The sequence below is a fragment of the Brevibacillus porteri genome (genome assembly GCF_003013475.1).
GTDB lineage: Bacteria > Bacillota > Bacilli > Brevibacillales > Brevibacillaceae > Brevibacillus > Brevibacillus porteri.
In genome coordinates this window covers 1-230,686 of sequence record NZ_PXZO01000001.1, presented here as the reverse complement: position 1 = coordinate 230,686, position 230,686 = coordinate 1, and the positions used below count along the sequence as shown (strand labels likewise).

Sequence of the window (230,686 nt, the reverse complement as noted above, 5' to 3'; positions counted from 1 at the left end):
CACTACAACCTGCGGCAAGCTGTTCTAAGGAGCCGCCTGTCGGGGAAATGATCCACCCCAATCCTCTGCGATGAATCGAATGGTCTGTGAGTGAGCGAGTAGCCAAGGCACACAGCGTCGGATCAAGCTGCACGGAAGCCTTCCCACTCGTCCAAATGTGCATGTAGCGCTCTGTATCAGCCAAGGTAGAAAAAAGTCCGGCGTGCCCACTGACACCTTCCAAGCCATAGTGCGCGTTGCAATCGTGAACCGTGCCACTAATCACCCCTTCTCGCCAACCGTATCCGGTCAAAGCCTGCTGCCATTCCAGCGCCAAAGGATGTCTGGCTTCTGCCAGCTCCGACAAAAAAGTCACTGCCATCTCTTGTTCAAAGGCATTGCCCTTCTCCGTAGCAGCTATGTCCATTCCTTGCATACGTGTTTGTTCCAGCGGCAAGTAGCTCGTATGAAACATTCGGCTCGGTTGAAAAATCAGTCGCATCGCCAGCGCGTCCAGTTCCTCGTCCCAGATGCGCTCCAGTAAAAAGCCCAGCAGCATGAATCCCGGATCACTGTACACAACGCTTCGTCCCGGGGCGTCCAGCATCGACTCGTTTGCGATGAGCCGCAAATAGTCCTCCCGATTTTTCCCTAGCAAAAAGTACGGACGCCATGCAGGAAGTCCCGATGTATGTGTGAGCAGGTGAATGATTTTGATCTGCCCTTTGCGTTCCTGATCGTGGACGCTCGCCAATTCTGGCAGGTAGGTCGTCACAGAGTCAGTCAATGAGAGCTTGCCTTCCTGCACACTAATGAGAATGAGCGGCAAGGTCACCATCACCTTGGTCAAAGAGGCCATATCGTATATCGTTTGACTATGAACCGGCCTTCCATCTTGTCCATAGCTTGTTTTTCCCATGCAGACTGTCAAAGCTGGCGCGCCTTTTCGCAGCATACTGACAGCGCCTCCCGGAAAAATGCCCTGATGAATCCCTTGCGTCAGACTGAACTCCATTCGTTCTCTGATCTGTTGCACGTTCATTCGTTCTCACCTCTGCCTATCGTTCCTATTTCCCACGATGACGCGGGTCGAGAATATCACGGACAGCATCTCCAAACATGTTGCAAGCAAGAATCGTCACCGTCATGGCCACACATGGCCAGATAATCATGCCCGGAGCCAACTCCATGTAGCGACGCGCCTCTGAAATCATCCCGCCCCATGACGGGTCTGGTGGCTGAATCCCCAAGCCCAAAAAGCTGAGGGCCGATTCGGTCAGGATCGCGCCTGAAATCGCCAGAGAGGATTGAACCAGCAGCGGAGCCGTTACATTCGGCAAAATTTCTTGAAACAAGATACGCGGTGTACTCGCACCGATGGCACGAGCGCTTTCTACGTACTCCAGATTTTTGATAGAGAGAACTGCTCCCCTCACCGTCCGGGTGAAGATCGGAATGTTCACGATTCCGATGGCCATGATCGTGTTAAAGGTTCCCGGCCCTAATACTGCGACAATCGCCAGCGCCAACAAAATTTCCGGAAAAGCAAACAGAACGTCCATACAGCGCATGATAAAACCGTCAATCCAGCGCCCGAAGTAGCCAGCGATCAAGCCAAACAGCGTACCGAAAACGACGCTGACAAGAACGGCAGAAAGCCCGACCACCAGCGATACGCGCGCACCGTAGATGATGCGGCTCAAAAGATCACGACCAAACTGGTCCGTACCTAGCAAAAACTCACCTGAGCTGCCTTCCATCCGATGATCCTGAAACATTTGTGTCGGGTCATGCGGAGCCAACACTGGAGCCAGCACTGCCGTCAAACAGAGCAACGCCAGCAAAATGGAGCAGAAGACGGCTGTCTTATTCGCCAAAAAACGCTTTCGAAATGTGCTCATGTCGCATTCCCCTTGTCAATACTTGATACGCGGATCAATCCAGGTATAGATCAGGTCGATGAGCAGATTGACCAGGACAAACACCAGAGCGACGAACAAAACGCCTCCCTGTACAACCGGATAATCCCGCTGATAAATTCCCTCCAGAATGTACTGGCCCAAACCAGGAATCGAGAATAGCTGCTCGACGATCACAGACCCGCCCAACAGGTAACCGATCTGCATACCTGCGATCGTGACAATCGGAATCGAAGAGTTGCGGAACGCATGACCTATGACGATTGTCCACTTACTGTTACCTTTGGCCCGTGCTGTCCGAATAAAATCTTTGTCCATGGTTTCCAAAAACGCTGAACGAGTCATCCGCATCACACCAGCAGCCACTACAATCCCCATCGTTGTCGCAGGCAGTATGAATACCTTGAACGCCTCGATCGGATCTTCCCAGAAGTTCACCACATCAATGGGCGGGAACCAGTTGAAATAAAGGGAAAAACCGAGCAATAGCAGGGTCCCGATGGCAAAGTTCGGAACAGAAATACCAAGCAGCGTAAACACACGAACCACGATGTCTGTTTTGGAATGAGCGCGAATCGCCGAAAGAATCCCGAACGGAATCGCGAGCACCCACCCAATCAGAACGCCAAATACAGTCAGTTGCATGGTGATGGCAAAACGCTTGAGAATTTGGGGCAAAATCTCTTCTCCTGTGTGGACCGACACACCAAAATTCCCTTGCAGGATTCCTGTGATCCAATGCAGATACTGGTTAATCAACGGCTGATCCAGCCCCATGCTTTTATTCAACGCCGCAATTGCTTCCGGTGTGGCATTCGTTCCTAGCATGATGGAAGCTGGATCGCCCGGCACCAGATGCAGGATCGTGAAGATCAAGACGGATATGCCAAACAGGATGGGAATCAGGCTGGCGACACGTTTGATTAGGTAAGATCCCACGAGTTTCCCTCCATATTTAGAAACTTGGCTCCGCCTAACCTCTGGCGGAGCCTTCCTCACACGTATGCTACATTACTTGATCGAAGTTTTGATCAGCGAGTATACTTCGCCCGCTGCCGACGGCGTGAAATCAATGTTGTCACGTACCGCGTAGTAGTTTTTCGGAGATGCCAGGAACAGGTTCGGTGCATCTGCTACCAGCATGGTTTGTGCTTCGTCATACAGCTTTTTGCGCTCTCCTTGATCTACTGTCGTCAGTGCCTTTTGCACCAGTTCATCGTAGGCAGGATTGGAGTAGTTCCACACGTTAGCAGAACCAGTTGTCGAGAAGAAGAAGCGCATGGAACGGTCAGCATCTACACCAGAAGTGTTGCGGCCTACCATCAAGTTCATGTCCTTGGATTTCCACGTTTCGATGTAGTTCCCCCACTCAAGCTGGTTGATCTTCGCATTGATGCCGATTGCTTTGAGCTGTTGTTGAATCACTTGTGCCGTTTCCACCATATCTGGGTAAGTTGCTGCTGTTTCGATTTGAGTCTCGAAACCGTTTGGATAGCCCGCTTCCGCCAGCATTTGCTTCGCTTTTTCTACATCTGTTTTGTAGGTCGGATAAGTAGCTGGGTCCAAAGCCGAGTTGGTCAAAGCAGGAGCGATCGGACCAGTCAGAGTCGCTTCCCCTTTCCAGACAGTCTGGATAATTTGGTTACGGTCAACGGCATAGCTGATCGCTTCGCGCACTTTTGGATTGTCAAAAGGCTTTTTGTTTACGTTAATGCCCAGGTAACTGTACTCCAAGGATTGGTAGTTCTTGATCTGTACGCCTGGCTTGCCTTCCAAGAGCTTCGCAGAATCAGCAGACACCATGCTGATGTCGACTTTACCAGAGCGAATCGCAGCGAGACGCTCAGCCTCGTCCTTCATGATTTGGAACTTGATGGACTCTACCTTTGGCAGTTCTTTATTGAAGTAATCCGCATTTTTCTTCAGCAGGACATATTGTCCCGACTCACTTTTTTCCATTTTGAAGGGACCGGTACCGATTGCTTCCTTGGTCAGGTCAGTGGAGCCTGTTGGCACGATGGAAGCATAGGCGCTTGCCGTATTTGCAACGAATGAGGCATCCGCATTTTTCAGCTTGAAGACAACTGTCGTTGGATCTTTCACTTCAATTGCTTCTACGCTGGAAAAATACGATTTCGCGATCGAACCTGTGTCTGGATTCATGATTCGTTCAAAGCTGAATTTTACGTCCTCTGCCGTCATGTCTTTTCCGTTGTGGAATTTGACGCCTTTTTGCAGGAACATGGTGACGGTTTTGCCGTCTGGCGCAATCTCCCACTTCTCTGCCAGGTTCGGTATGATGTTCATGTTCTCGTCCAGCTTGGTCAGGCTATCGTAAATGAGCGCATAGACACGCACACTGGATGCCGCTGGAACCTTGTGTGGGTCATAGCCCACTGGCTCTTGCTCGGCTGCCACGATCAGTTCTGTTTTTGCTTGTCCTTCCGCTGACTTGCCTTGCTCTGCGGGTGCTGTTCCTCCACCAGAACAAGCGGAAAGCACGAGAGACAATGATAGGAAAAACCCTGCCAATACTCTTTTTTTCACGATGGTACCCCCTCTGTTGATCTCATGTTAGAAGCATATATTTCCTAACGGTACGGCCCTCTTCGCCCCTGTTACGGATGGCACATTGGATGGTCGGCCCATTAGTGTCTCATGGCCCAAAATGGCAAAAGCGACGGCTTCCTTCGCATCGTCAGGCATCCCAAACTGCTGCGCCGTCATCACGGTCATTCCTGTCGGCAATTGACGCTGCAGCATGGCGAGAAGCGTCTGGTTATGAGCGCCTCCCCCTGAGACGATCACTTCCTCCACTTTGGTTGTGGGTAATACGAATTGCACATAGGCGTTCGCAATTGTCGTGGCAGTCAATGCTGTCACGGTTGCTAACAGATCCGTCTGACTAATTCCGAGTTGATCCGCATCATGAAACAGCTCTTGGGCAAAAGCTTTGCCGTATACTTCGCGGCCTGTACTCTTCGGTGGCTTGATCTGGTAATACGGGTCCTGTAGCCATTTTTCCAGTAGCACCGAAGAGACGGTGCCACCTGCGGCCAGCTTGCCACCCTCGTCATATCTCATCTGTCCGTTGGTCATGAGCTGGACGATTTGATCCATAATCATATTGCCAGGGCCTGTGTCAAAAGCGACGACCTGATCAATCGCTGCGCTTGCAGGAAGTAATGTGACATTGGCGATTCCACCGATGTTTTGCAGTAGTCTGCCTTTTTGCGGATGGCGGAACAAAATATAGTCTGCATACGGTACAAGCGGTGCTCCTTCTCCATCAGCAGCCAAGTCTCGAGCGCGGAAGTTCCCCACTACCGGAATACCCGTACGTTCTGCCAGTGTGGACAGCTCGCCGATTTGCAAGGACGCCCTGACCTCTGTCATTCCTTGTGGTCCGGGAAATGGCGTGCGCCCGGCAATATGCCAAATGGTTTGTCCGTGCATACAGACTGCGTCTACTTCGGCTGTCGTGACACCAGCTTTCTGCATCAATTGCTGTACCGCATAGGCATACCATTCAGATAAGCCGTAATGAACCGCAGTCAACTGATCCACTCTCGCTGTTTCGACACTGCACAGATTCATGACCCACTCACGCAATTCATCGGAGTAAGGCATATAAAAAAAATCGCGGAGAGTCACCTTTTCGATCTCGCCCTGTTCATCTGTGCGGATCGTTACGAGTGCGGCATCAACGCCATCCAGCGAAGTTCCCGACATGAGGCCGATGAGTACATGCTCATTTTTCGCACGATAATCGAGCAATTTTGCAGGTTGATCCATGTCAAAAGCCCCCATTTAAAAATCGAGAATCGTTGAAAAATTCGTTCCTGTTATCGCTTTCATTATATGTAGCAAAATTACACAAGTCAATCGATTATTAGTAAATTTTATTTCTTGAAATAATAACCATGGACAAGCCTCTCCCCGTTCAAGCTGTCACAGCACTAACCCGTTATAGTGAGGAAAACCAGTGAAGTTATGGGTATGTTTTCCTATTAAAAAGTTTTATATATCAGCCAATGATGCGGTCCAAAACGCAAACAAGCCGAACCTTTTTCACATAGGCTCGGCTTGTCTTCTTATGTAAGGTTCGTATTACGCAAACAAACTGATCAGGTTCCCATCCGGGTCTTTCACAATGGCATACCGCTGGCCCCAGAACGCATCCCACGGCTCACGGTGACTCTCGTAGCCATGTGAAACGATTTTCGTATACAACGCATCAAGTGCCGCAGCATCCTCACACAAAAAAGCCAGCTCAATTCGATGCCCAACAGGTGCTTCCCATCCTCCATACACACCCTTGGCAACTTCTATTGTATCAAAGGCCAGACGAACACCCTCCTGCGCTACTTCCACATGTGGCTCTTCATTTGCTCCCTCCGGAATATCGAAACCGAGAACCCGATAGAAATCCAACGCTTTTTTCATGTCCTGTACAACAATCCCTACCATATCAAGCTTGATTCCCATATCATTCACTCCTATTCGCTCTTGATTTCTTGCTGGACGCGCTTAGGCAGTTTTTGGAGCACCGTTTCGTACGCATGCTCGATCATCCTTTCCCATAAACCTTCGGGAATGGCAGCGTCCAAGTAGACAGAATTCCAATGGGATTTATTCATGTGATAGCCGGGTACGATCCCTTCATAGGTCTCGCGCAATTCCTCCGCACGCATCGGATCGCATTTCAAGGTGAGGATGCGAACACCTTTGGAATCGCCTCCGATCATGGCAAATATTTTGCCTCCGACATGGTAGCGATCGCATTCCCAATCCATCTGATAGTCATGAGTGGTACCGGGCTGCTTCCGGCAGTATGTATCTAATGTTTGTTCATTCACATGAATTCACCATCCTTTCTATAGGGTAACGCGTCTCACAAAAAGAAGATTGTAAAAAACGGACAACTTTTCAAGACTATCAATTCGTACGATCTGGCGAGACAATCTTACTGGGAGCTACACCGTAAAAAGTGTGAAAGCTCTTGATCAAGTGCGACTGATCGTAATAGCCACATTGGAGAGCTGCATCTGTAAACGAAGTGCGTGTTCCTTTAGCCAACATTTGCAGTAGCCCTTGAAATTGAATGATTCGGCCCAGTTCCTTCGGGCTCATACCCAACTGTTGTTGAAACGTCCTGCGCAAGGTTCTCTCGCTGTAATTCACTTTCTCGGCGAGCGCAGCCATGGAAAGATTTCCTCTGTATTCATATAAATAGTTCATGCTTGTCAATAGCAACTGGTCTGCTGGATCATCCATCCATAATCGTTTGATTAGCTCCTGCTCCAACCAAGCGATCCGCTCCGCCGTGTCGGAAGCTTCGAGCAAGCCCTCTATCACTTCATCCGCCTCTTTGCCCCAGATGTCTTGCAGATGGGGATGATGGCCGTTGATCATGGCGACCGGGTAGCGCAAAAAGCGAGCTGCTCCCTCAACGTAAAACCGAATGCCGATCAAGGATTGTGGTTCGGCTACTAGCATATCTTCATACGTCCGCATCAGTCCCGTTAGAAATGCCCCCTTCTTTACAGAAGTAGCTCCGAGATTGAAAATGATATCGACGCATCCATCCGGAATGACTCGGCTCATACGTGCGATACCCTCCCCGTTGTACTCTGAGGTCCAGTAGCAGGCGATATAGTTCGCCAGACTTTTGCTGGGCATGTATTCTCGGTAACGGTACTCATTTTGGACGTTCGCTCGTTCCAGAGTCGGAGGTTGCACTGGGCGATATTGCCGCATGATTTTCGCCATCCTTGTCCAATGATTAGAACATATATTCCCCCACAACTTTCTAAATCCTTCTCACTCCTCAGCATTTTTTGAAAAACGCGAGAGCCAGCAAAAACGGTCGTGAATGTAGTTGCATATGTTAGGACGAATGGATTTTTCGAAAGTGAGGTGCATGGTGTGATCTCTTCTTCCAAGTGGAAACTTCATCAGTTCTTTTCAAAAAGTCCGCACATTCGCCCTTACCTCCCGCCTACTTCCTTGTATCAGCCTGCTCATTTGGACTCGTATGTAGCGAAGTATTCTACCGTCTATATCAAACCGACGCGAACCCATATGGGAAAAGGCATTATCCGTGTCTGGAAAACGGACGACGGGGGCTACCAGTTCGTCAAGGAACGTGGAGAGCCGATGCACGCTATGACCTTGGCAGACTTGAAGCAACAGCTCACCAGCCTGTGCACAGAAAAAAATTATGTCATCCAAAAAGGGCTGGATTTAGCTGAAATCGACGGCCGCCCCTTTGATATTCGCGTTATGATGATGCGCAATGGATTAGGCAAATGGCAGTATGCCGGCATGCTAGCCAAGGTAGCCGGTTCCGACAGTATTATTACCAATGTCGCTCGTGGCGGCGGATATGCCGTCACAGTCCCGCATGCCTTGAAAAAATCTGGAGCAGTCGAGCCGACCAAATTGAAAAGTGTCGTCTCAGATTTGATCCAAATCAGTCACCGTGTATGTGCCCACTTTAATAAATATCGGCACAGTGCGCAAATCGGCGTTGATTTTGCCATTGATAAAGCCGGAAGCCTCTCCATTATTGAGGTCAATTACGACTTTCCATCCCACGGGTTGTTTGCCAAGCTCAAAGACAAGACCTATTACCATACGATTAAAAGACTTCACTCTCAGTATAAAAACCGCGTGAAACGAAAACAGAGGAAGGCATAATCGCCCTCCTCTGTTCGCTTGAATCGTGTATTTGTCTTATTCGTGTGCCAATGTTCCTTTTGGCTCCAGCATGGAGGTGCAGTTCGGGCAACGTGTAGCCTTGATCGGAATAGCCGAAATGCAATGCGGGCACTCTTTCGTTGTCTCAGGTGCTTTCTCCACTTCTTGCTTGCGTTTGAAACGGTTGAGCTGCTTGATGACGATAAAAATCGAAAAGGCGATAATGACAAAATCAAGGACGGAATTGATGAACAACCCGTAGTTCAGCGTTGCAGCTTTAGCTAATTTTGCGTCAGCGATCGTCTTATAAGGAACTCCGCTCAAATTGATGAAGAGACCGGAGAAATCGACCTTGCCCAAAAGCATCCCAATCAATGGGGTAATGATGTCATTAACGAGGGAAGTAACAATTTTACCAAAAGCCCCACCAATCACGACACCGACAGCGAGATCCATCACATTTCCTTTTAACGCAAACTCTTTAAACTCTTTTAACACAATAACTACCTCCTAATTTCCTAATACATGTTTCAAAAAATGGCTGACAAAGCGCTCATGGTCAACCTTCAGGCACACGTCCACATTCGGCGGCTGCGCTGGATGCTCCCGTCTGTCTCCAATCGTACGGGCATCACTGGCTCCCCCGGACGTATCTACCGCAACATGCATCGGGACTGCCTTCACAAACGTCGGATCAATGACGACACCTACCGCCAATGGATCATGCAGACCGCAGCCGCGCAAATTACCCACTGTGGCGTAGGCATTCATGTACACCTCGCACATATCCGCGAAAACATGGCTCAAGCGTGTATCCTTCGTTCTCCATTCCTGCAAGTGCTCGCGGGTAAGCAGCGTTTGCATCGTCACATCCAGGCCTACCAGCGTCACTGGAATACCAGACTGGAAGACATACGCTGCCGCTTCCGGATCGGCGCAAATATTCGCCTCCGCTACAGGCGTGCGATTCCCCGGCACCGTTACAGCTCCTCCCATCACGACCACTCTTTTGACAAGGGATACGATTTCTGGAGCAGCCATAATCACCTGCGCCAGATTGGTCATGCTCCCGACGGTCACGAGTGTCAATTCGTGAGGATGTTCCTTTATCGCAGAGATGAGAAATTGTGTGGCACACTGTGGCTGAGCCGTTATTGATGGCTCAGGAAGGACGACATTGCCTAGCCCGTTTTCACCGTGGAACAGCCTTGCTTTTCCTGTGAGGTCGCGAACAATCGGCTTCGATGCCCCCTGATAGACAGGAATCGCAGAGGCATCAAGCAGCTCTAGCATCTGTAAGGTATTGCGTGTTGCTTCCTCCACCGTAATATTGCCAAAAGTCGTGGTAATCCCACACACTTCAAGAGCAGGCGAGTGAACGGCATAAGCAATCGCCAGCGCATCATCAATCCCGGTATCGACATCCAAAATGATTTTTTCCATGCGCTTATACCCCTCCCTGATCCAAAAAGGTTTGCAAAAAGCGCTCTGCCTCTGCCATCTCAACCGCAACGCATACAGACGTATCGGTTCCTACACTCGGTTTCGCCCGTAGATCGGCTAGAATAGCACCGCGTGACCATTCGCTTTTGCATTCGACTGAGAGCTTCATCTGCTCCATCCGCATCTTTTCTGGAGAGAGAGCTGCGAGCATCGCTACCCATGCATGGAGCGCACGAGCGGAAGCGGCGAATTGCATGTCTGACATCGTCGTTCTATCGATCAGGCCAACTGCTTGTGCGAGACTTCCCAGCATATGTACTTGCTCTTCCGTCAAACGAAACGAGCTGGTTGTATCTAATGGAACAAGCACCAGCGGCAAGCGGGCTGCCAAAACGAACGCAGCTGCTTCTGGATCACCATGCATGTTTGTTTCAGCAATGGCCGTAACGTCTCCTGGTACGCGTATGGCTCCACCCTGCACCACAATTCGCGTAAATTTACGCACCAACAGTGGATCACGCGTGACAGCCAAAGCTAGCGTCGTCAAACGGTCAAATGTCACGAGCGTCAAGTCACTTTCCTCATCCTGCGTGTTTTCTGCAAGGAGCCGTACACCTTCCGAGGTGGTCGTCTCTATCGTTCCCGAGAAAAGCGGTTGCTTGGCACCTGTAACGATTGGAATTTCATAGCCTGGCTGTGCAAAATCAATCAGCTTGCTAGCCAAGCTTGACTGCGTGTCTCTGCAAATGATTCCTGCCACTTGAACATCAGGCGACCGCAAAGCATACAGCAAGGCCAGCCCTTGTCCAAATCCACCGCAAAACTCGATGATCAATCGGTGTTTTTTTGCCACAATCTCATCTCCCGCTTCTCGCTATTGCCATTTGTCAAAACCGCTTTTCCTATGCTATCCAAATCAGCAGCAACCGTCAAATATCCAAATACTCATCTCTACCTTCTCTTCTCTTGCATCGAACTGATAACTATTTTACACTTATTCATAACTTCGACAAAAATCGCCATCACACAAGACTAATGCGCCAAGCCATGCAAAAGGAGTATAACGGTCATGCTTTCGTTGAACCACTCAACCATGGATGCTATTTCTCTCGTGAAAAACCTACTGATTCAAGCGATTGTACAGCACCAAACGAAGCCTTATCTTCCTGTATGGGGAGAACTATTTACAGCGTTGCGGGAAATCCAGAAAGCAGGCCAGCATTCACAGAAAAATATACACGTCTATTCCATTGAGCCGACAGGCGATCTTTGGTATTTGTACCGAGAGAATGTTTTTTCTGTCGATCTACCTGGGATGGGCATCACGATTTCTCTCACACAGGAGCAATTGATTGATGCCTTGCTAAAAGGAAGCTTTCAACCTACTCTATCGATAACAGAGCCGTTATGAGAAACGGCTTTTTTTCATGCATTTTGACAAAAAAAAAGCCCCAAGATCAAATCTTGGGAGAGAGTAGTACGTTGTATTCACGTGAATACGCTCATTTTATATCCAACTACTCACTCGTTCTAGCTGTATATTCAGGTATTTGTACCTAATATATCCTATGAGTAAAAATGCTGTCGAAAACGAACATTTGTACATTAGCAAAAAAAGAGGCGGCCCTTCTGCACAGATTGGGTGCCGCCATCCCGAACTTCCCCAAGTTCGTTCATATTGGAATTGTACTATGAAACAGTCCTATCGAAAAGTGTCAGGTTTTGTTTTCCTGTGAATTATTGCAAATCCCTGACGCCTGCTTAAGGCCATCAGGGATCATTCTATTTGCTATCGTTGTTGAGCACATCAGCAGCTCTAGGTCCAAAAATGATATACAAATAGACATATTGGCTGACGCTAACTCGAGGAAAGACGAACGCAACACTGGTCTTGCCCTCTTTTTGTCTGACAAAATAACGCAATTTGCTTGTTTTGATCCTTTTCACAATGCGTGTCGCTTCTCGCCATGGTACGGAAAATTGAACGCTTTTTTCCATCAGCACCAACACCTCTCACGGCTAGTATGCCCGGATTGGTAAAATTACACACTCACTCATACCGCAGTGCGTCAATTGGTTTGAGCTGTGCTGCTTTTCTCGCCGGATACACACCAAAAATGACACCAACCAATGTAGACGTCAAAAATGCATACATGATCGGCGACAGACTAATGGAGGTCGCCATCTGACCGAGCTTGCTAACCAATAACGCAGCCCCTACCCCTAAGGCAATACCAATCACCCCGCCAATCAGGCTAAGCGTAACCGCTTCGATCAAAAACTGGCGGAGAATATCTCCCCGCTTGGCTCCAATCGCCTTGCGAATCCCGATCTCCCTTGTCCGCTCCGTGACTGATACAAGCATAATGTTCATTACGCCGATCCCGCCAACAATCAGCGAGATAGCAGCAATGCCAGATAAGAGCGCGGTCATCGAGCTGGAGACTGACTGTGCTGTGCTTAAAATGTCTGATTGAGACGTAATGCGGAAATCATCGGCAGCTTGAGGCCGTAGCTTGTGATTGGCACGAAGGGCTTGCTGAATATCTTGTTGTGCCTTCTCCATCAAGTCCGACGATGCTGCCGAGACGTAGATCGAACCTACATTTTTATCTCCGGTCAACCTGTTCATCGCAGTGGTAATCGGAATGATGATCCGATCGTCGTTGTTTGTCATGCCTGAACTTCCCTGGCTCTGCAATACGCCGACGATCGTAAAGGGAATCCGGTTGATCTGAACGGTTTGCCCCACTGGATTCGCTCCTTTAAACAGGTTGCTGACCACCTCTGTCCCCACGACAGCCACGTTGTATTGCATCTTCACTTCAAAGTTGCTAAAGAAACGCCCTTGTCCTATTTCTACATTCCTCACCCGAGGGAAATCGGCTGACGTCCCCTCGAGCGTACTGGAATAGTTATTGCTTCCCCAGACAATCTGGCCCCGCGCATTGACGCTGGGAGCCACACCCGAAATGGACTCTTTTTGCATCAGGGTTTCTGCATCTGCCATCGTCAACGTATTCAGAGAGCCAGCCCCAAGGCTTACCCTGCCTTGTGTCGCCTGACCAGGTGAGACAATCAGCAGGTTGCTCCCTAAACCATTGATCTGTGATGTAACAGACGTGGAAGTCCCTTCTCCGATCGCCACCATCGCGATAACAGCAGCCACACCGATGATGATTCCCAGCATCGTGAGAACGGAGCGCAAGCCATTTGCCCTGATGCTGCGAAATGAAATGCGTACACATTCAATAAAGCTCATCTGCTCTACCCTCCATCGACACCCTCCTGCGATCCTCCACCACTTCATCCGCGATAATTTGCCCATCACGAAATCGGACGATCCTCTTGGCATACTCCGCAATATCAGGTTCATGTGTCACCAAAATAACCGTTTTGCCTGCATCGTTCAGCTTTTGAAAAATACCCATGATCTCTTCACTCGTCTTTGTGTCCAGCGCCCCTGTCGGCTCATCTGCCAGCAGGATGACGGGATCATTGACGAGAGCTCGCGCGATCGACACGCGTTGCTGCTGTCCACCTGACAGCTCATTGGGCTTGTTGTTCAATCGCTCTGCCAGCCCGACACTCGTTAATGCCCGGATGGCTTTTTCTCTTCGTTCCCGTGCAGGCGTGCCTCCATATAATAGAGGCAGCTCTACATTTTCAACTGCGGTTGTACGTGGCAACAGATTAAAATTTTGAAAAACAAAGCCGATTTTTTGATTGCGGATGACCGCCAATTCATCGTCATGTGCTTGTGATACAGGATAGCCGTCTAAAAAAAATTCTCCCGAGGTGGGCTTATCCAGACAGCCAATCACATTCATCATGGAAGACTTGCCTGAACCGGAGGGCCCCATGATGGCCACGAAATCCCCTTCCTCAATCGACAAGCTGACACCTCTGAGCGCATAAATCTCCTGATCTCCGATGACGTACTGTTTTCTCAGCTCTTCTATTTGAATGACCGGTTTCATCTGCCTACCGTCCCCTTATCTGGACGCCCATTCCGCCGAATCCCGGCATACCGCCGCCCATTCGAATTCCATTTTGACTCGTTCCAGATGAGGTCTGTGTATTCACGAGGATAACGACACGCTCTCCTTCGGTAAGCCCCTCCGTCACTTCTACCTGATCGGCAGTGAAGTACCCCATTTTGATCGGAACAAATCGATACGGCATATTCGCTCTGCCTTCTCTGCCTCCACTGCGGTTATTCGCTTGCTTCGCCTCAGCCTGATTCCCTTCCGCTCCTTCACCGGCTTGTTGTGCAGCATCTCTTAGCACATACACGCCATCTTTGCCATTTTGCGTTTGCAGCGCTTGCGCAGGTACCACAAGCACATTTTTATGGGTACCTCTTTCGATCGCGACGTTCATCGTCATCCCGATCTTCAATTTGTTATCCTGATTTGCCACAGACAAAAGCACATCGTAAGTGGTGACTCCAGCGTCGGTTTTCGCTTCTGGATAGATCAGCTTAACTTTTCCACGGAACGTCTCGTCCGCATAAGAACTAGTCGTAAAAGTCACAGGCAAGCCTTCCTGCACTTTTCCGATGTCACTCTGGCTAATCTGGGCCAATACCTCTAAGTCTCCGCTATTCGAATTATCCATGATAATGAAATCATTGCCGGGTATTTCGCCTACATTACCATTCACTTGGACGATCACTCCGTCCATCGGTGCTTTCAAGGTGACAGCCCTCCATGCCTTTTGTGCTTGTTGCAGCCCCGCTTTTGCCTGTTCCACAGCTGCTTTGGCCGATAATACTGTAGCGGCATCGGGTCCTTCCTTCGCTTCCTGCAACGCTTCTTGCGCTGTTTGATACGCAGCCAATGCCTGCTCTACCTTCACACTGGCCTGCCCTGTCGTCTGTCCGGCTGTCAAGACTGCCGAGTTGTAATCGCGCTGAGCTTGGTCCAACGAGGACTGGGCACTGTCGAATTCACTCTTGGCAATCGCACCTGCCGCAAACAATGCTTTCTGGGAAGTGTATGTCTTTTGGGCACTCTCCAGATTTGCCTTTGCCTTCTCCACGTCATTCGTCGCTTTTTTCCCGTCAATGTTTTGCTTTGCGAGCTCCCACTCGTTCTTGGTCTGATTGACGGTGGCTTGCAAAGAAGTGATTTCAGCAGGACTCTTCCGCTTTAGTGCCTCTTCTAGCTTGGCTTGTGCCGATAAAAGATTGGCTTCCGCATTGGTCACCTGGATTCTCGCTACGGAATCGTCCATCGTCGCCAGAACTTGCCCTGCCTTCACAGCATCACCCACGCCGACCTGAATGGTAGAGATCGCATCCTTGGCTTCTTCTGCATCAGAAAACGAGAGAGCCGAGCGCTTGGAAGCCTGGACAGTGCCTGATGCCTGCACGACTTCTGAGATGTCTCCCCTTTTTACCGTCTCCACTTGAAAAGCGGCCTGCGCCGTTTGTGAGGGAAAAAACGACTGGTAGCCGAATATTCCACCTGAAATGACCACGGCTCCGACAGCCAATATACCAACTATCCGTCTTTTCTTGTTGCTTCCTACCTTCGAAAACAACGTTCGCGTTTTCTCCATTTGTGTCACTCGTAGTCCTCCTACCGTCTACTTGATTGAAGACTTGTCTTTTTGGTTGCGATCACTATACGGAACGAATACGTCAGGGAAAAGTCAGATGAAGACACAAAAAAACGACCAGAGAACCAGGTCGTTTTAGGATCATGCCTATTTTATTTGCGCAAAATCAACGTGAAGGTGCTGCCTGACGCTGTACTCTCCGTCAGGGTCAACCTCCCCCCTAACGCTTGGGCAATCATTCTGCTAAAAGACAGACCAAGCCCCAGCCCACGGATGATGTGCTTCTTGTCCTCGCCTCGGTAGAATCGCTCAAAAATCAAAGACTGTTCTTCTAGCGGTACCCCACGTCCATTGTCCTTCACATCAATGCGAATCTCATCTGCTGTTGCAGATAGCGACACGAGAATCCGCCCCTCCGATTCCATCGCTTGTGCCGCATTGTTTAGGAGATTGTACATGATTTGCTGCACACGCAGTGGGTCGGTCTCTATCCAAATCGGATCAGAGGCATTTTCGATGTGCAAGCTTAGCTTCTCTTCTTCCTGCACAATTTCCCATTGGTGCGTAATTTCCCGGATCAGCTCTTGTATGTTTTGAGGTTGCCTGCGAATGCGAATGTCACCGACAGCAAAAGAGTTAAAATCGAGCAAATCCTCTACCATCTTTTGCAAACGTGCCGTTTCATTCGTACAAATATCCAAAAACTCCTTGGCTTCCTCACCGCTCACAACCTCTTCCCTCACGGCTTGTACCAGCCCACTGATGGACGTAACAGGTGTTTTGAGTTCATGCGTCACCCCTGCCAATAGCTCGGTACGCATCATTTCCAGCTGCTTCAGTCGTTCTGCCATTTCTTCAAAGGAATGGATCAGCTCATACACTTCTTGTTCGCGCTTGTTTTTATCCAATTGAATCTCGTAGTTCCCCAGCACGATTTGCTTGGCAGCGTCCGCCACATCCTTAATCGGCTGAGACAGCTTTTTCGTCAGCAAATAAATGACGAGCCATCCAAGTAAGCCGAGACCCAGAAGCATGATCGCGAGCAACTGGAATTCCGTCATGCTTCGAATCACCTGTTTTTGTGGGGTGAACAGCATGACCCAGCCAACCACTCGCTCATCAACCTTAATGCTTTCCTTCACGAAAAGCACTTCTTCGCCCCGCGCAAGCTCAAACCGTGACAGGCTGTCATCCGCTTCCACCAAATCAGGCGCGATGCGCTTCAGTTCCCCAGAAAAAGGACCTGGTACGCCAAATACTGGTTGCTTGTGTTCATCTAAAATCATCATAATAGGCTTGTAATTGACTCCGAGTGACTCCTGGCGACTGTCCACTATACGAAACAAGAACGGAGCCATTTTTACCTTGCCTTCCACATCAACGACCCGATCCGCTACTTCCGCCGCCATCAGTCTCATAAAATCAAGGCGTTTTTGAGTTTCGCTATAAGAAATCCAATAACTGGAGGCAATCCCGATCACGAAAAGGCCGATACACAAGATGATCAGGTATCGCGTCGTCCAATACCGAAATAAAGAGGTGCGTTTTTTATCACTCATATACACACAGCTTGTAGCCCAAGCCACGATAGGTACGGATTTCCCCTTCGGATGTCGGCCAATTCTCCAAGGATCGCCGGATGCGTTTGATCGCGAGGTCTACTGCGCGATCACTTCCTTCGTAATCCATCCCCCACACCTGCTCGATGAGCTGTTCTCTGGTGAATGTCTGGTTTTTGTACTGTGCCAAAAAAAGAAACAGGCACAAGTCCTTAGGCGTAAACGCCAGTTCGATGCCGTGCAGCATGACAGAATACGCCTTGAAGTCGACTTTCAGACTACCGAACTGCTTCACATGATCGCCTTCTATCAATTGTTTCGGGCGACGTAATACCGCATGTACGCGAGCGACCACTTCGTCGGCAATAAAGGGCTTGGTGATATAGTCATCGGCGCCTTTGTTCAAGCCCGCCAGCTTGTTATCGATTTGTCCCAACGCTGTCAGCATGATGACGGGACACGAGCTTTTCGCCCGAATATATTCGAGAATACTCCATCCGCTTCGTCCAGGCAGCATCACATCCAGCAAGACGAGCGCAGGATTGAGTGAATCAAACTTCCGCTCTGCTTCCTCGCCGTTAAATGCCTGTTCGACCTGAAAATTGTTTTTTTCCAAGTACGCCTTCAATACCCGAGAGATGGGTAACTCGTCTTCCACGATTAAGATGTTTTGCATGCTCGTACTCTCTCCCCTCTGCTCGGACTACTCTCCCCTTTAGCGTAGGACATGAATATGTCAAGCAGATGTCTGGAAGGAAGCATACTTTGTAAGTAAAATAAAGAGACCTGAATGCAAATAGGGAGGTTTTTCTCATGAAACGCTTAACCGCGGAAGAAAAAAACGGTTTGTATAAAGCCATCAGCAATCGTCGCGATATCCGTAGCTTTCGTCAAGACCCTGTCGCCCCAGAAAAGCTCGCCATGATCTTGGCTGCTGCCCACCATGCTCCTTCTGTCGGATTCATGCAGCCTTGGAATTTTGTCCTGGTAGAAGATGACGCAACCAAACAAGCTCTCGCAGAATGTGCGGATAAAGAACGCCGGGCGCTAGCCATCCACTACGAAGGTACGGGACGAGAGTCGACCTTTTTAGAGTTGAAAATTCAAGGGATCAAGGAAGCGCCTGTCACCATCTGTGTCACTTGTGATCCTACACGGGGCGGAGACCATGTACTTGGACGCAATTCCATCCCGGAAACAGATATCATGTCTGTCAGCTGTGCGATCCAAAACATGTGGCTGGCTGCCTACGCAGAAGATTTGGCGATGGGCTGGGTCAGTTTTTACAAGAAGGCCGACGTGCGTCGTATCCTAAACATACCGCCGCATATCGATCCAGTCGCATTGCTGTCGATCGGCTACACGGATCACTATCCGGAACGTCCACTCTTGGAGCTACACCAATGGAGACAACGCGAGGATCTGCAACAGTTGATTTATCGGGAGCAGTGGGGGAGCAAGGCGTAAGCCGCGACGAAAGACTAACAAAGAAAAAAGGTTCCCGTTTCGAGCATGGGAGCCTTTTTCTTTCAGGAAAGGAAAATGAAATGAAAGAGATTCTATTGAAATACCTAACTAGATTTACAATCCTTTCTGAAAAAGAACAACAGGCAATCGTTGAAGAAATCGTTACGGAGGAATATAAAAAAGGAACCATACTCCTTCGACAAGGAGATGTTCCCACGAAATGTTATTTTGTACTAAAGGGATGTGTCAGACAGTATTCGATAGATGAAATCAGGATCAGGAGCCATCCCAAAATTTCCGCTTGGAAAAGCACAGTGGATGTCTGGATATTGTGGAAGGTTGCGTTGGGATCTCCTTCTACGACAAGATTTCCATGAACAAAACCAAAAGAAAAAAAGGAAGCAAACACCATGATGAGAAGTGAAACACCAGCAATCAGAGCAGATTTTCTCTGAATCGATGGCTGATTGATTGAGATCGCCATAAGACCCCTCCTGTTTTGCATTGTTTCATTTTATTGTAGGAGGAAGGTTAGAGACGGTCATTGACTTAAATCAAGTCTGCATTTTTTCAAAAAAAAACCGCCTGATCAACAGGCAGCATAATAAAGGTAGAGGGGGTAGTACGTGATTCACGGTATCTTCCTGACGTGCCCGAGCACGAAGAAGGTTTCACAATTGACGTGACTCACGAACATGGAACTAGCAAAATGGGAAATTTCACCTGACGCCGAGTCCCTCCCTATGCCCGAATATACCTAACAAATCGATTTATATGCGTGGACGCGTTCGGTTTGTCGGAATGGCCGCTAGCGGATCATCTGGCCAATAATGCTTGGGATAACGCCCCTTCAAATCTTTTTTCACCTCAAAATACGCATGTGCCCAAAAGCTCGCCAAGTCCCGTGTCACTTGTACCGGACGATGAGCTGGTGAAAGCAAGTGCAATGTCAGTGGTACTCTGCCTCTGCCTATTCTCGGAGAGTCTTGCCAACCAAACAACTCCTGTAACCGGACCGAAAGCACCGGTGCCGCTGGATCACTGTAATCGACAGGAATTTTGGAACCGCTTGGGACGATCACATGAGTCGGAGCGTATTCGTCTAGTTGTCTGCGCTGCTCCCATGACAGCATACTCTCCAGCAACGTCGTCACTGTCAGCGACTGCAAGTCTTCCTTTCTTTTGAAACCATACACATGGGGAGCGAGCCATTCCTCCAAGGAAGTAAGCAGTGCCTCCTCTTCCACATTCGGCCAGTCTTCCTCCAGACGATGCATAAACAACAAACGCTCCCGATACTGTCTCGCCTGCCGATTCCACGGCAAAATCTCCAAGCCTTCTTCTTTTATTCCGTCCAAAAACGCGGTTAACACCTCATCTGTCGAAGCCTCCGCAGGTATATCCGCCAACAGGATCGCCCCCAGCCGTTTTTGCTTACGGCTGCGAACTGCCCCTGCTGTATGCTCCCACCATACGTTCATTCGTTCGGTAATCTGCATCGTACAATCATTCAACAGCTCGCTTTCTGCCACGCTAGCCGCCAGTAATATCCGACTGTCTGCGCCCTGGTCATCGAGTTCTGCTGCCACAATATACGGCGAAGCAATCAGTGGCTGCTGCACGGAAAAAGCTGCCCCACGCCCATTGCGAAGCAAATAACGTCCATCTGCCCTTCGCTGGGCAATCCGATCCGGGTACGCAAACGCCAGCAGTCTTCCTGTCGCTTCTGTACGAGTGGAAGTGTCACTAGGCTTGTTGTTTATCCATACCCGTTTGAAGTACGCCGCCTCTTTCCAAAGTCTTTTGCATGCTCCTACATCAATCGGAAGCTCCACTGCCCCACTCTGTTTGTTCGCTACCTGACGAAGCAGTTCAACACGCGTACGCATATCCGCATCTGCTGAAGCATGGCGCCCCCTCACAATATCGCGTTCTTCCAAGAGGACAGCGAGCTCGCAAGCCAATTCACCATGCCCCAGTTCATTCGCTTTCTGAATCATGTGGCCCAATCTCGGATGTACCCCCATCCCAGCGAGCACTCGTCCATGTGGTGTGATCTGCTTGCTCTCATCTAATGCGCCCAGTTGATGTAGCAGCTCTTGAGCCTGTGCCATCGCTGCCTTCGGCGGGGGATTCAGCCAATCCAACTCGTCCGACGACCCGACTCCCCATAGAGCCAGCTCCAAAGCGAGCACAGCCAGATCCGCTTCCATGATTTCAGGTGCCTGCTGTGGAATGAGCATGCGATCTTCTTGCTCTGTCCACAGTCGAAAGCAGACCCCTGGCGCAAGTCGTCCAGCCCTTCCTCGGCGTTGGTCAGCAGATGCTTTCGATACCTTTGCAGTCTCCAGTCTCGTCATCCCTGTTCGTGGAGAAAAGCGCGGGACCCGTTTTAATCCACTGTCAATCACGATGCGCACACCCTCGACCGTCAAGCTCGTCTCGGCAATCGTGGTAGCAAGGACAATTTTGCGCTCCCCTGTTTTCCCGGGCTGGATCGCCTTATCTTGTTCCTCCTGCGACAAATTTCCGTAAAGAGGCGCAATCCGTAAGTTCGTGCCCACACCGCTTTGTTCAAGCAACTCTTGCACGCGGTGAATTTCTTTGGCTCCCGGTAAAAAGACGAGCATATCTCCCTCTTCTTGTCTCAACGCTTGGAAGATCATCTGGACAACGACCTCTTCCAGACGCCCCTCCATCGGGGAAGTCAAAAAGTGCGTCTCCACTGGAAACATCCTGCCTTTACTATTGACAACGGGAGCATTCCCCAGCAAGGCTGACACGGGTTCGGCATCGAGCGTAGCGGACATCACGAGAATTCGCAGGTCTTCCCGAAACAAGCTTTGTGCCTGAAGACTAAGGGCCAGCCCTAAATCTGCGTGCAAATTCCGTTCGTGAAACTCGTCGAAAATAACAAGACCGACATCAGATAGCTCCGGATCATCCTGTAGCATTCTCGTTAAAATTCCTTCTGTAATCACTTCAATCCGTGTGTCTGGACCTACTCTTGATTCACGCTTGACCCGGTATCCGACCGTTTGTCCAACTGCCTCACCCAACAAGGCAGCCATGTAGGTAGCAGCTTGACGTGCGGCCAGTCGGCGTGGGACCAGCATGACAATTCGTCGATTTTGTAACCAAGCTTCTTCACGCAAGGCCAGTGGTACCCGCGTCGTCTTCCCCGCACCCGGAGCAGCGACCAACACTGCGTTTGTCTCTTTGCGCAGCGTGTTTACCAGCTCTGGCAATACTTCATTTATCGGCAATGCATTCATGTTTTCACCTCATACGAGCAATCATCCCTATTCATCATACACGATACAGAGATATAGGATGAGTGTCGATCGCAATCAGAAATGACTGAATACTCATTCAATAGTATAATGATTCCATTACTATGGGAGGTGTGCGGTATGATTCACATTCATCATCATGAAGACGTGGCATGTCTGGCAGGGATTGTTCGCGTAGGGGATTGGGAATCAGGAATTTATGTTTATGTGACGGATGGCATGCTGGTTGATACTGGCCCGAAAGTACTCGAGCAAGCTCTCGTTCACAGGCTTCAGGAAGCCTCGTTTGATTCGGTCGTACTGACGCACAGCCATGAAGACCATGTCGGTACCGCCTCGTGGATTGCCCAGCACAAGCAGGTCCCTCTTTTCATTCACGAAAAAGGAGTCGATATTTGCTCACAAAAAGCACAGTATCCTTTCTACCGTAAGCTTACTTGGGGGATTCGTGATCCGTTTGTGGCCCAACCTTTGGGTGACGTCCATCACTCTCGCTCTACGAAATGGAAGGTGCTTTATACCCCCGGCCATGCTCATGACCATATAGCTTTGCTGGACGAAAGGACCGGTCGCTTGTTCTGCGGCGATCTTTTTATGGGTGTGAAAACGAAGGTCATACTACGAGAAGAATCGATCCCCACCTTGATGAATTCCCTTCGTACGGTACTGGCTTGTGACTTCAAGTCGATCTTTTGCGCCCATTCCGGCTATCATCCAGACGGGAAAATACGCTTGCAACAAAAGCTGGGGCATTTGGAGAATCTGTCTGGGGAAATCCTGCATTTGCATAGCCAAGGGCTTTCTCCCCATGAAATAAACAAGCAACTGTTTCCTTCTAAACCACCAATCATCGCGGCTTCGTCTGGCGAGTTTGACTCGCTGCATATCGTCACATCTGTTCTTGCAGAGCGCATTCCATTTCCATCGCCGGATAGTATACTAGAAGGATAATCTTTACCATTTCATAGAAAAAAGAGAGGAGAACATATGAAAGTCATCACAGTGTTACTTGCACTCATTCTCGGATTATCTGGTATATATCCCGCAGTTTCTCATGCTGCACCGAAATTTAATGATGTCGATCCGAAGAAATACGGTTGGGCCATGAATTCGATCTCCTTCATGGTAGATAAGGGTGTGGTTAGTGGTTATCCTGACGGTCGCTTCCAACCTGACAGATTGGTCGACAAGGCAGAAATGACTGTCATGATTTATCGCCTGTTTGATCAATATAGACCGTACAAGGCTAACAAAAAAACAGATTACAGCAGCTATCACATCGAGAAATTTGCAGACGTGCCTAAAAATCACTGGGCGTACACAGAGATCAGCTCGATCGTCACAAGAGACTGGTGGAACGCTGTCCGCTATTCGTCCAATGGCTACTTTTTTTTCCCAGACACCAAACTAAATCGAATTGGTGCGGCGAACGTCCTGCCCGTCTTTATGTTAGAAAACCAAGACATTCCAGCGGCAGAGGTCTTACAAATCCTTTCTGGCATGCGGGATATTCCCATCGTCTTGAGTCAGTATTCGCTTGACCCAAACTCTCCTGAAGACTTTTTCCAGGAGGATGGTCGGTACAACGAAGATGGGAGAGACCAAACTAACATCCTGTATCCGCTTCTCTTTGGCCAAGATGGCGATGAAATCTTGTTTACGGATGACTACAGTGGAATCATTGGAACTAATCTCGCCCTTTTGCAAAAAACAGGGATCATGACTGCCTGGAACGGCAAGTTCGAGGGTGGAGAAATGCTGACTCGTGCAGAAGCTGTCACTATTTTGCACAGATTTTATAACTATTTGAAGCAAACAGGGACACTCCGCCAATACTCGAGCAAGTGAAAAACCTCCATCTTGGAGGTTTTTTTGCGAATCCTTATTCTTTGTCGATCGGATTGGTGATACCGTCCTTATACGGATCGAAGTAAATTTGTCCATTGGAGCTAATCACGGCGTAATTCACTTCCGCGACGCTCAAGCCTTTTTTGCCCACCTGTGAGAGTAGCCACTCGATGGTCAGGCTATGTTGGCGTAAATTGCTCTGGATGATTTGGCCATCCATGATTAATTCAATCGGGAATGCCTGCCTATTCCCCGTTTTCAGCTTTAAGTCTCCGCGTGTGACAGGCAGAAACTGCGGCTTTCGCAGGACCGATACCTCTCCATTCAACTCCAGCACAGCATATTGAACTTCTTCGATATTAAAAATGTTTCTCTCCCTCAGCTCTTGATTCAGCGTATCCAAAGACAGCTTCAGCTTGCGCATGTTATCTTCGAGAATTCTTCCATTCTGGATGATCACCGTCGGCTGGCCCGAAAACCATTTTCGCACTTTCGGCTTTTCAGAGAGAGGATCATGAGCGAATAGGCGATGCCACTAAAAGTGAGTAACACCACGATCATATGCGAGATTTTGATCATATTGTTAAAGGCAAGATTGGCTGTCAACGCCCCCAAAGTAATCGCCGCGACAAAGTCGTGATACGTCATTTGCGCGATCGTCTGCTTCCCCAGCATCCGTGTAATGATCATCATGATCGCAAAAGCCAGTACTACTCTCGCAACTATTTCCACAATTGACTCCATGCTCCACCCCGAGGATGACAAAATTTCCACTATATCCAAATTATAGCCATGTTTTTCAACAGAAAACCCATCCTGACTGTTTGCGCATACAGACTTTTCCTACAAATTCTTCTACAATAGAAAAAATCATACCTGTGGAAAGGAACGAACGAATATGGCAATCAAAAAGCTGGAGCATGTGGGTTTGATGGTAAAAGATTTGGAGGCATCCATTGCCTTTTACACCGAAGTGATTGGGATGGAGCTAAAAGGAAAGCTCGCTCATTCCAACGGAGTCATTACCCTCGCTTTTCTTGGATTTCCGGGGACAGAGACAGAGCTGGAGCTCATTCAAGGATATAGCGATTCACTGCCGGTAGAGGGCAAGGTCCACCACCTTGCGTTTTCTGTAGACAACCTCGAAGCTGAAATCGACCGTTTGAAGCAACTACATGTATCCTTTATCGATCAGGAAATAACCACACTACCAAACGGTTCGCGTTATATGTTCTTCAAAGGTCCGGATGGGGAGTGGCTGGAGCTGTTTGAAAGCACAAGAACGTAGAGGGAAAAGATTCGCCTTTTCCTTCTACGTTCCCTCTTCTTCTACTCTACTTTAATCTCTTTTCTACGTCCCATATACCACTGATAAAACCCTTCCGCCAACTCAATCGGCACATCTGTTACGCCTTTATGACTCACTGGTTTGGCGCGATTGACCGTTTTGATAGAAGCGAGACCTAACTGCTTTTGAAGAAGGTCTCTTTTGACGTTGACCTCAATAATCTTTTCTCGTTTGGAGACAAATAATGTTGTGGTTAAGCTCCCTGTTTGGAACTGGATGAAGTGATCATTCAAGGTGTATCGCGTGTTGTAGAATTCAATGACCTCGAAGACCAGAACGAACAGTGTCAACGCAATGGATATGATCCACCATGCTTGCTCCCATCCCCAAATATTCGGCTTGAAATAGGAAAGCGCACCTGTTCCTATCATCCAAATCCAGCATGATCTGACCAAGCGAACCCATAACGATTTGATTGGGAGACTCGTCATTTCTTCCGTCACTTCATACGCAGGCAATATTTCTGAGATCATCTCATACGCACGTTTTACCGGTAAAAATGGATAGAGTGAGCTGACATCCTGTTTATCTTTCTCCGAATCACTATCCCCGCCGACAACCGTCAGCTTGACTTCGGCGAGACCCAGCATGCGCTTTAACAAGGATTGCTTGATTTTAATCGCCTGCACTCTCTCTTTTGCGATCGAAAAAGCTGTTTCTTCGATAACTCCTTTGGCAATGTAAATTCGCTCATGATCCGACGATATCTCATATTTTCCGTAACGAATGTAAGTCGTGACCATACCGAATACGATGGATAGGACCAGAAGTCCAACGGCTGTCAGCGTAATCAATGTCCATGAGCTCGTAATAAGCGAATAAATACCTACTACCTGCTCCTCCACGTCGATATATTCGGTGAGTTTGAAATACGCCCATAGTAGTAACGTAATCATCCCGAGGAAGCTGAGAGAAGTGAAGGAAGCCTTGATAATCTCTTTTTTCGTTGGCGCAAAGTGAATGATTCGCTCAGGAGTGATGTACGGCGTACCGATTTCCTCCAAAGAGGTCGCGTCTCCTTCTTTCCCTTCTGCTTCAGGCTCTTTCTCTACTCGCACTGCCTGTTTCGTGTAAGCCTCCAGTCGATCCGCTTCGTTTAAAGAAATCACCGCGAATTCCACGGTAGAATCATCCCCAACCATCCCTGTCTCAAATCGAATGGAAGTCACCTTGAAAATCCGGTGCAGCAACGTCGTATGTCGATTGACGTTTTGGATTTTGGCAAAGGGGATCGTTTGCTTTGTCTTTGTAAAAATTCCTTGGTAAAGATGGAAAGCCGTATCATCCAGCCTATATTTGTACGAAAACCATTTCAAAACCAGATAGACCAGCATCCCTACTACATAGATGTAAAACACAATTCTCCCATACGAAATGAATGCGTTCGTCGAATCACGATTGAACACAAACAGAATCAACGCAGGAAAAAACAGATGCTTTACTTGGGTGATGAGATCAAAAAGGATATTTAGTAGATGGTATCGTTTTGCTTCCATCACTACTCCACTTCCTTTAATTTGGCGTAGTGTGCAATCTGTTCTCTTAATTGAGAAGCGACATCCCCCGGCAGTCCTGGAATTTCGTGCGAGGACCCCATTGTTTTTATCGAGATGGTGTACAATCCGTACTTTCGTAAAATCGGTCCTTGCTTCGTTGAAACTGCTTGGATTTTCGTCATAGGGACAAGGAAATGTCTCTCTGTGATCACCCCGAATTTCAATTGCAAGAAATCTTCGTCGATATCATACCGCCAGCTTTTATATAAAAAATACGGTTCGACAAAAGACCAAATCATCGCGATCACACCGATCACGAGCAATCCGTGCAAACTCCATCCGATCCATTCCTTCCAGGCAAAACGATCATCTAGATAATAAAGGACGGCCAAAATAACCAACCCGATCACTGCCGTAATCCCCTCAGTCATCAGTTGTACTTTGAACGCATCCTTGGACAAGCATTTTTGCGGTGCGCTAATTGGAGATGGCATATCATCACTCCTGTATGTTTATTACGCTCTCAATTCGCTCTTTAATTCATACGTAAAACAATCCGCCCGGTTTCTACGGACGATTCGTCAATTTTTCATACAGCAAACGAATACTCTTATGCCATTCGAATCATACTAAATGATGGAGAAAACGGCTTGTAAAAATTATCACATTATAATCATTATAAAAAACTTGACTTACTGAATCATTTATTAAATAATAATCATTGTAAATTATATTCAAGCATGCCTCGTTACGCATGTCCTGAATATGTACTATACAAAAAAACATATAAAGGAGCTAACACTATGTCACTCATCGGAACTGAAGTATTGCCTTTTAAAGCACAAGCATTCCAAAAAGGTAAATTCCTCGAAGTAACAGAAGCCAACTTCAAAGGTCAATGGAGCGTAGTTTGCTTCTACCCAGCAGACTTTACTTTCGTTTGCCCTACTGAACTCGAAGATCTGCAAAACCAATATGCAACTTTGAAAGAACTCGGTGTTGAAGTATACTCCGTTTCTACAGATACTCACTTCACTCATAAAGCATGGCACGCAAGCTCTGAAGCCATCGGTAAAGTAGAATACATCATGATCGGCGATCCTTCCCATGTTATCTCCCGCAACTTCGATGTATTGATCGAAGCTGAAGGTCTGGCAGATCGCGGTACATTCATCATCGACCCAGACGGTGTCGTTCAAGCTGTTGAGATTACTGCAGGTGGCATTGGCCGTGATGCAAGTGCTCTGATCAACAAAATCAAAGCAGCACAATATGTTCGCAACAATCCAGGTGAAGTTTGCCCAGCAAAATGGCAAGAAGGTGGCAAAACATTGAAACCAAGCCTTGATCTCGTAGGCAAAATTTAAGGTGTGATATAAAATGGCCCTTGACCAAGAAATCAAAGCGCAACTAGAACAATATCTCGAGCTCTTGGAAGGCGATATTGTACTCAAAGTCAGTGCAGGCACCGATGAGGCATCTTCTGAGATGCTTGCACTGATTGATGAGTTAGCCAGCATGTCTTTGAAGATCAGTGTGGAGAAAGCAGCATTAACTCGCACACCTAGCTTTAGCGTAAACCGTGTCGGTGAAGATACTGGCGTCGTTTTTGCTGGTACTCCACTTGGTCACGAATTTACTTCCTTGGTATTGGCTCTCTTGCAAGTTAGCGGAAGAGCTCCAAAGGTCGAGCAAAGTGTCATTGATCAAATCAAAGAACTTCGTGGTGAATATAAGTTCGAATCTTACATCAGCTTGAGTTGCCACAATTGTCCAGATGTTGTCCAAGCTCTGAACTTGATGAGTATCTTCAATCCTGGTATTACTCATACAATGATTGACGGTGCCGTATTCACGGACGAGGTAGAGAGCAAAAACGTGATGGCTGTGCCGAGCGTTTACCTCAATGGTGAATTTTTCGAAAGCGGTCGTATGACTGTGGAAGAAATTCTTGCCAAGCTGGGTTCTGCTCCAGACGCATCTGAGTTTGACAATAAAGACCCTTATGATGTGCTTGTTGTGGGCGGTGGCCCAGCAGGTGCAAGTGCGGCGATCTATGCAGCACGCAAAGGGATTCGTACTGGCCTCGTTGCTGAACGCCTTGGCGGTCAAGTCAATGACACATTGGGCATTGAGAACTTCATCAGTGTGAAATACATTGAAGGTCCTCAGCTCGCAGCCAACTTGGAGAAACAAGTAAAAGAGTATGGCATTGATGTCATGAAGCTGCAACGTGCCAAGCGTTTAGAGAAGAAGGATCTGATCGAAATTGAACTTGAAAACGGCGCTGTTCTGAAGAGTAAGACAGTCATCTTGTCGACAGGTGCTCGTTGGCGGAATTTGGGTGTACCAGGTGAAGCAGAGTTCAAGAACAAGGGTGTAGCGTATTGCCCTCACTGCGACGGTCCTTTGTTCATAGGCAAAGATGTCGCAGTTGTTGGCGGCGGTAATTCAGGTGTGGAAGCAGCGATTGATCTCGCAGGTATTGTGAAGCATGTAACCGTTCTGGAATTCTCGCCAGAGCTGAAAGCTGACGCGGTATTGCAAGATCGTCTCTACAGTCTGCCGAATGTCACTGTACTCAAAAACGTTCAAACCAAAGAAATTACGGGTACGGATAAAGTAAACGGTATTTCTTACCTCGAACGTGAGACAGGTGAAACCAAGCACATTGAATTACAAGGTGTGTTTGTACAGATCGGTCTGGTACCAAATACAGATTGGTTGGGCGACACGATTGAGCGCACTCGCTTTGGTGAAATCGTGGTAGACAGCCATGGTTCTACAAACATCCCTGGTGTTTTTGCTGCCGGTGATTGCACGAACAGTGCTTATAAACAGATCATCATTTCGATGGGATCTGGTGCTACTGCGGCTTTGGGAGCTTTTGATTATCTCATCCGCAACTAAAAACAAAGCCACTCCTTATAAAGGGAGTGGCTTTGTTCATTTATTCGGTTATTGGGAACCCACGTTGATAAACGGAGTAGCTCCACCTGTTACATTCGGCAGCTTTCCATCCCATTTGCGGATCGCTTCGAGTTGCGCCTCAATCTGTCTGAGCTGAATCAGCTCTGGCGTAACCTCTTGCTTTTGCAGACGCAGAGCTTGTGCCTGTGCTTCTGCTCTCGTGATTTCCTGCTCTTTCTCGATCTTGATCCGCTCCAGGTCCAGCTTAGATTTGAGTGCTTGCTGCTCAGCCACCTGCTTGGATTCAATGGCGCGGTTGAATTCATCACTGAAAGTAAACTCGCGAATATTGATTTCGTCGAGGATGATGTTATAGTTAGCCAGCTTTTTATGCAGGACTTCTTTTACCTTTTGGCTGACCTCGGAACGTTTGGATACCAGTTCCTCTGCTGTGTATTGAGCGGTCACGGCTTTAAATGATTCGGCAATGGCAGGATCAACAATTCGGCTATTGTACTCTAATCCCACTTGCTGATACAGCTTATTGACATTTTCTGCATCCAAATGATGGTTAACGGCAATCGTCGTAGATACGGTTTGCAGGTCACGTGAAGCAGAAGTCTGGCTCATTTCTGATTTTTGCACTCGCACTTCCATCGGCACCACGGTTTGGATGAACGGAATTTTAAAATGCATGCCCTCTTGCAGCACTTTTGGCTGTACCGCTCCCAGTTGCAGTACAACTCCACTATGCCCTGCGGAAATAATCGTAAAAGATTGCGTGCCAAGTAAGACCAACACGACCAGTATCACAATCGTTGCGATTAGCTTTCCTCCAGCTTGAAAGGGACTCATTTTTACAACATTTTTGTCGCTCATACTCGTCCTCCCTCTATCTATACATGCTCATTCATTTATACGAGGGAGTGGGCTATAAGTTTCAAGAAATTTATGAAAAATACATGTCATGAGCGCTATGCTTTCGATGCTTCTAAAAGAACGCGTGCCATACGCTCTGCCTCGATTTTGCATAGCTCAAATTCGACTTCACCAGATACATGCGAAATCAATTGGATGACTTCCTCACACCCGTGATCGCATATTAAAAACTGTCCCCACCGCACTTCCGAACGTGGTACCTTGCGGGCGGAAAAGCCGCTCTGAAAACCTCCAAGACTCATTTTTTCTCATCCCCTATCCGAAAAACAAATCTACGCATCCCTCTCATCTTACCCTTTCTTTCGCAATCAAGGAAAAGATGTTTATTGAAGGAACTCCCCTTTCTCACTACTATAGAATCAAGAAGGGAGATGATTCATATGCTAGACCCTTATGTACGAAGAGCCGAATGCGGCTCTGAGCAAAGAGTTCCGCTTTCTCTTGGTTCAGAGCCTTTCCACATATTGAGTTGAGGATCTCTTTGCTCATCTATATACGCACATCACGCTATATAGACAGGAGCAAAGCACATGAAATACAAAAATGCACAAGACCTATTGCCAGACGATCTGCTGCGGCAAATTCAGCATTATGTACAAGGAAGTTATTTGTACATCCCGATCCACCACGAAAACAAACGACAATGGGGCGCCTCTACAGACACAAAGCAGTGGCTAAACGAGCGCAATCAAGCGATTTGGCAGGCATTTCACGAAGGGGCTTCTGTCAAAATGCTCGCCCGGAAACATTACTTGACCGAACACAGTATTCGGCGCATTATTCGTGGACATAAATGAGACAGAGAAAAGGTCGACCGTGTGTCTGTTTCCCAATTGCGTTACACTCCTTTGTAAGATCAGTCAGTCAGGAGGAACAACGTATGAACCAGATTCACTTTCTCGACATTTCGTTTATGTACAATGGTTCTCCACAGATCATTACCCCTGTGCTGCTGCAGGATGAGCATGAAATGATCCTTGTGGACTGTGGTTATCCAGACTTTTTGCCACTGCTTCAGGAGGCTGCACACAAGCAACAGCTTACGCTCGACGACCTTACGAAGGTCATTGTGACGCATCACGATATGGATCACATCGGTTCTTTGGCAGCATTAAAACGAGCCTATCCGCACCTCGAAATCATCGCCTACGAATGCGAAGCACCGTATATCGCCGGACAAAAAACTTCTTTGCGATTGGAGCAGGCGCAAGCGACACTGGATCATCTGTCGTCTGGTGAAAAGCAGCACGCTAAGGAATTTATTCGCTTTTTGCAGTCCATCGAGCCCACTGAGATTGATCGAACCGTAACGAATCACGAACGTCTACCTTGGTGTGGCGGCATCAAGATCATTCACACACCTGGACATATGCCGGGACATATTTCGTTGTATTTGATCGCAAGCAAAACGCTGATTGCCGGAGATGCTGTTGTGATCGAAAACGGTAGACTCAAAATCGCCAATCCGTCCTATACGCTGGATATGCAGGAAGCGATTCGCTCTGTCTACCACTTACTCGAATATGACATCGAGCAGTTGATTTGCTATCACGGTGGATCGTTTCAAGGGGACGTCAAGCAAGCGCTGCGGGAACTACTCCAAGCCTACGACCCGACCCAGGAGGTTTTGAACGGATGAAACAGAACAAATACGATGAGCAAGGCTTTTTCACCACATACAGTCAAATGGCTCGTTCGATTGAGGGACTGAACGCCGCGGGAGAATGGCACGCGTTTCGGGAGCTACTGCCTTCCCTTCGCGAGAAAAAGGTCCTCGATCTTGGCTGTGGCTTCGGCTGGCACTGCCGATATGCGCGTGAGCAACAGGCCCGCTCCGTTGTGGGTGTGGACCTTTCCGAAAAAATGCTGGCTCGTGCCAGAGAGACGACAACTGATCCCGCCATCGAGTATCTGCGTCTTCCGATTGAAGACATCGATTTTGCTCCAGAGGCATTCGACGTCATCATCAGCTCCTTGGCCATCCATTATGTGGAGCGCTTTGACTTGCTTTGCCAGCGTGTTTATCACTGTCTTGCTCCTGGAGGTTCCTTCGTTTTCTCCGTGGAGCATCCCGTCTTCACTGCTCTAGCTGAACAGGACTGGCATTACGGACCCGGGGGCGAACGAATACACTGGCCAGTGGACAACTATCAGCAGGAAGGCATCCGGCAAACCACCTTTCTGGATCATGAAGTCGTCAAGTACCACCGAACGTTTTCGAGCTATATGAACGATCTCCTTGCTGCCGAATTTCACCTAACAAAAGTCGCTGAACCTGGCCCTCCTGAAGAAATGCTGGATATACCCGGGATGCGAGACGAACTCCGTCGGCCGATCTTCTTATTGATCGCCGCCAGCAAACGAGCATCCTAACCGATAAAAAAGCACCCCGTCCTCCACGTCATTTCCGTGTTTGGACGGGGTGCTCTGTTATTCCCCAGCAGCCTCTAGATTTTTAAACTGGTTGTAAAACAATTGATAATAGGTACCTTTTTGCAGGATGAGTTCATCGTGACTGCCTTTTTCCACGATCTCTCCCCGATCCACGACCATAATCGTGTCGGCATCCCGAATTGTACCCAGCCTATGCGCAATCACAAAGCTCGTACGTCCCTCCATAATGGTGAGGAGCGCATCTTGGATATTCAGCTCTGTCCGTGTGTCAATGCTGCTAGTCGCCTCGTCGAGTATGAGCAGCGACGGCTTGGCGAGTATAACGCGGGCAATCGCCAAAAGCTGGCGTTGTCCCTGACTCAGGTTGCCCCCATTTTCCGTCAGCATCGTATCATAACGCATCGGCAGCCGATTGATGAACACGTCCGCATTCGCCATTTTCGCAGCGGCGACTACCTCCGTATCTGTCGCATCGGGCTTGCCGTACATAATATTTTCCTTGATAGTACCCGAAAACAAGTACGTATCCTGCAAAACAAAGCCAAAGCTGCGCCGCAAGCTGTCCCGCGAATACTCCCGAATGTCTTTTCCATCCAAATAAATCGTACCTGAGGTCACATCGTAAAACCGCGTGAGCAAATTCACGATGGTGGTCTTGCCTGCACCCGTCGGACCGACTAACGCGATGGTACTCCCTGCCTGTGCCTCGAAGCTAATATTTTTCAAAATCGGTTGATCCGGACGATAGCCAAAGCTGACCTGATCAAACACGACGTGACCCTTGGGCTGTGCAAGCACAGTGGCACCCGGAGAATCCAATGGCTCCTCTTGTTCATCCAATACCTCAAACACCCGCTCCGCCCCAGCAACACCGGATTGAAGCACATTGAAAATGTTCGCGAGGTCGTTCAGCGGGCGGACAAACTGTCGGGAATAGCTGAGAAAGCTCGCAATCACACCTACTGTGATCAGTCCTTTTACAGCGAGTACACCTCCGACGATCGCTACCATGGCAAAGCCGAGGTTGTTAATCACGTTCATGATCGGCATGAGAAAGCCCGTCCATACCTGTGCCTTCATCCCGACCTTGCAGAGCCGGTCATTGATCGTCGTAAAGTCCTCAATAGCTTTTTGCTCATAATTGAAGGCCTGCACCACCTGAATGCCTGAAATCGTCTCTTCAATGTGCCCATTCAGCTTGCCCAGCTCCATATGCTGATTTTTGAACAGTACACTCGTTCGTTTGGCAATCGTTCGTGTGAGCAGAAACACAAGTGGCACCGTGATCAGGCATGCGAGTGTCAGGATCGGAGACAAGACGAGCATCATCACCAGAGAACCGAGTAGTACGATCCCTCCTGACATCAACTGCGTTGTGGATTGAGAGATGGAGTTGCTGACGTTGTCGATATCATTCGTGAGCCTGCTCATTAACTCCCCGTGCGTGCGAGCGTCGAAATAAGCAATCGGCAGCTTTTGCAGCTTGTCAAAAAGGGCTTGCCTCAGATTCGTGACGATCCGTTGCGAGATGCCTGCCATCAACCAGCTTTGCAAAAACGTCAGTGCCCCATCCAAGATGTAGGAGCCGAGCAAGGCAAGAATGAAGATAGACAAAAAGCTAAGAGCTTCCTCGCCACCTGTCATCGTATCAATCGACTTTCCGATCAAATAAGGTGCAGACAGCATGAGTAGTGCATCGACAAATACTATGCCGAATACAATCGGCAGCAGCTTCTTTTCTTTGCCAAAAGCTTGCCAGAGCCTTTTTAGCGTAGCCGAAAAATTCTTGGGCTTACTCACTGGACCTCTGGCAGCACCATGTCCAAAGCCTCGTCCAGGTCTCGGTGAAAAGACAGGTTGTTGTTTCTGTTGACTCACCTTACTTCACCTCCCGACCGATTTGTGACTGAAAGATTTCCTGATAGACCTGACAAGATGTCATCAACTCGTCATGCGTACCGATGCCAGCGACTTCCCCATTGTCGAGCACGATGATTTTATCCGCATCCATGACAGACGTGATCCGCTGTGCGATCAAGATGCAGGTGAGGCCAGCCGCATAGGCTCGAAGTGCATCCTTAATCTTCCCTTCTGTCGCCACATCTACCGCACTTGTACTGTCGTCGAGAATGAGGATATCCGGCTTTTTCACCAATGCTCTGGCTATGGAAATACGCTGCTTCTGTCCTCCAGAGAAGTTGACTCCTCCCTGCCCTACGCGTGTCTCATAGCCTTCAGGAGTGGTGGAGATGAAATCGTGAGCCTGCGCCATACGTGCCGCTTGCTCGACCTCCTCGCGGGTCGCCTCTGCCTTGCCCCAACGAATGTTTTCCATCACCGTGCCTGTAAATAGCATTGTTTTTTGCGGTACGATCGCCATTTTTTCACGTAATCGCTTGGGTTCGATGTCTCGTACATCCATGCCATCTACCCGAATCGTCCCTTCTGTTACATCGTAAAACCGCGGGATCAAGCTGACCAGACTGCTTTTTCCCGAGCCTGTCGAGCCGATAATCCCCACTGTCTCTCCTGGCAGACAAGTAAACGAAATCTGCTTGAGTACCGGCTGTCCGCTCCCACCGTCATACGAGAAGCTAACCTGCTCGAAGTCGATGCGTCCCCTTTTGCCTGGAAACTCGTGAGGTTGTTCCTCTTTCCAGCTCATTTGGTTTTCTTCAGCAAATACTTCTCCGATGCGTCCCGCTGATGCTTTGGCCCGCACAAACATGTTAAATACTAAGGAAATCATCATGAGTGAAAACAGAATTTGCGTCATGTAGTTCGTAAACGCGATGATATGTCCGACTTCGATGCTTCCTTGTTTAACGCCAACCCCCCCAAGCCAGAGGACCGCGACAATTCCGAGGTTCATCGTCAGCATGATCGCGGGACTGAAGATGGACATCACTCGCGTAGCCGAGACTGATTTGGATTGCAGCTCTTCGTTTGCCCGTGTAAATTTGCCACGTTCAAAATCAAAACGATTGAATGCCTTAACGACTCGTACGCCAGATAAATACTCACGCATCGTACTATTCACCCGGTCAAGTGCTTGTTGCACCTTCAGAAAAAAAGGAAAACCAATTTTCATATTCAAGAAAATAAACAATCCCACAATAGGTACGACAATTGCGAGAGTCACAGCCAAATCTACGTTCAATTGAGTTGCCATAAACAACCCGCCAATGCACATCAACGGCGCTTTGACGAATATTCGCATCATGCCGTTTACAAACATCTGCACTTGATTGACGTCATTGGTCAGACGTGTCACGAGCGAGGCTCTGTCGAACTTGTTCAAGTTTTCAAAGGATAAGGACTGCACTTTTGAAAACAAATCTGCGCGCAGCTGCGCACCAAAGTTTTGCGAAACGTATGTGGCCAGCACATTGCGGATTGATGCCGCAACTGCCCCCAACGCGGTTACGAGCAGCATCAGCCCGCCTGTCTTGAGCACGTAATCCAAATCCCGGTTTGCTACACCCGCATCGATAATGTGCGACAGGATTGTCGGCTGCAAAAGATCACATACCGCCTCCAAAGCTAAGAAAAACATGGAAATCCCGGCGACTACGCCGTATTTTTTTATGTATGTTAAGTAGAAGCGCATCCGTTCACCCCATATGTGTTATTACGTACAAGATAACGCTTAGCTAGCGAAATGTCACGAGAGATTGTCAAAAGGAAAGTGTGGGGCTTACCATACGATGTGCCAGTATTGACAAAAAAGGGCAAAAAGCTGGAATCACCATTTCGATCCCATGCTTTTTGCCCTCAGTTCGTTTTCTACGTCTTTTATTCCTGTGGAACAGCGCCTTGATCCATATACAAGAACTCCCACAGATGACCGTCCAAATCTTGAAAGCTCCAGCTGTACATGAAGCCGTGGTCAATCGGATCTTTCGATGGAGTTGCCCCCGCGTTTAATGCTTTATTTACGATCTCATCGACTTGCTCTCTGCTGTCCGCCGACAACGCGACAATCACCTCGGTGCTTCTCGTTGCATCTGTCAGTTCTTTTTTCGTAAACGTTTGGAAAAACTCTTCGACGAGCAGCATGGCAAAAATGTTTTCGCTGATCACTAGGCATGCTGCATTTTGATCTGTAAATTGCGGGTTGAATTCATAGCCGATTGCTGTAAAGAAGTCGATCGATTTGTTGAGGTCCTTGACCGGTAAATTGACGAAAATCTGTTTGGATTGCAAAGCCATGTGTGATTCCTCCTCGGGTTTGTTTTTCCTTGATGTCTATATCCTAGCATTTCTGATTGCCCGAGGCTTCTTATGGATTGCTATTTTGCCAAGAAGGTATGTGGTTTTCCGATCGAGTTCCTATGACGATGGACACTCAGAATGAGACCGAGGATAGCAAAATTGATCAAAGCAAAACCTATAAGACTATAGCTTAGAAAAGGAATCACAAGGTCACTTATAGTTGGCAGCATTCCTACTGACATTAGCAGTGGCCAAAAGAAGTGCAAGGAGAATATAGGAACGATACTGACAATGAGATGCTTTCCATAAGGCTCGTCCACTTCCTTGATAACCCGCGCCAGTCTCATCATAAACAAGGCAACGACTAACGAGATCAAGAGTCCCCCAAACCAGCCATAACTTTGGATTAAATACGCGAACTTGAATGCTGTGTCTATTCGAGGCATTTGCGATGGAGCACCGAAACCATGGCCCCAAAAACCAGCGGAGCGAATCGTTTCCATCGTTAGGAGATACATGTAACCGCCGCCTTGTGGATCTTTCGTGGGTTGCATCCAATCCAAAATTCTTTCAAAAGTGTAATTATCCAGAAGCCAAGCACCGATAAAAGCACCAACAGACGCGATGAATAGGAGGAGCTTTTCTTTCCGCACTGTCTTCGTGTACATCAAAAGTACAAGGAAACCAAATATGTAAAGCTTGAGATGCAAATACGATTGCGTCATCAGTAAGAGAATAGCGGGAAGTAAAACAAACACCATCAGCTTGGAGGCTGTGCTCCGGAAACGCCACGTCCTGGTAAGGAGCATGCCTGCAATGCTTATTAGAAACAGATACATGGAAATCGGTCCAAAGGGGATGTTTCTGAAATGGCTAGTATCCGAGATTAAATTTCCATGCACGTAATATTCGTACCAAATCAAAAAAAGTAACATACCTACAGGCAACACGTACAAATGAAACGAATACTGCAACAGCTTGCGATAGTCTGTAAAAGCAATCGTGAGCATTAGCCCGACACCCATTAACGAAGAGAGCCAATACCTGTCCACCTTTTCCGTAAAGTAATTGACCGGAGTTCCATACATCGTAAACAGACCAACGACAAGGAAGCCGAGCACATACGCTAAAAGCCTCCACTCCACTTTCGGCTTATAAATCCGATGCAGTTGCTTCCCTACCGCAGCAGAATCTCCCATTTGCAAAATGGCTTGCCTTACTGCTTCTTCCTCTTCCACGCCATCGTCCATCTGCTCATCCATCAAATCTAGCAGGTGACTTTCCATCTCATCCCGAATTCTGCGATGCATTTCCGTTGCCCGCACATGGCGACATACTTGATCGAGATAGTCTGCAATCAATGGATGTGTATTCGTCTGCTTCATGCTCTTCCCTCTCCCAGCACCCGATCAATCCCATCGCGGAACGTATGCCACTCGAGCTTTTTCTCCTTCAATTGCCCACGACCTTCTGCCGTAATCCGATAGTATTTACGCTTCCTCCCATCCTTCTCATCCCAATACGCTTCCACATAACGCTCCGCTTCGAGCGCATGCAGGATCGGATACAACGTCCCTTCTTTCAGCGTAAACAGACCATTTGACTCCTTCTCGATGGCTTTCGCGATCTCGTACCCGTACATTTCCTTTCGATCCAGCATCGTCAAGATCAGGATAACGGTACTGCCCTTCAAAAGCTCCTTATTGATTTTCATAGTGCCTCCCGATTTAACCGCAGATACCTAGATAAACAATACATCATAAATCTATGCATGTAATTCTATCATCCAAATCTTGTAAGATCAACACATGTGTAACATTCAGCTTTCGAAGTGATTCTATCTATGAAAAAGACCAACTACGTCAACATTCTGTTAGCTCTAAGCCTTACTCTATCAATCGTTCCTTCTGTCGCACATACCGAAAATGCCATCCGTTCAGACAGACCGGAAACGACAGTACTCAAGTACGTTCCGACAGAAAAAGAGATTCAGGTACCACTGGACTAACGGAACCATTTTTCGTACCATTTGCAGGGTCGAGTCCGAATGATCCCTATTACAAAGAGTTCAAGCAGAAATGGTTCCCTCATTTTGCCCTTGTTTCTCCTACCGGGAAAGTAATCGATCAGCAGGAAGCGTTATTATATCCAGGCTACATCAGTCCATTGCAAGACGGGTACGGCTTTTTTCATATTATTACCCACTTTGGTAACAGCTCGTTTATTATTTTCGATCAACAAGGCAACACACAGGAAGTAACCACCTATAACGATTACTTCACGCAAATAGACGGAGAGTGGTTTTTGTATTCTCCCACAAGCTATACCTCTTATCTGTACAATGCTCGTACGAAAACATCCAAGCAGATCACGGATGAGGAACTATTCACGATCCCAAGTGAGTTTACGGGAGCTACAACTTTCGATATTCATCACTACCCTTTTGTCAAACGTAACGTAAAGGATGGCATGGTTTTATCCTACAAATTCGGTTTAAAAGATATGAATGGCAAAATACACGCGAAGCCTTTCTTTGATGAGTACATGGGATACAGCGAAGGATTGCATCGCGTGAAAATAAATGGCATGACCCACTTTATTACGCACGAAGGAAAAGTCGTGCTGAAGCCTTCACGAAATTACAAGGTGGAATCCAACATCCATTCGGGAGTTTTTATCATTTCCGGGAAAAAGGACAACGAGGAATTTTACTTATTGATGAATAAAAAAGGAACATTCGCTTCGAAAAAGTATGCCTTTCTGAAAGAGACGAGTGACGGACAGTTTATTGCGGTGTCGAAAACAAAGGACGGGTATTCCTTCCTGAAAATCAATGCGATGGACAAACCGACCACGACTCTTCCTTACAAGCTGGATAAACCAGAACAGCTCAAGCAATTGCAACAGACTGGCAAGCTCTTTCATACAGACACACAAATCGTTGCAGACGTGGCGAACAAGCAACCATTCCCGTTTCCGCACAAGCTACTCACGCCTCCTAGAAAGGAAACCGTTTCTATGGAATATACGGTAGGTGGCAAGAAATATATCGGTACGTTTACACATGATGGGACGAAGGTATATGCCAGAGAGCTGAAATAGCTTCTGGATTAGCTCTGTTCCTTATTTCACTAGACGAAGGGACGTTGTTTCATGAATCCTACCATTCTCACCCGCGAGGAAACACACGTAATTGGTTTCACTTTTACGGCGAATGTGACAGAAGACTTGGGAAAAAAGCTCTCCGCTACTACAACTCAAGCTTTGCGAGCTAGAAAAAGCGAGATTCACAATCAGGTTGGTGAGGGCGAATATCTGGTCCAAATCTATCATGACAAAGATGACTTAGATGCGGCAGTAGATCCTTTTACCACCCTAATTGGCGTCGAAGTTTCCAGCCTCGCCGATATTCCTGAAGGGATGATCAGTCACACGATTCCTGCGGGGACATTTGCAAAAGTAACCCACAAGGGACCTGAGACAAACTTGGGTGAGACGTATGGTTTTCTTTACGGGTCCTGGCTCTGCGAATCGGAATATGATTATGCCGGATTTGATTTTGAGTATTGGGACGAGCGTTACAAGCCAGAGCAGGAAGACAACGAGATTGATATTTATGTTCCGCTCTTCAAATAAGAGACATAGCCAAAAACCAGGGAATCCTCTCCCTGGTTTTTCTGTTGCCACGATGTTATTAACTACGAACCCACTCCCCTGTCAGCGCATCCACCATATAGAGCGGTGTGTCGTGATAATAAATATGATAGACGAGACGCGGTTCTAATTTTCCTGTTGTTGGATTCTCCATCAGCTTGTAGACCAATCGGAGCGGACGATGGGTGACGTATACGCTGGTCGCGTCTTCCCGTGACATTGCCTTGCTTTTGTCAGGAAGCGGCTTAGACTCCTCGGCATACGGGGGAATGATTCCGATCACCTGTTTCCTGTCCACATCAAAATGAACCGTATAGCCCCCCATAATCGGGACTCCCTGATGGGACTTAAAGAATTGATAGGTTTCGATGTTGCCTTTTCTCGTGGCAGGACCAAGTAGCAGTTCTTTGGTGTCTAACGGAAGGTACTTCTGAAACTGCTTAGCTGCTTCTTGAACATTTTCTAGCTTCGGATGAGGGAGCTTCTCCTCTTTCTCATGGATATTCCCATACCGATAGTCGAGAATATCGCCTGTTTCTGTCACCACGGTCAGTTCCATTTTCTGTTTGGTTCGCGTCTCTATTTTGTACGTATGTACGCCCGAGCCTTGATGAACCACGAAGGAAAACGGAGGCTCGAATCCCCACTCCCGAAAAAGTCTATCTGCTTCTTTGATGTCAGGAGCTACCAGCTTTATTCCTCCCGGTTTCACTAGAATTGGCGACATTTCTACGAGACTGTAATCGGGATGATAGCGTTCTGTGGAGTAAATTTCTCCTGTGATGGCATCGATATCACCTGAAAATGGAAACTCGTATTGTAATCTCCCTTCTCCCTCTGAATAGAGAAGCCGGGCACTTTGCCCAAAAATTTCCTCAGCCTGCTTCACTGGCATTGCCCTTTTAGGATCAGGAAAGACCATCCCTGTCGTATCGTTTGTCTGTACCACTTTTTTATGATGCCTACCCGCCTTGTCTATTGTAAACGTGTATTGGTCGTCAAGAACCGGAATGTTGTTAACCGTCTTGTTCATCACGACATGACCTGTTTCTGTATTGGACAGCGTGCCGTTTACCGCATATTGACTCGCATCTTGACCTGCCAATTCTTGCAGCAGCTTCTTCGCCTGCTCGTATACAGGATGGGCGGGAAGCTGCGGACTACTCGTTGCCGTTACTTGAGGGTCCACGCGTTCGTTTTGCCCCATCCCAGCCATGATATAAAGCCCAAAGCCAGAAACGATCACGACTGCTGCCATCCCCACTTTCAACGGATTCATGAACAGCCGTCTCCTCTTGCCGACCCGAATGGTTTCTTGTTCCAGCACAGTACGTAAACTCTCTACAAACTCCTTACGTGGGGGTGTACTTTTTCGCAGAGTCGCTAACCGTTCCAGCATATCTCTTTCATTTTGCCAATCCACTGTACAACTCCCCCTTCTTCGTATGCGACAGTTTGCCATGCAACAGCTTCAGTGCCCGATGCATCGTCGTTTTCACATTTGATTCAGAACAACCCAGTATTTCGGCTGTCTCTTTGACGCTGTACTCTTTAATGCCACGCAGAATGACAACCATACGGTAATGCGGTGGCAGTCCCTTGATCGCAGCGATCAATTCCTGCTCGTCCTCCCGGCTTTCCGCTTCCTGAGCAGGATTCCCTTCCGAGGCTGGCATCACGACAGACAGCCAGTTGCCTGACAACAGCTTTTGCCACTTGCGTTTTCGATAGTAATTCATCGCTGTATGCTTCGCGATCGCAAACAGCCATGTCTTCACGTCAGATCGCTCTTCAAATCGTTCAAGCGATCGAATCACTCGCAAAAAAACCTCCTGCGTCAAATCTTCTGCATCATTCTGACTGCCGGCAAAGTACAGCAAAAATTGATACACATCATGATAATGCCGCTCATAGATGGCCATGACCTGATGTTTCATTTCTTCATACAAAGAAGCTCCTCCATTCTCTTGCTGTCGGCTGATCGACTACTTTCCTATAGCGAAAATTTTCTCGGATACCAATTAGTGTCTTGAGTAGGAAAAAGGTTACAGCAGAATGTTTGAAAATGTTCAGGAATGCAACAGCGACGGATGGATCGGGTAGCCTATAATTTACATGAGTCCTGCTACTTTCCTGATAACACAAGAAGTAAGAACGGAGTGACCTGTATGTATAAACGGCTACTAGCTATCCCGATTGCCGCTTTGCTCCTCGTCCTGACAGCCTGCGGCAATGGTGGACAATCGGGCGATTCAGCGGCATCGAAACCGACCAGAGCGATCAATTACTTGGGCAACACCTATACAATCCCGGCCAGAACCAAAGATATTGTTTTCGTAGGCTTCCCTGCTTCGTATGAAGATTCTTTCTTGCTGGGAATTCCGCCCGTCGCCGCAACCATGGATAAAAACGGAAAGTTCCCTGCGGAATATCAAGCCATGATTAGAAATGCCAAGCATCTCCCTTATCATATTGCAGATAATCTAGGTGAGCTGGTTGCCCTCGAACCTGACGTCATCATGACAACCGACAAGACCTCCAAGGAAGACGTGGCCAAATTGCAAACCGCTGCATCCGTCATTCCCGTCTCTACGAACGGAGCTCATTGGCAAGAAAACTTGCGTCTGCTCGCTGATGTTCGTGGAAAAGATGCCAATTTGGATACTTTTGTAGGTAAAGTGAAGCTAAACGCACAGGAACTCCGCGACAAGCTCGCCGCCCTTCCAGAAAAGAAAGTGCTGACGCTGTGGTTCCAAGAAGGCTCCTTCTACGTCTATCCGAAGGATGAACGGTACAATTACCTGTTATATACGGACTTGGCTCTGCCTGTCCCAGATGTCGTCGCGAATGTGCAGGAGCGTACCGCGCTCTCAATAGATGCTTTGGCAAAAGAAGATCCCAACTACTTGTTTGTGATGGTCAACAAAGAAGACCAGCCCGCTTTCAAGCAGTTGCAAGAGCAGCCTGCATGGAAAAATCTAAGCGCAGTCAAAGCGGATCAAATGTATATGAATGCAGTTGAACCAGGATTAGCTGGTGGCACTGCCTACAGCAACCAATCGTTCTTAAATGCAATTCGAAAACAGATGCTAAAAATGAGTGAATAAAAAGATGGGCTTTGCTCATACTATACTCATCGAGCTCGGTGGTGTGTTCTCAATCAGGCTGTAGTCCTTTACGGAGGCGATGTGCCATGGATGATTTACACGATCACCTAGTGAGTAAGGAAAACCGCACACTGCTTTAAGCTTCTAACTTCATACTGGAGGTAGATGCGTCGCACGTGATGATCGGTAACACCTCAAAACTAACGAGCTCGATATATGCCGTCTCCTTTATGGGGGCGGTTTTATTCTTTTAAACACCACCCTTTGTCGGGCTGTAGTGGTGGGGAGGAAACAGGAGAAAACGCTCAGCTTCTTGTCCCACCCGCTGGAGGATTGGCTGCCCGACTCCATGTAAAAAGCGAAACCGCGTCCAAAGTGGTCCTTTCAGGATGCCTTTTCAGAGGTGGACGCTAAAGGGCGTGTTTCGCTTTTTGCATTCCGTCTCGGTCGGTGTACCAAAGATCTTCGCTTATTTCTCCTGTTTCCTCAACGAGCTTTCCGTGTTAGACGGGTTTTAAAAGCCTTAAATGATGGAAGAATGCATTCTGCAACGACAGAGAAGAATATTTCCAGACGTAGCGACTTGTGGAGTCCTACCGAGCGAAGAAGGGATTTGCGGGCAACAGAAACGCAACGTGCCCTTACGACGAAGCGGCTACCACTTTTGCGTTTCCCCGCGAATCCCTTCGGAGCGGCCAGTCCAGCTTCCCCAGCAGGACGGAGCCTGGAGCCTAGACTGGAAATATTCTTCTCTCCTCTACAGCCACATAGAAAAAGACCCTTGTCCTAAAACAAAGGTCTTCTCCATTGAAAACATTATTCACCTAAATCAACGTTATGGTACACCTGCTGCACATCGTCCAGGTCTTCCAAAGCATCGATCAGCTTTTCAAATTGAGCTTGTACATCTTCTGTCAGCGTTACTTCGTTTTGTGGCAGCATGGTCAGTTCAGCTACTGTAAACTCATTAACGCCACCATTTTTGAGTGCTTCTTGAACAGCGTGGAATTGTTCCGCATCTGCGTAAACAATGACAGCACCGTCTTCATCCAAAATGTCGCGCACGTCTACGTCCGCTTCCATCAAGATTTCCAGCACTTCATCAGAAGTTTTGCCTTCCAAGCCAAATACCGCTGTTGGGTCAAACATATAAGCAACCGAACCGGATACGCCCATGTTACCGCCGTTTTTGTTGAAAGCGGCACGCACTTCAGGAGCTGTGCGGTTTACGTTGTTGGTCAGTGCATCCACGATGATCATGGAACCGTTTGGCCCGAAGCCTTCATAGCGTAGATCGCTAAACGTTTCATCAGAGCCGCCCTTTGCTTTATCAATCGCGCGGTCGATAATCGCTTTCGGTACGCTGTACGTTTTGGCACGCTCCAGGACGACCTTCAGAGCACGGTTGGACTCTGGGTCCGGCTCGCCTTGCTTTGCCGCTACGTAAATTTCCTTTCCGAACCTCGCGTAAATACGACTGGTGCTCGCGTCTTTAGAAGCTTTCTTCTCTTTAATATTGTTCCACTTACGACCCATAATCCCACTCTCTTTCAATATGGCAGATTAAAAATGATTACTCCGGATTCCTTTTACACACTAGCCTATTATACCTCAATCTTATGAAATATGTTAAGCAGTGGAAGAATTTAAAAGCACAGCCCCTGATTAGGAGAGCTGTGCTTTGCTTTTACGAATCTTACTTCTTGGTCAATCCTTCGTAAATCGTCTTGATATTCCATTCCATCATTTTGATGTACGTATCGCCATCTTCTCCCGGCTTTCCGAGAGAGTCCGTAAATACTTTGCCGACAATCGGTACACCAGTTTCATTCGATACCATCTCCATGCTGCGCGGATCGATACTCGTCTCTACGAACAAAGCCGGGATTTTTTTCGCACGGATCGTATCGACCACCTGTGTGACCTGCTCTGGTGTTCCTTGGTTCTCCGAGTTGATTTCCCAAATGTATGCTGCTTCAAAATCGTAAGCTTCGCTGAAATATTTGAACGCTCCCTCGCTCGTCACAAGCATACGCTGTTCTTTGGGAATCTGGTTGTATTGCTTAACCGCGTCCTCGTGCAAAGTAGTCAGCTGTTCGATGTACTTCTTGGCGTTTTGCTCATACGTTTCCTTGTGCGCTGGGTCCACCTTGATCAAGGCATTTTTTGCATTCTCCGCATACTTGATGCCATTGCGTACATCCAGCCAAGCGTGCGGGTCTTCTTCACTCTCTTTACCTTTGGTTGTCAAGTGCTTGGCAGCTACGCCCTCACTGAGTCGGAACACGGGTGCATCTGGACCTGATTTGCCTGCTGTGTTCATGAGATTATTGAACCAAGAGTTGCCCGCCTCCAGATTCAAGCCGTTGTAGAAAACCGCGTCTGCATCCGTCGTTTTTTGCACGTCAGCAGGCAGTGGATCATATTCATGTGGATTGGAACCAATCGGAGCAAGGCTGTGAATTTCCACCCGATCTCCCCCAACGTTTTTTACGATGTCATACAAGATGGAATACGTCGTGACCACTTGCAGCTTCTCGCTGTTTTCTTGTTTTGCAGGTGTGGGCTCGTTCGCACTTTGCGGAGCACCACACGCTGCCATTAATACAGTTGAGACTAGAAAAACAAAAAACAGATTCCACTTTTTCATCACAATATTCTCCTTTACTTTGAAAGCTCGACTCGTTTTTGTCGGGCTCGAATTGATTTCCATACCACCCCGTATTTTCGGGAGAAGAGAAAGGCCAGGAAGAATAACACAGTTGCAACCACGACAATCGTGGCACCAGAGGCCAAATTATAGGTAAAGCTAAAATAAAGACCGATAACCGCCGACAGCATTCCAAAACCGCCAGCTAAAAAGATCATGATCGATAAGCGGTCCGTCAAAAGATAGGCAGTAGCAGCCGGTGTAATCAGCATGGCGACTACCAGTACGATTCCTACCGTTTGCAAGGAAGCGACAGTTACCATCGTCAACAAGGTCATCAGCAAGTAATGAATCAGATTGTTACGCAAGCCGTATGCAGCAGCAATCGTCGGATCGAACGACGTCAAAAGCAGTTCTTTGAAAAATGCGAAGACTGTCACAATGACGACAAACCCGATGCCAACAGTCACCCACATATCCGACGAACGAACAGCCAATACGTTCCCGAACAAAATGTGATACAAATCGGTACTGCTTTTCAGCATCGTAACCATGATGATCCCTAGCGCAAAGGCGGACGTGAACAAAATTCCGATCGCCGTGTCGTTCTTGATGCGGCTATTTTGGCTCACGTAGCCAATTCCAACTGCGGTGAGTACCCCTGTTAATACAGCCCCTATGAAGAAATTGATCCCAAACGCATAGGAGAGCGCCACCCCAGGCAAAACCGCGTGCGAAATGGCATCCCCCATCAGGGACATTCCGCGCAAAATAATAAAACTGCCAATCACGCCACATATAAGTCCCACCACTACGGACGTAAACAACGCTTTTTGCAAAAACTCATACTGCCCAATTGCCATCAAGAATTCCATTATGCAAGCACCTCGGTCTTTTCGAGAAATTGGAGCTGATAGGCGTATGCTTTCGACATCACTTCTCGATTCAGCACTTCATCGACCGTACCAAACTTGATCAAATCTTTATTCATGAGAAGAAGCTGATCAAAATACGCATTCGCTTTTGACAAGTCATGATGAACGACCACGATTGTTTTGTCCTGAAATTGCAGCTCTTTCAAAATACGAATGATGGTGTCCTCACTCGCCACGTCAATCCCCACAAACGGCTCGTCCAGAAGCAGCAGCTCCGGTTTTTGTGCGAGTGCCCTTGCCAGGAAGACACGCTGTTGCTGTCCGCCGGAGAGCTCGCCAATCTGTCTGTCACGAAAATCCTCCAATCCTACCTTTCTCAGGCATTCTAGTGCCCACGCCTTTTCCTTTTTCTTCGGAAATTTGAACAGCCCAACACTTGGATATGTTCCAATCAGTACGGTGTCCATGACGGTGATCGGAAACGTCCAATCGATCATGCTGCGCTGTGGCACATAGGCGATTTTCTTTCGCACGTCATCCGTTTCTTTGCCAAAAATCCTGACCATTCCCTTATCTTTCGGAATGAGCCCCAGCAGAGATTTGATCAGTGTTGATTTCCCTGCCCCATTTGGACCAATAATTCCGACCATGCTTCCTACCTCAACGTCAAACGAGACATCCCGAACGACTTCGTTCCCAAAGTAAGAGACATGAAGTTCCCTTACCGAGATTACAGATTCCATGACTTTCCCCTCCATATAGTAACCCGTTAATGATCCCGCCAAAAAGCCGATGCTGAAACGGGTAATTCCTCACACGCACATGCTTGCATACAACAATGTGAACTTGTACCAATATTATTCCCTCTAGCAAACTAATATGCCTGCGTATAAAAAAGTTTCCCTAATGCAAAATTAAATGATTACCATTCTCATGTCAATATCTTCTTTTTTAAAAGTCGAAAAAAAGAAGCTTAACTCTTATACCAAGGAGAAAAACTTCCATTTTATTCCTATTTCGTTCATAATGAAAAGCTTTTTTTCTATAAAAATAAATAAACATATGTGAAACAACAATAGTTATGTTAATATGAACATTATCTGTTTGATAAAAATCTAAAAATTGAAAACTAACTAAAAATAAGAAAGAGGTGGATCGTATGCAGGATCAAAACTTGGCGAGAGGTCTAAAAAACAGACACGTACAACTCATCGCGATCGGCGGTGCAATCGGAACAGGATTATTTTTGGGCGCAGGAAAATCGATTCATTTGGCCGGCCCATCCATCTTATTTGCTTACTTGATTACGGGCATCATCTGCTTTTTAATCATGCGCTCACTCGGGGAGCTCCTCTTGAGCAATTTGAATTACCATTCTTTTGTGGATTTCGTCAAAGACTATTTGGGGAACATGGCCGCATTTGTCACGGGCTGGACTTACTGGTTTTGCTGGATTTCCATCGCCATGGCCGACCTGACAGCTGTTGGTCTGTATACGCAATTCTGGTTTCCGGAAATACCGCAGTGGATGCCAGGCTTAATTGCCCTCGTGATTTTGTTAATCATGAACCTAGCTACGGTGAAGCTTTTTGGAGAAATGGAATTTTGGTTCGCGCTCGTAAAGGTCATCGCAATTCTCGCCCTGATTTTTGTCGGCGTCTTCATGATCATCAAGGGCTTTTCTACGAACGCAGGTGCGTCCAGCTTCACGAATCTCTGGAGTCATGGCGGTATGTTCCCGAACGGCTTCAATGGGTTCCTTCTCTCCTTCCAGATGGTTGTGTTCGCATTTGTTGGGATCGAGCTCGTCGGTCTAACAGCCGGTGAAACAGAGGACCCAAAACGAGTCATTCCAAAAGCAATTAACCAAATCCCGATTCGGATTTTGATTTTCTACGTTGGCGCTCTCATCGTCATCATGAGCATCTATCCTTGGAACGCGATCAACCCGTTGGAGAGTCCATTCGTGCAGGTCTTCGCAGCGATTGGTATTGCAGCCGCTGCCGGTATCGTCAACTTCGTTGTACTGACATCCGCTGCTTCCGCATGTAATAGCGCCATTTTTAGTACAAGCCGGATGGTTTACTCCCTTGCCAAAGAAAAGAACGCACCTGTGCCTCTTACCAAACTGACTGCCAACAAGGTCCCGGCAAATGCACTACTCTTTTCGACGGTTGTTATCCTTATCGCCGTTGTATTGAATTACGTCATGCCAGAAGGCGTATTTACGCTGATCACTAGCGTTTCGACCGTTTGTTTTATCTTTATTTGGGGAATCACCGTCATCTGTCATTTGAAATATCGCAAAACGAGACCAGATTTAGCAAAAGCGAATACATTTAAAATGCCGCTCTATCCTTTTGCCAACTACCTGATCCTGGCATTCCTTGCCTTCATTCTGGTCGTCCTTGCACTCGCGGAAGATACACGAGTCGCCTTGTTCATCACACCTGTATGGTTTATTCTGCTCGTCGTGATTTACAAACTGCGGAAAACGAAGACAAATGAAATAGAGGTAGCAGAACACTAAGCAGCGCCTCCTGTTTTCACTTTCAACATCGGTGAAAATAGGAGGTGTTTTATTGTGGTATGTCCTCGAGTTGTTCCCCTTCAAATACCCCTTCGATCACAAGCCCTTTCTTGCATTTGAGATAGTACATAAACGGAAAATAGGAAACGAAGCCAAACAGAACTGCGCCCATCCCATACAGCAACGGTACAGAAAGCAAATGCAAGATTCCCGCTACCCCCCCCTTTACCTGCATACTGAAGAGCAAAGCTTCCAAAGCGCTCAACTGCCCCATTACGAGTAAAAGTAGAAAACGGAAGGCCCCATCCAAAACCCCGATCGAAACCCCTGCTCCCATGCACAGCTTTAGATAGGACGATATTTTTATGTATTTGACCTTTACTCTCGTCATCCACTGCACCCCTTTTTCAAATTTTTTTCTAAAAGAAAACTAGCTTCCTTCCGCTTCGATGTGTACTATATGTAAAATACCAAATCCAGCATGAGGTGATAGTAATCATGACACAGCAGCATTCGTCCTATGCAAGACCTCCACTCGCAGATTGTATTCCTGATCTCGTTGCCTTTTCCAGAGGGGAGAAAAAAGCGACCCTCTTCATTCATAATGGCACGCTCGTCAATGTTCTCTCCGGTGAAATCTTGCCAAATATGTCCGTGGCTGTCGTTGGTACCCGTATCGCTTATGTCGGTCCTTATGTGGAAGGGATGACAGATGAATCCACCAAGATGATCGATGCAAAAGGAAAGTATATGGCACCTGGACTGTTGGACGGGCACTGTCATATCGAGAGCAGCATGCTATCCGTGACGCAGTTCGCCAATGCGGTACTGCCGCTCGGAACGACAGGCGGCTTTTTCGACGCCCATGAGATCTCGAATGTTCTCGGTCTACCTGGTTTGCGAATCATGCTGGATGAGGCGAGACAAACACCGATGGCTGCTTACATGCAGGTCGCTTCCTGCGTCCCTTCGACGGATGCATCCTTTGAAACGGCTGGGGCAGAATTCGGACCAGCGGAGGTCGCAGAAGCATTGAGCTGGGGACCGGATATGATCGCACTCGGAGAAGTCATGAACTTCCCTGGCGTCGTGTACGGTGACCCGAAAATGATTGGAGAGATTCAAGCGACACTGCGGGCAGGAAAAGTAGTGGATGGTCACTATACATGGCCTTCAAGCGATCCGCGTCTGGCTGCTTATGCCGCTGCGGGTGTATCCGGTTGCCATGAGTGTGTGACCAGCGAAGATGTCGCACAGCGCGTACGCCTCGGCATGTATGCCAAAATGCGCCGCGGCTCTGCCTGGCACGATGTTGCAGCAACGATCAAAGCACACACCGAACAGGGAATTGACTCCCGCCGGATGATGCTCGTGTCCGATGACCGCATCTGCGATTCGTTGAAAGAAGAAGGACATATGAACTTCATCGTCCGACACGCGATCTCGCAAGGAGTGAAGCCCGTTACTGCCTTCCAGATGGCGACTATCAATACAGCAGAGCGATTCGGTGTCGCAAGAGATGTAGGCTCGATCGCACCGGGTATGATCGCCGATATCATTTTGCTCGACGGAAATCTGGCTGATGTGAATGTCGTGATGACGATCGCGCGCGGTGAAGTAGTAGCAGAGAATGGTGAAATGACGATCGAACTACCTCCGTTCCCTTACCCTGCGTTTGCTGTCAACTCAGTGAAAATCAAGGCTGATCTCTCGCCATCTGACTTCATCATCAAGACCCCTGTTCCATCTGGATCAATCAAGACGCGCGTCGCAGTTGTCCGCGAAAATCATGTAGAGACGGATGAAGTATTTGTGGATATAGCTGTCGCAAATGGTGAGCTTCAGATTACGCCAGAGAGCGCCTTGTGCAAAATGGCTATTTTCGAGCGTCATGGGAAAACTGGCGGCTCTGCCATCGGGATTGTCGGCAATGTCGGATTTAACCAGCCAGCAGCGATTGCCATGACTGTCGCCCATGACTGCCATAACGTACTTGTCATCGGAAACGACGATGAACGGATGGCACAAGCAGCAAATGCTGTGATCGGCATGCAAGGCGGTATCGCTGTCGTGACTGGAGACGGCAAAATCGTGGAGCTTCCGCTGCGTTTAGCCGGACTGATGTCGACTGAGCCTTATGAAACAGTTGTGAAGCAATCCATGGAGATTAGCCAAGCGTTAGTGAAGGCTGGCTGCACGATGAACTACGCCTTTATGACATTGTCTTTGCTTGCTCTGGTCGTCATACCGACCTTGCACATATCAGATACGGGCTTGATTCGCATTTCAGATGCGGGATTTGAGCGGGTATCACTGTTTGTGGAATAACGACGACATCCCCTCTTTTGCGAATGTGCAGGAGGGGGTTTTCTCTTTTGGCTACCTTATTCTTCGACCAGTTGAACCACTTTGCATAATTGATAGAAATAGAAAACCCCACGCATTTGTACGCGATTCATCTGATCTAGATAGCGCAACGTTTCCAAAGCGATGTTTCGCGCCTCTCTCACATCCTCTTCATTCATGTTCGCGATGGCTTCCTTTAACTCCACAACCGATAAGGAATAGACAGCAGGTCGCAGCGTACGAAGCAGCATGATTTTGCGGATTTGCGAGCGATTGAAGAGACGGTAGCCATTTTTCTCATCACGGGAAGTCGCAATGAGCCCAACCTTTTCCCAGTGACGAATGGTTGAGCTGGGCAGTGAAGTCATGGCTGCTACCTCCCCAATCGTCATCCATTCGCTGTTTCCAGCTTCCTCGTACTTTCCTGCTCCACCGTCTTCGAGCATTGCCAAGTTTCGTTCGGCTAACTGCTTGTCCCTCTGTAGATTGGCCTGAGCCTCATTCACACGCCACAGAGCAGCCTGCAAATGTCTATCCTGGATCAGTCGCATGACCTGCGCCGTCTCTTCCATCCCAAAGCCGGGAGACATGGCTTGAATACAGGTAAAATAAGCGACATGTTCCTCCGTATACTTCCGGTAGCCACTCGCTGACCGCTCCACAGGCGGAACCAGCCCATGTGCTTCGTAATTGCGCAAGGCGCTCGTGCTCAGCTTCAGCTTACGTGCAATATCAATGGGGCGCATGGCAACCACCAGCCTCCTACCCGACTTTCTTCGATAAAGATTAAAGCTTAGTTGTAAAGTTGTTTCAATCTTAACCCGCTTTATTCCTTTTTATTTGGCTAGACCTTCGAATTAGCACGAATGTTGTAAGATGAATGTGACAAGTGGAAGGAGGCGCATTACCCTATGCACAAAGCTGAATTCGAACGGCAACTGACAACGCTCATTCAAAAGGGCTATCCTGAAATGGCGGGCATGACAGCAGATGAGTTTAGGAAAAATTTGGACCCGCTGCAATCACTGACAGAAGCTCTCCCCATTCCAGAAGACGATCAGAAAGAAGGCCTCGTCCCCTTTGTTCTCGTTGTGAAAGGCGATTGGTTCGACGGAGAAAAAGCGATGCAAGCCATTGAGCGGCAAAAGAAAGCTGGCTTCAGTGTCATGGATGCAGAAGAAATTCGGCGGTTTACACCCATCGAGGGCATCGAGATTCCTACAGGAATGGCTTACCTAATGACCGGAATTGATACAGGAAAAGAGACGTTGAACATCACTCCGAATGACGCGATGCCCATCCTCTTGGAGCAACAGCGTTCTCCGCTCACGCTGGAGGAAGGGATTGCCCTGATCACTCACTTCCCGGATCTGGTAAAGAAAAACAACGGCTTTTCTCTGCTCGGATCGCGTTGTGGCGACCGACGCGTAACTGCCATGTGGATCAGTGAAAATAAACCGAAGCTAGGCTGGTGCTGGAACGGCAATCCTCATACGTGGCTCGGATCGGCTTCCTGCCAAGCTCGTTTGGACGAAAAAAAACCTTGAAGCTCATTCAAGGTTTTTTCTTTCTTATTCTTTTTCATTCAACGTAACACCATTTATTTTCAAATGAGCGCGAAACATTTCCAACATCGAAGGCATTGCCTCTTTTTCTGGCCATGAATCCGTTTTCCACAAGCTTGCTTGTTTAAATGCGCGCGGGCAATGGAGGAAGCACTCCTCTACCTTTACGATCACTCCGATGCCGCTTGTTTTACCCTTCCATTCTTGCGCGGCGAGTAGCTCTGCATCTTTTGTAATGCGAGCTGATCCGTTAATACGCAACACTTCTTCCAGACCTGGAATATACCCACCTGCGGATTCGCAATGATATTCAGCAAAGAGTCGACCCGTCTGTTCCCCATTCGCTCGGGAAAAATGATATGGTGATCATCCAGCACTTTAACGAAACCCGGCTCGTCGCCTCGCGGGGAAACGTCACATCTGCCTGAAGCATCTGCTGTGGACAAGAAAAACAACGGCGACATGGACACATAATGGATCACATGGGACTCAACCTGCGCGATGCTTTTTTTCACAACCGCCTCGTGCGGTTCTCCTACCAGGCTTTTTAGTTCGTCTGCACTCGTTATGAGATCTTTTACTTCCAACGGATTCCACATAGGTTCTACTCTCCTCTCTTTTGTGTATATCCCTGTGTATCATCATAAGTCCCTTGGGAATGGAAAATCAATGTTTGCAGCAGCAAGTTTTTAGTCTGCCGGTGTTTTGGCTGCTCGTTTACTGATGAAATCTTTGTAAGCAACAATCTTACGTTCTAGCATATCGTCCACATCGATTAACGTTTTTATTTGTTGCTCAATATAGCGTTTATGTTCTTCTAAAAGACCCAATCGAGCTAAGGTCGTATGTTCTCCTTCTACAAACAGGGAAGCGTACTGCTTTATTTTTGAGATCGGCATTTGCGTTTCTTTTAACTTGATAACGAATTGCAGCCATCGAATATGTGAATCGTTATATCGCCTGTCACCGTTTTCATCACGATCAGGAATAATTATTTTTTCCTTTTCATAATAACGCAACGTATGTGTGCTTATCCCTAATAGCTGTGCCACTTCACCAATTGTGTACATAGGAAACCTCCGCATTGATCTAATACCCTTGACTTAGAGTTTACTCTAATCAGTATAATCAGCTCATCGTTACTTCTCAATGAAAGCTAGTGAATAAAATTCAGGAGGGATTTTCATGAAATATACGGTTATTACGGGAGCAAGTTCAGGAATTGGCTTTGAAACCGCTCTGGCATTTGCTGCTCGCGGAAAAAACTTAATTCTAGCAGCTCGTCGAACGGAAGAATTAGAAAAGCTACAATCAAAAGTGGCTGAAATCAACGCAAAATTGGATGTCGTCATTCGAACCGTTGATTTGAGTGTGAGTGCAAATGTGCATGATTTTTACGACAGTCTAAAGGATTATGAGATTGAGACCTGGATCAACAATGCGGGGTTCGGAAACTTTGCTTCTGTTGGGGAACAAAACTTGAATAAAATTGAGTCTATGCTTCACTTGAATATCGAAGCACTCACGATTCTATCTTCTCTTTATGTTCGTGACTATGCACATGTTGAAGGAACGCAAATCATCAATATTTCTTCAGGCGGAGGCTACAAAATTATTGCTGACGCCGTCACCTATTGCGCAACGAAGTTCTATGTAAGTGCCTTTACGGAAGGTCTCGCACAAGAATTGAGGGAGCATGGAGCAGCCATGCAAGCAAAAGTCTTGGCACCTGCTGCGACAGAGACCGAATTTGCGAAGCGTTCCTTTGATATTGATCAATTTGAATATGCTGGTGCAGTTCCCAAGTTCCATACAGCTACTCAAATGGCAGGTTTCTTGCTCGATTTATATGACAGTGAGAAGGTAGTAGGAATAGTGAATGGAGCGACATATGAGTTCGAGCTAAAGGATCAGATCTTTACGTATGTGTCGAAGTCAAGAAACTAGTCGAGACGTTATTTTCACATAAAAAAGAGGATGCGCAAGCCGCATCCTCTTTTTTTGAATTACACCATGACTTTGCAAATGTCGTTCGTAAACTCTACCGGGTCTTGAATCGGCAAGCCTTCGATCAAGAGAGCCTGATTGTACAGGAGAGCCGTATACAGATTAACCTTTTCCTTGTCTGTGTCAAATGCACCCTTCAAGGACTGGAACACCGCATGGTTCACATTGATCTCCAGTACCTTGTCTGCCTTCACATTCGAATTGTTCGGCATCGCATTCAAGATTTTTTCCATTTCGATCGTCACTTCACCCTCAGTCGACAGGCAAACAGGGTGTGACTTCAAGCGTTTGGAAGCTTTCACCGCTTTGACTTTTCCTTCGAGCAGCGATGCCATATAGTCGAACAGCTCTTTGTTGTTCTCGTTTTCGGCTTCAGCTGCTTTTTCCTCTTCGCCCGGCTCGATTCCCAGATCCCCGCTCGATACGGATTTGAATTCCTTTTCCTTGTAGTTCATCATCATTTTGATCGCGAACTCATCAACGTCATCTGTGAAGTACAGGATTTCGTAACCTTTCTCGGATACGAGCTCTGTTTGCGGCAGCTTTTCGATTCGCTCGATCGACTCGCCAGATGCGTAGTAGATGTACTTTTGATCTTCTGGCATTCTCTCTACGTACTCTTCTAGCGTCACCAGCTTTTTCTCTTTGGAAGAGTAGAACATCAACAGGTCTTGCAATGTTTCTTTATGCGTTCCGTAGTCGCTGTACATGCCGTATTTCAGCTGTCTGCCAAATGACTGGTAGAACAGCTCGTATTTTTCCCGCTCTGTTTTCAGCAAGCTTTGCAGCTGGCTTTTGATTTTGCTCGTGATGTTTTTCGCAATCAGCTTCAATTGACGGTCATGCTGCAGCATCTCACGAGAAATGTTGAGCGACAGGCTCTCGGAGTCAACCATCCCTTTGACAAAGCTGAAGTAGTCTGGTAGCAGGTCCGCACATTTGTTCATGATCAGTACGCCGTTCGCATACAGCTCCAGACCTTTTTCATACTCCTTCGAGTAGTAATCAAATGGCATGCTCTCCGGGATGTACAAAATCGCCTGATAAACAACGGCTCCATCTGCACTGATGTGGATGTGCTTGAGCGGCTTGTCGAAGCCGTAATGCTTGCTCGCATAAAACTGCTCGTAATCCTCAGTCGTCAGCTCGCTTTTATTTTTTCGCCAAATCGGAACCATGCTGTTCACGATTTGTTCTTCCGTCACTTGTTCGTACTCGTTTTCGCTGCCCTCTTTTGGCTTATGCTGCGTAACGTCCATTTTGATCGGGTAACGAATGAAGTCAGAGTACTTTTTGATAATCGCTTGTAAACGGTACTCTTCCAAGAAGTCGTCGTAATTCTCTTCTTCTGTATTCTCCTTGATTTCGAGAATGATCTCGGTCCCGACGGAATCTTTGTGATAAGGCTCGATCGTGTAGCCATCCGCACCACTGGACTCCCATTTGTACCCCGTGTCACTGCCCAGTGCTTTACTGATGACCGTAACCTTGTCGGCAACCATGAAAGCCGAGTAGAAACCTACGCCGAATTGACCAATGATGTTGTAGCCATCTTTCGCGTCGTTTTCTTTTTTGAACGCCAACGAACCACTCTTCGCAATGACACCCAGATTGTTTTCCAGCTCATCCTGCGTCATCCCGATCCCTGTATCTGTCAGGGTCAGCGTTCTCGTGTCTTTGTTAACCGCTACTTTGATGTAATAGTTCTCTTTATCGAACACCAATTGATCATCGACGAGCGATTTGTAGTAAATTTTGTCAATCGCGTCACTCGAATTGGAGATCAACTCGCGCAAAAAGATTTCCTTTTGTGTGTAAATAGAATGGATCATCATTTCCAACAGACGTGTAGATTCTGCTTGAAACTGCTTTTTTTCCATGAAATACCCACCCTTCCGGACTTCTTATATATTCCTTTTTCAATGTTAGCACTCTCATCTTGCGAGTGCTATTCACTATTTTTATAACAGTCTTAGATTTTTCTGTCAATATGAACCAGCTAGAAAGAAAAACCGCCAGCGTGATGGTTTTCGAAAGACTGCGCCTATCCAGGAAGTAATCCAACTTTAACAAAATGGAACTTCATCTAGTCAACTTGGTAAAATGGCCGGGACATAGTAGTAAAAAGCAGTATGGTAATAGTCTTGGTTTCACTCAAATTGAGGGTTAGAGGTACGCTTGACCAGTTGGATTAAGGAAACGAATTGCAATAGATGAAGAGCAGCTTTATGATGATAAAAAACAGAGGTGTCCATTTCATGTATTTCATACCATTTACTGATGAGTTAATCTCAGAGGCTGGGCAACTATTGTCCAAACGTCATAAACTAGATCGAGAAATCCTTTCGGTACTACCAATTGAATGTGAAGATGAAAATTATGCAACGACTGCTGTTAAAACGATATGGTCAAAACCAAACAGTAGCGGAGTCGCAGCAATTGAAGATGGTAAATTAATCGGATACCTAATTGGACAAAAGATTGAAAACCCTCTTCGGGATCGACATGTCTGGATGAATTTGGAGGGGCATGCAATTTCTCGCAATACCTCCGTTGAATTATATAGAGATCTTTATTCAGAGGCTTCTCAACTATGGGTAGATGAGGGATATTTCAGTCATATTGCGCTAATTCCAGCCAGTCAACCGGAATTACTTCATTCTTGGTTCCGTTTAGGATTTGGCTTTGAACAAACACATGCATTCCTCTCATTACTTGATTGGGAATCTCCCCTTCCCTTGAGCATTCCAGATGTTGAAATTCGCTTGGCATCCCCAGAAGATCGTAGTTTGGTAGAGGATATTGCAAATATTATTAGAACTCATCAAAATAAGGCACCCGTTTTTGGTTATTCTTTACGTGATGACCCTCAGGAATTACGTAAAGGCTATGCAGGTCTCCTTGATGATCATGATGTCGATTTCTGGATTGCCTTAAAAGATGGAAAAATTGTTTCTTTCCAAGGATATTTCCCCTTAGATAAAAGTGATGTAAATTTGAATGTACCGGATCGTTGTGTTGAATTAGGAGTTGCTGGTACTCTAGATCAATATCGCGGACAAGGTATCAATTATGCACTTACACTACATGGACTTGCCCATGCGAAGAAAAAAGGATATGTCTACTGCATGACAGATTGGAGAGAAACGAATTTACAATCTTCACGCTATTGGCCCCGTCAAGGCTTCCTTCCTGTTTCTTACAGAGTTTCTCGCCTTATTGATAGCAGAATAACTTCGGTGATAGAGTAATTTCAAAATTCCCGTCCTCTCCTATTTTGAAATACGGTATTCAAATAATCGTTTCACGAATCCGTCTAATTTTTTCAAATTTCCTTCTAAGCTGATCGGTACGGAGTGAAAGTGATAATGAACCAGCTCACGATCCCCAGATCGAGACAAAGAGAGAACGAAGAAGAAACCCTCGGGTCAATTGCCCAAGGGTCTGCTTTATATGCTGCTTATTATTTCACCGGAATATAGCCCGTTTTTTCTACTAATTCTTGTCCCTGTGGAGACAAAATCCATTCGATCAGTTTCTCTGCATTCGGATTGTCCGTCCCAGCTGTCACTGCGTAAAACTCGGCCGCAAACGGATACGCTCTGTTTTTTATCGTTTCCTTATTAGGCGCAACCCCATCAATTGCGAGTAGACGAATGTTTCCGTTTCGCACCATTTCAGTGGCATAAAACAAGAACGAGTAACCGATGGCATTCGAGTAATTTTTATAGTTGGCTGTTTGCTCGATGATTCCACCCATTCCTGTTACCACGTCTTCTTGTGGCGCGGTCATGAGCTCCCTATCCCCCATGATCTTCTGCAGCATCGTCTGACTCCCGCTGTTTTCTGGTCGCTGAAAGGCGCGAACGAGCTCATAGCCGCCCCCGACTTCATCCCAAGAAATGATGTCTCCCGCATAGATATCCTGAATCTGTTGGGTAGTGAGTCCTTGAACAGGATTCCCTGCATTGACGAAAAAGACAAAGGCTTCCCTACCGATTGGTGTCAGTTTAAGCTCTACGCCTTTTTCTTTTGCTGCTAGGAGCTGTTCCTCAGAAGGACCTGCAGCAAAGATGACATCGACCTTGCCATCCAGTAAGTTTTCGTACGCTTTTGGCGTCTTGCTTACCATGACTTCGCTGTCGTAAAGGTCGTAATCCTTCTCGGGATAAACAGCCTGCACAAAAGAAGCGTAAAGAGGATACAAGGCAATCGCCCCATCTATTTTGGGCAAATCAGACTGTAACGACAGTGTCGCTGGTTGATCCAGTTTATGAACCTTGGAGTCTGTGCCGAACGGTTTATACTGATCCAGATCGACCTCTGCCTCACTGACCACAGGAATGCTGTTATGGTAATAGCTGCTGATCTCAAATCCTGCAACTGGCAGCGTACAAAAGAGAAAATAGACAAAGAGGGCTCGGTTCCATAACCGACTCTTTTGCGGGGCGAACATTTGGCCGATGATGTAGATGATAAAAACGAACGTCGTGACAGCAACGAGAAGGCAATAAACTCTTCCCTGGGCGTTCAGAGCAGTCATCACCATCGCCACGACTCCGATCACCGTGATGATCGCACCCAAAACAATACAGCCGAAGATTTTTCCTACCAATTCTTTGTTCATTCCTTCTCCTCCCAGTTCTCCTACCGTTATTATAAATGATTGGAAGAGATTAGAAAGGAGAAGCATACCAAACGAGCCAATTCACTCAACACCTAACCATTCCTTGTAATTTGTTGCCCATTTTTGCAAGTCATTGATGAACAGGCTGGCGTGGTATCCATCACAAACCGCATGATGGACCTGCAAAGAAACTGGCAATAACGTTTTGCCTTCTTGCTCGAAATACTTTCCACTTGTAATGATTGGCAGCAAATACCGCCCATCTCCCGAAATATTCAGATTAAATCCACTGAAGCTAACCCAGGGAATACACGAGACAGGGAAAGTATAAGGCGGTTCCGGTTCTTTCGCTACAAAACCTTTGTTGTCCCCGTACCTTTTCATATCTGCTACGTAATTTTGATAAAACACAGGGAACTCGTCAGCGAATTCCGTCCACATCGTAGAAAAAGTTTGATCATCTTGGTGAAAAAAAGTATAGCTGGCTATCATTCTCTCCCAGTAGCCCAACTCGCCATCTGTATGAAAAGAAGTCCGAAATTCGCGGTGCGCATTGACAACGTTCGTCACCATATACAGAAAAGCCGGGTACAGCTTCATCCCCTTTTGCCGCAGGGCAGGAAGCAATTCCGATATATCAATGTTGGCCGTTATACTAAAGGTGCAATTCACTCGGTTCAGATAATGCTCAAAATACGGCTTTCTGTTCCATTTATCTAGATCGATTCGCTGAAATTTCATTGGATATCCCTCCTAAAATCTAAAGCTACTGATTTTAGGAGGTGATTTTGCGTGCTCTTTTCATAACACCATTCCCTTCTCCAATCCTGCCTTACCCCTCCAGCATACCATTTGCATCTTTTCCTGACATCAGCCTGTGTATAGCTCCAATGTTTAAGCAGAAATAGGGAAGGGTTCAACTCCCGTGCCTGTACAAGCCAGTCAGTTCAGCGATATCCCGGATGGACATTGGGCTCGGGAATCAGTTGATTTCATGGTAAAAAAGGTGTATTAAGCGGTTATTCCAACGGGGCCTTCAGACCGAATGAGGCGATTGACAGAGCCTAGTTAACCGTTATGGTTTATATCAAGTTTAAAGATGTCCCAGAAAACCATTGGGCCTATCAACCATTGATGGAAATGTACGATGGAGACAAGAGAAAGAGGATATATTATTCATCTATCCAAAAAAAGATAACACGTTGGGAAGTGATGTGGAGTCCTCCTATTTGGAAGGCTCCTTTTTCCGCCATTTCTTCTTTACTCCATCTGCATCGCACCCAGCCTTGTACCACCTGACGCACCAATAGATGATAAAAACGACCGTCGTGACAGCCGCAAGAAGAGTACCGCTCATTCAAGAGGCAAAGTTATTTTAAAAAGAGTCGTATACCGTTGATTCCTCTCCAAATGAATGGTCCCCTGATGTAACGTTATAATTTTTTTACAAATGGCTAGACCGAGTCCGGTGCTATCTTTCACAGGATTACTCCCTTTTATGAACTCTTCAAAAATGTGTTCCCTAACATTCTCTTGAACACCTGTACCGTTATCACCCAACCACAGAACAACGCCGGTCTCTATTTTCTCGCATGAAACGAATAGCTGCGTTCCCGGCGGATTATGTTTTAGCGAGTTACCGATCAAATTCGTAATAACGCGGTTCATATGCATTTTGTCGAACATGACAAACAGCGGCTCCTCTGGAATTTTCACTTCCAACTGAAATCCCCTATCTTCTATTTCCGGATAAAATTCCGCAACAAGCTGCATAAACCACTTACTAATATTCACCTTTTCTTGATCCAGTCTCACGTGCTGGTCTTCCAGCTTTGCCAGTTCGAACAAATTTTGAATCAAATGGGCCATATAAGACGATTTGTCGTTAATATATTGAACATACTGACGCCTTTGCTCTTCTTCTAGCTCCGGCCTATCCAGCAACAACTGAGAATACCCGAATACAGAGGTAATCGGTGTTTTCAGATCATGAGACAAATGCAACAGCATGTTTCTTTTGTTGTTCGCTACCGCTTCTTTCTCTGCCGAGGTCTGCTGTAGTCGTTCTGCCATTCCGTTAAATGCTTCTCGGATTTCTGCAAATTCCATTTCAGCCGAAAATGTAAGCCTCTTCTGATAATTGAAGCCTTCCATTTCCTTAATGCCCTCTACAATTTGCCGGAGAGGCTTCTTCATCTGCAAGACGGAGTACCGGGTGTAGAAATAAAGGGCGATGAACAACAGAACGACAAACAACGCTATTAAGATTCCAAGTGCCAATGGAATATTTTCCAACCGCTGAGGAATTTTCCATAACAGAACATAGTTTTCACCCTCTGGCCCTTGCGCTCGATAGGCATGGTAGAAAATTGAATCATCATTTCGCAGTATGTCCACTTTAGCGTACAGCATTCCATCGCTATATGTCATGATATTGTCTTCCTTGTTGCCTTTTACATAGATGACTGTCCCCGATTCATCCACGATCTCGAACCAGCCGCCGTACTCGTCTAACAACCGACCATCAATCTTTTCAAAAGGGTACTGGTATATTTTACTGCCGTCCACTCGGGTCAAATCAGGCGATTTATCAAAATAGTTTTCCATCAACAGGTCTGTCCCCAAAAGAGCAATCATAATCGTGCATAAGAACAAACCGCTTATCACAACATAGTGCCGAAAAAACAGTTGTTTTAACGGCCGCTTGTCGGGGATGCTCTCATTTTTTTTCAAAACGGTAGCCTAACCCCCTGATCGTAATAAGATAAACTGGCTTTCTTGGGTTATCCTCAATCTTCTCCCTGAGTTTGCTGATATAGACCATGATGAGGTTTTCATCCCCTATGTATTCCTGCCCCCAAACATGCTCGTAAATGGATGCTTTTGTAAAAACTCTCCCCGCATGCTTCATCAGTAAAGACAAAATCTTGAACTCGTACGATGTCACTTCTTTCTGCTGTCCATTTTTGTACAGCTTACAGCTCACCAAATCGAGCATGACATCGCCAATTTGTATGATTTCATGGTTCTGCTTTTCACCTTTAGAAAATACATCCATTCTTCTGAATAACGCTTGAACTCTGCTGACGACTTCTATGGGGTTAAAAGGCTTCCCCACATAGTCGTCAGCGCCAAGCTGCAGTCCAATAATTTTATCCATATCGTCCGATTTCGCGGACAGGAACAAAAACGGAACTTCGGAAATATGTCGCATCTTTTTTAATAACTCGTATCCATCCATCATCGGCATCATAATATCAGCAATAACCAGATCGATTTGCACGTTTGAGAATACAGCCAGCGCATCAACCCCATTACCTGCTTCATAAGTAGCAAACCCGTAATTTTTCAAATAAATACTGAGTAGTTCACGAATTTGTGCTTCATCGTCGATGATCAGTATCGTTTTGATTGTATTTCCCTCCATCGCCTCATGTCGCAACGAAGCACAAACAAGAAGTCACGGCTTGTTGTACACTAAAATAATTGGTCTGCAAACCGAGATAGTAACGCAGCCGCTTCTTTCCTTACCATCAGCTGCTCTGATTTATAATCGACACTACCATCTCTGCCTTTCACCACTTCTGGTCCGTATAATCCTTTTGCCACTACGAAATGGACTCCCTCTAAAGCCCAAGCATCTGTCCTACCACTCAACTTGGCTTTTTTCGGCTCTGCATGAAGATAGCCAAATGCCATGCGCCATACGATGGTTGCTGCTTCTTGACGCGTCAATGGCTCGTTCGGATAAAATTTGCCATCTGCAGATGCTTTTAGTAAACCTAACTCGTAAGCTGCTTGAATTTCCCGCGCATACTTGTTACCTGAAAGATCCGTGTAAATCGGTTTATGCTTTGATGGGGCAATGCCACTCCACTTGATGAACCAGCCAACAAACTCCCCTTTTGTTATCTGTTGTTCAGGCGAAAAGCGATTGTCTCCTTCCATATCAGCAAAGACACCGATCTGGCGCAGGTGATTAATATAGGACGCATATGGATGGTCATTCCCCACATCCTGATAACGTTGCGGCTCAGGCAATTTTTCTGCCCAACTATCTGATTTTGAATCGTAATAGAAAGCCTGCACATCTCCGTGATCGTTCAGCTTAAAAGCAGCTTTAATACCTTGTTCATCCTGGAATAAGAGTGGCTCCACCTCATATAGGACATGTTCTCCCAGCGGGTCTTTTACAATGAGTTTGCCGCCTTCAGCACGTATACGAGTCGTCCACATCCGATTTCGCAAATCGCTGTATGTCCCTTCAAACTTCGTGAGTTCTTGTTTCGCTAACTCAAACGCTTCCCTTTTCTGCTCATTTTTCGGGTAGTAATGATCCATAAACGCTTCAATCAAAGGCTTACGAATTTCGAAGTCCTTATTGACTGTAACAAATACTCCCACTTTTTCTTCCGGGATCAACCACATCCCGGTATGGTATCCTTGTAAATCCCCTGCTTTTTCAATAACATAATGTCCATTGTAATTTTGCTGGTTGGCATATTCGAAACCAAGCGCCATGTTATTCAGCTTTGGATGCACGGAAAGATGAGGTCTATGCATTTCTGCCGCCGTTTCTTCTTCCATAATCGTCGCATTCCCAAGCTTTCCTTTATTGAGATGAGCAATCATGAATTTAGCCATATCAGAACCAGTTGAGAGCATACCACCATCAGGAAGCTCAGTTGGTACCATTGCATAAGTCGGGATCGGCTGTCCAATAAGATTATAAGGTACAGCCAACTCTTTGACTATTGATGGTGTAAGTCGAAAATCACTATTTTCCATGCCAAGTGGCTTAAAGATGCGTTCCTTCACGTATTCTCCAAATGGCTTTCCTGCTACTTGTTCTACAATATAACCTTGAATGGTGAAGCCGAGGTTGTCATATCTGTAAAACTCTCCTGGCTTGCGAATGACATTTGGGAGATTGTCCATAACGTATTTCTTTAAAGAAACCTCCCGTTTCAAGTCGGTTGTTGAAGAGTCAGAAGTGTCTCCATAGTCAAATCCAGTGGCGTTCATTAACAGATGTTCCATTGTTAGAGGAGTGCCTGTCTTATTCGGAATCCGGGCACCCCCCATATATGCGGATACATCTTTGTTCAAATCTATTTTTCCTTGCTCCGCCAGTTGCATAACGGCTGTAGCTGTAATAACCTTGGATACTGACGCTACACGGAATACGGTGCGATCAGGATCGACCGGAATCTTCTTCTCTACATCCGCATATCCATACCCTTTTTTAAAAAGGACCTTGTCTCCTTTTACAACTACAAACGTAGCTCCTGCCATGGTGTTCTTAATTTCAGACCGGTTAAAAAATTCATCTGCAAATTGCTCTACCTCTCTCGGATCATCCGGCCCAGATACAGAAGATGCGAACACTTTGGTTGGAGAAACAACTCCGCTTACAAGGCTGACGCTCATAGTAGTTACAAGTACAGTCGCCATTAATGTCTGTAACTTCGAAAACATTTTCATAAGATTGCTCCTCTCCTTTACCCTTATTTCCTTCTCTAGAAGAGTAAACGACCAATCTTAATCACATTTCTATACAACCTTAATAGAACATGAATTTTTTACTTGTTCATGCAAAAACCCCTGATTTCTCAGGGGTACGATTCTCTATTCTGTCGATATCAGTCTCATCTCCATATACAGTACATTCCACCGATGACCATCCAAATCAGCGAAGCCTGCCCCGTACATCCCCGGACCATGCTCCCGCGGCTCACTGAAAACAGTGCCCCCAGCGTCTATCACCTTACCCACCAATTCATCCACTTCTTCCCTGCTCTCGGCATCGATCGAAAACAACACTTCCGTTCCGCGCTTCGTATCTGCCAGCTCATTTTGCGTAAAGGTTTGGAAGGTAGCCTCTGGAAACAGCATAATGAGCATGTTTTTCTCACCAATCACCAAGCCCGCCATCTCTTTGCTATTCTCATGGCGAGGATGAAAAGAGAATCCGAGTGCGGCAAAAAATGATTTGGACTTTTCGAGGTCCTTGACGGGCAAATTGATCCAAAGCTCTTTTGTCATGGGAATTTCTCCTTCGCGTTTTGGTTGGATGATACTCATTCTTCTCCTTTTAAGAATAGCAGAATCATGCTCGAATGCTTCTTCCCGATTGCTATTTTTTGTTAAACCATTCATTCATATTATTGCGATATTGACACTCGGAATTAGAACGGATAAAGTATTGGATAAACTCGGTTTTACAAGTGCGAAAATTCTAAAAACAATAACGAGGTGGGCACATGGCAAACGATTTGATTCAAGCAATTACTCTGTTAAAACAAAAAGAATGGGTCGATCTCACGCACACATTCGGTCCGGAATCTCCGCACTTCCACGCCTTTGACGCCGCCGAATTCCAGACGCTTTTCACACATGACGACGGCTTCTTTGCCCAGCGCTTCTCTTTTCCTGGACAGTACGGTACCCACTTGGATGCACCGATTCACTTTGTGCGCAACAAGCGTTACTTGGACGAGATCGAGCTGAAGGAACTCGTATTGCCGCTCGTCGTCATCGACAAATCAAAAGAAGCCGAAGTCAACAACGACTATTCGCTATCCGTGGAAGACATTTTGCAATTTGAAACCGAGCATGGTCAAATTGAGAGCGGCTCCTTCGTCGCCTTGCGTACAGATTGGAGCAAGCGCTGGCCAGATGTGGATGCCTTCAACAATAAGGATGCAGATGGCAACAATCACGCTCCTGGCTGGTCCTTGGAGGCTTTGAAATTTTTGTTCGTGGAAAGACAAATCAAAGCAGTCGGTCACGAAACCTTCGATACGGATGCGACGATCGATTACCGAAAAAACGGAGCGCTTTTGGGTGAATATTTCGTGCTCGATCAAGACACCTATCAAGTAGAGCTGCTCAAAAATCTCGATAAGCTCCCAGCAAAAAGTGCTGTCATTGTAAACATTACACCAAAGCCTGAAAAAGCCTCCGGGTTTCCTGTTCGTTCGTTTGCCATATTGCCTTAAAGTCAAAGCCGAGTAAACGCCAGGTATCATCACCGATCACCTGTCTTTCACTCGGCTTTTCATCTGAAAATGCTCTACGTATCCAACGAGGATTTACGGATAACCGCTACACTGGACTCCCTGACAATCAGCCGCGGCTCGAACTGTACGCGTTCGTACGCTCCTGCCCCCTGCTCACGAATTCGTTTCAGCAAAAGCTCAGTCGCCAGCCGTGCCACCTCTTCCCCCATGATCGAAACAGAGCTGATCTGCGGAGTCGTAATCGTCGTCCACACATTGTTGTCAATGCCCACGACCGCGACATCTTCTGGTACGCGGACTCCGAGCTCCTTGAACCGATTCACGATCCCGATTGCCACCATGTCATTGACCGCATAGATAGCGTCCGGCATGTTTTTCAGACTAAAAAAGTAATCAGCAGCACGCAGGCCCGTCTCAAACGAGAAGTCCTCACCAAAATACACCAGAGAAGGATCGACGTGCTGAAGCGACGCCTCATAGGCAAAATACCGCTCCTCGATCTTGTCCTTTGGCGCACCTGCGTAAGCGATTCGCGTACGGCCAATTTTGATCAGATGCTCCATGACGAGTCGACCTTCTTGGCGGGCCATGCTGACCACATCTGCTTTCACATTGTCTTCGAGCTTTTTTCCATAGTTAATAATCGAAACCGGAACACTCGCTTTGTTAATCATCTGGACCAACGTCTTTGGATAGGCGAGCGGCATGATAATCAGCCCGTCTACATGCAGCTTTTTGACCTCACGCACAGTCTCAAGCTCCATGCGGGCATTTCCTGCTGTATTAATTTGTACGACGCGGTAGCCATGCTGCTTGGCCGCTTGCTCGACCGACCAGGCGATATCCGGAATGATCGCATTGCGAATGTCAGGGACAGCCAGTGCGATTTGATAGGTTTGGCGCACCTTAAGACTTTGCGCAGAAGTGTTCGGAATAAACCCCAGCTCGTCGATCACGTCCAGAATCAACGCTTTCGTCTTCGGACTGATTCCCCCGCTGTCATTGATGGCCCTCGATACCGTTGCGATTCCTACGCCCGCCTTCTTCGCTACGTCTTCTATTGTCACTTTATTTTTTGTATCCAACGCCTTGCTTTCCTTTCCATTTCGGAATCGTTTTCTATATTTCCGAGCTTAAATGTGTTTTCCTACCGCTATTATAGCATACACAAAACCAATGGTAATGAGGCGTGAGCAAAACATGGCAGGCAACCCCGCACCTGTTGCACAACACGTATACATCTTCTCAACATAGCGAGAATCAACATCCTCTCCTCAACTGATTGCACACCACCCCCAGCTCTTGCCTAGGAAATCAAATTGACAAGATGCCAAACTTATGACATATTATTTTTCGGAAACGTTTCCTATTTTACTTGCTGAATTTCATATAGAATCCAAATCGAACGAGGAGATGGCAGATATGAAAGCGTTACGTTGGCACGGTTTGAAAGACCTCCGTTTGGAAACCATTTCGGAACCGATTGCGTCCAAAGGTAAAGTGAAAATCAGAGTCGAGTGGTGCGGTATTTGCGGAAGCGACTTGCACGAATACGTGGCTGGCCCGATCTTCATCCCACAGGGAGCTGAACATCCGCTTACAGGCGAAAAAGCCCCGATCGTAATGGGGCATGAATTTTCCGGACAAGTGGTGGAAATCGGGGAAGGCGTGAACACTATCAAGGTTGGCGATCGCGTCGTCGTCGAGCCGGTTTTCGCTTGCGGAACATGCGCTGCGTGCAGACAAGGCAAATACAATCTTTGTGAAAAAATGGGCTTCCTCGGTCTGGCCGGCGGTGGCGGTGGCTTCTCGGAATACGTGGCTTGCGATGAGCACATGGTCCACAAAATCCCAGACAGCCTCTCTTATGAGCAAGGCGCTCTTGTTGAGCCATCTGCCGTGGCCCTTTATGCAGTCCGTTCAAGTCAGTTGAAAGCCGGTGACAAAGCTGTCGTATTCGGTGCCGGTCCTATCGGCTTGCTTGTCATCGAAGCATTGAAAGCAGCAGGTGCGGCTGAGATTTATGCAGTGGAGCTGTCCCCCGAACGTACAAACAAGGCAGCTGAGCTGGGCGCCATCGTCATCGATCCAAAAGAATACGACGTAGTCCAGGAAATTCACAACCGGACAAATGGCGGTGCAGACATCGCCTTTGAAGTCACAGGTGTGCCTCCTGTTCTCACGCAAGCCATCGAATCTACCAAAATCGCTGGACAAATCATGATCGTCAGTATCTTCGAAAGAGAAGCGTCCATCAAACCGAATCACATCGTCATGAAAGAGCGCAGCATGACAGGCATCATCGGCTACCGCGACGTTTTCCCTGCTGTCATCAGCCTGATGGAAAAGGGCTTCTTCCCGGCAGACAAGCTGGTCACCCAGCGCATCAAGCTCGACGACATCGTGGAGCATGGTTTTGAAGCACTGCTGAAAGAGAAAAACCAGGTAAAAATTCTCGTTAGCCCGAGAGCATAAGCGAAAACGATTCCATAAATATTGTGCTGTTTCCTTCCACAGAAGGAAATACGCCATTCCGCTACAAAAAACGGAGAGAAAGCAGGGTTACTTCCTGTTTTCCACTCCGTTTTTTCTCGTTACCCTCTTCGATTTTTAACCTTGGGGTACCACCAACAAAACGCGGATTTCGTACGTTATCAAGACCTAAATTATATAAAGTGATAAAAAATAAAGGATGTTACATATTAGTCATGTATAATATGTGACATCCTTTTACTTGTTGTTAAACAAACGCGCGCCCGATTGTTGAAGATCGTTATTGAACTAATGCCCCCGTTAGCTGAACAAGATAATTATATAAAGTACTGTTAACTTTTTTAATGAAAATCTCGGAACTGTAATATTTGATTTATTTCACCAATTTGTGGGTTCTACCATTCTTCTCTATCATGATTTTCCATATAAAATTGTTCAACAACACTGACAATCATAGTTAGCTAATTATTTATACAACAATAAAGAAATTCCATCCTATTAATAATGCAAATAATAAAGTTAACAAAGTAATTGTAAGAAAATAAAATACTTTACGTTTTTTAGAACTTACTATTTTTCTCATATATTTGATAGAGAAGAAGGCTGCAATAACTGTACATACGAGTAAAGGATAATTCAGTAAAAGATGAGGTTTGACCTCCGCAAAGGTACGGAATTTATTCATCATAATTCTAGTAATACATATTAGATTGTTTAAAACAGTTATTGTACCACATAATATTAACATTGAATAGTAGAAATTAAATCTTTTATCTTCTAATTCTAATTGTTTCTTTCTATTTTTAAATTTAAGAATGAGTAAAATCAGTGGTGCAATTAAGAAATACAGAGTTGTACTTAATAATACTAAAACACTAGCAATTAAAACTGGGATTGTTCTATCAGGTAGTAGTTCAGATAAATCCATACCATGTCCTACAATTATCTGTTTCACTTTGCCTTCTTCCATTTTGAATTGTAAAATGGGATACGCATTTCTAAAAACAGGGAAATTTTCTTTAACAAGTTCATAATAATATGGTTTCGTCTGTACATAAGTACCTTTATATTGCCCTAAACTCATTGTGATTTCATTTTTGTTCGTTGCACTAACAGTATATAAATTTTGATAATTTGCAAATTCTAAAAAATTCCCCTCTTGCCGTTGAAATGGAACATATTTTCCATCTACTTCATTTGAAGAAGGTAGTTTTAGATAAGGAACTTTACTCTCTGTATGCTTTTTACCAATTAACAATTCTTGTACTCCAAATAGAATGTCCATTTCAGCACTTGCATTTGTAAGGATTACAATTACAAATCTTTCTTCAGGTACTATCGCAAATTGACTTGAAAATGTTGCAGTATTACCTCCATGACCAATAGTACGGTATTCTCCCACATATTCAAAAAAACCATGTGCCGTTCCAACCATTTCTCCATCTAAACTGTAACTTGGTGAAAACATAGTTTCTAATGTGTCTGAATTATCAAATAGTGGTGACTTTTGACCTTTTTCTGGAGTTATTGCAATTGCATATTTTGCCAAATCTTCTACCGTACCGTTTATAGAACCTGCTGGATAATGAGAAACATATGACCAATTACCAAGTATGAAACCTCCTTCTGGATTTGGTAAATATCCCTTTGCTTTTGTTTCTAAAAGTTTTTTATTATCATCAAATGTTGTATTTCCCGTTGTATTATTCATCTCAAGTACATTAAATAAATGTTCCCGTTCATAATCATGAAATGGCTGTTTACTTATACATTCCACTACATAACCAGCAAGAGATGCTCCATAGTTACTATACGAACTAGCTGTTCCCACTTTATAATACTGTTTAGATTTATCAAGTAGTAATGCTTCTTCAAGAGGGAATAATCCATCCTTTGAAAAAGCAATTGTATTAAAGGCGTAGTCTCCAAATCCAGCAGCATGATTCATAAGATCTCTCATTGTAACAGTTTGTTGGAAATTAAGTTTTTTTGCAAAGTCAGAAGGTAGATATGTTTTAATATCCTCATCTAAATCAAGTTTACCTTGTTCAACTAATTGCATTGCAGATGTCCAAGTGAATAATTTACTTATGGATCCCCATTCAAAAACTGTCTTTGATGGATCAACTGAAATTTGCTTTTCAACATCCGCATATCCATAGCCTTTTGAGAGAATAATTTGACCATCTTTCACAACTGCAATTGCAGCCCCTGGTGTTGTTTTGTCTAAATACTTCGATACATATTGATCTATCTTTTCTTCCATCTCATTCAATGGAATACCCGAAGGTGTTTCCCCGTTAATTTTCTTTAATTCCGCTGCAAAACTAAGTTTTGTACTTAGTCCAAAAACAGTCAAAAACATAATAATACTAACTGTTAATATCAATCCTATTCTTTTTATCATTTTCGTATCCCCTCTCATAAAAGTATTAGTCTTAGATTAACGCCCTTAGAGAAAAGCTATAAAATCAATATCTTTAAGAGCATTTAACTCTGCATAACCAAACTTTATTATCGTTATCGATAATGATAAAATAAGAGTTGAATGATTGCAATAATTATTCTCATTATTTATAATAGGAATGAAAAACCGGATGAATAAGAGGGGATATTATGGTCAATAAAGTTGATGTTTTAATGCATCCCGTTAGAATGAAAATTTGCCAATCATTAATGAGAAATAAAGAAAATGGATTAACACCTTTAGAAATGGTCAAAATCATTAAAGATGTACCTCAAGCAACTCTATATAGACAGTTACAAATTATGATGGATTCTGGAATTATTCACGTTATTAAAGAAAAAAAAGTGAAATCAGTTTCTGAAAAATATTATGCTTTAAAAGAAGATGAGGCTAGAATCGATGCGGAGGAATGGAAAAAAGCATCGCAACAGCAGAAACTTGATTATGTTACTTACTACCAATTATCTCTTTTGTATCAATATCAAAGTTATCTTAAAAAATTAGAAGAGCAAAACAATTCAGAGGATAGTGCTACTTTTTCTTTAGCCGCGTTAACGTTAGATGATGAAAAATTCAAGCAATTCCAAAATGAATTAAACGAATTAATTATTAAGTACTACCATAATACAAGTGAAAATAATGCAGAAGATACTCCAGTTCGAACAGTTGCTATTACAATTATTCCAGATGCTTAAGAGACAATAATGCCTCTTAAGCATCTAGCATTGCACCTTAGTATTCTACGTTCTTCTTCAGCTAACCTGCCCCGTTACTTTAAGTACAAAACTTCACAATCTCTTCTAAAATCTAACATAAATATCCAATTTTCATTAAAGTGTTATTCAATTAAATGGCCCTTTAGCTGAATAAGGAGGGAACGATGTTCCCTTAGATTTTTTTATAAACCTCTGCATAAGCAAATTTTAACTGCTCACGTAGTTCTTTATTTTCTTCATCAAATTTCTTAATTTTACGTTTTAAAGATACTATAATTGCATCTTTATTATTCTCATCCATCTCACGGTTTATCTGCTTTGGAGTTGAAACTTGGGCTTGCTGCTCTCGTAACGATTCAATTCGTTCTCGTATTTCTGGTACTCCACCTTGCTGTCTGGTTGGAGCCAGCGCGATCTCGCGAATGTTTTCTTGCCCGCAATCGAGCTGATATTTATAATCGTACCCGTCTTCCGCTCGTATGCTTCAAAATGGCTTCGATGACGATATCCCAATCCCCACGTGGAAGCTCATGCCCTGTCCCTTCCAACGTGAGCAAGACTGCTCCCGGAATGTTGTTCGCAAGATGTAAGGCATGCGCGAAAGGGATGAGTAAGTCTTCTGTACCGTGAATCACGAGAGCTGGCACAGCGATTTCAGCTGTCCGCAACAGGTACGGTTCACTGGCCGTCACAAAGGCGTGGTTGTTCTTACTCGCATAATGGTTGCTTCTGGCGATATCGATTTGGGCCAATTCACGAACGCGCGCCTCGTCAAAAGGATGCTTGGAACCGATCAAAACTTTCGAACTCGCCACTGCAACTGCTAAAACCTCGTGTTCATCCTCCCAATTGATCTCACCCATATTGCTGAAAAACTCCATCAGCTTCTCATCGATTGGTGGTAGGTCAGGGGCAAAATTCGACGTTGCATGCAAGATGATCGTGCGAACTCTTTCGGGATGTCGCAATGCAATGATTTGCGTCAACATTCCGCCCATGGACATACCAACGACGTGCGCCTGCTGTACACCGAATGCATCTAGGACGTGAACAGCGTCATCCGCCATATCTTCAAATGTATAGCCTGGTTGCCCAACCTCGTAGGTCGTGGAGCGTCCGACATCCCGATTATCAAAACGAATAACAAAGCGTCCAGCCTTGGCTATTCGCTGACAAAATTCTTCCTCCCACCAAAGCATGGACATCTGGGCTCCCATAATCAGCAAAATCGCCGGATCTGTGGGCTTCCCAAAGCTTTCCGCACATATTTCTACACCGTTCACTTTTAAAATCTGTTCTGCCATTGTCTGTTTTCCTCCTCAACGAATGGAAATAAAAAAACACAGGCTAGACTGCCTGTGCTTACGTCATCGAAAAAGGAAGAAGAAACGAAAACCATAAAATCAGATACCAAAATCTGATTTTACAAAGATCGGTTCCATTCTCTTCGCAGATCATGCAAATAGAGGCGGTCATCACGCTTGCCTTCCTCACTCCATTTGCCCATGATTCAATTGGGTTACCGTAGCGGCAATCCATTTTTCGATTCGTATGCACACAACATAGCCTTTTCACGCTATTTCATTGATTGTGTTGTGCGAATAAAGTATCGAAAAATTAATTTGCCACACGTACCCCTCCGTCCCTGATAAGTTGTGACCATCCTACCACATGCTTTTTCTTCTGTCAACGATTGGCAGTTTCAACGGTTGTTCGTATCCCTGGCTCCGCAAAAATCGTTTCAACATCTCGGGTAAGCCGCAACTCAACCACTTGATCACATGCCAGCTTGGAAAGAATCTGGTCATGCGTGATCATGACGACCGTTTTGCCTGCTTCAGCCAGCTGTTTCACCCATGCGGCCACCTTCAGCACTCCATCGCCGTCAAGTCCGCTTGTCGGTTCATCCAGCACAATCAGTTCTGCGTCAGAGCAATAAGCGGCTGCCATCGTGACCCGCTGCTTCTCTCCACCGGATAATGACGCTGGATGCCGATGGCGAAGCTCGCGCAAACCGAAAGCATCCATCGCTTCATACGCCTTTTCGCGGAGCTCTTCATTCAAGGTTTTTCCCAACACGATTTCGTTTCCGACACTGTCTGCGTAGAGCTGGTAGTCCGCATCCTGCATCACCAAATAGCTGACAGCTCGTCTTTTGTTAGCGGACAGTGAACGACCTTGGCTGACAATCGTTCCTTTTCGCTCACGAAGAAGACCACATAAAATTTTGCATAGCGTCGTCTTGCCCGTACCGTTTTCTCCAGTCAACGCTGTTACACTCCCCTGTGGAAGCGAGATGTCGATATCGGTGATTCCGTCGTTTTTCTTTTTATAAAAATAGCTAAGCCCTTTACCCTCCACCGTGAATTCGGACATTTCTGGCTGCTCACGTTTCTTCGCTGTCTCGGGAAGCGTCATGTCAGGATGGCGCAGACCATACATACGCACGTCATCATGAGACAATTGGCAGAACTCGTCCTTCGTCCACGTACGTGCGATTTTGCCATTTTCCATGCAGACAAACAAATCGACAACGGGTAGAAAAGGAACGAGCCGATGCTCGCTGATGAGCAGGGTGGTACCGTTTTGCTTGAGCTTGCTTACGATTTCAATCAGGTTTTGCGTAGAGGAAGCGTCCAGATTCGCAGTAGGCTCATCCAGCAAAAGAAGTGGCGGTGTCAAAACCGATGCGGCCGCTATCGCTACCCGTTGCTTTTGCCCGCTGGACAGCTTATGTAAAGAGGTATCGAGCAAGTGGGAAATCCCGAGCTGGCTCGCCTGCCTATCCATCCGGCTTCGAATCTCGTCTGGTGCCATGCCGATGTTTTCTGCGGAAAACGCCAGCTCATCCCGGACGGTTTCCATAAAAAATTGGCTGCGGGGGTCTTGAAATACGACGCCCATTAGCCGGGTACGTTCCTCGGGCAGCATGCTCGCAGGACTTTTGCCGCCAACGCTTACCTCACCCGTGAGACGTCCGGCATAAAAATTCGGTGCGAGACCATTGACCAGCCTCATAATCGTACTCTTGCCGCAGCCAGACCGCCCACATAGTACGACACACTGTCCAGCTTTTACAGATAGGCTGATCTTTTTCACGCCGGTCTCCGTGTCATGTCCCCCATCTTCCTGACCATAATGAAACGTAACATCGTTTAGCTCGATCACGAAATCATCCCTCCCGTCCAGTAAATTACCGAGCCTATCAGCGCATACAGCCCTACGACGATGCCATCCATGATCTTGAAGCCAACTGGATAGATAGAGGTCCGCGCGTTTGTGCACTCGATGCCGCGGAGCTCAGCAGACGACGCCAGTTCTGACGACAGCTTCAGGCAACGGACGACCAACGGCATAAAAAAACATTCGTAGGCCATGGCCGGATGCTTCAGTACGCTGTACCAATGCGGAAAAATCCCTCTGGCGCGGATCCCGTCACGAATCGCTTTCATTTCCAAAATGACCACGGGGAAAAAACGGATCAAAATGCATATCATCACCAAAATCGGTTTGGGGACTGACATCTTCTCAAACGCACTCATGATACTACCAGGTGGCGTATAGATCAGAACCGTGCCGATCATGATGACAGGCATCATTCTCACCATCGTGTAGACAATGAGCTTCATCGTTCCCAATGCCAACACATTCGGCATGAAAAACACAAAAGCCATGCACACGCAATAGAACACAACCAGTTGAAACGCCTTTCTGGACAGGTGATTCCATACCAAGTACACTACACTTAGTGCCACCAGTAAGTGCACCTGTATATCATCACGAACGGTCATGGCCAAGATACTCGCTATTACCAGCACCAACAGATGCGTTCTGGGACCGAGACGTCTCGTACGCGCTGTTTCTTTTTCATAAGCTTTTTCCTTCATCCGACAAACACCCCTACAACCGAGATCACACACAACCTTATAAAGGGGACATGGAACATTGCTGAAGTCCTCCTTACAAATCGTAATGATAATGATGATCATAATCTCTAGCAATACGACAGGTAGACATACGTCTTTTCGAAGTATGTTTTCGTCCGATCACGGCATGGGTGGTGACTATAATGAAAGATATTTTGACGGAACTGCATACGCCGTGTTTAATGCAATGCGGCTTTTATCGTGACGACGACCACGGTCCATACAATCGCGAGGGTGTTTGCTTTTCTGTTTTGCCAGAGAAAGGGCAAGGGCGCTACTGGACTTATACCCGTGACAACCTGTTTTCGATTTCTATCCAAGATTTCGTCTTTTACGAGGATTTGTTTCTGGAGTTCCAGCAACCCAAGTACCTGAGCTTCAATTATTACGATTCCGTCTCTGGTGAAGAATTCAACCCATACAAACGATTGTCATGCGGCTGCATCCGCGTCCATATCGGCTATAACAATTTGTATCGGGCCAGTTATCGCAAAAACATTCCCATTCGCTCGACGGCTATTGAAATCATGCCGGAGTATTACGAGGATTATTTGAAAAGCAAATATCCAGTAGAGTATAAGGATCTGCGCTCGTCCTTTATTACGGTAGATGGGATGACGAATTTCGCGGAGCTTGTTTTCGTGCTCCGACAGATACGGAATTTTCGGGGAACGGGAATTGCCGCAAAGCTGTACTACGAGGGAAAAGTCGCAGAAGCAGTATCACTGATCGTGGAGAAAGCCAAAGCACACAAAAAAACGCATCCAACCAAAAGCATATCCCAACAGGACTTGGACGGCCTGACAGCTGTGACCGCCTACATTGACGATCACTTCGCATCCGAAATACACTTAGAGCACCTCGCTCGGATCGCCTGCATGGGACTCACCAAGCTGAAATACACCTTTAAGCAAGCGAACCAATGCACCATCACCGCATATATCCAAAACAAACGAATGAATCACGCCGAGCAACTGCTTACGAGCACCGATTTACACATTAATCAGATTGCGTATATCGTGGGCTACCATAACTCCAGTCGCTTCTCCCAGCTGTTTCGTAAAAGCACCGGGTTGTTGCCCAACGAATACCGGAGACTCACGGTTATAACCAAATAGGATCATGGAAAAAGCTGTAGCCGATGATGTGGCTACAGCTTTGCACTAAATAAACAGTTTTCGCACTCGCTCATCCCGCAGCCACAATCCGCCCCACATCAAAATTGCGAGGTATACAGCAAACAGCGTATGGGAAAAGAGTGGCGCGTCTACACGGATCTGGGTAGCGATGACCCCACCGAAAAATCCAGTTAACAGAAGTGCACCCAAAACCGCTGTCCGTGGTATCGCATACAACACCGTTGATACAAGGGCGAGAATTCCAATCACGCCAATGTGATGCTCCGCATAGCCAAGTACGAGAGTTCCCTCTACGACAGGAGCAGGCTGGATGAGTTTGAATACGCCGTCAAAAAGCATAAAAAGAATGACAAGTCCGCTCATAATCCGTGCAATCCACAGACGTGTTTTGGAAATTTGACTCCGCATGGGGGTCCCACCTTTCATTTTTTTCCTAAGCAGATCGTAGCACAATCAAAGCGGCGACATTTCTTCTGTATTGCTCTTTTAGGGAACTGTCTTTTTCTAAAAACGAAAAAAACCTTCTCAAATGAGAAGGTTTTGAATTCGTATCAAAATTAAACAGGAAGCGTCACTCTGTAACCTGGTTGGTTCTTAGGATGGTTTTGATTCACGAACACACCACGGTCATTTTTCAACACGATTACTTCAAAGAATGGACGGAAACGATCCTCCGAAATACCAAATGCAGTCAAGAACTTGCCAAACAGCGCCTGCTCTTCACGCTCAGGTTGGCCATCTGCCAGGGAGGAATCGATCAGGTTAACCAGAATGCACATTTTTTGAGCATCTGTGAGCAATGGAGTTACTTCGCCCAGGAACTTCTCGATAGAGTTATTGCGTGTATATTTCATTGCGTTTTCGAGCAACTGTCTGTTATTAGCACCTACACCAATCACGCCGTTGCTTTCTTCACCGCCCAATACAGCGAGCAATTGACCGATTTCCTCGTGGTCCATTTCTCCATCCGATTTCATCATGTAGAGCAAGGAGCATGCGAATCCAAAATGAGGGGTCATTTCTTCCCCTTTGTCTGTCTTAAACATATCAAACAAGCCCACGCAAAATACCTCCTATGTAAGCCAAGATAGTATAATTTTACTATCCGCTAGATAATCTTAGCAACACTTGTCAAGGTAAGTAATTTCTCGGGAAAACAAAGAAAGGAAGTGCCAGCCTGGGCCGACACTTCCTTTTCTCGCTCTTATTTCAATTGTTGCACGTCATAGCCTTTTGCCCTCAAGTGATCGATAACCATGCCTTTCATCGAGAAGTGGGCAGCACCGACCACGACAAAAGAAGTCGTTTCCCCTTTTTTCTCCAACACTTCTGCGAGTTTAATAGCCATGTTTTTGTCTCGCTCACCGAGCAGACGCTGATTCACTTCGCCTTCACCGAAATCGCCATGCGTCGTCATGATCTGGGTAAATCCATTCAGATCGCCTTCTACCCATTCTGTCTGCATGTCTTTTAAGAGTTTTGTGCTTTCTTCCAGCCCTTTTTCGGCCATAACACTATCTAACATGATGTTCAATTCTTTCTCCTGCTGCTCTGCAGGAACACCTGACAGCAAGTCCGCTTGTAGCTTAATACCTTCCAGCTCGTTGATCGGCTTCTCGTCTAGCATCGCCTTCGTCAGGAAGTACCTGTCGATGCCGGATAGCATTGCGAACTGAACATCCGTTTCGCCGTCCACGTAGCCAAGCGTTGGCACAGACAAGGAAACAGCAAACGGCTTGTAGGCGTCAAAAGAATTGGCTGGCAGTTGCAGCTTTGTAAGCAATTTTTGCACCTTTTGATACGTCTCAGCGGATACATGATCCTTCAGTGTCGTGCCATCGGTGTATACCATTTTTTGTGTCATATAATCAGTGTCACCGTTGATAATATCGGCTTCCACCCACAGTTCATCCGACTCTTCATACGCTTCCCGGATGTCTTTTTGCATCGGATACATATCTGCGATCCCCATGTGAATTGAGCCAAGCAAGTACATGGTGTTTTTGCCGTTGGTCACTTTCCACATGAGACCTTCGGCACCGCCGCCCACCGTATCGTATGCGAACTCGACCAGTCGGCTGGCCATCACCGTTGCTTGTTCAACCGTGCTTGGCTGATTCAGCTCGAGACCAGCGCTTGTCCCTTTGACCAAGCCTTTTTTCTTCATGTAGTCAATCGGGTGGTTATCCCCGGTCATTTCGAATGCTGCTGGCAGTTCGTAGTTCGCCATGAGTTTGTATAAAGAAGTAATGACTGCTTCTCTCGTAATGACCTTATCAGTCGGAAAGGATAAGGAAGCGTTCTTTTTCTTCAGTCCCAGAAGATCCAGCTTTTTCGCTGTCCCCTCCATCAAGGTAATAAATTTGTCAGCAGGAATTGATTGCTGAAAAGAACTCTCTTGATACCACTCCAACGGAAAAATTCCGTATTTCTCCCCTTCGTTCAGCGTTGTTACCGACCAAGGGCTGATTGGGAGAGCTGCGGGCGTCTGCCCGTGGACTGGAAGCACATACCCTAGCAAAAGCGCCAAACTGAGTGCACCTGTACCCGCCAAGCGAGTCAGCTTGCTCCAGCGTTTGTTTAGTTTCATGAAACTTTCTCCTCTCGATTCTAAGCTGAATGATTTTATGCCATTCTATCTTAGTGGTAGATTATACCACAATTTTCTGGAAGAGATAACCGAATGATAGAAAAGAATAGAAAATGCGACCATTTTCACTATACATAAAAAGCATCGACATTGATCGTCGACGCTTTCGTAATGAATAGGCAAGTTATCGATTCGGTTTGGTCAAATACAGACGCATTGTTAGCGGAGCAAATATGACAATGAACAGAGATCGACAAAAAGGACTATTTTTGTTTGCTCTTAGCACCCCATACAGGGGATTCAGAGCAAAGTGCCTTATATCCACATAGCTAAAGCAAGGGGTTTTACGACACGAGTGATAAAAAACTCACCCTCTTATTTTACAGGAGGGTGAGTCCTTTTTCGAAATCGTTATTGAACGGATGCTTCTTCAATTTCTTTATACGCCCAATGACCAGGTGCAACATCCGGCCATCTTTGCGGGCCAGCTTGGTTCTGCGGCACGCGATTCAGCACACGATTGAGAATAGTTACAGCTTCGGCACGAGTCAGCGCTTTCTCTGGCTGGAAGGTGCCGTCGGGATAACCTGTCATGTAGCCTTTGGCAACAACCGCTGCAATGATTGGAGATGACCAGTGATCTCCCCTCACATCAAAAAAGGCAGTGCCCCCTCCCGCACCTTGCAAGGCCTTGTACTTAAAGATGACCGCGGCTATTTCCGCTCGGGTAATGTTGGCCGATGGACGGAATGTGCCATCTGGGTAACCGCTCATCATACCCGCTGCACTTGCTTGATGAATCGAATTTACTGCCCAGTAGTTGTCGGCTACATCGAAGAACCTTCCCTTATTCGCAGAAGACTGGCTAACCATTCCAGCGTTCAGTAAAATGGCAGCCATCTCCGCACGTGTCACTGTACGATCCGGTTGAAACGTTCCGTCAGGATAGCCATTCATATAGCTACGTTGGCTCTTACTTTTTATATTGGTTGCAGGGAGAACCACTTTCTTATCTGCAGGGCTACCACCAGTGAAAAAGATGGTTGTCGGCGTGGTATAGGAACCCTTTCTACTGTCTTTATCCCGATCCCGGTCTCTGTCCCGATCATCATCCTCTAGATTTCTCCATGCTTTTCTCAAATCGTACAGAGCGTCATCTACTTCAGACTGCGTAGCATGTGGATCGTCAATGACATCCCACGCTTGTTCAAGCGCATCCTCCAATTTGCGCCAGCTCGATCTGGTGTAGTCGTCTTCATCCAAGTCTTTGTCCTCGATCTCTCTCGCTTTGGTCCTCAGCTCTCTTTTATAGACAGCGTCATCTTGTCTCTTCAAATCTTGTCTCGCTTTGATCAATTTCTCCAGGGCAACATCTACGACAATCTGGCTCGAATGCGGATCATCCAGCACAAAGTAAGCATTCCCTAGTCGATTCTGCAACTCTTTCCAACTATCCCTTGTGTAATCTTTTTCTTGCAGCTTTTCCACTGCAATTTCCTCTACTTTCGTTTGCAGTTTACTCTTGTCGATTGTACCTTCCTGCTTCTTCAGCCCTTCTCTTGCTAGGACTAACACGGACAAGGCACCATCGATTTCTGCTTGGGTGGTGTTTGACTTCGTCAGTACGACTTTTGCAGCATCCAACGCATACACCAGCTTGCTCCAGCTGTCGGGCGTATATTTTTCCTGGATTAAATTCTCGGCGTTAATTTCATTGACTTTTCCTTGTAAGTGACGAAGATCTACAGTGGATTCTACCGCGGCAGGTGTTTCCTCTTCACTTGCTGCTTGGCTTACAGGCACGAATATGGATGCTTGGAAGATCAAGCAAAAGAGGCTAAAGAAAACAAGACTCGTTACTGCTCTTGGAAAACGTCCCAATTCCCATCCTCCGTTCTTTACGATGACCCATCTGATCACCTTTTTCCAATCGTTTACATTATATGATGGAGACCGATCAGAGGATTCATATTTTTAGAGGCCAACAATCAAACAAAAAACCAAGTAGCCAATAGAGCAGCTGCTTGGTTTTTATTTTCTGGTGCTAAGCAGAAATAGGTTTTTCCGGGCGTTTCTTTGTCTGACCGGAGATTGAAAAATTCGTCCACATACGCAGTAGTCGTTCCACTGGGCCATAACGGAACCGCTTTAGATACAATGGGCTTATGAAAAGCTGTCCCACATAAATCACAATCGCTAATCCGCAGCCAGCCAATACCCCGATCCTTCCGAACCATCCGAGTCCATAGCCATAGAAGATCGTCGTACAAATGACGGTTTGCAAAAGGTAATTCGTTAAGGAGAGTTTACCCACGGCTTGAAATCTTGGCAGCCAAGTTGATTTCGTACTTCTGGAAAAGAACCAAACAAAGGCGAAAATGTAACCGATGGCAAGGATGGTCCCCCCCGATATCTCACCGACGCCACTCCACCAAGTTCCCGGCAGATACACATGCAGCACTTTTAACAAAAGTCCCGCTGGCAAGAAGATCAGCATGTTTCGGAGATACGAGGTTCGTTCTTCCTCTGGCTTCTCGAACCACCTGCGCTTCGCAGCATACATCCCAAAAAGGAACATGGGTGCGCTCATAAGCGGCGCCATCAACAATAAAGCAACCATCATGTATTCTGGCAAACCAAGCGGATCTTCACTGCTTCTGTGATGCACGATTTCCTCGTATGTGCCCGTGCCATAGACGGTCATGGTTTTGACGACATAAGCTTCCATACGGGCAGAATCGGTAATACTCGTAGGATCATTCGGATCATCTGGAGCAAGCCCCATTAAGCTGATGAGGCAGAGTAAGACAATCCCCCAAATGAGCAGAGTTTTCGGTTTACGGTTCATGAACAGCAACAGAAAGAAGCCCATCATTCCATAAAACCCCAAGATATCCCCTTCCCATAGGAAGTACGAATGAAGGAGACCAAGTCCGATCAGCATCAAAAACCTGCGGGCAAGGTAGCGTTTTTGCTTCAAACCTTTGGCGGCCAAGCTTTGCTGCATCTTGATCATGCCAAAACCAAACATGAAGGTAAAAATCGGCATAAAGCTGCCTTCCACAAATATTTTCACAAGCTTATAAGCTGTCATTTCATAATCGGGGAGGGCGTATAAATCCATTTCTTGGCTTCCCCAAATCCCATACTGGAAAATCAGCATATTCGCCATCAAAATCCCTACTAAACTAAATCCCCGCAAGCCATCGATAATTCGAACGCGGTTCTGCTTTAGCTCCATGACTATCACCTCAAGCCTGATTGTATAGAGCTAAGCTTAATGGCTTCTAAAGGGCACCTTATCGTTACCTTAATTTTACATCCCTTTTCTATTGTTTACCCAAACAAAGATAGATGACTTAATTTTGAATAGTATCTTAAACTCGTCCAATCGCTCCCCCATTGTCCAACATAATTTGAGGTATCAAAGTAAAAAGGGGGTGATATTTTTGGCACGTATTCTCGATAAAGCAGCCGTTCAGCCACGCCGTCGATTTAACTTGGCAAATTCCTTTACCATCAGACGCTCGCCAGGAAGGTCTCGCCTCGCCACTATCCGAATCAGAATCCCATCTAGGCATTCCCAACCGAATCGTGTTGAATTAGTTGCTACGGTTGGTGTTCGGGGGATTACCGGTATTGTGCAAATCCTCTTCCGCGTATTTCGTGATGGTAGAGAGATTTTCAACACCCTCCAAGGTATTGAATCTACTGGTTCTGAACAAAACTATGCTGTCACCTTTCAGGCAATCGATCGAAATGTAAGAGCTGGTACCCATATTTACACAGTAACCGCAGAAAACCGAACGGCAAATACCAGAGCTGATGTTGTTGGGCCTGTTACGTTTAGTGGACTCGCAGTAAAAACGAGAACGAGAACCTGAATGCTTTAAAAAGCACCTGAATAAGGTGCTTTTTTTGCACATGCGCTGATTCTTTTTCCGAAAACTAGCAACAATTCTGTCGATCAAACGTACAACTCTTAGAAGATACATAATTTAACAATGTAATCGAGGTGTTAACAAGCATGGAAGCATCAATCTCAATTGTCACCTACCGCCCTGAGCTTGCCGCAGCGGTCGCAGATATGTGGAATGCCAGCCGAGATAGCTGGGGAGGCGGAAATTCGATTACGACAGCGGAACAAATTAGACAAGAAGAAGCAGCCTCTGACGCTATCACCGTCTATCTCGCTATGGAAGGTGAAACGGTCGTTGGATATTGCAGCCTGGCCGAATATCGGGAAGATACCGGTGCACTCTACATCCCGTTGCTCAATGTACGTCCCGACTATCATGGAAAAAAAGTCGGCCGGATGCTGCTTTCATGCGCACTGGAGAAAACGATTGAGCTGGGCTGGCCGCGACTTGATCTGTATACGTGGGCAGGAAACACGAAGGCTGTTCCGTTGTATAAGAAGTTCGGCTTTTTCTGGGAAGACCGGGACGACGCCACCCATCTGATGAACATGATTCCTTCTGTGCTCCGTACCGAAGCGATCGCTCACTATTTTGAGGAGCTTGACTGGTATCAGGACTCCACGCGGGAGATCGTTGTAGAGCCAGATGGACGCAAGGAAAACGGCTTTGATTACTTCACATACTCCTGGGCAAAAGGAGAAAAGAGCTTACGCGTGGAGTTTGAGCGGCGGGGTCGAGGCATGCGCCTCATCGAGACGGAGGATTATCTCGTGTCTGCCGAAGCAGAAAAGCTGGAGCTGGTCTTTGGACGTGAGTATCAAATTCACTACCGGATCGTCAACAAATCAGGCAAGCCGTTACAGATTTCGTTAAACGGGCAACCGAGTGACACGATCCGCTTTGATTATCAGCACGAGCTGGCTGTAACAGGTGAAACGACGCTGTCAGCTACCTTTTTTGTCGATCCAATCACAGAAGAGCAAAGCATCTGGCGCACGCATCCGCGTGTTTGTACCCAGCTACTGATCAACGGCAAGGCAGCGCTGTTCGAGGTAGGAATCCTTCCCAAGTTTCCTGCTACCCTTTCCTTGCATGTACCTGGCCTCTCCTATCCGGGACAGACAAAGCTGTTTTATTTGGACGTGGAAAACAACTTTACGGATGAAGCGGAATTTTCATTCGAGCTGCCCGTTTGTTCATTTGTTGGCTTACAAGAGCAACGCCACACTTTGAAACTGTCTGGCAAAGAGCGCATTTCGCTTCCGCTTAACGCTGACCTGTATGAACACGGCTTTTACGAAGCCAACGTACAGGTGGAGGCAAAGCTCGCAGATGGCAGATCGGTTTCTTTTGCCAAAAAAATCGGAGCTGCCTTTACGGGACTTGGTGCGATGGTGTCGGGAGAAACGGAACAGGCTTGGCAAGTTCACCATGGCCGCCATACGCTCTACTTGAACAAAGAAGATAATGAGATGACCGTTGTCGGCGGGACAGGCGGGGAGCCAACCAACTTCCTCTATCCCAAGCTCGGCAAACCGTTTTCTAGCGAGTTCTCGAAGAAGCGTGCCGAGAATGTTGCGTTTATCGTGGAAAAGGGAGCAATCGGCATCCATGCAACGTATCGCTCCGGGGCATACCCGCAAATTGGACTTGTTAGCAAAACGCTCCTGTTCGGAGATGGTACCGTTGAACACGGATTGGAGATAGAAAACCACTCTGCTGACAAGCTGACTACTGAGCTTTGGCTTAACCAAGGATTTAGTCACAGTTTTCATCGCCCCATTGTGCCGTATCAAGGCCGTTATGTTGAAACACCATCCTCCTATGGCAGCGATATGGATTACTGGGATGCAGAGTTAGTCAGTGAAAACTGGCTATTTACACAGGATGAAACGGCCCCCTGGGGAATGTGCTGGCCTCCTGAATACCGTTTTGACATTCAAGGCTGGTATGTCACACTCGAAACCAATCTCGGCATGCTTGCTCCACATGAAAAAAAATCGTTTGGTCCCTTCCACTTCTCACATGGGGGCTATGCTGACTGGAAAGAGTTCCGTGCCTTTGCCCGTAAAGAACCTATGCCAGCAGACCTGACCTTGAGCTCTCATCTAGAGTTGAGCGCTAATGAGCAAAATCCTTTTGTCACAAGCAAGGAACTGGATGTACAGGTGAAAGAATACAAGCAACAATATTTGGACGGAGAACTGATCGCATCCCTTTTGAGCGAGTCAGCTTCCGAACAAGCGCAGAGCTTTACAGAAGATGAGGAAGAGACGGAATCTGGCTTCTCTTTCAAGACGCCGGAAAAACCATATGACCTCGTGCAAGTAGAGGGACGTTTTGCCACGCATGTGTCGCATTTGCAAAGCGCGATTTTCCCAATCGGTCAAGGCAAGGTCATACAGGAGCAAACAGTGGAAGAGGGACAGCAGGTCTATATCGCCGACAATGGACGCTTGCGGATCAAAGCCGCTCCAGATTTTGCTCCGACGCTCTACTCGCTTACAAGCAATGGGCAGGAGTGGCTGGACAGCGCCTTCCCTGAGCGGAAGCCGAAATCTTGGTGGAATCCGTGGACTGGTGGAATCGGCAACTATATGGAGGAGTTAAGCACATTTTCCCTGGTTAAGGAAGAGCGTACGGCTTCCTTTGTCGAGCTAATCGACAACAAGCAAAATGCGTGGCAGGGAATCAAGGTGAGCTACCATGTGAAAAAGCAGGAGAAGTATCGCGGGTTGACTTGCCATCAGTATTACTTGCTGCTGCCAGGAGTACCTGTCCTCTGTCATACAGTAGAGATCGAACAAAATACTGGAACGTACTTTGCTGGCAAAGAATTAGCCACTGACATCTTTTTGCAGCCAGGAACCGAGGACGAGGCGGTATGGCTGAAAACCGTTGGTACGAATGGTGAGGAGCTCAGCTACAAGCTGGCACAAGGTGAATTGGATGTCCTTGAAGTTTCCGATTATGTCCTCGGGCGAGCTTCCAGCAACGATCAGATGCATATCGTTACTGACCTCGATACTGCGGACCTCCAAGTATACGCAAACAAGGAAGTGGCCGTAGCTTCTGTCATACGCGAACTGAATCTACCAAACAACAGCACTACCTTTACTCCGCCTGTCTTTTTCCTGTTTGCCGACAACACGCTTCCATCCAATGCCTTATCTGACTTACGGACGATTCGCTTTGCCAAATAAGGGAGGGCTTCTCAATGAAAATCATTGATGCGCACATGCATTTATCCCATATCAAGGAGTTCAAGCGGACAGCGGCGGAAAAGTCTTTTGTCGATTACTCCGTCGCTGGTCTCTTGCAAGAATATGCAGAGAATGGCGTGGTCCTTGGGATAGGCATGGGCTTGACAGAGACTCAGCCAGACGGCTTTCCCGATGTGGAAGCTGTCACTCCCATGGGACTAGACCTGACAGACGAGTTGCCACCACAGTTCGTTTATTGTCTGGGAATCAACCCATTCAAGCTGGATGAAACGGCAGTGGCACGCTTGGAAGCTGAGCTGCAAAAGCCCAACGTGGTCGGGTTGAAAATCTATCTGGGCTACTATCCCTTCTACGCCTACGATAGCGTCTACGATCCCGTCTATGCGCTCGCAGCCAAATATCAGGTACCTGTCGTCTTTCACACCGGCGATACGTACTCGGAGCGCGGGCTCTTAAAATACTCCCACCCTCTCACACTAGACGAGGTGGCTGTGAAGCATCGAGACGTTCATTTCATGATGGCCCATTTTGGCGATCCGTGGGTACTCGATGGGGCAGAAGTCGTTTATAAAAACCGCAACATGTTTGCAGATCTCTCCGGCTTAATGGTCGGTGACGCAGCCAATTGCAAGCGACTCGCGGACTCCCCTCTCTTCTTCTCTCATCTGCGACACGCGATCACCTATTGTGATCATTACGACAAATTTTTGTTCGGGACAGACTGGCCGCTGGCGCCAGTGAAGCCGTATATCCAATTTGTACAGGAGCTAATCCCAGCGGAATATCACGAGGATGTGTTTTACAAGACAGCATTGAAGGTCTTTCCCAAAATCAAGCCGTTAGTTGAATAGACGATACAAATCCCATGTCTCTTCCCCTCGAAGAAGCATGGGATTTTTCTTGTCTGTGCCCTGTGCCCTCTTCCCCATTAATCTCCTCTCATTTGTTCAATAAAACTCCTTCTATTTGCGACAAAAAACGACAGTTTTCGTATTATGATAGAATATGCGAGTTTGCTTATACAACATCCGTAACGAACAACCATGAAGCTTTCGCTAGTAAAGATAGAACACGCATTTTAATGGGGGAGGACATGTTTCCTTGAAGAAAAAAATTGCCTGGGTTACAGACAGTACCGCACTCATACCTGATCACATCCTGGAAGAGCATGACATCTACGTCGTTCCACTGGAGATTATCTTTGAAGATGGCACTTTTGAAGACGGCATTGATTTAGCGCCTGAACAGCTTTATCAAAAAATTGTGCAGGCCCGTTATGCTCCCAAAACGTCACAGCCTTCCTTAGGAAAATTTGTGACACTCTACGAACGATTAAAGGAAGAGTATGAATGCGCGATTGCTGTCCACCTCTCCTCTGATCTGAGTGGGACCTACAATACTAGTGTAACGGCAGCCAAGATGGTAGACTTCCCTGTCGAGCCGGTAGATTCCAAGCTGATGTCGTACCCGATTACCTCGATCATCTTAAACGGAATCGAGCAAGCCAAAGAAGGAAAAGGCTATCAGGAGATTGCGGCTTCCTTGCGTGAGGAATACAAAAAGTTTGAGAACTATATCCTGGTTGGCAGTCTCGACCAGTTTTACAAGGGCGGCCGAATGACCGGTTTGCAATATTTCATCGGCAATCTGCTTCAGATCAAGCCGATTTTCCAAATTAAAGATGGGCTGTTTGGAGTATATGAAAAGGTTCGTACCGAAGGCAAAGCGGTCAAGCGTATGCTGGAACAGCTGGAGAAAGCCAAGCAGACTTACACCGTGAAGCACGTGCAGATTTTGCATGGCAACGTCTTGGACAAAGCGCTGGAACTGAAAGAGAAAATTCAGAGCAAGTACTCCGATGTCGAGGTGTTGGTTGGACCGATCAGTTCCACGATTGGGGCGCATGCTGGGATGGGGACGCTGGCGTTGGCTTGGCGGAATGAATAAGAGTTAAATGGGGCAGTCTCACATGCCGATTTTTTCGGCAAAGAGCTGCCCCCTTTGACTTTTATTTTGGCACAATTTCATCATGTTCCAACCTTGACCACGACATTCCCCTTCTTCCGCCCTGTCTCCACATACCTATGTGCCTCCGATACTTGTTCCAGCGAATAACGTCTGTCAATCACCGCTTTTATCTGCCCTGCCTCCATTAACTCTTTTAAGAAATCCAAATCCTCCGTCCGCACCTTTGCAATCCCTTGCCCATCCACTGTCAGGAATATCCCGTTGGGCGACAGTGCTTTTACGCAATGGGACTTCCTTGCTTTCCCAACCGCATCAAATACAATGTCATAGCGCTCTTCTTTTTTCGTAAAATCTTCTTGCGTGTAATCGATGACGTTATCGGCTCCCAACGATTTCACCAAATCTAAATTTGCAGAACTACATACTGCTGTCACCTCAGCCCCAAAATACTTGGCAAGCTGTACCGCGGATGTCCCTACCGATCCAGAAGCCCCGTAGATCAGCACTTTTTGTCCCTTTTGAAGCTTTCCTTTTCGAAAAAAATGCAAGGCGGTCGTTCCCCCGAAAGGAATCGCGGTAGCTTCTTCATGTGTTACATTTGTCGGTTTTAACCCCACGATAGCGTTTTCCTTCAGACTGATGTACTCCGCATGCGCCCCGCATCTCATCCCGCTTAATGCATAGACGTGGTCGCCTTTTTTAAATCGCGTTACATGTTTTCCGATCGCTTCGACTTCCCCAGATAGCTCGACACCGAGAATAGGATTTCGCGGTTTTGTGAGACCGAGCACAAGGCGCATGGGAATCCAGAGCAAGAACGGACTTTGGAAGGCTCGTATTCTACAGTCTCCAGATGTAACTGTTGTTGCATGAACTTTTATCAAGATTTCATTATCCTTAGGTCTAGGCTTCTCTACTTCTCTTAGCTCCAAAACATCTGGTGATCCGTATTTCGTGCATACCACGGCTCTCATTGACATCCTCCTAACCTGCACTTTGCCATGAGTATAGCGGGAGCACGGTATTGCTATACAGATACTTAAGTATTGTTTTGAAATTTACAGCAAGCCCAACTGGCGAGCCCGTGCAACTGCTTCCGTACGCCGCTGTACCTGCAGCTTGTCAAAGATATTCCGGTTGTGCCCTTTCACCGTACTGAGTGCGAGGAACAGCTGCTGGGCAATGTCACGATTCGATAATCCTTTTTCGATGAGCTGCAAAATTTCAAGCTCTCGCTCACTAAGTGGCTCGATCAGGGAATCAACATGGTGGGGCAGATTCGAATTGCCTCCTTCCCTTTTCGGCTCTTCCTCTTTCCACTCCGCAAGTAGCTTTTCTCTATAACGTGGCATCGTTCCATAGACTTCCGCATCACACAATAACCTTTTCATCGGGATACCTTCGTCGACAAATGTACGAATGAAGCCACCCGGCTCCGCTATTACCAAAGCGTCTTTCAACATTTGCGCAGCTTTTGCTTGATCACCATGCGCATGCAGAACAACCGCGAGCAAAAGCATGATCTTGAGTCGTTCATCCTCTAACTGTTTTGCCTCTGCCTGCTCGAGTAATGGTTCGAGCACCGCAAGTGCTGCGGACGTATTTCCCTGTGCCAGAAGTACACGGGCTTGGAGCAGGGGAAGGTCGTGCTTCTGTGCCAATCGGGCTGCCGCTGTCAGGTTGTCCTGCTGAAGTAATAGAAGGACTTGTGCTTCGGCAATAGGAGGCATCTGCATGATAAAGCCATGCTTGCGAGCAACATGCTCAGCATTTGCAATCATGGCAGCCGCTCCACTAACGTCTCCTTGTGCTAGCTTCAGTCTAGTTAGAACCACCTGCGTTGCCACGACTCTGTCCGTTTGTTCCAGCTGACGTGCTAATTGAATGGACTGTTGACCATGATGCTCTGCTTTATGCAGGTCGTTCCATTCATAAAAAATCCGGGCCAAGCCTAGATGCGCTTCACAAGCAGCTGGTAAGGGAGGAGAACCAGCCAATTTTCGTACATGCTGATAAGTCTCAGCCGCCATATGGAGCTGATTATCTGCCTCCTGTAGCTTCGCTAGTCCAATCGTGGCCATCATGGTGATCACGACATGGCCAATCTTCTCACTGTTCGATAATGCCTCCTGGTAAGCCTTGCTGGCTGCGATACGATTCCCTTGAAGGTGATAAGCATATCCCAGCGACCAAGTAGTGGCTGTGCGAACTGGCAAGTTGTCAGGATGCAGGTACTCTAAAGCTCGCTTGGCCTCGGCCATGATGTCCTCTGATTGATGCTTGCTCACAGCCAATGTGGCACGTATAGCAGCGATATGCCCAAGAGTATCTTTGGACCTGGCATCTTGTTTCAAACCTTGCAGTGCTTTTTCGGCGGCTACCAATTTCGGTTCAACGCCAGTCACTTGACCAGTCATCAGCAAAGCAGAGGCGTACATCACCCACAGCGCGGGCCTTGCGTCCAACTCCTCGTGTGATAACGACTCCAGCCAGTTCCGTACAGGGATTACCCCTCCACGAAAGAGCAGCGGCATCCTCTCTCCCTCCACCAGTCGCGCTGCTCGTGATGTATCATTGGCGGCCACTGCATGGTGAAAAGCTTCCATCTCCAGACCATTGTCTTCATACCAAATGCTTGCTCGGGTATGTAATTCTGCGAGAATACATTCGTCCTCTCCTGTTGTCGATGAAAAACGCTGATGGAGCCTCTGCCGTAGTAAATCAGCAAAAAGATGGTGATAGCGGTACCAACGCCGCTCGCTGTCCAGCGGAACAATAAACAAATTGGCTCGTTCGAGGAATTCTAACATTTCCTGGCCTGAACCTGAATCGATACCACTTTCGCCAAAAATGGCGTCACAAAGAGGACCGGACAATCGGGCGAGGATGGATGTATGCAGCAAGAATGCTTGAATGCTTGCAGATTGCTGGGTAAGTACTTCTTCCACCATATAGTCGAGGATAAAATGGTGACTGCCGGAAAAAGATCGAAGGTAGGTTGCGACATCTATTTGTTCTTTCATGGAAAGAGCCGCTAACTGTAGACCGGCAATCCAGCCTTCTGTGCGGGCTTCGAGCAGAGCGATGTTTTCCGGTGATAGCTCTAAACCCATCACTGTCTCCAGAAATTCTGCTGCTTCCGAATAGGTAAAGCGCAAATCGGACGCGCGTACTTCATTCAATTGGTTCCGCACCCGTAACCGAGCGATAGGCAGACGCGGTTCCTCACGGGTCGCAATCACCAGATGTATTTGTGGTGGCATGCGTTCAAGCAGGAATGAGATGGCATCATCGAGTGGCCCCGTTTTCAATACGTGGTAATCATCGAAGACTAGAACAAAAGGGTTGGGTACTGCGATTATTTCATGAAGCAGAGTCGCGATCATCGATTCGAGTGGTAGAGGTTGAGGGGAATGGAGCAAAGGAAATATGCCCGCTCCAATATTCGGGTCAATGTTTTGCAGAGCTGTGAAGAGATATGTAAGAAAACACGCAGGGTCATTATCCCCTTCATCCATGGAAATCCAGGCGAAGGGGCGATCACCGCTGGCGAGCCATTCACTGACAAGTGTCGTTTTCCCGGAGCCTGCTGGTGCTGAAATGACCGTCAGTTTACGGTTTAGCCCCTCGTTTAACTGCTCGATCAGTCGATGACGGGTAACGGTCTTCAACCGTGGCGGGGGCATATACAGTTTGGTGGTTACAATTGGAATTGTCATAAAGAAATTATAAGGATCACCGTCTCTAAGCGTCAACTCCGCCGACTTTGTGATTTCCTCTCTGCTTTTTTCAAGTTGCTCGCTACTCGGTATTGGACGATTTTCCTGATCAGATCATAAGGTAAAGGCTGTTTGATCGGAAATGGCAATGTTCCTTTCGACTTGTGATAATCCTTCACTTCCTCTTTGAACTCCTTATTCCGCTTGAATGCCTTTATTATCTCCCAAACGTGCATGACACAAAAAAACACGCCGAGCTGGCGTGTTTTCGTTTTGGTGGCAAGGATGCTATTTCGTTATACGTTTTCCAATAGCCTCCACGAGCTCCCTCGTTGTCTTCGGAAGATTGGATTTTAGAATGGAATTGATCATGGGGCCCTTCACACCATGGGCGGTGATATCCAGACACCCCGTCATTTTCGTCCGCGCCTCACCCAGTGCCTTCGCTTTGAAATAACCCTCTCCGGTAAAATTCCCGCTGATCCCTGTCAGGTTGAACCTCACCTCAGTTGGCGGTGTCCATTCAGTGATATCCACTTGCAGGCTGATCGTTTTCTTCATGATGCCGATATCGCCTGTAAACGTCCAAACGACACGACGTTCATTGATTACCTCGTGGCTGATGTAGCCAGGTACCAGTGGAACCCAATTCTCCACTATACTCACAAACTGCCATACCGCCCCGATGGGCAGGTTCAGCTCCACATCATGTATTCCTTGAGGCATGATTTGCTCATTCCTTCCCCAGTGTTCTTTGGTATCTTGTTATGTTTATTGTCGGAACACGGGAGATATTTCAGGAATATGGCGAGTTAATCCCACCAAAAAAACCACACATCCTGTTTCATCAAATAATCGGCGTAATGCCCTAAGGAAGGAAACTCATCTAAGACGTACTGACAAAAGATGAAATGCTCTTGTGCCAGCTTGAGTGCTTCCTGATGAGTCTGTGGTCTTGAACTTGCCTGAAAAATCCAAGTATCCTCTGTCACTGCGAGAATCTTGATCCCATACCCCTCCTGCCAGTACTTTACGATAACGGACTGGTATACAGGTAATGGGCATTCATTATAGCCACCCATGGGAACCCACAACGGTGCTTCATAACCAGATGCTAACGGCAATTCCATGACAATCAAGGCGTCATCCTCTAATCGATCCTGTACCCATTCTTCACTGATTTGAAAGGACTCCGTTTCTGTTTCACTTAGTTGTTCATCGATTAGCTCCTGGCCTTCCCATATCAGAGAATATGCCCGATAGATATCTTCAAAGTTCTTTCCATCCAAATTTTGTAGCTCAGATGAAATGTCTGTATACAAAAGTCGAGATTTTACAATTCGCCGAAAGACATCCTCTACGGATAAGCGATGAACTTCCTCTAGCTGGTTATGTACATAATCAGAGAGTGATCCTTCTTCGTCTACCGCTTCTTCTATCATCTCTAGTATATTATAGCTAGGCAGGACCAAGATTCTGTGCTTATCTACCTTTGTAGCAGGTATCGTGAAATCCTCCGCAGCAACCACTTCTATGTCACATTTCTTTAGGTAATTCGACAACTCTTCTACCATCGTCACACCTCTTTTTTGTTGTTTTGTTCAAATCATAGGATTACTCCTCTATTTTACTTCAATTTCCATATACAGTGGAAATGAACAAAAAGCAAAAAGAAAAATGCTTGGATTCCCAAGCATTTATGATTTGGCAAGAAACTGTTCCGTAAAGATTTTCAGCAAATATTCGAGTGTGATCGGATCACTGTATGTGGAAGCTTCCGTGTCAATCTCAATGATGCGATTTTGTTTGACAGCCGGAACGTTTTTCCATGTCGCGGATTGCAAGAAATCATTGGTACTACCATTTCTTCTGCTGAGGATGAGGTAATCACCAGCATAATCAGGAATCGCTTCCAACGATAGCTTATAGTAACCAGGACCGAGAACGTCCTTTTTTACTTTTTCTGGCATGTTTAAGTCCATCGCTTGATAGAGGATTTCCGTACCACGCGCCCAGTTATTTCCGAAAACATAAAAATCTTTCGTGTCATACTCGAAGACAGATACCGTTACCTTTTCACCGATTTTCGCTTTAATTTGTTCACCGGCTGTTTTTGCACGGCTCTTGAAATCATCTATCCACGTCTGGGCTTCCTTTTCCTTGTTCAACAACTTGCCAATCTCCAATTGCTGCGACAAATAATCCAGTTTGCCCCACGTAAACACGACAGTCGGCGCAATTTTGCTAAGCTGATCAAGATTTTTCATTTCTGATCCCGCCACAATCAGATCAGGTTTCAGAGCAAGGATTTTCTCCAAATCTGCATCCGATACGACTTCCACATCTTTTAATTTTTCTGTAAAAAGCGGATTTTGCTTCGTCCATTGATCGACTCCGACTAGTGTACCCTCCATCGATACAATATTCGGGGCATTTGTAAGTCCGATGATTCGTTTCGGTTGTGCCGGAACCTCGACAGGTCCTTTTTCCGATTGGTAAATTACCGTTCCCTCTTTCGTTTCGTTTCCTGCCTCTGGTGACTGTGGCTGTGGCTGTACAGGTTGAGCTTGTGGAGACCCACAAGCGCTAAGCAAGAGCATGAACATGAGAATGACAGGGATGAATGCTTTTTTCATGGTAAGCGATCTCCTTACTCCTAATACTAATTTCATGAAATTGATTATCAATCTCAATTACTCACCTACTATAGTAATTTCTCTTCTACTTGTCAATATTGGAAGCTTGACGGGGTTTTGCCTTCGCTAATTTGCTCAGCACATGAAAAAAGAGATAGTTCATCCCTTTTGCTTGATACGTAGTCTGATTGAAGCTCCCGATCAGATATACCTCCATATTGGGAAAATAAAGCATGTAGCTGCCACTCGCCCCTAAGTGACCCCACCCCGTATACTTTTGCGTGAACGGAAGAAAACGCATCCGCATGAGTCCATAGCCATAATCCATGCCGATCCGCATGTTGTTCCACTGCTGCATGATCTCGAGCGTTTCTTTTTTAATTATCTGATTCTGGACGAGTGCTTTCATGAAACGCAGCTGATCTTCCATTGTACTTACGGTTTGCCCTCCCGCGTAAAAACTGCTGAAGCTGCGGTAGTTTTCTACGTTTATTTTTATCCTGTCCAAATGTAGATGGGCTACCGGATGCTCACTTTTGCTGACGGGATTGGAATACTGAGATAAATAAGAGTGATTCATTTGAAGGGGGGTAAATATGTAGTCATGGAGAACTTCGTGGTAGGGTTTGGCAGTAACCTTTTCAATCACGAGCCCTAACAGATTGTACCCTGTGTCTGTATAATGAACGCGTTTCCCGGGCTCAAAGTGCGGCTGTAAGTGCTTTTTCGACCATTGTATGGTTTCTTGCGAAGTCCAATAGCGTGAGGAATCCTCCAGCATCTCTTCTAGGAATCCTCTCCCTCGCTTCGGCTTTTCTTCAAAGAAATCTGGTAATCCAGAAGTATTGTTGAGTAAATGCTTGATCTGAATTTCGTTTGTGTAATCTTTTCCTTTCCAGATGTGGAGATCTTTTCGAATCTCAGTCGGTAAATAGTTGGCAATGGGGTCGTCAAACGTAACGAGACCTTTTTCTGCTAGGATCGATACGATAACAGCCGTAAAAGCCTTGCCCACACTAGCCGTGTGATAGGGTTGATTCGGGTTGGCTGTCCCCCCATCAGTATTGCCAGCCGCTATTGGCCAGTGGATATCCAGCTTATCGGAATGGATTAACAAATAGACATTGTGCAGTTGTGGATCAGAAGCTACTTTGGCCTTCAGATTGCTCTCTATTTCACTCCTTATGATTTCATTGCTCATTTGTCTCCCTCCCACCTCATTTACCAGCAAGGACTTATGCGCCCGCTACTGATATATGTGCATTCTCTTGCCAATTATGAGCATAGGAATGAATAAGCTCGGTATCGAATAACAATACCGAGCTTTCTTCCAAAATACTCTACGAATTTCTCCTTACTCTTTATCTATACTTTTCGCATAGGTTGGATAACTAACAAAGGTAAAGAAAAAAATTGCAAATTTACATATCGTCTACTTACTACGATCTTATTGAGGAAAGACATACCGCTGTTGAAGCCGTACTTCAAGCCGGTCATATCCCTGCTGGAATCGAGCAATTTTCCAAGGAAAGTCCAATGAAAATTAGGAAGAGATGGATCGACGAGTCCGATGTATATATCCTGATTCTCGGAGGATTCTATGGTTTAACGCTTCCTGATGAATCCAAGAGCTATACACAGTGGGAATATGAGTATGCCGGAGAAGCGGGCAAACCTAGATTTGCTTTTGTTGTCACAGATGAAGCATTAAGACAAAAGCCATACGACTTCTCAGCAATTGAATACTATCAGAAGTTTCAAGAGTTTAAGCAATCTGTCATGGAACAAATTCCTACTTATTATGTTGAAGATGTACGGCACATTAAAATGGTACTTCGTGATCAATTGCCGGAGTATGCAGCAAGAGACGATTTGTACGGCTGGTTTTCCGGCAAGGATGTCCCGGACGTTCAAAAGCTGTTGGAAGAGAATGCAAGATTAAAGGCGGAGTTGGAGAAAAAGAAATGAAAGAGGGGCTGGCACAACCAGCCCCTTTCTTCCGTCTTCCATTAATATTCTAATGGTCCTCGCCAGCTTAGTGTTCTGCCTGGCAAACTTAAACGCCAACCATCTTTATTTGTAATGACCCATCACCATATTCAAAGGATCGTTATCACAAACGATGCAACTTATACCAGCTCATCTGCGATCATTTTTGCCTTTTCCGCAAGCTCTCTCATATCATCGGCCGGAACAAGCTCGGCTAATTCGTAAGCCAGCGGATTACGGGAAAACTTGTACAATTCATCCCGAAGCAGGTTCCTTTTTTCTTCAGAGGCATCTATATAAAGTTTGCACGGCTGCCTATCCTCATCCAAATCATGCAAATCGACATAGCCTGATTTTTGAGACTCCAACACAATGGCTGAAAGATCGATTAGAGCTGAGCAGGCCATATCAAGTTCTGCTCGAAACGTGCCGTTAGCATTTTTTATATCAAATCCAATACTTCCGCCGTTTTTCAAGTCTCCCTCGGAAAGCAGAACATCCAGACCCAAGTCCTTTAAAATCTGATTGAGCGTCACATCCGTTGCGTCCAATTGTTCCAAATAGTCTATCAATGCCAGTGAATCATCGGAACCGCCAATTAAATCTCCCCACCATTTGCTTATGTACATGTTCTTCTCCCACTTTCTTTTATGCATTGTAATTATCCATTAAGCCTACGTATCAATGCCGCTTTCACCGAGCCACCATCAGGCTATACCCGCCGCCTTTAGCAGACGAATGATTAGCTCCCTGCGCGTTCCCCGCGCCTTTCGAGCCAATGCAGCCAGCTTCTCCGCCTTGCCCCAGATCGGGTACAGTACCCGCTCTGCCTCATCATCCGACAGAGTCTCTATTTGCTTTACGAATAGCGACAGCTTGTCTTCGCTTTCCAGCTCCGGCTGAATCTTCAGCTTTAGCGAATCATGGGAGCGCAGAAGGCAGGCGATCAAGGTCGGAGTCGAGCGTTCCGTTATGCCATAGGTTTCGGCAAAAACGACTGTGAACTTGTCATGCACCAGCTGATGCTCATCATCCACAAAGTCCATGTAAGCTTCAACAAGCGGAAAATACCGCTCGGACGAAAGCCCCAGCCCGAACACAGCATAACTGCCCGGCATTACGCTTCTTTCGCTTTCCGTATCCTCGTACCATTCATACTCTTTCATCGCCTCTCGAGCGTATTCCTCCAATAAAGGATGTAGCTCGGAATAAGCCAGAGCATTCGCAAAAAATCGGTGCGTGTCCGATTTGGCTAGCCCCTTGATGGGTAAATTCTCTCTCACGCTAGATTTTAACTTGATTTTATAGCTTTTCGGGAAGTCCTTTCGGAGCAGGGAGAGAATAAACGAAATCGCCCGCTCGTACGCCCCGGCTTCTTCCTTGCGAATAACGATTGTGAAGAGGGAAAAAACATCGTTAGCCTTACATTCGACCAATTCATGACGCATATGGACGTCTTCTTGCGAGAAGCTGTCGCTGCCCTCCTTCAGCATACGCGCGGCTTTACCGCTACCAAGCTGCTTCGCCAGCTCCAGAAAAGTCTGGCCCATGAATTTGTTGAAGTCCGGCTCGTAACGAATAATCATCACCGCTCCGTACAACAGAAGGTCGATAGGCTGATTCGGCTCATCCTTATTCTCAAAAACAGCATCCGGCTTGATCATATACTCATTGGTCCTGTATTCGGAACAGGTGACGTCATAGTAATGAGGCAAAAATACATTCTCGGCCCAGTCGGTCAAAGCCCTAATGATATCTCTTCGATGCTCCGCGAGAGCCTCAACCTGTTCTTTATTCAACTCCTGAATCCGGTCAAATAAAGCTATCGTCTTTGCGGCTTCCGGTTCAGGGAACAAATGCGGATCCAACAGATGACGCGCCAAAAAGAAGGTTTCCAGCCTGTTTGTCGGGTGAGAGCCGTTCTCCAGCTTTTCCTCCATATAGGACTGAATTCGCTCCAGAAGCTGCCGCTTTTTCTCTTCATATTCAGTTTCCAGCACCGTTAATTCCACCAGCCCGTCCATCGTTGCGAAGGTTCCTTGGAAGGTAAAACGGTAGTTGATCAACGGCGACGTTTCCAGCTTGTCCAGCCTCTCCCTTACGATTTCCGCCAGCAGGGGCTGAACCTCATGCAATATCTGCTCCCGCGTAAAGGGTGAAGCTTTCATCGACTTTTTGCCTGCGGCACTCCCCACAGATTTCGAACTGTCAACCCTAGTCCTGCCCGGCCGATAATCCAGCATGACAAAGTTAAAAATGCCTACTTGCAGCGTGGTGCGTAAGACCACTTCCTCTGCGTCCTTTCGATTCTCCTGTTCGTCAAACCATTTATGAATGGCCGTTTTCATCTCTCCCAGCGCTTCTTTCTGCAATTCGTTCATTGTCTCCCGCCTTTTCGCGTGTTCCGTCTTTTCTCAACATAATCATACTATGAAAATGGAAAATCTTGTTGAAACTATATACCTCTCCCTGAGATCGGCTAAAGCTCAATCCTTAGTCCGTTCCTTTATATCAATAGCAAAAGGGAGAACGCTATAGAGGTCGTTCACCCTTTTACGATTTTTTGCCGTCACTTATGGTATACCTTTCGTCTAACGAATCAATTTGTTTCGTTTTGTTTTCCACCTGTAACTTCAATTCATTATAACGTAGTTCTACTGGTTGCTTGTCCTGTGAAACATCTTCCTCAATCTTATTCAGCTTCATCAACCAAATCCATGCTGTTAACAGATTCCCTTAACACATGCAAAACCTCTTGTTCAATCCAGTCAGCCCTAATTAAATTTGAGGAATATTCTGACCTACCTTTTTGGTGGTATGCCTGGCACATATAGTATCTTCGGTAAAAGGGCACATTTGAAGAAATGCCTGAAAGAAACGGCAAACACCCAGAAATTATTTCAATAGAATTATGGGAGAAAGTCCAAGCAATAAATGACCTGCACAAGAACTCTTTTACAGCAATGAAATCTCATAGTGGGAATTACTTTCTAGCTGGTGTTGTTAGGTGTCCGAAATGTGGGGCAGGGATGGTTATGCACAAGAATAAAATCCGTGTGAGGTGCTTAAGCTGACACTGTTAAAGCATGCGTGCCGAAAGGAATGATTCCGTTCCATGTAAGTGTAAGGCTATCACAACAATAGCTCCATGGCTGCGCGTTCTTTATCCGCAATCTCGAGCAACAGCTTAGACGCATGCACGAGCTCTTGGTGCTCACCTGTTCTTCCTGCATGGTCGATTGAAGCAGAGACACTAACCCACATGGGAGCGATCTCTGTAAACATACAGTGGGCTTGTTCGATCCTCGGGTCCTCCAGCCGATCAGCACAATCTCTCAAATAATCCCTATACAGATTCCGAAATAAAGCGCCGCCGGTTCCCGCCCGCTCCATTAGCGTCGCGGTAAGACATAAATCATGTTCGAAATTGTTGCTGCGAGAAGGCCACTTCAAGATTTCATTGCTCATTTTAACAATTCCTTTATTACCAATATTCCGAATAGTCGGGTTCAGATAGTCATGCGCATTCATGGTCAAGGATTCGCGTATAGCAGGAACAAGCGGAAGCAATGCGTCGTTTGGCTCGATCGTAAAGGAACGATTCCGGGAGCTCATGGGTCCCTTTGCATTTCTGGCAGCGGCCAAGCTTGTCAAACGCGTCTTCACAAGTCCCCCCTGTTGTCTGGTGTCCGCCATGTAGGCGTATTCGTCATCTATACCGTAAAGTACCGCATAGTGACCGGCGAAGTGCACTTTGTTTTTAAAATAATCCAAGTAATAGGCATCTAATTTAAGCCCAACCGGAATGCCGTGTTCGATGCTGCTTCGGACGTTCTGCCACGCCTTATTGACGGACGAGGTTTCTTGATATCTGACGTTCAAGCCGAGTCGTTCGGCGAGATAAGCGGTCAGTTTATCCGGTTTTACCCTTCCTCCGATGAAGGGGAAGTCCATTCCCTTCGAATCCCAGTATATGAATCCAAGCCCTTGTCCGAGTCCGAACAACATCGGCTCAGACAAGCGAACTCCCGCATATTGCATTAAATTGCCCATGGCGGTTGTTTCGCAATGTTCGCCTTGATAAGGAATGAAACCTTCAATAAATTTGCCCATGTCTACTTGCCTCCTCCAATAATTCATGTATTAAACGGCTAACGAACACTTGCTCGCTCTCGATTAAGCTGAATGGATGCAAGAACAACGCCCTTACGTTCAGCGGCAAGCTAGCTCCGCCTTGTGATTCGTACTTCTGTCTTATTTTTATCGAGGCTTGTTCAAGAAAATCCAGTCGTTTCCGTAAAGCAATGACGGCCTCTTCCTTCCCGATATGGGGCAAAGCGGCCAAACCGAGATCGAAGCGGTTGTCACGTTCCCTTGTAGACGACAGACTATCAAGAATTTCATTTCTCAGCTTACGTATACCCACTTCGGTGAGGGCAAACCGGGTAGGCGTTGGCCCCTTGCCTGATTTCTCGTCGGATGTCTCAGGTGAGATCCATCCTTTATCGCTAAGTTTCTTCAATCCTGCATAAATCGAAGTTGTACCGATATTCGCCCATTCTTTATAACCTCGCTGCTCGACTAACTTCATAATATCGTATCCGGAAGCTTGACGATGTTCCGCGATCATTTGCAGGAGCATGAATTCGACATTCGATAATGTATGCATAGAGAGACTCCTTATCTTGAGTATTTCATATATGGAATATAACGTTGGTGTAATAAAAATTCAATAACCCAATCTGCTAGAAAACTACAGCTTGAGAATGTTTAAATCAGGAACTGACGAACTTCCGAATGTACGGGTCTTGAGGCGGCACTTGAGCTCGCGGCATCGACCGATCATGCCGATCTTTTTTTGTACCCAGGTGATCAACACTTCTTTGAGGAAAGACAGTTAACGGAGAACGTTAGTTCAACAAAACAGCGGCGAATAAAGGCTTTATTTTATAGCCTTTATCCGCCGGACTACTATCACTATCGTCTTAATCTGCTGATATAACTACTATCAAACACTATTTCTTTTCTGATTGTGTGTACCATCAATTGTGATACGGCTCTCCGCGCTTGATCTTAAACTACCCGTTAGCTTGTACCAGCGTCGCTGACACTACCTGCAAAGTAACAGAAGATGATAAGAGAAACTTATTGATAACCTTGTTATACACAAACTGCGCATCAGTGATCCCAGCTTTGAATATACCTCAAGTGATTTACGACTTTCATGGGGATTGGATTGTTCCTTACACCAAACAAAAATGAAAGCAGGTATCATCGATCGGCGGCTTTGACACACGGGGGCATTTACAGTGGACAAAAATTATGGAGGTGAAGCTGTGTATGGCTAACTATAATCGACGTCAATACGAACAAATAACATATGACAGATTAATGGAAAAGGGATACTTGATATCTAGATCTTCAAATGATGTACCCAAATACAGTATTCATGAAGAAGAAATACAGAAAGGGAAGCAACTCCTCCATTCTATAGTTGATCGACCCGGCCGTGCCTTGGGGACTCCCCCTCCGCCGTTCGAGGTGCGAGAATCTTCCTCGGGAGGGCCATGCCGATGAGGGATGCTACGGAGGGTCAGCAGGAGCACATCGAGACGCTGCCGCTGTTCTCCACCACGGACAAGGACGGACGGATGACTATGCTCCTGCCGGGACGTCGCGTCGGACGCGCGGCTCCGTTGCTGCCGTGGCTGCTCGCAGCCGCTGTACTGTGGGCGCTGACAGGCTCCGTGCCGTTCGGTGCCCTGCTCGGCCTGGCGCCAACACCGGCGATCAGCATGTTCCTCGGTCATCCGGTCACGGTGGGCGTCGCCGTGGTGCTGTTGTTCTTCGCGATCGGTGCGACCGGCGGAGTGTACTCGCGAGCGGTCGAGCAGTTCGGACAGACCAGGGTCGCCGGCTTGTTCGTGTCGCTCGCAGTCTCAGGAGGACTCGTCGCAGACGCGGGAGTCCTCCTACTCTGGACGCTGACAAGCGATCCGTCGCGACCATTCGACCTCGAGGCCATCGCAACGTCGCAGACGATCCCACCAGAGCTCGGCGCCGTCGTCGGAGCCGGCTTCGCCCTCTGGGCCGCCATCGCGCTCCTGCGGTTGCCCGGGTCGATCGCCCACGCCCGGCGGCGTCAGACGGACATCGCTCGCCTCCGCGTGGAGGGCTCGTCATTCACCGGGACGCTGACTGACGTGAGCTTCGCGAACCGCTGGCTCTTCGATCTCCCGATGTTCACGGTCGAGGTAGGTTACATTGTCGACGGTGCTCCTCGTGTCATCTCAGCGCACATGCGCACCAGCGCCGACCGCGTCCCCGTCGTCGGCTCGCACATACTCGTGCTGACCGACGATCGCGGAACCACCCACTTGGAGCTGGACTCGTCCAATGGAGCGACATTCGAGCCAGACGTAAGGAAGTACGCCGCACCGGACGGCTGATGCTGCTGCCCTGACCGCTTCAACAATGGACGTCAGCGTCTATTCAAAAGTTTTTATTCCCTCTCCAAAATAGAGACCTTTTGCCTGATTTCATTCAGAACTTCTTCCCAATGAAGCTTCATTTGCTCTCGTGTATTCTCATGATCCAAATTCTCTTGATGAAAACTAATTGTCGTTCGGTCAGCCTTGTCGGATAGCAGCCGGATTTGCAGGGTGGACGGCTTTTCCCAATCCTTCATCGACCACTTTAAACGAAACTGCCGGAGCGGCTTTACAACACGAAACTGACCCGATATTCCTTCGCTGGAAATAAAGGTCTCCCCCTCCCTAAAGGTAAGGTTCGATACATGACCAAGCCATAATCTCACCCCTTCGGACGAGGTTAAAAACGCCCATGCCTGCTCTGGGGTAATGGGCATCGTCCTGCGTACACCTACTTGGAAGCCTGTCGATGCTGTTTGACCAACAATTTTGCGTGATTCGGTATTTTGATTCTTCATCGTTAACACCTCGCTAATCGTTCTTTACTCCGTACTTGGAACCAAACTTTTATTCTCGAATGGCTTCGAGAGAACAATTAAAGGCGTTGAAAATCCGTAAACGTGGCATGTATCCAAAAAGGCAGCCAGTGACTCGGTCGTCTCAGTCAGCACCTTCATCAAATAATTGTACTCCCCACTGATCCTGTAGAGATCGACAATCTCAGGTGCTCGTTCGCAGAATGCAATGAAATCCTTACACACACTCGTTTTAAACAGTACAAATGCAGTCGTGTGCTTGCCGAGCTTCTGGGGAGAAAGCTCCGTCCGATAAGCGGTTATGACGCCTTGCTCCTCCAACTTTCGCACTCTTTCCGTTACAGCTGGCTGCGACATCGCAATCATACGGCTCAACTCGGAAATGGGAATCCGGGCATGATCGTGAAGCACTGTCAAAATTTTATGATCGATTTGGTCCATCCACACAGCACCTCATTTTTCAAAACTGAAATATCGAAAACAAATAAGAATGTAAGGTATATGACTTGAAATACCTTCAAAAACTTATGTAAATTGTAAGTCATCTCCCATAAAATGTCACTCATAAACAGAAGAGGAGAATGAGAACATGACATTTACCGTAAACGAACCCATAAACATTGGCAACTTGCGCTTAAAAAACCGGCTCATCATGTCGCCCATGCAGCAGTATCGGGGAACTCCTGAAGGTTTTGCCACGGACCATCATATCGAATTTTACAGCCGTAGGGCCAAGCATGTGTCCCTGGTGATTGTGGAATCGACCGCCGTCTCAGCCAACGGCAGACTGTTTCTCAACGACATCGGCATTTTTACCGACCAACATGTGGAGCCTTTGCGCAAAATAACAGAAGCTGTTCACGCAGAGCACACCCCGATCTTCCTCCAGTTGTCGCATGGCGGAAGGAAGGCTTCGCCTGATGTAACGAAGCAATTGGTCGCTCCAAGTGCTATTGCGTACGATGATTACTACGGGACCCCTAAGTCGCTGTCTCTTGCCGAAATAAAGAGCATCGTCGAAGAATACCGTTTGGCGGCAAAGAGAAGCGTCGAAGCAGGCTTTGATGGCATTGAACTTCACGCGGCGCACGGCTTTTTGCTTCACCAATTTTTATCGCCTTTGTCCAACACGCGGACGGATGCCTATGGTGGTACTTCCGAGAACAGGGTACGATTTTTGAAAGACGTACTTCTGGCGATTCGAGCCGAAGTGGGACGGGAATATCCAGTTATCATCCGTGTTTCTGCCACAGATTTTGTCCGAGGCGGTCTAACCCCAGTAGACTGGGTGCAAATGCTAAAGCCGATTGAGTCCGAATTGGATGCGATCGATGTCTCGACAGGGGGGCTGCTCCCGATCCAGCCTAGTGACGTCTATACGGCTTATCAGCTGCCTCATGCAGCTGCGATCAAACAACATGTCAGCATTCCGGTCATTGCCGTGGGAAAAATCTATAGCCGCAGTCTTGCCAATCGAATTCTCGAAGACCATCTCGTCGATAGTGTCGCGATTGGTCGCCCTCTCTTGGAAGACCCTGATTATGCAAAACGTCTTTTATTTGCCTAATCGACACAGGAATGACCCCAATTTGTTCACTTTCTTCATCAAAAAAAATGGTAGGATAGAGGCATCACTTCATAAAAAATGAGGAGAGTCTCAAGTGCGGGTACATCCAATTTACTTTTTACGTCTTACAGGCCTATTCGATGGCCTTTCCTTATTAGTATTGATGGGCATCGCGATGCCCTTGAAATACGTGTGGGGCTTAGACAAAGCCGTAACCATCATAGGAAGTATTCACGGCGGGATATTTTGCCTGTATGCTCTAGCGATACTCTATGCGGCCATTCGCGTGAGATGGAGCCTGCTCTGGTCTCTTGCTGCGTTACTCGCCGCTTTTGTACCGTTTGGGAACTTCTTTCTGGATCGCAGACTGAAAACGGCACAGGATGTGTATCCTCTGAAGCCGTTTAATAATGCCCTGCTTGTATACGGCATCGTTTTTTTCTCGTTCTTTGATTTGTTCTCGCAACTGCCGGTCATGAGTACATTTGCTGCTTCCGTAGGTGCCAGCTCATTTGTTATAGGCTTTGTCATCGGTCTGTATTCGTTAGCCAATACCTTTGGCAATATTATCTCTGGCATGCTGACAGATAAGGTTGGTCCATCCAAACCACTATTGATCGGATTGGTTTTATCAAGCTGTGCCTTGCTGCTGTATCACATCGTCGATCAGCCGTTTCTGTTGATCATCGTGCGTATCATTCACGGATTTGTTGCCGGTTTGATCGTTCCTGCTGCTTTTACTTTCTCTGCGAATAACACTGCACATGAGCAGCAAGGACGAAAGGTTGCTTTCACCGGTACCTTTGTGGGACTCGCAGCGATTATCGGACCTGCATTCAGCGGCATTATGGCAAGCAAAACCTCCGTGCCTTTTGTCTTTACATGTGTAGCTGTTATGGGCTTTTTCCTAGCCATCCTGTCCGTCATTTTTCTGCAATCCACTCAGGCCTGCAAGAAAGAGAAGCTCAAGAAGGACGTTCCAACCTCAGCCTTGATCTTCAATACGGGGATAATCAAGGCCTACGGCGGTGCCTTTTTGCTCATGTTTTCACAAGGTGTGATTGCTTACCTTTTGCCCTTGCACGTCCAATCGCTTGGATATGACTCTAAATTAAGCGGTACGTTATTGAGCACGTTTGGACTGATTGCTGTTCTGATTTTCGTGCTTCCGACCAATCGGATTTTCGATCGTGTGGCCCCTTCCAAAACGATGTCACTCGGAATTGGTTTCATGGGCGTGAGTCAGTTGCTTATTGGTCAATCCAACACGACATTGGCACTGTATTGCATGTTAGGACTATATGGGATAGGCTTTGCTCTCTTGTTTCCCTCTGTCAATACGATGCTCATTCAATCGACGCCGCAAGAATTGCGGGGGAAAGCACACGGTTACTTATACGCCTTCTTCTCTCTCGGTGTGGTCGTCGGCTCAGGCCTATTAGGGTGGCTGCCCTTCTCCATTGAGGAAGGGTTTCTGTTCACAGGAAGCCTGCTGCTCGTGTTTGCCGCTTTCATTGCCATGCATAAGCAACGAGAACGCTTGCTGAATCAACAAAATAATCGGTAGCAGCCGTCGTTTATAACAACAAAACCTCCTCAACCACTAAGCTAGTGGCGAAGGAGGTTTTGTGCTAATGCTTTCAACCGCGGAATCACTATGAATCAGGCATGCAGCCAACAGACCAATACCAAGTACGATTGCAAGCAGTACAAAAGTAAGTCCATAGCTGCCAACATTCATAATACGGATGGACAAGATCGGCCCAAGACTTGTTCCCGAAAACAGGATAAACGTATAAACTGAAACCGCAATTCCCCGCGATTTACCCCCTAGCTGTCCAATAAGCGTGATCAGGGAAGGAACGGATAACGCAATCCCGGCAACGAAAAGCACACTCGTACCGATCAAAAGAGACAAGTTAGATATCATACCGAGAGAAGCCATACTGACCACTGCCAGACCTAATCCGAAGCGTAGCACGGTACGTAAGCCAAACCGTTTTGCCAGCCCGCCCGCTAGCGGAGAAATGAGCATGCCCACTACACCAATCGTTCGAACAAGCAGAATCTCCTTGTTGCTAAGCCCAAAATCAGGTCCCGCCAAATAACTGCCCAAAACCGTATACATATTAACGAATGACATTAGCAATACAAGAGCGATTATGTAGCTCAAGACGATATTTTTTCGTTTGAACATCGAGGGAATTCGCTTAATCGGATCCCAGATATTAACAGTAGTAAGTGGACTCTCTTCTTTTGGCAGCCACCTCATCACCACGAGCAGCGTCACGAAATAGAGAGCAGCAAGCATATAGAATACGGCGTGCCAACTGTATTGCTGACTCATGAAGCTACTGATCACTTGACCAATGATCCCTGCCGCCAAAAATCCTGTGCTGATAAATCCGATTGCCGTTACCCGTTTTTCCGCTGGGAACATTTCTACAGCATAGGCGAGTGCAACAGGCGAGAACGTGGCAGCGGCAGCACCTTGCAAGCTCCTGAGTACAATGATCCATGCGAAATGATTTGCACTTCCAAGCAACAAAGAGAAGAGCGTCAGGGCAATCAGCCCGAACACGATAACCTTCTTGCGACCATACTTTTCGGACAACGGTCCATAAATCAGGCACCCTATGGCAAACCCAACCGAAAATGCGCTGCCTGCTGCTGCAGCCTGTGTCAATGTAATACGGAAAAGATCGGCAAAGATGGTCATAAGGGGAATCGTGACGTATAAGCTCGACATGACGACGATTCCAGACCAGCATAGGATTGCCGTCATGAGTGAGTAGTTTCGCTGTGACATCGCACACCTCTTTTTCAATTATTTACACCCATTATAGTTAGATTATCTAATTATATTCACAAAAAAATATGATCCTATCTTCCCACCCCCAGTTTTTCTTCCATGCTGCGATTCAACTTCATCAAGATTTTTTCCAGCAGCATCCGTTCTTCCTCTTCTAAGTCGCTCATAATGGAGGAGCAGGCAGACCAGAAAACTGGCAGTGCTCTGGCTACTAATTCTCTGCCTTCCTGTGTTAGTTTGACATGAATCTTGCGACCATCCAGCGTGCTTTGCTCCCTGATTATCCAGTGCCTTTTTTCCAGCCAGTCCAGCAAAGCTGTAACAGAAGCACGCCGAATGCCCAGCCTGTCTGCAAGCGAAGAGGGGGTGATAAGCTCTCTGTCTTCATGTAACGTAAGCAGAAGCAATACGTCCCATTTACTCTCCGTTATGCCGAATGTTTCCAAATTCAAGTCAATGGCGTCTATGGCGTTATCCCCCAGCCATAGCATCAATAACCCCAAATGAGCCAATTTGCGATCCGTATTTTGCAGAGCTGTTTTTTCCATCAGATCCAAATACGGCTGAATACCTAGTTTTGGCAATTGATCGGATGTATGCTCTCTCTTGTTTTTTCTGCTCATAATCCACCTTGTATATAATTAGATTATCTAACTAAAATCAATGTAACTGATTCTTTTGGATTTTGCAACCCCCTACCTTACAGGGACCTGGCAAGACGAAAGCCGAGATCATCAATCCGAAACGTGGGGTGACTGCGACGGCGGCACGTCGCTCCACAGCCTCTGGCCTCTTCTGCCCAGCTGCCACCGCGAAAAATTCGGTAGGAGCCGTAAACATTCACATCGTAAAGGTCCCAGCACCACTCCCAAACATTTCCCAGCATGTCATAGAGTCCCCACGAATTCGGTAGCTTTTGTCCTACCACATGTGCTGTACCCTCAGCGTTCTCTTGGTACCATGCGATCTCATCCAGCTCGCCGTACCGATAACCACCCGTCCCTGCTTTGCATGCGTACTGCCATTCCGCCTCTGTCGGCAGACGATAGCCATCCGCTTCGACGTTCCATACAACACGCTCACCATCTTCACTCATCGAGTAGCATTCCGTGAGACCCGCTTGCCGAGATAGCAGATTGCAAAACGAAATCGCATCGTTCCACGAGACATTTACAACGGGAGCCTCGGGGTGGTCATTCGGTCCAGTTGCTTTTTGTACAACCGAGAAGTATAACGCATTCGTAACAGGAACCGGTGCGAGTAAAAAAGCGTTCACCTCGGTTGTCCATGTCGCCTTGATTCGATCGTCCCGTAATTCGCTTTGCCCTGCTGGGATGTTCACCATGGGGTACGCCTGATCCATTTCTATTTCACCTCTGGCTTAACTTCTCGATCGCCTGCTCTTCGGTCGGTAAGAAAAAGATATCGTTTCCGTTGTTGGATTCATAGATGAAGTCTTTTAAACTTTTACTTTTGTACACCGAAAAATCTCCTACAATCGCTACTTTCACGCGATAATTGATGAACTTTTGCAGGATCTCGCCAGCAAGGCGTGTTTTCAAATCGAAAAAGCTTTCGATAATCAATGATTTGTTTATAATGATACGATTACTGTCTGCCTCATAGTGTACGGTTGCAATCAGATCCAGGGCTGACTGCACATCAATAATCAATACCTCGCTTCCGCTCACGATCGCAATGTTTCCCACGGCTGCTTCTACCTTTGTAATATTCATGTGTATCCTCCTCATCTTCTACGGGTAATCTGCCTCACATAATCCTCACAAATATATCGGTTGTCTTCGCCGTTTGCTGGCTGAACTCTCGCCACTCGAAAGAAGCTCAAACCCACAACCATCGCCATGAGTCCGTAGGCAGCGCTTTGCGAATCCTCTACGGACATAAGCCCGGTTTGATTCCCGTAATCAAAAATCTTGGTGATGCCCTGCAAATCTCTCGTATAACTCTTCGCAACCACTTCTTGGAGATTGGGGTCCAATGCGGCTTTGGAGAAGAATTGTACAAAGAGTCTTGCTTGATCTTCATGCGGGATGTACATGTCAGCGATGCCATCCAGCTGCGAAACATTGATCCCTTTTTCCTTATCGTTCACGTAGGGCGGCAAGATATGCGCAAGCGTAACGTCCATCATTTCCTCGGCTGTCATGGTGTTCTCAATGTCAGATTCGATTTTCAAGCCATAATAGGCCAAGAATGCCTGAAAGGCTTCACTCGTCAAATTATCCTTATTCTTAAAATAATACGTGACGACACCTTTTGAGCAGTCTGCATACTCCGCCACCTTATCTAGCGTCATGCCATCAATCCCGTGATTGCTAATACACGTTAGGGTCGCATTGATGACATCTGCTCGGCGCTTTGGTTCCATTCCTAATTTGGGCATGATCTTACCTCGTTTATTTATACTGTACGGTCGGAATAAAAAAAGTGTACACAATGATTTTCCAGTTTGTCAAACGAATAGGTTCGACAACACAAAAAAACACGCTTACTCAGCGTGTTCTGTCTTGACCTTACATGGCAAGTGCTTGGCGACTGACCCGATATTGCCCCGGTGTCTGCCCCGTCCATTTCTTGAAAGCATTTTGAAAGGCGCTTGGATCTGAAAAATGCAGCAGGTACGCAATCTCCCCAATGGAATGCTCCGCTTGATGTAAATACCCCATCGCCATTTCTTTGCGGACATTCGTGGACAATTCATGATAGGAAGTGTCCTCTGCCTTTAGTTTCGCTTGCAGGGATCTCGTACTCATATGAAAAGCAGCGGCAGTCTGCTGTAAGGTCGGAAAAGCCGCAGGCATACATCCCATCATCCATTGAAACACGCGGTCCGAAAATTCCCGCCCTCTGATCAGCTTCTCTCTAATTTCTTCCGCGATTGGTTCAAAAGCTTTACGCAGCCGAACATCTGAATACAGAATCGGGTATTGCAAAACTTCTTTGCCTACCAAGAGCCCATTTTCTGCTCTACCAAAGTGAGGCTCCATTCCGAACAAATTCAAATAAGGTGCGATATCGGCCGTAGCGTCGTGTGTGAATTGTATCGCCTGTAACGGAATAGACCGATGACTCATACGGACGATCAAGTGGTACAAGGAGCTGACCATATCCTCCATGCAATGTCGAGAAACGCTCCCTGCGCTTTGTCTATGAAACCGCAGGAAGACATCCTTCCCCCGCTCTTCCCAATCCAGCTCGTCCCCGCTGCAAAGGATCACGTGATACCGCTGATATGCCTTCAATGCATCCACGATTTTTTCCGAATGCATCATGACATAACCAAGAATGCCCAGATCGGCAATATCAGTTAGCTGCCCTTGATGCAGTCCGAAATGATCATCCTGCGTGTAAATGGCCGCTTCCTTCATCAAACGCTCGAGCTCTGCTTCATCAATGCGTGCCTCTACATCTTTTAGCAAGCTACTGTCGAAAGAAATATGATCACAAAAACGCTCAAAATCAAGCTTCTTGTGAGTAATTGTTTTCATAATCGGATACACCATCGAAATCGCAAACCCATGCGCATTTTCCAAGTACGGAACCTCCTTTGCGTGAATACACAACATTTATGCGCTTTCGATCATTCATCTGTTCCATTTCACACGATATGCTGAATACAGTTCAGTTTACCACGATTCGTCGGTTATGGAATCAACTCTACAGGGGGTTATGAAAATGAACATTCTCGTTATCATCGGACATCCAGATCCCGAGAGCTATTGCTCTGCGTTGGCGCACGCCTATATGAAAGGAGCTAAAGGCAAAACAGCACAAATTCGCACCATTGATTTGAGCCAAATCTCTTTCGATCCAAATTTGAAGTACGGATATCGGAAAAGAACGGAGCTGGAGGATGACTTAAAAGAAGCGCAGGACCTCATCCGTTGGGCGGATCATCTGGTCATTGTTTATCCGACTTGGTGGGGCACGATGCCCGCTATCTTGAAGGGATTTTTCGATCGTGTCCTTTTATCAGGATTCGCCTATAAATATCGGGAGGGCTCGCCACTCTGGGATAAGCTGTTAACGGGCAAAACCGCACATTTGATTGTAACGATGGATTTCCCCTCTTGGTACAATCGATTGATCTACTGGCAAGCCGGACATCTTGTGATGAAACGCAACATTTTGAAGTTTTGCGGGATCAAGCCTGTGAAGGTTACGGAGATCAGTGGAGTGAATGCCTCGGCGGAGGAACAGCGCAAGAAGTGGCTGGGGAAAGTGACACAGCTTGGGGAGAGGCTAGCCTAAGCGTACCGTGAACCAGAGTGACAAAACAAAAACTCAAGCCCTCTTTCAGCTTGAGTTTTTCCTGTTGCCTTACTTATCGAGGTGCTTTTGCACACTTTCCAAAAACTTGCCCCTACTGGATGAACGCCGAGGATTCCTGCATCTTCCATCGCTTCCATCGCCCCAGTAATCACGATTTTTTCTCCCTTTTTCTACCTTTTACTCCTGAACCCCTTTTCAAACGGCTTATCCAATCCTGAAATGCTCGCGCAAGGTGACACCCGCATATTCGCTTCTGAATAAGCCTCTTTCAACCAATTGCGGCATCAGCTTTTCAAAAAATAGTTCCATCGATTTTTCTGAACCGCCTGGAAGGGCAATAAACCCGTCCATAGCTCTAGCCTCAAACCGCTCCATGATATCGTTCAACACGTCCTCAACCGTCCCAATGGAAACCCAGTGAGCAGACCCGACAACCTCTGGCCTTGCCAACACCTCTTCTACTGTAGGCTGATGATTGATGATATACCGGCGCAACAGATCAGCGTGTGTACGGCTGCGCACTGGCTGATTCGGATCAGGGAGCATATCGACAGTTACGGGATGATCCAGAGTAAAGCTGCGCAAATCAAGGCCCAGTACGGATTGAAGCGATGCATGTCTGCGTTCCAAACTCAAATGCGCGTGTGCTTCTTTATGTAATCCATGCGCTTCCTCACGGGTATCGGCCAAGAAAAAATATAATCCAGGCAAAACTTTGATCGCGTCCGGACTACGCCCCTGTTCCTCGGCTCTTCTTCTCAAGTCGTTTCGCAATTCCACTCCTGATTCAAGGTCTGGCATCGCCGCAAAGATCGCATCCGCTACTTTAGCAGCAAAGCTCCGTCCCGTATCCGACGCTCCTGCTTGAAAGAAAGGAATGGAGCCAGATGGATGGGCAGGCAACGTAAGCGGCCCCTTGACACTGAAAAACTCACCCGAATGATCAATGGCGGTAACCTTCTCCCTATCAGAAAACATGCCTGTCTCACGGTCCATCACAATTGCTTCGGACGGAAAACTGTCCCACAGCTTTTTTACGACCTCCGTAAATTCCGCTGCTTTCGCATATCTTTCTTGGGGAGAAGGCATAGGGGAATCACCGAAATTTTCCGCGCCTTCAATAGATGTGACAATATTCCAGCCAGCGCGACCATTGCTCAGCCAATGCAAAGATTGAAGCTGCCTGGCAACAGCATACGGCGGATTAAACGTCGTAGAAATCGTCGTAACCAGTCCGATCCGCTCGGTTTCCCTGGCAATCGCTGCGAATATCATCGTAGGATCAGGACTCCCGAAATTTGCGGAATCGCCTAACATCGTGGGGTGAACATAAAGATAATCCGCACGGAAAAGAAAATCGAGCTTTGCTTTCTCAGCCATTTTAGCCAAATCCATGTAATAGTCGATGGAGCCCATTTTTTCCACACCGCTGTCTGGACGCCGCCAGCCTTCTCCTTTCATCCAGGTTGCGTTTAAGGACAATCCGATGCACAATTGTTTGTCTTCCGTCATTTTTCTCTACCTTTCCTACACAATATCAATAACGATTCTCATTATCAACAAGTAGTGTAGCAAGGTCTGGCACAAATGCAAATACACATATCCCTAATGTGATATGCATCATTATTGAAACTGGCGACGAAAGGAGCTCTCATTGACTTGTGTAAGCAGAAGGAGAAACCCCGAATTTCTTTTTAAAAACTCTACTGAAATATAGCGGATTATCGTACCCCACACTGAAGGCTACATCACGGATGGAATAATTGCCTGTTAGAAGTAATTCGCTCGCTCTCTCCATACGGTACTGGATGACATAATCGATTGGACGTACTCCCGTATATTTGTGAAAGAAGTACGAGAAGCTCTTGGGACTCATTCCATGCAACTCTGCCAATTCATCGAGCGTCAGTGAATTCATATAATGTCCGTTTATGTAAGCAATGGCTTGCTGTATTACCATTTTACTAGGAGAACTCTCACTCTCTCGAAGCCTGCACCCCACCAGAACTTGATGCATGATCCCCAGGAATAATTCCTTGCTACGAAGCTTCCCGATTCCGTCAACGGTGTGGGCACTCTGATGAAGCAGCATCAGCAATTCGGTCACTCTTGGATTAGCTCCCGGTTCCAGCATGAAATGTGCGTCGCATTCGTGGACGCTAGCTCCATCACGTATGTTGTCCAATCGATACGTAAGCAAATAGTACTCGAACTCTGAATCAGTAAAAAGAAAACCGTGCCATACCGTCCTGAATTCACGCAATACACCGTTCGGCTGGATGAATAAACGGTAGGTACCTACTATCTCAGAGGAACCACTAGCAAATACTTCGGCTAGTTTATCCAAATCTGTCACTGTCTTTTCACCTGCTTCCTGTCCAAGATGTATGGGTCCTTTTTACAGCCATATTTTATCACAGGCCATGATCAGCGGGTCTCTTTTCCCGAATCCAAAGAGCGGGCAGTTATTTTTATTGAAATTGATATGGTAAAATAAAGAAACAAATGGTAATAGGAGACGGGCATCCTGATGATATATCATACAAAGAAAGAGATAGGTGTGGAGCATCGTATGGAAGATAAATTAACATTGATTAAGGTTTTTGCTGGCACAAGTTCACAGGGAACAGTTTTAGAAGAGCTTCCTGCAGAATACCTAAGCGATCAAAAATTCAAATTATGCGCATCTCCAGGGCTAGCTCTAGGCCTTGCGAAAGGAGATACCATAAAACTCCATCCCAACGGAGATTTTGATTTAATCGAGCATGGTGGGAATTTCTGTATTCAAATTTACAAAGAGCAGCCTATTAAAGAAAAGATAGAAGCAGTTGAATCTATCGTCAAAAAAGAACTTTCAGGCTCTTTAGATGGATTTCATAATGGTTCACTCGCGTTTACTGCTCCAATCAGTAATGGATTTGATGCAACCAATCATACGTTCAATAAAATTCGAGACGTACTAGAAGCAGAGTACTATTACTCTAATATTTACAAGGATCCACATAATTTTGAAGATGAAGAGTTAGTTAGTTGGGCTAGAGATCTGGATTAATCTTTGAAAACGTCAGTTCTTCGGCTATGGACCATCCTCCTTGGAATGATTTACCTAGGCAAATAAATCGTGCAAAGTGTATTTATTATGTAGCTGATTCTGAGTATGATAATAGTAAAAATAATAAGAAAGAGGCTATCAAATGGATTCTACTTTTTCATCAAGAAAAGCAACAAAGACGAAAACCCTCGTTATCAATGCACTATTTATCGCTTTTACTCTCGCAGCCACCATGTTTATTAACCTAAGACTCCCGATCATGGGTAACGGTGGCCTCATTCATCTCGGGAACGTGCCTCTTTTAATCGCAGCTTTTGTGTATGGCAGAAAGACAGGAGCTATCGCAGGAGCTTTTGGTATGGGCCTCTTCGACCTTATCTCCGGTTGGACAGCATGGGCGCCGTTTACCTTCGTAATCGTAGGTGCAATGGGCTATGTAGCTGGCCTCATCGCCGAAAAGGTGCCTGGCAATCGGGTATTTGTGTATGCACTCGCAGTTGCGGCAGCATTGGTGATTAAGATCGTGGGCTACTACTTTGTTGAGGTTATTCTTTACGGGAACTGGATTCAGCCGTTTGGCTCCATTCCGGGGAACGTTTTGCAGGTGGTTGTAGCCGCGGTTATTGTCATCCCGCTGGTGGGACGCTTGAAGAAGATTGTGGGGCAAGGGTAAAAAAGGAGGGATGGGGCAAAGCTCCATCCTTCCTTTTTTACAAATATAAAAAGATCGGGAAACGCGTGGGAGCAGTACAAATTACCTTTGGGAAAGGCGGCAGCACAAAAATCAGATTATCGTCCATGACTCCAAAGCCTTCTTTCCTATTCCTTGCCCAGATCTAACTGATACAAGGCGCTTTTGTGCTAGGGCATACAATTCTTCGGTTACATCCGTTGATTCTGGTGTCGAAGACTCTTGAAGCTTACTGATCTGCTCATCCCATTTGTCCTTGTTCTTCCAACCTCGTACGGTTCCTTCCGAGATACCGAGCTGCTAAGCGATGTCCTTCAATTTCGTTTTACTATTCGACTGCTTTTACGTCTCCAACGCCTTAATACGGTTCGGGTCTCTTGCTCTTGCCACTACATCATCACCACCACCAATATTTAATAGTTTCGTTATGAAATAAAAAAAGGGAGCCCATAGACTCTTAAAAAAGAGTTGAGGCTCCCTTTTAATTGATTTACTTTACGACCACTTTTTAACGATATCATCAATAGAAGCAGCAAACAATCCTGTTCCTGCTGTTGCCCTAAACGTAATGGTTTGAGAACGCCTGTAGTGTACTTTTGTAACTACCTGTAAGACTAGTGAACTTATCCCATTAAGTTTGATTGGCAAAAGAAAAAGCACCACTATGGTGCTTTTCATTAAGCCTTTCCTCTCAATTACCAAGTCGATAAGTAAACAGCGTAAGCATGCCTCGAATCAAAATCTTGGGAGGAATGTCCACGAACCTTAAAGTATATAGTCGTTCCCCTCCCAAAACCACTTCCTGTCGCTGCGTCAATTTGACCAGGCCCTAAATCACCAGCAGTCCCAGACATTTGACCATTAGGGCCATAAGCTATCCAGTCATAGTCATAATTAACACCAGTAGGAGATTGCAGTTCGAATACCCAATTTATTTTGTCTGAGTCATTTTTCCAATAATACCAATCAACATCTGTACTATCCGAGATTGTTTGAAAGAAACTACCACCATCGTTGATAGCATGAGCAGTTTCTTTTGTATCCGCCCATCCATCACTGGCAAAAGCAGCTTGCGAACCGAAAGTTAATACGGAAACAACTGCACCCAAAGTCATTAACTTTTTAATCATAATCCACACTCCTATTTCCACTTATTCTTTTCGAACATACCTTTTTTCATATTTCCTATCTACTGAATTGTTTCGTCGACTAACGTGGTATGTGCGACGGGTTAAAAATTAAAATAATCCATTTTTTCCACCTCTTTACATTTTTAAGGACATCTTAGCATGCATTTTTAAACAATACAATCGTATTATTTAAAAACTTTCTGACTTTTTTCCTTGTTTCAATATAACCATGCCTAAAATAATTGATCATAAAAAGAGACGAAAGCAAATTGCAGAAGCGGCAAGTATTCTAGAACACCTTCGGGACCAGCGACAAGCTTTTTACCTGCTATAGCCAATGGTACGCTTCTGTACTCTTAAGACACGATCGGCATATTCACATAAGAGAGATACCGGACAAGGGGCGAGTGGTTGGAGCCTTATGTCTCGCATGGAATCCCCTGTCCGGTAAATCCCAAGAGCCGATGTCGATTGGCTCTTGACTCAAGATTACCGATTCAAATATTTAAAATCGTCCTGCCTTTTATCCCTGATTTTGTCCGGGTTTTTCATCTTCAACCAAAACGAAAACCACCTCAAAGGTGGTTTTTCTACTACTGTAACTACTGTATTCAGTTTTTGAACCCGTTCGTTCAACAACTTTTCCGTTACTAGTGATACGGTTCACCGTAATACACTAAACACAAAGTACAGTTTGACCACAATATATACATTAATGAATAAAGGCAAAAACCACTCCTAACGATGGAGTGGTTTATTTGATTAAAACTTCACTATTATCCGTCCTTTTATTTTCAGATTTAGGACCGACTTTCATTCACGTATGGTAATAACTAGCTCGTCAACTTTATATTGGTCATTATACTTAACTTCAGCTTTCAAATTTAAAGAAGATAATTTTACAAAAACCCTTCCACGCATCCCTTCATATCTGAAGGCTTCGGCATCTTTTACATACTCATCAGATACTTTTATTATAACATCGTCTGCTTTTTTATTGAAAATACCGTTTGTGTCCAATTTCGACTTCTCGGTCTCTAACAATGGGTGAAACACCGCTGTACCCGGTTTTGGCCAATAAAAGTCATAAGGTCCAACTAAACTATTAACAGAAACATATTGATTTCCGTCAGATTCCAAATAATAATAATCGTCAGAGTTTATTGTGTACGTATTATTTATGTTGACAATCGGAAGATACTTAATTTTAAGCCCTTTTTCATCAAATTTGGGATATAGCTTGATCCCTTCATTTGGGACGTATGAAGCATTATATCCTAATGTGTCCCCTATTGCATGAACTGGCAGGTATGATGTTCCATCAACAACTATTGCCTTATTATTAAGTGTTTTGCCATTGATGTTTACTAGCAGCTCTCCCTCAACAACCTTACCAACCATACTAACCACTTCAGCATATACACTTATCGATGTTCCTATTAATAATCCAAATAAAGTTCCAATTATATATTTACGCATTTATTCCCCACCAATTCTCAATAATTTCTTTTTCTTTCGAATATAATTCATACTTTGATCAATGGACTTGTAAAAATAAGTATACCAAATATTAGTATTATCACCACTTCAAATTTATGTCATAGTCAGCCTTTTGGAAGGTTACGGCTCAATTTAACCTTTGAGGCTTGTCTCATGAAAAATAGGCGAACATATATACGGGCTTCCATATGGGGGCTTCTTTTTTCTCCTTCTGCTACGGTTATGTGCGGAAGGAGTTGATTACCATGACCAAGCATCTGTATTACTATGTAAGTTTCGAGGATGCAGCCCGACTCAATCGTGAGTTAATTCACTCGGCAATAGGAACTACTATCTGCAGCCACATGAGCACCTGGTGGCTTTTGTTTTCGAGCCCGTTACTGAGATAAGCCACGTCTCTCCCGAAATAGTATGTTAAATAGACATTTTACTTTAAAAGGAAACAATAACCATATTTTTACGTATAACATGTAAACAATATTGGAGTGATAATAGAATGTTCGCAAATGACTTTGGACCATCTTTCTCTAGTGGTTTTGGTCCGCCCTGGTGGTTTTTAGTGATTGCTGGAATAATTGTACTTTTCATCTTAGGAGCGATCATAAATGGTATCAGGATTTGGATGTCAAATAATGCGTCCCCACTCTTAACTCAACCTGCAAAAATAATTAGTAAACGCACAAGAACTTCAGGTGGCGGTAATGATACCAGTGTATCCACATACTATTACCTTACTTTTGAACTAAGCAATGGAGAAAGACTAGAATTCCATGTAAAAGGTAGTGAGTATGGCTTACTGGTCGAAGGAGATACAGGCATATTAACTTATCAAGGCACCAGATATAAGGAATTCAGCAGACGACCTTTGTAAAATAGGGTCGTCTTTCTACATTCCTATCTCCTTTGCTAAAAACTCTCTTTCTCCCAATCCCCAGTAGTATTCCACCTACAAAAGCAACATTTTGACTTAACCCTTCTCTGACCTGGTATTGAAACGATTTTCTGCATCCTTATTAAGTGAAAGATTCGTGATAATATGCTTATTAAATCTTTAATGATGACAACGAGGAGGTTTGATTTTCAAATGGCTGAAAAAACGAACAAGAGTATCATACTTGACATCGCTCCGCTAAGAGCAGAGGATCGCAAGCGTTGGGACGTATTGGCTCGAAGCTACAAAGCCTTTTACGAGACAGGGCTCCCAGATTCCACATACGATGAGATCTGGAACCGACTGCTCATTGGCGATAGGATATTCGGTTTCGGTGCGCATCTTCATGGAAACTTGATCGGTATCACCCACTACGTTTTTCAGCCTACGGTCTGGAAAGAAGATGTGTGCTACCTGCAAGACCTCTTCGTTGACGAAACTGCTCGCGGACATGGGGTGGCCCGCGCCCTTATAGAACGGGTCGCTCAAGCTGCTCGAGAACAAAAAGCTTCTGCACTGTACTGGCAAACCCGCCAGGACAATTTCACTGCTCGTGCTCTTTATGACAAAATTGCTCATCATAAAGGCTTCATTCGCTACGACTATACACTTGAATAGAAGTGGAGGCCGGTCTCTATTGCGTACGGGATACCGACTTTTTTTCAAGCTTACCTGCTGATCCCATTTAACAAATCGATTGTTTTCGATAAACCCAGACACATATCTCTTTCACTTCTGATAAGATCGATAAGTTGCCAACTTGTCGTTTCCCACCCGGTTTTCATTACTGTGATATAATGAAAATAAAAACAATGGGGTGTATTGTTGAAGAGACAATTTTTGATGATTGTAAGTGATGTAACAAAACCACAAATGGATAGAGTCACCGAAGTAGTAAAAGATTTTAATGAATTCATTGACTTGATTCCAATTGAGTCTAAATCTGATGGAGGCTATAGCCTATACATCGATATTCAAAAAGGCGATGTTGCTATAACAGTCTCAGATACACGAACATTCCTGAGAAATTGGTTTAAGTCTTTAAAAATAGAATGTGATTCAAATCCACGAGACTTTTATTAAAAGTCTTTTTTAAATACACATTTTGTAAAACCATATCCCCTCTTGTTCCTAATACTGATGTACAGTAAGATTTAGGAAAAACCATTAGGGAGTGGAAAAATGGTCACTTGTTACTTGAAATATGTTATTGATCCATATCAGGTAAGTGTTTTTGAAGAATATGCAAAGATGTGGATACCTCTTGTCAACAAGTTTGGCGGACATCATCATGGCTATTTCCTTCCTCATGAAGGTGCTAATAATATTGCTTATGCCTTATTTAGTTTTCCTAGTTTGGCAGAATATGAAGATTATCGAAAGAAAATACTGGTCGATGAAGATTGTCAACTTGCCTTCTCACTCGCAGAGCAAACAAAGTGCATCATCAGTTACGAGCGAAGTTTCTTGCGTCCGGTGTTTGAATAATTCTCCTTCAACCTTGTCCATCCTTAGATAGGATGGGCTTTTTTATATAATGAGCATTGTGTATCTATCCGCTTATACCCGGCAGCGAAAAGATTGTCTGCTGCCCCACTTGATCAGCTGCCACTGGATTGATCCAGATCACTTCTGTTCTGATGCGGCCCATTCTTTTGGCACCCTTTTCAATCTATCCGTTACCGTCAATATCCGATCAGGTACTTTACTCCATTGATCAGGCATCCTGTTGTTGGGTGCTTTTGATACGTCGATGCATACGATTCTGTCAGATGTTTTTCCGCCCCTCTCCATCCAGCACCGAACCAAAAACATCCTTGGTACTTTCACCGCTCTCTCCCCCTCATTTATCAAATCGTGTGCTGTGTTAAAACGATCAGGTAACCAATATTCCCAAATTGCGTATTAAAACGTGAAAGGAGTGAATTTTGCATGATCGAATTTACATCAATTATTTTGATAACATTACCCTTCCTTGGATGGTGTTTAATCCCCACAATTACCGATTTGTTAAGTACCTTGTGACCAGCCTACTATGTTGATAAACTGTAAAAAACTAACAATGGCAGGGTGCCAACTATGAACTATACTTTCGAGAATCTTACCTCCCTACATCAATCGATGATTGGCTGGTGGTAAAAAATGATTCTACTTTTTTTACGTGATTGGGCTGATCGTAAGTCAGCGGAACTAAGCAGCCTTAGTATTTCGTCTGAAATTTTCAGTCGTGAATTTATAGATGATAAGAGGGTTCAAGATCCTTCGTTAGGAGTTATTCATGAATCCCAGTACTGTCTAGGTCAGATCCTTGTATGGGAATCACAGCAATTTGAGATGGAAGTGGTTCACATCGATACCGAAGAATTAATTTATTGGAAGTATCTTGAGAAAATAGACTCCAATATCGATTTGGAGGAAATCACCGTGTAAAACAAAAAAATCGCTCAGGGGATCAGCTATCACTTGAGCGATTTTTCGTATTTCAACGATTTAAAATGATTGATTCCAATTTTTTCAGCTCTTTTTAAAGGGACAGGCTTTCGCTTGTATTCTTGGAACCCTAGCTTTTGGTATAGCTTCATAGCGGGAATATTCGTATCTGCTACTTCTTCGATGAGAAATTGTTCATACGAGGTCATTTCCATTATATAGCGGAGAATAACCATTGCCGCTCCCTGCCCTCTGAATTCAGGAGCCGTTCCGACAAAGTCGATGGAGCATTTAACAGACGAAGCTGCTTTTTCGCATCATTTTTCCATTTCATAGGGTCCTCTTAACGGAATTCGCCAAGCTCCTGTCATCATGTCTTTATAAAATAGATATTCAAGGTCTTTTTTTACAAATAAAATAAAAATTATTACACTAACAAATCCAGACCCAGCGCAAACAATAAATAGCATTTGATATCCCATAAGCTGTGAAACCAATCCTAGAAGAATAGCTCCTAAACCAATACCTAAATCAAAAGCAGTAAAAAATGTAGCGTTTGCCACTCCTCTTTTCTCTGGTGGAGCTATTCGTAAAGTTGCTATTTGAAGAGCAGGTTGTGCTGATCCGAATCCAATTCCGTACAAAATTGCTGTAAGAACTAGTCCAACAAGTCCCTTTGTCATTGTCAGGACTAATAGTGCGACTATCAGTATAAAAAGCGTTGGAACAATAATGACCCCTTCTCCATATTTATCAGATATTTTCCCTGCAAGTGGTCTAATTACTGTAAGTGTGACAGCATAAACAAGGAAAAAAGTACCGGCATTAACTTGAATGTTTTCCGCAAAAAGCGGTAAGAACGTTGTGATGCCACCAAAAGTAATGGATAGAAAAAATGTAACAATAGCGATAGGTAAAACTGTTTTCTCAAAAAATGATATTGGTTGTTTTGCTGTATTTTTAACCACAGGTATTTTTGTATTAAGTGCAAAGATGAATGCCATAAGTGCTAATGCTGTGCATAGAAGAAATAGATAGTGAAATGAAAATGATTTTGCAACCCAGAGACCTAATATCGGTCCTAAAGCCATGCCTAGGGTCATTGCAAGTCCATACCATCCCATTCCTACTCCACGTCGAGATTGTGGTATAACATCAGTCACAGCCGTTCCTATTGAAGTGGTAGCAATTGCCCAGCTGATTCCATGGAGAATGCGTAATACCACCAAAAATATAACCCCTGTTACCCAATCATAAAAATACATTGTCATTGCAAAAAATAGTAGTCCGCTGATTATAAATACTCGTCGACCATATCGATCCATTAATCCTCCAACAATAGGACGAAAAATTACAGCCGATATGGTAAACACTCCAATAATAAAGCCAACTTGAGATTCACTTCCACCTAATTGTTTAATAAGCATAGGTAGCGTTGGCATTAATAAATAAAAACCACTAAATAGTAATAATGCTGTAATTGTCAGCATGATAAAGTTTTTTGTCCATAAACGATCCATTGTAATGTAACCCTTCTTTCTAAAGTTAAATCTAGTTGAGATTGGAAAGTTCTCGTCAAATGGGGTCTACATGCCCAAAAGTAGTGAAAAAGAGAATAAAAAAAGCAGTACCACCGCTATAAAAGTGTTGGTACTGCCATATAGAGTAACAAGCGTTTTGTTAATTAGAACGTACTTGCTACTTTAACGGCTTTTTCAAGCCCTTCGGCAATAATTTCTTTTGCTTTATCTGGAAATTGATTGTGACCTTCAATCACTATTTTCTCTATGTCTTTTACACCGAAGAAGCTCATCATGCTTGCTACATACTTAACAGCCATTTCTACTTCAGCTGCTGGTCCTTTTGAATATACTCCGCCACTTGCATTTAATAATACAATTTTCTTATTTCCAGCAAGACCTACTGGACCTTCTGGCGTATATTTAAATGTTTTGCCCGCACGGTTTAAATAATCAATATATGTGTGAAGTACAGCTGGGATTGTTAAATTCCATAGCGGAAACCCAAACACAACTTTATCAACTGCAAGGAATTGATCTAAGTATTTATCAGCGACAGCTACTGCTTTCGCTTCCTTTTCGGTTAGATCATATCCTTTGCCAGCCTTAAAAGCTCCGTCAATCAAGTCTACTCCTACATATGGCAATTCTTCCTTGTATAAATCAAGCTCTATCACTGTATCATCTGGATGTGATTCTTTATAGCTCGCTAAAAATGCCTCATATAACCTCACGCTAACTGATTGATCTGCTGGACGATTATTTGCTTTTACAAATAAAACTGTTGTCATTCTCTATTCCTCCTATTCATCACTTATATCATCTTTAGTGAATCTTATTTCTTCCATAAGAAAAACAAAATAGTCAACTTGATTGACCACATTGAACACAGTACAATAAAATTCAAATATAGTCAACCTGATTGACTTTGTTTGAGGAGGTTTCATGTATGAACCATCAAGCATTTAGTGAATTAGATCTTACATCTCTTTTGTCATTGTCTTATAGTACATTGATCTATGAACTACATGACAGATTAAGTGAGTTGGGATATGGAGATATTAGACCTGCACATGGTTTTATGTTTAGACGTATCATTCCTAATGGAGCGACAGGTATAGAATTAGCTGAACACTTAGGAATTACAAAGCAAGCTGTGAGTAAAATGGTGGATTATCTTGTGAAAAGTGGTTATGTAAAGCCCCAAACTCATCCCACTGATAAGAGAGGGAAAATTATTGTTTTGACCGAAAGAGGCTGGTCAGTAGTAAAAGCAAAAGAGGAGATACTAGCCGATATCCAGCAACGTTGGATTGAAAACATAGGCGCTGAACGAATGCAATTGCTCAAAGAAGATTTAACAAAATTAGTTTATGAAGCAAATGAAGGGAAATTATCATCAAAGGTAAGACCTGTCTGGTAAATTTATTTAGGGATACATAGCTTGTTGTAGTTCCGTACACTGCTGCATCAATTTAGTATATTTGTAACACCAGAAAAACCCTTGGATTCCCAAGGGTTTTTCTTAAAACTATAGTCTCAATAATAAATTTGCAAATAACGCAGTTCGTTTTGGTAGTGAATCAATAAGGATGTGCTCATGTTCAGCATGAAGCCCTTCACCTTCCGCGCCAAGCCCATCTAACGTAGGTATGCCTAGTGCAGCGGTGAAATTTCCGTCACTTCCCCCACCAACAGAGGCTTCTTCCAATTCGAAACCAAGTTCGGAAGCGATCGAACGTGCTTTAAGGAAGAGTTCCTCTATTTTTTCTGTTCTTACCATTGGCGGGCGATTCATTCCACCTGATACTTCGACCGTCGTTTCTTTCATTGTAGGTTTTAATCCGAGGATACATTCACTTATTCTGTCGACTTCTTCATGCAAGCTTACGCGAACGTCGATATATGCTTCGGCATAATCGGGGACAACATTGACACGGTTTCCTCCGTTTATGATTCCAACATTGACGGTCGTTCCTTTTTGATAATTGGTTAGTCCCTGCAAAACAATAATTTGGCGAGCTAATTCCTCGACAGCACTGATTCCTTCAGCATGATGGTTGCCGGCATGAGCTGCACGTCCTCGAACTTTCACAATGAATTGGCCAACCCCTTTTCGGGCCGTCTTGAGAGCACCTGTATGGGCTTCTGCTGGTTCAGCAACAAGCACATATGAGCTTTTTCTCGATTCTTGTTCAATAAACTCTCTGGAGTGCTTAGAGCCAATTTCTTCGTCAGAGTTGCAGAAAAAGACAATCTTCTTATTTACGGAAAGACCCAATTCCCTAATTGCTTTAAGCGCCCAGATTGCTTGTATCAATCCACTTTTCATATCAAAAATGCCAGGACCATATGCTTTATTTCCTTCCACTCGATATTGTAACTGCCCCTTGTCCCAAACAGTATCAAAATGACCAAGGATCAATATTTGTTTTTCTCCCTGTCCGATAGTAAATTTCAGATGATTACCAACCTCAGTTTGTGTAAAAACTTCAGGTTCAACATCCAAATATTTTTTAAAAAGCTGTTGCAGATAAGTGCCGCATTCATCTACCAGTGTTTTATTCATAGAAGGAGAATCCTTTTTTACACAGCTCTCCAAGTCAAGCAAAATCTCTTTAGCGTGGTTTTCCAGATATCTTACTATTTGTATAGACGAATCGAAACTACCATTCAATCTGAATTTCCCCCTAAATTTTAATTGTCATAATACATATAGCAAAAAGCTTGCCAACATTTTTTGACGATAATGAATCTTGAAATAGACAGCTGGTTGTTTTTTAGGATGTTTTACTGGACGCATATATCCCAATAAAAATCCTGAAAAATCCTAAAATGACTTTATCAATAAGCGATACCGTGTATTATGGCTTAGTTATTATTGGCACGTTATTTGCAATTAACAAAATTAAAACGTTTTCAAAGTAAAGGTAAGGCTGATTTGGGTAATCATTTCATCGAAGAGAGAGGGTGAGCCATACTTTTCAATATGAAACAAGCCTCTGGAAGCAGCAGTAAAAAAGAGTCGATCATTAAGAGGAGGAACCAGAACAATGCACCCGGGAGTTACAAAAAAAGTAAAGAAAAAAAGATTTCCGCAAATTGATGCCTATGTTCTTATATTTTTTATATTGGTCGCATGTGCCGTTGCTACTTATTTCGTACCAGCAGGTGAATTTGACCGGGTGAAAAGCGGTGAGGTCTCCGTTACGGTTCCAGGTAGTTATCATATCGTTGAATCGAACCCAACTACGTTTAAAGAATTGTTTACCGCCATTCAAGAGGGGATGGTAAAAGGAGCACCGCTCATTTTCCTCATCATGTTTACAAGTGGCGCTTTAGCAGTTTTGGAAAAAACAGGCGCAATAGATGCATTTCTTAGAAAAGTCGTGATTAGTAGTAAAGACAGGTTGCTTTTACTAATCATTCCAGTGTGTTTGGTATTTTCGGCCTTAGGAACGACAGGGATCATTGTCAATTCCGTGATTGCCTTTATCCCATTAGGAATTGTCATCGCTCGAGGATTGAAATTAGATGCAATTTTCGGTGTTGCCCTGATTTATTTGGGAACATATTCCGGATGGAATGTACCTGTAATAGCACCTCAAACGCTCGGTTTGTCACAGCGTATTGCTGAACTTCCGCTGTTATCTGGATTTGGATTTCGCGTTGTTATCTATCTCGTCTTTTTAGCAGTGACGATCGCTTATATTTATTGGTATGCTAAAAAAATTCAGGGTGATATAACCAAAAGTGCCCTAGGCTCAGAATTGTTTCCCAATTCTCTCGGGGAAAATCAAATTAATCTCGTAAATACTGCCGTTCGAATTACTTGGCGCCAGAGATTTGTGCTGCTCTTTTCAGGTCTCTCGCTCGTTGCCTTCATCGTTTGCACTCTCGTATTAAAATGGAGTGAAAACGAGATGGCCGCTCTGTTTATTTTCATTGCAATTGGTTCTGGCCTTATTGCACGCATGAGTGCCAATGAGATTGCCAAGACTTTTATGCAGGGTTGTCAAAAACTCGTTTATGGTGCCTTGATTGTTGGGATGGCACGAGCTGTCATTATCATTCTTGAAAACGGAATGCTGTTGGATACGATCGTAAATGAATTGGCAACAGTGCTGGCACCGCTGACTCCTGTTACAGGTGCATTAGGTATGTATTTAGGAAGTGCCTTAATTCACTTCTTGATTTCCTCTGGATCAGGGGAATCTGCTATGTTGATGCCCATTCTCGTTCCATTAGCAGATTTATTGAATATTACCCGGCAGGTTGCTGTACAAGCCGTTATGTTTGGGGAAGGTTTGGTTAACTGTATCAACCCGACTTCGGGTGTATTGATGGCTATTCTCGCAACTTCCGGTATTCCTTATGGAAAATGGATTAAATTCATCCTTCCACTAATTGGTATCTGGTTTGTCATTGGCGCTGTATTCCTAATTATTGGAGTTTCCATCAACTGGGGTCCATTCTAAAGAAACAGATATATAATGACAATAATGCAAGTGCTATAGATAAGGTTGTCTGGCTCTTTTGCCACAACATTCGCGGCACTTGCATTATTATTTGAGTGAAAGTATATTTGTTTGAAAAATAAACAAACTTAGGGTATCGACACAAGGGGGAGAATAAATGGGGATGCCAAGCATTCTGCTGGTAACAAAAAGTCAAAAGGTTTCCCAAACCTTTGAGAGGAACCTAAGAACATTTTTCGACTCCCGTATTGATGTTATTACACTTTCTCAGTGGCAGGAAATGAATGAGAACCTGCAGGATAAGATTGGAGTGATCCTGCTTTCAACGAGAAAACTGTTGGATTCTTTGCCTGATGTACTGGCGGATATTCCGTTTCTTGTTGCTAGAAGAAACATCGAAATGACCAGATTGCCGCAATTAATGGAAGTAAGTGCAGGCACAAAATGTCTTTTAGTCGCAAATGATCTGATTACAGCGGAAGACTCTGTTGAATTTTTAAGACGTTTGGGATTCCAGCATCTTGATTTCGTTCCCTATGGGCCAGAGATAGAAATGCCTGTAACCGAATTGAAAAAGATTGATCTCGCCATCACACACGGGTGGCCTGAATTTGTGCCGGATCATTTTAATAGAGTGATTGATTTGCATAACAGACCAATTGATTTGACTACGATCTTTGATATAGCGCAACTATTTAACTTGTCGATAGAAAAAGCCCATTATTATACAGCAGATTTCTTTCGAGATTTTGTCCAATTGGGAAGAAATTTGGCGATTTCGGTCAACAATGAGAAACAGCTGAAGACAAAGCTGGAATCCATTCTAAATGCCGTGCATGAAGGCATCATTGGAATTGATAAACATGGGTACATTACTTTTTTTAATGAAGATGCAGGGAAAATATTACATTTACGTACAGAGCATTGTATAAATAAAAGGTTTCAGGAGATCATTCCTGATTTTCAGGTTGAAGAAGTGTTTGAGTCGCGTGAAGAGATAAGCGACCAACTGCTAGAAATGCGCAACCTATATCTTCTTGTCACCAAGATACCGCTCATGTTGGACGGGCAATTTTTAGGCGTTGTAGTTACGTTTCAGGATGTAACCAAAGTACAGAGAATTGAGCAGGAAATACGTAAAAAAAGTACTCATTTAGGTTTAACAGCGAAATATCATTTTGACAATATCATCGGAATGAGTCAAGCGATCACGTCTACCAAAGAGGTTGCAGTTAAAGTGTCAACAAGCGACTACACCGTATTAATTACAGGAGAAAACGGTACAGGGAAGGAAATATTTGCGCAAGCGATTCACCAGAACTCCAGTCGAAAAGACATGCCATTTGTACCAGTCAATTTCGCCGGACTAACGGAGAGTTTAGTGGAGAGTGAACTATTTGGTTATGAGGAAGGGTCTTTCACCGGAGCAAAGAAAGGTGGAAAAATCGGGCTGTTCGAATTAGCGCATAATGGAACCATTTTTCTGGATGAAATTGGGGATGCACCTCTCAGTATCCAAGCAGCGCTGCTGCGGGTGCTTCAGGAGCGGCAGGTAATGCGCGTAGGTGGAAACCGTGTAATTCCCATAAATGTTAGAGTTATTGCCGCGACCAACCGTAATTTGATGGAAATGGTTCAAAAAGGAATGTTTCGCGAGGATTTGTATTACAGGCTTAATGTTCTGCCGTTACGTATTCCCGCTTTAAACGAAAGGCGAGAAGATATACTTATCTTAATAGAGCATTTCTTGCAAAAGAAAAATACGAATCTGATCCTGTCCTCTGAGGTCAAAAATAGTTTGCTGGAATACCATTGGCCAGGTAATATTCGGGAGCTTGAAAACTTCGTTAACTATCTGACGGTCATAGTTGAAGGAGAAGTGGGACTCCACCATATTCCAGAACGCATTAAGAATGGGCAAGTTGGGCAAACGCAAAGTTCTGTTGAGACCGAATTAGCATTCCCGCGAGAGAATGGCGGAGAAATAGAGCAGATTCTTTTCCTGTTGATGAGGAACGGATCGTTGAGCGATTATGAAGACATTTTGGCGAACCTGTTACTTTGCAGCAAACGCCAACAACGAATCGGCCGGGGAGTCTTGAACAGTATGCTTTCTAAGCCATTAACGGAAGCCCGGATTCGTAACAGACTTGCTATCCTTAATCGAAGCGGCTGCATTTCAGTTGGACAAAAAAAGCAGCAGGGCACACAAATCACTTTATTAGGAATACAAGTACTCCAAAGAATTAAAAATCTGAACGTAATTGAGCAAGCTTTCCAAAACCGAATATAGTTCATTAACTGGTCGACATGTCCGTCAAATTTTTTGTTGGTCTCCTGTGAATGAGATTAGATTCCTTCTAGTCCCATTCATATTTTGAAAAACAAAAAAACGGCATCTCTGCCGTTTCCGTTATTCCTATATGGTGGACCCTATCGGGATCGAACCGCTGACCCTCGACACGCTACTAGCACCGTTTGAAAATGTCAGTTTGCTACCTATTGATTGGAAGCATGCTAGTCCTTTGCTGTATTCAGCTCAGCTTCGATCTTAGAGTTTTTCGACGACTCGTCCATGCGCCAGTAAACGAGAAGGCTTATGGCAATACAAGCTGCTACATAGTAATAGAAGAGAGACTCGTTCCCGATACTTTTAAACCATAGTGCGATGAATTCTGCTGTTCCCCCAAAGATCGCAACAGTCACGCCATACGGAAAGCCTACACCCAAAGCGCGAATGGCGGTGGGAAACATCTCGGCTTTCACGATTGCGTTGATGGACGTATAGCCAGTAACAATGATAAGACCAGACAGCATCAGCAAGAAAGCGACATATGGGCTAGTGGTTTGTTCCAGGAGCAAAAACATGGGTACAGTCCACAATGTTCCAAGAACACCGAAGCCAATCAACAGCGGTCGCCGTCCAATCCGGTCGGACAGCATACCAGCAAGCGGCTGCAAGACGACGAATACGAGCAATGCGGTAAAGTTAATCCAGCTGACTACCTCTTTCGGCATTCCTACCGTAATCACCATGAATTTTTGCAAATAGGTCGTGTAGGTGTTAAAGGCGATCGTTCCCCCGAGCGTAAGGCCGACAACTGCCAGCACCGCCTTCGGATGCTTCATCAGCTCTCGAAGTGTACCCGCCTTCTCCTTGTTTTTCGACTCCATTTTGGTATACTGCTCTGATTCATCCATACTACGGCGCAGCCACAACACAGCTACTGCCCCAAATGCCCCGATGATGAACGGAATTCTCCAGCCCCATGCCATCATGGCTTCTTCCGGGAGTATTTGCTGCAGGATAATCTGCACACCCAATGCCAACAATTGGCCACTGATCAGCGTGACGTACTGGAAGCTAGAATAAAATCCTCTGCGACCACTCGCAGCCATCTCGGACAGGTACGTTGCAGATGTTCCGTATTCCCCGCCAAGCGAAAGTCCTTGGAGCAGGCGGGCAAGAACGAGAATAATAGGAGCAAACACGCCGATGGTTTCATAGTTTGGTGTTACTGCAATCACCAGAGAACCACCTGCCATGATGGTTACAGACAGCGTCAACGCGGCACGGCGCCCATGTCGGTCAGCGTATCGGCCTAGGAGCAAGCTTCCGATCGGTCTCATTAAAAATCCGATAGCAAAAACAGCAGCAGTATTCAGTAACTGGCTGGTAGCGTCGCCTTTTGGAAAAAACTGAGATGAGAAATACACCGCAAAAGCTGCATAGACATACCAGTCGTACCATTCAATCAGGTTCCCCAGTGAACCTTTAAAGATGTTGCTTGTGATACGCCGCGTATTTTCACGATCACTCGATGACTTCATTGTGCCCCCTCCTTATGATTGACCCGAATCCATTCGCAATTGGGATAGTTTAACCGCTTTCAAATGAAACAATACTCTTCTCAAGAATGCAGGGGCATCGTTTTCTTTGAAAGGGTTTACATATTTACCTGGATGGATTCTCGAAGAACTGTTCTTATTCTAAGTTATTTGTTTTGCTAGAATCTATTGAATACTTCTAGATGTGCAAAAACGGCATCCGAGCTGCCGAAAAACCCAGTTGAGTTACATTGATTTTTCGACCGGATCGGGCTACCCTTTTTCATAGGGAGGGCTGTTATGACAATCACTATGCTTCTGGGACTGCTTGAAAACATCTCTGTAATCGCAGTCATCGCCCTTATCATCGGCCAACTGGATTACTTTCGGAACATCATGTACGGGAAAAATAACTGGATGCGGATCGTGATCCTCTCTACTCTATTCGGGTTGCTGTCAGTAATTGGAACGGAGAATGGGCTACGGATCGATGACGCACTCGCCAATACGCGCATTGTCGGTGCCGTTGCGGGCGGGTTGATCGGGGGGCCTGTCGTCGGTTTTTTTGCTGGCCTTATAGGAGGTATTCATCGCTATTCGCTAGGTGGATTTACCGCATTCGCCTGTGCCATCTCGACCGTAATGAACGGCTACTTGGCCGGGCTTGTAAGTACGAAAATGAATATGCTGCGACTGAAATGGCAGCATATCCTACTGATTGGCGTTGCAGCCGAGCTCATTCAAAAAGTTTTGGTGCTTCTCATGGCCAAGCCTTTTTCTGCGGCACTCGAATTGGAAGTAAAAATCGCGATCCCGACCACAATTATGACCATTGCGGGACTGCTGCTCTTCACGCGCGTTTTCCAAAATCTCAAAATGATGCAAGACCAGTCCGGCGCAATGGGGGCAGACCTGGCCCTGTCGATTGCAAGCCAGACGTTGCCTCATCTGCGGACGGGACTAAATGAACATTCTGCGAAAAAAGCTGCTGAATTGATCCGTGAAATGGCCAGAGTGGATGCAGTCGCTATTACCGACCGCGAAAAGCTGCTCAGCGTAAAAGGCCATGAACTGGAGAATCATTTGCAGAAAGAGACGCTGTGCGCTCAAGTAGCGGAATCTGTTTTGACCCACCCCACAGGGGTATGGTGCGACAAAGATTTTGCTCTTCCGCGTCCACCTCGCCTAAAATCGATCAGTGCCGCATCGTTGTATCATCAAAACCAGAAAATCGGGACGTTGCAATTCTACTATAAAACCTCTTCCTCCAAGACGTCCCAGACCAATGAGAAATTAGTGGACGGCCTCGCTAAGCTGCTGTCGGTCCAAATTGAACTGGCGGAGATCGAGCATCAAGCGAAGATGCGAAAGCAGGCTGAAGTGAGCGCCCTGCAAGCACAAATCAATCCGCATTTTCTATTCAACACCTTGGGGACGATTATGTCCTATTGTCGTACAGACCCTGATCAGGCGAGAAACCTGATCGGTCATTTAAGTGACATCTTCAGGCGCAATTTGAAAAGCAAGGGAAATCATCACAGCTTGCAGGAAGAACTGGACGGAATCAAGTCGTATTTGGAAATCGAGAAGGTCAGATTTAGCAACCGTTTAAAGGTGAACATGGAGATCGACGAATCTCTGCTGACCCGCAAATTGCCTGTCCTGACTTTGCAGCCGATCGTGGAAAATGCCATTCACCATGGACTTTTCCCAAAAATTAACGACTGTCTGCTCACGATCCGAGTGGAACCGTACGACCATGAAGTGAAAATCAGTATTGAAGACAATGGAGTTGGAATCAGTGAAGAGCGTTTGGCCGATATCTGGAACAGCCAATCGACAGGGATCGGCCTTGTCAATGTCCATTCACGGCTGCAATCGATCTATGGCAAAAAATATGGCCTCACGATTCACAGCCAGCCTGGTTTGGGAACAGTCGTATCCTTTGTCGCTCCGTTATCCGTATTTGAAAAGGAAGTGCATCCAGATGCTCCTGAAAACGATCATCATCGATGACGAGCCAGCCATTTGTTCCGAATTGGAATATTTGCTGAAAAAATATATCGATATTCAGGTGGACGCAATCTATACCAATCCGCTTGAAGCATTGCCTCATATTATCAATTCCAAGCCTGATTTGCTTATGCTTGATATTCAGATGCCTGGGATGAATGGGCTTGAATTTGCCAAAACATTGAATCAGATGTCCTATCCCCCATTGATTGTATTTTCGACTGCCTATCATGAACACGCTCTGGAGGCCTTTTCCACGCTGGCTGTGGGTTATTTGACCAAACCGATCATGGAATCAAAATTGGACGATGTGATCCAAAAAGTGAGGACACTGAGGAACCGCTCGGCCATGAATGACCGCACCGCAATGGTTCCCCCGATGGAAGAGCATGTTTGCATCCGGAAGGCCAACAAGATCATCCCGATCCCTGTAGGACAGATTTATTTTGCGTTTGTACGGGAGAAAGATTTATATGTTGCGACAAAAGAGAGTATCGACAAGTGCGACTTGTCCTTAAATGAGCTGGAGGAGATTTTGAACCGATCCCGCTCTTTCTTTAGAAGTCATCGAAACTATATTTTGAACGTGAAGCATATCAAAGAAATCATCCCTTGGTTCAACAACACGTACTTGATCAAGATGAACGACGACAGCCAGACGGATATTCCCGTAAGCAGAGGGAAAATAAAAGCGTTTCGCAGTTTGATGAATTTGTGAATACAAGCCATTCTTAAAAACCCTTGAATATCAAGGGTTTTTCTTGTTCGCATCCGTTTTCGTCCGAGTGAGTTTTTGAGGTTCCGAGTGAAGCTCGTCCCCAATCCGTCCCCATCCTACAAGTCAAGGAAAGCAGTTACTAACACGTAAATATGTTTATCTATGCTATAAATCGTAATAAATTTGAAATGAAATTTTTAAAGAATCTTTAAATAAAGTTTCTTTTATCTTTCTATTATGATTGTATGATTTATCCCTAAATATGAAAATCCCCTTCAGAAGATACACATAAGTATGCCACTCTACTAGTATAGTGGCATTTATCAACAGTAAAGTTTACAAGGAGAGTCATCTATGAGTAATAGAATTAAAGAATTAGATTCAATACGAGGATTGGCGGCTATTACAGTGGTGATAGGACATTTTTGTTTAATGATACCATCCTTGCCTGATTCTATTAAATTTTCACCTCTTAGATTTTTATGGGCTGGTGGAGAAGCTGTAATCATTTTTTATGTACTCAGTGGTTTTGTCTTATCTATGGCCATTTATCATTCAAAAACAAATTATTGGGGATATTTAATTAAGCGATTTGTAAGAATTTATATCCCTTATTATGTCTGGATATTCATCACCTTTGCTTTATTTATTTTGTTTTCGCCATATGAAGTTACGGGACTACGAGATTGGTTCTATGATAAATGGCAAGGACCTATAACAACATTAGATATTCTCAATCACCTTGTGCTTCTTAATAACTTTTTTACAGATAATTACAATCCGGTTATCTGGTCATTGGCTCAAGAAATGCGTATATCTATCGTGTTTCCTTTGTTATTCCTTCTTTTTTATAAACAAAGTTGGAAGAAAACGATACTGTTTGCCATGAGCTTTTCTTTCATTAGTATTTTACTTAATATATTGCATATTGGAAAAGCTGAGGGATTTTATAATGGGTATGCTGATACACTGCATTTCACATCTATGTTTATGGTCGGAATGTTACTTTTTAAGCATCACGAAGAACTTGTCCGTTTATATAGAAATATGAAAAAATGGAAAAGAAGACTTCTTATCACATTAGGAGTCATTCTATATTTATACTCAACTGGAATTTTGTTTATTTCTCGTAGTGATACCTATTTTCTATTAAAAGATTGGGGCGTTGTAATTGGTGTTAGTATACTTATTATAATGGCTATGAGTAACCTAAAAGTAAAAGCAATTTTAAATAAGAGTGTATTTGTATACGTAGGGGAAATTTCATATAGTATCTATTTATGCCATTTTCCAATCATGATGGTACTATTTAAACTTTTGTATGCAAAGATTCCAATCTCTTTGCTGTTCCTCTTATGTGTTACAACGACAATATTGTTTTCTATCGTTTCGTATCATTTTATTGAAAAGAAATGTATAAAATGGGCAAAGCAAAGGACAATAAAATTCCAAAAAAAGGGGTAATATTTAATCGGTTCCTTATCTATTTAGGAACCGATTAAAATGCGCCCCACATGCGATTATACTACCAATTATATGAAAGAATTGCTGGTCAGTAGACTCCATATACTCATTAGTAAATATTTATTATTGACTATCTATCCAGCATATGTTAGTATTTAGACATTCATGGGGCCATAGCTCAGCTGGGAGAGTGCTTGACTGGCAGTCAAGAGGTCAGGGGTTCGATCCCCCTTGGCTCCACCATAATATAGAACGCACAAGTCACTTATACAAGGTGACTTTTTTTATTTTCACAAACTTGATAAATCCCCGTCCCTGCTGAAAAAAACCACGAAAAAAGCCAACCGATCTCCACCGGTTGGCTTCCCTCTTTTCCCTATCAATCTACTATCTCACCGTCACCACAATCGGTGTCTTCTTCCCACCGTATTGTACATAAATCGTCGCTTTACCAGAACCCGTCGCCTTGATGACGCCGTCCTTCACATCGGCTACCAACAGACGAGATGTGGTCCAGAGAGCTGGCTTGGTGACATTTTGCTCAGAGCCATCTGCATACGTAGCGATGACGTTCACTTGTTTCACTTCGCCCTTGCTCATCACGAGCTGGACGACATCTGTCTTCAAGTATTTCAATGTATCAACATCGACTGGGATGGATACGCTCTTGTCGTTGTATCTAGCTGTAATCGTTGCTTTTCCATAGGTACGTCCTGTAATGAGGCCTTTGGTTACGTCTGCTACCTTGTAGTTGCTCGTCTTCCAGTCAGCCATGGAGGTAACATCCATTGTGCGGCCATCGGAGAAGGTAGCGGTCAAGGTTACTTGTACGTTGCTGTTCGACTTCGTAGATACAAAGCGCTTGTTTGCTTCCAGCTTGCTCACGATTCCGACTTCTACTGGGATGCTGATCGATTTGCCGCCGTATTTCGCAGTGATCGTCGCACGTCCGTTTGAGAGACCTGTTACGCGGCCGTTTACCACATCCGCTACTTTAACCGAGGACGAGGACCATTCTGCATCGCTGGTCACATTGTCCGAATTGCCAGCGGAGTCTGTTGCGTTCAGCTTGATCTCTTTTGATTCGTTGACGTTCAGGATCAGCAGTCGAGGATCAACGGAGAGATTCGTCGCTTGGTCTACTTCTACTGCAATCGTAACCGATTTGCCATCGAAGGTACCTGTTACAGTCGTTTTCCCTGCTCCAGTCGCTGTGATCTTCCCGTTCATTACCTCTGCTACAGCAGCAGAAGCTGTGCTCCATGTCGCTGTATCTGTTACATCCTTGGTCGTTCCATCTGCGTAAGCTGCCGTCAGCTTAACGGTTTCGGACTTGCCATTGCCAAGCACGATCTTTTTCTTGTCTACCGTCAATGTCTGCATGACGCCAACAGATACGGAAATGTTCACTGTACGTGATCCGTATGTAGCTGTCACGGTCGCTGCACCTGTTGACACCCCAGTGATCAAGCCTTGACGCACGCTTGCTACGTTAGGAGCACTGGATGACCAAACGACTTTTTGTGTGACATCTTCAGCAGGAGAGCTTCCATCTGGATACGAAGCCGTTACCTTCACTTGCTTCGCGCCGCCCACTGGGATCGCTACTGTCGTGGTATCTGCGGACAAGTTTTGCGGTACATCTACATCGACAACCAGTGTCGCTGTTTTTCCGCCGTATTTAGCGGTTACATTCGCCGTTCCAGCCTTGTAGGCGGATACGGTCTTGCCGCTTGCAAATACGACATCTTGATTATCCGAAGACCACTCTACTTTTGAAGTGATATCTTCACTTGTTCCGTTTGCGAAAGATGCGTTTACAACTACGTCTTTCGTTGATCCGCTTTTCATCGTCAGGAAAGCTGGAGTGATATATATGGAACGAGGTACTTCTACATCTACACGTACCTGTACGGATTTGTTTCCGTACTTGGCAGTAATCACGGCTTCACCGGACTTCACCGCATGGATTTTCCCGTTGCTGTAGTACGCAACGTCCTCTCGATCGGAGGACCATTCGGCCTTATCGTTCACCACTGTGGAACCGCCGCCATTGGCATAAGTTGCTTTCAGCTCGATGTCTTCTTCCTTGCCCACATTCATGAAAATGTTTTGCTTGTTGAGTTCTAGCTTTTGCGTTGTATCCACATCTACTTTGATCGTCGCTGTTTTGGTTCCATACTTCGCAGTAATAGTTGCTGTACCTGCGCCATAAGCCTTGATCGTGCCTTTGAGCGCATCGGCTACAGCCGTATTGTCTGAAGACCATTCAGCCTTGTCGGAGACATCCTCCGTTACACTTCCATCCGGGAAAATGGCCTTGAGCTTGATTGTTTCTTCGCCGTTCAGCAAGAGTGAAACCTGGTTTTTGTTAGGCTCCAGTCTGTGGGCGATCTCGACATTAACAGAGATCGTTGTCGTCTGGCTGCCAAACTTCGCTGTCACGGTACCAGTTCCTGAATTCAAACCTTTGATTGCACCATTGACTACAGTCGCAATCGCTGGATTATCGATGGACCAGTCTGCTTGAGTCGTTACGTCTTCTGTTGTCCCATCGCTGTATACAGCTGTCAGCTTTACGTTTTCCGTGTTGCCGATCCGTACGTTCAACGTTTGATCTTCTGTCGTCAGTGCCTTTACCTTTTTCGTTACGGTTACACCCACTACAACAGGCTTACCCATGTACGTAGCTGTTACGGTAGATTTCCCTACCGATTTGGCTGTAATCTGCCCCGCATATACAGAGGCTACATCCGCATTTTGCGTGGTCCATTCTGTCTTGACGGTGACGTCTTCCGTTTTTCCGCTCACGTAAACAGCGGTAGCCGTCAGCTTGGTAGAATCTCCATTTTCCAATGTTACCTCGTTCTTGGACAGAACGAGTCGGCTGATTTCATCGGCAGCCAATCCTACCCCTGCGTTTCCAGTCCCCACTAATAGCAGGACGGCCAGAAACAAGAGCATCGTTTTTTTCCAGAACATTGCTAGCCTCCCTCGCAAGTATGAAATTTGCTGTTCTTCGAAACCATTCCACCATTACTATATCGGTAAAGAGCAAGAAACAATTTACTAGTTTTTCGTGTCAGGCATATGTCAAACTTTGTAACTAGACCGCATTTCAAACGTCTAAAGTTAAGAGAGCGACTATGAGGGAGATTTCGAAGAATGAAAAATCGAACGATAAACGCACAGCGTCCGTGCTGGCGCAGGATACGGATAGTGTTGGAGATTGTCATGCTGCTCGGTCTACTATGGTCGAGCTACAACTGGTACCGCATCGAACAGACGATTGAGGGAGCCAACGCCCGGCACGCAACCGTCGGCATTGTCCTCGGTGCAGCAGTATGGGGTGAGGGGCCTAGTCCTGGTCTGCGTGAACGTCTGGAGCAGGCCGCGACTTTGTATGAAGAAGGCTATGTATCGAAGCTGTTGGTCACAGGCGGCCTTGGTGAAGGCAAAACGATCACGGAAGCTGCTGTGAGCAGAAATTACTTGGTTGCCAAAGGAATTCCAGAAGAGGACATTTTGCTAGAAAACAAGTCTACCAGTACATACGAAAACCTGCTGTACGGCCAGCAGGTCTTGGAGGAACATCATATACAGGACGCCCTGATCATCAGCCACGACTATCATTTGGCCCGTGCAATGATCATGGCTGATTCACTGGGAATTGTCGCCTCGCCTGTCGGAACGACGTCACACGTCCTTTTTGGACCGTATCATAAGGCGAGAGAAGTACTCGCACTCACGCATTGGGAGCTCTCTCGCCTCTGGACACAAGTGCTAGGAACGGTGGTTCTCGCGTAAAATTTCATACACATCGACAAAATGGCGGATTCGCTCCATGATGCGAGCCGCTTTTGTTTGTTCAATCCGATTTCCGTTGGAGATAGACAAATGCTCTTGCAGTTCAATCAGCGCGTAGTTTGAAGTAAACAGCGTAGGCAAATGGTTGTTTGCCCGCTGATTCAAGATAACCCCCAAAATCTCGTCCCGAACCCATGGCGTCAGGTTTTCCGCGCCGATATCATCGAGGATCAGTACAGGCACTTCTTTCAGCAGCTCCAGCTTCCCCGCGTACGATTGATCCGAGATGGAATCCTTCATCTCCCGGATAAAGTCAGGTACATAAACCAGCAAGGAAGCGACATTGCGCTCCGAGAGCTCGCGACCGATTGCTCCCATGATGTAGCTTTTTCCAACCCCAAACGGACCGTGCAGATAAAGCCCTTTTACCCGCTCGCCTGTTCCAACTTTTTCACAGAACTGAATCGCAGCGTCTACGGTAGCCAAATTCCCGGAGTCAATGACCAAGCCCTCAAAGCTCGCGTTCAAGGTCTCTTCGGAAACATAGTAGCTGCGCATCAGTCGACGGCGGCGAATCTCTTCCTCATGCGACAATTGCTTGGAACAGGGCGTCATCGAGCTGATAATATGATGGTGAGCCAGCTCCAATTGAGTGCTATGCCCCTTGACCAAATTCGGGCACTCGCCAAGACCCGGACAACGCTCACACCAATACTGCTCCTTGACTGCCGTATAAATGTTGGAGAGCGAGCGGAGGTAGTCGTCCCGATTCAATTCGGGATGCTCTTGTTGAAATGCTTTTAAATACGCGGACGAACGGAACATTTTATCTAACTGCTGATCCGGTGTCAGCAACTGACGCGGTGTTCGTTTGGCGAGCTCTTGCATGAACTCACTGATAGATTCCACGTTCCCTCACACTCCTTATTTCCGTTTTCGCAAGGTTTCCAGTCTTTTCTGCAAGTCTGGAAAATCCTGAATGGACTGTTTCTTTTCAGCGTCCGATGTGGTTTTCTCCTGAGACAACTGCCACTCGACAGATGCTGGCAGCTTGTCCTGCAAGATAGCTCTACCGTTCCGTCTGACAGGAGCAGATTCCTTCTTGCCTGCTTTTGCCTTCTCAGCTGTTTGTGCCCGTTGATCCGCACGCTCGAGGATCTGCTTGACTGCCTCGTCAACTGTCGCGATCCGCTTGGCTTTCCAGCTGTCACGAATCGTCTCCATGTACGCTTTTGGCAGCTCCATTTGCATGCTGGCTAACGTATGGAGCAGCAGCGCATTGACGACTTCCGGCTGCATCGCATCCGCAAATACAAGCGTTTCAGCCCGTTCCAAAAACACCTTGCTGATTCTGCCACCAACGACCTTTTCCAACAGGGTCACCGGAGATAACTGGCGACAAGCACGGATAAAGGCTTCGCTACCAGGCTCAGGCAAGCGCCCTGGTCCAAAGTCATCCTCTGTCGTGTCAGTTGCAGGCGCAGTTCGGTATAGCTTGTCTTCCGTGTAGCGTTGCACCAAACGCTTGCGCAAAACTTCTCCGTCCAAACTCCGATCCGATTTGTACAGCGTCCAATCACGCAGCTCCTGCCCCATCCCCCAACTGTCCAGCTGATAGAAATGGCACAACGAGAACAACAGCTCCATGCTCTTGCCTTCCAAAACTTTGACCGAGTCGGCATTATCGGGCAAGTACAGGCGCAAGGACGATACACTCAACGAATGGTTGACTTGCGCCTCGTAGCCAGATTTCATCGGCGCTTGCGGGAAACTAGTGTCCATCTCGGTTAAAAACTGATCCCGCTCCGATCCTTTTTTCACTTCCAGCTCCGATGGTTTCAACGACTGGAATACATCATGAAAGTCTTTGGTGACGTTTTCCACGATGGAGTATTCTTGATCCAACTGACTGCCAAGCGTATCCGCATAATGCTGGCGCAGTTGCGAATAGCGAACGTTTTCGATTTTGTTTAACAACATCAACGACAGTACATAGTCTGCAAAAAACTCTGCCGGACTAAGCGGCGGTTTGATCAAATACTCGTAATAATAGTCACGCTGCTGATTTTCCCTGCGGCGCACCTCGACTAGCCCGATTGCCTCCAGACGTTCACGCGCATCCAATAGCCGATCCAGAGAAAGCGAAGTCGTCAGCATCAAACTGCGATGGGTCCCCTCCGAGGAGGCTCCGCTCACCTCCTGCACGCCATGGACGAGCAGTTGGTAGAGAGCGTACGATTCGACACCGATGATCGGCAAGTATAGCTGCGTAACAAAGCCCATTTCGGCAAAGCCAATCGGTCTTGCCATCCGCACCAGATAACGATCCTTCGGCAACAATTCGTTCCAAACTAAACGACGCATCAGATCTTTCCTTCCTGACAAAATTCGATTCTTTTATTATAGCACGACTACCCATTCATTCGCGGAAAAATCAGCTGGAAAGCCAAAGAAGCCCTGGCGGATCGGCCGCAAGAGCGTGAGAGAGAAGTTGCGAGTCTGATAGAAAAAGCTATCTATTCTTTTGGAAACGAGCTATTTCGCGCTTGAGCCAATAGCTCCTCCAGCTCTTTCATAAATACATTGATATCTTTGAATTGGCGATATACAGAGGCGAAACGTACATAGGCAACCTCATCGACATGGTATAAACGCTCCATGACCTTCTCCCCAACGTCATTGCTTGGGATCTCCGCTTGCCCGCAGCTGCGCAATTCTTTTTCAATGTCGTTCACTACATTTTCAAGCACTTCCAACGGTACGGGGCGTTTTTCGCAAGCGCGCACCAACCCGCGCAATATCTTGTCACGACTGAATTCCTCGCGTGTTCCGTCCTTTTTCACAATTAACAAAGGTGATTCTTCTACCATTTCAAAGGTAGTAAAACGGCGCTCGCAGGCTTCGCACTCACGGCGACGACGAATGGATTTATTATGATTGAAAGGACGTGAATCCAGGACTCTAGTCCCATTATATTCGCAAAATGGACAACGCATATCAGAATCAACTCCAATACTGACAATACTTGTCTACAGTGTCCCTCATATTCCTGTCAGAAGTCAAGTCAATCCTTGTACCTATTTAAAGCATAAGTCGAATGGAGTACAATTATGGTACTGTTGGAGGGATAGTCATGCGTTTAGTATCTTTAAGGCACCTACAGCCTGGAATGAAATTGGGACGTACGGTCTTCACAGAAGATGGAAAGGTGCTGCTTGGAACCGGTATGCTCTTAACGGAACGACTGATATCCGGATTAGAGCGAACTGGTGTCGATTCGGTGTATATCGATGATCCCCGTACCAATGACATCGTTGTAGAAGAAGTGATTCGCCCACAAACCAGGCAAGTAGCTGTGGAAGCCATCGAGAAGACGATCAAACAAATTACAAACTCAAACAAGCTGGCCCGGAAAATTTCCTTAAAAGAAATGGGCCTTCATTTTCAGCGTGCCTTTAGTTCAATATTGGACGACCTGATGCAAAACAAGCAAATGGTTGGACATTTGACGACAATCTCTTCTCATTCGCCATCCTTATACCATCACTCCGTGAATGTGGCCGTGCTGGCGACTGCTGTAGGCATGTCTCTGGGCTACAATCGCACACAGCTCATAAACCTAGGGGTAGGCGCCATGCTGCACGATATCGGCAAAGTGAGCCTGCCTGAAGAGCTGTTACAAAAAACAGAGCGTTGGACGGACGAAGAGAAGGAAATCGCCAAACAGCACACGATGCTTGGCTTTAATTTGTTGCGAAAGCAGCATGATATCTCGCTTATGTCAGCACATGTCTGCTTGCAACACCATGAACGACTAAATGGAAGTGGTTATCCACAGGGATTATCTGGCAAGCAAATTCACGAATTTGCGCAAATCGTCGGTCTCTGTGATATTTATGACTCATTGACTTCCCCACGTCCATGGCGCAAGCGGTACATGCCACAGGATGCTGTCGAGTACCTGCTAGGCGCTGGCGGTACGCTGTTCGAACACCATCTAGTCAATGCCTTTATCAAGCACATTGCTATCTTCCCGATTGGAAGCAGCGTCGTTTTGAATACCGGAGAAGTCGGGGTAGTGAGTCGGGTTGATCCGGATTATTCACATCGCCCTACTGTACGTGTACTAAAAGACGGCCGAGGAAACGACGTCCCAAGCCCTTATGACCTCGATCTCAAGGCGAACATCCGACTGTTTATTGTCAGCTTTGAAGATGATGATCTGTTTAACGTGAACTCATTAGATGAAACTTCTACCTCATCGTAAATACGAAGCAACGAAAAACCCCTTTGCTCGAAAATCGGCAAAGGGGTTTTGGTTATGCTACTTATTTTACACCCACAGCAGCTGCTTCTTTTGTTGCAGCTTGATTGTTCTGCTCGGAAACGTGGCGAACCAGATCTACGACACGGCAGGAGTAGCCCCACTCGTTATCGTACCAAGCAATCACTTTCACCTGATTGTCTCCCATTACCATCGTAGACAGACCGTCGATGATCGAGGAGTGATCGTTACCATTGAAATCGCTGGATACGAGCGGCTCGTCGCAGAACTCGAGGTAGCCTTTCATGCTGCCTTCGCTCGCTTCACGCAGGACACGGTTTACTTCGTCCAATGTAACAGGCTTCTTCGTATTGATTACCAAATCCACTACGGAAACGTTTGGAGTAGGTACGCGAAGTGAAAATCCATTCAGCTTGCCATTCAATTCTGGCAGAACCTTACCTACTGCACGAGCAGCTCCGGTAGTCGTTGGAATGATGGACTCGCTAGCTGCACGTGCACGACGCAGGTCTTTATGCGGATTGTCGAGATTCACCTGATCGTTTGTAAACGAGTGAATGGTAGTCATGAGACCTTGTTCGATACCGAATGCATCGTTGAGCACTTTTGCCACAGGTGCGAGACAGTTGGTCGTGCAAGACGCATTGGAGATAATGTGGTGATTGGCGTGGTCGTAGATACCTTCGTTTACACCCATCACGATCGTAACGTCTTCTTCTTTCGCTGGTGCTGTAATCACAACTTTTTTCGCACCGCTTTGCAGATGCTTGCCAGCGCCTTCGCGATTGTTGAACTTGCCTGTAGCTTCTACGACGATCTCTACTCCGAGGTCACCCCAAGGCAGCTTCAGCGGATCACGGTCAGACAGGACAACTGTTGCTTTTCCATCTACGATAATCTTGTTGTCTTGGACTTCCACTTTATTTTGCAGGCGTCCGTGGATCGTGTCATATTTCAACAAATGTGCAAGCGTCTCCGCTGGATAGCTGGCGTTGATTGCAACGATTTCAATGTTGGGGTCCTGGATAGCGCGGCGGAATACCATGCGGCCAATACGTCCGAAACCATTAATACCGATTTTAATTGTCATATATAGAAACCCCTTCCGAATTGAGTTACGCTTATCTGATACTTTTATTATAATAAGTATGACACAATTATCAATGTGTTTTACTGAAAAATAAATATTTGGACGATTTACCCTACCCAAAAAAAGAGGAAAAAGCCGCTCTCTTATCCATAAGAGAAGCGGCTTTTCATGACTTTTAACGTAATTGAAAGTCGTATATATTTTTGTAACGATCATGATAATAGAGCACTCGCTGGACATATTGACGAGTCTCCCCATATGGAATGTCCTCAATCGTCTCTCGAGTTCCGTTCCATTGCTCACTCGCGAGCCATCCGTTTACTTTCCCCGGACCAGCGTTGTAGGCTGCAATGACTTTGACAATATCCCCATCATAGCGGGACAGCAAAAAATCGAGATACCATGTCCCAATCTCGATGTTCATGACAGTGTCGTACAAGTATTGACTGTCCTTTGGACGGAAGCCCGCCTCCTTGACGATCCACTGCGCTGTTTCCGGCATGATTTGCATGAGCCCGACGGCACCTTTTTTCGAAACGCGATCTGTCGCAAACCCACTCTCGGAACGAATGACGGCCAATACCAAATGAGGGTCCACCTCATATTTCAGTGCAGCCGTCACAATCTGTTGCTCATATTTGATCGGGTACATCCATTTCCACACCAATGGCGTGTTTAGCAGCAGAAATACACTCGCCAAAACGAGCAAGATCAATGCTGCACGTTTGCCAAAACTCATGATTGACGCTCCGATCGAATCGCGGCCAATACAGCCTCCACTTGACGCTCGGTTTCTTCACGCGAACCAGAATTATCGATCAAAAAGTCTGCGCCTTGCTTCTTCTGATCAATGGGAAACTGCGCCCGCAGTCTTTTTCGTGCTTGTTCTTCTTCCAATTCGTCGCGCTCCAGCATTCTCGCCAATTGCATCTCGTAGGGCGCATAGACGACCACGATTTTTTCTACCATATGCGTAAGCTTGCTCTCATACAGCAGAGGAATGTCCATAAAGACGATCTCGGCTCCATTCGCTTCCGCTGCTTCGGCCTCTTCCCGCATAACGCGGCGTACCTCGGGATGGACGATGGCGTTCAGCTTTTGACGCTCGGACTCGTCCGAAAACACGATCTCACCTAGTTTTTTCCGATCAATTTGACCATCTTCCAATAGGATCTCTCTTCCAAAATGGCGCACGATCGCTTCATGGGCTACTTTACCTGGTTCTACGACCTCTCTGGCGATTTGGTCAGCGTCAATGACAGGAATTCCGCGCTCTCGAAGCATACCTGTCACCGTGCTTTTCCCAGTGGCAATTCCGCCTGTTAACCCTAGTATCATGCCCATCCTCCTCCCTTGGTCGAACTGTTATAACTGCTTTGTGAAAAACTTCTCGAGGTTACTGGTTCTTTTGGCAGTCCGGGCAAATATGCGTCCCTCTGCCGCCGACTACAAACCGAATGATTTCGGCCCCGCACTTCGTACATGCCTCATCTTTTCGTCCATAAACTAATAGAGACTGTTGGAACATTCCCATCTCGCCCTGTCCGTTCACATACGACTTGATGGAGCTACCACCTTGTTCTACCGCTTCTTGCAAGGTAGAGACGATGCTTTCGTGCAGTCGGATAACTTCTTTATCTGTCAGCATTCCTGCTGGTTTCTCCGGATGAATGCCTGCTTTAAAGAGTGACTCGTCCACATAGATATTCCCCAGCCCTACAATACATTCCTGGTTTAGGAGAAGTGGCTTAATTTTTGTTGACCGTCCTTTTACCAATTTCCCCAAAACTTCAGGAGTAAAACTCTTATCTAGCGGTTCTACTCCCAGTTTTGCCAAAGGTCCGACGGTTGTTTCCTTCCCCTTAGGGAATAGATCCATCGTCCCGAACTGGCGAACATCCCGATAACGCAGCTCCGTTCCGTCCGTAAAATGGAAGACGACATGGGTATGCTTCTCAACGGGATCATCCGCTTGATACACGCCATAGCGCCCTTCCATTCGCAGATGGGACACAAGCACATCCTCGTTTAAGAAAAACTGAATGAATTTTGCCCGCCGTTGGATATCCTGGATGGTTTGTCCCACCAAGAGAGATTTGAAAGCTTCCACATCATCTGGCTGACGCACAATACGCGCCAAATGAACACTTACTCTCTCAATCGTTTTTCCCATGACCAAGCCTCGCAGAGTCCGTACGACGGTTTCTACCTCCGGCAATTCTGGCATATGCCCTCCTCCTCTCGCTGTCTATCCATGTTTTATTGTCTAGGCATGCCTACTTCGCATCGTACCAAGTACGTCCATCACTGACGTCCACCTTGAGTGGCACATTGAGTGACAGTGCACTCTCCATCACTTCTGGCACCAGCTTGCGCATGACCTCAAGCTCATTTTCTGGGACTTCAAATACAAGTTCATCGTGCACCTGCAAAAGCATGCGGCTAGCGAGACCTTTCTCCTCGATTGCCTCCTGCATGCGAATCATCGCCAGCTTGATCACATCGGCAGCAGTACCCTGGATCGGCGTATTCATCGCAGTACGCTCGGCAAACGAACGCAGGTTAAAGTTGCTGCTGCGAATATCAGGCAGGTAGCGGCGGCGGTTCAACAAGGTCGTCACATAGCCATCTACCTTCGCCTGTTGGACAATCTCGTCCATCCAGCGCTTCACACCGGAGAAGACAGCGAAGTAGCGCTCAATAAAGTCCCCAGCTTCTTTGCGGGTAATATTGAGGTTTTGCGACAGACCGTAGTCGCTGATGCCGTATACGATCCCAAAGTTGACCGCTTTGGCCTGACGACGCATCAGCGAGGTCACTTCTTCCTCACTCACACCAAATACGTCCATGGCAGTGCGGGTATGAATGTCCATTCCCTTTTGGAAGGCGTCAATCAAGTTTTCGTCTTGCGAAATGTGGGCCAAAATCCGCAGCTCAATCTGGGAATAGTCAGCCGCCAGCATGTACCAGCCATCCTCCGACGGGATAAACGCCTCGCGAATCTTGCGTCCTTCTTCCATGCGGATCGGGATATTTTGCAGATTCGGATCCGTACTGGACAGGCGCCCTGTAGCTGTAGTCGCTTGGTTGTAAAGTGTATGCACCTTGCTCGTCTTCGTATGGATTTCCTTGGTCAAGCCCTCAATATACGTAGAGCGGAGCTTGCCGAGCTGACGGAAGGTCAGGATCGCATCGATGATCGGATGATAAGGAGCCAGCTTCTCCAATACATCTGCACTGGTAGAAGGACCTGTTTTGGTCTTTTTCAATACAGGCAGAGATAAGCGATCAAACAAAATTTCACCCAATTGCTTCGGCGAGTTGATGTTGAATGCCCCACCCGCCAGCTCGTAAATCTGATCTGTCAGACCCGCGAGCTTTTTGTCCAAGTCTTCCCCCATTTGCACAAGGCGTTCACTGTTTACCTTTATGCCTTGCTTTTCCATGAGAGCCAGTACCATACTCAGCGGAGCTTCCAATTCACCGAGCAGCTTTTCCATTTCGTTCTCCGCCAGCTGCTCGCGCAATACAGGCACACTCTGCCAGATTGCGGCCGCTTTATGCGCTACATGCTCGCTCAGCACGTCCATTTCAGGAACAAGACGTTTGGCACCCTTGCCGTACACCTCTTCATCTGACAATACCCGTGTTTGTGCGTATTGTGCCGCTATGCTATCCAATGTCGGGTTGCTCTCAGTCGCATTCAGGAGGTAAGAGGCGAGGTACACATCAAAGCTGATGCCTTTTATCGCCAAATCATGCCAGGCGAGTCCAACCGTGTCTCGCTTGCCGTCAAATACCCACTTCTCCTTCGCGGAATCAGCCAGCCACTCACAGAGTGCCTTCCATTCCTTAGCTACGTCCCACGGAACGAACATCACCGTATCTTCCGCAGCAAGTCCAATTCCGAGGAATGGCGCATGATGATAGTTTTCTCCGTCCATTTCGATGTAAAGAGCCATTGGTGACGTCAGCTTGGACTCGTACGCCGCTTTGTTTTCCTCTGAAATCATCTCAAACGAAAACGGCTTGGCGTCTGCTTGTCCGCTTCCATCTGCTGGCTGTGCCACTTTGATCTTGGACAGCAGCGATTTGAACTCCATCTTTTTAAAGAACTCGCTTAGCGGTACACCATCATAACCTTCATAGCCAGTCTCTTGCACATCCAGCTCCACAGGCGCTTCACGCAAAATGGTTGCCAAGGCTTTACTCATGTTCGCCTTGTCTACATTCTCACGCAGGTTCTCTTGCAGCTTTTTCCCCGAGACTTTATCTATGTTTTCCAGTACTTGCTCGACAGAGCCGTATTCGTGCAGCAGCTTCAGCGCTGTTTTCTCCCCGACACCAGGGACACCTGGAATGTTGTCGGATGAATCGCCCATCAAGCCTTTCAGATCAATTATTTGCAGCGGCTTAAGGCCGTACTTTTCGTGAATTTCTTGCGGAGTGTACAGCTCGATTTCACTGACTCCCTTGCGCGTCAAAGCGACGGATACATGCTCAGACACGAGCTGCAGCATATCTTTGTCTCCGGTAATGACAGTCGTTTTCCAAGCTTGCCCATCTGCCTGCTTCGTCAACGTACCGATAATGTCATCCGCCTCGTAGCCTTCCAGTTCGAAGCGCTTGATTGAGAAGGCATCCAACAGCTCCCGAATCAATGGAAACTGTTCAGACAGCTCCGGCGGAGTTTTACTGCGTCCCCCTTTGTACTCAGCATACTCGCTATGGCGAAACACGACTTTTCCCGCGTCAAAAGCAACCATGATATGCGTTGGCTTCATTTCCTCCAACACTTTTAACAGCATAGTCGTAAAGCCCAGCACTGCGTTCGTATGCAGTCCTGCCGATGTGGACAATAAAGGGAGCGCATAAAACGCCCGGTTCGCAACACTGTTTCCATCAATCAACACAAAATGACTCAAGGAATTCGACCCCTCTCGTTACAAAACTACTATCTTTAATCGTAACATAGGGCAAACATCAAAGCCAAGCCGTAGATATGGCGGGTAAAGAACAAGGTGATTGAACAGACTATGAAAAAAATTGGACAAGGAAGGTGATCCTATGAATGCGAGGAAATTGATTCCGCTCTTGCTCACGCTATTTCTTTCCTTCGGGTCAATACCAGCAACAGCGACCCCACATGCAGATGCCGAGCCCGCAGGCAAAAAGCTGATGGCATTTGTCATTGATGACTTCGGGAACAACATGCAAGGGACGGATGAAATATTATCAATGCCAGTCCCTCTCACTGTTGCTGTCATGCCGTTTCTGCCAAGCACCAAGCAGGATGCCGAGCTCGCCCATCAAAAAGGACATGATGTACTCGTTCACATGCCGATGGAACCGATGAAAGGAAAACGCTCCTGGCTCGGTCCTGGAGCCATTACGGCTGATCTGTCCGACGATGAGATTCGCAGCCGCGTGGAAAAAGCGATTGACGATGTCCCACATGCGATTGGCATGAACAACCATATGGGGTCAAAAATAACCGCTGACGAGAGAATCATGCGTATCATCATGAAGGTCGTCAAGGAGCGTGGGCTCATTTACCTGGATAGCAAGACCACTGATAAAAGCGTGGCGGCGAAAATCGCGGCTGAAATGGGCGTGCCCCATGCAGTGAATCAAATTTTTCTCGATGACGTGTACTCCGTCCCACATATTACGAAGCAAATGGAGCTCGTCTGCAAACGAATCCACAACCATCCCCTATGTATCGCGATAGGCCATGTTGGGCCTCCTGGCAAGAAAACAGCCTCCGTTCTGCGCCAGTATATCCCGCGAATTCAGAAGGAGGCCGAATTTGTAACCATTTCAAAGCTTATCCAGCAAACTGCTCATTAATTTTCGCCACCAGCTCTCCTTCACACGAGCCTCCGTTTTCAGATTTCCCGACAGCTTTACGTACTCGCTCACGGCTTCTGTAATGGCCTGAGCGATTTTTTCTTGTGCTTTGGGATTCGTTAACATTTCGCGGTCATGCGCATTGCTGATAAAACCCATCTCCACGATGACAGACGGACAGTAGTTATGACGGAGCATGTAGTACATCTTGCCCTTGACTGGCTTTTCGTTTGTTCCTGTGAGCTTGTTCAGCGAGTTTTGCAGTAGCTCTGCCAACAGATAGCTTTCTTCTGTGTTTTGATGCAAAATAATCGCGCCCCTGCGCCGAGGACTGGGCGACCAGTTTACATGCAAGCTGAGCATCATCTGCGGACCGATTTCTTTTGCCAAATTTTTGCGCTGTGCAAGGTCACGTATATGCCGGGATCGATTGTCCAACCAACGATTGTCATCGCTTAGTGCAACATCCTTGTGCCGATTCAAAGCAACGATGTATCCCGTTGCTGTCAACTGTTGGTATAGTTGCTTGGCAATTTGCAGGTTGATGTCTTTTTCGTACAAATCCCCATAAGAAGTTCCCGAGTCTACACCCCCATGACCTACATCAATCAAAATGTGAAAGGGGGTGAGCGGCAATGCCTCGCTTCCCGTCGGGATACAGATGAGGATAAGTATGAAAGCAGCGATACGGAAAATAGCCTGTAAGTTTCTCATGCCAGTAGGATAACCGGATTGAAAAGAAACCTTTCAAACGGCGAGGTACACATAACATTGTGAATTTTTTAATCCAACTGTACAATTACAATAATGAACCATGACCTTACCCGCATAAGAAGGTGTACTGATGAATCAATCTTTGGAAAAACCGTTATTCCCCCCGTATTTGGCTCTCTTAATCGGGGTGATCGCCATTTCCTCTTCTGCGATCTTTGTAAAGCTATCGGATGCGCCTGCTCCGATTATCGCTACGTATCGCCTGATTTTTTCTGTTCTCTTAACACTTCCTTTTTTATTCTGGAATCGTGGCGCCATCGCAGAGATTGGAAAAATGTCCAAAAAAGTGTGGCTACTCTGTATTTTATCCGGGGCCTTTTTGGCAAGCCACTTTCTGTTGTGGTTTGAATCGCTGAACTACACGTCTGTAGCCAGTTCTACTGTGCTCGTTACCTTGCAGCCATTATTTGCATTCATCTGCGGTTATTTCTTTTTTGGTGAAAAAGTTCGATTTCTGGCTCTATCCGGCGGCTTGCTGGCGATTGCGGGAAGCTTTGTGATTGGCTGGGGAGACTTTCAAGTAGGCGGCATGGCTCTGTGGGGTGATTTCCTCGCATTGATGGGAGCTGTCACTGTGACGGGCTACTGGCTGGTTGGGCAGTACGTTCGCCAGCATATGTCCTCCTTTGCCTACACACTCGTCGTCTATACAGCCACCAGCGTGATTCTGGTCGCCTATGATCTGGCTCTCGGGTATTCGCTCGTCGGTTACCCTGCGGCGGATTGGGGCTGGTTCTTCTGTCTCGCCCTGTTCCCGACCTTGCTTGGACATTCTATTTTTAACTGGATCATTAAATGGCTCAATACGACGACGATATCCATGGGAATTTTGGGAGAACCGATCGGGACTGCGATTCTCGCTTACTTCATCTTGGGTGAAGTGGTAACGCCTCCGCAATGGATCGGCGGCTTGATCATTATCGCCGGCATTTATGTGTTCATTCGTTTTAATCAACCTGCTAAAGGAGTGTCCTCCATTGAACAAGCAACCGGAGAACCGAAAAAGCTTGCGTGAATTCGTCAAGGGACTGAGTATTTGGGCGAAGATTGGCTGGACAGTTCTTCTTGGCTACATCGTAGGACGGATTTTGTACTGGTTATTTAAAATGATGTCCTAACAGGCAAAAGGGGCAATTCCAAAGAAGTCTTCGATAAGACTTGCGGAATTGCCCCTTGCTATTAGGCTGTTGCCTTTTCGGTTGCTGGCACCTGTTGCGTTTTTTTCGGCTTTTTATGCAGGAAGTACAGAAGTGGAATCGAGAGGACAATAGGGATAACGGAGACGAGGAAAGTATCCCCGATGCCTTGGACCAACGATTCTTTTGCCATCATTCCGTACAAAATCGCGCTGGCTCCCCCTGTCGCACTCGCCGCATCTACCCCTACTTGTGCATACATTCCTGAAATGCCACTGATAAACTGCATCGCCATATCCGTATTCAAGTTGTCAGAGATTGAGGCCATATGGAAATTTTGACGCGCCTGCATGATGACTGTCAAAATCGCAATGGCAAACGAACTCATGACTTGGCGCAATACGTTGGACAGCGGAGAGGCATCTCCCACACTTGCACGTGGAACGGCGTTCATCCCTACGGTAGACAGCGTCATCATGCACAATCCGATTCCAATCCCGCGAATGGTCAAGATCATATCGATCCACGAATGCATGCTGTCAGCAGATAGAGTGTGCAGTTCGTACGTCGTGATGCTCATGATGGTCAAGCCGATCAACCCAATCGGTCCGATTCCGTATTTATCCATCAGCTTTCCGCTGATTGGCATCATGATCGCCATGGCAATCGATTGCGGCATCAGCAGAATTCCAGACTCCATGGCCGTCAATCCCTGAATGTTCTGGAGGAAAATCGGCATCAGGAAGATACCGCCCATCATCCCCATCATGACGAAGCCCGAAGTCAAAATACTGATGGTGAAGGTAGGAATCTTCAAAAGCCGCAAATCGAGCAGCGGACTTTCTTTCCCCAGCTCTACCCAAACAAACAGGATCAAGCTCATCACGGCAACGAAAAACAGACTGACGATGAAAAAGGAGGTCCAGCCCTCTGCTTGCCCTTTACTGAAGGCGAGCAGCAGCGTCCCGAAACCGACGATGGCAAGAAATGCTCCCAAAAAGTCGAACTTTAACTCTGGCTTTTTCGGCGTTTCCTTGAGCAGAACAATACTCATGATCACCGCAAAAATACCAAAGGGTACACCGACCAGAAAAAGAAATTGCCAGCTTAAAAATTCGATGAGATATCCACCCAATGTCGGGCCCAGCGCAGGGGCTGTCATGGAAGCAATCCCGAATATCCCCAATGCCATTCCGATCTTTTCACGCGGAACGATCATGTAAATCATCGACATCCCGATAGGCATGATCATCCCCCCACTGACACCTTGCACGACGCGAAAAGCAATCAGCGAAGAGTCACTCCACGCCAAGGCACAAAGGATGGACGAAAATGTAAACGCGGATAAGGAGAGTACAAATATTTTTTTCGCCCCGAATTTGGCAGACAACGAGCCGCTCATCGGAATCATGACGGCGTTTGCCAGCATATATCCGGTCAATACCCACTGCATGGTCTCGGTAGTCGAACCAAAAATATTGACCATGGCAGGCAGGGCAACGTTAATCAAGCTATTGTTCAGAATCGCAACGAAGGTTCCTGAGAGGATGGCGACAAGAGACAGCCACATGCCGCTGTTCCCGCTTGTCTCCTCCCGGTGTGCCACCGCTTCCGCCATGTGTCAACACCCCCGTTAGTTTGCGATCACCTTGCTGCCCTCGGACAGTTTGTCTGTCGGGTTCAGTACAATTTGATCATTGTCTTTGACGCCATTCGTGACAGTTGTCCAGTCGCCGCTTGCGTTCTCTACCGCAACTTCTACCTGGTGTAAAACGTTGTCGCTTACGGTATAGATGTAATGCTTGCTGTCCTTCTCCAGTACAGCTGACGTCGGTAATTTTGTTCCTGGCGTTGCCTGACCTTGGAGCATGACTTCTGCTACCATACCTGCGCGCAGCAAGCCGTCCTGATTATTTACCTTCACTTTGACTGGGAAAGAACTGCTGTTGGTATCCGAAATCGGAGAGACAAACTCAACGGTACCTTTCAGCACTTTTCCCCCCAGACTGCCTACCTTCACATCAACAGTAGAGCCTACCTTCACTTGGTTGATTTGGTTTTCCGGTACGCTTGCTTCTACTTTGACATCTGCCATATTCACTAGCACCATGAGAGGTGTCCCCGCCGCTGCCATTTCTCCCGGGTCAACCGAGCGCTTGGCGACGATACCTGTGATTGGCGCACGAATAATGGTATTGTCATAATTGCTTTTCGCCAGCTCCAGATTGGAGCCCAAACGGCTTACTTCTGCTTGCAGAGCCGCTACCGTGTCGGCAGTTGGGCCTGCTTTTGCCAGATCGTATTGAGCTTGCGCTTGTTCAAGACCTGTACGCGCCTTTTCCAATTCCAGCGAAGATTTCTCCAGCTCAGCCTGGGACAATGCGCCTGCATCAAAAAGTACTTTCATCCGATTGTAGTTGCTCTCGACCACCTTCAGGCTGGCTTCTGCCTGGGTGACAATACTCCCAAGCTGTGTCAGCTGCTCATTGCGCGCGCCTGCTTTCGTATCTCTCAGCTTTGCCTGAGCGCCTGCAATGGCTGCTTGTGCCTGATTGATCTGCTGCTGATAATCAGCTGCCTCCAGCGTGACCAGTACATCGCCCTGCTTGACGACTGCACCTTCTTTTACTTTCACGCTCGCTGCTTTTCCAGATACTTTAGAAACGACTTGGATCTCTTCAGATGCTGCCACCTTACCGTTGGCGATGACACCCGTAGAGGCAGAGGTCACCTTCCACGTCTTCACGACAGGGACGCTCTCGCTCGTTTGCGATGCAGAAGATGTCTCGCTACAGCCCGCCGTAATAATAGAAACGGCCGCCATGACTGTAGCGATTGTTTTCCATTGTGCTGTCTTTTTCATGCTTGATTACATCTCCTTCACGTGCACTTTGATCTCGGCATTCAATCCGGCCACGAGGTCCAGACCTGCTGTGTCATCTATAGCGATTTTGATCGGGATACGCTGGGTTACTTTGGTGAAGTTCCCGCTCGTGTTGGTCGCTGGCATCAAGGAAAATGTAGAATTCGTCGCCTTTCCGATCTCCATCAAATGACCGCCCAATTTCTTACCTGGGTAAGCGTCAATCGTAAAATCGACTTTTTGGCCGAGTTTCAACCGTTCGATCTCAGTCTCTTCCAAATTGGCGGAGATGTACAATTTGTTTTCGTCCATCACGAGAGCTACCGATTGCCCTGTCGAAACAATCTCTCCCTCTTTTGCTTGCGTTTTAATCACGGTACCTGTAATGGGAGAACGCAACACACTGTTTTCCAACATCGTCGTTGCTACGTTAGTTGTATCTTGCTGCCCTACGATTTGGTCCGCTATAACGGTGTCGCCTTCTTTGACAGCGAGTCCGGTCAGTTTGCCTGTCATTTTGGGCATGACGCGATAAATGTCTCCCGCAATCCGAGCATCTTGTGTGGTCACATAATGTGCACCTTGATACCAATAGTAGTAACCGATTCCTCCACCACCTGCCACGAACAGGAGCAAAATGACATACAAAACCAGTTTTCGCTTCATGGTTTCTCCTCAACTTTCTCGTTCTTCTAGTTTCGCAATCAATGTTTCCATCGACTGAATAATGATGTCTAAATCCTCATCGGAAAATCCATGGAAAATACGCTTGTAAAAGTTCTCTGAGAAAAAATCAACCTTTGCGAACAGCTCCGAAATCTTCGGTGTTTTACGAATCCAGACAACACGCCGGTCATTCTCATCACGTACGCGTTCTACGAGTTGTTCTCGTTCCAAACGATCTATGATGCCAGAAACGGTGCTGTACGATAAGTCTACGGCTTTGCTTATCTGACCGATCGTTTTGGGATCAGGGTGTATTTCTCGAATGACCATTAGCTGCGGGACAGTCACACCATATTGGGACAGTTCTTTTGTGGCCATTGTTCCAAATGTCTTGTTCAACCGTTTTAACAAGTCCCGAATATGCAGTGATTTATTCATAGCGCACTCCTTTCTTAAGTAATATTTCGTACACGAAATTTATCACATGAAAACTATACGATGTTTTTCTATCCGTGGCAACTATTTCTTTAGGTTAAACTTTAATTAGGTAACCTTTTTAAAGCATACGTTGGGCGGGCTGTCGTGGTGGGGCGGAAACAGGAGAAAACGCTCCAGCTTCTTGTCCCACCCACTGGGGGATTCACTGCCCGACTCCATGCAAAAAGCGAAACCGCGTCCAAAGTGGTTCATTCAAGATGTGTTTCAGAGGTGGACGCTTAAGAGCGTGTTTCACTTTTTGCATTCCGTCTCGGTCGGTGTACCAAAGATCTTCGCTTTTTTCTCCTGTTTCCTCTACGAGCTTTCCATGTGATCCGATTTTTTAATGTCTTAAAAGATGGTAGAGCCTCATCAGTTACGACAGAGAAGAATATTTCCAGACGTAGCGACTTGTGGAGTCCTACCGAGCGTAGAAGGGATTTGCGGGCAAAAGAAACGCAACGTGCCTGTGCTACGAAGCGGCTACCACTTTTGCGTTTCCCCGCAAATCCCTTCGGAGCGGCCAGTCTAAACATCCCCGAGGGACGGAGCCTGGAGCCTATACTGGAAATATTCTTCTCCCCACCGCAGCCACATATATAGGAATCTTTAGTTGTTGCTGTAGTGCCGAGGAGGAAACAGGAGAAAACCCTCAGCTTCTTGTCCCACCCACTGGGGGATTCACTGCCCGACTCCATGCAAAAAGCGAAACCGCGTCCAAAGTGGTTCATTCAAGATGTGTTTCAGAGGTGGACGCTTAAGAGCGTGTTTCGCTTTTTGCATTCCGTCTCGGTCGGTGTACCAAAGATCTTCGCTTTTTTCTCCTGTTTCCTCTACGAGCTTTCCATGTGATCCGATTTTTTAATGACTTAAAAGATGGTAGAGCCTCATCAGTTACGACAGAGAAGAATATTTCCAGACGTAGCGACTTGTGGAGTCCTACCGAGCGGAGAAGGGATTTGCGGGCAACAGAAACGCAACGTGCCTGTGCTACGAAGCGGCTACCACTTTTGCGTTTCCCCGCAAATCCCTTCGGAGCGGCCAGTCTAAACATCCCCGAGGGACGGAGCCTGGAGCCTAGACTGGAAATATTCTTCTCCCCACCACAGCCTCGTACTAAAAAAGAAAAACCGCCACCCCCTTTACCCTCAAGGAATTGTCGGCCCATTTTCATGCAAAATAGATGGAGCATCCGGTGCTTCCTCAGGGGTCGTGCGGCGTACGCTTGGTACATTTCGTGGCTCATGCTCAATTTCTGGGAAAGAGTGAACCGTCACGTACATGCTTCCGTTGCTCGCGATCGCCCGGATCAAGACTGGATAGGCGTATTTGTTTTGAAACACAAAATCAGGGCCGTACCAGCTCACGGTTGCATCACGGCCTGGAGGTACGTACGCTACGTTTCGACTGTGAGAATAACGCTGCATAATGTGCAAGCCTGCCTGGTCTACCGCATTGAACAAAGTAGACGATACTTGGCAGATTCCTCCCCCGATGCCTTCCGATAGCTCTCCTCTAACAATAATAGGCGCCTGCAAATACCCTTTTTCTTTTGTACGCTGGCCCACTACCTTATTAAAAGAAAAAATTTCTCCTGGCAAGACGACGTAATTGTTAATCGCCTGCGAGGCGAGTTTGATGTTGTGTACACGATTCCGGTTGCCTGCATTGAAATAAGTCGCATACTGTCCGATCCTTTTTTTCCGAACCTGACTCATGAGAGCCTTGTCTACCTTCGGGAATACCTCTTTGTAGCTAACAATCATGCTAGCGGCTCCCGTACCGTAAAAATAATCGTAAAAGCGTGCGCGAAATGCCAGGTCATCTAACCTTCTTCCCTTGGTTTCTGGAACAATGGCCCCGGCGTTATTAATCGTCGCATTGGTGGGCTCGATGTGGGCTTTTTTCGCCACCTCTTCCACCATTCGCGCAAGCTTGCTTTCATCAACCAAAGGAACACCATCAAAGGGAAGAGAATAATCAGCACGATTGAGAATAGCTACCGTCTTGTCCTCCATCTCTATCTGCAAAAAATTCGTCGGGTCGAGGGGATTGATTAACAGTAACAGAGCCAACGTCATAGCAAAACCCATCCGGCTGCTCACCTCCATTCTCCAACAACGATCATCTTCCGTTATTGTAGTATGAGCAGTCGAACAGGTTTCATTCTACGATCTAAATACCATTAGCCCATCTTTGTCAGTCTGCTTACGAGAGCTTGCGAGACAGCCTTTAAACGCTGCTGGTCAACAGCTTCCTGATACGTGGTGTTTAACTGGTCACGCAGCTCTTTGGCCGCGACAAGATTGGCTGTGGCTTCTTTTATTTTTTGGCTATATCTTACCTTAATATCCAATAATTCTTCTTCATATTTCTCATCGGTTCCTGGGGTAATCGCGCGTTCGTACATATCAATAACCTCATCCGTCTCTTTGCTAGGAAAATACTCATGCGGAGCCGTACTGTCAAAAATAGCGAGGCTCTTCTCAGGTACAATCACCATATCGAGGCTGTGTGGGTCCAAACCACAATGGTACACTTCCACATCAAAACCCCGTGTCTGGGCTTCCTTCACCAGCTTTTTCAGCATGGTTGACTTGCCAGAGCCTGGTCTGCCCTTGATGAAGTAACGTTTCTGCAATTGGTCTGTCAGCTTCATGATATGATCGACTGGTCCCTGTGGAGTGGCAGCCCCCAAGTACATACGCCGAACTTTTGCTTTCTTCTCTAGCTGCTCATCTCTGAAGAATAGCGCGATGACTTCTTCCGTGACGCGATTGGCTTCTTCTCTGTCCAGGTTTTCAATGTAAGGGGCTTCCCACTCATCATGGATGCGCAGTGCTTCGCCAAAAGCCAGATAAGCTTCTTCACTCTTGTTAAAAATCTCTTCGTACCAGGCGGCGATCCGGTCTTTGTCATCCACGAGCTGATCAACGTCTACCATCGCCTGCAAATTGACTTGAATTTCTGTTACGCCAGGGGAAGCTGGTCTCCACATGCGCGGATAGCTCCCGTCCATGATCGCTACTTTATAGTGAGGAAAAATGACACCATCAAACTGTCCGTTCACAAAAGGGGAATGAATCCACTCCACTTCGTTTGTTTTTCGTGCCATTTGATTTCCAATCGACTCGATCAGTGGCGATGTAATTCCTTCCACTGTCCCTGTCAAAATATAAACGCGCTCCAAGCCTTCCAATACGGAGTCATAAAATGTCTTGTATCCTCGCGCAGTATTCCCTGCGGCATATATATGGCGCACTTTGTTCGTCATTGCTTTTCCCTCCTGTACATCTTCTCGCTGCGGTTGAAACGATGTATTGTATGCACAATAGGGGAAATAGGCGTCTGTCTACAAAAAGCCGCTGCAAGCTATTATTCATAGCTCACGGCGGCTTTTTGTCATGCGGGTATTATTTATTCAAATCCGTCATTTTACCAGTCGACATATAAATAATCCATTCGCAGATGTTCGTAACATGATCGGCAATCCGTTCCAAATATTGCGCGACCAAGAGCAAATGCGTTCCTTGCGAAATGGCCTGACTGTTTTTCGTCATCAATTCAATCAGATCATGGAAAATCGTGGAGTACAGTTTATCAACAATGTCGTCGCGTGCGGCAATCTCTTCTGCCGCTTCTTTATTGCGTGCAATATACGCATTTAAGCAATCGCGCACCATAGCCTTGACGTGATCAGCCATCATCGGAATGTCGATGAGGGGTTTCACGTACGGGTCCGCCATCAAGCGTCGGGTCGTCTTCGCAATGGAAACGGCATGATCACCCATTCGCTCCAAATCCGTCACCAGCTTCAACATGGTTCCCAAGCGTCGCAAGTCACCTCCGACTGGCTGCTGCAATGCAATGAGACGGAAGCAATCGCTCTGTATTTCTTGCTCCAACTCATTGATCACAGGATCGCTTGCGATAACCTGTTCAGCCAGTTCAGCATCCCGCTCAACCAGACTCTTAATGGATTTATGAATAGCTTCTTCCACCAATGTGCCCATCGTCATGAGCTTGCGGTGCAGTACATCCTGCTGTTCTTCAAAAGCGTGCCGTGACATTTCCCTCTTCCCCCTTCTAGTGTCTGACATGTCAAATGGTACAAGGCGATTGTATTGTAGAAGTAAAGCTACTATTTTGTTTGTGTAAATGTTTTTGCAGCAGCTTTTTAGGTAAGGGGAAGTGTAACTGAGAAGGTTGTCCCTCTTCCTTCCTTGCTCTCCACACTGATATGTCCGTGCAAATTTTCCACGAGATGCTTCACAATTGCGAGGCCCAAACCTGTTCCACCTGAATCGCGGCTACGCGCCTTGTCTACGCGATAAAACCGCTCAAAGATACGCGTGAGATCCTTTTCCGGAATGCCGATCCCGGTATCCATAACTTGAATGGTGATGTATTCGCTGTCTGCCTGTGTCTTAACGTTGATCTTCCCACCTTCTGGCGTATAGGCGATCGCATTCGTCAACAGATTCAAGATGATTTGCTGCAAGCAATCCTTATCCGTCATGAGCCAAATATCTGGCTTCGGTGAAGGGAGTGTAATCGTCAATTCCTTGCGCTGTGCCTGGTCATGCATGATGGCAACTGCCGAACTGATCAAATCCTGCAAGTGAACCTGACTCAGATGCAAGGGGATTCGCTTCTGCTCGATTTTGGACAGGTCTAAAATATCGCGGATCATCCGGTAGAGTCGCTCGCTCTCATCTGAGATGATTTGCAGGAAGTTGCGACATGTTTCCTCGTCCTGCATCGCCCCTTCAAGCAAGGTCTCCGTGAAGCCCTTGATCGAGGTAATCGGCGTGCGTAGCTCATGCGATACGTTAGCCACAAAATCACTGCGCATCTTCTCCAAGCGGCGAATGTCGGTGATGTCATGCAGCACCACGACTACACCCCTCGACTCCCCCTTGAAGTTAATATAGGGAGCAAAATTCACGTCAAGGATGCGTTCCTGCGGATAATAGATGTGTACCTCTTGGCGGAACTTCTCGCTTCTGTCGAGACACCTGTCGATGTATTGGCTGAGCCCAAAGCTCTTGCCTGCCTCGATATGCAGCTTCCCTACGATCTCATGTCCAGCAGTCCCCAACAGCTTTTCAACGGCGGGATTGACTAGCATGATCCGACGTTGCTCAGAAATGAAGATCACGCCACTCGTCATATTGGTCAGCACACCTGCTAGGCGCTGCTGATTCTCCGAGATTTCGTACATCTGCTGCTCCAGGCTCGATGCCATGAAGTTGATCGCTCCTGCAAGCTGACCAATCTCATCCTTTGCTTTGATTCTCACACGGCTCTCGTATTGGCGCTGTGTAATGTTACGGGCTACCCGGGTGATCTCCTCGATCGGACGAATAATGGAAAAGGAAATGCGGGAAACGACAATCGATCCGACTACCAAAGTAACCAATAAACCGGTGAGCAAGCTGTACCACATCTTGTGGATCGTATCGGTAATATCTTTCATCGACATCGCTGAACGAACAACACCGAATATTTCGTTGTTCAGTTCAACAGGTACTGCAACGTACATCATGTCATAGCCAAGCGTCTCACTGAAACGGCGGGAAATCCCTGTTTCTCCTTTTAACGCTGCCATCATCTCCGGTCGATCATGATGGTTTTCCATCTCTTCTGAGTGGGAGGAGTTGTCGTACATCACCTGACCATCCTTGTCGATAATGGTAATCCGCACTTCATCCGTTGGCGCTACTTGTGTGACCCGATCCGCTAACGTCGCTTTATCGGTAAAGACGTTCGGGAAACGGACCGCCTGAGAGATGAGCTTCGACTCGCGGGACAATAGCTCATTCAGTGATTGGAGGTAGGAATTCTCCAGCACTTTGGCAAAATACATCCCCATCACCAATAGTACGAGAGAGATTAAACCCAAAATAGTCAAAGTGAGTTTGATTCGAAAGCGAGTCAAGGTAAATCCTCCGTTATCCTTCCAATTTGTATCCTAATCCGCGAACTGTTTTGATGTATTTCGGGTTCTTCGTGTCATCCTCAAGCTTTTCGCGCAAATGACTGACATGCACGTCTACAATTCGAGAATCCCCGATGAAATCATAGTTCCAAACAGCGTTCAACAATTGATCGCGCGTCAGTACACGCCCTTGGTGGCTCGCTAAATAGTTAAGCAGCTCGAATTCCTTTGGCGTCAGCTCAACCTTCACGTCTTTACAAAACACTTCGTATTTCTCCGGATAGATGCGAATATCCCCAAATTGGAGCAACACATCTTGAGGCGCTGTAGTCGCTTCTGGTGTGGTCTGAAACCGCCGCAGGATGGCCTTCACGCGGGCAATTACTTCTCTCGGGCTAAAAGGCTTTGTCAAATAATCATCAGCACCAAGCTCAAGCCCCAAAATCTTGTCGAGCTCATCATCTTTCGCTGTAAGCATCAAGATCGGGGTATTATTGCGTTCCTGGCGCAAGGTTTTGCATACATCCATTCCATCCATCTTGGGAAGCATCAAATCAAGAATGATAAAATCAGGCTGCTCGCTCTTGACCATGTCCAAGGCCTGTTTACCGTCAAAAGCAGTCACGACCTGAAAACCTGATTTTTCAAGATTAAATTGCAATAGCTTTACAATGGAAGCTTCGTCATCCACTACCAATACTTTAATCATCTGTCTGTTTCCCCCTAGCGTTGCAATGCTTGCGCTCGATTTTCTAACCTACGTCCCCTGAAAAATGCTTCTCTCTACAATACTCAGTCTGCCAAGGCTCATTGCGGAAAACAAGTAATTTTTTTGTAAAGACATGCTGAAAGGGCATATAGAACTTATTGCTTGGCAATAGTATTCCGCTTTTAGGTAAAGGTATCTACTTTAAAAATCTTAGTTGTCTTCCAGCTATAGTGCTCGGGAGAAGCCCTGCCACATGTTTTCCAGTCGCCTGTATCCTCTCTTCGTTCGGGCGGTCTCCTTCCAAACATGTGACAGTGCTTTCCTACAGCTGTGGATGTATTTCGTGCTTTTAGTACGTTTTGCAAGTCAACACAGCGGAGCTTTTGAAGGCACTTCTTAGATTCTACTTTTAGATAAAGAAAAAGCTGCGTAGAAGAAGCGAATTTCAGGCCAAGCGCCTCTGGAGCGGACAGTCAATCCCCTTTGCAGGGCGTAGGCCGAAGCGTAGACTGGGAATTCGCTTCTTCCCCCACTAGAGCCACTTTATCAAGCAAAAAAGACGCCTTCCCATAGAAAGGCGTCTTACATGTATGGATCTTATTTCAAAACAGCCATGACGCTGCGTACAGAGTCAGCAGACTTGTCGAGAGCTGCTTTCTCTTCGGCAGTCAAATCCAATTCGATGATTTTCTCGATCCCGTTTGCGCCGAGCAGAGTCGGTACCCCCAGGTAAAGATCATTGTAGCCGTACTCTCCTTGCAGAAGAGCGATGGATGGCAGAATGCGTTTTTTGTCCTTGATGATGGCTTCAGCCATTTGTACCAAGGAAGCCGCAGGTGCGTAGTAAGCGGAACCGTTCCCCAAAAGGTTTACAATCTCGCCGCCGCCCTTGCGGGTACGCTCTACGATGGCATCCAGACGGTCTTTCGGGATTAATTTTTCCAATGGGATACCACCAGCATAAGAGTAGCGAACCAATGGAACCATGTCATCACCGTGACCACCCAAAACGAAGCCTGTTACGTCTTCTACAGATACGTTCAACTCCATAGCCACGAAGGTACGGAAACGAGCCGTATCCAGAACGCCGGATTGACCGATTACGCGTTCTTTCGGAAAGCCGGACGTTTTGAAGAAGGTGTACGTCATCGCGTCAACTGGGTTGGACAGTACGAGCACGATAGAGTTAGGTGCATATGTTTTTACTTGCTCTGCAACAGATTTCATAATGCCAGCATTGGTGTTAACCAGGTCATCGCGGGACATGCCAGGCTTGCGGGCAATACCTGCTGTGATGATGACGAGATCAGCATCTTTGATGTCTTCATAGTTCGCAGTACCTGTGATGCTTGCATCAAAGCCTAATACTGGTGAGGATTCCATCATGTCGAGTGCTTTACCTTTTGTTGGGTTTTCCAGTTGCGGAATGTCAACCAATACTATGTCGCCCAGCTCTTTTTGCCCCAAAATGAATGCAGTTGTTGCACCAGTGAAGCCACTACCGATAACAGCGATTTTTTTACGGTTGAATGCCATGAACTATTCCCCTCCAAAAATGTAAGTGTAAAAATTTGTACCCAAATCTATCTTACATGTTTTGAATCAGAGCGTCAGCAAACTCGGAGCATTTCAGTTCTTGTGCGCCTTCCATCAAACGAGCGAAATCGTATGTTACTGTTTTCGCGGAGATGGTTTTTTCCATGGAGTTGATGATCAGGTCAGCTGCTTCGTTCCAGCCCAGGTGACGCAGCATCATTTCTCCGGACAGGATCACGGAGGATGGGTTTACTTTATCCAAACCAGCGTATTTTGGAGCTGTACCATGAGTTGCTTCGAAGATCGCATGGCCAGTCAGGTAGTTGATGTTTGCACCTGGAGCGATACCGATACCGCCTACTTGTGCAGCCAGTGCGTCAGATACATAGTCACCGTTCAGGTTGAGTGTTGCTACTACATCGTACTCAGCTGGACGAGTCAGGATTTGTTGCAGGAACGCGTCAGCGATAACATCTTTCACGATGATTTTGCCAGCTGCTTCTGCTTCTTTTTGTGCTTTGTCAGCGTCGCCGCCTTCAGCTTTGATGCGATCGTATTGAGCCCAAGTGAACACTTTGTCGCCGTATTCTGCTTCAGCCAGTGCATATCCCCAGCTTTTGAAAGCACCTTCCGTGAACTTCATGATGTTGCCTTTGTGCACGAGGGTAACAGATTTGCGCTTGTTTTCGATCGCGTAGTCGATCGCTGCACGAACCAGACGCTCTGTACCATCTTTGGAAACAGGCTTGATACCGATACCAGAAGTTTCTGGGAAGCGGATTTTCTTCACGCCCATTTCGTTTTGCAGGAAGTCGATTACTTTTTTCACTTCTGGAGTACCTTCAGCCCACTCTACGCCAGCGTAGATGTCTTCAGTGTTCTCGCGGAAGATTACCATGTCAGTCAATTCAGGATGTTTCACTGGGGATGGAACACCATCGAAGTATTGAACAGGACGTACGCAAGCATACAGATCCAGCTCTTGACGCAGTGCTACGTTGATGGAACGGATACCGCCACCTACTGGTGTAGTCAAAGGACCTTTGATTGCGATCAGGTATTCACGAACAGCAGTCAGAGTATCTTCTGGCAGCCACTCGTTGTATTGGTTGAAGGATTTTTCACCTGCGAATACTTCGAACCAAGCGATTTTCTTCTCGCCTTTGTAAGCTTTTTCTACAGCTGCATCCAGAGCGCGAACGGAAGCTTTCCAGATATCAGGGCCAGTACCGTCACCCTCGATGAAAGGAATGATCGGATTGTTTGGAACTACCAATTTACCGTTATCCACAGTAATTTTTTCGCCTACAGTTGGTTGCGTCAGGTTTTTAAACACAAAAAATCCCTCCAGTGTTATATATATTAGGTGATTATGAATATTTCCAGACGTAGGAGAACTACCACTCACTTGTGGTAGTTCTCAAGCTTGCGCTCAGGAGCGATCAGCCTGGCTGACCACCTGCCCTCCACGCTCGAAAATAGCGAGTTCTTAGCGGCGGTCAATCGGAACGTAGTGTTGGTTGACCGGACCGGTGTAATCCGCGCGAGGACGGATCAGGCGATTATTTTCATACTGTTCCATGATGTGTGCCGTCCAACCGGACATACGGCTGATGGCAAAGATCGGGGTGAACAGGTCTGTTTCAAGACCGAGTGAGATGTAAACAGATGCGGAGTAGAAGTCAACGTTTGGCTTCAAGCCTTTTTCGCCGGAAATCATTTCATCGATCTTCACAGACATCTCATACAGCTCAGGGTGACCGATTTGCGCGGTCAGTGCTTTGGACATGTCTTTCAGCCATTTCGCACGTGGGTCACCGTCTTTGTATACACGGTGTCCGAAGCCCATGATTTTTTCCTTGTTATCCAGCTTGGTGCGGATATAGGATTCTACGTTAGCCATTCCGCCGATTTCGTTCAGCATTTTCGCTACTGCTTCATTAGCGCCACCATGCAGAGGGCCTTTGAGCGTACCGATTGCGGACACGATACCGGAATAAATGTCAGTCAGAGTCGCAACAGATACGCGAGCAGAGAATGTAGATGCATTAAACTCATGGTCAGCATGCAGGATCAGAGCAACATCAAATGCTTTAACAGCCGTTTCTGTTGGCTCTTGGCCTGTGAGCATGTAGAGGAAGTTTTGTGCAATCGTGAAATCTGCACGTGGAGCTACTGGCTCCAGACCTTTACGCATACGCTCGTAAGCAGCGATCAAGGTAGGAGTTTGTGCCATCAGACGGATAGATTTCCGATAGTTGGCTTCAGGAGACATATCTTGCGCTTCTGTGTCGTAGAGCGCTAGCGAAGAGACAGCTGTGCGCAACGCCGCCATTGGGTGTACGCCTTTTGGATAGTGGCGAATGCTTTCCAGCACTTCTTGGGCCACTGCTGCATTTTCACCCAATTGTTTTTTCAAAGCGTCTAGCTGATCACGCTTCGGTAACGCTCCATGCCAGAGCAAATATACAACCTCTTCAAAAGTTGCATGTTCTGCCAGCTCATCGATGTTGATCCCGCCATAGCAAAGAACCCCATCGACGATCGAACAGATGGATGATTGAGCGGCAACAACGCCTTCAAGTCCACGAGTAGTTGTCATAGAACTCCCTCTCCTTTTCCACTCAAGTAGTAGTGCTTATCTAGTCTTCGCTTGTCCGCCATGACTGATAAACGACCTGATCACGTTCAAAAAAGACGACTCTTTTTGAACATCCTATCTATGCAATTGTAAGCAGCGGTTTCTTTCATCCACCACTCTTGACAGGGAATGTATCCACGCAAATCCTCACAAGGTCGTACATGAAAATGACGCTCGTGTAAGGGGAGAGGCGAGAGAAAAGAATCCACTAAGACGACCCAATTATAAAAGATTATTGCGATTTTGTGAATAAGGTTGGCGAAAAAATGTTTCGAAGGGTGAAACGGAGTTTTGTTTTTTCGCGATTCTTGCTCCACCTATCAGGCATGCTGCATAATAGAGACATCAGTAATTTGTTCGCACTTTCGCGGTGGAAAGGAGAAATCGTTTGAATCAGGAAAACTGGGTAGAGCGCCTCTTTCAAATCATTCGCTTGTTATGGGTTTGCCTGCTTGTCTATGTAGGGATTTGGGTATTCCAACATGCAACACCCTTACTGTACCCATTTATAATCGCTTTAATCATTGCGCTCGTCATCAACAAACCAGTTACGTTCATGACTAGAAAGTTCAGGATTCCACGCTGGCTTTCTGTCATTATCGCGCTCTTGGTTTTGATGCTGCTCGCGGGCGGAGTGGTCACACTGATTATCACGGAAACGGTCGTGGAAATCGGAGAGCTGGCCAAACGTTTACCAGTCGTTTCACAGGAGCTAGCCCATTATTTGCAAAATACGATTTCTCAAGACTTCTTGATGGGCATTTACAATCAGATTCAGTGGTTTTACGATCAGCTCGATCCAAGTTATAAGGATAAGCTTACCAGTACGGTAGGCAGTGCGATCTCGACTATCACGAATGTCGGACAGGACTTGATCGTCAAATTCCTGGATGGATTGAAAAACCTGCTTGTCTCACTCCCGAATATGGCAACAGTTTCCGTCATTTCCATCATGGGTGCCTTCTTTATCTCCAAAGATTTTGCTCTCTGGGAAGCGCGGGCTCGCCGTCTTTTGCCAAAAGGGGTAAACAGCCGTCTCGATCAGATTTTTATCGATTTGCGCAATGCCTTGTTCGGATTCGTCAAGGCGCAGCTGACTCTCATCTCCTTAACTGCTGCCATCGTGATTATTGGTCTGTTGTTCATGCGTGTCGAATACGCAATTACGATTGGCTTGATCACGGGCTTGGTCGATCTCTTGCCTTATCTTGGAACCGGGACCGTCTTCGTTCCTTGGATCATCTACATGTTTTTCAAAGGCAATTACACGATGGTTATCGGCTTGTCCATCTTGTACGGGGTCGTCTTGATTTTCCGGCAAATTATCGAGCCAAAAGTCGTTGCGGAGAACGTCGGGCTCGATCCTCTCCTCACGCTGGTCGCACTGTTTGTCGGCCTCCAGTTGTTCGGATTCTTGGGCTTGATCATCGGACCTGTTTCACTTGTCATGATCAATGCTTTGGTAAAAGCCAACGTCTTCGAAGATATATGGGGCTACATCCGTGGGAAGAAAACCTGACCCAATGTAAAAAGAACCGCTTGCGAGCAGCATGTCACACAGCTCGTAGCGGTTCTTTTTTATTGGGAATAGCTGTATTAGCGGCGAAAAAACAATTGAACACGACCAGACGAGATGAGGTTCCACAACCAGCGCTTCAACAGATGACGAATAATCATCCGTGTGTACGGAATGAGGAAGACCAGTCCAATCACATCCGTGACGAATCCAGGCAACAAAAGCAAAATGCCACCGATCAAGATCAAAACACCATCGATGAGCGAATCCGTAGGCATTTGCCCACGCGCCAACTGGTGTTGGACCATCCGGAATACTTGCATCCCCTGCTGCCTCGCTAGCCAAGCTCCCAAGATCCCCGTGAGAATGACCAGCACGACTGTATTCCAACCACCGATCCACGATCCAATGGTAATAAGCCCCCAAAGCTCTAATCCAAACGCGACGACAAACAGAATGGCAAAAAAACGGAACATGCCTATTCCCCTCCTTTATGCTGGGAATCCAACCAATCATAGATGTCAGGCTCCGCTAGCGACAAGCGAATCGGCCTCAAAGCTGTGTTGGTAAATACATGCATCGTCTCTCCTGACACCAACAGCTGTTGGTCAGGCCATCTAACAATCTCGTAAGAAAAAGTGAGACGGACAGGACTGATCTCTTTTACACGTGTCCGTATTTCTACCTCATCGTCATAGCGGGCGGGCTGTTTGTAAGAGATGTTCGCATCTGTGACAGGCAAAAGTACGCCTTTTTCCTCAAGCTCACGATAGGTGATCCCCGCATAGCGAATCAATTCTGTTCTTCCTACTTCAAACCAGTTCAAGTAATTCGTATGGTAGACCACACCCATCTGATCGGTTTCGCCATAGCGGACGCGCAATCGATGGGAATGAATAATGGGAGTCATTTTGGAATCGCTCCTTCCTCTATAAAATGATTGTACCATAGTCCCGCTGCGTGGCTGTAGTGGTGGGGAGGAAACAGGAGAAAACGCACAGATTCTTGTCCCACCCGCTGAAGGATTCAATGCCCGCCTCCATGCAAAAAGCGAAACCGCGTCCAAAGTGGTCCACTCAGGATGCATTTCAGAGGTGGACGCTTAAGAGCGTGATTCGCTTTTTGCATTACGTCTCGGTCGGTGTACCAAAGATCTTCGCTTTTTTCTCCTGTTTCCTCTACGAGCTTTCCATGTTCTCCGTGGTTTAAAATCCTTAAAAGAATGAAGAATCTAGTTCAGTTACGCCAGAGAAGAATATTTCCAGGCGTAGCGACTTGTGGAGTCCTACCGAGCGGAGAAGGAATGAGCGGGAAATAGAAACGCAACGTGCCCGGGCTACGAAGCGGCTACCACTTTTGCGTTTCCCCGCGAATCCCTTCGGAGAGGGCAGTCTTGACCCCCAGCAGGACGGAGCCTGGAGCCTAGACTGGAAATATTCTTCTCTCCAGTACAGAAACATAAAAAAACAGAGGCAGACTGATTTTTTCAGTCTACCTCTGCCTCTTATTTATTCAAATCGCTTAACGAATCGGGCAAGCGCCGCCTTCGCAAGATTCAGCCGTGGACAGATCAGCCTCGCCGCCGGTTTCATACTGCTGCAAAATCGCAGGATCAAATGGCTTCATGGACTGCTTCATTGCCTCGTACTGTTCTTTGGTGCACTCTTCATATGGAGCCAATTGGTAGTTTCCGCCATCCAATTGCAAGAAGGATACACCTACGAAATTATCCCAGTTATCGTAAACGATGTCTTCTACTTCTACCCACTCTTCCTTGCGAACCGTAATGGTGTTCGAAGAGTTGTGCTCGGTATATTCTTTCTGGAAACGGAAGTACGTATCGAATTGGCGTTTTGCACTTACTTCGTTCTTCGTTTCTTCTGCGCCCGATGCTACAGGGAAATCGATTACGAGTGTACGTGCATTTGCCATGCGCTCTTCATACGTTTCGCCTGGTGTTCCTACCTCTGGGTTGACTGTCCAGCCGAGAGTTTGTACCGCTTTTGCTAATGGATCCTCAGCATTGATGCGAATGCGGCGGATGTAGTATGGCGAATGGGACCAGTGCAGACCGCTGGAGACACCACCAGCTACCTGAGACAGCGTACCTTCCGGCTTCACTGTCGTTACCAAGAGTGGAGAGTTCACACGCAGCTCATACGCATAACGGTTCGCCTCGTCACGAGCAGCATCGCCCAGCTGACGCAGGAGTTCGAGCTCTTGCTCTTCTGTATAGCCCAGGGATGCCAACGCATCCTTCACACCAGTAAGGGAAGTTCCGAGCAAACGGTCACGCTGTTGAACAGTATCCCAATGTGGCAGTTCCAACGTAACCAGCGTCATGCGCAGACCGGCACGAGCAGATTTGCGTTGTGCTTCCAGCAAGCCATCTAGATCCAGATACTTGGAGCCATCCTCGTGATCCTTCACGAATTCAACCAAATTGACTGTCGTCAGGTTGCAGACGCCATAAGAATCGAGCAGGATTTCTGCACAAGGGTTCAAGCCCTCTGCATTTGGACGACGACGGTTTGCTTCTTCCAAGTTGATGAAGCCTGGTTCGCCTTCCAATTGCATCAAAGTGAACACGAGGTTCAAGAATGGCTTGGTCGGTTGTTTGGTAAAGGCGATGGAGTTGTTGGACATACGGCGGTGATCCAGACCGCTGCGTCCGTCTCCTACATTTTGGATGCTGTCAAACCATACAGGCTTGTGTTCTCCCAACAACTCGCCTACACGACGGTGATGGTTCAGCTGATCCTCAGTCCAGAAGCCGTTGATGCCGTATTTCGCCAGCATGCACTCGTAGTCATCGTGATCGAACAGGAAAATTTCCGCTGTACGGCGCACGCCACCTACTACGACGTTTGCTCCGATGAGGTTTCCGATGTCGAGAATATGTATCGGACGGATTTTGCCGTATCCTTTTTCATCACTCTCGATGGATGCCAAATGCTGGTCGATTTGGTTTTTCAACACTTTATCGATTCCTTCAAACATTTCGCGAAGCGGCTCATGACCACTAGCAGTACCACCAAAACGCTTCAGTCGCTCGCCTTTCGGACGCACGCTGTTATAAGAGATTTTCACGGTGTGAATGTGTTCGTAAGTGGAATCTGTCAAAATTTGCAAATAGAGACGGAGGGATTCTACCCAGCCTTCTTTACTGTCGCCCACATAAATTTTGGCAAAGCCGTTATCCAGTACATTCAGCTCAGAACGCTCCAGGCGTTGATGCTTTGGCAGCGGTCTGTATTCAGAAGAAAGCAGGGAAACATTCGTGCGAATCGGGCCCAGTCCAGCAGCCATTTCCTTCGTGCATTTGAAACCTACGCCAGTTCCTACCAAGAGAAGGTAGAACAAATCGCCCAAGTCATCCCAAGACTTGATGTTCAGGAAGGAGCAGTTGAAGTTCGCCAACGGATACAAATCCGCTACGCCGTTGTCTGCACCGCCAACCCACAAGGTACGGCCAGACAAAAACTGGCGAAGGTTGAACATGTTGTCAAACAATCCTTCTGCCTCTTTTTCCATTGCGCGAGAATCGGCGTACAATCCGATTTTGTTCAAATGCTGATAAGCCAGCTTAATATTGTAATCCACCGAGCGGCGGCAAGTTTCTTTCCACGTTTCGCGTCTTCCTTTTTCCGGAACAAAGCGAGAATAAGTACGGTAGTAAACGAATTGTCCCAGAGGACTCATATGAATCGGAAAATCAGGATATTGATTTAAGAATTCATCCCGCAAAAATTGAGTTCGGGATACGGTTTCGGTCGCCAGCATATCGTTCCTCCTTCGAATCTTTCCTCTCTAGTTTAACTATCTTCATCTGTAAAACTCAATAGTTTTACCTATATATTGTGCGAAATAATTTTCGACAATACTAGATGTTGTGTTTGCTCTAAAAAAAACACTTGACACAAAATCCCGAACATTGGACGTACAGAAGAACCGTTTTATGTTCAGCCTTTTCCTGGCAGCGAGCGCTACAACACCCATTCTGTCATGATTTGGAAACTACGAACGTATGGATTTAATCCGTCCTGACACAAAGCCACCGACCGATTTTAACAGATTCCCACTCGCTTTGCACCACCTAATAATCACCGTTATCTGGTAAAACTTATCAGGTAGTTCGTCGGCTAATCCTTTTTGCACCAAGCCAAAAAAGGGTGACGCTTGGTCACCCTTCAGAGGCATTCTCTATTAAAGATGGATAGTATTACCTACAGAATCCGGGCATGTCCTGAGTAAATATGCCCACGTTCAGAATCCACCGTTACGATTTGTCCGTCCTTCAATACATCCGTAGCAAATTGCACTCCTACGATGACTGGAACGCCGAGATTCAAGCCTACGATGGCTGCGTGAGAGGTAAGTCCCCCCTCTTCGCAAATCACCGCTCCAGCCTTGCCAAACGCTTCAATCATATCGGAGTCCGTACCGATGGTTACCAGAATTGCTCCTTCTTCTACCTTTGCCAGCGCTTCTTCAGCAGATCTAGCAATAATTACCTTGTTTGTAACAACTTTTCGGCCGATTCCTTGTCCTTTTGCTACCACATCGCCAATGACATGGATTTTCATCAGGTTCGTTGTCCCAACTTCACGCACAGGTACACCTGCTGTGATCACAACGAGATCGCCATGACGGACGAAGCCTGCATCAAGCGCCTCCTGGACAGACATCTCCAGCATTTCATCCGTTGTATTCGCCATTTCGCCCTTCACCGGATACACGCCATTTACGAGTGCAAGACGGCGAATAATCGCTTCATGCGGCGTTACAGCCACGATTGGTGCTTTTGGACGGAACTTTGATACCATGCGAGCTGTATGTCCGCTTTCGGTCGCAGTAATGATTGCCGCTGCGTCCAGATCCAGTGCTGCATTGGATACAGCTTGGCTGATAGCATCTGTAATCGTCACTTGTTTGAGCTGTGCTTGTGCGTACAAGATCTCGCGATAATTCAGCTCTTGCTCTGCACGTACAGCAATGCGCACCATGGTCTCGACAGACTCAACCGGGTATTTACCGGCAGCCGTCTCTCCAGAGAGCATGATTGCGTCTGTACCATCGAAAATGGCATTCGCAACGTCACTTGCTTCCGCACGTGTCGGGCGCGGGTTGCGTTGCATGGAATCAAGCATTTGTGTCGCCGTAATGACTGGCTTCGCAAGCTCGTTACACTTCTTGATCAGCTTCTTCTGAACAAGTGGCACTTCTTCTGCCGGAATCTCTACGCCCAAATCACCGCGCGCAACCATGATTCCATCTGTTACTACCAGAATTTCGTCTACGTTATCGACGCCTTCCTGGTTTTCGATTTTCGCGATAATATCGATACGCACGTTATGGCGCTCCAGGATTTTGCGAATCTCCAAGATATCCGATGCTTTTCGGACGAAGGAAGCCGCAATGAAATCGACTCCTTGTTCAATACCGAATTCGATATCCTGTGCATCCTTTTCTGTGATACCTGGCAAGTTGATTTTGACTCCCGGAACATTGACGCCTTTTTTGCTCTTCAGTGTTCCACCGTTTTTAATCAAGCAGATGATTTCAGTGTCCCGTACTTCTTGTACAGTCAACCCGATCAAGCCGTCGTCGATCAAGATTGTATCGCCGATTTTTACATCTCGAGGCAATTCCGGATACGTAATGGAGACGCGCTCTGCAGTACCCGCTACTTCCTCGATAGTGAGGATCAACGTATTTCCTTCTACGAGCTCGACTGCATCTACTGCAAGCGTACCCGTGCGAATTTCAGGACCTTTTGTATCCAACAGGATTGCAACAGGTTTTCCGGTTTCTTTTGATGCCTGACGAATGTTTACAATTCGCGCCGCATGCTCCTCATGGGAACCGTGCGAGAAATTCAAACGCGCTACGTTCATTCCTGCTTCGATCAGTTTTTTCAGTGTTTCAACCGATTCACTTGCCGGTCCGATGGTACATACGATTTTTGCTTTCCTTAACATAGGATGTAAGCCTCCTCTACACTCCGAAAACTGTCAGTTTTATATAGATAGCGTGCGCGCCAATTGATAAATAGATAAATCCAATTGATGCTTTGTCACCAATGCTTCTTGAAAATCGACATCAACGATCTGGTTGTTCTGAATCCCAACCATTCGGTCCTGCTTGCCTTCCAGCAACAAATCGACAGCTGCTGCACCCATTCGGCTCGCAAGCATTCGGTCCATCGCAGTAGGGGAACCACCGCGCTGGATATGACCCAGTACCGTTACGCGAGTCTCCCAGCCTGTCTCTTTCGTAATCGCTTCGGCATAAGAAGCGGCACTTCCTACCCCTTCCGCCACAATGATGATGGAATGCTTTTTGCCACGGCGTTGTCCAGCATGCAGACGCTCAATAATATCGTCCATCTCCTGCGACGCTTCCGGGATAATAATGGACTCGGCACCAGCTGCAAGCCCTGCCCACAATGCCAGGTCGCCAGCATCTCGCCCCATCACTTCAATAATGTACGTGCGTTCATGCGAGGTGGCCGTATCGCGGATTTTATCGATCGCTTCCACAACGGTATTCAATGCCGTATCAAACCCAATTGTGAAATCGGTGCACGGAATATCATTATCAATCGTACCCGGTACACCAATGGTCGGGAAGCCTTTTTCGGTCAGCTTCTGTGCACCGCGAAACGACCCGTCTCCCCCAATCACAATCAGACCCTCAATTCCATGAACACGTAATTGCTCCACTGCTTTTTGCTGTCCGGCTTCCGTCTTGAACGCTTCACTGCGAGCGGAGTAGAGAATGGTTCCTCCCCGTTGGATAATATCCCCAACAGAGCCCAGAGACATCTCCTTGATATCTCCCCTCATCAGCCCTTCGTATCCGTGGTAAACCCCAAACATTTGTACCTCGTGAAAATGAGCACGACGCACTGCCGCCCGGACTGCGGCATTCATTCCAGGAGAATCTCCACCGCTAGTGAGAACTGCAAGTTTTCGCATGGAATCCACCTCTCCAATCGTTTCGTCTTTAGCATGTCATTTAACGGAAACAGTATGTACCATACTTTGTATGAAACATGCTGTATCACTCAATTCCTCATATCTGTTATACAATCAAAAGATATGTGCCATACTTTTTGAAAGCTCTGATAACTCTTTCATTCGACTTCGATTGTAGCAGATTTTCCTCGGAGAAAAAAGAAAAAAACGCCCCCTGTTTCTTACAGGGAGGCGAATTCTCCGATCTGTTTAAACTTCTCGTAGCGGTCCTGTATCAATTCATCTGGAGTTAAACGGCCCAGCTGTTCTAGTTGTTCCGTGATGACCGCCTTGACCATCCCTGCCTGCGCGATCAAATCACGATGGGCTCCTCCGAATGGTTCATCAATAATTCCGTCAATGACTCCTAATTCCAACAAATCAGGTGCCGTAATTTTCATCGTCTCCGCCGCACGCATGCCCAAGCTGGAATCTCTCCAGAGAATCGCAGCGGCACTCTCCGGTGCAATCACGGAGTAATAGGAATTCTCCAACATATAGATGCGGTTACCTACGCTGATCGCCAAGGCTCCACCGCTTCCGCCTTCCCCGATTACGATACAAATAATCGGCACGCCAAATGTCGCCATTTCACGCAGATTGCGGGCAATCGCTTCGCTCTGACCGCGTTCTTCTGCCGCTTTTCCAGGATATGCCCCTGATGTATTGATAAAGCAGATGATCGGTCGACCGAACTTGTCCGCCTGCTGCATAATACGCAAGGCCTTTCGATAGCCCTCTGGGTGAGCCATCCCGAAGTTGCGCTTGATGTTGTCTTTTGTGTCTTTCCCTTTTTGGTGACCGATGACCGTAACCGGGCGCCCATCCAGCTTGGCAATTCCACCCACAATAGAATGGTCATCTCCGAACAAACGGTCTCCATGAACCTCGATAAAATCGGTAAAAAGTAGTTGTATATAGTCCAAAGTCGTTGGCCGTTCCGGATGACGAGCCAGCTGCACGCGTTGCCATGGAGTCAAATTGCCATAAATTTGCGCAGCAAGCTCTTTTGATTTTTGTTCGAGACGCTGTATTTCGTCAGAGAAATCAATTCCCTTTTCCTCAGTAAAACGGCGCAATTCCTTAATCTTATCTTGTAATTCTACTAATGGCTTTTCAAAGGAGAGCTCGCCTGCCATGTTTCTACTCCTTCCCGAGACGTGTGCATCTCTACCAGTTTGGACAGCGTATTTCGCATATCCTTACGGTGTACCACCATATCGAGTTGCCCGTTCTTTAACAAGAATTCCGCTGTTTGGAAGTCTTTTGGCAACTCCTGACGGATCGTTTGCTCAATGACTCGACGCCCAGCAAAACCGATCATAGCTCCTGGTTCTGCGATATTGTAATCTCCCAACGAAGAAAAGCTGGCTGATACACCACCATATGTAGGATTCGTCATGACCGAGACAAACAGCAAGCGTTCGCGATCCAATCGAGACAACGCTGCGCTGGTTTTCGCCATTTGCATCAGGCTCAAAACACCTTCTTGCATGCGTGCTCCACCAGATGCACTGAACAGAATGAAAGGCAAACGCCGTTCGATCGCTTGCTCAATTGCGCGCGTGATTTTTTCCCCGACGACCGATCCCATACTCGCCATACGGAAACGAGAATCCATGACCCCAATCACGATGCGGTTTCCACTTAGGAGACCTTCTCCTGTAATGATCGCCTCGTTCAAATTGGTGTTGGCCTTATCTTGCTCCAGTTTTTCCAAATAGCCAGGAAAACCGAGTGGATTGGCTGTAATCAAATTGGCATCAAATTCTTCTGTCAGAACCCCATCATCCAGAAGCGCTTGCAGACGCTCTGGAGCGGACATGGAGTAGTGGAACTGACAGCCTTTGCAGACGCGCAAGTTCTTCTCCAAATCCTTCGAGTAGTGAATCGTCCCACAATGTGGGCATTTATTCATCAATCCCTCAGGGACTTCCTTTTCTTTCGTACCCGCTTCCTTGCTAGTGTCGGTGGAAGCAGGGACACGTGCTAGTGTCTCTGAAGGAACTGTAGCGAATTTGCGCTTTTTCCCAAAAAGATCTTTAAGCACAGGTACACCCACCTTTCTCATCAGTGAAGGATCGTGCCGAGTACATCTCGGACTTCATTTAGTTCGCTCTCCGGCACGAGAATCTCGTATTGCTTCGAGACCTTACCTTCGCGAACCTTTACCAAAAACCCTTCATCTGTCAAACGTTGCTGTATCCGTTCTGCAATTCTAGCGCTAGGAGCGATGTAGATGACCGTCCACATGCTGGCTTCCCCCTCAATCGTCCAATACAGGTCTGCATCATCATATCACAGCGCCAACGCCCCTCGCAAATTGGGGGAAAACTAAAGCTTGCTGTTCTCCAAATGCTTTTTCATTCTCTCTAATGCGACGTTCACATCGCCTTCGCGAATGGCTTCCATAATCTGTCGATGCTCTACGAGTGCTGCACTCGCTCTACCTTCGCGCGACAGTGATTCAATTCGAATACTGTTGCTGTACTCAACCAAAGGCGTCCAGATGCGATGCAGAATCGAGTTGCGGCTGGAGCGACATATGACGCGATGAAACTGATAGTCTTCCTCCGCAGGTACCTCGCCTCTTGCTACTCTTTCCTCTGCAATGGCCAGGATGCGTTCCATTTCATCAAAATGCTTGTCAGTCGCCCGTCTACAGGCTAAGCGGACAGCATCCAGCTCTAGCATTCGGCGCATTTCGATCAAGTCCTTCTTGGTTTTGGTATCCCGTAGGATAAAAAAGCCAAGAATATCGATCAGCCGATTGTGCCGGTAATGCTTGAGGAAGGTGCCTTCCCCGCGTCGGGTCTCAATGAGTCCGAGCAACTCCAGAGCCCGAAGAGCCTCGCGTACAGAAGAACGACCTGCTCCCAGTTGTTCGGACAGCTCTCGCTCAGACGGCAGCTTGTCCCCGGGCCGCAAGTTTTGCTCCTGGATGATTTCATGAAGTTGCAGGAGAATTCCTTCGTAAACCTTTCGATCTTGGGAAGAGTCGAGCACGATTATCCTCCTTACTCGTACCTTTAACGAGGAGCACCCTCCACGTTTGTAAAAAGACTACGTTTTTTCGCGGAGGGTGTCGTCGGTGCCTCGATAAAGAGTATTTTACGCTTCTTGGTAAGAGATAGCTGTCAATTTCGTCGTTTTTTGTTTGACTTCTTCCGGATCAACTGTGATGCGAGCAACACCCGTTTCCATCGCTGCTTTTGCTACTGCCGCAGCTACGTTTGGTGCTACACGTGGATCGAATGCGGAAGGGATCACTTTATCCGCAGTAAGCTCTTCTGGCGTGATCAGGTCTGCGATTGCATATACAGCAGCCAGCTTCATTTCTTCGTTGATCTCCGTTGCACGTACATCCAAAGCGCCACGGAAGATTCCCGGGAATGCCAGTACATTGTTTACTTGGTTCGGGAAGTCGGAACGGCCTGTACCGATTACCGCCGCACCTGCTTCTTTTGCTTCTTGCGGCATGATTTCTGGTACTGGGTTTGCCATAGCGAAAATGATCGGATCGCGGTTCATCGAACGAACCATGTCCTGTGTAACAGCGCCAGCTACGGATACACCGACAAATACGTCAGCGCCCTTCATTGCATCAGTCAGGTCACCTTGCAGCATGCTGCGGTTCGTGATTTTCGCCATTTGTTCCTTCACCGGGTTCATACCGAATGGACGGCCTTCGTACACGATTCCTTTTGTATCAACCATGATCACTTCTTTCACGCCCATGGAAATCAAAAGCTTCATGATCGCGATACCAGCTGCACCTGCACCGTTCGCTACGACGCGAATATCTTCCAGCTTTTTGTCAACCACGCGCAAAGCATTGATCAGACCTGCCGCTGTAACGATTGCTGTACCGTGTTGGTCATCGTGGAAAATCGGGATGTTTGTTTCGCGCTTCAGACGCTCTTCGATTTCGAAGCATGCAGGAGCTGCGATATCTTCCAAGTTAACGCCACCAAAAGTAGGCTCGAGCAGTTTTACTGTCTCTACGATTTTATCTACATCTGTTGTATTCAAGCAGATCGGGAATGCATCTACGCCTGCGAAAGATTTGAACAAAACTGCTTTACCTTCCATAACCGGCATTGCTGCTTCTGGTCCGATGTTTCCAAGACCTAGTACAGCAGTACCGTCGCTGACTACTGCAACCAGATTGCCTTTCATCGTGTAATCGTACACTTTGGACTTGTCATCAAAAATATCTTTGCAAGGTTCAGCAACCCCAGGAGAATAGGCAAGACTCAGATCGTAAGCATTGCGAACGGGTACCTTGGTCACTGCCTCCAATTTTCCTTGATGTTTTCTGTGAAGCTCCAGTGCTTCCTCTCTCAGGTTGGACATGAGATCCCACTCCATTTCACGATAATAGTTTCTATGATGGCTTGTAGGCAGTAAAAAATGCCTGGGTTATTCCAAGTGGTCTGACCACTCATTGAGTTATGATCTCAATATAATAAAAAACTGTTCTCCTGTAAACCTGCCGAAAACGGCGAAAAAGGGAGGACATTCCTCATCCTCCCCAATTTATAGGCATTTCTTTCCGAATTACGCTGTCAGGCCCCACAATTTCTCGCGCTTGCTCCAAAAATGACTCATTTACGTCTACCCAATTTGCTTCTGGCAGGCGAATTGTCTGTCTTTTTCCTTCGTAGAAGAGAATAACAGGAATCGTTCCTTTTTTTTCGACAAACAAACGTGAAAGTCTTTGCAGCGTCGAATCATGCTCTTGCTCTGCCGATATTTTGACAAATAATACGGTCTCGGACTTCGGCTGCGGCAGCGTTTGTGCATCCCAGAAACGAGAAGCCATGAGCTTGACCATGTCGTCCTGATGTTCGACTCGGGCTTCTGCCACGACGATTTGTTCGCGCTCGAGCAGAGGCGCATACTTCGTATACACCTGTGGAAAGACGACCAGCTCTACTGGCGCCGTTTTGTCCTCTAGCGTAATAAACGCCATCGGGTCCCCTTTTTTCGTTTGGATGCGTCTCGCTTCCGTTATCATTCCGAATACTTTTACCGTCTTGTCGCGCGGCACATCCCCCAATGAAGAGATAACGGCTACTTCCGGGCGACTCGCGACATGGGCAAACTGGTCAAGTGGATGACCGGAGATATATACCCCGATCAAATCCCGCTCCTCTTTTAATTGCTGGGTATGTGAGAACGGTGTTACCTCTGGATATTCTGCTGGCTCGCGCAAAGGTGCCGCATCTTCTTCACCCGCAAATAGATTGAGCTGGTTGGCGTCACGCTCGATTCTCTTGCTGTTTGCCTTCCCTACTGCTTCATCCAGCAATAGCAAAAGCTGACTGCGATGTCCTGGCAACGAGTCCAGCGCGCCGCATAACGTGAGTGATTCTACTACTCTGCGATTGACTAACCGCGCATCCACGCGCGCACAAAAATCAAAGACATCGCTATACGGTCTGCCTTTGCGCTCTTTCACGATCGATTCAATGGCACTGTAGCCGACGTTTTTCACTGCGGCCAGACCGAAGCGAATCGCATCCTGCTCCACTGTAAAGTAAGCCAGGCTTTTATTCACGTCAGGCCCGAGCACAGTAAGCTGTAGTCGCCGCGCTTCTTCCGTGTACTCGGCAATTCTCGTTTGGCTGCCAATGGACAAGGATAGTAGCGCTGCCATGAACGCAAGCGGATAAGTTGCTTTCAAATAAGCCATCTGGTAGGCGATGACCGCATAAGCCACCGAGTGGGCTTTGTTGAAACCATAATCAGCAAAGCGTACGATCAAATCGTAGACTTGATTGCCCAGCTCTTGTCCGTACCCTTGCCGGACACAACCAGCCACGAACTTCTCCCGCTGCTCCGCCAATAGCTCCCGTTTCTTTTTCCCGACTGCTCGGCGCAAAATATCTGCCTCACCAAGACTGAAGCCTGCGAGTGTTGAGGAAATCTGCATGATTTGCTCCTGATAAATCATAAAACCGTGCGTCTCTCGCAAAATCGGCTCGAGAACAGGATGAGCGTACTGTACTTTGCTCTGTCCGTGTTTGGCGGCGATGTACTGCGGGATGATCTCCATCGGCCCCGGGCGATACAAAGCCAGAACCGCAATGATGTCGTCGAGGCTGCTCGGCTTCAAATCTCGCAGCACATTGCGCATCCCCGAAGATTCCAGTTGGAAAATGCCGGTTGTCTCTCCACGGGAGAGCATACGAAACGTTTTCTCATCGTCTGTCGGCAGCTGATCCAGATCAAGCGATATTCCCTGCTCCTGCAAATGACGCAACGTTTCCTGGATGATGGTCAAATTGCGCAAGCCGAGGAAGTCCATCTTCAAGAGACCGACTTCTTCGAGAATCTCCATCGGATACTGTGTGAGTGCCAAGCCTTCATTACCCGTCTGTAATGGAACGTAATTCGTCAGCGGTTCACGCGAAATGACGACACCCGCCGCATGTGTGGAAGCGTGGCGCGGCAAGCCTTCTACGCCCTTTGCCGTTTCGATGAGTTGTGCTGCCTGTTTGTTTTCCGCGCACAGCTTGCCGATATCCGGGTTAATTTGCATCGCCCGCTCAATCGTCATGCCTGGCGATTGCGGAATCATTTTGGCCACGCGATCCACGATGCCCAAAGACAAGCCTAACGCCCGCCCAACGTCACGAACTGCTGCACGAGCCGCCATCGTTCCAAAGGTAATGATCTGGGCAACACGATCATGCCCGTACTTGCTCGCTACATAGTGAATGACTTCGTCACGGCGCTCTACGGAAAAATCGATATCAATATCGGGCATCGTCACCCGCTCCGGGTTGAGAAAGCGTTCAAAGAGCAACTGAAAGCGAAGTGGATCGACATTCGTGATTTTCAAAACATACGCGACGAGGCTACCTGCCGCAGATCCGCGTCCTGGTCCAGTCGGTATCCCATTTTCGTGAGCGTACCGCATGAAATCCCATACAATCAGGAAGTAATCGGTGAAGCCCGTCCCTGTAATAATCGTCAACTCGTGATCTAGACGCGCTTGCACCTCTGGCGTAATCTCGCCGTATCGCTCCAGGCAGCCCTTTTCACACAGCTCACGCAAATACTGTGTTGAATCTTGTCCCTCTGCCAAGGGAAATTCCGGCAAAATATGCGCGCCAAAGGTAAGGTCCAGCTTACACCTATCTGCAACGGCTAGCGTATTCGCTAACGCCTGGGGCGCAAAAGCAAAGAGCGCCGCCATTTCCTCGGCACTTTTCAGATAGTATTGATCCGTCTCGTAGCGAAAACGGTTTTCTTCTCCAATCGTCTTGCCTTCTTTGATCGCCAACAAGATATCATGCTGCTGGTGATCCTCCCTGTAGATGTAGTGAACATTGTTCGTCGCAATCAGCGGAATCCCCGTTTCCTGACTCAGTTTCACGAGACGAGTATTCAGCCTGCGCTCCACTTCCAGTCCATGATCAGCCAGTTCCAAATAAAAATGCTGTTCACCAAACATTCGCTGATACTTGCTGGCTGCTTCTTGCGCAGCGTCCGCTTCTCCACCCAGTAACAGCTTGGCTACTTCCCCTTGCTGGCAGCCGCTCAGTGCAATGAGGCCGTCTGTATGCTTTGCCAACACCTCTTTGTTGAGACGCGGAAGAATATAGTTGCCGTCTGTATTCGCGACTGTCGCCAGCTTCAGGAGATTCCGATAGCCCGTTTCGTTTTCAGCGAGAACGATCAGATGACTAGGCGGCGGTGCATTTCGCACGCGATCTTGAAGATTTCCTTCTATTACGTATATTTCCATTCCGATAATCGGTTGGATGCCTGCCTCAAGACAAGCTTTATAAAACGGGATCGCCCCGTACAGATTGGCATGGTCTGTCATAGCCAGTGCATGCATGCCCAATTCGCTGGCTCGCTTCACTAGTGCATCAATACGTGCTGCTCCATCCAGCAGACTGTACTCCGTATGAACATGCAAATGGACAAAGGAGGTCATGATATTACCCCTCTCAATTTTCACAATGGAAACTTTCTCTCTTACATTATACCGGAAGTATAGCGCATACGGACGCTAAGAACAAACGTTCTTACTTGTATTTGACCGTTCTCCCCTGATTTTGGTAGGATGGGTAATACCAGAATGGCTAGAAAGGATGAATCCATATATGTGGCCTGCCTTTTACATGACCGGTATTCTCGCTTCCCTGGTAGCCAGTGTCTACTATAGTATCCATGCGCGCAGACGAGGCATCCATCCGCTTGAATCGCGTATGTTGCTGGGGAAAATGAATGTGTCATTGGGGATACTCGTTTCTTTGTTCGGCATCAATCAGTTTACTTTTGATTCTCTCGATACGATCCGCATTGTTGTTGCGTTGATCATGCTGATTGTAGGGGCTATGAATTTATTCTTAGGAACTCGCAATTATTTCCGTTATCGTACAGCTTGGCAGGCAGAATTGAAAAAAGGGGTATAAGAGTTCAAAACCTCAATAAGAAAAAGGCATGGGATCAAATTTACGTTCCGCATGCCTTTTTCATTTTGGGGAACACACTGACTGGAAATACTTTTCCTCTATTCCCAGCTGTTTATCATACAAACCTGATAGATCTCTCGCTATAATGAATTTGTGTGACATTCTATTGCTTCGACAACCTGAGCGGCAGTGCCCGAGGTTGTCCTTTTTTCTGTTCAATTCAGAAGGAAACGATTTCCTGCTATTGCAGGTCTTCGGCTTTTGCCCAGATTTCCTCCGGGTTCAGCTCATAGATGCCCTCTTCTCGATACATATAATGATTCATGATAAATTCCCGACGAATCGTAGCGTAATCCTCGTGGAATTGGCGAATGTATTCGTTGATCTCTTGTTCCTTGTATTTGCGACCTTTTTCTAACCCACGGACCATGTATTCAAAGACGATCAGCTTTTTCTTACGCTGGGACGGGATTTGTTTCAGCTTGCCATCTGGCGTAATGAAGCTGCGAATGACCTGCATTTTTTCCGCTGCCATCTGGTGCCTCCTCTGAACATGTAAGGTGTCTTCTGCAAATAACTCCTCTACTGACGTATCCTTTGCTTTTTCCATGACATTCACGATTCCCTGCGACTGTCGTTTTACATTTGCATCATGCAAATAGAAATAGATAGTGTTTTTATCACGACGCTCGTAAACGACCCCTGCATCTCGAAGCTTTGCCATATGATGTGTGATGGTCGGAGGTGTCACGCCGAGCTTGCCTGCCAACGCCTGTCCATGCAGTGGACCATTTGCCAAAATCGCGAGAATACGCACGCGCGTGGGGTCTCCGAGTGCCTTGTAAAAGGTGACGAGTTGATCTAGTTGCAAGAGGGACACTCCTTTCTTCGTTTACTCAATCTGATTAGATGATACTCTAATTAGATGATAAGTTACATTCCTTACCCTGTCAATTCATGGGTGACAATGGAAAAGGGAGTGCAGGTTGGCCCCATAGCCTCATCGCAAACCCAACTTTTCGATATTCGTACGCACCTACATGCTATTGCGGTAATGGAGCGGACTTACGCTATATTTTTTTCTAAATGCCCTCTCAAATGTGCTTACACTGCCAAAGCCCGCTTCAAAGGCGATGGCCGTAACGGCGAGCTTACTGTGTCGGAGCAACCAGGCCGCCCGTGTTACACGCTGATCTGTCACATATTGCGCCGGGGTGCGACCAATCTGCTCACGGAATAGACGAATCAGATGAAATTTGCTGATACCCGCAACCCCCGCCAGTGTATCCAGTGAACAATCTACGGTTACATCATCCTGGATCAAATCAGTCACCCTTTTCAGGACAGGATGGATCGATACAGGGATGGCGGGATAAGCGGCTAGATGCTTGCCCCGCCATTTTTGCGTGTGTGATCCTTCCTGAACGGTTAACAGCAGGCTGGCCAGCTCCCATTCTAGCTGTTCAAGCGCAAGTTTTTCCATCTGCTGTGTAATCATTTGTGTACAGACTGTTTCCGCGATTCTTTGAAAACCATCCGTTTCATCCTCCGACCATGGGACAAATTCAATCGGTCCGCTAACAGCTTCCATTTTGTCAGCATAGACGCTCTCCAGAAGGCTTGGGCTGAGAAAGAAGAGCATCAACCGCATAGCCTCAGCTTCAGAAAAATGACGGTGCTGGCACCCAGGGGATGCAACCAGACGCTGACGTCCTGCCAACTTGCGAAATTGCTGTTCACATTGCACCAACGGATTGCCCTGAAGCAACATGCTGATTTGAAAACAACTATCATGCTGATGTAGCTCATCAGAACCGCCTGCCTCTATCTGATAGATGGTAATAGCGCTGTTCACAATCTTCAAGGATAACGGCTTGGTAATCTGGCTCATCATTCTCATCCCCACCTTCCGATGTCAATAATTGCTCATCCTAACAGCAAAATTTGCCGGGCTTTTTTTCCTGATCCCTCTACAATCAACCTATGTGTTTTGCCTAGAGCACTTGGAGGGATCAGCTATGAAATTCAATTTGTTTGCCAACCCGAATTTCTCATTGTTTTTGTTTCGCCATTCTACCAGCGAGTTTGGAACGATCTGCCTGAACGTTGCCTTTGCCCTGTACATCCTGGCACTCACAGGATCAGCAGGAAAATTTGCTTCCATACTGGCACTGGGAGTAATCCCGCAAATCCTGTTCGGTCCATTTGCAGGTGTATGGGCTGACCGACTGGACAAGCGAAAGCTGCTTTGCAGCATCGATCTCATTTACGGTATTTTTCTGCTGTCGCTGTTCTTTTTCTCGCTGTTTCAGCCCATCAAAGAGACGATGATTTATGTGGCCGTTCTATTTTTTTCTGTATGCAATCTACTGGCAGTTCCCGCGTATACTACACTCTTGCAGCATGTAGTGAAGAAAACAGAATTGACTGACGCTATCGCTCTGGATAGTACTGTCGTGGAGAGCGTTCGTGTCCTTGCTCCACTCATTGGCACACTACTGTATACGATGAGCGGAATTGAAGCCGTCTTTTTACTAAACGCGGTACTTTCCTTGAGCTCAGCAGCATCCACGTATTTCATGAAGCTTCCTTCGATTCCAAGAGCACCCAGTTCTTCTTCGATTATAAAGGAACTACAGGAAGGTTTACAGATTTTCACCACGGATCTTCGAATTAGTTCACTTGTACTAAACGGTCTTTTTACCCATATCTTTCTCTTTCCTTTTGTCATGATTGGCTTCCCGTACATGATCAAACAGGTATTTGGTGGATCGGACATCGATTTCGGACTGGTCGAAAGTGCACAAACTATGGGCTCCGTCTCCTCGATTATTGGGGTGATCCTTTTAAAGAAACGCTTTTCCGTCTCCCATAGTATTGGTATCGGTCTGATCGGGATCGTTGCAGCGGTCTTTCCTCTACTGCTCTTGGGCAGTCATTCTTTTTTACAGCACTTGCAAACCTCTCCGTTTGCCGTAGTCCTATTTTATTCATTGGTAAGCTATTTTCTGTTTTCCATGTTCAATATCTACGGTGTATTTTTCCGTACCTTCTATCAGCAAACCATCGAATCACATATGCTGGGACGGTTTATTTCCGTCATGGTCATGCTGTTTGCTGTGGGCAGGCTGATCGGTTTTCAACTATACGGAGCGCTGTTTGACTCAATTGAATTGGTTTATGCAGTATTTGTTTTGGGCGTAGGCATGCTGGCTAAAATCTTCATTCACATCCCTTTTCTGCGCATGGAAAAAAGGAGGCGCGCCTCTTGCCCCAACTCAACGCAAAAAATGAGTGACGGTTTATAATTGCTTACCGACTAAAAAAAGAACAGTCCCGAAAGACTGTTCCTTTCTTTTATCGCTCAATAATTTGCGCAGTAATCATGGCCTGCCCTACGAGCTGTTCGCCGTGGAATACGGATACTTCAACTTTTCCGAAGCGGCGGCTGATATCCAATAGACGAGGTTTCACTTCTATATGACTTTCCATCTGGACTGGCTTTAGGAAATAGACGGTGATATTTTCCGGTACCATGTCGCCTCGACGATGATGCCGCAGCAGGTTACAAGCAGCCTCGACCATGACCGTAGTCATGATTCCGCTGGCAATCGTACCGAGATGGTTGGTCATTTGTGGGCTGACATCTCCCAGATAAACCATTTCATCCGCTTGACGCTCCTCACGGAAATGCGACATGATCAGATTCGGGAACGTTTCACTCATCTGTGGTTGCTTGGCTGTAAATTGCAGAGCTTTTAACACGTCGTTTCGGCTCAAGACCCCTACGAGCTTGCGATGGTTATCTACGACAGGCAATAGCTCGATTCCTTCCCACACCATGGTATGCGCGGATGACGCTACGGATACCCGCGGCGAGGTCGTAATCGGGTTCTTCGTCATGACCTTGTCGATTGTCGCAGTTTCCTCATGACCGATGATGTCTTTGGAGGTAACAATCCCGATCAGGCGCATCTGCTCGTCTACGACGGGGAATCTCGTGTCCTGATACAGCTCCGTATACTGGTGCCACTTAGCAACAGAATCTGATGTCAATAAGACAGGCGTTTCTGCAAGCGGCTTCAAAATATCCTCTACCATTACGATTTCCTTTTTGATGAGGCGATCGTAAATGGCTCGGTTAATCATCGATGCTACCGTAAAGGAGTCGTAGCTGGAAGAGATGATTGGCAACGCTAAGCGGTCAGCCAGCTGCTTGATTTCCTCGCTTGTATCGAATCCCCCGGTAATTAATACGGCAGCCCCTTGTTGCAAAGCGATTTTGTGCGCCTGATAGCGGTTACCGACAATCAAGAGACTCCCGGCATCAATATAGCGCATCATGGCTTCGAGCTGCATGGCTCCTATTACAAATTTATTCAAGGTCTTGTGTAAGCCTTCACGTCCAGCCTGCACATGACCATCGACGATGTTCACAACCTCCGCAAAGGTCAAACGTTCTATATTTTCCTTTTGCTTCTTCTCGATTCTCACCGTACCGACACGTTCAATCGTGCTGACGTATCCTTGCGTTTCCGCTTCCTTGATCGCGCGGTATGCAGTCCCTTCACTCACATCAAGGTCTTTCGCGATCTGCCGCACGGAAATCTTCGAACCGATCGGAAGGCGATCAATATGTTGCAAGATTTGTTCATGCTTCGTTGCCATATTGCTATTCCCCCTTCCTTTTCTCCCACCCGTTCCATGTACGTGCGCTCCTTCGACCAATATACCCGAAGGCGGGGCAAAAAAAAAGGGTAGCTTTTTCGAAAGCTACCGACCAGAAAGTATATCATTAAGGGGGTTTTCATCGTGCTTTTATCATACCCAAGGAATATTACAGGATTATTACAACACAGTTACAGTTTCTTTTCAGTTTTGTTTAACTGAACAAAATGGACAATAAACCTTGGACCAGCCCAATAATCCCGCCAAGGATAAATCCGAGCACGGTAATCATGCGGAATTCCTTGCCTGAGATCCCGACTACCATCTCTTCAATTCTTTCAATCGGGAAACCCTCTACTTGCCGTGTAACAATCTCTCGGATAGCCAGGCGCGAAAATATTCTCTCGATGTTTTGTTGCAGTGTGTCCACCATCCACTTTGACAAACGAGGAACGAGTTCCGTTGTCACCGTCTCAGAAAAAGGCGCTGTCAAACGAGACAGAGGCTCGTCCACGATGCGCAGGCTTTGCTCCTCCAGCTTGGCAAAAAGCTTCCCCGCCCAATCGTCCACTTGATCTCGCCCAATCCAGGCAACCACTTCGCCCACACTTTTGTCCAAGAGCTTGTCCGCTTCCTTATGCAAAAAGTAGTGCACGCGCTCCGAAAGCTCTCTGCTTTGCAAAAGCTCATCGAGATACGGGAGAATCTTGCCCAAAATCTTGTCATCCCCAAGAAACATCCCAACCAAGCCACCAAACATGCCTCCGCCTCCACCGAGCAATCCGCGAACCATGTTTTGCAAGGTTTGCTGGCCTTCCGGGGAATGTAAATATTCGCGGAAACGTTTCAAAAGCAGTTCGCTCACACTGCCAAGTGCAGCATCCAGACGCTCGCGTCCGTTGTCCGTAACCAACTCTCGCAGTTTTTTCTCTTCATATTGTGTCAGAACCTGATCGACAAAAGTACCCCATTTCGCCTCGATAGGCGCGCGGACACTCTCACTCCACGTTCCGTCTTCCTTAAATAACTGAGGCATCGCCGTCTGCATTACTTGACGTAGGCTGCGCTCATCTGTCATCCAGTCTCGAGCGATGGTGTTCATCCATCCTGTCAGCGTGCTCTCCAAACCACTCTGATTCAGTGCACGCTTGACCCCCTCTGTCGTCAGCAAATGTTCTTCGACGAGTCTGCCCATTTGTATCGCGATATCGTCCCGTCTTCTCGGGATCAATCCCGGGGTAAAAGGCACTTTCCACCTGCCTATATACCACGGTTTTACTGGTTTAAACAGCATTCGGATGGCTAAATCATTCGTCACTCCGCCGATGACAGAGCCTACTGCAATATTCACTAATAGTATCCAAGCGTTCATAAATCCTAACAACCTCTCTTCTCTACATGGCACCAAACGTTTTGGATGCTCATACCATAGACTAACTTTGCCTGATGGGAAGGGGATACTCATGTCCTACGTTCCAACAATCGTTGTCGAAAACGAGATAATATCGGAAGTAGACCTTTACCTGCCCCAGGCGCACTTGCGCAAATGGAATCTTTCAACACCGTCCACCATTGCGGTCCAATTTGGGAGCAAAACCGTTTCCGCACGCGTAGGCGTTTGGGAACGGGGAGGCAAAACCTCGGGTAAAACCTTCATTCGACCATCATTAGCTCAATCACTTCATCTACCCAGGGGCGTTCCACTCTTAGTCCGTTATGATGCGAGTCAGAAAACAATCGTTTTCGGACCGTATGTAGGTGTTCTTGTTTCGAGCTACAATGCAGCGTTCTCGCAAGGACCGTTTGGACACCTAAACTCTTTCTTCCAGGAGATGTCCGATATCACCCGTAAACGCGGAGGTATCCTTTGCGCATTTCGGCTTCAGGATGTCAACTGGGATGCGGGAATCGTGCGCGGAATCGTTAGAAAAGGAGGCGTCTGGAGACAAACCTTACTTCCGCTTCCACAATGCATTTACAACCGACTCGTATCCCGCCAACGCGAACGAAGTGAACAGATGGCCAACTGGGTTCAACGCTGCAAGGACGCTTCCATTCCCTTTTTTAACGAGCGTTTTTTGAATAAGTGGCATGTACACGCCGCTCTCGAGAATCAACCGACAGCCTCTGAACATCTTCCCAGTATGGTTCCTTATTTGAAACAGGAAGACCTGCGGCAAATGCTATCTACGTATCGCACCATTTATGCTAAACCAGCTAACGGCAGCATGGGACGCGGGATCATTCGAGTTCGCAGTTCGCCCGAGGGATACCAGCTAGCGTTCCCCGGAGGATTGCGCAAATCATTTGCTAGCATTCAGGGCTTACATCAGTATTTGCAAAAAAGGACAAAAGGCACATCCTATTTGCTGCAACAAGGGTTACGGTTAATCGGCATCCAAGGACGACCGACAGATTTTCGTGTATTGGTACAAAAAGACCGAAAAGGCGAATGGTCCGTCACTTCCATGGTAGCTCGCCTGGGATTAAACCACATTGTTTCCAATATATCCAGAGGCGGGCAGATGATGACTCCCCTTCAGGCCCTGCGAGTTTGTGGACCATGGGCGGGCACGACTCGACCATCCCCTCAAACGTTACGCGCAGTAGCACTTAAGCTCGCGATCCTTTTAGAAGAATCACTGCCTGGGCAGTACGCAGAATTCGGAATTGATCTGGGAGTCGATGTCCATGGACGGGTGTGGCTATTGGAGGTCAACAGCAAGCCATCCAAGTCAGCCAAAACAGTTCCGCTGCCTGAGGGTGCCGAAGAGCTGCCTCGGCGTGCTCGCCCTTCTGTCCTTCGCATGCTGGATTATTCCGCCTTTCTAAGTGGTTTTCCCCGGACCATTCAACCACAAAAGACGATAAAAAGAAGACCGAAGCGCAACAAAAACAGGCGAAGGTGACCTACATGACAGCATCCGAGAGAAGTCTTGGTATCATGGCCCGGTGCCAAGGCTCCCACTTTGTAGACAAAGGGTACTACAAAAAGCTTACGCTCTATGGACGCAAGCACGGCATTCGCGTCTTCGTTTTTTCACCACGTCAGGTTAACTTTTCCACCCGTATGGTAAAAGGCTTCGAATATCGCAATGGGTCCTGGCACGCAAAAGACTTCCCAATCCCCGCCTTTATCTATGATCGTTGCTTTGTGGGCCCATCTTATCGCCACTATAAACCATTTGTGGAAAAGTTGCAAAACGATCGCAACATTACGTTTTTGGGGCATGGTCTGTCTGGAAAATGGCAGGTGCACCAGATGCTCGTGAAGTCCTCTCTCCTCGCCCCGCTGCTACCACCTACTGAAATATTCTCATATCCTGTGCTCCATGCAACCTTGCAAAAATACGGGGCAGCCATCATCAAGCCGATGGCGGGAACTCACGGTATTGGCGTCGTGAGAATCAAAGAAATGCGCAGTGGCTATGAAGCTTCTGGACGAAACAGAGACAATAAGCCTTTCACCAAGCGAATTCGTGACACTGCCGAATTAAAAAGTTTTGTGTCTATCTTTACTGCCGGCCGCAAGTTCCTGGTACAGCCCTATTTGGAGTTGCATACCCCGGATGGTACCCCTTTCGATGTCCGTGTACTGGTTCAAAAAAACGGGCTGGGTAAATGGGGGACAACTGGCAAAGCTGTGCGCCTGGGAGACAAACGCAGTATTACCTCCAATTTGCACGGAGGAGGGAAAGCAACATCTCTGGCCTCTTTCCTGCCCCTTCACTTCACATCCGCAAAAGCGGCACGCATCGAGCAAACAATCAACCGAGTGGCAGAAGAACTTCCCCGTTTTTTGGAAGAGTCACACGGCAGACTCGTTGAGCTGGGAATCGATATTGGCATTGACACCGCAGGTAATGTTTGGATCATCGAGGTAAACAGCAGACCAGGGCGAACCGTTTTTCGCATGATTGACGACCCGACTGCACAACTGCATTCGATTACTCAGCCTGTTCGCTACGCCCACTATCTTATGAAAGAGCGTGTAGGAGGTTAAAGCATGGAAACGTTCAGAATGCGGCTTCGCTTCCTTTCCAACCCCCGTATCATTGGGATTATCCTGCCAGCTACTCTCTTCCAACAGCTCCAGCTACGGCAACGCCAAAAAATTAAAGTCTTACTGGGTAAAAAGGAAGTAGTCGCAACGGTCTTACAAGATAAACGCAATCCGGATACGAACGTCATGAAAGTGACGACGCTCTTGCAAACGGAGCTGGGCATTCCTCACCCTGGCTTAATCCAGCTCAAACTAGAGGGCTCCGCACTCCGGATCGGTCCTTCAATCGGGATCGTTACGACTGGCATAAGACGAGATCCCAAGCAACCAATTGGCCCTCGCACCTCGTTTTTTCACAATCTGTTACAGGCTCAAGAAGGGAAAGGCGTTTTCTACTATATATTTTCCCCATCCGATGTGGACTGGGAATCCAATACAGTCAAAGCGTGGTTTTTGCGCAGAAGCAAGTCAGGCGGCTACTTTTGGAAGAAGCATGTTACCGCCATGCCCGATGTCGTCTATGATCGTATCCCCTCTCGTTCGGCAGAAAAACATGAAGCCGTTCAGGAATTCAAATATCGACTCGCCAGCTACCCCAATTTACCGATGTTCAATCAGGGCTTTTTTAACAAATGGGGTGTGCACCAGCTGCTGTACCCGAATCCAGAAGTGAATGAGCATATCCCGGAGACTTACACCTCTCCTTCTCTTACAACTGTTCGAAACTTGCTGCGCAAATACCCCATCGTTTATTTGAAGCCCAAAAATGGAAGTCTCGGGTACGGTATTGTCAAAGTTGTTCGCCAGGCAGGGGGTGGCTTTACTGCCTCCTATCATACAGGCAGCGGCAATGTAAAAAAACAATTTTCCAAGCTATCCAGCCTTTATCAGCATGTCTTCCGCAGTCGTCGCGTCAGTTCGTATCTGGCACAACAGGGCATTTCGCTCATGACATTCCATGGACGACCGTTTGATTTCCGTGTTCACTTGCATAAAAACCAGCAAAACGAGTGGGTCGTCTCCTGCACGGCAGCCAAGGTTGCCGGTTCTGGCAGCGTAACTACCCACGTACGCACAGGTGGAACTGTCATCCCCGGCGATGACCTGTTGCAGCACCTGTTTGGCAGACAAAAAGCCCTCATGACCCAGCGCGTTTCCGACGCGTCGATTCGACTCGCTACCGCGATTGAACTGGCAAAAGGGATTGATTTAGGCGAATTGGGGCTGGACATGGGGATTGATACGCAAGGCCATGTCTGGATGTTCGAAGCGAATTCCAAGCCTGGACGTTCTATATTCAAGCACGCCCGTCTCAGGGAGGCTGATCACGAATCACGCAAGCTGCTCGTCGATTATAGCTGTTACTTGGCCAATTTCTAGTCGCACGCGATCTGTACCGTGTTTCAGGAAGGAGGAACACCATGCTTCAGCAGCGCTCCGGGTGGCTGACGATCCTCCCTAGCGGTAGATGGTTCGTACAGTTACCTCGGCTAGTCCTTAAACGCTCGCCAAAGCCACTGGTCGCCAGTCTCGGTCCCTTTTCTCATACGAAACGGATATACGCTGGTTTACCCCGCGTGCAAGCAAGCCGCATTCGTACACGCATTAACTGGAAAATGGCGGGCGACTCCCTGAAGCTTGGCCCATTATTTGGCATACTGACCGTTGGTGAAGGGGCAACATTTTTAGGGAATCGCGAGAACTTCAAGGATATTACACAATCGGGAAAGCAATGGGGTGCGCTCGTATATGTGTTCACTCCACAAGGAATCAATTGGGAGAAGAAAAAGGTGCGCGGCTATTTGTACAACAATCGTCTAAACTCGTGGCAAGAGGTGATTCTACCTTTCCCCCATGTGGTTTACAACCGAATTCCGACGAGAAAAGCAGAACGGCGACCTGAAGTCCGAAGAGCATTGAACCGCATTCATGAGATGCCAAATGTCACCTTGTTTAATCGACGCTTTTTCGACAAGCAACAGCTGTTTACGATGCTTGAATCCCACTTAGAAGTGCAAGCTTTTCTACCGGAGACGAAACAGCTGGACACCTTGGCTCGCTTTCGCAGTTTTTGCACGGAACATCGCTTTGTCTACTTGAAACCTGTGCGCGGTAAAGCTGGTCAGGGAATTATGCGCATTGATTTCAAAAACGATAAGTGGTTCCTGCAACGGTTAAAGGAGCACAAGGCCATTACTCGCCGCTTTTCCAATTTGAATGATGTATGGAAGCACATTAGACTTCATGTCAAACAGCAGAAGTACATCATGCAGCAAGGGATCCGTCGTGCCCATTACAACGGCAAACCTTTTGATGTGCGCGTCCTCGTACAGAAAGATGGCGAGGGCGAATGGTGCGTAACCGGAGTTGGCATCAGAAGGTCTGGCTCGCAAAGCATCACCACTCATGTGCCACGCGGCGGCTCGATCCACTCGTTATCAACCGTTATGCAAGCCTTGTTTACAAATAATCACGAACAAATGGAAAGACACATTCACGATACAGCGCTCGCCATCGCCCGGTCTTTAAATGCAGAATGGACGGATTTGGCTGAGATGTCGATGGACCTTGGCTTGACAGAAGAAGGACAGCTATGGCTTTTTGAAGCGAATGCAAAGCCGGAGAAATTCGATGAACCATCGATTCGACAATTATCGTTAGCGAATTTGATCCACTACGCACAGCATGTCTCCTGCTTGCAAAACAAGCGAGGGATTGCCGCAGGATAAGGGAGTCGAGCAGCTCTAGCGTTCCCAGACGACCTTGGTGCGATTTGCCCGTCAGGAAGGGGAACGGCGCATCACCCAGCGAACGACTGGCTGACGCGATTGACCCTCAGGATGTTGGTTCATAATGGGTCAATCCTTCCTGATTGTAGATATACGCTACCGCAATAAGTGAACGGCATGCTGGCTGTACGTGCGGGTAGCACTGAACAATGAGGCAAGTCTCACGTTTTGATCTAAAGGAACATGCCGTTTAGACTCCGGCATGTTTTTTTCGTTTTCGGATGCATGACCTGATCGACCTTGGAAAAAATACTCCATGGAGGTGGTCTTAACCATGACCCATTTACTTAACAATATGATGCACTCCCAACAACAACCCCAATTTTTGGGAGCAATGAGCCCTGCAGGCACGATGTTCCAACAAGGATACGCCGGAACAAACGTACAGGAAGTACAGCATTGGAACCACGGAGGGCATGCCCAATCCATCGGGACCCCTACAACGGGCATGTCCTACGGTGGTGCACAATCGATCTTTTCCCCTGGCTTTGCGAATACCAATGTCCAGGAAGTAAGACAGCTCAATCAGGCTGGTTATCCTCAACAACAACATCAGCAGCAATATGGCTATGGGCAAAATCAAGCGCTTCAATCCATGCAAAACCAATTCACCGGCTATGCACAAGGCCAGCAAGCTGGCTACATACAAGCACAGCCTTCTTATCAGCAATCGGTTGGACAAGGCTCCATTTTCTCTCCGGGCTTTGCCGGCACGAATGTACAAGAGGTTCAAGCCCGCAATCAAGCTGGCTATAGCGGTTACGGAGGACAAGCTGGCTATACGAATCAAGCAGCGTATCCACCATCGATGACTGGCAGTATTTTTGCGCCTGGTTTTGCCAATACCAATGTCCAGGAAGTTCGCCAGTTGAATAACACTGGCTACGGCATGCAAGCGCAACAAGGTCAGCAGCAGCAACCTCAGCTTCAACCACAGGCATATGCTAATCAAGCATACAGCAATCAGGCTGGCGCAGGAGCACAATCGGTCTTCTCTCCTGGCTTTGCAGGCACGAATACGCAAGAGGTTCGCCAATTGAACACCCCAGGCCAGATGGCTCCTCACACAGGCTCCATTTTCCCTGGCACTTTCTAAATGAGAAAAGCGTGACCATCCATCGCGACGGTCACGCTTTTTGTTATAAGTGATAGTTTACCGGTCTGCATTTTCCCAAATCGACTGATACACGGCATGCAAATCTTGCAGACTCTCTTCATCCACTGTAAAAATGATGCTACCAAACATGTAGGCATCATTCTGCACGCAGGACCATCCATCCCCGGTTGGTTGAAACTGCGCCTCCACACACGCCTCCGTCTGATCGAGCAGTTGCCGTACCGCTACATGCCTTTCCAACGATGATCGATATCTTTCCATCACTTGCGCAAGGCGTTCATCCTGACGGGCCAGCCGATACAGGGCAAGCTCAATCTGGAGCCAGCAGGTCACATAAAAATGGAACTCCAAAAATAACGTGTGTACGGCTGCACGGATTTTGTCGTGGTCACCAGCTTCCAAGGCTGCACGTGCTTCCTGCTTTTTCTCCTGAATCAGGTCAAAATGACTGACTGCTCCACGGTAAAACTTGCGCACCACGTTGTACAACATCTCTGGCGTACGCTGCGGAAGATTTCGATGTCGGTTTTGCACATCTCGCATGGCTTGTTCTCCTCTTTCCGACGCTCGTTTTCTTCTATTGTACAACAATGGTGCATGGTGCAGGCAGCCTACTCTTTCCCGTTTTTCCAGTAGTCATAAGCATGAATGGCGAGCCCCCAATAAGAGGAGTACCGATCCAGTGCTTTTGTCACCAGATCCAACTGTCGATCCATTTCGCCCATGCCTTCCTCGTAAAAGGTGATCCCATTCCCTTCGTGGCTCTCTTTTGTCTCCACGGCGACGACCAGCTTTTTCTGGAGGCTCTCTGCGTACTTCATCTGATTTTCAACCAAGCCGATGATGCCAGGAGCTCGATCGCGAAATGCCATCAAGGTCGTATGATCAAGCTGTTTGATCATCCAATGCGAAAACGGCAATTCGGGCTGACCCGGAGTCGGTGTCTTGTCCAGCCAGGCAGCGAGGTCGACGCTTGCTTCTAAGGAAGTTCCGTTCTTGGTCTCCTCAACGAAAGCCTCGATGTTGCCCATCCACTGGCGTAAGACTGCCTCTTTATCCTCGCGCCAGACAGGAAGGACATATGGCTCGATATCTAAGTGAATGCCGTGAAACTGCTCTTCTGTCGAAACAGACTCATTGTAGGCTTTCACCCAATTCACGAGTTTCATGATCTTGCTCCGACTTTCAGACATCGCCCAAATCGGATGACCGCCCATCGCATGAACCTCGATCCCCGCTTCACGAGCCTCTCTCACGAAATCGCGATAATAGGAAGTCGGCTGCTCCAAATCAAGACGAACATAGAGGAGATTCACCCCGTTTTGTTCCGCAAAGGAGAGAATTTGCTCCTTTTCCGTGCCAATCAATTCTGCACGCCATATGTAGGTGCCTTTGTAGCGCTGCTTCGTTGCCGGGGGCAGTGGAGTCGCCTCCTTCCAGTAGCGATAATCGTGGATCGCGACACCAGAGAAGGACGGATGCTGTGCCAAATGTGCAGGCAATTGCTCTAATTGCTGTTTCATGAGAGCCGGGCCTTCCTCTGCAAAAGAAGAGTGGTCTTCATCTAGCGGCTTTATATTTACAGCAACCAAGACACGCGTCTCTAATTCATCCGCTTCCTTCATTTCCTGATCAATCAAATTCAGGATGCCGTTTTGACCGGAAAGTGTGTCACGATACGCCATGATACATACCGTATCAAACTGGCTCATCATCCATTTGGACAAGGATATCTCTTCTGGTCCCGGAAGGGGAATATCGTCCAGCCAAAATGGAATGGCTGCACTGGCAACCAAATCCTCATCTTTTGACACCTCTGCTGTGAACGCCTGCACATTAGCTTGCCATTCACGGATAATCCGCTTCTGATCAGTCTCCCAAAATGGCAGAAGATACGGCTCGATATCTAACTGAATCCCGCGAATCCGCTCATTCTTTTGCGCTTCACGGTTGTAGCTTTTTACCCAGTGGACGATGTTCATCATCCGCTTTTCATTGCTTTTGAGCGCCCACGCCGGGTGGCCGGCTACCGCATGAACCTCGATCCCCATCTCTGTCGCTTCGCGGATAAAATCGCGGTAGTATTCATAGGGCTTGTTCATTTCGATTCGCAAGTAAACGAGATTAATATCGTTACTTTTGCAGAAATCGAGAATCTCTTGTTTCTCTCTCCCGATCATTTCGGATTGCCAGATCCACGTTGCCTTACTCTTCTTCTCCGCGGGGGAAAAGCCGAACAGAAAGCCGACTGTCAGGCAGAGAACACTCAAATAGATGCGCGCAGCTTTCATTCGTCAAAGTTGCCCCTCTCGTTGACTGGCGTGCTTCCAGCTCTCGTAATCATGGATCGCACTTCCTGCAAACGCCGGATTGTTTGACAGCTCCTCCTGTAAAATGGCCAACTGGTTGTTCATCTCTTCTGTGCCTTCTTCATAAAAGCTCACATGAGCGCCTTCCATCGTTTCCATGATGTTGACGCCTACGATGACCGACCCTTTTTTGTGTACATTGGCATCATCGACGATCTTTTCTACGATTTCGACGATCCCATTTTGCCCAAGGGCTTGATTGCGGTAGGCCATTAGTGTAATACTGTCGAGTCGCTGCACCATCCAGTTGCTCACTTTCTCATCACTGCCAGGAACGTTTACGGAGTCGATCCAAAAAGGCAAGTCGGCACCGACAGCGAGATCCGTATCCTTCTTCGTCTCTGCTGCCAGATAGCTGACATTTTTCAGCCATTGCCGGACGATTTCTTCCTGGTCTTCCTTCCATTCAGGCAACAAATACGGCTCGATATCGACGTGAATCCCCGAGAATCGTTCATCTGACTTGGCACTGCGATTGAACGCCTTCACCCAGGAGATGAGATCATCGATGCTTTGGCGATTCGCTGTTAACGCCCAATTGGGGTCACCGCCAAGCGCCTCTACTTTGATGCCTGCTTGGTTGGCTCTCTCATTAAAGGTACGATACGTCTGAGGCGCAACTGCTGCTGGTTCAACGTGAAGATAGATCAGGTTGATGTCGTTTTTCTCGGCAAACTCGATCATTTCATCGGTTTGGGTCTCCATTTGCTTGGCATCCCATATCCAGGTTGCTTTTGTCAGTGCGGAGCGGGTGTTTGCCAACGACAGCATGATGATCGAAGCCACTGTCACAAGGAGCAGTGCTATCCAAAGCCAGCTATATCGACGAAGTACCTGCATCAGTGCTGGTCGATACCGTACTGTTGTGTCGTCGCACCCACTCCCGTAAAAGCCCGCTCACCAAACGTACTGCCGTCAACCGCTGAAAACGGCTGAATTCTCGTGTAATCCTCGATGCTCTTGTTTTTGACCAAAGCGTGCGGCCCGATCTGGCAGCCTTCACCGATCTGCGTGTCGCCAAAAAGGCAGGTTCCTGGATAGAGCACCGTATCACGCCCGATCATTACATCAGAATCGATGTACGTCGAGCTTGGGTCTATCATCGTAACTCCGTTTCGCATATGGAAATCGTTGATTCGCTTGCGCATCAGCTGTTCCAAATCTGAGAGCTGCACACGATCATTGACGCCATTGCCTTCTTCGGGATCATCCGTTGCAAACGCCGCTACCAAATGACCCTGCTCTTGCAAAAGACCCAGGACGTCCGGCAAGTAAAACTCCCCTTGCGCATTTTCGTTTGAAACCATCGGCAGCATCGAAAACAGCTTTTGATTGTCGAAGCAAAAGATTCCGGTGCTAATCTCGTTCACCTTTTTTTGTCCCAAGGTCGCGTCTTTTTCCTCGATAATTTTTCGGACATCGCCGTTCTCGTCGCGAATGATCCTGCCATAGCCAGTAGGCTCGTCCACAATGGAGGTCAAAACCGTGGCTGCTGCCTGTTTGAGCTGGTGATACTCGAGCAAACTTCGCAGCGTCTGTTCTTGTACGAGTGGTGTATCACCATTCATGACAATCGTCACGCCATCCTGCGCCCCGAGAATTTCGTGGCTCATCCAAACAGCATGAGCGGTCCCAAGCTGTTCCGGTTGATACGCATACTGAACGCGGTTTTTCAGTTCCTCTTTGACCACTTCGGCTCCGTGACCGACAACGACGACCAAGTGGCGAAGTGACAATGCTTCTAATGTCTCTACGACATGCTTAATCATCGGCTTCCCGCATATTGGATGCATGACCTTGTAGAGTGAAGATTTCATTCTGGTTCCTTTTCCTGCTGCCAATACTACTGCATGTATGTTCATCCTATCGCCTCCGTCTTGGTCAGCTCCCCTTTTGCAAGCTGACCTTGTTGGATTTGCTTATCGAAGTATGGTTTCAATTCATAAGTCAGTGTGTCAATCATCATGGTCAAATCAATGTCTTTCCTCTGCACGCCCAGCTGATAGGCCTGAAGCATAATCTCCAGTAATTTCTCCTGATTCAACGTCCGCTTCGAGGTGTTCATTCATCGTTCCCCCTTTCTTCATTCCTGTCTTACTTCATAACGACTGACGTTTGTGTTTACTCAACTGTTACACTTTTGGCCAAATTTCGTGGACGATCTACGTCATTCCCGAGCGCAACAGAAGTGTAATAGGAAATGAGCTGGAGGGGGATAACGCCTAGAACAGGTGTAAGCAAGGCATCTGTCTGCGGAATCAGGCAAACATCATCAACCGAGCGATGCAGCTCTACATGTCCATCTAAGGTAATACCGAGAACTTTTGCTCCACGGGCTTTTACTTCTGTAATATTACTAATCATTTTCTCATGCAGCTCATCCTGTGTAGCCAAGGCAATCACTCTCGTTCCCTCTTCGATTAGCGCCAGCGTGCCGTGCTTTAGCTCCCCTGCCGCATACGCCTCCGAGTGAATATATGAGATTTCCTTCAGCTTGAGCGAGCCTTCCATAGATACGGCATGATCGAGTCCTCGTCCGATAAAAAACAGATGCTGCTCGTCCTTAATCGATTCAGCGAAATGACGTATCTGATCCGCATGCGCGAGAATATGCTCGACTTGATCCGGGAGTGCGGTCAGTTGGTGAAGCAGTGAAGCACGGGTGTGAGCGTCCAGTGTCCCCTTCGCTTGCGCCAAATAGATGCCGAGTAAGTAAAACGCAATCAGCTGCGAGGTGTATGCCTTCGTCGAAGCCACCGCGATTTCCGGACCTGCATTTGTCGTAATCACGTCATCGGCATCACGGGCAATCGAGCTGCCGACTACATTCGTAATAGCGAGTACGGCTGATCCGTTTCGTTTGGCTTCACGCATGGCTGCCAACGTATCTGCTGTCTCCCCTGATTGGCTGACGGCAATCGTAAGTGTATGAGGTTGAAAGAGTGGGCGACGGTAACGAAACTCCGACGCTACATCTACTTCTACCGGAATCTGTGCCAGTCGCTCGATCACATGCTTGCCGATCAAGCCTGCATGATAAGCGGTACCGCATGCGACAATGTAGATTTTCTCCACACGCTTGGCATTCACTTCTGATAACTGAAGATTAGGAAAAATAACTTTTTGCTGGGTAGCATCGATTCGACCTGTCATGGTATTACGCAGGGCGCGCGGCTGCTCGTAAATTTCCTTTTGCATATAGTGAGCAAAGCCGTCTTTTTCCGCTTGCTCCTTATCCCACTCAATCCGCACCAGCTCTCGCTCAATTGGCTCCGTCGTATCCAGACGCATGACGTGAACAGAATCTTTGGTCAGAATCGCCAGGTCTCCATCTTCGAGAACGTACACATCGCGCGTATGCTCCAGGATCGCCGGGATATCAGAACCAATGAAATTCTCGTTCTCCCCTACCCCGATAATCAACGGGCTCGCCATACGAACTGCAATCAGCTTGTCAGGCTCATGCTCCGTCATCACACCGAGAGCAAATGCTCCGCGAATTTTGCCAGCGACCTTCTGTACTGCCGCAACCAGGTTGTTGTCGTATTCCTGCGCCAAAAGGTGCACGATGACTTCCGTGTCCGTCTCCGAAGTAAACGTCACGCCCTTTTCAATCAATTCCTGCTTGAGATCCAGATAGTTTTCGATAATGCCGTTATGCACGATCGAGAACTTGCCGGATTGATCAAAATGAGGATGAGAGTTTTCGTCAGACGGTCTTCCGTGAGTCGCCCAGCGCGTATGACCAATGCCGATGGAGCCATGCAAGCCGGACTTTTGGGTTTGGCTCTCCAGTACATCAATTCTGCCTTTTGCCTTGCGAATGCCGATGGTTGCTCCGTCACAAATCGCAATGCCAGCTGAATCGTAGCCTCTGTATTCCAGCTTTCGCAGCCCATTGATTAGAATCGGCTGCGCTTCCCTGTTCCCGATATATCCCATAATTCCGCACATGTCTTCGGTTCCTCCCTTGTTGCGTAAAATGTTCGGACTTTGTATTATGCGAGCAAGCTGACAACTTCCTTCTCCTGCCTGATAGCGACGGAAGTTCCGATGCGATATACATTCGGATTCGTGATGCCCTCAAACGCATTGCGTGTATCGATAATGGCCACTCCCAAGTCCGCCAGCTCCTGATAGGCAAAGCATTGGTGATTCGTAATGAGCACCATGCAATCGTAAGTCTTGAATGCCTCATAGTCATTGGCAATGGAATGGACGATCTCGCCTTTTTTATTCACAAAGCTCTGCGCATACGGGTCGTAATAGTCGACAGTTGCTCCGCTATTCTTGAACAGCTCGTAAATCTCCAGCCCAGGTGATTCACGCAGGTCATCTACTTCCGGCTTGTAGGCCATGCCGAGAATCAAGATGCGCGAGCTGTTGATTGCTTTGGCGTAAATGTTGAGCACCTGTGCAGTCTTATTGCGCACATAGTCCGGCATGTTGTCGTTAATCGATTGGGCGATCTCAATAAATTGGCTGTGAAAACGAAAGCCCTTGGCCTTCCACGACAAATACATCGGATCGAGCGGTATGCAATGCCCACCGATTCCGGGTCCCGGGTAAAACGGCATGAACCCAAAAGGCTTGGTCGATGCGGCCTTGATTACTTCCCAAACATTGATGCCCATTCTGTCGCACATCATTGCCATCTCATTCATGAAGGCAATATTGACGCTACGGAAGGTGTTTTCCAACAGCTTGGACATCTCCGCCACCTTTGGCGAGGAGACTGGCACGACGGTTTTAACCAGGCTGCCATACAAGAGTGTGCCTAACTCCATGCAACGTTCTGTCGTCCCGCCGATCACCTTTGGCGTATTGTACGTACTGTATTTGCGATTGCCCGGATCGACCCTCTCCGGCGAGTAGCAGAGGAAAAAGTCGATGCCAGCACGATAGCCCAGCTTTTCAAATTCGCGCTGGATCAGCTCTTCCGTCGTTCCCGGATAGGTTGTGCTCTCCAGCGTAATGAGCATTCCTCTTTTCATGAATCTCTTGATTTGCTCGACAACGCTTGTAATGTAAGAGGTGTCTGGGTCCTGATTGGGACTGAGTGGAGTAGGAACGCAAATGCTGATCGCATCCAGCTCTTCGATTACGCTATAATCAGTCGTCGGAAAAAAGCGATTGGTCGCGAGGCATTCCTGCAAGGTTTCATTGGAAATATCCTGTACGTAAGACTCTCCTCTTTTTAGGCTCTCGATTTTCCCGCCATGCAGATCGATTCCGATTACGGTATAACCACTCTTGATCGTCTCTACCGCCAGCGGTAACCCTACATACCCAAGCCCAATGACACCCACTCTCGCTGTCTTTCGTTGAATCTTTTGTTGCAGTTCCTCGTATCTCGCCATCCTCGTTTCTCTCCCTTTCTCTTTCTAGAATTTATATCAGCCTTTTCACCCTGGCTTCCAGTTCTACCGGGGAGAATGGCTTGGTAATGTAGTCAGATGCTCCCATCGCAAATGATTTCTGCACATCTTCTTCCAGACGTTTGTCTGTGAGCACCATAATCTTGCTCATGGAAGCGCTGATATGCTTGATTTTTTCCATGAGCTGGTATCCGTTGAGGATAGGGAGATTCAGGTCAGTAATTACCAGATCAGGAGCGACCGCCTGATATTTTTCCATGCCATCCATCCCGTCATTGGCTACCGTAACGAGATACCCTTTGCGCTGAAAGTAAATACTCAAAAACTCGTTGACAGTCTCATCATGGTTAACCAGTAAAATACTTGCCGGCTCCTCTTTTTGAGCGGGATTCTGCTCGTAAATCTTGATCTCTCCATGAGCGCCTGGCTCTCTCATCTCTTGGATCATCCGCATCAGCATTTGACCGGACGAGCGGGAGCTTTCGGGAAAACTCGCAATCAAGAGGCTGCCCGCAAGCAGTTTGTGCTCTTGCAAATAGTCTTTTACACGCAAAGCATAGAAATGGGTGTTCGAGAGCTTCTGTCCCTCAAGCAGTATTCCGAAGAGCTGCTTGTTTTTGTCATACGCGTAGTGCAAAGCAATCTCGGAGCCGTCTCCTGAACGAGTTCCCAGGTCTTGCTTGATCAGCTCCATTGACTCTTTCGTGAGGGTTTTGCAAGCCGCCAGAATAACCCCACACGCCAATTGTTTCTCTTCCATCTTGCTCAGATGCTCGTAAAAAACAGGTACGAGATTACTCATGATCTAGCCTCCAAACTTGAAATGTTTTCGCTGCCCTTCGTCTGCCAGCTCGTCCGCGTCATCGTTCCCCACGAGTTGTTGTTGCGCAAATATTCAATATGACCGAGGAATCTCCAGATGACGCCGATTTGCCGATAGCCGAAGAACATCAGAATCGTATAGAAAAGCATTTTGACGATGTCTCGAAAACGCGGATACCGTCGAAACGCGATTTCCTCCAGCAATAAGGAGCCAATACCAAGCAGCATGCCATACAGCACATTGAGCAAGCCGTAGATTAAGAGGACGTAGCCGTTGGTCATATCCAGCATGGTATAACCGATGAGGGCCAATAGACCCGTGATGCGAAAGTACGGATTCAAGGTTTCAAACAAGATATTGAACGGTAGCGTGAGCATCCCGAACAGCTTGTACTTGGGGCGAAACGCCATGTGTCTGCCGTACTCAATCATGTTTTTCAGATTGCCGCGTCCCCATCTGCGCCGTTGACTGCCCAAAATTTTGAGTGTATCCGGCGCTTGTGTCCAGCAGACCGCATCGGGGCAAAATGCCACGCGGTACGGCAGCTTGTTTTCCAGCATGTACTTGTGTAGCTTGATGATGATGTTCATGTCTTCACCCGGATACCCCTCGCGATAGCCGCCTACCTTGATGATGTAATCCTTGCGAAAAACACCGAATGCACCTGAGACGATAATCAATCCGTTGATCGCACTCCAGCCGATTCGTCCCCCGAGAAACGCCTTGAGGTATTCGACGGATTGCATCATCGGCAAAAACTTGTCTGGCAAACGAATGTCCTTCACGACACCGTCCTCGATCTTGCAGCCGTTGGCAATACGGATATCTCCGCCGATGGCTACTGTTTCATCCGGGTTTTCCATATACACCTTCGCAATGCGAATCAGCGCGTCTTTTTCCAGCAAGGAATCTGCATCAATAGAAGCGATCAACGGATAGTGGGAGAGATTGATCCCCGCATTGAGCGAGTCAGCTTTTCCTCCGTTCTCTTTGTCGATCAAATACAGATTCGGAAAAGCCGGATTATGGTAGACTCCCCTGATCTTCGACGTATGAAGAAGCGGCTGTACCGGCATGTGCTCGGAGTAAACCATTGAAAACTCGTTAATCATTACCTGCAAGGTAGCATCCTTTGATCCATCGTTGACTACGAGTACCTCGTAGCGTGGATAGTTCAAGGATAAGAGCGACCTTACATTTTCAATAATCGTCAGTTCCTCATTGTAAGCCGGCACGAGAATCGAAATCGGCGGAACGTGCTCAGAGCCTGAAAGTGTCTGGAATCTCGAATAGATGGAGCTTTTTAAGATTCCCATGATGCTCTTGAACGAGAACAGCATGATGATGAAGTACAAAGAGTTGATCGCGATAACGTAATAGACCGCAAATACTCCGTAGTAAAGTAGAAAATCTCTCATGACAGCCTCCTTTCGCTCTATCTTTCCAATGCATGAACCGTGGAGATCGTTTTGCGATACGACTTGCGGTACAAATGCAGCTTTTCGTTGTATTGCACGAGCTTCTCTGTCGCTGTCGCACCCTGTAAAACCAGCTTCTCTTTTTCCAGCTCCTCCTGGATCACTTGATGAGCCATCTCGCTCTTATGACCGTTTCTCTCTTCCTGCAAAATTTCACACAGGGCCGCAAAGCCTTCGACCTCTAGCTGTGCCAGACTGCGTGCACTGTGATGACGAACCCACCAGTTCGCATCGCCCACCGCCTTTTTCAGCAAGGGAATGTACGAAAGCAATTTCAGTGAGCCAATTGCCTTCGCTGCCATTGCGCGAATTTCCCAATCTTTGTGATTCATAAAGTCAGTGACTGTCTGCTCATTCATATAGCGGATATCCCGACACATGAGCTTGACTGCCTTAATTCGGACTTCCTTGTCAGGTGATTGAATGAGCTGGTATAGGGCAGGCTCAATGCCGGGCTGGACATGAACGGTGTAGCCAATCAATCCGATTTGGACCAGTTCAGCATCGGATTCTTGTAAAAACTGTGCAAAAAGCGGTGCCGTATCCACCTGCGAATCACTGATGATGTCCACGATAAGCTGGTGGACATTTTTCTTCGCTCCGACAACGTGGGTCACCATTTCCTGCAAATCTTCTGTGTTTCGTGCACATTTGGCGACGGAGCGCGCAATGATAAAAACACTGGTGTCATTCGTATTTTTTTGCAGGAAGGTTAAGAGGGCAGGCACGGCGAGCTTGGAGCGCATGATCCCCAAATTGTAAGCGGCATCCACTCTCGTCCATTTCCACCTGCCATTTAGTCTTTGCATGTCCAGCTCTACGAGTCCCATATCCTCGCAGAGCCAGATCAGCTTGTCCCGATGTATGCCTGTGACCCGCTCCATCAGCTCAAACAGCTTTTTCTGAATGATTTGCTTTTCTTTTTGCGTTACTACGCCATAAGGCACTTGCAAGCGCTCCTCTTCTTCCCCGTGTGCTTGCAGGTAAACGAAATAGTCGCGATATTTTTCCAGACAACGCATGGTCTGTTTCTCCACCGAAATGTTGCGTAGCTTCAGTGCGAACAAGACAATCAAGCCTAGTACTGTCAATCCACATAGCGCGTACAGAAAAACAATTGCCGTCGCCAATGGTGTTTGCACGTTTGCCACTCTCCTATCCAATCAAGGCTGAGTCTCCAGCTTCACCGGAGCCTCAATCTCATGGAATCCTTTTTTTAGTATGGAATAGCTTTGTTTTTTGCGTTCGTGATAGCCGACCTGCTCCCAGCCTTGCCATGTATACATCGGGAGCTTCGTCACTGCATAATCGTTTTGCCCGACGATTTGTTTGGTCGCTGTATCCACCAGGAGCGGCAGGATGCGAATGCCTTTTGTCTTTTTCGTCGTGAAGCTTTTGCCATCATCTTCATAGCTCATAACGGACAAGGAGCTCGGGTCTGTAAATCCAAGCAGCATCCACGGTACTCTCAGCTCTACCACTTTGCCCTTCGCTTGCCACGCGGTTCGTGAGTCGTACTGCGGGTCTTGGGGATTTGTCGTTCCCCGGATCAGCTTGCCGACATCGACTTCCTCCATCGGATAGTACTTCTTGCTGTCTGGCGGCTCCATCTCCAGGCTAACGGCCAGCTTCCACGGCTTGAAAATCCCGGAATTGTCTTTTTTCTCCTCTTCCTTGACCGCAAGCATGCCGTAGCGTTTTCCGTATAAGCGCGCATGAAAGTCGTAATTGGCAGCGATCTGAATCTGGCTCTCGTCTGCTTTTCCCAACGCGATCAGCGTCTCTAGCCCCTCATCCAGCGTCAGGCCGGGAAGCTGAGCAGCATGCTTGTTCCCGCCAGGAATCGTATCAACGCCCACATAGAGCTGTTGTTTTGCAGGGTCAAACTCTTCCTTCAATTGAGCAAGGAAATAGACGTACCCTTCATCATGTGTCATCCAGATTTCGTCGATGCCTGGGACTTGCACATCGAGGCGGTGCTTCTCTTCCGGCACGAGCTGATCCCAATCTGTGCGATCCCCATCGATGGTCAGCACGCCTTCTTTGTTCGGGAACATGCCTAGGACTCCAAACAGAGACTCGTTGGTCAAGACGTTGATCCACAGGGAGCGCCGATCTTCCGGCAACTCAAAACGCATCGTGTTCCACGTTTTTTTGAACCACTCGTCCTGCCAGACGAATACGATTGCTCCTGCATACCCTTCCTGATGGATTTCCTGCAATAGCTCGACATCGATCTCTCCCTGCTGCTTTTCTGAATGACCACCCTGATTGCGCCCCAAATTGCCCAGATGGGCGACTCCCACCGATGCCGGGACCCCGAATTCCGTCACCATGATCGGCATGTTTTTGTGATATTGCTTCAGTTGTCGCAAATACGCTTTGTACGTATCGATTTGCCCTGCATCGTTCTTCAGCTGTTGCAGGGTAGTGTCGTAGCGGAAGAAATCCGGATAATACGGGTACACGTGATAGGAAGCGAAGTAGCCTGCCTCCCACTGCGTTGGCTCTATATGGGTAGGATCGACACTGACCAAATCCTCATGATGGATCGGCTCTCCCGGATGCGATAAGGGGTCTGTTGTCACCCAATTGGTGAAGGTCATCGGATGCTGCCAACCATACTTCCTCTCTTCCATTGCGACGGTATCCACCATTTCAGCAAGCCATGTCTCAAAAGCGGTTGCATTCGGTGTCGCGTGGAAGTACTTCCCTTGATAAGGAGCAACTTTTTGATGCAGGCGGTTGGTGTTTTGCACCATCACGGGGTCCCACTCGGTCCCTGTGTGCCAGCCGATCAAGTATTTGCCCGCATTGGCACGGTATGTACCACTTGCCTTTCCCGGTTTTTCTGGCAGAGTGATGTCTCCGTAGACAGCGCCGACTGCATCCCTGATTTCCTGTCGAAACTCCTCGCGAATCTCTGGTAGATAGGCGTCTTTCTTTTCAATCAACAGCTCTTCTGGACTCCAAATGCCCTGCATCAAATAGAGAGGGTCCCCTTCTTTTCGCCGATTGTAATCGACCAATGCTTCATAAAAGACAGGAGAATGGATGGTATACACACGAATGACGTTCGCTCCCATCTCGTCGATCATCGCGAACCAGCGCATGTAATCCTCTCTTGTGATGGGAAGCTCACCCGGATAATGACCCGGTAACGATGCCCCCAGATTGACGCCTTTCGCAAAAAAGGGCTGCCATTTCTGATTCTGATAGACCTCGAACAGCTCGCCATTCGCGCGAAATTTTAATTGAGCACCTGTAGTCGTCTCCATGCTTTCGACACGATCTGCTGCCCAAAACCACCAGAAGGCACTTGCCCCCACCACGATCAGCATGGTCAGGCTCATCCAGCGCCATCTTTTCTTTTTTGTTGGCTCCATTTCTCGTCAACCTCCGATATGTTGCCACGTCACAGTCATTGTAAACATAGGAAGCAAATCGTTCCCATAGACAAAATTCACTATTGTGTCTTTTTCAGATTTGTCATGAAATTGTAATGTTGGGACGGATTCGCCTCCATCGTCCTACGTTTTTTGTAGGGAAGTCCTGCAACCCGCCCTGTCTTCTGGCCCACATTTTTTGGCGACTGGGTACATTTACTCGTTCCTTTTTTTTCCTTTTCGCTAGTGAAAATGGTAGGTTGCTACTATTTGGAAGTCGGTAGATTTTGTCGACATAAGGGATTATTTACAAAAAGAATATAAAGTGTTTCTCGGCTTGACTCTTAAAAAGGTTTGTTTATTATAGATATAAAGGATCTATAAAGGTGGTTTGCAAACATGAATAAACCTATCGATGTAGGGATTATTGGCGGCGGACCAGCAGGTATGAGTGCCGCTCTCGCACTTGGCAGGGCAAGAAAAAGTGTGGTCGTTATCGATGAAGGCCGTCCACGCAATCGCGTTACACGGGAGTCGCATGGCTTTCTTACGAGAGACGGCATCACTCCGAGCGATTTTCGCCACATTGCAAGGGAGCAAATCAGCGCCTACCCCTCTGTCCATTTCGTGGAGGATACAGCTGTAACGATCACAGGACACGATGGTAGCTTTCTCATTACGACTGCACAGGGAACGACTTATCAAAGCAAAAAGCTGCTGTTCGCAGTGGGAATGAAGGATCTCCCTTTGCCTGTTAACGGATTAGCAGAAGTGTATGGAAAAAGTGCTTTTGTCTGCCCATATTGCGATGGATGGGAATTACGCGACCAGCCACTCGTCTTGATCGCCAACGGAGAAAAGGCATTGCATTTGGCAAAAATGCTGTCTGGTTGGACTAATCAATACACCATTTGCACCAATGGACCAGATGAATTCACAGAAGAACAAAGGTTGGAGCTGTTGCAGCATCGCGTTCCTGTCTTTGACTCCCCGATTGAATGCATTGACTCTGTCGATGGGATGGTGCAGCGTGTTGAGCTTACAGATGGCAATAGCATTTCGTGCACGGGGATCTTTTTTGCTCCCAAGCTCGTAGCTGGATCTGACTTGCCGAAAGCATTAGGTTGCCAGGTAACGGAAGCAGGAACGGTCATCGTCGACAGCTTTGGGAAAACGAGCGTACCGGGTGTCTACAGTGCAGGTGATGCAGCAACTACACAGTACCAGGTGATTACTGCCGCAGCTCTAGGCTCTGCGGCTGGAATGAGTATCAACAACGAACTGCTTTTAGAGGAATGGAATCGTCAACGTTAACTCCATCTCGACATGTTCCTTTCATAAAAAAAGACAATCCCTCCGTCTGCATTGACGGGTGGGATTGTCCCTCTTCTTTATTATAGAAGCAATGGCTGCTTTTTGATTACAACGTCTTCTGTCCTGGCTTCCAGTTCGCCGGGCACAGACCGCCAGCTTGCAGGGCTTGCAAAATTCGAGTCGTCTCTGCAACGCTGCGGCCTACGTTCATGTCAGTTACCACTTGGTAGCGCAGAATGCCGTCTGGATCGATGATGAACAAGCCACGGTGAGCGGCACCAGTCTCTTCGTCCAAGACACCATAAGCTCGTGCCGTCTCTTTTTTGAAATCGCTCGCAAGCGGGAAGTTTACTTCACCGATGCCGTTTTCATCTCGTGGTGTTTTGATCCATGCCCGGTGCGTATGTACGCTATCCGTGGATACGCCCAGCACTTCGCAATCCAAATCTTCGAACTCTTCCATGTTGTCACTAAACGAAGTTACCTCTGTCGGGCAAACGAATGTGAAGTCAAACGGCCAGAAGAACAAAATCAGCCATTTTCCTTTGTAATCAGCCAGCGACACACGTTCTTCCAGTGTCTCGAGGTTTTTGGTCGTGAGCATGTGAAAGTCAGGTGCTGGTTTTCCTACTTGAAGTTGAATCGTTTGCTGTGTTGTCATGATAAATCTCTCCTTTTATATGGTTTCTGATGAAAATTACTTCGCAGCCTCTTCCAATGCTGTCAGTACTTTTTTGATACGTGTTGGGTTGAAGCCCAAAATTTGCTTCTCGCCAATGAGTGTCAAGGGAACAGACATCATTCCTAAACGGCTCAGCTCATGGAAGTACTCTTCTTTTTCATCGATGTTTCGCTCTTCGAAAGAAATGTTTTGTTCTGTCAAATACGTCTTCAACTGCTTGCAGAAGTTGCAATTCGTGCTAGAGTATACGATTGCTTGTGCCATGATTGTTTCTCTCCGTTTCTTCTATTTATATTGAGGGACAACTTTGGAACGCTTGTTGATGTATTTGTCTACAGCCATAGCTGCGATAGCACCGTCTGCCGCAGCGACTACGGCTTGCTTCACAGGGGTTTTGCGCACTTCACCCGCTCCAAATACGCCTGGAACAGAAGACTGCATGAACTCATCTAGCATCATAAATCCTTCCTCATCGAGGGGAACTTGTCCATCCAAGAAATCGGTACCCGGCTTGCTGCCAGACAGGAAGACGAATACTCCATCTACGGGCAGCATTTCTTCTGTTCCTTCTGCTGTGCGAATGCGCAACCCTTCGACCGACTTCTCTCCCACAATTTCCAACGGGCGTGTACGGAAATGTATTTCCGTGTTCGGCAGCTCTGGTAGTTCTTCTACCCCTTGAAGATCAGCACGCGGCACCAAGAAAGTGATTTTTTCCGTAAATTTGGTCAGTGCATGCGCTTCTTCCAATGCTTCCTCCGTATCACCGATGACCGCAACATGCTTGCCTTCATAAAAAGCTCCGTCGCATGTCGCACAAGTGCTCACGCCTCGCCCGAGCAATTGCTCTTCTCCTGGAAGCATACGATTACGTCCTTTGGAACCAGTCGCTACGATCACGGCCTTCGCTTCAAAAGTACCATGCGCCGTGAAGATGCTTTTTTCCTCATCCTCTACATCTACCGCAGAAATCGTAGTCTGGATGAATTCTGCACCGAAGCCCTCCGCTTGTCTGCGCATTTTATCCAACAGTTCTTTTCCAGTCATCTCGCCTTCCACCCCTGGGTAGTTGGCGATTTTATGTGTCAGGGCAAGTGCCCCTGTTCCGGGTGCCTTATCGATGACGAGCGTCTTTAGATTTCCACGAGCTGTATAAATGGCAGCGGAAGCACCAGCTGGTCCTCCGCCGATGATGATGACATCATACATGAACGGCTCCCCCTTTCTTTATTATCAAATTATAATTATTATCAACTAGGAACAATTATCATTGTACTTGATATAATTTTAAAGTCAATATCTTTTTATAATTATTTTAAATAAGTTTTTATTATAAAGAAGCACATTAAAAAAAGTCCGCCCCTCTTAGGAGGAGCGGACTTGACTGATCAGTGCCGTTTAGGCAATCTAATTATTAATTTGTCTTTTGCTTTTTTTTGATCTCTTCTGTTGTGCCATCACTGTTCTTGGGTGTGCTATCACTGTTCACAGTTGCGCTACCACTTCTGGTTTTTTTACGGTACATAACGTATTTTCTTTTTTTCTTTTCCCCAATCACATTTTTTAGTATTAGATGAACAGCATTCAACTGGCCTATTTTAGTTGTTGTATCAGCTATTTTATTATTTACTTTTTTATCCTTCGTCTCTGCCTTTTGAAATCTATCTACCTCAATATTTAATCTCTTGATTTTTTTATCAACTTTACTCAGGTACCCCTCATAAACGGTAATAATCTTTTCCATATCGTAGATGTTATCGTCTGATATTTCTTTGTGATCATCGAGGGCAGCATTGATATCCTTAATCAAAGTATCAACTTCCACTAAGTAACGTGTCCACTCGGCTTCGATCAAAGCTTCAGACGACTTACGAATTTGCTCTATCTCCTCTATGGAGATCGTTTTTCTTCCTCTAGTTACTGAGTTGAGCAGTTCCTTAAACCTTTTCTTATTTTTAGGGAATATCGACATCTGTCGTTTCAATTCTTTATCGTAATTGGAATCGAGCGGATGCTTCAAAACCTGAGCTCCTCCACCTGTCTTGGCGCCAAGAAAGATACTATTATCCCCATTGTAAAACAACTCTTTCAGTGTAGTAATCTTCGTCGGTCCTTTTTCTGGAGGCTCTTTCTCCGAAAGTTTGCTTGTATTCTGTATCAGTGTCTTCAAGCTCATTTTTATTAACGTTTCCGCTGAGTAAGGACTCTTCGAAGTTTTTTTGGTATGCTCATCCACTTTTTCGGCATCAAAACTTCGAGCAAGCTCTGAGATACCGGTAATACTCACAAATTTTTGCAGGGACTCAGTCATGTATGTTCGGCGCCATTTCATATAGGGAACCTCATGATTCAAGCAATAAAGCAAAATAACAGAGAGCTCGGCATCTGATAATCTATCATTTTTAAATACCTGATCTTCTTCTTGTTTCGTATCTTCCTTTATCTCTTTCTCTATTGTTTCTCCAGCTGCTTCTCTTTCGTGTATGGTTATTTTTCCTCCTGTCGCTAATTTGTAGATCATGATTGCAACTGGATCTTTAGCCCCTTCTTGCTTCATGCCCTCAATCAAATTATCATAATCAGCTGGCGGCTCCTTCATATTTTCGTCCCGCTTTGTCTTTTGCGAATGGAGCTGGTTTCCCCCAGCGGCTATGAAGTTGCCCCTCCCATTTTGTATGCTTAAATATTGATGTCCAATTTGAAATTTATTTGACTCTATATAATTTTGGTTCTCCAGTTGGCAAATACTTTACGTTTATATGGATCATCTATATGATAAACTCCCTCTTCATTTGGAACTGGGCGCGGACTTTTGTCCAGTATTTGCTTATTCTTATTGCCTACTTTCAGAATGATTTCCATCATTTCTCTCTCTGTTAAAGTTGTTTCTTCATCTCTTTCTTCGATTTCATCCCCTGAAAAATAAATCATAAGCTGTATGACAGTTCGATTTCCTAAAGTCTTTTGCAATTGTAGTGCCTTTTTCGGTGTTAGTGCAGTGCCACCGATTAATTGAGTACGTTCATTTAAGTCGGTATCCTTGTTTGAGGGAAGTTTTCCGTTAGCTGGATTGCTTTGCGGCTTGGTAGTAAGCCCTGAGTTCGCCGTATAACTTCCTGCAATTCAAAGTTACCTAGTCGTTCCTAAAACCCCACTACCCTGAATTATTTTACGATTCCGAATTCACCCGATTTCGTTGACGAAACAAGTAATTCAGGATAAAGTACCACTAACACTTGAACGCACAAAAGCAAAAAAGCAAGAAAGCACAAAAGTACGAAAGTAAAAATGTACCTTCTCACTGCTTCAGCCTGATTTAACAAGGAGTTGCCATTATGAACAAGCCATTATCTTTTTCTCAAAGCATTTGGGTGCTTGTCACCGTATTCGGAATCTTGTTTCCCGCCCTTTTCTGGGGTAAAGTTGAGCCGCATATGCCGCTCTTCCTCGCAACCATTGGAGCTGCCACTCTTCTCTTCCTGTTCGGCGTTCCGTGGAAGCAAATGGAGGAGGGCTTGATCAAAGGAATTCAAACCGCGATCGCCCCCATGCTGATTCTTTCCTTAATCGGAATTTTGATCGGGGTATGGATGATGAGTGGAACCGTTCCGATGATTCTGCACCTCGGCATTTCGATCATCTCACCGGAGTACTTCACACTCTCCGCCCTGTTTCTGACAGTAATCGTTTCTTCCGTTACAGGAAGCTCTTTTACCACGATTAGTACGGTAGGGGTCGCGATGATGGGGGTCTCGACTGCACTCGGACTTGATCCATTGATTACAGCCGGAGCCATTATTTGTGGAGCATGCTTCGGGGATAAAATGTCGCCGCTCTCTGACACGACCAACTTTGCAGCAGCCATTGCAGGCGTTTCCTTATCGGAGCACGTCAAGTTCATGTCACGCACTGCGATTCCTGCCCTTGTCATTACCGCTATTTTCTTCGGATTTCAAGGACAAAGTGCCAGTGTTAACCTAGACGCCATTCAAGAAATCCAGCTTGCTTTGGAACAAAACTTCTCACTTGGCCTTTTATCGTTGCTGCCAGCATTCGTCGTCCTGTTATGTTCAGCGCTGCGAAAACCGATTTTGCCTACATTGGTATTCGGGATTTTGAGCGGGATTGTCACAGCTGCTCTTTCGGAAGGCGTTACCTCTCCCGTCGAATGGATGACTGTCATGCAAAAAGGCTTCGTCAGCAATATCGCCAATGAAGCCGTTGCATCAATTGTGGACCGCGGTGGACTGTTGTCAATGACCTGGTCCCTCGCCTTGATTTTGATTGCCTTGTCTTTAGGGGGCATCCTGCAATACAGCGGTGTGTTTCATTCACTCTTTTCCGGATTCATCAATCGAATCAAACGAGACGCTGAGATGGTCGGACTTGCCGGATCTTCTTCTATTCTCGTGAATCTGCTGACAGGAGAACAATATTTGTCCATCCTACTCCCTGGACAGATGTTCCGTGAAGCATTCGCAGCTCGCGGAATGGCGGGCAGACGACTGTCTCGTACTCTAGAAGACTGCGGGACACTCGTCAACCCACTCATTCCATGGGGGGTAAGTGGTGCATTCTTTACCGCTACCTTGCATGTATCCACACTGGAATACTTGCCTTATGTTATTTACCTGTGGATCTCGCCAATTTTGACGTTTCTATTCGCCATGCGTCGGCAGAAAGCTTAGCCGGCTGCATACACGGTCGTACAGTTTTTTCCTTTGCGCTTGGAGCGGTACAGTGCCTCATCTGCTGCCCGCTTCAAGCCATCTGCCGTGTTTGCGTCTTGAGGGTAGCGCGCAATGCCGACACTGACCGCAATCAAGATGCAGCAATCGTCCTGTGTTAAGGGGCGCAGGCGCAAATACTCCCGAATGGCATGCGCTTTTTCCTCCGCTATCTCTAGGGACGATCCTGGGCAGAGCAGCATGAACTCGTCTCCCGCATAACGATAGGCAGTATCCTCTGGTCCCGCCACTTCTTTCATCGCTTCGGCAATTTGCTTAATCAGTGCGTCCCCTGCATGATGACCGTAATGGTCGTTCACCGCTTTTAAGCTGTCTGAATCCAGCATGATCAAAGAGACAGACGCATCCTCTTCACTCAGCAACTTTTCCAAATCACGATGGAAAGCACGATAGTTCGCAATCCCTGTCAGCTCATCCTGAAACGACATCTGGTACATTCGCTCATACAAACGCGCCGTTTCGATAGCACTTGCTACCTGAAAACCAATGATTTTCAGTAGTTCCTCGTGCTCTTTTTTATAGGCGAATTCGCGATAAGACTGGGCAGAAACAACGCCCTTAATCTGATTCCCCAGCATGAGTGGAACGAAAATGCATGTATTCGTATCAATTTCCGGACTTCCCCAACGGATCATTTCTGGCTGGCTTGGCTCGTCTTTCATCGTCTTGATGTGGATTGTTTCCCGTGTATCAATCACTTTGGACACCATTGCTTGCCCGTAGGGAATCGTGAGCGGACCGTAATTGACCCCATCATCGATGCTGATCGGAATTTTGATCTCACTGTCGCCTTCATCATAAAAGGCAATAAAGAAAGCATCTGCTCGCATCACACGCGAGACCAGCTCGAATGCTTTCCACAAAATTTTGCTTTCCTCAAACGTTTTCGCAAAAATGTGGCTAAGGTCGTGTAAAATCTTCATGTGCTCGGAGATCCACATCATTTCGGTTACCTTATTTCGCAGCTCCACAATCTGCTTCAGCAGCTCCGCATGCAAGACACTGTCCTGTTCCGACAGCATACTGTCTACCTCACGCGATAAAGCTTCAACCTCGCCAAGCTCGACTTCTTCTATGTTGCTGAGCCATTGGCTATAACGCTCCAACAACTGTCTTGCATACGCTTCTCTAACGTCGTGCTTCTCATGCATATTCAACCCTCCGGCTATTGGGTAGCTTTACGCTTTTTTTTCATGATATCGCTCAATAGCTGCACGGATGGCTTGCAAGACAGCTCCCTGACCAGGTGCTAAAAAACGTTCTTGGATCGCCTTTGTGATCTCCTGCATTCCATCTGCAACCGTCTTGCCTACAAGCAAGCTCACTAAAAACTCGCTCGTCTTGTCCATGACAAAGGTAAAGCTGGCATCGCAAATCACTTCGGCGTCTACATCAATGATGAGTACACAGCCTACCATGGTAGAAACCTCGTACAAGGTAGTTCCCTTGGGGATTTGGGCGAAGCCTGCTGTCAGTACCGTATTTTTGTTCATCCAGTCGTCCTCCTAGCTGCTGATCGGCAAGCATACCTCGACTGCCGTTCCGTTACCTGGAGTGCTTATCAACCGCAGAGTCCCCCGATGGTTCTCGATGATTTTGCGGCTCACCATCAATCCCAGGCCCGTCCCCGTTTCCTTCGTCGTGAAAAAAGCCTCTCCCAATCTCGCCAGCTGATGGGCCGGGATACCCACTCCATTGTCTTCAAACCGAATGACGACTCGGTCATCTTCACATCGCAGTCGAATCACAATTTCTCCTTTCCCTGCGGTCGCTTCGATCCCATTTTTCAAAAAGTTAATGAAGGCTTGCTTCAACTGATTCTCATCGCAGTGGATCAAGGGGACTTCCGATTCGAAAACGACCTGAATCATGACCTTTTTCAAAATCGCCTCCGTCTCCAAGAGCGTCACCACATGCGTGATCAGGTTGGTCAGATCGCGGGCTTCAAACACCGCGGTATGCGGCTTCGCCAAGACCAACAGCTCTGAGACAATCATCTCGATCCGCGCCAATTCCGAGCTCATGATCGAAAAATACTCTGGCTTTCTCATGCCATCCTTTTGCATTAATTGCACAAAGCCTTTTAACGAGGTAAGCGGATTGCGTATTTCATGTGCGATCCCTGCCGCCAATTGCCCAACTAGCGCGAGTTTTTCCGAGTTTTGCAAAAATTCTTGCGCCCGTTTGCGTTCCGTAATATCTCGGATTAATATGTACATAGAGGGCTTGTCCTGCATCGGCACGGATGTTCCACAGACTTCTACCTCCGTCCGACTGCCATCCAAGCGGATCAGTTCAACCTCAATCGGCGCAGCCGTTTCCCCCTGCTCCAAAATGCGGAGGAGTCCCTTGATCTTCGGTACATCACGGGGATGGAAAAACGACTGAAAAGGATACCATAACAGTTCGTCCAAGCCGGAAGCCCCAACTAGTTGCATCCCTGCCTGGTTGACGTATTGAAGCTCCCCAGCATGGTAGATGAACGCACCTTCACCGGAAATATCCAATACTCTGCACCTTTTGGAACCATATCCGTCCCCAAACGCGGCCGGCAGCCTCTGCACCATCGCATAATACCCAATAGACGTGCCTTCCTCCCAAAAAGTTCCATATGTAATGTGCACAGGAATATTTGTCCCATCTTTATGACGAAAAGCGGTGTAAAAAGGTCTCGGATCGCCATTCATCGCAAATTGCGTTTGAAGGCGTACCATTTCCTGTTCTTCCGAAACAGCCAGCTTCCAAAATGAGGACCCTTCCCATTCTTCTACGGAGTAGCCATTCAACACTTGACAGGCAGGATTGCCTTTAAAAACTCTACCAAATTGATCGAGCAGAAAAGTGGCCTGAATCATTTGATCAAAGAAGGAACGATAGAGATGACCACTTCTCCATCCACTGTCCAATAAGTTTTTCATCGTGCCCCTCCCTCCTGGGACGAGAAAACGGCTACTCCAAATTACGGAAATAGCCTGCAACGTTCTCAAATCCTATTCTCACCCAATTTTACCCTATTCGTTCTGTTGTTTCCATCCCCCGGAAAATTTAAATGTGCGATTTTTCCAGTACCGCTGCGCTCACACGCAGTTGCTCTGCCATTTTATCGTCAACAGCCAAGCCCAGCCTCGTAATTGCCGCGACCAGTGCACCGACAACAGGTGAAACCGTGGGAATCACTGTTTGAAACGAAGCTCTCGCAACCAGTTGTTCCCGAAGTTTTGTACCGGCAGTTAACAATCCCCCCGCCAAAACGACCGGTACAGGCTCCTGGACCTTTTGTAAGCAAGCATCGGCCAACTCTAGCAAATCCTCCACTGCTTGCATGATCAAAGCATTCGCCACCGCATCGCCTAGTGTTGCGGCTTGTTCCACGAGCTGACTCGTTTTTGCCAGCTCCATTCGCGGATTGCTTCCCCCGTAGATCAGGTTGATCAGCTCATCAGGACGTTCTACGCCATAGTGGTCCATAAACATACGCGTCAGTACTGTCGATTCACTGCGCCCATCGTATTCGCGCAATACAGCGATTGCCGCTTTTTTGCCCAAATCAAATCCGCTGCCCTCATCTCCTACCAAATACCCCCATCCGCCTACGCGGTGCCGCGCTCCGTCTTTTGAAAAGGCACAGGCAATCGAACCTGTACCGGCAAGGAGAACGACGCCTGGCTGCCCCCATGTTCCCGCATAAAGAGCTGCGAGTACATCGTTATCAATCAGCAGCCGTTCTCCCCACTCATCGGCAAAGGCATGTTGAATTCTTTCCTTAATTTGCGGACGATCTGCACCGCCAAGCCCGATAAACAGCCCGGCTACTTCCTCTTCTCTGGCACCTGCCTTTATTCTCACAGCATCAATGAGTTGGCGCAGAGTAGCTTCCACATCCCCCCAGCTCCTGGAGAGCGGGTTTGATGATTCCCCCACCACAATTGCCCGTACCTGTCCCGTCTCATTGCAGATCGCTGCCCTGGTTTTGCTTCCGCCTCCATCGATCCCGATAAACCACTTTTCCGCATTACTTGACTGCACCTGCCGTCAACCCCTCCATAAACTGCCGCGATGCCATCAAAAATACGACGATCATCGGTAAGGCAGACAACGTGAGCCCAGCAAACAACAGGCTCCAATCCGTTTCATATTCTCCAAACAGCACCATCATGCCTACCGGAATCGTCTTGAGCGTTTCCTCTTGAATGAAAATCAACGGGAAGAAAAAGTCGTTCCACGCATGGATGAAATTAATAATGATTACCGTAGCCAAGGCCGGACGAATCAGCGGCAAGAGTACGCGCCAAAACACCTGAAAATGGCTGCACCCATCAATCCGCGCCGCTTCCTCCAGCTCAATCGGCAACGTCCGAAAGAAGCCCGTCAAAATAAAAACAGAGATCGGGATACCACTCGCCGTATAAATCAGAATCAGCGACCACAATGAATTCATGAGCCCGAGATTCTTCATCAGCAAAAACAAAGGAACGATCCCCAGCTTGATCGGAATCATCAGGCCAATAATGAAAAAGAAGTATAGCCCCCCTGTCCATTTAAAAGAAAATCGCGACAAGTAAAAAGCCGCCATCGCTGAAAAAACCGTAATCAACATGACAGACATGCCACTGACGAATACACTGTTCCATAAAAAATCAGCAAAAGGCACGGCTTCCCACAGCTTTTTATACGTATCCAGGCTAAACGTCTTCGGAAGCGAGAGCGGACTCGCAAATATCTCCATATTTGTTTTCAAGGAAGAAGAAATCATCAGTACGATCGGATATAGTGCGATTAACGCAAATAAATACGCAAGCACATAAGATACAGCTCTCCCACCCACAGTCATCTTCACATCGCATCCTCCTTTCCACTCAGGAATACGCAACTAGTGTTGGACTTCTCGTTTCCTCATCAAATAGAGTGACAGCGCCGACACAGATCCCACGATAAAAAACAACACGACAGCCAACGCCGAACCGAGTCCAAGTGTGACATCCCCAGCTCCGCTGCTAAATGCCATGCGATAAAAGTAAACCGCCAGCGTATCCGTCGAATAAAACGGCTCACCCATCGATCCTTGCATGGCGTAGACGAGCTCGAATGCTTCAAACGCCTGAATAAACGTAAATATCGTCATAATCGTGATCGCTGGCATGCACAGCGGCAAAATCATTTTCCACAGCATCCGCCAGCCTGTTGCCCCATCCAACCTTGCCGCCTCGATCAAATCCTCCGGGATCGACTGAAGTCCCGCCAAAAAGATCAGCATGGCAAAGCCTATACCAAACCAGCAGTTAATCAAAATAATCGCGAGAAGCGCTGTATCCGGGTCACCGAGCCATGGTCTGGCCCACTCTTCTAGACCAATTTTTCCCAAAAACGTATTGAGTGCACCGTAATTCGGATGTAAGATTAACTTCCATAAAAACCCAATGACAATAACAGACAACAGCCTTGGCATGAAATAAGCGATCTTGAGGAACCCGGAACCTCGTATTTTGCGATAGATGAGAAAAGCCAGTCCGAAAGCTATCCCATTTTGCACAATCATTTCGACCACAAAGTAGAAGACGTTATGCCGAAAAGCATTCCAGAACATTTCGTTGAAAGGCTCTACTGTAAACAGCGTAATGAAATTTTGCAGTCCGACAAAAACCCCGCGCTTGATGCCATTCCAGTCGTACAAGCTGTATAAGAATGCCGAAAAGATCGGGTACACGACAAACAACGTATAAATAACAAGCGCGGGCAGCGGAAACAAGTGAATCAGCCACCGCACTTGCCCCTTTGTTCGAATGCTTTTCCTATTTACCGTCTCGATGATACCCCACCCCTTTTTACGAAAATCATCGCGGTCTATTCAGAAGCCGGGAGTGAACCCAACTCAGGTCCACTCCCCTTTCCGTCTGCTACTTTCTACTTTTTAAAGGGAGGAAACCAGGTAGCCGCCGACTTTTGTACTTCTTCTACGACCTGTTCAGGGATGAGCTTGCCTAAATACATGCCTTGAAGGGCGTTTTCCAATGTTTGCTTCGTGGTCGGTTTTCCTTCCGCGAAGTTGACGACCATTAAATAAGGTGTGGCGCTTGTTTGGGACAGCTCTGCCATCTTGTTTACCAACGGATCGTCAGTCGATACACCTGGCACCGCGCTGATTCGTTTGAACTGATTTGCGAATAGCTCCCCGAACTTTTTCGTCGCCATGAATTCCATGAATTTTAATGCCTCTGCTTTATGTTTGGACTTGGCATTGACGGCATAGGAACCATCGACCCAGGTTGTCAGGACTTGTTTTCCGTCATCGGTTGGCATCGGGAAGAAATCAAGTGGCAAATCGGGGTTGAGCTTTTTGATTCCTTCCAGTTCAAAGCTGCCATTGATGAACATCGCTGCTTTTTCCGTGGCGAACAACGTCCGCATATCATTCAATTCGAGACCCACATAATTTTCCGGGAAATAAGGGATAAGTGCTTGCATACGCTGCACGGATTGGAGGAACTCGGCGCTTTTCAGGTCACTTTCTCCTTTCAGCAGCTTGTCGAGATAGTCCGTTCCGTTGTAGCTAGCTGGAGCAATCACACCGTGACTGAGAGAGAGGAGCCAGCCTTCCTTTGCTCCGAAAGAGATCGGGACGATTCCTTTCTCTTTCAATGTTTTGGCTGTCGCGATCAGCTCATCCCAGCTTTTCGGTGCCTGGAGCCCGTTTTGCTCGAAGATTTTCTTGTTGTAATAAAATTGGGTGGAGTTCAGGGATAGTGGGACACCGTAGACTTTCCCATCTTTACCTGTGGCCGCTGCGAGGACGTCTTTTGGTATGGTAGATATTCCTGGTACATTGTCGAGAGGCTCCAGATGTCCAGCTTCAGCTAGGGTAATCCCTGGAGCGTAAGGACGCAGTTGCAAAATATCTGGACCACTGTCGCTTTGGAGCGCCGTGTTCAGGATGGTATTGTACTCCGTTGCTTTGAATGGTTTGAAGTCGATCTTGATATTCGGATTGTCTGCCTCAAAAGCTTTGATGATGGCTTTGTAGCCCTCCGTGTCTTCTACACGCCAGCTATGCATCGAGAGTGTTACCTGCTGTCCTCCACTCTGCCCGCCGCCAGACTCTGTTTCGGTTCCTCCACTGCTACATCCTGTCACCACCATAACTGCAGCCAACACCATTGAAGCTACATAGCGCAAACGAAATTGCTTCATGCGAAACCCTCCCCTTTTTCTTCTCTTAGGTCTGAAAAAGCTGGGCCGTAACAGCATCGTGCAAAATCGGACGTAATTGCCGAAGCTGATGATTGCGGCCTAGATGAACGGCGTTAGTGAGAAAAATGACAGCAAACTGTTGCTCCGGGTCGATCCACATACTGGTTCCAGTAAAGCCCGTATGCCCGAAGCTCTTACGATGCAAGCCGCTTCCACAGCTCAAGGTGGTGTGTGCTTGATTGAGCTCCCAGCCATACCCTCTACTCCCCCCTGCTTGCTCCGTATGATTGCGAATCGCCAGTTCGTACCATTCGCTCGCAAGTATTCGAGGATCTTGGTACAACCAGCTCATCGCGTATAGGCACAGATCGTCAGCCGTTGAAAATAGTCCAGCATGTCCGGCAACCCCTCCCATCGCAAATGCTTTCTCATCATGAACCTCGCCTGTAATGTAGGCGCTGGTGAGTCTGCAATGCTCAGTAGATGCAATATTCCGATAAATTTGTCGATTTGGACAGTAGACGGAATGTACCATGCCCAATGGGGTGAAGATGCGTCGGGTAACAAACTGGTCCAAGCGCTCTCCGGTTACTTGCTCGATAACGAGGCCCAACCAGATCATGCCCAAATCACTGTAAACTACTTGGGTCCCTGGCTCGTGAATCAATTCTTGCGCATACAACAACTCTGGCAAATCGATCGCGCTATCGCGTCTTCTCTCTGCCAAATCTGCTGGCATTCCTGAGGTATGCGCAAGCAGTTGCGCGAGTGTGATCCGCTTTTTATCAGCGGGACAATCGGGAAAAAATCGGCCAATCTGATCATCTAGTGCTACAACTCCCTCCTGTATGAGCAAGAGGATAGCAGGCAGCGTCGCTGTCACTTTGGTGAGCGACGCCAGGTCAAACATGGTATCCGGCGTCACTCGCTGGTCTTTGGTGATACTCGTCGTTCCGACATCATACGCATACCAGATACGATGATCACGTACGATTCGCAAGGCAGCTCCCGGCAGCAAACCGTTGTCCACCCATCCTTGCAATAGCAGCTCCAGATCGTCCATGTCTTCCCTCCCTTCTCCTACGTCGATGAGCGTTTCGTCCGACTGACAGCAAGCCTTGATTTTTCCAACAGGGGAATGACTTGCTCTTGCATCCTGCTGATCATGGTAATAAACAAAATATCGATGACGTTCAATTGGGCAATGCGTGAAGCCATGGCTCCGCTGCGAATGCTTTTTTCTACCGAGCTGGTGAACAGACGGATGTTGGCTAGTTCGGCTACTGGCGAGGGTCCGAATTTGGTCAGGGTAATGATGGTCGCTCCCTGCTGCTTGGCCTCCGTCAACGATTGAATAATGTCTTCGGTCTGTCCTGAATAAGATATGCCGATAACCACGTCTTTTTCCGTTAAAGTGACTGCCGACGTCAATTGTGCGTGAAAATCCGAATAAGCCTCACACCACAAGTTAATCCGTGAAAATTTTTGCCGGATATCGTCAGCGATGACTGCCGATGCACCGACGCCGTAGACATCGATCTTCCTGGCTACTGACAGCACGTCGACTGCTTTCTTTACTTCTTCGTTGGACAAGACGGCGAGCGTATCCTGGATGGATTGAATGTTGTTCCAGCTGACCGCTTGCATAATCGATTCAACTGAACCCTCCATCATAATCTCCTGATAACTGCCCATCGCCGTTTGCTTCGTCAAATCTCCTGCGACGCGCAGCTTTAGCTCCTGATATCCCTTCATATTTAGAGAGCGAGCCAAACGGATAATCGTCGCCTCGGAAACCCCACTCAATTCCGCCAATTTTTGGACAGAAAGCTTCACGACATCTTCCGGGTGAGCCAGGATATAATCAGCGACTTTTCGCTCCGAAGGCTTCAATTGATCCAAGATTGCTTGTAGGCTGACAAGCCCTCCATTTAACATATGTGACATCGCTTTCTTCCCCCAAATCTTATCTACATTTTATGTAGCATTATTTCTCTCGTCAATTGTTATCTAATAAACAATATTTCAAAACCACGAAGCTCAGCACAACTCTTCTGAATTTGTTCTCTCTTTTTCTAAAAATTCCCTCCTTGACTTTCTCGTGGCGTCAGGCTTTACGCTTGCATCGCCAACAGGAATAAAAAGGAGGATTTTTCCATGAAAACGTTATTGATTAAAGACTGCATGATATTGACGATGGTTGAGGGAGAGAAGCCATTTCTCGGGGATATTTGGATCGTGGATGGTCGAATCGCCAAAATCGGACCATCCCTTGAAGAGGAAGCAGACCGTGTCATACTAGCTAAAAATAGAGTCGCGATGCCCGGTCTCATCAACGCGCACAACCATGCCAGCATGTCCTTGCTGCGTGCTTTTTCCGATGATCTCAAGCTGATGGATTGGTTGGACAAAAAGATGCTCCCGGCTGAAGCCCGAATGACAAGAGAAGATGTCTACTGGGGAACGACACTTGGAATCGCGGAAATGATCGCTTCTGGCACGACCGCTTTTGCCGATATGTACGTGCATATGGATGCTGTTGCCCAAGCGGTACTTGATTCCGGTATACGCGCTTCCTTGACTCGCGGCATGGTCTTTTTCGAGGATGACGGAGGACGACGAATGGCCGAAGCCTTAGACCTCATCGACAACTGGACGGGGGCTGGCGATGGCAGAATCACGACGATGCTCGGTCCGCACGCTCCTTATACGTGCCCTCCGAAGCCTTTGCAAGGAGTCATCGAGCTTGCCCGCAAGCGCCAAATCCCGCTCCACATCCATCTGGCTGAAACGATTGAGGAAGGAGAGAAAATCCGGGCCAAGTACAATCAGACTCCCACGGAGTATTTGCATGAACTGGGCATGTTCCACGACACTCACGTCTTGCTCGCGCATGCTGTTCATTTGAATGACTCCGATGTCGCACTTCTTCGCGGGATGAGAGGCGGAGTCGCACATAATCCTGTCAGCAATTTGAAGCTCGGCTGCGGCATCGCCCCTGTCAGAGAGCTGATCGAGGCTGGGGTCACTGTCGGGATGGGAACAGACGGTGCTGGCAGTGCTACGACTCTCGATATGTTTGCCGAGATCAAAGCCGCGACTTGGATGCAAAAGCTCAAGCACGGTGATCCGACGGTACTTCCTGCCGAAGCAGCCTTGCGCATGGCTACCATCGAAAGTGCAAAACTACTTGCGATCGATCACGAGGTCGGAACTCTGGAAGCTGGGAAGAGAGCTGATCTCATCCTGATCGATCTGGATAAACCGCATCTGCAGCCTGTCCATGACATTCCTGCCCTTCTCGCATACAGCGCGACGGGAGCCGATGTAGATACAACCATTGTGAACGGAGAAGTCTTGATGCATCAGCGCCAATTCGAAGCCTTCCATTGGGAGGAAATAAAGAGAGAAGCGACAGCACGAGCCAGCCGACTCGTCGAGGGTCTGTAATTGCTTTTGTGCTCACAGGTTGAGTAGGCAGAAGCCAATCGCGAGACACATGGTAAACACGCTCCACATGAAATAGGGAATGAGCAGTGAGGATGCGATTTTATGGTGGGGACGAATGGCGCGAATGAGCACCCATGTCGAATACATCACCAGAATGGTATCCAGCGCAGCCAACACGAGCAGTTGATAACCGATAAACAAGACGAAAAAAAGTTGATGAAAAAACCAATTGATTCCATATAGAAGCAAAAGCTCGCGGTCTATTTGCTTCGTTTGAATCAAGATCAGTAACGACCATGCTATGAGTGCGTATAAAATGAGCCAGATGATACGAAACAAGTAGATGGGCGGTGTTCCATCGGGCTTGGCAAGGGAAGCATACCAGGCCCCACCGTCTGGAAAAGCAAGACCACCAAGTGAATAAACGACCACTCCTGCAAGAAATAGAAGAATATTGTGCACCAATCTCATCCAGGAAGTCACCCTTTCCTCTTCTTTCTTTTCTATATCTATGAGTGGGTCTTCTCTTTTCATGCTAGTTTCAGAGATTTCTTTTTCGTATGGGAAAAAAACTGGTACGTTGCTGTAGTGCCGGGGAGGAAACAGGAGAAAACGCTCAGCTTCTTGTCCCACCCGCCGGGGGATTGACTGTCCGACTCCATGAAAAAAAGCGAAACCCGCGTCCAAAGTGGTCCATTCAAGAGGCGTCTCAGAGGTGGACGCTAAGAGCTTGTTTCTCTTTTTTTCATTGCGTCTCGGTCGGTGTACCAAAGATCTTCGCTTATTTCTCCTGTTTCCTCTACGAGCTTTCCGTGTTAAACGGATCTTAAATGCCTTAAAAGATTGAAGAATGTGCTCAGTTACGACAGAGAAGAATATTTCCAGACGTAGCGACTTGTGGAGTCCTACC

208 protein-coding genes, 1 tRNA gene and 4 pseudogenes (1 of these 213 cut by a window edge) are annotated in these 230,686 nt (G+C 46.9%); 64 read left to right on the top strand and 149 right to left on the bottom strand.

Annotated features, from left to right (window positions below; genetic code table 11):
• From C7R92_RS01095 to C7R92_RS01060, 8 genes are all read right to left on the bottom strand, one after another.
• Positions 1 to 1,021 carry the 5' portion of a serine hydrolase domain-containing protein gene (locus C7R92_RS01095; protein WP_106832926.1) on the bottom strand. It extends 200 nt beyond the left edge of the window, so 1,021 of the gene's 1,221 nt are visible here — the first part of the coding sequence; its start codon is at positions 1,019 to 1,021; its stop codon lies off the left edge, out of view.
• A 25-nt stretch (positions 1,022 to 1,046) separates the two neighbouring features.
• Positions 1,047 to 1,880 (bottom strand): ABC transporter permease, encoded by an 834-nt coding sequence (locus C7R92_RS01090; RefSeq protein ID WP_106832925.1) that lies wholly within the window; start codon positions 1,878 to 1,880, stop codon positions 1,047 to 1,049.
• A gap of 15 nt (positions 1,881 to 1,895) precedes the next feature.
• Positions 1,896 to 2,837: an ABC transporter permease gene (locus tag C7R92_RS01085; RefSeq protein WP_017250910.1), complete on the bottom strand. Its 942-nt coding sequence runs from the start codon at positions 2,835 to 2,837 to the stop codon at positions 1,896 to 1,898.
• A 72-nt stretch (positions 2,838 to 2,909) separates the two neighbouring features.
• Positions 2,910 to 4,445 (bottom strand): ABC transporter substrate-binding protein, encoded by a 1,536-nt coding sequence (locus C7R92_RS01080; RefSeq protein ID WP_106832924.1) that lies wholly within the window; start codon positions 4,443 to 4,445, stop codon positions 2,910 to 2,912.
• A gap of 27 nt (positions 4,446 to 4,472) precedes the next feature.
• On the bottom strand, positions 4,473 to 5,693 hold the full coding sequence (locus C7R92_RS01075) for an anhydro-N-acetylmuramic acid kinase (RefSeq protein WP_106832923.1): 1,221 nt from the start codon (positions 5,691 to 5,693) through the stop codon (positions 4,473 to 4,475).
• A gap of 315 nt (positions 5,694 to 6,008) precedes the next feature.
• Positions 6,009 to 6,386 carry a VOC family protein gene (locus tag C7R92_RS01070; protein WP_017250907.1) on the bottom strand — a complete coding sequence of 126 codons (378 nt, stop codon included), beginning with the start codon at positions 6,384 to 6,386 and terminating at the stop codon, positions 6,009 to 6,011.
• A gap of 11 nt (positions 6,387 to 6,397) precedes the next feature.
• Positions 6,398 to 6,757: an MmcQ/YjbR family DNA-binding protein gene (locus C7R92_RS01065; RefSeq protein WP_106832922.1), complete on the bottom strand. Its 360-nt coding sequence runs from the start codon at positions 6,755 to 6,757 to the stop codon at positions 6,398 to 6,400.
• A 79-nt stretch (positions 6,758 to 6,836) separates the two neighbouring features.
• Positions 6,837 to 7,670, bottom strand: coding sequence for an AraC family transcriptional regulator (locus C7R92_RS01060; RefSeq protein ID WP_106832921.1), 834 nt, complete (start codon positions 7,668 to 7,670; stop codon positions 6,837 to 6,839).
• A gap of 156 nt (positions 7,671 to 7,826) precedes the next feature.
• Between C7R92_RS01060 and C7R92_RS01055 the strand changes: the two genes are divergently transcribed.
• Positions 7,827 to 8,600, top strand: coding sequence for a YheC/YheD family protein (locus tag C7R92_RS01055; protein WP_106832920.1), 774 nt, complete (start codon positions 7,827 to 7,829; stop codon positions 8,598 to 8,600).
• Positions 8,601 to 8,636: 36 nt separating this feature from the next.
• On the opposite strand, the gene mscL is transcribed toward C7R92_RS01055, so the two are convergent.
• From mscL to C7R92_RS01040, 3 genes are read right to left on the bottom strand one after another with little or no spacing between them, the layout of a single operon-like run.
• Positions 8,637 to 9,098, bottom strand: coding sequence for a large conductance mechanosensitive channel protein MscL (gene mscL, locus C7R92_RS01050; protein WP_106832919.1), 462 nt, complete (start codon positions 9,096 to 9,098; stop codon positions 8,637 to 8,639).
• A gap of 12 nt (positions 9,099 to 9,110) precedes the next feature.
• Positions 9,111 to 10,043: a nucleoside hydrolase gene (locus C7R92_RS01045; RefSeq protein ID WP_106832918.1), complete on the bottom strand. Its 933-nt coding sequence runs from the start codon at positions 10,041 to 10,043 to the stop codon at positions 9,111 to 9,113.
• A 4-nt stretch (positions 10,044 to 10,047) separates the two neighbouring features.
• Positions 10,048 to 10,896 (bottom strand): nucleoside hydrolase, encoded by an 849-nt coding sequence (locus C7R92_RS01040; RefSeq protein ID WP_106832917.1) that lies wholly within the window; start codon positions 10,894 to 10,896, stop codon positions 10,048 to 10,050.
• Positions 10,897 to 11,112: 216 nt separating this feature from the next.
• On the opposite strand from C7R92_RS01040, the gene C7R92_RS01035 reads away from it, so the two are divergent.
• On the top strand, positions 11,113 to 11,454 hold the full coding sequence (locus tag C7R92_RS01035) for a hypothetical protein (protein ID WP_106832916.1): 342 nt from the start codon (positions 11,113 to 11,115) through the stop codon (positions 11,452 to 11,454).
• Positions 11,455 to 11,825: 371 nt separating this feature from the next.
• Here C7R92_RS01035 and C7R92_RS01030 read toward each other — a convergent pair whose 3' ends face one another.
• The 6 genes from C7R92_RS01030 to C7R92_RS01005 all read right to left on the bottom strand — a co-directional run bounded on the left by C7R92_RS01030 (position 11,826) and on the right by C7R92_RS01005 (position 17,843).
• Positions 11,826 to 12,041, bottom strand: a complete 216-nt coding sequence (locus tag C7R92_RS01030; RefSeq protein ID WP_106832915.1) for a hypothetical protein — start codon at positions 12,039 to 12,041, stop codon at positions 11,826 to 11,828.
• A gap of 52 nt (positions 12,042 to 12,093) precedes the next feature.
• Positions 12,094 to 13,305, bottom strand: a complete 1,212-nt coding sequence (locus C7R92_RS01025; RefSeq protein WP_106832914.1) for an ABC transporter permease — start codon at positions 13,303 to 13,305, stop codon at positions 12,094 to 12,096.
• Positions 13,292 to 14,023 carry an ABC transporter ATP-binding protein gene (locus C7R92_RS01020; protein WP_088906448.1) on the bottom strand — a complete coding sequence of 244 codons (732 nt, stop codon included), beginning with the start codon at positions 14,021 to 14,023 and terminating at the stop codon, positions 13,292 to 13,294. The genes C7R92_RS01025 and C7R92_RS01020 overlap by 14 nt, the downstream gene beginning before the upstream one ends.
• 4 nt (positions 14,024 to 14,027) lie before the next feature.
• Complete coding sequence (locus tag C7R92_RS01015) at positions 14,028 to 15,617, bottom strand: efflux RND transporter periplasmic adaptor subunit (RefSeq protein WP_106832913.1); 1,590 nt, start codon at positions 15,615 to 15,617, stop codon at positions 14,028 to 14,030.
• A gap of 143 nt (positions 15,618 to 15,760) precedes the next feature.
• Entirely contained in the window at positions 15,761 to 17,194 is a 1,434-nt protein-coding gene (locus tag C7R92_RS01010) for a HAMP domain-containing sensor histidine kinase (RefSeq protein ID WP_106832912.1), read from the bottom strand.
• Complete coding sequence (locus tag C7R92_RS01005; RefSeq protein WP_069845802.1) at positions 17,160 to 17,843, bottom strand: response regulator transcription factor; 684 nt, start codon at positions 17,841 to 17,843, stop codon at positions 17,160 to 17,162. The genes C7R92_RS01010 and C7R92_RS01005 overlap by 35 nt, the downstream gene beginning before the upstream one ends.
• A gap of 137 nt (positions 17,844 to 17,980) precedes the next feature.
• Between C7R92_RS01005 and bluB the strand changes: the two genes are divergently transcribed.
• Positions 17,981 to 18,634, top strand: a complete 654-nt coding sequence (gene bluB, locus C7R92_RS01000; RefSeq protein WP_007727497.1) for a 5,6-dimethylbenzimidazole synthase — start codon at positions 17,981 to 17,983, stop codon at positions 18,632 to 18,634.
• Between the two features lie 80 nt (positions 18,635 to 18,714).
• A pseudogene (locus C7R92_RS00995) lies at positions 18,715 to 18,903 on the top strand (cyclic nucleotide-binding domain-containing protein); the annotation flags it as partial.
• On the opposite strand, the pseudogene C7R92_RS00990 reads toward C7R92_RS00995, so the two are convergent.
• Positions 18,894 to 19,118 (bottom strand): annotated as a pseudogene (locus tag C7R92_RS00990) (DUF4386 family protein); the annotation flags it as partial. The pseudogenes C7R92_RS00995 and C7R92_RS00990 overlap by 10 nt on opposite strands.
• A gap of 286 nt (positions 19,119 to 19,404) precedes the next feature.
• Positions 19,405 to 21,909 (bottom strand): ATP-dependent helicase HrpB, encoded by a 2,505-nt coding sequence (hrpB, locus tag C7R92_RS00985; protein ID WP_106832911.1) that lies wholly within the window; start codon positions 21,907 to 21,909, stop codon positions 19,405 to 19,407.
• A gap of 138 nt (positions 21,910 to 22,047) precedes the next feature.
• Here hrpB and C7R92_RS00980 point away from each other — a divergent pair, with 138 nt between their 5' ends.
• Both C7R92_RS00980 and C7R92_RS00975 read left to right on the top strand, forming a co-directional pair.
• On the top strand, positions 22,048 to 22,878 hold the full coding sequence (locus C7R92_RS00980; protein ID WP_106832910.1) for an MBL fold metallo-hydrolase: 831 nt from the start codon (positions 22,048 to 22,050) through the stop codon (positions 22,876 to 22,878).
• 36 nt (positions 22,879 to 22,914) lie between these two features.
• Entirely contained in the window at positions 22,915 to 23,775 is an 861-nt protein-coding gene (locus C7R92_RS00975) for an S-layer homology domain-containing protein (RefSeq protein ID WP_106832909.1), read from the top strand.
• Positions 23,776 to 23,809: 34 nt separating this feature from the next.
• On the opposite strand, the pseudogene C7R92_RS00970 reads toward C7R92_RS00975, so the two are convergent.
• Positions 23,810 to 24,519, bottom strand: a pseudogene (locus tag C7R92_RS00970) (DUF421 domain-containing protein).
• 154 nt (positions 24,520 to 24,673) lie between these two features.
• Between C7R92_RS00970 and C7R92_RS00965 the strand changes: the two are divergent.
• The gene (locus C7R92_RS00965) at positions 24,674 to 25,063 is read left to right on the top strand and encodes a VOC family protein (RefSeq protein ID WP_106832908.1); all 390 of its coding nucleotides are present in this window, start codon (positions 24,674 to 24,676) and stop codon (positions 25,061 to 25,063) included.
• 41 nt (positions 25,064 to 25,104) lie between these two features.
• Here C7R92_RS00965 and C7R92_RS00960 read toward each other — a convergent pair whose 3' ends face one another.
• Together C7R92_RS00960 and C7R92_RS00955 are read right to left on the bottom strand one after the other, a co-directional pair.
• The gene (locus tag C7R92_RS00960; protein WP_244195607.1) at positions 25,105 to 26,619 is read right to left on the bottom strand and encodes a PH domain-containing protein; all 1,515 of its coding nucleotides are present in this window, start codon (positions 26,617 to 26,619) and stop codon (positions 25,105 to 25,107) included.
• Between the two features lie 2 nt (positions 26,620 to 26,621).
• Positions 26,622 to 27,113 carry a PH domain-containing protein gene (locus C7R92_RS00955; RefSeq protein WP_106832906.1) on the bottom strand — a complete coding sequence of 164 codons (492 nt, stop codon included), beginning with the start codon at positions 27,111 to 27,113 and terminating at the stop codon, positions 26,622 to 26,624.
• A gap of 309 nt (positions 27,114 to 27,422) precedes the next feature.
• Between C7R92_RS00955 and ahpC the strand changes: the two genes are divergently transcribed.
• Both ahpC and ahpF read left to right on the top strand, forming a co-directional pair.
• Positions 27,423 to 27,986 carry an alkyl hydroperoxide reductase subunit C gene (ahpC, locus tag C7R92_RS00950; protein WP_106832905.1) on the top strand — a complete coding sequence of 188 codons (564 nt, stop codon included), beginning with the start codon at positions 27,423 to 27,425 and terminating at the stop codon, positions 27,984 to 27,986.
• A 13-nt stretch (positions 27,987 to 27,999) separates the two neighbouring features.
• Positions 28,000 to 29,529: an alkyl hydroperoxide reductase subunit F gene (gene ahpF / locus C7R92_RS00945; protein WP_106832904.1), complete on the top strand. Its 1,530-nt coding sequence runs from the start codon at positions 28,000 to 28,002 to the stop codon at positions 29,527 to 29,529.
• Positions 29,530 to 29,577: 48 nt separating this feature from the next.
• Here ahpF and C7R92_RS00940 read toward each other — a convergent pair whose 3' ends face one another.
• The gene (locus C7R92_RS00940; RefSeq protein WP_069845818.1) at positions 29,578 to 30,408 is read right to left on the bottom strand and encodes a prohibitin family protein; all 831 of its coding nucleotides are present in this window, start codon (positions 30,406 to 30,408) and stop codon (positions 29,578 to 29,580) included.
• Between the two features lie 95 nt (positions 30,409 to 30,503).
• Entirely contained in the window at positions 30,504 to 30,710 is a 207-nt protein-coding gene (locus tag C7R92_RS00935; RefSeq protein WP_069845820.1) for a hypothetical protein, read from the bottom strand.
• Positions 30,711 to 30,998: 288 nt separating this feature from the next.
• Between C7R92_RS00935 and C7R92_RS00930 the strand changes: the two genes are divergently transcribed.
• The 3 genes from C7R92_RS00930 (at position 30,999) to C7R92_RS00920 (ending at position 32,841) form a co-directional block, all read left to right on the top strand.
• Complete coding sequence (locus C7R92_RS00930) at positions 30,999 to 31,265, top strand: CD3324 family protein (protein ID WP_106832903.1); 267 nt, start codon at positions 30,999 to 31,001, stop codon at positions 31,263 to 31,265.
• A gap of 83 nt (positions 31,266 to 31,348) precedes the next feature.
• Entirely contained in the window at positions 31,349 to 32,107 is a 759-nt protein-coding gene (locus C7R92_RS00925) for an MBL fold metallo-hydrolase (RefSeq protein ID WP_106832902.1), read from the top strand.
• Positions 32,104 to 32,841, top strand: a complete 738-nt coding sequence (locus tag C7R92_RS00920; protein ID WP_106832901.1) for a class I SAM-dependent methyltransferase — start codon at positions 32,104 to 32,106, stop codon at positions 32,839 to 32,841. The genes C7R92_RS00925 and C7R92_RS00920 overlap by 4 nt, the downstream gene beginning before the upstream one ends.
• Before the next feature lie 57 nt (positions 32,842 to 32,898).
• Here C7R92_RS00920 and C7R92_RS00915 read toward each other — a convergent pair whose 3' ends face one another.
• From C7R92_RS00915 to C7R92_RS00895, 5 genes are all read right to left on the bottom strand, one after another.
• Positions 32,899 to 34,740: an ABC transporter ATP-binding protein gene (locus C7R92_RS00915; protein WP_106832900.1), complete on the bottom strand. Its 1,842-nt coding sequence runs from the start codon at positions 34,738 to 34,740 to the stop codon at positions 32,899 to 32,901.
• Between the two features lies 1 nt (position 34,741).
• Positions 34,742 to 36,472, bottom strand: coding sequence for an ABC transporter ATP-binding protein (locus C7R92_RS00910; RefSeq protein WP_106832899.1), 1,731 nt, complete (start codon positions 36,470 to 36,472; stop codon positions 34,742 to 34,744).
• 185 nt (positions 36,473 to 36,657) lie between these two features.
• Positions 36,658 to 37,074, bottom strand: coding sequence for a VOC family protein (locus C7R92_RS00905; protein ID WP_106832898.1), 417 nt, complete (start codon positions 37,072 to 37,074; stop codon positions 36,658 to 36,660).
• An 80-nt stretch (positions 37,075 to 37,154) separates the two neighbouring features.
• Positions 37,155 to 38,462 (bottom strand): FtsW/RodA/SpoVE family cell cycle protein, encoded by a 1,308-nt coding sequence (locus C7R92_RS00900; RefSeq protein ID WP_106832897.1) that lies wholly within the window; start codon positions 38,460 to 38,462, stop codon positions 37,155 to 37,157.
• A complete protein-coding gene (locus C7R92_RS00895) occupies positions 38,459 to 38,791 on the bottom strand; it encodes a PadR family transcriptional regulator (protein WP_048031793.1) in 333 nt (110 codons plus the stop codon). The genes C7R92_RS00900 and C7R92_RS00895 overlap by 4 nt, the downstream gene beginning before the upstream one ends.
• A gap of 129 nt (positions 38,792 to 38,920) precedes the next feature.
• On the opposite strand from C7R92_RS00895, the gene C7R92_RS32635 reads away from it, so the two are divergent.
• The 3 genes from C7R92_RS32635 to C7R92_RS00885 all read left to right on the top strand — a co-directional run bounded on the left by C7R92_RS32635 (position 38,921) and on the right by C7R92_RS00885 (position 40,713).
• Positions 38,921 to 39,085 (top strand): hypothetical protein, encoded by a 165-nt coding sequence (locus C7R92_RS32635; RefSeq protein ID WP_244195606.1) that lies wholly within the window; start codon positions 38,921 to 38,923, stop codon positions 39,083 to 39,085.
• 158 nt (positions 39,086 to 39,243) lie between these two features.
• Entirely contained in the window at positions 39,244 to 40,179 is a 936-nt protein-coding gene (locus tag C7R92_RS00890) for a hypothetical protein (protein ID WP_244195605.1), read from the top strand.
• Between the two features lie 51 nt (positions 40,180 to 40,230).
• A complete protein-coding gene (locus tag C7R92_RS00885; protein WP_106832896.1) occupies positions 40,231 to 40,713 on the top strand; it encodes a GyrI-like domain-containing protein in 483 nt (160 codons plus the stop codon).
• A gap of 58 nt (positions 40,714 to 40,771) precedes the next feature.
• Here C7R92_RS00885 and C7R92_RS00880 read toward each other — a convergent pair whose 3' ends face one another.
• Together C7R92_RS00880 and C7R92_RS00875 are read right to left on the bottom strand one after the other, a co-directional pair.
• A complete protein-coding gene (locus C7R92_RS00880) occupies positions 40,772 to 42,154 on the bottom strand; it encodes a hypothetical protein (protein WP_106832895.1) in 1,383 nt (460 codons plus the stop codon).
• A complete protein-coding gene (locus tag C7R92_RS00875; protein WP_106832894.1) occupies positions 42,138 to 42,680 on the bottom strand; it encodes an RNA polymerase sigma factor in 543 nt (180 codons plus the stop codon). The genes C7R92_RS00880 and C7R92_RS00875 overlap by 17 nt, the downstream gene beginning before the upstream one ends.
• Before the next feature lie 219 nt (positions 42,681 to 42,899).
• Between C7R92_RS00875 and C7R92_RS00870 the strand changes: the two genes are divergently transcribed.
• The gene (locus C7R92_RS00870; RefSeq protein WP_106832893.1) at positions 42,900 to 43,838 is read left to right on the top strand and encodes an ABC transporter substrate-binding protein; all 939 of its coding nucleotides are present in this window, start codon (positions 42,900 to 42,902) and stop codon (positions 43,836 to 43,838) included.
• An 816-nt stretch (positions 43,839 to 44,654) separates the two neighbouring features.
• Here the strand turns inward: C7R92_RS00870 and C7R92_RS00860 are convergent.
• The 4 genes from C7R92_RS00860 to C7R92_RS00845 all read right to left on the bottom strand — a co-directional run bounded on the left by C7R92_RS00860 (position 44,655) and on the right by C7R92_RS00845 (position 48,106).
• A complete protein-coding gene (locus C7R92_RS00860; protein WP_017250864.1) occupies positions 44,655 to 45,374 on the bottom strand; it encodes a YebC/PmpR family DNA-binding transcriptional regulator in 720 nt (239 codons plus the stop codon).
• A 160-nt stretch (positions 45,375 to 45,534) separates the two neighbouring features.
• Positions 45,535 to 46,488, bottom strand: coding sequence for a metal ABC transporter substrate-binding protein (locus C7R92_RS00855; RefSeq protein WP_106832892.1), 954 nt, complete (start codon positions 46,486 to 46,488; stop codon positions 45,535 to 45,537).
• 14 nt (positions 46,489 to 46,502) lie between these two features.
• Positions 46,503 to 47,363 (bottom strand): metal ABC transporter permease, encoded by an 861-nt coding sequence (locus C7R92_RS00850; RefSeq protein WP_106832891.1) that lies wholly within the window; start codon positions 47,361 to 47,363, stop codon positions 46,503 to 46,505.
• Complete coding sequence (locus tag C7R92_RS00845; RefSeq protein WP_106832890.1) at positions 47,363 to 48,106, bottom strand: metal ABC transporter ATP-binding protein; 744 nt, start codon at positions 48,104 to 48,106, stop codon at positions 47,363 to 47,365. The genes C7R92_RS00850 and C7R92_RS00845 overlap by 1 nt, the downstream gene beginning before the upstream one ends.
• 416 nt (positions 48,107 to 48,522) lie before the next feature.
• Between C7R92_RS00845 and C7R92_RS00840 the strand changes: the two genes are divergently transcribed.
• Complete coding sequence (locus tag C7R92_RS00840; protein WP_026043272.1) at positions 48,523 to 49,893, top strand: amino acid permease; 1,371 nt, start codon at positions 48,523 to 48,525, stop codon at positions 49,891 to 49,893.
• A 49-nt stretch (positions 49,894 to 49,942) separates the two neighbouring features.
• Here the strand turns inward: C7R92_RS00840 and C7R92_RS00835 are convergent, their stop codons facing one another.
• Entirely contained in the window at positions 49,943 to 50,284 is a 342-nt protein-coding gene (locus C7R92_RS00835; RefSeq protein WP_106832889.1) for a hypothetical protein, read from the bottom strand.
• 107 nt (positions 50,285 to 50,391) lie between these two features.
• Between C7R92_RS00835 and C7R92_RS00830 the strand changes: the two genes are divergently transcribed.
• Entirely contained in the window at positions 50,392 to 52,221 is a 1,830-nt protein-coding gene (locus C7R92_RS00830) for an adenine deaminase (protein WP_106832888.1), read from the top strand.
• 56 nt (positions 52,222 to 52,277) lie between these two features.
• On the opposite strand, the gene C7R92_RS00825 is transcribed toward C7R92_RS00830, so the two are convergent.
• A complete protein-coding gene (locus tag C7R92_RS00825) occupies positions 52,278 to 52,985 on the bottom strand; it encodes a MerR family DNA-binding transcriptional regulator (RefSeq protein WP_106832887.1) in 708 nt (235 codons plus the stop codon).
• A gap of 165 nt (positions 52,986 to 53,150) precedes the next feature.
• On the opposite strand from C7R92_RS00825, the gene C7R92_RS00820 reads away from it, so the two are divergent.
• Positions 53,151 to 53,786, top strand: coding sequence for a DUF5701 family protein (locus tag C7R92_RS00820; RefSeq protein ID WP_106832886.1), 636 nt, complete (start codon positions 53,151 to 53,153; stop codon positions 53,784 to 53,786).
• Positions 53,787 to 53,974: 188 nt separating this feature from the next.
• Here the strand turns inward: C7R92_RS00820 and C7R92_RS00815 are convergent, their stop codons facing one another.
• On the bottom strand, positions 53,975 to 54,403 hold the full coding sequence (locus C7R92_RS00815) for a pyridoxamine 5'-phosphate oxidase family protein (RefSeq protein WP_459553850.1): 429 nt from the start codon (positions 54,401 to 54,403) through the stop codon (positions 53,975 to 53,977).
• A gap of 90 nt (positions 54,404 to 54,493) precedes the next feature.
• Positions 54,494 to 54,874, bottom strand: coding sequence for a MerR family transcriptional regulator (locus C7R92_RS00810; protein WP_106832885.1), 381 nt, complete (start codon positions 54,872 to 54,874; stop codon positions 54,494 to 54,496).
• Between the two features lie 115 nt (positions 54,875 to 54,989).
• Here C7R92_RS00810 and C7R92_RS00805 point away from each other — a divergent pair, with 115 nt between their 5' ends.
• On the top strand, positions 54,990 to 55,751 hold the full coding sequence (locus C7R92_RS00805) for an SDR family NAD(P)-dependent oxidoreductase (protein WP_106832884.1): 762 nt from the start codon (positions 54,990 to 54,992) through the stop codon (positions 55,749 to 55,751).
• Positions 55,752 to 55,810: 59 nt separating this feature from the next.
• Here the strand turns inward: C7R92_RS00805 and htpG are convergent, their stop codons facing one another.
• Positions 55,811 to 57,691, bottom strand: a complete 1,881-nt coding sequence (htpG, locus tag C7R92_RS00800) for a molecular chaperone HtpG (protein ID WP_106832883.1) — start codon at positions 57,689 to 57,691, stop codon at positions 55,811 to 55,813.
• A 348-nt stretch (positions 57,692 to 58,039) separates the two neighbouring features.
• Between htpG and C7R92_RS00795 the strand changes: the two genes are divergently transcribed.
• On the top strand, positions 58,040 to 59,062 hold the full coding sequence (locus C7R92_RS00795; RefSeq protein WP_244195604.1) for a GNAT family N-acetyltransferase: 1,023 nt from the start codon (positions 58,040 to 58,042) through the stop codon (positions 59,060 to 59,062).
• Between the two features lie 212 nt (positions 59,063 to 59,274).
• On the opposite strand, the gene C7R92_RS00790 is transcribed toward C7R92_RS00795, so the two are convergent.
• The 6 genes from C7R92_RS00790 to C7R92_RS00760 all read right to left on the bottom strand — a co-directional run bounded on the left by C7R92_RS00790 (position 59,275) and on the right by C7R92_RS00760 (position 66,483).
• Positions 59,275 to 60,438: a PstS family phosphate ABC transporter substrate-binding protein gene (locus tag C7R92_RS00790; protein WP_106832882.1), complete on the bottom strand. Its 1,164-nt coding sequence runs from the start codon at positions 60,436 to 60,438 to the stop codon at positions 59,275 to 59,277.
• A gap of 81 nt (positions 60,439 to 60,519) precedes the next feature.
• Positions 60,520 to 61,179, bottom strand: coding sequence for a type A chloramphenicol O-acetyltransferase (catA, locus tag C7R92_RS00785; RefSeq protein ID WP_106832881.1), 660 nt, complete (start codon positions 61,177 to 61,179; stop codon positions 60,520 to 60,522).
• A gap of 612 nt (positions 61,180 to 61,791) precedes the next feature.
• A complete protein-coding gene (locus tag C7R92_RS00775; RefSeq protein WP_106832880.1) occupies positions 61,792 to 63,171 on the bottom strand; it encodes a HAMP domain-containing sensor histidine kinase in 1,380 nt (459 codons plus the stop codon).
• On the bottom strand, positions 63,158 to 63,865 hold the full coding sequence (locus C7R92_RS00770) for a response regulator transcription factor (RefSeq protein ID WP_208636175.1): 708 nt from the start codon (positions 63,863 to 63,865) through the stop codon (positions 63,158 to 63,160). Before C7R92_RS00770 ends, C7R92_RS00775 begins: the two co-directional genes overlap by 14 nt.
• Positions 63,866 to 63,915: 50 nt before the next feature.
• Positions 63,916 to 65,922 (bottom strand): serine hydrolase domain-containing protein, encoded by a 2,007-nt coding sequence (locus C7R92_RS00765; protein ID WP_106832878.1) that lies wholly within the window; start codon positions 65,920 to 65,922, stop codon positions 63,916 to 63,918.
• Between the two features lie 144 nt (positions 65,923 to 66,066).
• Positions 66,067 to 66,483, bottom strand: a complete 417-nt coding sequence (locus C7R92_RS00760; RefSeq protein ID WP_106833072.1) for a VOC family protein — start codon at positions 66,481 to 66,483, stop codon at positions 66,067 to 66,069.
• A 218-nt stretch (positions 66,484 to 66,701) separates the two neighbouring features.
• Here C7R92_RS00760 and C7R92_RS00755 point away from each other — a divergent pair, with 218 nt between their 5' ends.
• Complete coding sequence (locus tag C7R92_RS00755) at positions 66,702 to 67,439, top strand: cyclase family protein (RefSeq protein WP_106832877.1); 738 nt, start codon at positions 66,702 to 66,704, stop codon at positions 67,437 to 67,439.
• Positions 67,440 to 67,513: 74 nt separating this feature from the next.
• Here C7R92_RS00755 and C7R92_RS00750 read toward each other — a convergent pair whose 3' ends face one another.
• Entirely contained in the window at positions 67,514 to 68,545 is a 1,032-nt protein-coding gene (locus C7R92_RS00750; RefSeq protein WP_016740977.1) for a LacI family DNA-binding transcriptional regulator, read from the bottom strand.
• A 337-nt stretch (positions 68,546 to 68,882) separates the two neighbouring features.
• Between C7R92_RS00750 and C7R92_RS00745 the strand changes: the two genes are divergently transcribed.
• The gene (locus C7R92_RS00745; protein ID WP_106833071.1) at positions 68,883 to 69,935 is read left to right on the top strand and encodes a 2,3-butanediol dehydrogenase; all 1,053 of its coding nucleotides are present in this window, start codon (positions 68,883 to 68,885) and stop codon (positions 69,933 to 69,935) included.
• A gap of 487 nt (positions 69,936 to 70,422) precedes the next feature.
• On the opposite strand, the gene C7R92_RS00740 is transcribed toward C7R92_RS00745, so the two are convergent.
• Positions 70,423 to 72,360: a serine hydrolase domain-containing protein gene (locus C7R92_RS00740; RefSeq protein WP_158265715.1), complete on the bottom strand. Its 1,938-nt coding sequence runs from the start codon at positions 72,358 to 72,360 to the stop codon at positions 70,423 to 70,425.
• A gap of 209 nt (positions 72,361 to 72,569) precedes the next feature.
• On the opposite strand from C7R92_RS00740, the gene C7R92_RS00735 reads away from it, so the two are divergent.
• The gene (locus C7R92_RS00735) at positions 72,570 to 73,115 is read left to right on the top strand and encodes a helix-turn-helix domain-containing protein (protein ID WP_069845879.1); all 546 of its coding nucleotides are present in this window, start codon (positions 72,570 to 72,572) and stop codon (positions 73,113 to 73,115) included.
• Between the two features lie 193 nt (positions 73,116 to 73,308).
• On the opposite strand, the pseudogene C7R92_RS00730 reads toward C7R92_RS00735, so the two are convergent.
• The 4 genes and pseudogenes from C7R92_RS00730 to C7R92_RS00715 all read right to left on the bottom strand — a co-directional run.
• A pseudogene (locus tag C7R92_RS00730) lies at positions 73,309 to 73,512 on the bottom strand (DUF6262 family protein); the annotation flags it as partial.
• A 76-nt stretch (positions 73,513 to 73,588) separates the two neighbouring features.
• Complete coding sequence (mleBRB, locus tag C7R92_RS00725) at positions 73,589 to 74,440, bottom strand: BRB family alpha/beta fold macrolide esterase (RefSeq protein ID WP_106832874.1); 852 nt, start codon at positions 74,438 to 74,440, stop codon at positions 73,589 to 73,591.
• A 382-nt stretch (positions 74,441 to 74,822) separates the two neighbouring features.
• On the bottom strand, positions 74,823 to 76,304 hold the full coding sequence (locus C7R92_RS00720) for an ABC transporter ATP-binding protein (protein WP_106832873.1): 1,482 nt from the start codon (positions 76,302 to 76,304) through the stop codon (positions 74,823 to 74,825).
• The gene (locus tag C7R92_RS00715) at positions 76,301 to 77,023 is read right to left on the bottom strand and encodes an energy-coupling factor transporter transmembrane component T (RefSeq protein WP_106832872.1); all 723 of its coding nucleotides are present in this window, start codon (positions 77,021 to 77,023) and stop codon (positions 76,301 to 76,303) included. The genes C7R92_RS00720 and C7R92_RS00715 overlap by 4 nt, the downstream gene beginning before the upstream one ends.
• Before the next feature lie 182 nt (positions 77,024 to 77,205).
• On the opposite strand from C7R92_RS00715, the gene C7R92_RS00710 reads away from it, so the two are divergent.
• Positions 77,206 to 78,180, top strand: a complete 975-nt coding sequence (locus C7R92_RS00710; RefSeq protein ID WP_106832871.1) for a helix-turn-helix domain-containing protein — start codon at positions 77,206 to 77,208, stop codon at positions 78,178 to 78,180.
• A gap of 45 nt (positions 78,181 to 78,225) precedes the next feature.
• Here C7R92_RS00710 and C7R92_RS00705 read toward each other — a convergent pair whose 3' ends face one another.
• The 5 genes from C7R92_RS00705 to C7R92_RS00685 all read right to left on the bottom strand — a co-directional run bounded on the left by C7R92_RS00705 (position 78,226) and on the right by C7R92_RS00685 (position 84,032).
• Complete coding sequence (locus C7R92_RS00705) at positions 78,226 to 78,609, bottom strand: DoxX family protein (RefSeq protein WP_106832870.1); 384 nt, start codon at positions 78,607 to 78,609, stop codon at positions 78,226 to 78,228.
• Positions 78,610 to 78,758: 149 nt separating this feature from the next.
• On the bottom strand, positions 78,759 to 79,262 hold the full coding sequence (locus C7R92_RS00700; RefSeq protein WP_106832869.1) for a tellurite resistance TerB family protein: 504 nt from the start codon (positions 79,260 to 79,262) through the stop codon (positions 78,759 to 78,761).
• Between the two features lie 143 nt (positions 79,263 to 79,405).
• The gene (locus C7R92_RS00695) at positions 79,406 to 80,791 is read right to left on the bottom strand and encodes a TraB/GumN family protein (RefSeq protein ID WP_106832868.1); all 1,386 of its coding nucleotides are present in this window, start codon (positions 80,789 to 80,791) and stop codon (positions 79,406 to 79,408) included.
• Between the two features lie 411 nt (positions 80,792 to 81,202).
• Complete coding sequence (locus C7R92_RS00690) at positions 81,203 to 82,672, bottom strand: S-layer homology domain-containing protein (RefSeq protein WP_244195603.1); 1,470 nt, start codon at positions 82,670 to 82,672, stop codon at positions 81,203 to 81,205.
• A gap of 163 nt (positions 82,673 to 82,835) precedes the next feature.
• A complete protein-coding gene (locus tag C7R92_RS00685; protein WP_106832866.1) occupies positions 82,836 to 84,032 on the bottom strand; it encodes a DUF418 domain-containing protein in 1,197 nt (398 codons plus the stop codon).
• Between the two features lie 208 nt (positions 84,033 to 84,240).
• Here C7R92_RS00685 and C7R92_RS00680 point away from each other — a divergent pair, with 208 nt between their 5' ends.
• The 4 genes from C7R92_RS00680 (at position 84,241) to C7R92_RS00665 (ending at position 89,882) form a co-directional block, all read left to right on the top strand.
• Positions 84,241 to 84,675 (top strand): exosporium protein C, encoded by a 435-nt coding sequence (locus C7R92_RS00680; protein ID WP_106832865.1) that lies wholly within the window; start codon positions 84,241 to 84,243, stop codon positions 84,673 to 84,675.
• A 143-nt stretch (positions 84,676 to 84,818) separates the two neighbouring features.
• Positions 84,819 to 87,914: a GNAT family N-acetyltransferase gene (locus C7R92_RS00675; protein WP_106832864.1), complete on the top strand. Its 3,096-nt coding sequence runs from the start codon at positions 84,819 to 84,821 to the stop codon at positions 87,912 to 87,914.
• A 14-nt stretch (positions 87,915 to 87,928) separates the two neighbouring features.
• Positions 87,929 to 88,786, top strand: a complete 858-nt coding sequence (locus C7R92_RS00670; protein ID WP_106832863.1) for an amidohydrolase family protein — start codon at positions 87,929 to 87,931, stop codon at positions 88,784 to 88,786.
• 250 nt (positions 88,787 to 89,036) lie between these two features.
• Positions 89,037 to 89,882 (top strand): DegV family protein, encoded by an 846-nt coding sequence (locus C7R92_RS00665; protein ID WP_106832862.1) that lies wholly within the window; start codon positions 89,037 to 89,039, stop codon positions 89,880 to 89,882.
• 80 nt (positions 89,883 to 89,962) lie between these two features.
• Here C7R92_RS00665 and C7R92_RS00660 read toward each other — a convergent pair whose 3' ends face one another.
• The 6 genes from C7R92_RS00660 to C7R92_RS00630 form a co-directional block, all read right to left on the bottom strand.
• Positions 89,963 to 90,877, bottom strand: coding sequence for an NAD(P)-dependent alcohol dehydrogenase (locus tag C7R92_RS00660; protein WP_106832861.1), 915 nt, complete (start codon positions 90,875 to 90,877; stop codon positions 89,963 to 89,965).
• 84 nt (positions 90,878 to 90,961) lie between these two features.
• A complete protein-coding gene (locus tag C7R92_RS00655) occupies positions 90,962 to 93,622 on the bottom strand; it encodes a winged helix-turn-helix domain-containing protein (RefSeq protein ID WP_106833070.1) in 2,661 nt (886 codons plus the stop codon).
• Between the two features lie 288 nt (positions 93,623 to 93,910).
• Positions 93,911 to 94,348 carry an SRPBCC family protein gene (locus tag C7R92_RS00645; protein ID WP_106832859.1) on the bottom strand — a complete coding sequence of 146 codons (438 nt, stop codon included), beginning with the start codon at positions 94,346 to 94,348 and terminating at the stop codon, positions 93,911 to 93,913.
• Positions 94,349 to 94,434: 86 nt separating this feature from the next.
• On the bottom strand, positions 94,435 to 95,196 hold the full coding sequence (locus tag C7R92_RS00640) for a DUF4253 domain-containing protein (protein ID WP_106832858.1): 762 nt from the start codon (positions 95,194 to 95,196) through the stop codon (positions 94,435 to 94,437).
• Between the two features lie 123 nt (positions 95,197 to 95,319).
• A complete protein-coding gene (locus C7R92_RS00635) occupies positions 95,320 to 96,258 on the bottom strand; it encodes an iron-hydroxamate ABC transporter substrate-binding protein (protein WP_106832857.1) in 939 nt (312 codons plus the stop codon).
• 85 nt (positions 96,259 to 96,343) lie between these two features.
• Positions 96,344 to 97,459 (bottom strand): serine hydrolase domain-containing protein, encoded by a 1,116-nt coding sequence (locus C7R92_RS00630; protein ID WP_106832856.1) that lies wholly within the window; start codon positions 97,457 to 97,459, stop codon positions 96,344 to 96,346.
• A 212-nt stretch (positions 97,460 to 97,671) separates the two neighbouring features.
• Between C7R92_RS00630 and C7R92_RS00625 the strand changes: the two genes are divergently transcribed.
• Complete coding sequence (locus C7R92_RS00625) at positions 97,672 to 98,226, top strand: DUF4062 domain-containing protein (RefSeq protein WP_106832855.1); 555 nt, start codon at positions 97,672 to 97,674, stop codon at positions 98,224 to 98,226.
• A 161-nt stretch (positions 98,227 to 98,387) separates the two neighbouring features.
• On the opposite strand, the gene C7R92_RS00620 is transcribed toward C7R92_RS00625, so the two are convergent.
• From C7R92_RS00620 to C7R92_RS00605, 5 genes are all read right to left on the bottom strand, one after another.
• The gene (locus tag C7R92_RS00620; RefSeq protein WP_106832854.1) at positions 98,388 to 98,876 is read right to left on the bottom strand and encodes an imm68 putative immunity domain-containing protein; all 489 of its coding nucleotides are present in this window, start codon (positions 98,874 to 98,876) and stop codon (positions 98,388 to 98,390) included.
• A 78-nt stretch (positions 98,877 to 98,954) separates the two neighbouring features.
• Positions 98,955 to 100,628 carry a DUF6138 family protein gene (locus tag C7R92_RS00615; protein ID WP_106832853.1) on the bottom strand — a complete coding sequence of 558 codons (1,674 nt, stop codon included), beginning with the start codon at positions 100,626 to 100,628 and terminating at the stop codon, positions 98,955 to 98,957.
• A gap of 311 nt (positions 100,629 to 100,939) precedes the next feature.
• Positions 100,940 to 101,077, bottom strand: coding sequence for a hypothetical protein (locus C7R92_RS33240; protein ID WP_328137679.1), 138 nt, complete (start codon positions 101,075 to 101,077; stop codon positions 100,940 to 100,942).
• Positions 101,078 to 101,379: 302 nt separating this feature from the next.
• Positions 101,380 to 102,360 (bottom strand): BtrH N-terminal domain-containing protein, encoded by a 981-nt coding sequence (locus C7R92_RS00610; RefSeq protein ID WP_106832852.1) that lies wholly within the window; start codon positions 102,358 to 102,360, stop codon positions 101,380 to 101,382.
• Positions 102,344 to 102,916: a PadR family transcriptional regulator gene (locus C7R92_RS00605; RefSeq protein ID WP_069845934.1), complete on the bottom strand. Its 573-nt coding sequence runs from the start codon at positions 102,914 to 102,916 to the stop codon at positions 102,344 to 102,346. Before C7R92_RS00605 ends, C7R92_RS00610 begins: the two co-directional genes overlap by 17 nt.
• Positions 102,917 to 103,820: 904 nt before the next feature.
• Between C7R92_RS00605 and C7R92_RS00600 the strand changes: the two genes are divergently transcribed.
• Positions 103,821 to 104,696, top strand: a complete 876-nt coding sequence (locus tag C7R92_RS00600) for a hypothetical protein (RefSeq protein ID WP_106832851.1) — start codon at positions 103,821 to 103,823, stop codon at positions 104,694 to 104,696.
• Between the two features lie 53 nt (positions 104,697 to 104,749).
• Here C7R92_RS00600 and C7R92_RS00595 read toward each other — a convergent pair whose 3' ends face one another.
• Positions 104,750 to 105,196, bottom strand: a complete 447-nt coding sequence (locus C7R92_RS00595; RefSeq protein WP_106832850.1) for an SRPBCC family protein — start codon at positions 105,194 to 105,196, stop codon at positions 104,750 to 104,752.
• 24 nt (positions 105,197 to 105,220) lie between these two features.
• On the bottom strand, positions 105,221 to 105,655 hold the full coding sequence (locus C7R92_RS00590) for an Lrp/AsnC family transcriptional regulator (RefSeq protein ID WP_106832849.1): 435 nt from the start codon (positions 105,653 to 105,655) through the stop codon (positions 105,221 to 105,223).
• A 148-nt stretch (positions 105,656 to 105,803) separates the two neighbouring features.
• On the opposite strand from C7R92_RS00590, the gene C7R92_RS00585 reads away from it, so the two are divergent.
• Positions 105,804 to 106,781, top strand: coding sequence for an oxidoreductase (locus C7R92_RS00585; RefSeq protein WP_106832848.1), 978 nt, complete (start codon positions 105,804 to 105,806; stop codon positions 106,779 to 106,781).
• Positions 106,782 to 106,875: 94 nt separating this feature from the next.
• Complete coding sequence (locus C7R92_RS00580) at positions 106,876 to 108,348, top strand: MFS transporter (RefSeq protein WP_106832847.1); 1,473 nt, start codon at positions 106,876 to 106,878, stop codon at positions 108,346 to 108,348.
• Positions 108,349 to 108,384: 36 nt separating this feature from the next.
• On the opposite strand, the gene C7R92_RS00575 is transcribed toward C7R92_RS00580, so the two are convergent.
• The 6 genes from C7R92_RS00575 to C7R92_RS00550 all read right to left on the bottom strand — a co-directional run bounded on the left by C7R92_RS00575 (position 108,385) and on the right by C7R92_RS00550 (position 113,147).
• Positions 108,385 to 109,590, bottom strand: a complete 1,206-nt coding sequence (locus C7R92_RS00575) for an MFS transporter (protein ID WP_106832846.1) — start codon at positions 109,588 to 109,590, stop codon at positions 108,385 to 108,387.
• Between the two features lie 74 nt (positions 109,591 to 109,664).
• Positions 109,665 to 110,216, bottom strand: a complete 552-nt coding sequence (locus C7R92_RS00570) for a MarR family winged helix-turn-helix transcriptional regulator (protein ID WP_069845949.1) — start codon at positions 110,214 to 110,216, stop codon at positions 109,665 to 109,667.
• 77 nt (positions 110,217 to 110,293) lie between these two features.
• Positions 110,294 to 110,956: a formylglycine-generating enzyme family protein gene (locus tag C7R92_RS00565; RefSeq protein ID WP_106832845.1), complete on the bottom strand. Its 663-nt coding sequence runs from the start codon at positions 110,954 to 110,956 to the stop codon at positions 110,294 to 110,296.
• A gap of 7 nt (positions 110,957 to 110,963) precedes the next feature.
• A complete protein-coding gene (locus tag C7R92_RS00560; protein ID WP_106832844.1) occupies positions 110,964 to 111,329 on the bottom strand; it encodes a DUF4180 domain-containing protein in 366 nt (121 codons plus the stop codon).
• An 11-nt stretch (positions 111,330 to 111,340) separates the two neighbouring features.
• Complete coding sequence (locus tag C7R92_RS00555; protein WP_106832843.1) at positions 111,341 to 111,997, bottom strand: TetR/AcrR family transcriptional regulator; 657 nt, start codon at positions 111,995 to 111,997, stop codon at positions 111,341 to 111,343.
• A 130-nt stretch (positions 111,998 to 112,127) separates the two neighbouring features.
• Positions 112,128 to 113,147 (bottom strand): AraC family transcriptional regulator, encoded by a 1,020-nt coding sequence (locus C7R92_RS00550; RefSeq protein ID WP_106832842.1) that lies wholly within the window; start codon positions 113,145 to 113,147, stop codon positions 112,128 to 112,130.
• 142 nt (positions 113,148 to 113,289) lie between these two features.
• Between C7R92_RS00550 and C7R92_RS00545 the strand changes: the two genes are divergently transcribed.
• Entirely contained in the window at positions 113,290 to 113,865 is a 576-nt protein-coding gene (locus C7R92_RS00545; protein ID WP_106832841.1) for an NAD(P)H-dependent oxidoreductase, read from the top strand.
• A 225-nt stretch (positions 113,866 to 114,090) separates the two neighbouring features.
• On the opposite strand, the gene C7R92_RS00540 is transcribed toward C7R92_RS00545, so the two are convergent.
• Entirely contained in the window at positions 114,091 to 115,398 is a 1,308-nt protein-coding gene (locus tag C7R92_RS00540; protein WP_106832840.1) for an NtaA/DmoA family FMN-dependent monooxygenase, read from the bottom strand.
• Between the two features lie 139 nt (positions 115,399 to 115,537).
• Positions 115,538 to 116,242: an AraC family transcriptional regulator gene (locus C7R92_RS00535; protein WP_106832839.1), complete on the bottom strand. Its 705-nt coding sequence runs from the start codon at positions 116,240 to 116,242 to the stop codon at positions 115,538 to 115,540.
• A gap of 174 nt (positions 116,243 to 116,416) precedes the next feature.
• Between C7R92_RS00535 and C7R92_RS00530 the strand changes: the two genes are divergently transcribed.
• Both C7R92_RS00530 and C7R92_RS00525 read left to right on the top strand, forming a co-directional pair.
• A complete protein-coding gene (locus tag C7R92_RS00530; protein WP_106832838.1) occupies positions 116,417 to 116,938 on the top strand; it encodes a DUF4265 domain-containing protein in 522 nt (173 codons plus the stop codon).
• 142 nt (positions 116,939 to 117,080) lie between these two features.
• Positions 117,081 to 117,611 (top strand): ECF transporter S component, encoded by a 531-nt coding sequence (locus tag C7R92_RS00525; RefSeq protein ID WP_069845969.1) that lies wholly within the window; start codon positions 117,081 to 117,083, stop codon positions 117,609 to 117,611.
• A gap of 111 nt (positions 117,612 to 117,722) precedes the next feature.
• On the opposite strand, the gene C7R92_RS33345 is transcribed toward C7R92_RS00525, so the two are convergent.
• The 3 genes from C7R92_RS33345 to C7R92_RS00500 all read right to left on the bottom strand — a co-directional run bounded on the left by C7R92_RS33345 (position 117,723) and on the right by C7R92_RS00500 (position 120,238).
• Positions 117,723 to 117,920, bottom strand: coding sequence for a hypothetical protein (locus tag C7R92_RS33345; protein WP_106833069.1), 198 nt, complete (start codon positions 117,918 to 117,920; stop codon positions 117,723 to 117,725).
• A 404-nt stretch (positions 117,921 to 118,324) separates the two neighbouring features.
• Complete coding sequence (locus tag C7R92_RS00510; protein WP_069845975.1) at positions 118,325 to 118,759, bottom strand: hypothetical protein; 435 nt, start codon at positions 118,757 to 118,759, stop codon at positions 118,325 to 118,327.
• Between the two features lie 813 nt (positions 118,760 to 119,572).
• Positions 119,573 to 120,238: a hypothetical protein gene (locus C7R92_RS00500; RefSeq protein ID WP_069845977.1), complete on the bottom strand. Its 666-nt coding sequence runs from the start codon at positions 120,236 to 120,238 to the stop codon at positions 119,573 to 119,575.
• A 517-nt stretch (positions 120,239 to 120,755) separates the two neighbouring features.
• Here C7R92_RS00500 and C7R92_RS00495 point away from each other — a divergent pair.
• The 5 genes from C7R92_RS00495 to C7R92_RS00470 all read left to right on the top strand — a co-directional run bounded on the left by C7R92_RS00495 (position 120,756) and on the right by C7R92_RS00470 (position 123,620).
• The gene (locus tag C7R92_RS00495) at positions 120,756 to 121,130 is read left to right on the top strand and encodes a DUF2500 domain-containing protein (protein ID WP_069845979.1); all 375 of its coding nucleotides are present in this window, start codon (positions 120,756 to 120,758) and stop codon (positions 121,128 to 121,130) included.
• A 213-nt stretch (positions 121,131 to 121,343) separates the two neighbouring features.
• Positions 121,344 to 121,808: a GNAT family N-acetyltransferase gene (locus C7R92_RS00490; RefSeq protein ID WP_106832836.1), complete on the top strand. Its 465-nt coding sequence runs from the start codon at positions 121,344 to 121,346 to the stop codon at positions 121,806 to 121,808.
• A gap of 225 nt (positions 121,809 to 122,033) precedes the next feature.
• Positions 122,034 to 122,273, top strand: a complete 240-nt coding sequence (locus C7R92_RS00485; protein ID WP_017250790.1) for a hypothetical protein — start codon at positions 122,034 to 122,036, stop codon at positions 122,271 to 122,273.
• Positions 122,274 to 122,372: 99 nt separating this feature from the next.
• Positions 122,373 to 122,678 (top strand): NIPSNAP family protein, encoded by a 306-nt coding sequence (locus C7R92_RS00480; RefSeq protein ID WP_007717186.1) that lies wholly within the window; start codon positions 122,373 to 122,375, stop codon positions 122,676 to 122,678.
• Positions 122,679 to 123,332: 654 nt separating this feature from the next.
• Positions 123,333 to 123,620 (top strand): immunity protein TriTu family protein, encoded by a 288-nt coding sequence (locus C7R92_RS00470; protein ID WP_106832835.1) that lies wholly within the window; start codon positions 123,333 to 123,335, stop codon positions 123,618 to 123,620.
• Positions 123,621 to 123,649: 29 nt separating this feature from the next.
• On the opposite strand, the gene C7R92_RS00465 is transcribed toward C7R92_RS00470, so the two are convergent.
• The 3 genes from C7R92_RS00465 to C7R92_RS00455 form a co-directional block, all read right to left on the bottom strand.
• Positions 123,650 to 123,904 carry a GNAT family N-acetyltransferase gene (locus C7R92_RS00465; protein WP_328137875.1) on the bottom strand — a complete coding sequence of 85 codons (255 nt, stop codon included), beginning with the start codon at positions 123,902 to 123,904 and terminating at the stop codon, positions 123,650 to 123,652.
• A 33-nt stretch (positions 123,905 to 123,937) separates the two neighbouring features.
• Complete coding sequence (locus C7R92_RS00460) at positions 123,938 to 125,140, bottom strand: MFS transporter (RefSeq protein ID WP_106832834.1); 1,203 nt, start codon at positions 125,138 to 125,140, stop codon at positions 123,938 to 123,940.
• A 164-nt stretch (positions 125,141 to 125,304) separates the two neighbouring features.
• On the bottom strand, positions 125,305 to 125,931 hold the full coding sequence (locus tag C7R92_RS00455; protein WP_106832833.1) for an FMN-dependent NADH-azoreductase: 627 nt from the start codon (positions 125,929 to 125,931) through the stop codon (positions 125,305 to 125,307).
• A gap of 158 nt (positions 125,932 to 126,089) precedes the next feature.
• Here C7R92_RS00455 and C7R92_RS00450 point away from each other — a divergent pair, with 158 nt between their 5' ends.
• Positions 126,090 to 126,563 carry a MarR family winged helix-turn-helix transcriptional regulator gene (locus C7R92_RS00450; protein ID WP_106832832.1) on the top strand — a complete coding sequence of 158 codons (474 nt, stop codon included), beginning with the start codon at positions 126,090 to 126,092 and terminating at the stop codon, positions 126,561 to 126,563.
• Positions 126,564 to 126,671: 108 nt separating this feature from the next.
• On the opposite strand, the gene C7R92_RS00445 is transcribed toward C7R92_RS00450, so the two are convergent.
• Complete coding sequence (locus tag C7R92_RS00445) at positions 126,672 to 127,709, bottom strand: M20 family metallopeptidase (protein ID WP_106833068.1); 1,038 nt, start codon at positions 127,707 to 127,709, stop codon at positions 126,672 to 126,674.
• A 484-nt stretch (positions 127,710 to 128,193) separates the two neighbouring features.
• On the opposite strand from C7R92_RS00445, the gene C7R92_RS00440 reads away from it, so the two are divergent.
• Complete coding sequence (locus tag C7R92_RS00440; RefSeq protein ID WP_106832831.1) at positions 128,194 to 129,618, top strand: YfcC family protein; 1,425 nt, start codon at positions 128,194 to 128,196, stop codon at positions 129,616 to 129,618.
• 157 nt (positions 129,619 to 129,775) lie between these two features.
• On the top strand, positions 129,776 to 131,911 hold the full coding sequence (locus C7R92_RS00435; protein WP_106832830.1) for a sigma-54 interaction domain-containing protein: 2,136 nt from the start codon (positions 129,776 to 129,778) through the stop codon (positions 131,909 to 131,911).
• Positions 131,912 to 132,135: 224 nt separating this feature from the next.
• Here C7R92_RS00435 and C7R92_RS00430 read toward each other — a convergent pair whose 3' ends face one another.
• On the bottom strand, positions 132,136 to 133,449 hold the full coding sequence (locus C7R92_RS00430; protein ID WP_106832829.1) for an MFS transporter: 1,314 nt from the start codon (positions 133,447 to 133,449) through the stop codon (positions 132,136 to 132,138).
• Between the two features lie 297 nt (positions 133,450 to 133,746).
• On the opposite strand from C7R92_RS00430, the gene C7R92_RS00425 reads away from it, so the two are divergent.
• From C7R92_RS00425 to C7R92_RS00410, 4 genes are all read left to right on the top strand, one after another.
• Positions 133,747 to 135,462 (top strand): LytS/YhcK type 5TM receptor domain-containing protein, encoded by a 1,716-nt coding sequence (locus tag C7R92_RS00425; protein ID WP_106832828.1) that lies wholly within the window; start codon positions 133,747 to 133,749, stop codon positions 135,460 to 135,462.
• Complete coding sequence (locus C7R92_RS00420) at positions 135,434 to 136,177, top strand: LytR/AlgR family response regulator transcription factor (protein WP_106832827.1); 744 nt, start codon at positions 135,434 to 135,436, stop codon at positions 136,175 to 136,177. The genes C7R92_RS00425 and C7R92_RS00420 overlap by 29 nt, the downstream gene beginning before the upstream one ends.
• Positions 136,178 to 136,531: 354 nt before the next feature.
• Entirely contained in the window at positions 136,532 to 137,641 is a 1,110-nt protein-coding gene (locus C7R92_RS00415) for an acyltransferase family protein (protein WP_106832826.1), read from the top strand.
• Between the two features lie 167 nt (positions 137,642 to 137,808).
• Positions 137,809 to 137,884: transfer RNA gene (locus tag C7R92_RS00410), tRNA-Ala, on the top strand.
• Positions 137,885 to 138,028: 144 nt separating this feature from the next.
• On the opposite strand, the gene C7R92_RS00405 is transcribed toward C7R92_RS00410, so the two are convergent.
• Positions 138,029 to 140,623, bottom strand: coding sequence for an Ig-like domain-containing protein (locus C7R92_RS00405; protein ID WP_069846001.1), 2,595 nt, complete (start codon positions 140,621 to 140,623; stop codon positions 138,029 to 138,031).
• A 183-nt stretch (positions 140,624 to 140,806) separates the two neighbouring features.
• Here C7R92_RS00405 and C7R92_RS00400 point away from each other — a divergent pair, with 183 nt between their 5' ends.
• Positions 140,807 to 141,448, top strand: coding sequence for a YdcF family protein (locus C7R92_RS00400; RefSeq protein WP_106832825.1), 642 nt, complete (start codon positions 140,807 to 140,809; stop codon positions 141,446 to 141,448).
• Here the strand turns inward: C7R92_RS00400 and dnaI are convergent.
• From dnaI to nrdR, 3 genes are all read right to left on the bottom strand, one after another.
• The gene (gene dnaI / locus C7R92_RS00395) at positions 141,425 to 142,357 is read right to left on the bottom strand and encodes a primosomal protein DnaI (protein ID WP_106832824.1); all 933 of its coding nucleotides are present in this window, start codon (positions 142,355 to 142,357) and stop codon (positions 141,425 to 141,427) included. The two genes, C7R92_RS00400 and dnaI, sit on opposite strands and share 24 nt — an antisense overlap.
• 15 nt (positions 142,358 to 142,372) lie before the next feature.
• Positions 142,373 to 143,812: a replication initiation and membrane attachment family protein gene (locus C7R92_RS00390; RefSeq protein ID WP_106832823.1), complete on the bottom strand. Its 1,440-nt coding sequence runs from the start codon at positions 143,810 to 143,812 to the stop codon at positions 142,373 to 142,375.
• 152 nt (positions 143,813 to 143,964) lie between these two features.
• The gene (gene nrdR, locus C7R92_RS00385; RefSeq protein ID WP_069846011.1) at positions 143,965 to 144,444 is read right to left on the bottom strand and encodes a transcriptional regulator NrdR; all 480 of its coding nucleotides are present in this window, start codon (positions 144,442 to 144,444) and stop codon (positions 143,965 to 143,967) included.
• 137 nt (positions 144,445 to 144,581) lie between these two features.
• On the opposite strand from nrdR, the gene C7R92_RS00380 reads away from it, so the two are divergent.
• Positions 144,582 to 145,715 carry an HD-GYP domain-containing protein gene (locus C7R92_RS00380; RefSeq protein WP_106832822.1) on the top strand — a complete coding sequence of 378 codons (1,134 nt, stop codon included), beginning with the start codon at positions 144,582 to 144,584 and terminating at the stop codon, positions 145,713 to 145,715.
• Between the two features lie 61 nt (positions 145,716 to 145,776).
• Here C7R92_RS00380 and C7R92_RS00375 read toward each other — a convergent pair whose 3' ends face one another.
• The 5 genes from C7R92_RS00375 to polA form a co-directional block, all read right to left on the bottom strand.
• Positions 145,777 to 146,823 carry a glyceraldehyde-3-phosphate dehydrogenase gene (locus C7R92_RS00375; RefSeq protein WP_069846016.1) on the bottom strand — a complete coding sequence of 349 codons (1,047 nt, stop codon included), beginning with the start codon at positions 146,821 to 146,823 and terminating at the stop codon, positions 145,777 to 145,779.
• Positions 146,824 to 146,998: 175 nt separating this feature from the next.
• Positions 146,999 to 147,562, bottom strand: a complete 564-nt coding sequence (locus tag C7R92_RS00370) for a lytic transglycosylase domain-containing protein (RefSeq protein WP_069846019.1) — start codon at positions 147,560 to 147,562, stop codon at positions 146,999 to 147,001.
• Positions 147,559 to 148,167, bottom strand: a complete 609-nt coding sequence (gene coaE / locus C7R92_RS00365) for a dephospho-CoA kinase (RefSeq protein ID WP_017250773.1) — start codon at positions 148,165 to 148,167, stop codon at positions 147,559 to 147,561. The genes C7R92_RS00370 and coaE overlap by 4 nt, the downstream gene beginning before the upstream one ends.
• A 52-nt stretch (positions 148,168 to 148,219) precedes the next feature.
• The gene (gene mutM / locus C7R92_RS00360) at positions 148,220 to 149,050 is read right to left on the bottom strand and encodes a DNA-formamidopyrimidine glycosylase (protein WP_069846024.1); all 831 of its coding nucleotides are present in this window, start codon (positions 149,048 to 149,050) and stop codon (positions 148,220 to 148,222) included.
• 49 nt (positions 149,051 to 149,099) lie between these two features.
• Entirely contained in the window at positions 149,100 to 151,748 is a 2,649-nt protein-coding gene (polA, locus tag C7R92_RS00355) for a DNA polymerase I (RefSeq protein WP_069846027.1), read from the bottom strand.
• A 142-nt stretch (positions 151,749 to 151,890) separates the two neighbouring features.
• Here polA and C7R92_RS00350 point away from each other — a divergent pair, with 142 nt between their 5' ends.
• Complete coding sequence (locus tag C7R92_RS00350; protein WP_106832821.1) at positions 151,891 to 152,673, top strand: divergent polysaccharide deacetylase family protein; 783 nt, start codon at positions 151,891 to 151,893, stop codon at positions 152,671 to 152,673.
• Here C7R92_RS00350 and C7R92_RS00345 read toward each other — a convergent pair.
• Positions 152,644 to 153,387, bottom strand: coding sequence for an N-acetylmuramoyl-L-alanine amidase family protein (locus tag C7R92_RS00345; protein ID WP_106832820.1), 744 nt, complete (start codon positions 153,385 to 153,387; stop codon positions 152,644 to 152,646). The two genes, C7R92_RS00350 and C7R92_RS00345, sit on opposite strands and share 30 nt — an antisense overlap.
• 130 nt (positions 153,388 to 153,517) lie before the next feature.
• On the opposite strand from C7R92_RS00345, the gene C7R92_RS00340 reads away from it, so the two are divergent.
• A complete protein-coding gene (locus C7R92_RS00340) occupies positions 153,518 to 154,462 on the top strand; it encodes a DMT family transporter (RefSeq protein WP_106832819.1) in 945 nt (314 codons plus the stop codon).
• Positions 154,425 to 154,565, top strand: a complete 141-nt coding sequence (locus C7R92_RS31940) for a hypothetical protein (protein WP_158265714.1) — start codon at positions 154,425 to 154,427, stop codon at positions 154,563 to 154,565. Before C7R92_RS00340 ends, C7R92_RS31940 begins: the two co-directional genes overlap by 38 nt.
• 61 nt (positions 154,566 to 154,626) lie before the next feature.
• Here C7R92_RS31940 and C7R92_RS00335 read toward each other — a convergent pair whose 3' ends face one another.
• The 12 genes from C7R92_RS00335 to citZ all read right to left on the bottom strand — a co-directional run bounded on the left by C7R92_RS00335 (position 154,627) and on the right by citZ (position 169,377).
• Positions 154,627 to 156,201, bottom strand: coding sequence for a DHA2 family efflux MFS transporter permease subunit (locus C7R92_RS00335; RefSeq protein WP_106832818.1), 1,575 nt, complete (start codon positions 156,199 to 156,201; stop codon positions 154,627 to 154,629).
• A 15-nt stretch (positions 156,202 to 156,216) separates the two neighbouring features.
• Entirely contained in the window at positions 156,217 to 157,446 is a 1,230-nt protein-coding gene (locus C7R92_RS00330; RefSeq protein WP_106832817.1) for an efflux RND transporter periplasmic adaptor subunit, read from the bottom strand.
• Positions 157,447 to 157,452: 6 nt separating this feature from the next.
• Positions 157,453 to 158,112: an HlyD family secretion protein gene (locus C7R92_RS00325; RefSeq protein WP_069846040.1), complete on the bottom strand. Its 660-nt coding sequence runs from the start codon at positions 158,110 to 158,112 to the stop codon at positions 157,453 to 157,455.
• Between the two features lie 9 nt (positions 158,113 to 158,121).
• Positions 158,122 to 158,550: a MarR family winged helix-turn-helix transcriptional regulator gene (locus tag C7R92_RS00320; protein WP_012685124.1), complete on the bottom strand. Its 429-nt coding sequence runs from the start codon at positions 158,548 to 158,550 to the stop codon at positions 158,122 to 158,124.
• Positions 158,551 to 159,737: 1,187 nt separating this feature from the next.
• Entirely contained in the window at positions 159,738 to 160,682 is a 945-nt protein-coding gene (locus C7R92_RS00310; protein ID WP_106832816.1) for a VanW family protein, read from the bottom strand.
• Positions 160,683 to 160,774: 92 nt separating this feature from the next.
• Entirely contained in the window at positions 160,775 to 161,863 is a 1,089-nt protein-coding gene (locus C7R92_RS00305; protein ID WP_069846047.1) for a PRK06851 family protein, read from the bottom strand.
• 139 nt (positions 161,864 to 162,002) lie between these two features.
• On the bottom strand, positions 162,003 to 162,659 hold the full coding sequence (phoU, locus tag C7R92_RS00300) for a phosphate signaling complex protein PhoU (RefSeq protein WP_007725330.1): 657 nt from the start codon (positions 162,657 to 162,659) through the stop codon (positions 162,003 to 162,005).
• A gap of 107 nt (positions 162,660 to 162,766) precedes the next feature.
• The gene (gene pnpS, locus C7R92_RS00295; RefSeq protein WP_106832815.1) at positions 162,767 to 164,530 is read right to left on the bottom strand and encodes a two-component system histidine kinase PnpS; all 1,764 of its coding nucleotides are present in this window, start codon (positions 164,528 to 164,530) and stop codon (positions 162,767 to 162,769) included.
• A gap of 13 nt (positions 164,531 to 164,543) precedes the next feature.
• The gene (locus tag C7R92_RS00290) at positions 164,544 to 165,239 is read right to left on the bottom strand and encodes a response regulator transcription factor (RefSeq protein WP_017250759.1); all 696 of its coding nucleotides are present in this window, start codon (positions 165,237 to 165,239) and stop codon (positions 164,544 to 164,546) included.
• A gap of 597 nt (positions 165,240 to 165,836) precedes the next feature.
• Entirely contained in the window at positions 165,837 to 166,775 is a 939-nt protein-coding gene (gene mdh / locus C7R92_RS00285) for a malate dehydrogenase (RefSeq protein WP_017250758.1), read from the bottom strand.
• 52 nt (positions 166,776 to 166,827) lie between these two features.
• Positions 166,828 to 168,111 (bottom strand): NADP-dependent isocitrate dehydrogenase, encoded by a 1,284-nt coding sequence (gene icd / locus C7R92_RS00280; protein ID WP_017250757.1) that lies wholly within the window; start codon positions 168,109 to 168,111, stop codon positions 166,828 to 166,830.
• Between the two features lie 153 nt (positions 168,112 to 168,264).
• Positions 168,265 to 169,377: a citrate synthase gene (gene citZ / locus C7R92_RS00275; protein ID WP_106832814.1), complete on the bottom strand. Its 1,113-nt coding sequence runs from the start codon at positions 169,375 to 169,377 to the stop codon at positions 168,265 to 168,267.
• 427 nt (positions 169,378 to 169,804) lie between these two features.
• Here citZ and ytvI point away from each other — a divergent pair, with 427 nt between their 5' ends.
• Positions 169,805 to 170,935, top strand: coding sequence for a sporulation integral membrane protein YtvI (gene ytvI / locus C7R92_RS00270; RefSeq protein ID WP_106832813.1), 1,131 nt, complete (start codon positions 169,805 to 169,807; stop codon positions 170,933 to 170,935).
• 77 nt (positions 170,936 to 171,012) lie between these two features.
• Here ytvI and C7R92_RS00265 read toward each other — a convergent pair whose 3' ends face one another.
• The 11 genes from C7R92_RS00265 to C7R92_RS00210 all read right to left on the bottom strand — a co-directional run bounded on the left by C7R92_RS00265 (position 171,013) and on the right by C7R92_RS00210 (position 185,905).
• On the bottom strand, positions 171,013 to 171,408 hold the full coding sequence (locus C7R92_RS00265; protein ID WP_069846055.1) for an FxsA family protein: 396 nt from the start codon (positions 171,406 to 171,408) through the stop codon (positions 171,013 to 171,015).
• Positions 171,409 to 171,410: 2 nt separating this feature from the next.
• The gene (locus C7R92_RS00260; protein ID WP_106832812.1) at positions 171,411 to 171,842 is read right to left on the bottom strand and encodes an acyl-CoA thioesterase; all 432 of its coding nucleotides are present in this window, start codon (positions 171,840 to 171,842) and stop codon (positions 171,411 to 171,413) included.
• Between the two features lie 611 nt (positions 171,843 to 172,453).
• Positions 172,454 to 174,715 carry a ribonucleoside-triphosphate reductase, adenosylcobalamin-dependent gene (gene nrdJ, locus C7R92_RS00250; RefSeq protein WP_106832811.1) on the bottom strand — a complete coding sequence of 754 codons (2,262 nt, stop codon included), beginning with the start codon at positions 174,713 to 174,715 and terminating at the stop codon, positions 172,454 to 172,456.
• A 443-nt stretch (positions 174,716 to 175,158) separates the two neighbouring features.
• Complete coding sequence (pyk, locus tag C7R92_RS00245; RefSeq protein WP_017250750.1) at positions 175,159 to 176,913, bottom strand: pyruvate kinase; 1,755 nt, start codon at positions 176,911 to 176,913, stop codon at positions 175,159 to 175,161.
• 39 nt (positions 176,914 to 176,952) lie between these two features.
• Complete coding sequence (gene pfkA, locus C7R92_RS00240; RefSeq protein ID WP_106832810.1) at positions 176,953 to 177,912, bottom strand: 6-phosphofructokinase; 960 nt, start codon at positions 177,910 to 177,912, stop codon at positions 176,953 to 176,955.
• A 221-nt stretch (positions 177,913 to 178,133) separates the two neighbouring features.
• Positions 178,134 to 179,090, bottom strand: coding sequence for an acetyl-CoA carboxylase carboxyl transferase subunit alpha (accA, locus tag C7R92_RS00235; protein ID WP_069846066.1), 957 nt, complete (start codon positions 179,088 to 179,090; stop codon positions 178,134 to 178,136).
• A complete protein-coding gene (gene accD / locus C7R92_RS00230) occupies positions 179,057 to 180,001 on the bottom strand; it encodes an acetyl-CoA carboxylase, carboxyltransferase subunit beta (RefSeq protein WP_069846068.1) in 945 nt (314 codons plus the stop codon). The genes accA and accD overlap by 34 nt, the downstream gene beginning before the upstream one ends.
• A 20-nt stretch (positions 180,002 to 180,021) precedes the next feature.
• Positions 180,022 to 180,204, bottom strand: coding sequence for a hypothetical protein (locus C7R92_RS00225; protein WP_007725347.1), 183 nt, complete (start codon positions 180,202 to 180,204; stop codon positions 180,022 to 180,024).
• 81 nt (positions 180,205 to 180,285) lie between these two features.
• Positions 180,286 to 180,957 carry a FadR/GntR family transcriptional regulator gene (locus tag C7R92_RS00220; RefSeq protein WP_012685105.1) on the bottom strand — a complete coding sequence of 224 codons (672 nt, stop codon included), beginning with the start codon at positions 180,955 to 180,957 and terminating at the stop codon, positions 180,286 to 180,288.
• Positions 180,958 to 181,062: 105 nt separating this feature from the next.
• Positions 181,063 to 182,307, bottom strand: coding sequence for an NADP-dependent malic enzyme (gene ystJ, locus C7R92_RS00215; protein ID WP_106832809.1), 1,245 nt, complete (start codon positions 182,305 to 182,307; stop codon positions 181,063 to 181,065).
• A gap of 169 nt (positions 182,308 to 182,476) precedes the next feature.
• Entirely contained in the window at positions 182,477 to 185,905 is a 3,429-nt protein-coding gene (locus tag C7R92_RS00210; RefSeq protein ID WP_106832808.1) for a DNA polymerase III subunit alpha, read from the bottom strand.
• A 169-nt stretch (positions 185,906 to 186,074) separates the two neighbouring features.
• Here C7R92_RS00210 and C7R92_RS00205 point away from each other — a divergent pair, with 169 nt between their 5' ends.
• Positions 186,075 to 186,386, top strand: a complete 312-nt coding sequence (locus tag C7R92_RS00205; RefSeq protein ID WP_017250744.1) for a YtpI family protein — start codon at positions 186,075 to 186,077, stop codon at positions 186,384 to 186,386.
• Between the two features lie 241 nt (positions 186,387 to 186,627).
• Here the strand turns inward: C7R92_RS00205 and C7R92_RS00200 are convergent, their stop codons facing one another.
• Together C7R92_RS00200 and C7R92_RS00195 are read right to left on the bottom strand one after the other, a co-directional pair.
• Positions 186,628 to 187,257, bottom strand: coding sequence for a DUF2087 domain-containing protein (locus C7R92_RS00200; protein WP_106832807.1), 630 nt, complete (start codon positions 187,255 to 187,257; stop codon positions 186,628 to 186,630).
• 165 nt (positions 187,258 to 187,422) lie between these two features.
• Entirely contained in the window at positions 187,423 to 188,280 is an 858-nt protein-coding gene (locus tag C7R92_RS00195) for a helix-turn-helix domain-containing protein (RefSeq protein WP_017250742.1), read from the bottom strand.
• Positions 188,281 to 188,404: 124 nt separating this feature from the next.
• Between C7R92_RS00195 and C7R92_RS00190 the strand changes: the two genes are divergently transcribed.
• Positions 188,405 to 189,694 (top strand): MFS transporter, encoded by a 1,290-nt coding sequence (locus C7R92_RS00190; RefSeq protein WP_017250741.1) that lies wholly within the window; start codon positions 188,405 to 188,407, stop codon positions 189,692 to 189,694.
• Between the two features lie 49 nt (positions 189,695 to 189,743).
• Here C7R92_RS00190 and C7R92_RS00185 read toward each other — a convergent pair whose 3' ends face one another.
• Both C7R92_RS00185 and C7R92_RS00180 read right to left on the bottom strand, forming a co-directional pair.
• Positions 189,744 to 191,054 (bottom strand): DRTGG domain-containing protein, encoded by a 1,311-nt coding sequence (locus tag C7R92_RS00185; RefSeq protein WP_017250740.1) that lies wholly within the window; start codon positions 191,052 to 191,054, stop codon positions 189,744 to 189,746.
• Between the two features lie 214 nt (positions 191,055 to 191,268).
• Positions 191,269 to 192,426, bottom strand: coding sequence for a DUF445 domain-containing protein (locus tag C7R92_RS00180; protein WP_106832806.1), 1,158 nt, complete (start codon positions 192,424 to 192,426; stop codon positions 191,269 to 191,271).
• Between the two features lie 91 nt (positions 192,427 to 192,517).
• Here C7R92_RS00180 and C7R92_RS00175 point away from each other — a divergent pair, with 91 nt between their 5' ends.
• From C7R92_RS00175 to C7R92_RS00150, 5 genes are all read left to right on the top strand, one after another.
• Entirely contained in the window at positions 192,518 to 193,963 is a 1,446-nt protein-coding gene (locus tag C7R92_RS00175) for a YheC/YheD family endospore coat-associated protein (RefSeq protein ID WP_106832805.1), read from the top strand.
• A 5-nt stretch (positions 193,964 to 193,968) separates the two neighbouring features.
• On the top strand, positions 193,969 to 195,057 hold the full coding sequence (locus C7R92_RS00170; protein WP_106832804.1) for a YheC/YheD family endospore coat-associated protein: 1,089 nt from the start codon (positions 193,969 to 193,971) through the stop codon (positions 195,055 to 195,057).
• A 3-nt stretch (positions 195,058 to 195,060) separates the two neighbouring features.
• Positions 195,061 to 196,437: a YheC/YheD family endospore coat-associated protein gene (locus C7R92_RS00165; RefSeq protein ID WP_106832803.1), complete on the top strand. Its 1,377-nt coding sequence runs from the start codon at positions 195,061 to 195,063 to the stop codon at positions 196,435 to 196,437.
• Between the two features lie 41 nt (positions 196,438 to 196,478).
• On the top strand, positions 196,479 to 197,786 hold the full coding sequence (locus tag C7R92_RS00160) for a YheC/YheD family endospore coat-associated protein (RefSeq protein WP_106832802.1): 1,308 nt from the start codon (positions 196,479 to 196,481) through the stop codon (positions 197,784 to 197,786).
• Between the two features lie 334 nt (positions 197,787 to 198,120).
• Positions 198,121 to 198,942, top strand: coding sequence for a hypothetical protein (locus C7R92_RS00150; RefSeq protein WP_106832801.1), 822 nt, complete (start codon positions 198,121 to 198,123; stop codon positions 198,940 to 198,942).
• A gap of 57 nt (positions 198,943 to 198,999) precedes the next feature.
• On the opposite strand, the gene C7R92_RS00145 is transcribed toward C7R92_RS00150, so the two are convergent.
• The 11 genes from C7R92_RS00145 to C7R92_RS00095 all read right to left on the bottom strand — a co-directional run bounded on the left by C7R92_RS00145 (position 199,000) and on the right by C7R92_RS00095 (position 212,397).
• Positions 199,000 to 199,506: a hypothetical protein gene (locus tag C7R92_RS00145; protein ID WP_106832800.1), complete on the bottom strand. Its 507-nt coding sequence runs from the start codon at positions 199,504 to 199,506 to the stop codon at positions 199,000 to 199,002.
• 68 nt (positions 199,507 to 199,574) lie between these two features.
• Positions 199,575 to 201,254, bottom strand: coding sequence for a hypothetical protein (locus tag C7R92_RS00140; protein WP_106832799.1), 1,680 nt, complete (start codon positions 201,252 to 201,254; stop codon positions 199,575 to 199,577).
• 3 nt (positions 201,255 to 201,257) lie between these two features.
• Positions 201,258 to 202,124, bottom strand: a complete 867-nt coding sequence (locus tag C7R92_RS00135; protein WP_244195602.1) for a hypothetical protein — start codon at positions 202,122 to 202,124, stop codon at positions 201,258 to 201,260.
• Between the two features lie 47 nt (positions 202,125 to 202,171).
• On the bottom strand, positions 202,172 to 203,194 hold the full coding sequence (gene glmU, locus C7R92_RS00130) for a bifunctional UDP-N-acetylglucosamine diphosphorylase/glucosamine-1-phosphate N-acetyltransferase GlmU (RefSeq protein WP_106832797.1): 1,023 nt from the start codon (positions 203,192 to 203,194) through the stop codon (positions 202,172 to 202,174).
• Positions 203,191 to 203,397: a hypothetical protein gene (locus tag C7R92_RS00125; protein WP_017250728.1), complete on the bottom strand. Its 207-nt coding sequence runs from the start codon at positions 203,395 to 203,397 to the stop codon at positions 203,191 to 203,193. The genes glmU and C7R92_RS00125 overlap by 4 nt, the downstream gene beginning before the upstream one ends.
• Before the next feature lie 56 nt (positions 203,398 to 203,453).
• Complete coding sequence (glmS, locus tag C7R92_RS00120) at positions 203,454 to 205,286, bottom strand: glutamine--fructose-6-phosphate transaminase (isomerizing) (protein WP_106832796.1); 1,833 nt, start codon at positions 205,284 to 205,286, stop codon at positions 203,454 to 203,456.
• 44 nt (positions 205,287 to 205,330) lie between these two features.
• Complete coding sequence (locus C7R92_RS00115) at positions 205,331 to 206,692, bottom strand: nucleotide sugar dehydrogenase (protein ID WP_017250726.1); 1,362 nt, start codon at positions 206,690 to 206,692, stop codon at positions 205,331 to 205,333.
• Between the two features lie 31 nt (positions 206,693 to 206,723).
• Positions 206,724 to 207,512 carry a response regulator transcription factor gene (locus tag C7R92_RS00110; RefSeq protein WP_106832795.1) on the bottom strand — a complete coding sequence of 263 codons (789 nt, stop codon included), beginning with the start codon at positions 207,510 to 207,512 and terminating at the stop codon, positions 206,724 to 206,726.
• A complete protein-coding gene (locus tag C7R92_RS00105) occupies positions 207,509 to 208,951 on the bottom strand; it encodes a glycosyltransferase family 2 protein (protein ID WP_017250724.1) in 1,443 nt (480 codons plus the stop codon). The genes C7R92_RS00110 and C7R92_RS00105 overlap by 4 nt, the downstream gene beginning before the upstream one ends.
• A 17-nt stretch (positions 208,952 to 208,968) precedes the next feature.
• Positions 208,969 to 210,153 carry a HEAT repeat domain-containing protein gene (locus C7R92_RS00100; protein ID WP_069846105.1) on the bottom strand — a complete coding sequence of 395 codons (1,185 nt, stop codon included), beginning with the start codon at positions 210,151 to 210,153 and terminating at the stop codon, positions 208,969 to 208,971.
• A 21-nt stretch (positions 210,154 to 210,174) separates the two neighbouring features.
• Positions 210,175 to 212,397 (bottom strand): hypothetical protein, encoded by a 2,223-nt coding sequence (locus tag C7R92_RS00095; RefSeq protein ID WP_106832794.1) that lies wholly within the window; start codon positions 212,395 to 212,397, stop codon positions 210,175 to 210,177.
• Between the two features lie 399 nt (positions 212,398 to 212,796).
• On the opposite strand from C7R92_RS00095, the gene C7R92_RS00090 reads away from it, so the two are divergent.
• The gene (locus C7R92_RS00090; RefSeq protein WP_106832793.1) at positions 212,797 to 213,711 is read left to right on the top strand and encodes an NAD(P)/FAD-dependent oxidoreductase; all 915 of its coding nucleotides are present in this window, start codon (positions 212,797 to 212,799) and stop codon (positions 213,709 to 213,711) included.
• A 106-nt stretch (positions 213,712 to 213,817) separates the two neighbouring features.
• Here C7R92_RS00090 and C7R92_RS00085 read toward each other — a convergent pair whose 3' ends face one another.
• From C7R92_RS00085 to C7R92_RS00065, 5 genes are all read right to left on the bottom strand, one after another.
• Entirely contained in the window at positions 213,818 to 214,372 is a 555-nt protein-coding gene (locus C7R92_RS00085) for a peroxiredoxin (RefSeq protein ID WP_017250720.1), read from the bottom strand.
• 36 nt (positions 214,373 to 214,408) lie between these two features.
• Positions 214,409 to 214,657 (bottom strand): glutaredoxin family protein, encoded by a 249-nt coding sequence (locus tag C7R92_RS00080; protein WP_106832792.1) that lies wholly within the window; start codon positions 214,655 to 214,657, stop codon positions 214,409 to 214,411.
• A gap of 21 nt (positions 214,658 to 214,678) precedes the next feature.
• The gene (locus C7R92_RS00075; protein WP_106832791.1) at positions 214,679 to 215,602 is read right to left on the bottom strand and encodes an NAD(P)/FAD-dependent oxidoreductase; all 924 of its coding nucleotides are present in this window, start codon (positions 215,600 to 215,602) and stop codon (positions 214,679 to 214,681) included.
• Between the two features lie 205 nt (positions 215,603 to 215,807).
• Positions 215,808 to 216,992, bottom strand: a complete 1,185-nt coding sequence (locus C7R92_RS00070; protein WP_106832790.1) for a hypothetical protein — start codon at positions 216,990 to 216,992, stop codon at positions 215,808 to 215,810.
• Between the two features lie 116 nt (positions 216,993 to 217,108).
• A complete protein-coding gene (locus C7R92_RS00065; protein ID WP_106832789.1) occupies positions 217,109 to 217,363 on the bottom strand; it encodes a hypothetical protein in 255 nt (84 codons plus the stop codon).
• 365 nt (positions 217,364 to 217,728) lie between these two features.
• Here C7R92_RS00065 and nhaC point away from each other — a divergent pair, with 365 nt between their 5' ends.
• On the top strand, positions 217,729 to 219,081 hold the full coding sequence (gene nhaC / locus C7R92_RS00060; RefSeq protein ID WP_017250716.1) for a Na+/H+ antiporter NhaC: 1,353 nt from the start codon (positions 217,729 to 217,731) through the stop codon (positions 219,079 to 219,081).
• On the opposite strand, the gene C7R92_RS00055 is transcribed toward nhaC, so the two are convergent.
• From C7R92_RS00055 to C7R92_RS00015, 9 genes are all read right to left on the bottom strand, one after another.
• Positions 219,078 to 220,292, bottom strand: coding sequence for a sensor domain-containing diguanylate cyclase (locus C7R92_RS00055; RefSeq protein ID WP_106832788.1), 1,215 nt, complete (start codon positions 220,290 to 220,292; stop codon positions 219,078 to 219,080). The two genes, nhaC and C7R92_RS00055, sit on opposite strands and share 4 nt — an antisense overlap.
• 27 nt (positions 220,293 to 220,319) lie before the next feature.
• Positions 220,320 to 220,634 carry a DUF3870 domain-containing protein gene (locus tag C7R92_RS00050; protein ID WP_007725309.1) on the bottom strand — a complete coding sequence of 105 codons (315 nt, stop codon included), beginning with the start codon at positions 220,632 to 220,634 and terminating at the stop codon, positions 220,320 to 220,322.
• A 12-nt stretch (positions 220,635 to 220,646) separates the two neighbouring features.
• Positions 220,647 to 222,059, bottom strand: coding sequence for a PAS domain-containing sensor histidine kinase (locus tag C7R92_RS00045; RefSeq protein WP_106832787.1), 1,413 nt, complete (start codon positions 222,057 to 222,059; stop codon positions 220,647 to 220,649).
• 127 nt (positions 222,060 to 222,186) lie between these two features.
• The gene (locus C7R92_RS00040; RefSeq protein ID WP_106832786.1) at positions 222,187 to 223,167 is read right to left on the bottom strand and encodes an N-acetylglucosamine kinase; all 981 of its coding nucleotides are present in this window, start codon (positions 223,165 to 223,167) and stop codon (positions 222,187 to 222,189) included.
• Positions 223,154 to 223,978: a carbohydrate ABC transporter permease gene (locus C7R92_RS00035; protein ID WP_106832785.1), complete on the bottom strand. Its 825-nt coding sequence runs from the start codon at positions 223,976 to 223,978 to the stop codon at positions 223,154 to 223,156. The genes C7R92_RS00040 and C7R92_RS00035 overlap by 14 nt, the downstream gene beginning before the upstream one ends.
• A gap of 33 nt (positions 223,979 to 224,011) precedes the next feature.
• Positions 224,012 to 224,905: a carbohydrate ABC transporter permease gene (locus tag C7R92_RS00030; RefSeq protein ID WP_106832784.1), complete on the bottom strand. Its 894-nt coding sequence runs from the start codon at positions 224,903 to 224,905 to the stop codon at positions 224,012 to 224,014.
• 137 nt (positions 224,906 to 225,042) lie between these two features.
• Positions 225,043 to 226,326: an ABC transporter substrate-binding protein gene (locus C7R92_RS00025; protein WP_106832783.1), complete on the bottom strand. Its 1,284-nt coding sequence runs from the start codon at positions 226,324 to 226,326 to the stop codon at positions 225,043 to 225,045.
• A gap of 25 nt (positions 226,327 to 226,351) precedes the next feature.
• Positions 226,352 to 227,389, bottom strand: coding sequence for a serine hydrolase domain-containing protein (locus C7R92_RS00020; RefSeq protein WP_106832782.1), 1,038 nt, complete (start codon positions 227,387 to 227,389; stop codon positions 226,352 to 226,354).
• Between the two features lie 17 nt (positions 227,390 to 227,406).
• Complete coding sequence (locus tag C7R92_RS00015) at positions 227,407 to 228,264, bottom strand: MurR/RpiR family transcriptional regulator (RefSeq protein ID WP_459553852.1); 858 nt, start codon at positions 228,262 to 228,264, stop codon at positions 227,407 to 227,409.
• Positions 228,265 to 228,483: 219 nt separating this feature from the next.
• On the opposite strand from C7R92_RS00015, the gene C7R92_RS00010 reads away from it, so the two are divergent.
• Positions 228,484 to 229,776, top strand: a complete 1,293-nt coding sequence (locus C7R92_RS00010; RefSeq protein WP_106832780.1) for an amidohydrolase — start codon at positions 228,484 to 228,486, stop codon at positions 229,774 to 229,776.
• Between the two features lie 12 nt (positions 229,777 to 229,788).
• Here the strand turns inward: C7R92_RS00010 and C7R92_RS00005 are convergent, their stop codons facing one another.
• Positions 229,789 to 230,247, bottom strand: a complete 459-nt coding sequence (locus tag C7R92_RS00005; RefSeq protein WP_106833067.1) for a TspO/MBR family protein — start codon at positions 230,245 to 230,247, stop codon at positions 229,789 to 229,791.
• Positions 230,248 to 230,686 lie beyond the last annotated feature (439 nt).

What these genes read in the sequence shown, in the direction of transcription:
- C7R92_RS01090 (WP_106832925.1), bottom strand. Translation starts at nt 1,880, where the DNA reads ATGAGCACATTTCGAAAGCGTTTTTTGGCGAATAAGACAGCCGTCTTC.
- C7R92_RS01075 (WP_106832923.1), bottom strand. Translation starts at nt 5,693, where the DNA reads ATGGATCAACCTGCAAAATTGCTCGATTATCGTGCGAAAAATGAGCAT.
- C7R92_RS01070 (WP_017250907.1), bottom strand. Translation starts at nt 6,386, where the DNA reads ATGGGAATCAAGCTTGATATGGTAGGGATTGTTGTACAGGACATGAAA.
- C7R92_RS01060 (WP_106832921.1), bottom strand. Translation starts at nt 7,670, where the DNA reads ATGGCGAAAATCATGCGGCAATATCGCCCAGTGCAACCTCCGACTCTG.
- C7R92_RS01045 (WP_106832918.1), bottom strand. Translation starts at nt 10,043, where the DNA reads ATGGAAAAAATCATTTTGGATGTCGATACCGGGATTGATGATGCGCTG.
- C7R92_RS01035 (WP_106832916.1), top strand. Translation starts at nt 11,113, where the DNA reads ATGCTTTCGTTGAACCACTCAACCATGGATGCTATTTCTCTCGTGAAA.
- C7R92_RS01030 (WP_106832915.1), bottom strand. Translation starts at nt 12,041, where the DNA reads ATGGAAAAAAGCGTTCAATTTTCCGTACCATGGCGAGAAGCGACACGC.
- C7R92_RS01025 (WP_106832914.1), bottom strand. Translation starts at nt 13,305, where the DNA reads ATGAGCTTTATTGAATGTGTACGCATTTCATTTCGCAGCATCAGGGCA.
- C7R92_RS01020 (WP_088906448.1), bottom strand. Translation starts at nt 14,023, where the DNA reads ATGAAACCGGTCATTCAAATAGAAGAGCTGAGAAAACAGTACGTCATC.
- C7R92_RS01005 (WP_069845802.1), bottom strand. Translation starts at nt 17,843, where the DNA reads ATGCAAAACATCTTAATCGTGGAAGACGAGTTACCCATCTCTCGGGTA.
- bluB (WP_007727497.1), top strand. Translation starts at nt 17,981, where the DNA reads ATGAAACGCTTAACCGCGGAAGAAAAAAACGGTTTGTATAAAGCCATC.
- hrpB (WP_106832911.1), bottom strand. Translation starts at nt 21,909, where the DNA reads ATGAATGCATTGCCGATAAATGAAGTATTGCCAGAGCTGGTAAACACG.
- C7R92_RS00980 (WP_106832910.1), top strand. Translation starts at nt 22,048, where the DNA reads ATGATTCACATTCATCATCATGAAGACGTGGCATGTCTGGCAGGGATT.
- C7R92_RS00975 (WP_106832909.1), top strand. Translation starts at nt 22,915, where the DNA reads ATGAAAGTCATCACAGTGTTACTTGCACTCATTCTCGGATTATCTGGT.
- C7R92_RS00965 (WP_106832908.1), top strand. Translation starts at nt 24,674, where the DNA reads ATGGCAATCAAAAAGCTGGAGCATGTGGGTTTGATGGTAAAAGATTTG.
- C7R92_RS00960 (WP_244195607.1), bottom strand. Translation starts at nt 26,619, where the DNA reads ATGGAAGCAAAACGATACCATCTACTAAATATCCTTTTTGATCTCATC.
- C7R92_RS00955 (WP_106832906.1), bottom strand. Translation starts at nt 27,113, where the DNA reads ATGCCATCTCCAATTAGCGCACCGCAAAAATGCTTGTCCAAGGATGCG.
- ahpC (WP_106832905.1), top strand. Translation starts at nt 27,423, where the DNA reads ATGTCACTCATCGGAACTGAAGTATTGCCTTTTAAAGCACAAGCATTC.
- ahpF (WP_106832904.1), top strand. Translation starts at nt 28,000, where the DNA reads ATGGCCCTTGACCAAGAAATCAAAGCGCAACTAGAACAATATCTCGAG.
- C7R92_RS00940 (WP_069845818.1), bottom strand. Translation starts at nt 30,408, where the DNA reads ATGAGCGACAAAAATGTTGTAAAAATGAGTCCCTTTCAAGCTGGAGGA.
- C7R92_RS00935 (WP_069845820.1), bottom strand. Translation starts at nt 30,710, where the DNA reads ATGAGTCTTGGAGGTTTTCAGAGCGGCTTTTCCGCCCGCAAGGTACCA.
- C7R92_RS00930 (WP_106832903.1), top strand. Translation starts at nt 30,999, where the DNA reads ATGAAATACAAAAATGCACAAGACCTATTGCCAGACGATCTGCTGCGG.
- C7R92_RS00925 (WP_106832902.1), top strand. Translation starts at nt 31,349, where the DNA reads ATGAACCAGATTCACTTTCTCGACATTTCGTTTATGTACAATGGTTCT.
- C7R92_RS00920 (WP_106832901.1), top strand. Translation starts at nt 32,104, where the DNA reads ATGAAACAGAACAAATACGATGAGCAAGGCTTTTTCACCACATACAGT.
- C7R92_RS00910 (WP_106832899.1), bottom strand. Translation starts at nt 36,472, where the DNA reads ATGCGCTTCTACTTAACATACATAAAAAAATACGGCGTAGTCGCCGGG.
- C7R92_RS00905 (WP_106832898.1), bottom strand. Translation starts at nt 37,074, where the DNA reads ATGGCTTTGCAATCCAAACAGATTTTCGTCAATTTACCGGTCAAGGAC.
- C7R92_RS00900 (WP_106832897.1), bottom strand. Translation starts at nt 38,462, where the DNA reads ATGAAGCAGACGAATACACATCCATTGATTGCAGACTATCTCGATCAA.
- C7R92_RS00895 (WP_048031793.1), bottom strand. Translation starts at nt 38,791, where the DNA reads ATGAAAATCAATAAGGAGCTTTTGAAGGGCAGTACCGTTATCCTGATC.
- C7R92_RS32635 (WP_244195606.1), top strand. Translation starts at nt 38,921, where the DNA reads ATGAAAAAGACCAACTACGTCAACATTCTGTTAGCTCTAAGCCTTACT.
- C7R92_RS00885 (WP_106832896.1), top strand. Translation starts at nt 40,231, where the DNA reads ATGAATCCTACCATTCTCACCCGCGAGGAAACACACGTAATTGGTTTC.
- C7R92_RS00870 (WP_106832893.1), top strand. Translation starts at nt 42,900, where the DNA reads ATGTATAAACGGCTACTAGCTATCCCGATTGCCGCTTTGCTCCTCGTC.
- C7R92_RS00860 (WP_017250864.1), bottom strand. Translation starts at nt 45,374, where the DNA reads ATGGGTCGTAAGTGGAACAATATTAAAGAGAAGAAAGCTTCTAAAGAC.
- C7R92_RS00855 (WP_106832892.1), bottom strand. Translation starts at nt 46,488, where the DNA reads ATGAAAAAGTGGAATCTGTTTTTTGTTTTTCTAGTCTCAACTGTATTA.
- C7R92_RS00850 (WP_106832891.1), bottom strand. Translation starts at nt 47,363, where the DNA reads ATGGAATTCTTGATGGCAATTGGGCAGTATGAGTTTTTGCAAAAAGCG.
- C7R92_RS00845 (WP_106832890.1), bottom strand. Translation starts at nt 48,106, where the DNA reads ATGGAATCTGTAATCTCGGTAAGGGAACTTCATGTCTCTTACTTTGGG.
- C7R92_RS00840 (WP_026043272.1), top strand. Translation starts at nt 48,523, where the DNA reads ATGCAGGATCAAAACTTGGCGAGAGGTCTAAAAAACAGACACGTACAA.
- C7R92_RS00835 (WP_106832889.1), bottom strand. Translation starts at nt 50,284, where the DNA reads ATGACGAGAGTAAAGGTCAAATACATAAAAATATCGTCCTATCTAAAG.
- C7R92_RS00830 (WP_106832888.1), top strand. Translation starts at nt 50,392, where the DNA reads ATGACACAGCAGCATTCGTCCTATGCAAGACCTCCACTCGCAGATTGT.
- C7R92_RS00825 (WP_106832887.1), bottom strand. Translation starts at nt 52,985, where the DNA reads ATGCGCCCCATTGATATTGCACGTAAGCTGAAGCTGAGCACGAGCGCC.
- C7R92_RS00820 (WP_106832886.1), top strand. Translation starts at nt 53,151, where the DNA reads ATGCACAAAGCTGAATTCGAACGGCAACTGACAACGCTCATTCAAAAG.
- C7R92_RS00815 (WP_459553850.1), bottom strand. Translation starts at nt 54,403, where the DNA reads ATGTGGAATCCGTTGGAAGTAAAAGATCTCATAACGAGTGCAGACGAA.
- C7R92_RS00810 (WP_106832885.1), bottom strand. Translation starts at nt 54,874, where the DNA reads ATGTACACAATTGGTGAAGTGGCACAGCTATTAGGGATAAGCACACAT.
- C7R92_RS00805 (WP_106832884.1), top strand. Translation starts at nt 54,990, where the DNA reads ATGAAATATACGGTTATTACGGGAGCAAGTTCAGGAATTGGCTTTGAA.
- htpG (WP_106832883.1), bottom strand. Translation starts at nt 57,691, where the DNA reads ATGGAAAAAAAGCAGTTTCAAGCAGAATCTACACGTCTGTTGGAAATG.
- C7R92_RS00795 (WP_244195604.1), top strand. Translation starts at nt 58,040, where the DNA reads ATGATGATAAAAAACAGAGGTGTCCATTTCATGTATTTCATACCATTT.
- C7R92_RS00790 (WP_106832882.1), bottom strand. Translation starts at nt 60,438, where the DNA reads ATGAACAAAGAATTGGTAGGAAAAATCTTCGGCTGTATTGTTTTGGGT.
- catA (WP_106832881.1), bottom strand. Translation starts at nt 61,179, where the DNA reads ATGAAATTTCAGCGAATCGATCTAGATAAATGGAACAGAAAGCCGTAT.
- C7R92_RS00770 (WP_208636175.1), bottom strand. Translation starts at nt 63,865, where the DNA reads ATGGAGGGAAATACAATCAAAACGATACTGATCATCGACGATGAAGCA.
- C7R92_RS00765 (WP_106832878.1), bottom strand. Translation starts at nt 65,922, where the DNA reads ATGAAAATGTTTTCGAAGTTACAGACATTAATGGCGACTGTACTTGTA.
- C7R92_RS00760 (WP_106833072.1), bottom strand. Translation starts at nt 66,483, where the DNA reads ATGACAAAAGAGCTTTGGATCAATTTGCCCGTCAAGGACCTCGAAAAG.
- C7R92_RS00755 (WP_106832877.1), top strand. Translation starts at nt 66,702, where the DNA reads ATGGCAAACGATTTGATTCAAGCAATTACTCTGTTAAAACAAAAAGAA.
- C7R92_RS00745 (WP_106833071.1), top strand. Translation starts at nt 68,883, where the DNA reads ATGAAAGCGTTACGTTGGCACGGTTTGAAAGACCTCCGTTTGGAAACC.
- C7R92_RS00740 (WP_158265715.1), bottom strand. Translation starts at nt 72,360, where the DNA reads ATGATAAAAAGAATAGGATTGATATTAACAGTTAGTATTATTATGTTT.
- C7R92_RS00735 (WP_069845879.1), top strand. Translation starts at nt 72,570, where the DNA reads ATGGTCAATAAAGTTGATGTTTTAATGCATCCCGTTAGAATGAAAATT.
- mleBRB (WP_106832874.1), bottom strand. Translation starts at nt 74,440, where the DNA reads ATGGCAGAACAGATTTTAAAAGTGAACGGTGTAGAAATATGTGCGGAA.
- C7R92_RS00715 (WP_106832872.1), bottom strand. Translation starts at nt 77,023, where the DNA reads ATGAAGGAAAAAGCTTATGAAAAAGAAACAGCGCGTACGAGACGTCTC.
- C7R92_RS00710 (WP_106832871.1), top strand. Translation starts at nt 77,206, where the DNA reads ATGAAAGATATTTTGACGGAACTGCATACGCCGTGTTTAATGCAATGC.
- C7R92_RS00705 (WP_106832870.1), bottom strand. Translation starts at nt 78,609, where the DNA reads ATGCGGAGTCAAATTTCCAAAACACGTCTGTGGATTGCACGGATTATG.
- C7R92_RS00695 (WP_106832868.1), bottom strand. Translation starts at nt 80,791, where the DNA reads ATGAAACTAAACAAACGCTGGAGCAAGCTGACTCGCTTGGCGGGTACA.
- C7R92_RS00685 (WP_106832866.1), bottom strand. Translation starts at nt 84,032, where the DNA reads ATGGAGCTAAAGCAGAACCGCGTTCGAATTATCGATGGCTTGCGGGGA.
- C7R92_RS00675 (WP_106832864.1), top strand. Translation starts at nt 84,819, where the DNA reads ATGGAAGCATCAATCTCAATTGTCACCTACCGCCCTGAGCTTGCCGCA.
- C7R92_RS00670 (WP_106832863.1), top strand. Translation starts at nt 87,929, where the DNA reads ATGAAAATCATTGATGCGCACATGCATTTATCCCATATCAAGGAGTTC.
- C7R92_RS00660 (WP_106832861.1), bottom strand. Translation starts at nt 90,877, where the DNA reads ATGAGAGCCGTGGTATGCACGAAATACGGATCACCAGATGTTTTGGAG.
- C7R92_RS00655 (WP_106833070.1), bottom strand. Translation starts at nt 93,622, where the DNA reads ATGACAATTCCAATTGTAACCACCAAACTGTATATGCCCCCGCCACGG.
- C7R92_RS00645 (WP_106832859.1), bottom strand. Translation starts at nt 94,348, where the DNA reads ATGCCTCAAGGAATACATGATGTGGAGCTGAACCTGCCCATCGGGGCG.
- C7R92_RS00640 (WP_106832858.1), bottom strand. Translation starts at nt 95,196, where the DNA reads ATGGTAGAAGAGTTGTCGAATTACCTAAAGAAATGTGACATAGAAGTG.
- C7R92_RS00635 (WP_106832857.1), bottom strand. Translation starts at nt 96,258, where the DNA reads ATGAAAAAAGCATTCATCCCTGTCATTCTCATGTTCATGCTCTTGCTT.
- C7R92_RS00630 (WP_106832856.1), bottom strand. Translation starts at nt 97,459, where the DNA reads ATGAGCAATGAAATCATAAGGAGTGAAATAGAGAGCAATCTGAAGGCC.
- C7R92_RS00620 (WP_106832854.1), bottom strand. Translation starts at nt 98,876, where the DNA reads ATGTACATAAGCAAATGGTGGGGAGATTTAATTGGCGGTTCCGATGAT.
- C7R92_RS00615 (WP_106832853.1), bottom strand. Translation starts at nt 100,628, where the DNA reads ATGAACGAATTGCAGAAAGAAGCGCTGGGAGAGATGAAAACGGCCATT.
- C7R92_RS33240 (WP_328137679.1), bottom strand. Translation starts at nt 101,077, where the DNA reads ATGTGCCAGGCATACCACCAAAAAGGTAGGTCAGAATATTCCTCAAAT.
- C7R92_RS00610 (WP_106832852.1), bottom strand. Translation starts at nt 102,360, where the DNA reads ATGGGCAAATTTATTGAAGGTTTCATTCCTTATCAAGGCGAACATTGC.
- C7R92_RS00605 (WP_069845934.1), bottom strand. Translation starts at nt 102,916, where the DNA reads ATGCATACATTATCGAATGTCGAATTCATGCTCCTGCAAATGATCGCG.
- C7R92_RS00600 (WP_106832851.1), top strand. Translation starts at nt 103,821, where the DNA reads ATGAGGGATGCTACGGAGGGTCAGCAGGAGCACATCGAGACGCTGCCG.
- C7R92_RS00595 (WP_106832850.1), bottom strand. Translation starts at nt 105,196, where the DNA reads ATGAAGAATCAAAATACCGAATCACGCAAAATTGTTGGTCAAACAGCA.
- C7R92_RS00590 (WP_106832849.1), bottom strand. Translation starts at nt 105,655, where the DNA reads ATGGACCAAATCGATCATAAAATTTTGACAGTGCTTCACGATCATGCC.
- C7R92_RS00585 (WP_106832848.1), top strand. Translation starts at nt 105,804, where the DNA reads ATGACATTTACCGTAAACGAACCCATAAACATTGGCAACTTGCGCTTA.
- C7R92_RS00575 (WP_106832846.1), bottom strand. Translation starts at nt 109,590, where the DNA reads ATGTCACAGCGAAACTACTCACTCATGACGGCAATCCTATGCTGGTCT.
- C7R92_RS00570 (WP_069845949.1), bottom strand. Translation starts at nt 110,216, where the DNA reads ATGAGCAGAAAAAACAAGAGAGAGCATACATCCGATCAATTGCCAAAA.
- C7R92_RS00565 (WP_106832845.1), bottom strand. Translation starts at nt 110,956, where the DNA reads ATGGATCAGGCGTACCCCATGGTGAACATCCCAGCAGGGCAAAGCGAA.
- C7R92_RS00560 (WP_106832844.1), bottom strand. Translation starts at nt 111,329, where the DNA reads ATGAATATTACAAAGGTAGAAGCAGCCGTGGGAAACATTGCGATCGTG.
- C7R92_RS00555 (WP_106832843.1), bottom strand. Translation starts at nt 111,997, where the DNA reads ATGCCCAAATTAGGAATGGAACCAAAGCGCCGAGCAGATGTCATCAAT.
- C7R92_RS00545 (WP_106832841.1), top strand. Translation starts at nt 113,290, where the DNA reads ATGAACATTCTCGTTATCATCGGACATCCAGATCCCGAGAGCTATTGC.
- C7R92_RS00540 (WP_106832840.1), bottom strand. Translation starts at nt 115,398, where the DNA reads ATGACGGAAGACAAACAATTGTGCATCGGATTGTCCTTAAACGCAACC.
- C7R92_RS00530 (WP_106832838.1), top strand. Translation starts at nt 116,417, where the DNA reads ATGATATATCATACAAAGAAAGAGATAGGTGTGGAGCATCGTATGGAA.
- C7R92_RS00525 (WP_069845969.1), top strand. Translation starts at nt 117,081, where the DNA reads ATGGATTCTACTTTTTCATCAAGAAAAGCAACAAAGACGAAAACCCTC.
- C7R92_RS00510 (WP_069845975.1), bottom strand. Translation starts at nt 118,759, where the DNA reads ATGATTAAAAAGTTAATGACTTTGGGTGCAGTTGTTTCCGTATTAACT.
- C7R92_RS00500 (WP_069845977.1), bottom strand. Translation starts at nt 120,238, where the DNA reads ATGCGTAAATATATAATTGGAACTTTATTTGGATTATTAATAGGAACA.
- C7R92_RS00495 (WP_069845979.1), top strand. Translation starts at nt 120,756, where the DNA reads ATGTTCGCAAATGACTTTGGACCATCTTTCTCTAGTGGTTTTGGTCCG.
- C7R92_RS00490 (WP_106832836.1), top strand. Translation starts at nt 121,344, where the DNA reads ATGGCTGAAAAAACGAACAAGAGTATCATACTTGACATCGCTCCGCTA.
- C7R92_RS00485 (WP_017250790.1), top strand. Translation starts at nt 122,034, where the DNA reads ATGATTGTAAGTGATGTAACAAAACCACAAATGGATAGAGTCACCGAA.
- C7R92_RS00480 (WP_007717186.1), top strand. Translation starts at nt 122,373, where the DNA reads ATGGTCACTTGTTACTTGAAATATGTTATTGATCCATATCAGGTAAGT.
- C7R92_RS00470 (WP_106832835.1), top strand. Translation starts at nt 123,333, where the DNA reads ATGATTCTACTTTTTTTACGTGATTGGGCTGATCGTAAGTCAGCGGAA.
- C7R92_RS00460 (WP_106832834.1), bottom strand. Translation starts at nt 125,140, where the DNA reads ATGGATCGTTTATGGACAAAAAACTTTATCATGCTGACAATTACAGCA.
- C7R92_RS00455 (WP_106832833.1), bottom strand. Translation starts at nt 125,931, where the DNA reads ATGACAACAGTTTTATTTGTAAAAGCAAATAATCGTCCAGCAGATCAA.
- C7R92_RS00450 (WP_106832832.1), top strand. Translation starts at nt 126,090, where the DNA reads ATGAACCATCAAGCATTTAGTGAATTAGATCTTACATCTCTTTTGTCA.
- C7R92_RS00445 (WP_106833068.1), bottom strand. Translation starts at nt 127,709, where the DNA reads ATGAATAAAACACTGGTAGATGAATGCGGCACTTATCTGCAACAGCTT.
- C7R92_RS00440 (WP_106832831.1), top strand. Translation starts at nt 128,194, where the DNA reads ATGCACCCGGGAGTTACAAAAAAAGTAAAGAAAAAAAGATTTCCGCAA.
- C7R92_RS00435 (WP_106832830.1), top strand. Translation starts at nt 129,776, where the DNA reads ATGGGGATGCCAAGCATTCTGCTGGTAACAAAAAGTCAAAAGGTTTCC.
- C7R92_RS00430 (WP_106832829.1), bottom strand. Translation starts at nt 133,449, where the DNA reads ATGAAGTCATCGAGTGATCGTGAAAATACGCGGCGTATCACAAGCAAC.
- C7R92_RS00425 (WP_106832828.1), top strand. Translation starts at nt 133,747, where the DNA reads ATGACAATCACTATGCTTCTGGGACTGCTTGAAAACATCTCTGTAATC.
- C7R92_RS00420 (WP_106832827.1), top strand. Translation starts at nt 135,434, where the DNA reads ATGCTCCTGAAAACGATCATCATCGATGACGAGCCAGCCATTTGTTCC.
- C7R92_RS00415 (WP_106832826.1), top strand. Translation starts at nt 136,532, where the DNA reads ATGAGTAATAGAATTAAAGAATTAGATTCAATACGAGGATTGGCGGCT.
- C7R92_RS00405 (WP_069846001.1), bottom strand. Translation starts at nt 140,623, where the DNA reads ATGTTCTGGAAAAAAACGATGCTCTTGTTTCTGGCCGTCCTGCTATTA.
- C7R92_RS00400 (WP_106832825.1), top strand. Translation starts at nt 140,807, where the DNA reads ATGAAAAATCGAACGATAAACGCACAGCGTCCGTGCTGGCGCAGGATA.
- C7R92_RS00390 (WP_106832823.1), bottom strand. Translation starts at nt 143,812, where the DNA reads ATGCGTCGTTTAGTTTGGAACGAATTGTTGCCGAAGGATCGTTATCTG.
- nrdR (WP_069846011.1), bottom strand. Translation starts at nt 144,444, where the DNA reads ATGCGTTGTCCATTTTGCGAATATAATGGGACTAGAGTCCTGGATTCA.
- C7R92_RS00380 (WP_106832822.1), top strand. Translation starts at nt 144,582, where the DNA reads ATGCGTTTAGTATCTTTAAGGCACCTACAGCCTGGAATGAAATTGGGA.
- C7R92_RS00375 (WP_069846016.1), bottom strand. Translation starts at nt 146,823, where the DNA reads ATGACAATTAAAATCGGTATTAATGGTTTCGGACGTATTGGCCGCATG.
- C7R92_RS00370 (WP_069846019.1), bottom strand. Translation starts at nt 147,562, where the DNA reads ATGAGTTTTGGCAAACGTGCAGCATTGATCTTGCTCGTTTTGGCGAGT.
- coaE (WP_017250773.1), bottom strand. Translation starts at nt 148,167, where the DNA reads ATGGGCATGATACTAGGGTTAACAGGCGGAATTGCCACTGGGAAAAGC.
- mutM (WP_069846024.1), bottom strand. Translation starts at nt 149,050, where the DNA reads ATGCCAGAATTGCCGGAGGTAGAAACCGTCGTACGGACTCTGCGAGGC.
- C7R92_RS00350 (WP_106832821.1), top strand. Translation starts at nt 151,891, where the DNA reads ATGAATGCGAGGAAATTGATTCCGCTCTTGCTCACGCTATTTCTTTCC.
- C7R92_RS00345 (WP_106832820.1), bottom strand. Translation starts at nt 153,387, where the DNA reads ATGAGAAACTTACAGGCTATTTTCCGTATCGCTGCTTTCATACTTATC.
- C7R92_RS00340 (WP_106832819.1), top strand. Translation starts at nt 153,518, where the DNA reads ATGAATCAATCTTTGGAAAAACCGTTATTCCCCCCGTATTTGGCTCTC.
- C7R92_RS00335 (WP_106832818.1), bottom strand. Translation starts at nt 156,201, where the DNA reads ATGGCGGAAGCGGTGGCACACCGGGAGGAGACAAGCGGGAACAGCGGC.
- C7R92_RS00330 (WP_106832817.1), bottom strand. Translation starts at nt 157,446, where the DNA reads ATGAAAAAGACAGCACAATGGAAAACAATCGCTACAGTCATGGCGGCC.
- C7R92_RS00325 (WP_069846040.1), bottom strand. Translation starts at nt 158,112, where the DNA reads ATGAAGCGAAAACTGGTTTTGTATGTCATTTTGCTCCTGTTCGTGGCA.
- C7R92_RS00320 (WP_012685124.1), bottom strand. Translation starts at nt 158,550, where the DNA reads ATGAATAAATCACTGCATATTCGGGACTTGTTAAAACGGTTGAACAAG.
- C7R92_RS00310 (WP_106832816.1), bottom strand. Translation starts at nt 160,682, where the DNA reads ATGGGTTTTGCTATGACGTTGGCTCTGTTACTGTTAATCAATCCCCTC.
- C7R92_RS00305 (WP_069846047.1), bottom strand. Translation starts at nt 161,863, where the DNA reads ATGACGAACAAAGTGCGCCATATATATGCCGCAGGGAATACTGCGCGA.
- phoU (WP_007725330.1), bottom strand. Translation starts at nt 162,659, where the DNA reads ATGTCACGGCACGCTTTTGAAGAACAGCAGGATGTACTGCACCGCAAG.
- C7R92_RS00290 (WP_017250759.1), bottom strand. Translation starts at nt 165,239, where the DNA reads ATGATTAAAGTATTGGTAGTGGATGACGAAGCTTCCATTGTAAAGCTA.
- mdh (WP_017250758.1), bottom strand. Translation starts at nt 166,775, where the DNA reads ATGGCATTCAACCGTAAAAAAATCGCTGTTATCGGTAGTGGCTTCACT.
- citZ (WP_106832814.1), bottom strand. Translation starts at nt 169,377, where the DNA reads ATGACAACTACTCGTGGACTTGAAGGCGTTGTTGCCGCTCAATCATCC.
- C7R92_RS00265 (WP_069846055.1), bottom strand. Translation starts at nt 171,408, where the DNA reads ATGTTCCGTTTTTTTGCCATTCTGTTTGTCGTCGCGTTTGGATTAGAG.
- C7R92_RS00260 (WP_106832812.1), bottom strand. Translation starts at nt 171,842, where the DNA reads ATGACTCCCATTATTCATTCCCATCGATTGCGCGTCCGCTATGGCGAA.
- nrdJ (WP_106832811.1), bottom strand. Translation starts at nt 174,715, where the DNA reads ATGCTGGCGACCGAAACCGTATCCCGAACTCAATTTTTGCGGGATGAA.
- pyk (WP_017250750.1), bottom strand. Translation starts at nt 176,913, where the DNA reads ATGTTAAGGAAAGCAAAAATCGTATGTACCATCGGACCGGCAAGTGAA.
- pfkA (WP_106832810.1), bottom strand. Translation starts at nt 177,912, where the DNA reads ATGCGAAAACTTGCAGTTCTCACTAGCGGTGGAGATTCTCCTGGAATG.
- accA (WP_069846066.1), bottom strand. Translation starts at nt 179,090, where the DNA reads ATGGCAGGCGAGCTCTCCTTTGAAAAGCCATTAGTAGAATTACAAGAT.
- C7R92_RS00225 (WP_007725347.1), bottom strand. Translation starts at nt 180,204, where the DNA reads ATGTGGACGGTCATCTACATCGCTCCTAGCGCTAGAATTGCAGAACGG.
- ystJ (WP_106832809.1), bottom strand. Translation starts at nt 182,307, where the DNA reads ATGTCCAACCTGAGAGAGGAAGCACTGGAGCTTCACAGAAAACATCAA.
- C7R92_RS00210 (WP_106832808.1), bottom strand. Translation starts at nt 185,905, where the DNA reads ATGACCTCCTTTGTCCATTTGCATGTTCATACGGAGTACAGTCTGCTG.
- C7R92_RS00205 (WP_017250744.1), top strand. Translation starts at nt 186,075, where the DNA reads ATGTGGCCTGCCTTTTACATGACCGGTATTCTCGCTTCCCTGGTAGCC.
- C7R92_RS00195 (WP_017250742.1), bottom strand. Translation starts at nt 188,280, where the DNA reads ATGATGAGCCAGATTACCAAGCCGTTATCCTTGAAGATTGTGAACAGC.
- C7R92_RS00190 (WP_017250741.1), top strand. Translation starts at nt 188,405, where the DNA reads ATGAAATTCAATTTGTTTGCCAACCCGAATTTCTCATTGTTTTTGTTT.
- C7R92_RS00185 (WP_017250740.1), bottom strand. Translation starts at nt 191,054, where the DNA reads ATGGCAACGAAGCATGAACAAATCTTGCAACATATTGATCGCCTTCCG.
- C7R92_RS00180 (WP_106832806.1), bottom strand. Translation starts at nt 192,426, where the DNA reads ATGAACGCTTGGATACTATTAGTGAATATTGCAGTAGGCTCTGTCATC.
- C7R92_RS00175 (WP_106832805.1), top strand. Translation starts at nt 192,518, where the DNA reads ATGTCCTACGTTCCAACAATCGTTGTCGAAAACGAGATAATATCGGAA.
- C7R92_RS00170 (WP_106832804.1), top strand. Translation starts at nt 193,969, where the DNA reads ATGACAGCATCCGAGAGAAGTCTTGGTATCATGGCCCGGTGCCAAGGC.
- C7R92_RS00165 (WP_106832803.1), top strand. Translation starts at nt 195,061, where the DNA reads ATGGAAACGTTCAGAATGCGGCTTCGCTTCCTTTCCAACCCCCGTATC.
- C7R92_RS00160 (WP_106832802.1), top strand. Translation starts at nt 196,479, where the DNA reads ATGCTTCAGCAGCGCTCCGGGTGGCTGACGATCCTCCCTAGCGGTAGA.
- C7R92_RS00150 (WP_106832801.1), top strand. Translation starts at nt 198,121, where the DNA reads ATGACCCATTTACTTAACAATATGATGCACTCCCAACAACAACCCCAA.
- C7R92_RS00145 (WP_106832800.1), bottom strand. Translation starts at nt 199,506, where the DNA reads ATGCGAGATGTGCAAAACCGACATCGAAATCTTCCGCAGCGTACGCCA.
- C7R92_RS00140 (WP_106832799.1), bottom strand. Translation starts at nt 201,254, where the DNA reads ATGAAAGCTGCGCGCATCTATTTGAGTGTTCTCTGCCTGACAGTCGGC.
- glmU (WP_106832797.1), bottom strand. Translation starts at nt 203,194, where the DNA reads ATGAACATACATGCAGTAGTATTGGCAGCAGGAAAAGGAACCAGAATG.
- C7R92_RS00125 (WP_017250728.1), bottom strand. Translation starts at nt 203,397, where the DNA reads ATGAACACCTCGAAGCGGACGTTGAATCAGGAGAAATTACTGGAGATT.
- glmS (WP_106832796.1), bottom strand. Translation starts at nt 205,286, where the DNA reads ATGTGCGGAATTATGGGATATATCGGGAACAGGGAAGCGCAGCCGATT.
- C7R92_RS00115 (WP_017250726.1), bottom strand. Translation starts at nt 206,692, where the DNA reads ATGGCGAGATACGAGGAACTGCAACAAAAGATTCAACGAAAGACAGCG.
- C7R92_RS00110 (WP_106832795.1), bottom strand. Translation starts at nt 207,512, where the DNA reads ATGAGTAATCTCGTACCTGTTTTTTACGAGCATCTGAGCAAGATGGAA.
- C7R92_RS00105 (WP_017250724.1), bottom strand. Translation starts at nt 208,951, where the DNA reads ATGAGAGATTTTCTACTTTACTACGGAGTATTTGCGGTCTATTACGTT.
- C7R92_RS00095 (WP_106832794.1), bottom strand. Translation starts at nt 212,397, where the DNA reads ATGGAGCCAACAAAAAAGAAAAGATGGCGCTGGATGAGCCTGACCATG.
- C7R92_RS00090 (WP_106832793.1), top strand. Translation starts at nt 212,797, where the DNA reads ATGAATAAACCTATCGATGTAGGGATTATTGGCGGCGGACCAGCAGGT.
- C7R92_RS00085 (WP_017250720.1), bottom strand. Translation starts at nt 214,372, where the DNA reads ATGACAACACAGCAAACGATTCAACTTCAAGTAGGAAAACCAGCACCT.
- C7R92_RS00080 (WP_106832792.1), bottom strand. Translation starts at nt 214,657, where the DNA reads ATGGCACAAGCAATCGTATACTCTAGCACGAATTGCAACTTCTGCAAG.
- C7R92_RS00075 (WP_106832791.1), bottom strand. Translation starts at nt 215,602, where the DNA reads ATGTATGATGTCATCATCATCGGCGGAGGACCAGCTGGTGCTTCCGCT.
- C7R92_RS00070 (WP_106832790.1), bottom strand. Translation starts at nt 216,992, where the DNA reads ATGAAGGAGCCGCCAGCTGATTATGATAATTTGATTGAGGGCATGAAG.
- nhaC (WP_017250716.1), top strand. Translation starts at nt 217,729, where the DNA reads ATGAACAAGCCATTATCTTTTTCTCAAAGCATTTGGGTGCTTGTCACC.
- C7R92_RS00055 (WP_106832788.1), bottom strand. Translation starts at nt 220,292, where the DNA reads ATGCATGAGAAGCACGACGTTAGAGAAGCGTATGCAAGACAGTTGTTG.
- C7R92_RS00050 (WP_007725309.1), bottom strand. Translation starts at nt 220,634, where the DNA reads ATGAACAAAAATACGGTACTGACAGCAGGCTTCGCCCAAATCCCCAAG.
- C7R92_RS00045 (WP_106832787.1), bottom strand. Translation starts at nt 222,059, where the DNA reads ATGAAAAACTTATTGGACAGTGGATGGAGAAGTGGTCATCTCTATCGT.
- C7R92_RS00025 (WP_106832783.1), bottom strand. Translation starts at nt 226,326, where the DNA reads ATGAAGCAATTTCGTTTGCGCTATGTAGCTTCAATGGTGTTGGCTGCA.
- C7R92_RS00020 (WP_106832782.1), bottom strand. Translation starts at nt 227,389, where the DNA reads ATGGACGATCTGGAGCTGCTATTGCAAGGATGGGTGGACAACGGTTTG.
- C7R92_RS00015 (WP_459553852.1), bottom strand. Translation starts at nt 228,264, where the DNA reads ATGTTAAATGGAGGGCTTGTCAGCCTACAAGCAATCTTGGATCAATTG.
- C7R92_RS00010 (WP_106832780.1), top strand. Translation starts at nt 228,484, where the DNA reads ATGAAAACGTTATTGATTAAAGACTGCATGATATTGACGATGGTTGAG.
- C7R92_RS00005 (WP_106833067.1), bottom strand. Translation starts at nt 230,247, where the DNA reads ATGAGATTGGTGCACAATATTCTTCTATTTCTTGCAGGAGTGGTCGTT.